Annotated in this window: 205 protein-coding genes, 3 tRNA genes, 1 other RNA gene and 5 pseudogenes (2 of these 214 running past the window's edge); 144 read left to right on the plus strand and 70 right to left on the minus strand. The window is 44.0% G+C overall.

Annotated elements, in window-relative coordinates:
* From ACMFL8_RS03740 to ACMFL8_RS03750, 3 genes are all read left to right on the plus strand, one after another.
* On the plus strand, nt 1-730 hold the 3' portion of the coding sequence (locus ACMFL8_RS03740; protein ID WP_413190110.1) for a hypothetical protein. It extends 461 nt beyond the left edge of the window; the window shows 730 of its 1,191 coding nt (coding positions 462-1,191); the start codon falls outside the window, past its left edge; it ends in the stop codon at nt 728-730.
* Between the two features lie 69 nt (nt 731-799).
* A complete protein-coding gene (locus ACMFL8_RS03745; protein WP_413190111.1) occupies nt 800-1,384 on the plus strand; it encodes an OmpA family protein in 585 nt (194 codons plus the stop codon).
* 82 nt (nt 1,385-1,466) lie between these two features.
* Nucleotides 1,467-2,063, plus strand: a complete 597-nt coding sequence (locus ACMFL8_RS03750) for an OmpA family protein (protein WP_413190112.1) — start codon at nt 1,467-1,469, stop codon at nt 2,061-2,063.
* Nucleotides 2,064-2,151: 88 nt separating this feature from the next.
* On the opposite strand, the gene ACMFL8_RS03755 is transcribed toward ACMFL8_RS03750, so the two are convergent.
* Nucleotides 2,152-3,063: a lysine exporter LysO family protein gene (locus ACMFL8_RS03755; RefSeq protein WP_413190113.1), complete on the minus strand. Its 912-nt coding sequence runs from the start codon at nt 3,061-3,063 to the stop codon at nt 2,152-2,154.
* Between the two features lie 283 nt (nt 3,064-3,346).
* Here ACMFL8_RS03755 and ACMFL8_RS03760 point away from each other — a divergent pair.
* From ACMFL8_RS03760 to ACMFL8_RS03780, 5 genes and pseudogenes are all read left to right on the plus strand, one after another.
* A pseudogene (locus tag ACMFL8_RS03760) lies at nt 3,347-5,476 on the plus strand (alpha/beta fold hydrolase); the annotation flags it as partial.
* Between the two features lie 85 nt (nt 5,477-5,561).
* Nucleotides 5,562-5,735: pseudogene (locus tag ACMFL8_RS03765) on the plus strand (pentapeptide repeat-containing protein); the annotation flags it as partial.
* A pseudogene (locus ACMFL8_RS03770) lies at nt 5,654-6,253 on the plus strand (class I SAM-dependent methyltransferase family protein); the annotation flags it as partial. The pseudogenes ACMFL8_RS03765 and ACMFL8_RS03770, both read left to right, overlap by 82 nt.
* Nucleotides 6,246-7,451 carry a patatin-like phospholipase family protein gene (locus tag ACMFL8_RS03775; RefSeq protein WP_413190114.1) on the plus strand — a complete coding sequence of 402 codons (1,206 nt, stop codon included), beginning with the start codon at nt 6,246-6,248 and terminating at the stop codon, nt 7,449-7,451. The pseudogene ACMFL8_RS03770 and the gene ACMFL8_RS03775, both read left to right, overlap by 8 nt.
* Before the next feature lie 8 nt (nt 7,452-7,459).
* Entirely contained in the window at nt 7,460-8,284 is an 825-nt protein-coding gene (locus ACMFL8_RS03780; RefSeq protein ID WP_413190115.1) for an SDR family NAD(P)-dependent oxidoreductase, read from the plus strand.
* 257 nt (nt 8,285-8,541) lie between these two features.
* Here the strand turns inward: ACMFL8_RS03780 and ACMFL8_RS03785 are convergent, their stop codons facing one another.
* The 3 genes from ACMFL8_RS03785 to nadA all read right to left on the minus strand — a co-directional run bounded on the left by ACMFL8_RS03785 (nt 8,542) and on the right by nadA (nt 12,547).
* Complete coding sequence (locus tag ACMFL8_RS03785) at nt 8,542-9,435, minus strand: phosphatidate cytidylyltransferase (RefSeq protein WP_413190116.1); 894 nt, start codon at nt 9,433-9,435, stop codon at nt 8,542-8,544.
* Nucleotides 9,436-9,519: 84 nt separating this feature from the next.
* On the minus strand, nt 9,520-11,406 hold the full coding sequence (gene nadB, locus ACMFL8_RS03790; RefSeq protein WP_413190117.1) for an L-aspartate oxidase: 1,887 nt from the start codon (nt 11,404-11,406) through the stop codon (nt 9,520-9,522).
* 1 nt (nt 11,407) lies between these two features.
* On the minus strand, nt 11,408-12,547 hold the full coding sequence (gene nadA, locus ACMFL8_RS03795; RefSeq protein WP_413190118.1) for a quinolinate synthase NadA: 1,140 nt from the start codon (nt 12,545-12,547) through the stop codon (nt 11,408-11,410).
* A gap of 324 nt (nt 12,548-12,871) precedes the next feature.
* Here nadA and ACMFL8_RS03800 point away from each other — a divergent pair, with 324 nt between their 5' ends.
* The 3 genes from ACMFL8_RS03800 (at nt 12,872) to ACMFL8_RS03810 (ending at nt 16,166) form a co-directional block, all read left to right on the plus strand.
* Nucleotides 12,872-13,906: an NUDIX hydrolase gene (locus tag ACMFL8_RS03800; RefSeq protein WP_413190119.1), complete on the plus strand. Its 1,035-nt coding sequence runs from the start codon at nt 12,872-12,874 to the stop codon at nt 13,904-13,906.
* A gap of 346 nt (nt 13,907-14,252) precedes the next feature.
* A complete protein-coding gene (nadC, locus tag ACMFL8_RS03805) occupies nt 14,253-15,113 on the plus strand; it encodes a carboxylating nicotinate-nucleotide diphosphorylase (protein ID WP_413190120.1) in 861 nt (286 codons plus the stop codon).
* 411 nt (nt 15,114-15,524) lie between these two features.
* On the plus strand, nt 15,525-16,166 hold the full coding sequence (locus ACMFL8_RS03810; protein WP_210541329.1) for a MarC family protein: 642 nt from the start codon (nt 15,525-15,527) through the stop codon (nt 16,164-16,166).
* Nucleotides 16,167-16,370: 204 nt separating this feature from the next.
* Here the strand turns inward: ACMFL8_RS03810 and ACMFL8_RS03815 are convergent, their stop codons facing one another.
* Nucleotides 16,371-16,973, minus strand: coding sequence for a LysE/ArgO family amino acid transporter (locus ACMFL8_RS03815; RefSeq protein ID WP_413190121.1), 603 nt, complete (start codon nt 16,971-16,973; stop codon nt 16,371-16,373).
* 92 nt (nt 16,974-17,065) lie between these two features.
* On the opposite strand from ACMFL8_RS03815, the gene ACMFL8_RS03820 reads away from it, so the two are divergent.
* From ACMFL8_RS03820 to ACMFL8_RS03830, 3 genes are all read left to right on the plus strand, one after another.
* On the plus strand, nt 17,066-17,884 hold the full coding sequence (locus ACMFL8_RS03820) for a hypothetical protein (RefSeq protein WP_228293242.1): 819 nt from the start codon (nt 17,066-17,068) through the stop codon (nt 17,882-17,884).
* 223 nt (nt 17,885-18,107) lie between these two features.
* Entirely contained in the window at nt 18,108-18,770 is a 663-nt protein-coding gene (locus ACMFL8_RS03825) for a hypothetical protein (RefSeq protein WP_228293241.1), read from the plus strand.
* Nucleotides 18,771-18,815: 45 nt separating this feature from the next.
* Complete coding sequence (locus ACMFL8_RS03830; protein ID WP_210541328.1) at nt 18,816-19,373, plus strand: hypothetical protein; 558 nt, start codon at nt 18,816-18,818, stop codon at nt 19,371-19,373.
* A gap of 108 nt (nt 19,374-19,481) precedes the next feature.
* Here the strand turns inward: ACMFL8_RS03830 and rluB are convergent, their stop codons facing one another.
* Nucleotides 19,482-20,429 (minus strand): 23S rRNA pseudouridine(2605) synthase RluB, encoded by a 948-nt coding sequence (gene rluB, locus ACMFL8_RS03835; RefSeq protein ID WP_189586509.1) that lies wholly within the window; start codon nt 20,427-20,429, stop codon nt 19,482-19,484.
* A 415-nt stretch (nt 20,430-20,844) separates the two neighbouring features.
* Here rluB and folD point away from each other — a divergent pair, with 415 nt between their 5' ends.
* Together folD and ACMFL8_RS03845 are read left to right on the plus strand one after the other, a co-directional pair.
* Entirely contained in the window at nt 20,845-21,732 is an 888-nt protein-coding gene (gene folD, locus ACMFL8_RS03840; protein WP_413190122.1) for a bifunctional methylenetetrahydrofolate dehydrogenase/methenyltetrahydrofolate cyclohydrolase FolD, read from the plus strand.
* A gap of 106 nt (nt 21,733-21,838) precedes the next feature.
* Nucleotides 21,839-22,357 (plus strand): phosphate-starvation-inducible protein PsiE, encoded by a 519-nt coding sequence (locus ACMFL8_RS03845; protein WP_413190123.1) that lies wholly within the window; start codon nt 21,839-21,841, stop codon nt 22,355-22,357.
* A 64-nt stretch (nt 22,358-22,421) separates the two neighbouring features.
* On the opposite strand, the gene corA is transcribed toward ACMFL8_RS03845, so the two are convergent.
* Together corA and ACMFL8_RS03855 are read right to left on the minus strand one after the other, a co-directional pair.
* Entirely contained in the window at nt 22,422-23,576 is a 1,155-nt protein-coding gene (gene corA / locus ACMFL8_RS03850; RefSeq protein ID WP_413191364.1) for a magnesium/cobalt transporter CorA, read from the minus strand.
* A 137-nt stretch (nt 23,577-23,713) separates the two neighbouring features.
* Nucleotides 23,714-24,103 carry a DUF2237 family protein gene (locus ACMFL8_RS03855; RefSeq protein WP_189586521.1) on the minus strand — a complete coding sequence of 130 codons (390 nt, stop codon included), beginning with the start codon at nt 24,101-24,103 and terminating at the stop codon, nt 23,714-23,716.
* 508 nt (nt 24,104-24,611) lie between these two features.
* Here ACMFL8_RS03855 and ACMFL8_RS03860 point away from each other — a divergent pair.
* The 12 genes from ACMFL8_RS03860 (at nt 24,612) to ACMFL8_RS03915 (ending at nt 40,582) form a co-directional block, all read left to right on the plus strand.
* Entirely contained in the window at nt 24,612-25,907 is a 1,296-nt protein-coding gene (locus ACMFL8_RS03860) for an ATP phosphoribosyltransferase regulatory subunit (protein ID WP_413190124.1), read from the plus strand.
* Between the two features lie 126 nt (nt 25,908-26,033).
* Nucleotides 26,034-27,323, plus strand: a complete 1,290-nt coding sequence (locus ACMFL8_RS03865) for an adenylosuccinate synthase (protein ID WP_010199020.1) — start codon at nt 26,034-26,036, stop codon at nt 27,321-27,323.
* Nucleotides 27,324-27,614: 291 nt separating this feature from the next.
* The gene (gene ndk, locus ACMFL8_RS03870) at nt 27,615-28,046 is read left to right on the plus strand and encodes a nucleoside-diphosphate kinase (RefSeq protein ID WP_189586527.1); all 432 of its coding nucleotides are present in this window, start codon (nt 27,615-27,617) and stop codon (nt 28,044-28,046) included.
* Between the two features lie 405 nt (nt 28,047-28,451).
* Complete coding sequence (gene rlmN, locus ACMFL8_RS03875; RefSeq protein WP_413190125.1) at nt 28,452-29,681, plus strand: 23S rRNA (adenine(2503)-C(2))-methyltransferase RlmN; 1,230 nt, start codon at nt 28,452-28,454, stop codon at nt 29,679-29,681.
* Between the two features lie 243 nt (nt 29,682-29,924).
* A complete protein-coding gene (pilW, locus tag ACMFL8_RS03880) occupies nt 29,925-30,863 on the plus strand; it encodes a type IV pilus biogenesis/stability protein PilW (protein WP_413190126.1) in 939 nt (312 codons plus the stop codon).
* Entirely contained in the window at nt 30,860-31,678 is an 819-nt protein-coding gene (locus ACMFL8_RS03885) for a helix-turn-helix domain-containing protein (RefSeq protein ID WP_240216797.1), read from the plus strand. The genes pilW and ACMFL8_RS03885 overlap by 4 nt, the downstream gene beginning before the upstream one ends.
* A gap of 53 nt (nt 31,679-31,731) precedes the next feature.
* A complete protein-coding gene (gene ispG, locus ACMFL8_RS03890) occupies nt 31,732-32,847 on the plus strand; it encodes a flavodoxin-dependent (E)-4-hydroxy-3-methylbut-2-enyl-diphosphate synthase (RefSeq protein ID WP_010199030.1) in 1,116 nt (371 codons plus the stop codon).
* 84 nt (nt 32,848-32,931) lie between these two features.
* Nucleotides 32,932-34,233 carry a histidine--tRNA ligase gene (gene hisS, locus ACMFL8_RS03895; RefSeq protein ID WP_413190127.1) on the plus strand — a complete coding sequence of 434 codons (1,302 nt, stop codon included), beginning with the start codon at nt 32,932-32,934 and terminating at the stop codon, nt 34,231-34,233.
* Nucleotides 34,234-34,298: 65 nt separating this feature from the next.
* A complete protein-coding gene (locus ACMFL8_RS03900) occupies nt 34,299-35,090 on the plus strand; it encodes a YfgM family protein (protein WP_413190128.1) in 792 nt (263 codons plus the stop codon).
* A gap of 191 nt (nt 35,091-35,281) precedes the next feature.
* Complete coding sequence (bamB, locus tag ACMFL8_RS03905) at nt 35,282-36,490, plus strand: outer membrane protein assembly factor BamB (RefSeq protein ID WP_413190129.1); 1,209 nt, start codon at nt 35,282-35,284, stop codon at nt 36,488-36,490.
* A 547-nt stretch (nt 36,491-37,037) separates the two neighbouring features.
* Complete coding sequence (gene der / locus ACMFL8_RS03910) at nt 37,038-38,459, plus strand: ribosome biogenesis GTPase Der (protein WP_010199034.1); 1,422 nt, start codon at nt 37,038-37,040, stop codon at nt 38,457-38,459.
* 164 nt (nt 38,460-38,623) lie between these two features.
* The gene (locus ACMFL8_RS03915) at nt 38,624-40,582 is read left to right on the plus strand and encodes a sensor histidine kinase (protein WP_413190130.1); all 1,959 of its coding nucleotides are present in this window, start codon (nt 38,624-38,626) and stop codon (nt 40,580-40,582) included.
* Nucleotides 40,583-40,821: 239 nt separating this feature from the next.
* Here the strand turns inward: ACMFL8_RS03915 and ACMFL8_RS03920 are convergent, their stop codons facing one another.
* Both ACMFL8_RS03920 and ACMFL8_RS03925 read right to left on the minus strand, forming a co-directional pair.
* Entirely contained in the window at nt 40,822-41,988 is a 1,167-nt protein-coding gene (locus ACMFL8_RS03920; RefSeq protein WP_189586550.1) for a D-alanyl-D-alanine carboxypeptidase family protein, read from the minus strand.
* Between the two features lie 549 nt (nt 41,989-42,537).
* Entirely contained in the window at nt 42,538-42,972 is a 435-nt protein-coding gene (locus ACMFL8_RS03925) for an MCR_0457 family protein (RefSeq protein ID WP_010199041.1), read from the minus strand.
* 550 nt (nt 42,973-43,522) lie between these two features.
* Here ACMFL8_RS03925 and surE point away from each other — a divergent pair.
* The 12 genes from surE (at nt 43,523) to modB (ending at nt 54,541) form a co-directional block, all read left to right on the plus strand.
* Nucleotides 43,523-44,335 (plus strand): 5'/3'-nucleotidase SurE, encoded by an 813-nt coding sequence (gene surE / locus ACMFL8_RS03930; RefSeq protein WP_413190131.1) that lies wholly within the window; start codon nt 43,523-43,525, stop codon nt 44,333-44,335.
* Between the two features lie 147 nt (nt 44,336-44,482).
* On the plus strand, nt 44,483-45,289 hold the full coding sequence (locus ACMFL8_RS03935) for a LysM peptidoglycan-binding domain-containing M23 family metallopeptidase (RefSeq protein ID WP_413190132.1): 807 nt from the start codon (nt 44,483-44,485) through the stop codon (nt 45,287-45,289).
* A gap of 112 nt (nt 45,290-45,401) precedes the next feature.
* Nucleotides 45,402-46,706: a lytic murein transglycosylase gene (locus tag ACMFL8_RS03940; protein ID WP_413190133.1), complete on the plus strand. Its 1,305-nt coding sequence runs from the start codon at nt 45,402-45,404 to the stop codon at nt 46,704-46,706.
* A gap of 642 nt (nt 46,707-47,348) precedes the next feature.
* Complete coding sequence (gene glp, locus ACMFL8_RS03945) at nt 47,349-48,644, plus strand: gephyrin-like molybdotransferase Glp (RefSeq protein WP_413190134.1); 1,296 nt, start codon at nt 47,349-47,351, stop codon at nt 48,642-48,644.
* 122 nt (nt 48,645-48,766) lie between these two features.
* Nucleotides 48,767-49,879 carry a GTP 3',8-cyclase MoaA gene (gene moaA / locus ACMFL8_RS03950; protein WP_413190135.1) on the plus strand — a complete coding sequence of 371 codons (1,113 nt, stop codon included), beginning with the start codon at nt 48,767-48,769 and terminating at the stop codon, nt 49,877-49,879.
* Nucleotides 49,880-49,936: 57 nt separating this feature from the next.
* Nucleotides 49,937-50,467 carry a molybdenum cofactor biosynthesis protein B gene (gene moaB / locus ACMFL8_RS03955; RefSeq protein ID WP_413190136.1) on the plus strand — a complete coding sequence of 177 codons (531 nt, stop codon included), beginning with the start codon at nt 49,937-49,939 and terminating at the stop codon, nt 50,465-50,467.
* Between the two features lie 6 nt (nt 50,468-50,473).
* Entirely contained in the window at nt 50,474-51,202 is a 729-nt protein-coding gene (locus ACMFL8_RS03960) for a molybdenum cofactor guanylyltransferase (RefSeq protein ID WP_413190137.1), read from the plus strand.
* A gap of 26 nt (nt 51,203-51,228) precedes the next feature.
* Nucleotides 51,229-51,735: a cyclic pyranopterin monophosphate synthase MoaC gene (moaC, locus tag ACMFL8_RS03965; RefSeq protein ID WP_413190138.1), complete on the plus strand. Its 507-nt coding sequence runs from the start codon at nt 51,229-51,231 to the stop codon at nt 51,733-51,735.
* A 101-nt stretch (nt 51,736-51,836) separates the two neighbouring features.
* Entirely contained in the window at nt 51,837-52,118 is a 282-nt protein-coding gene (locus ACMFL8_RS03970; protein ID WP_413190139.1) for a MoaD/ThiS family protein, read from the plus strand.
* A gap of 63 nt (nt 52,119-52,181) precedes the next feature.
* Nucleotides 52,182-52,673: a molybdenum cofactor biosynthesis protein MoaE gene (locus tag ACMFL8_RS03975; RefSeq protein ID WP_413190140.1), complete on the plus strand. Its 492-nt coding sequence runs from the start codon at nt 52,182-52,184 to the stop codon at nt 52,671-52,673.
* Between the two features lie 18 nt (nt 52,674-52,691).
* A complete protein-coding gene (gene modA, locus ACMFL8_RS03980; RefSeq protein WP_413190141.1) occupies nt 52,692-53,534 on the plus strand; it encodes a molybdate ABC transporter substrate-binding protein in 843 nt (280 codons plus the stop codon).
* A gap of 308 nt (nt 53,535-53,842) precedes the next feature.
* Entirely contained in the window at nt 53,843-54,541 is a 699-nt protein-coding gene (gene modB / locus ACMFL8_RS03985) for a molybdate ABC transporter permease subunit (RefSeq protein ID WP_189586585.1), read from the plus strand.
* Between the two features lie 57 nt (nt 54,542-54,598).
* On the opposite strand, the gene ACMFL8_RS03990 is transcribed toward modB, so the two are convergent.
* Nucleotides 54,599-55,087, minus strand: a complete 489-nt coding sequence (locus tag ACMFL8_RS03990; protein ID WP_413190142.1) for a hemerythrin domain-containing protein — start codon at nt 55,085-55,087, stop codon at nt 54,599-54,601.
* Between the two features lie 249 nt (nt 55,088-55,336).
* Nucleotides 55,337-56,290 (minus strand): acyltransferase, encoded by a 954-nt coding sequence (locus tag ACMFL8_RS03995; RefSeq protein ID WP_189586591.1) that lies wholly within the window; start codon nt 56,288-56,290, stop codon nt 55,337-55,339.
* A gap of 1,396 nt (nt 56,291-57,686) precedes the next feature.
* Here ACMFL8_RS03995 and ACMFL8_RS04000 point away from each other — a divergent pair.
* Together ACMFL8_RS04000 and ACMFL8_RS04005 are read left to right on the plus strand one after the other, a co-directional pair.
* Complete coding sequence (locus tag ACMFL8_RS04000) at nt 57,687-63,152, plus strand: beta strand repeat-containing protein (RefSeq protein WP_413190143.1); 5,466 nt, start codon at nt 57,687-57,689, stop codon at nt 63,150-63,152.
* Nucleotides 63,153-63,211: 59 nt separating this feature from the next.
* Nucleotides 63,212-67,105 carry a beta strand repeat-containing protein gene (locus ACMFL8_RS04005; protein ID WP_413190144.1) on the plus strand — a complete coding sequence of 1,298 codons (3,894 nt, stop codon included), beginning with the start codon at nt 63,212-63,214 and terminating at the stop codon, nt 67,103-67,105.
* A gap of 349 nt (nt 67,106-67,454) precedes the next feature.
* On the opposite strand, the gene ACMFL8_RS04010 is transcribed toward ACMFL8_RS04005, so the two are convergent.
* Together ACMFL8_RS04010 and ACMFL8_RS04015 are read right to left on the minus strand one after the other, a co-directional pair.
* A complete protein-coding gene (locus tag ACMFL8_RS04010) occupies nt 67,455-67,733 on the minus strand; it encodes a peptidylprolyl isomerase (protein WP_010199082.1) in 279 nt (92 codons plus the stop codon).
* Nucleotides 67,734-68,343: 610 nt separating this feature from the next.
* Nucleotides 68,344-68,775 (minus strand): Lrp/AsnC family transcriptional regulator, encoded by a 432-nt coding sequence (locus ACMFL8_RS04015; RefSeq protein ID WP_020443938.1) that lies wholly within the window; start codon nt 68,773-68,775, stop codon nt 68,344-68,346.
* A 168-nt stretch (nt 68,776-68,943) separates the two neighbouring features.
* Between ACMFL8_RS04015 and ACMFL8_RS04020 the strand changes: the two genes are divergently transcribed.
* The 3 genes from ACMFL8_RS04020 to ACMFL8_RS04030 all read left to right on the plus strand — a co-directional run bounded on the left by ACMFL8_RS04020 (nt 68,944) and on the right by ACMFL8_RS04030 (nt 72,755).
* On the plus strand, nt 68,944-70,050 hold the full coding sequence (locus ACMFL8_RS04020; protein ID WP_413190145.1) for an ornithine cyclodeaminase: 1,107 nt from the start codon (nt 68,944-68,946) through the stop codon (nt 70,048-70,050).
* A 246-nt stretch (nt 70,051-70,296) separates the two neighbouring features.
* Nucleotides 70,297-71,256: an arginase gene (locus tag ACMFL8_RS04025; protein WP_413190146.1), complete on the plus strand. Its 960-nt coding sequence runs from the start codon at nt 70,297-70,299 to the stop codon at nt 71,254-71,256.
* Nucleotides 71,257-71,351: 95 nt separating this feature from the next.
* Nucleotides 71,352-72,755 (plus strand): YjiH family protein, encoded by a 1,404-nt coding sequence (locus tag ACMFL8_RS04030; RefSeq protein ID WP_413190147.1) that lies wholly within the window; start codon nt 71,352-71,354, stop codon nt 72,753-72,755.
* Nucleotides 72,756-73,119: 364 nt separating this feature from the next.
* Here the strand turns inward: ACMFL8_RS04030 and ACMFL8_RS04035 are convergent, their stop codons facing one another.
* Nucleotides 73,120-74,037 (minus strand): EamA family transporter, encoded by a 918-nt coding sequence (locus ACMFL8_RS04035; protein WP_413190148.1) that lies wholly within the window; start codon nt 74,035-74,037, stop codon nt 73,120-73,122.
* 148 nt (nt 74,038-74,185) lie between these two features.
* Here ACMFL8_RS04035 and ACMFL8_RS04040 point away from each other — a divergent pair, with 148 nt between their 5' ends.
* Nucleotides 74,186-74,641 carry an Lrp/AsnC family transcriptional regulator gene (locus ACMFL8_RS04040; protein ID WP_413190149.1) on the plus strand — a complete coding sequence of 152 codons (456 nt, stop codon included), beginning with the start codon at nt 74,186-74,188 and terminating at the stop codon, nt 74,639-74,641.
* 89 nt (nt 74,642-74,730) lie between these two features.
* On the opposite strand, the gene ACMFL8_RS04045 is transcribed toward ACMFL8_RS04040, so the two are convergent.
* The 5 genes and pseudogenes from ACMFL8_RS04045 to ACMFL8_RS04065 form a co-directional block, all read right to left on the minus strand.
* Entirely contained in the window at nt 74,731-75,153 is a 423-nt protein-coding gene (locus ACMFL8_RS04045) for a transposase (protein ID WP_413190150.1), read from the minus strand.
* A 38-nt stretch (nt 75,154-75,191) separates the two neighbouring features.
* The gene (locus ACMFL8_RS04050) at nt 75,192-75,971 is read right to left on the minus strand and encodes a transglutaminase-like domain-containing protein (protein WP_210541451.1); all 780 of its coding nucleotides are present in this window, start codon (nt 75,969-75,971) and stop codon (nt 75,192-75,194) included.
* A 58-nt stretch (nt 75,972-76,029) separates the two neighbouring features.
* Nucleotides 76,030-76,340, minus strand: a pseudogene (locus tag ACMFL8_RS04055) (hypothetical protein); the annotation flags it as partial.
* Nucleotides 76,341-76,694: 354 nt separating this feature from the next.
* Nucleotides 76,695-76,916 (minus strand): hypothetical protein, encoded by a 222-nt coding sequence (locus ACMFL8_RS04060; RefSeq protein WP_413190151.1) that lies wholly within the window; start codon nt 76,914-76,916, stop codon nt 76,695-76,697.
* Nucleotides 76,917-77,013: 97 nt separating this feature from the next.
* Entirely contained in the window at nt 77,014-77,523 is a 510-nt protein-coding gene (locus ACMFL8_RS04065) for a helix-turn-helix domain-containing protein (protein WP_413190152.1), read from the minus strand.
* 203 nt (nt 77,524-77,726) lie between these two features.
* On the opposite strand from ACMFL8_RS04065, the gene ACMFL8_RS04070 reads away from it, so the two are divergent.
* The 34 genes from ACMFL8_RS04070 to ACMFL8_RS04235 all read left to right on the plus strand — a co-directional run bounded on the left by ACMFL8_RS04070 (nt 77,727) and on the right by ACMFL8_RS04235 (nt 104,352).
* Nucleotides 77,727-78,044 carry a helix-turn-helix domain-containing protein gene (locus tag ACMFL8_RS04070; protein WP_413190153.1) on the plus strand — a complete coding sequence of 106 codons (318 nt, stop codon included), beginning with the start codon at nt 77,727-77,729 and terminating at the stop codon, nt 78,042-78,044.
* Nucleotides 78,041-80,350 (plus strand): Mu transposase C-terminal domain-containing protein, encoded by a 2,310-nt coding sequence (locus ACMFL8_RS04075; RefSeq protein WP_413190154.1) that lies wholly within the window; start codon nt 78,041-78,043, stop codon nt 80,348-80,350. The genes ACMFL8_RS04070 and ACMFL8_RS04075 overlap by 4 nt, the downstream gene beginning before the upstream one ends.
* A gap of 89 nt (nt 80,351-80,439) precedes the next feature.
* A complete protein-coding gene (locus tag ACMFL8_RS04080) occupies nt 80,440-81,213 on the plus strand; it encodes an AAA family ATPase (RefSeq protein ID WP_413190155.1) in 774 nt (257 codons plus the stop codon).
* A gap of 9 nt (nt 81,214-81,222) precedes the next feature.
* Nucleotides 81,223-81,966, plus strand: a complete 744-nt coding sequence (locus tag ACMFL8_RS04085) for a hypothetical protein (RefSeq protein ID WP_413190156.1) — start codon at nt 81,223-81,225, stop codon at nt 81,964-81,966.
* Nucleotides 81,959-82,225, plus strand: coding sequence for a hypothetical protein (locus tag ACMFL8_RS04090; protein ID WP_413190157.1), 267 nt, complete (start codon nt 81,959-81,961; stop codon nt 82,223-82,225). Before ACMFL8_RS04085 ends, ACMFL8_RS04090 begins: the two co-directional genes overlap by 8 nt.
* Entirely contained in the window at nt 82,213-82,623 is a 411-nt protein-coding gene (locus ACMFL8_RS04095) for a hypothetical protein (protein ID WP_413190158.1), read from the plus strand. The genes ACMFL8_RS04090 and ACMFL8_RS04095 overlap by 13 nt, the downstream gene beginning before the upstream one ends.
* Nucleotides 82,620-82,940 carry a hypothetical protein gene (locus ACMFL8_RS04100; RefSeq protein ID WP_413190159.1) on the plus strand — a complete coding sequence of 107 codons (321 nt, stop codon included), beginning with the start codon at nt 82,620-82,622 and terminating at the stop codon, nt 82,938-82,940. Before ACMFL8_RS04095 ends, ACMFL8_RS04100 begins: the two co-directional genes overlap by 4 nt.
* On the plus strand, nt 82,927-83,217 hold the full coding sequence (locus ACMFL8_RS04105; protein ID WP_413190160.1) for a hypothetical protein: 291 nt from the start codon (nt 82,927-82,929) through the stop codon (nt 83,215-83,217). The genes ACMFL8_RS04100 and ACMFL8_RS04105 overlap by 14 nt, the downstream gene beginning before the upstream one ends.
* A 17-nt stretch (nt 83,218-83,234) precedes the next feature.
* A complete protein-coding gene (locus ACMFL8_RS04110; RefSeq protein WP_413190161.1) occupies nt 83,235-83,750 on the plus strand; it encodes a host-nuclease inhibitor Gam family protein in 516 nt (171 codons plus the stop codon).
* 233 nt (nt 83,751-83,983) lie between these two features.
* A complete protein-coding gene (locus tag ACMFL8_RS04115; protein WP_413190162.1) occupies nt 83,984-85,012 on the plus strand; it encodes a nucleoid-associated protein in 1,029 nt (342 codons plus the stop codon).
* A gap of 2 nt (nt 85,013-85,014) precedes the next feature.
* Nucleotides 85,015-86,274, plus strand: coding sequence for a hypothetical protein (locus ACMFL8_RS04120; protein WP_413190163.1), 1,260 nt, complete (start codon nt 85,015-85,017; stop codon nt 86,272-86,274).
* A 159-nt stretch (nt 86,275-86,433) separates the two neighbouring features.
* Nucleotides 86,434-86,889: a gp16 family protein gene (locus ACMFL8_RS04125; RefSeq protein ID WP_413190164.1), complete on the plus strand. Its 456-nt coding sequence runs from the start codon at nt 86,434-86,436 to the stop codon at nt 86,887-86,889.
* Nucleotides 86,882-87,322 carry a Mor transcription activator family protein gene (locus tag ACMFL8_RS04130; RefSeq protein WP_413190165.1) on the plus strand — a complete coding sequence of 147 codons (441 nt, stop codon included), beginning with the start codon at nt 86,882-86,884 and terminating at the stop codon, nt 87,320-87,322. Before ACMFL8_RS04125 ends, ACMFL8_RS04130 begins: the two co-directional genes overlap by 8 nt.
* A 321-nt stretch (nt 87,323-87,643) precedes the next feature.
* Nucleotides 87,644-88,288 carry a lysozyme gene (locus tag ACMFL8_RS04135; RefSeq protein WP_413190166.1) on the plus strand — a complete coding sequence of 215 codons (645 nt, stop codon included), beginning with the start codon at nt 87,644-87,646 and terminating at the stop codon, nt 88,286-88,288.
* Between the two features lie 17 nt (nt 88,289-88,305).
* Nucleotides 88,306-88,707 (plus strand): hypothetical protein, encoded by a 402-nt coding sequence (locus ACMFL8_RS04140; RefSeq protein WP_413190167.1) that lies wholly within the window; start codon nt 88,306-88,308, stop codon nt 88,705-88,707.
* On the plus strand, nt 88,700-88,903 hold the full coding sequence (locus tag ACMFL8_RS04145) for a TraR/DksA C4-type zinc finger protein (RefSeq protein WP_413190168.1): 204 nt from the start codon (nt 88,700-88,702) through the stop codon (nt 88,901-88,903). The genes ACMFL8_RS04140 and ACMFL8_RS04145 overlap by 8 nt, the downstream gene beginning before the upstream one ends.
* Nucleotides 88,900-89,235 (plus strand): hypothetical protein, encoded by a 336-nt coding sequence (locus ACMFL8_RS04150; protein WP_413190169.1) that lies wholly within the window; start codon nt 88,900-88,902, stop codon nt 89,233-89,235. Before ACMFL8_RS04145 ends, ACMFL8_RS04150 begins: the two co-directional genes overlap by 4 nt.
* A complete protein-coding gene (locus ACMFL8_RS04155) occupies nt 89,235-89,546 on the plus strand; it encodes a hypothetical protein (RefSeq protein ID WP_413190170.1) in 312 nt (103 codons plus the stop codon). The genes ACMFL8_RS04150 and ACMFL8_RS04155 overlap by 1 nt, the downstream gene beginning before the upstream one ends.
* A 10-nt stretch (nt 89,547-89,556) precedes the next feature.
* Entirely contained in the window at nt 89,557-90,105 is a 549-nt protein-coding gene (locus ACMFL8_RS04160; protein WP_413190171.1) for a DUF3486 family protein, read from the plus strand.
* Nucleotides 90,105-91,691, plus strand: a complete 1,587-nt coding sequence (locus tag ACMFL8_RS04165) for a hypothetical protein (protein WP_413190172.1) — start codon at nt 90,105-90,107, stop codon at nt 91,689-91,691. Before ACMFL8_RS04160 ends, ACMFL8_RS04165 begins: the two co-directional genes overlap by 1 nt.
* A gap of 34 nt (nt 91,692-91,725) precedes the next feature.
* Nucleotides 91,726-93,402 (plus strand): DUF935 domain-containing protein, encoded by a 1,677-nt coding sequence (locus tag ACMFL8_RS04170; RefSeq protein WP_413190173.1) that lies wholly within the window; start codon nt 91,726-91,728, stop codon nt 93,400-93,402.
* The gene (locus tag ACMFL8_RS04175; protein ID WP_413190174.1) at nt 93,402-94,742 is read left to right on the plus strand and encodes a phage minor head protein; all 1,341 of its coding nucleotides are present in this window, start codon (nt 93,402-93,404) and stop codon (nt 94,740-94,742) included. The genes ACMFL8_RS04170 and ACMFL8_RS04175 overlap by 1 nt, the downstream gene beginning before the upstream one ends.
* Nucleotides 94,743-94,918: 176 nt before the next feature.
* Entirely contained in the window at nt 94,919-95,389 is a 471-nt protein-coding gene (locus ACMFL8_RS04180) for a phage virion morphogenesis protein (protein WP_413190175.1), read from the plus strand.
* Nucleotides 95,390-95,789: 400 nt separating this feature from the next.
* Nucleotides 95,790-96,989: a phage protease gene (locus ACMFL8_RS04185; RefSeq protein ID WP_413190176.1), complete on the plus strand. Its 1,200-nt coding sequence runs from the start codon at nt 95,790-95,792 to the stop codon at nt 96,987-96,989.
* Between the two features lie 94 nt (nt 96,990-97,083).
* Nucleotides 97,084-97,557, plus strand: a complete 474-nt coding sequence (locus ACMFL8_RS04190) for a hypothetical protein (RefSeq protein ID WP_413190177.1) — start codon at nt 97,084-97,086, stop codon at nt 97,555-97,557.
* 64 nt (nt 97,558-97,621) lie between these two features.
* Nucleotides 97,622-98,530, plus strand: coding sequence for a Mu-like prophage major head subunit gpT family protein (locus ACMFL8_RS04195; RefSeq protein WP_413190178.1), 909 nt, complete (start codon nt 97,622-97,624; stop codon nt 98,528-98,530).
* Nucleotides 98,531-98,615: 85 nt separating this feature from the next.
* Nucleotides 98,616-99,047 carry a gp436 family protein gene (locus ACMFL8_RS04200; RefSeq protein WP_413190179.1) on the plus strand — a complete coding sequence of 144 codons (432 nt, stop codon included), beginning with the start codon at nt 98,616-98,618 and terminating at the stop codon, nt 99,045-99,047.
* Between the two features lie 25 nt (nt 99,048-99,072).
* Nucleotides 99,073-99,702, plus strand: coding sequence for a phage protein Gp37 (locus ACMFL8_RS04205; RefSeq protein ID WP_413190180.1), 630 nt, complete (start codon nt 99,073-99,075; stop codon nt 99,700-99,702).
* 42 nt (nt 99,703-99,744) lie between these two features.
* Nucleotides 99,745-100,461, plus strand: a complete 717-nt coding sequence (locus ACMFL8_RS04210) for a hypothetical protein (RefSeq protein WP_413190181.1) — start codon at nt 99,745-99,747, stop codon at nt 100,459-100,461.
* Between the two features lie 33 nt (nt 100,462-100,494).
* Nucleotides 100,495-101,295: a phage tail protein gene (locus ACMFL8_RS04215; protein ID WP_413190182.1), complete on the plus strand. Its 801-nt coding sequence runs from the start codon at nt 100,495-100,497 to the stop codon at nt 101,293-101,295.
* A gap of 9 nt (nt 101,296-101,304) precedes the next feature.
* Nucleotides 101,305-101,685, plus strand: a complete 381-nt coding sequence (locus ACMFL8_RS04220) for a hypothetical protein (RefSeq protein ID WP_413190183.1) — start codon at nt 101,305-101,307, stop codon at nt 101,683-101,685.
* Between the two features lie 39 nt (nt 101,686-101,724).
* Nucleotides 101,725-102,051 carry a hypothetical protein gene (locus ACMFL8_RS04225; protein WP_413190184.1) on the plus strand — a complete coding sequence of 109 codons (327 nt, stop codon included), beginning with the start codon at nt 101,725-101,727 and terminating at the stop codon, nt 102,049-102,051.
* A gap of 17 nt (nt 102,052-102,068) precedes the next feature.
* Nucleotides 102,069-102,287, plus strand: coding sequence for a hypothetical protein (locus tag ACMFL8_RS04230; RefSeq protein ID WP_413190185.1), 219 nt, complete (start codon nt 102,069-102,071; stop codon nt 102,285-102,287).
* Between the two features lie 10 nt (nt 102,288-102,297).
* Nucleotides 102,298-104,352 carry a phage tail tape measure protein gene (locus tag ACMFL8_RS04235; protein ID WP_413190186.1) on the plus strand — a complete coding sequence of 685 codons (2,055 nt, stop codon included), beginning with the start codon at nt 102,298-102,300 and terminating at the stop codon, nt 104,350-104,352.
* On the opposite strand, the gene ACMFL8_RS04240 is transcribed toward ACMFL8_RS04235, so the two are convergent.
* Nucleotides 104,343-104,951, minus strand: a complete 609-nt coding sequence (locus ACMFL8_RS04240; protein WP_413190187.1) for a hypothetical protein — start codon at nt 104,949-104,951, stop codon at nt 104,343-104,345. The genes ACMFL8_RS04235 and ACMFL8_RS04240 overlap by 10 nt on opposite strands.
* A 24-nt stretch (nt 104,952-104,975) precedes the next feature.
* Entirely contained in the window at nt 104,976-105,485 is a 510-nt protein-coding gene (locus ACMFL8_RS04245; RefSeq protein WP_413190188.1) for a hypothetical protein, read from the minus strand.
* 75 nt (nt 105,486-105,560) lie between these two features.
* Here ACMFL8_RS04245 and ACMFL8_RS04250 point away from each other — a divergent pair, with 75 nt between their 5' ends.
* Complete coding sequence (locus ACMFL8_RS04250) at nt 105,561-105,770, plus strand: hypothetical protein (protein ID WP_413190189.1); 210 nt, start codon at nt 105,561-105,563, stop codon at nt 105,768-105,770.
* On the opposite strand, the gene ACMFL8_RS04255 is transcribed toward ACMFL8_RS04250, so the two are convergent.
* A complete protein-coding gene (locus ACMFL8_RS04255; RefSeq protein ID WP_413190190.1) occupies nt 105,765-106,058 on the minus strand; it encodes a hypothetical protein in 294 nt (97 codons plus the stop codon). The two genes, ACMFL8_RS04250 and ACMFL8_RS04255, sit on opposite strands and share 6 nt — an antisense overlap.
* Nucleotides 106,059-106,217: 159 nt before the next feature.
* Here ACMFL8_RS04255 and ACMFL8_RS04260 point away from each other — a divergent pair, with 159 nt between their 5' ends.
* From ACMFL8_RS04260 to ACMFL8_RS04330, 15 genes are all read left to right on the plus strand, one after another.
* Entirely contained in the window at nt 106,218-107,429 is a 1,212-nt protein-coding gene (locus tag ACMFL8_RS04260; RefSeq protein WP_413190191.1) for a DNA circularization protein, read from the plus strand.
* Complete coding sequence (locus ACMFL8_RS04265; RefSeq protein ID WP_413190192.1) at nt 107,419-108,486, plus strand: phage baseplate assembly protein; 1,068 nt, start codon at nt 107,419-107,421, stop codon at nt 108,484-108,486. Before ACMFL8_RS04260 ends, ACMFL8_RS04265 begins: the two co-directional genes overlap by 11 nt.
* Nucleotides 108,487-108,493: 7 nt before the next feature.
* Nucleotides 108,494-108,961, plus strand: coding sequence for a phage baseplate assembly protein (locus tag ACMFL8_RS04270; protein WP_413190193.1), 468 nt, complete (start codon nt 108,494-108,496; stop codon nt 108,959-108,961).
* A gap of 1 nt (nt 108,962) precedes the next feature.
* Entirely contained in the window at nt 108,963-109,337 is a 375-nt protein-coding gene (locus ACMFL8_RS04275; protein WP_413190194.1) for a phage GP46 family protein, read from the plus strand.
* Nucleotides 109,337-110,383 (plus strand): baseplate J/gp47 family protein, encoded by a 1,047-nt coding sequence (locus ACMFL8_RS04280; RefSeq protein ID WP_413190195.1) that lies wholly within the window; start codon nt 109,337-109,339, stop codon nt 110,381-110,383. The genes ACMFL8_RS04275 and ACMFL8_RS04280 overlap by 1 nt, the downstream gene beginning before the upstream one ends.
* Nucleotides 110,380-110,910, plus strand: coding sequence for a hypothetical protein (locus ACMFL8_RS04285; RefSeq protein ID WP_413190196.1), 531 nt, complete (start codon nt 110,380-110,382; stop codon nt 110,908-110,910). Before ACMFL8_RS04280 ends, ACMFL8_RS04285 begins: the two co-directional genes overlap by 4 nt.
* Before the next feature lie 9 nt (nt 110,911-110,919).
* Nucleotides 110,920-111,726, plus strand: coding sequence for a phage baseplate protein (locus ACMFL8_RS04290; protein ID WP_413190197.1), 807 nt, complete (start codon nt 110,920-110,922; stop codon nt 111,724-111,726).
* 154 nt (nt 111,727-111,880) lie between these two features.
* Nucleotides 111,881-112,105 carry a Com family DNA-binding transcriptional regulator gene (locus ACMFL8_RS04295; protein ID WP_413190198.1) on the plus strand — a complete coding sequence of 75 codons (225 nt, stop codon included), beginning with the start codon at nt 111,881-111,883 and terminating at the stop codon, nt 112,103-112,105.
* Nucleotides 112,056-112,229 (plus strand): hypothetical protein, encoded by a 174-nt coding sequence (locus ACMFL8_RS04300; RefSeq protein ID WP_413190199.1) that lies wholly within the window; start codon nt 112,056-112,058, stop codon nt 112,227-112,229. Before ACMFL8_RS04295 ends, ACMFL8_RS04300 begins: the two co-directional genes overlap by 50 nt.
* Nucleotides 112,226-113,317: a GNAT family N-acetyltransferase gene (locus ACMFL8_RS04305; RefSeq protein WP_413190200.1), complete on the plus strand. Its 1,092-nt coding sequence runs from the start codon at nt 112,226-112,228 to the stop codon at nt 113,315-113,317. Before ACMFL8_RS04300 ends, ACMFL8_RS04305 begins: the two co-directional genes overlap by 4 nt.
* Nucleotides 113,310-113,840 (plus strand): formyltransferase family protein, encoded by a 531-nt coding sequence (locus ACMFL8_RS04310; protein ID WP_413190201.1) that lies wholly within the window; start codon nt 113,310-113,312, stop codon nt 113,838-113,840. The genes ACMFL8_RS04305 and ACMFL8_RS04310 overlap by 8 nt, the downstream gene beginning before the upstream one ends.
* 1,577 nt (nt 113,841-115,417) lie before the next feature.
* Nucleotides 115,418-116,344: an NAD(P)-dependent oxidoreductase gene (locus tag ACMFL8_RS04315; protein WP_227679694.1), complete on the plus strand. Its 927-nt coding sequence runs from the start codon at nt 115,418-115,420 to the stop codon at nt 116,342-116,344.
* A 3-nt stretch (nt 116,345-116,347) separates the two neighbouring features.
* Entirely contained in the window at nt 116,348-117,886 is a 1,539-nt protein-coding gene (locus tag ACMFL8_RS04320) for an aldehyde dehydrogenase family protein (RefSeq protein WP_201593727.1), read from the plus strand.
* Between the two features lie 18 nt (nt 117,887-117,904).
* The gene (locus tag ACMFL8_RS04325) at nt 117,905-119,068 is read left to right on the plus strand and encodes a M20 aminoacylase family protein (protein ID WP_201593728.1); all 1,164 of its coding nucleotides are present in this window, start codon (nt 117,905-117,907) and stop codon (nt 119,066-119,068) included.
* A gap of 49 nt (nt 119,069-119,117) precedes the next feature.
* Nucleotides 119,118-120,434, plus strand: a complete 1,317-nt coding sequence (locus ACMFL8_RS04330) for a DUF3100 domain-containing protein (protein WP_201593729.1) — start codon at nt 119,118-119,120, stop codon at nt 120,432-120,434.
* A gap of 83 nt (nt 120,435-120,517) precedes the next feature.
* On the opposite strand, the gene ACMFL8_RS04335 is transcribed toward ACMFL8_RS04330, so the two are convergent.
* Nucleotides 120,518-121,423 (minus strand): LysR family transcriptional regulator, encoded by a 906-nt coding sequence (locus tag ACMFL8_RS04335; protein ID WP_201593730.1) that lies wholly within the window; start codon nt 121,421-121,423, stop codon nt 120,518-120,520.
* 433 nt (nt 121,424-121,856) lie between these two features.
* Nucleotides 121,857-121,933, minus strand: a tRNA-Val gene (locus tag ACMFL8_RS04340).
* Nucleotides 121,934-122,233: 300 nt separating this feature from the next.
* Between ACMFL8_RS04340 and ACMFL8_RS04345 the strand changes: the two genes are divergently transcribed.
* Nucleotides 122,234-123,211 (plus strand): glutathione S-transferase family protein, encoded by a 978-nt coding sequence (locus ACMFL8_RS04345; protein ID WP_413190202.1) that lies wholly within the window; start codon nt 122,234-122,236, stop codon nt 123,209-123,211.
* A gap of 127 nt (nt 123,212-123,338) precedes the next feature.
* Here the strand turns inward: ACMFL8_RS04345 and hemB are convergent, their stop codons facing one another.
* The 5 genes from hemB to ACMFL8_RS04370 form a co-directional block, all read right to left on the minus strand.
* On the minus strand, nt 123,339-124,346 hold the full coding sequence (hemB, locus tag ACMFL8_RS04350) for a porphobilinogen synthase (RefSeq protein ID WP_413190203.1): 1,008 nt from the start codon (nt 124,344-124,346) through the stop codon (nt 123,339-123,341).
* A gap of 379 nt (nt 124,347-124,725) precedes the next feature.
* Nucleotides 124,726-126,540, minus strand: a complete 1,815-nt coding sequence (locus ACMFL8_RS04355) for an efflux transporter outer membrane subunit (protein ID WP_194620225.1) — start codon at nt 126,538-126,540, stop codon at nt 124,726-124,728.
* A complete protein-coding gene (locus ACMFL8_RS04360; RefSeq protein ID WP_413190204.1) occupies nt 126,540-129,770 on the minus strand; it encodes an efflux RND transporter permease subunit in 3,231 nt (1,076 codons plus the stop codon). Before ACMFL8_RS04360 ends, ACMFL8_RS04355 begins: the two co-directional genes overlap by 1 nt.
* A gap of 35 nt (nt 129,771-129,805) precedes the next feature.
* Nucleotides 129,806-131,209 (minus strand): efflux RND transporter periplasmic adaptor subunit, encoded by a 1,404-nt coding sequence (locus ACMFL8_RS04365; RefSeq protein WP_413190205.1) that lies wholly within the window; start codon nt 131,207-131,209, stop codon nt 129,806-129,808.
* A gap of 671 nt (nt 131,210-131,880) precedes the next feature.
* Entirely contained in the window at nt 131,881-132,906 is a 1,026-nt protein-coding gene (locus ACMFL8_RS04370) for a polyprenyl synthetase family protein (RefSeq protein WP_201593065.1), read from the minus strand.
* Between the two features lie 568 nt (nt 132,907-133,474).
* On the opposite strand from ACMFL8_RS04370, the gene rplU reads away from it, so the two are divergent.
* From rplU to lolA, 3 genes are all read left to right on the plus strand, one after another.
* Complete coding sequence (gene rplU / locus ACMFL8_RS04375; RefSeq protein WP_010199185.1) at nt 133,475-133,786, plus strand: 50S ribosomal protein L21; 312 nt, start codon at nt 133,475-133,477, stop codon at nt 133,784-133,786.
* 91 nt (nt 133,787-133,877) lie between these two features.
* A complete protein-coding gene (rpmA, locus tag ACMFL8_RS04380) occupies nt 133,878-134,135 on the plus strand; it encodes a 50S ribosomal protein L27 (protein WP_010199200.1) in 258 nt (85 codons plus the stop codon).
* Nucleotides 134,136-134,508: 373 nt separating this feature from the next.
* Nucleotides 134,509-135,210, plus strand: a complete 702-nt coding sequence (lolA, locus tag ACMFL8_RS04385; RefSeq protein WP_413190206.1) for an outer membrane lipoprotein chaperone LolA — start codon at nt 134,509-134,511, stop codon at nt 135,208-135,210.
* A gap of 112 nt (nt 135,211-135,322) precedes the next feature.
* Here lolA and scpB read toward each other — a convergent pair whose 3' ends face one another.
* The 8 genes from scpB to mrdA form a co-directional block, all read right to left on the minus strand.
* Entirely contained in the window at nt 135,323-135,868 is a 546-nt protein-coding gene (gene scpB, locus ACMFL8_RS04390) for an SMC-Scp complex subunit ScpB (RefSeq protein WP_413190207.1), read from the minus strand.
* Between the two features lie 25 nt (nt 135,869-135,893).
* The gene (locus ACMFL8_RS04395; RefSeq protein ID WP_413191365.1) at nt 135,894-136,772 is read right to left on the minus strand and encodes a segregation and condensation protein A; all 879 of its coding nucleotides are present in this window, start codon (nt 136,770-136,772) and stop codon (nt 135,894-135,896) included.
* A 104-nt stretch (nt 136,773-136,876) separates the two neighbouring features.
* A complete protein-coding gene (locus ACMFL8_RS04400; protein WP_413190208.1) occupies nt 136,877-137,977 on the minus strand; it encodes a tryptophan--tRNA ligase in 1,101 nt (366 codons plus the stop codon).
* Between the two features lie 121 nt (nt 137,978-138,098).
* A complete protein-coding gene (locus tag ACMFL8_RS04405; RefSeq protein ID WP_413190209.1) occupies nt 138,099-139,190 on the minus strand; it encodes a lipid A biosynthesis acyltransferase in 1,092 nt (363 codons plus the stop codon).
* A 238-nt stretch (nt 139,191-139,428) separates the two neighbouring features.
* Nucleotides 139,429-139,815 (minus strand): 30S ribosomal protein S9, encoded by a 387-nt coding sequence (gene rpsI, locus ACMFL8_RS04410; RefSeq protein WP_010199221.1) that lies wholly within the window; start codon nt 139,813-139,815, stop codon nt 139,429-139,431.
* A gap of 10 nt (nt 139,816-139,825) precedes the next feature.
* Entirely contained in the window at nt 139,826-140,254 is a 429-nt protein-coding gene (rplM, locus tag ACMFL8_RS04415) for a 50S ribosomal protein L13 (RefSeq protein WP_010199223.1), read from the minus strand.
* Between the two features lie 213 nt (nt 140,255-140,467).
* Nucleotides 140,468-141,160: a 16S rRNA (guanine(966)-N(2))-methyltransferase RsmD gene (rsmD, locus tag ACMFL8_RS04420; protein WP_413190210.1), complete on the minus strand. Its 693-nt coding sequence runs from the start codon at nt 141,158-141,160 to the stop codon at nt 140,468-140,470.
* Nucleotides 141,161-141,188: 28 nt separating this feature from the next.
* Nucleotides 141,189-143,156, minus strand: a complete 1,968-nt coding sequence (mrdA, locus tag ACMFL8_RS04425; protein ID WP_413190211.1) for a penicillin-binding protein 2 — start codon at nt 143,154-143,156, stop codon at nt 141,189-141,191.
* A gap of 477 nt (nt 143,157-143,633) precedes the next feature.
* Here mrdA and ACMFL8_RS04430 point away from each other — a divergent pair, with 477 nt between their 5' ends.
* The 6 genes from ACMFL8_RS04430 (at nt 143,634) to adk (ending at nt 150,762) form a co-directional block, all read left to right on the plus strand.
* Nucleotides 143,634-144,968, plus strand: coding sequence for a membrane protein (locus tag ACMFL8_RS04430; protein ID WP_010199226.1), 1,335 nt, complete (start codon nt 143,634-143,636; stop codon nt 144,966-144,968).
* 343 nt (nt 144,969-145,311) lie between these two features.
* Entirely contained in the window at nt 145,312-147,342 is a 2,031-nt protein-coding gene (locus ACMFL8_RS04435; RefSeq protein ID WP_240215794.1) for a heme lyase CcmF/NrfE family subunit, read from the plus strand.
* Nucleotide 147,343: 1 nt separating this feature from the next.
* The gene (locus ACMFL8_RS04440) at nt 147,344-147,982 is read left to right on the plus strand and encodes a DsbE family thiol:disulfide interchange protein (protein WP_010199230.1); all 639 of its coding nucleotides are present in this window, start codon (nt 147,344-147,346) and stop codon (nt 147,980-147,982) included.
* A gap of 113 nt (nt 147,983-148,095) precedes the next feature.
* Nucleotides 148,096-148,599, plus strand: a complete 504-nt coding sequence (locus tag ACMFL8_RS04445; RefSeq protein WP_413190212.1) for a cytochrome c-type biogenesis protein — start codon at nt 148,096-148,098, stop codon at nt 148,597-148,599.
* Nucleotides 148,596-149,876 carry a c-type cytochrome biogenesis protein CcmI gene (gene ccmI, locus ACMFL8_RS04450; protein ID WP_194620203.1) on the plus strand — a complete coding sequence of 427 codons (1,281 nt, stop codon included), beginning with the start codon at nt 148,596-148,598 and terminating at the stop codon, nt 149,874-149,876. The genes ACMFL8_RS04445 and ccmI overlap by 4 nt, the downstream gene beginning before the upstream one ends.
* Before the next feature lie 217 nt (nt 149,877-150,093).
* Nucleotides 150,094-150,762 (plus strand): adenylate kinase, encoded by a 669-nt coding sequence (adk, locus tag ACMFL8_RS04455; protein WP_413190213.1) that lies wholly within the window; start codon nt 150,094-150,096, stop codon nt 150,760-150,762.
* Nucleotides 150,763-150,965: 203 nt separating this feature from the next.
* Here adk and secB read toward each other — a convergent pair whose 3' ends face one another.
* The 4 genes from secB to rsgA all read right to left on the minus strand — a co-directional run bounded on the left by secB (nt 150,966) and on the right by rsgA (nt 153,863).
* A complete protein-coding gene (secB, locus tag ACMFL8_RS04460; RefSeq protein WP_010199239.1) occupies nt 150,966-151,418 on the minus strand; it encodes a protein-export chaperone SecB in 453 nt (150 codons plus the stop codon).
* A gap of 205 nt (nt 151,419-151,623) precedes the next feature.
* A complete protein-coding gene (gene grxC / locus ACMFL8_RS04465; RefSeq protein WP_010199242.1) occupies nt 151,624-151,887 on the minus strand; it encodes a glutaredoxin 3 in 264 nt (87 codons plus the stop codon).
* 275 nt (nt 151,888-152,162) lie between these two features.
* The gene (locus ACMFL8_RS04470; RefSeq protein ID WP_010199245.1) at nt 152,163-152,618 is read right to left on the minus strand and encodes a rhodanese-like domain-containing protein; all 456 of its coding nucleotides are present in this window, start codon (nt 152,616-152,618) and stop codon (nt 152,163-152,165) included.
* Between the two features lie 141 nt (nt 152,619-152,759).
* Nucleotides 152,760-153,863 (minus strand): ribosome small subunit-dependent GTPase A, encoded by a 1,104-nt coding sequence (rsgA, locus tag ACMFL8_RS04475; RefSeq protein ID WP_189584224.1) that lies wholly within the window; start codon nt 153,861-153,863, stop codon nt 152,760-152,762.
* A 229-nt stretch (nt 153,864-154,092) separates the two neighbouring features.
* Here rsgA and orn point away from each other — a divergent pair, with 229 nt between their 5' ends.
* Entirely contained in the window at nt 154,093-154,680 is a 588-nt protein-coding gene (orn, locus tag ACMFL8_RS04480) for an oligoribonuclease (RefSeq protein ID WP_037033272.1), read from the plus strand.
* Between the two features lie 115 nt (nt 154,681-154,795).
* Here orn and ACMFL8_RS04485 read toward each other — a convergent pair whose 3' ends face one another.
* Both ACMFL8_RS04485 and ACMFL8_RS04490 read right to left on the minus strand, forming a co-directional pair.
* Entirely contained in the window at nt 154,796-155,638 is an 843-nt protein-coding gene (locus tag ACMFL8_RS04485) for a UDP-2,3-diacylglucosamine diphosphatase (protein WP_413190214.1), read from the minus strand.
* A 101-nt stretch (nt 155,639-155,739) separates the two neighbouring features.
* Entirely contained in the window at nt 155,740-156,255 is a 516-nt protein-coding gene (locus tag ACMFL8_RS04490; protein WP_010199251.1) for a peptidylprolyl isomerase, read from the minus strand.
* A 326-nt stretch (nt 156,256-156,581) separates the two neighbouring features.
* On the opposite strand from ACMFL8_RS04490, the gene ACMFL8_RS04495 reads away from it, so the two are divergent.
* From ACMFL8_RS04495 to ACMFL8_RS04515, 5 genes are all read left to right on the plus strand, one after another.
* Entirely contained in the window at nt 156,582-158,321 is a 1,740-nt protein-coding gene (locus tag ACMFL8_RS04495) for a glutamine--tRNA ligase/YqeY domain fusion protein (RefSeq protein ID WP_413190215.1), read from the plus strand.
* Between the two features lie 146 nt (nt 158,322-158,467).
* On the plus strand, nt 158,468-159,214 hold the full coding sequence (locus ACMFL8_RS04500) for a phospholipase D family protein (protein WP_240215801.1): 747 nt from the start codon (nt 158,468-158,470) through the stop codon (nt 159,212-159,214).
* A 247-nt stretch (nt 159,215-159,461) separates the two neighbouring features.
* Entirely contained in the window at nt 159,462-160,100 is a 639-nt protein-coding gene (locus ACMFL8_RS04505) for a peroxiredoxin (protein ID WP_010199256.1), read from the plus strand.
* 230 nt (nt 160,101-160,330) lie between these two features.
* Entirely contained in the window at nt 160,331-160,993 is a 663-nt protein-coding gene (locus tag ACMFL8_RS04510; protein WP_413190216.1) for a glutathione S-transferase family protein, read from the plus strand.
* Between the two features lie 368 nt (nt 160,994-161,361).
* The gene (locus ACMFL8_RS04515; protein WP_413190217.1) at nt 161,362-162,276 is read left to right on the plus strand and encodes an META domain-containing protein; all 915 of its coding nucleotides are present in this window, start codon (nt 161,362-161,364) and stop codon (nt 162,274-162,276) included.
* A gap of 117 nt (nt 162,277-162,393) precedes the next feature.
* Here the strand turns inward: ACMFL8_RS04515 and ruvC are convergent, their stop codons facing one another.
* Nucleotides 162,394-162,978 (minus strand): crossover junction endodeoxyribonuclease RuvC, encoded by a 585-nt coding sequence (ruvC, locus tag ACMFL8_RS04520; RefSeq protein WP_010199263.1) that lies wholly within the window; start codon nt 162,976-162,978, stop codon nt 162,394-162,396.
* Between the two features lie 259 nt (nt 162,979-163,237).
* Between ruvC and ACMFL8_RS04525 the strand changes: the two genes are divergently transcribed.
* Entirely contained in the window at nt 163,238-163,861 is a 624-nt protein-coding gene (locus ACMFL8_RS04525) for an FxsA family protein (protein WP_201593050.1), read from the plus strand.
* Nucleotides 163,862-164,001: 140 nt separating this feature from the next.
* Here ACMFL8_RS04525 and ssrS read toward each other — a convergent pair.
* Nucleotides 164,002-164,197: non-coding RNA, 6S RNA (ssrS, locus tag ACMFL8_RS04530), on the minus strand.
* 248 nt (nt 164,198-164,445) lie between these two features.
* Here ssrS and gpmI point away from each other — a divergent pair.
* Together gpmI and ACMFL8_RS04540 are read left to right on the plus strand one after the other, a co-directional pair.
* Nucleotides 164,446-166,101 (plus strand): 2,3-bisphosphoglycerate-independent phosphoglycerate mutase, encoded by a 1,656-nt coding sequence (gene gpmI, locus ACMFL8_RS04535; protein ID WP_189584247.1) that lies wholly within the window; start codon nt 164,446-164,448, stop codon nt 166,099-166,101.
* 419 nt (nt 166,102-166,520) lie between these two features.
* Nucleotides 166,521-167,972 carry a S41 family peptidase gene (locus tag ACMFL8_RS04540; protein WP_413190218.1) on the plus strand — a complete coding sequence of 484 codons (1,452 nt, stop codon included), beginning with the start codon at nt 166,521-166,523 and terminating at the stop codon, nt 167,970-167,972.
* Between the two features lie 97 nt (nt 167,973-168,069).
* Here ACMFL8_RS04540 and ACMFL8_RS04545 read toward each other — a convergent pair whose 3' ends face one another.
* From ACMFL8_RS04545 to ACMFL8_RS04555, 3 genes are all read right to left on the minus strand, one after another.
* Nucleotides 168,070-169,755, minus strand: coding sequence for a sigma-54-dependent transcriptional regulator (locus ACMFL8_RS04545; protein WP_413190219.1), 1,686 nt, complete (start codon nt 169,753-169,755; stop codon nt 168,070-168,072).
* Nucleotides 169,756-170,043: 288 nt separating this feature from the next.
* On the minus strand, nt 170,044-171,855 hold the full coding sequence (locus ACMFL8_RS04550) for a sensor histidine kinase (protein WP_413190220.1): 1,812 nt from the start codon (nt 171,853-171,855) through the stop codon (nt 170,044-170,046).
* A 33-nt stretch (nt 171,856-171,888) separates the two neighbouring features.
* Nucleotides 171,889-172,524 (minus strand): response regulator, encoded by a 636-nt coding sequence (locus ACMFL8_RS04555; RefSeq protein ID WP_010199282.1) that lies wholly within the window; start codon nt 172,522-172,524, stop codon nt 171,889-171,891.
* A 401-nt stretch (nt 172,525-172,925) separates the two neighbouring features.
* Between ACMFL8_RS04555 and ACMFL8_RS04560 the strand changes: the two genes are divergently transcribed.
* Together ACMFL8_RS04560 and ACMFL8_RS04565 are read left to right on the plus strand one after the other, a co-directional pair.
* Nucleotides 172,926-174,020 carry a serine hydrolase gene (locus ACMFL8_RS04560; RefSeq protein WP_413190221.1) on the plus strand — a complete coding sequence of 365 codons (1,095 nt, stop codon included), beginning with the start codon at nt 172,926-172,928 and terminating at the stop codon, nt 174,018-174,020.
* A 112-nt stretch (nt 174,021-174,132) separates the two neighbouring features.
* A complete protein-coding gene (locus tag ACMFL8_RS04565; protein ID WP_240215806.1) occupies nt 174,133-174,804 on the plus strand; it encodes a thiamine phosphate synthase in 672 nt (223 codons plus the stop codon).
* 59 nt (nt 174,805-174,863) lie between these two features.
* Here ACMFL8_RS04565 and ACMFL8_RS04570 read toward each other — a convergent pair whose 3' ends face one another.
* Nucleotides 174,864-175,193: a TraR/DksA family transcriptional regulator gene (locus ACMFL8_RS04570; protein WP_194620186.1), complete on the minus strand. Its 330-nt coding sequence runs from the start codon at nt 175,191-175,193 to the stop codon at nt 174,864-174,866.
* Nucleotides 175,194-175,596: 403 nt separating this feature from the next.
* Between ACMFL8_RS04570 and ACMFL8_RS04575 the strand changes: the two genes are divergently transcribed.
* The 5 genes from ACMFL8_RS04575 to ruvB all read left to right on the plus strand — a co-directional run bounded on the left by ACMFL8_RS04575 (nt 175,597) and on the right by ruvB (nt 180,779).
* Nucleotides 175,597-176,802 (plus strand): phosphoglycerate kinase, encoded by a 1,206-nt coding sequence (locus ACMFL8_RS04575; protein ID WP_201593042.1) that lies wholly within the window; start codon nt 175,597-175,599, stop codon nt 176,800-176,802.
* A gap of 257 nt (nt 176,803-177,059) precedes the next feature.
* On the plus strand, nt 177,060-177,446 hold the full coding sequence (locus ACMFL8_RS04580) for a hypothetical protein (protein ID WP_240215807.1): 387 nt from the start codon (nt 177,060-177,062) through the stop codon (nt 177,444-177,446).
* Between the two features lie 407 nt (nt 177,447-177,853).
* Entirely contained in the window at nt 177,854-178,891 is a 1,038-nt protein-coding gene (gene fba, locus ACMFL8_RS04585; protein ID WP_413190222.1) for a class II fructose-bisphosphate aldolase, read from the plus strand.
* Nucleotides 178,892-178,999: 108 nt separating this feature from the next.
* On the plus strand, nt 179,000-179,623 hold the full coding sequence (gene ruvA / locus ACMFL8_RS04590) for a Holliday junction branch migration protein RuvA (protein WP_010199297.1): 624 nt from the start codon (nt 179,000-179,002) through the stop codon (nt 179,621-179,623).
* Between the two features lie 175 nt (nt 179,624-179,798).
* Nucleotides 179,799-180,779 carry a Holliday junction branch migration DNA helicase RuvB gene (gene ruvB, locus ACMFL8_RS04595; protein ID WP_026037210.1) on the plus strand — a complete coding sequence of 327 codons (981 nt, stop codon included), beginning with the start codon at nt 179,799-179,801 and terminating at the stop codon, nt 180,777-180,779.
* A 121-nt stretch (nt 180,780-180,900) separates the two neighbouring features.
* On the opposite strand, the gene ACMFL8_RS04600 is transcribed toward ruvB, so the two are convergent.
* The 4 genes from ACMFL8_RS04600 to ACMFL8_RS04615 form a co-directional block, all read right to left on the minus strand.
* Nucleotides 180,901-182,562, minus strand: a complete 1,662-nt coding sequence (locus tag ACMFL8_RS04600; protein ID WP_413190223.1) for an ABC1 kinase family protein — start codon at nt 182,560-182,562, stop codon at nt 180,901-180,903.
* 116 nt (nt 182,563-182,678) lie between these two features.
* On the minus strand, nt 182,679-183,383 hold the full coding sequence (locus tag ACMFL8_RS04605) for an SCP2 domain-containing protein (RefSeq protein WP_413190224.1): 705 nt from the start codon (nt 183,381-183,383) through the stop codon (nt 182,679-182,681).
* Nucleotides 183,384-183,481: 98 nt separating this feature from the next.
* Nucleotides 183,482-184,336 (minus strand): bifunctional demethylmenaquinone methyltransferase/2-methoxy-6-polyprenyl-1,4-benzoquinol methylase UbiE, encoded by an 855-nt coding sequence (gene ubiE, locus ACMFL8_RS04610; RefSeq protein WP_413191366.1) that lies wholly within the window; start codon nt 184,334-184,336, stop codon nt 183,482-183,484.
* Between the two features lie 372 nt (nt 184,337-184,708).
* A complete protein-coding gene (locus ACMFL8_RS04615; protein WP_194620174.1) occupies nt 184,709-185,422 on the minus strand; it encodes an FFLEELY motif protein in 714 nt (237 codons plus the stop codon).
* Nucleotides 185,423-185,670: 248 nt separating this feature from the next.
* On the opposite strand from ACMFL8_RS04615, the gene ACMFL8_RS04620 reads away from it, so the two are divergent.
* Entirely contained in the window at nt 185,671-187,362 is a 1,692-nt protein-coding gene (locus ACMFL8_RS04620; RefSeq protein WP_413190225.1) for an ATPase, read from the plus strand.
* 599 nt (nt 187,363-187,961) lie between these two features.
* On the plus strand, nt 187,962-189,569 hold the full coding sequence (locus ACMFL8_RS04625; protein WP_240215812.1) for an inorganic phosphate transporter: 1,608 nt from the start codon (nt 187,962-187,964) through the stop codon (nt 189,567-189,569).
* 98 nt (nt 189,570-189,667) lie between these two features.
* Here the strand turns inward: ACMFL8_RS04625 and ACMFL8_RS04630 are convergent, their stop codons facing one another.
* Nucleotides 189,668-191,302 (minus strand): aminotransferase class I/II-fold pyridoxal phosphate-dependent enzyme, encoded by a 1,635-nt coding sequence (locus ACMFL8_RS04630; RefSeq protein ID WP_413190226.1) that lies wholly within the window; start codon nt 191,300-191,302, stop codon nt 189,668-189,670.
* Between the two features lie 437 nt (nt 191,303-191,739).
* Here ACMFL8_RS04630 and msrB point away from each other — a divergent pair, with 437 nt between their 5' ends.
* From msrB to ACMFL8_RS04695, 13 genes are all read left to right on the plus strand, one after another.
* Nucleotides 191,740-192,165 (plus strand): peptide-methionine (R)-S-oxide reductase MsrB, encoded by a 426-nt coding sequence (gene msrB / locus ACMFL8_RS04635; protein WP_413190227.1) that lies wholly within the window; start codon nt 191,740-191,742, stop codon nt 192,163-192,165.
* A 146-nt stretch (nt 192,166-192,311) separates the two neighbouring features.
* Nucleotides 192,312-192,797: a glutathione peroxidase gene (locus tag ACMFL8_RS04640; RefSeq protein ID WP_413190228.1), complete on the plus strand. Its 486-nt coding sequence runs from the start codon at nt 192,312-192,314 to the stop codon at nt 192,795-192,797.
* Between the two features lie 213 nt (nt 192,798-193,010).
* Nucleotides 193,011-193,086 (plus strand) — tRNA-Val (locus tag ACMFL8_RS04645).
* A 53-nt stretch (nt 193,087-193,139) separates the two neighbouring features.
* Nucleotides 193,140-193,216: transfer RNA gene (locus ACMFL8_RS04650), tRNA-Asp, on the plus strand.
* 808 nt (nt 193,217-194,024) lie between these two features.
* On the plus strand, nt 194,025-194,639 hold the full coding sequence (locus tag ACMFL8_RS04655) for a YceI family protein (RefSeq protein WP_413190229.1): 615 nt from the start codon (nt 194,025-194,027) through the stop codon (nt 194,637-194,639).
* Between the two features lie 118 nt (nt 194,640-194,757).
* Nucleotides 194,758-196,155, plus strand: coding sequence for a cytochrome c (locus ACMFL8_RS04660; protein ID WP_413190230.1), 1,398 nt, complete (start codon nt 194,758-194,760; stop codon nt 196,153-196,155).
* Between the two features lie 353 nt (nt 196,156-196,508).
* Nucleotides 196,509-198,125, plus strand: coding sequence for a flavin monoamine oxidase family protein (locus tag ACMFL8_RS04665; RefSeq protein ID WP_413190231.1), 1,617 nt, complete (start codon nt 196,509-196,511; stop codon nt 198,123-198,125).
* A 92-nt stretch (nt 198,126-198,217) separates the two neighbouring features.
* Nucleotides 198,218-198,880, plus strand: a complete 663-nt coding sequence (locus ACMFL8_RS04670; protein WP_413190232.1) for a c-type cytochrome — start codon at nt 198,218-198,220, stop codon at nt 198,878-198,880.
* A 141-nt stretch (nt 198,881-199,021) separates the two neighbouring features.
* The gene (locus ACMFL8_RS04675) at nt 199,022-200,698 is read left to right on the plus strand and encodes a phosphoethanolamine transferase (RefSeq protein ID WP_413190233.1); all 1,677 of its coding nucleotides are present in this window, start codon (nt 199,022-199,024) and stop codon (nt 200,696-200,698) included.
* 71 nt (nt 200,699-200,769) lie between these two features.
* The gene (locus ACMFL8_RS04680) at nt 200,770-201,459 is read left to right on the plus strand and encodes a response regulator transcription factor (RefSeq protein ID WP_189584306.1); all 690 of its coding nucleotides are present in this window, start codon (nt 200,770-200,772) and stop codon (nt 201,457-201,459) included.
* A 130-nt stretch (nt 201,460-201,589) separates the two neighbouring features.
* On the plus strand, nt 201,590-202,936 hold the full coding sequence (locus tag ACMFL8_RS04685) for a sensor histidine kinase (RefSeq protein WP_413190234.1): 1,347 nt from the start codon (nt 201,590-201,592) through the stop codon (nt 202,934-202,936).
* Nucleotides 202,937-203,067: 131 nt separating this feature from the next.
* A complete protein-coding gene (locus ACMFL8_RS04690; RefSeq protein ID WP_413190235.1) occupies nt 203,068-203,541 on the plus strand; it encodes a diacylglycerol kinase in 474 nt (157 codons plus the stop codon).
* A 22-nt stretch (nt 203,542-203,563) separates the two neighbouring features.
* Nucleotides 203,564-204,289, plus strand: a complete 726-nt coding sequence (locus ACMFL8_RS04695; RefSeq protein ID WP_413190236.1) for a PAP2 family lipid A phosphatase — start codon at nt 203,564-203,566, stop codon at nt 204,287-204,289.
* A gap of 21 nt (nt 204,290-204,310) precedes the next feature.
* Here the strand turns inward: ACMFL8_RS04695 and ACMFL8_RS04700 are convergent, their stop codons facing one another.
* Nucleotides 204,311-205,990, minus strand: coding sequence for a phosphatase PAP2 family protein (locus ACMFL8_RS04700; RefSeq protein ID WP_413190237.1), 1,680 nt, complete (start codon nt 205,988-205,990; stop codon nt 204,311-204,313).
* Nucleotides 205,991-206,103: 113 nt separating this feature from the next.
* Here ACMFL8_RS04700 and ACMFL8_RS04705 point away from each other — a divergent pair, with 113 nt between their 5' ends.
* The 4 genes and pseudogenes from ACMFL8_RS04705 to ACMFL8_RS04720 all read left to right on the plus strand — a co-directional run.
* On the plus strand, nt 206,104-206,736 hold the full coding sequence (locus ACMFL8_RS04705) for a DedA family protein (RefSeq protein ID WP_010199363.1): 633 nt from the start codon (nt 206,104-206,106) through the stop codon (nt 206,734-206,736).
* A 344-nt stretch (nt 206,737-207,080) separates the two neighbouring features.
* Nucleotides 207,081-208,364 carry an adenylate/guanylate cyclase domain-containing protein gene (locus tag ACMFL8_RS04710; RefSeq protein WP_413190238.1) on the plus strand — a complete coding sequence of 428 codons (1,284 nt, stop codon included), beginning with the start codon at nt 207,081-207,083 and terminating at the stop codon, nt 208,362-208,364.
* An 80-nt stretch (nt 208,365-208,444) separates the two neighbouring features.
* Nucleotides 208,445-208,885, plus strand: coding sequence for a helix-turn-helix domain-containing protein (locus ACMFL8_RS04715; protein ID WP_413190239.1), 441 nt, complete (start codon nt 208,445-208,447; stop codon nt 208,883-208,885).
* 8 nt (nt 208,886-208,893) lie between these two features.
* Nucleotides 208,894-209,277: pseudogene (locus ACMFL8_RS04720) on the plus strand (transposase family protein); the annotation flags it as partial.
* 103 nt (nt 209,278-209,380) lie between these two features.
* Here the strand turns inward: ACMFL8_RS04720 and fdx are convergent.
* The 8 genes from fdx to ACMFL8_RS04760 all read right to left on the minus strand — a co-directional run bounded on the left by fdx (nt 209,381) and on the right by ACMFL8_RS04760 (nt 216,827).
* Nucleotides 209,381-209,719, minus strand: a complete 339-nt coding sequence (gene fdx, locus ACMFL8_RS04725) for an ISC system 2Fe-2S type ferredoxin (RefSeq protein ID WP_413190240.1) — start codon at nt 209,717-209,719, stop codon at nt 209,381-209,383.
* A gap of 92 nt (nt 209,720-209,811) precedes the next feature.
* Nucleotides 209,812-211,692 (minus strand): Fe-S protein assembly chaperone HscA, encoded by a 1,881-nt coding sequence (hscA, locus tag ACMFL8_RS04730; protein ID WP_413190241.1) that lies wholly within the window; start codon nt 211,690-211,692, stop codon nt 209,812-209,814.
* Between the two features lie 248 nt (nt 211,693-211,940).
* A complete protein-coding gene (hscB, locus tag ACMFL8_RS04735) occupies nt 211,941-212,522 on the minus strand; it encodes a Fe-S protein assembly co-chaperone HscB (RefSeq protein WP_189584326.1) in 582 nt (193 codons plus the stop codon).
* 149 nt (nt 212,523-212,671) lie between these two features.
* Entirely contained in the window at nt 212,672-212,992 is a 321-nt protein-coding gene (gene iscA / locus ACMFL8_RS04740) for an iron-sulfur cluster assembly protein IscA (protein ID WP_025653020.1), read from the minus strand.
* Between the two features lie 395 nt (nt 212,993-213,387).
* Nucleotides 213,388-213,798 carry a Fe-S cluster assembly scaffold IscU gene (iscU, locus tag ACMFL8_RS04745; protein ID WP_010199375.1) on the minus strand — a complete coding sequence of 137 codons (411 nt, stop codon included), beginning with the start codon at nt 213,796-213,798 and terminating at the stop codon, nt 213,388-213,390.
* 169 nt (nt 213,799-213,967) lie between these two features.
* Nucleotides 213,968-215,194, minus strand: a complete 1,227-nt coding sequence (locus ACMFL8_RS04750) for an IscS subfamily cysteine desulfurase (protein ID WP_413190242.1) — start codon at nt 215,192-215,194, stop codon at nt 213,968-213,970.
* Nucleotides 215,191-215,700, minus strand: coding sequence for an Rrf2 family transcriptional regulator (locus tag ACMFL8_RS04755; RefSeq protein ID WP_010199379.1), 510 nt, complete (start codon nt 215,698-215,700; stop codon nt 215,191-215,193). The genes ACMFL8_RS04750 and ACMFL8_RS04755 overlap by 4 nt, the downstream gene beginning before the upstream one ends.
* 482 nt (nt 215,701-216,182) lie before the next feature.
* The gene (locus ACMFL8_RS04760; protein WP_413190243.1) at nt 216,183-216,827 is read right to left on the minus strand and encodes a hypothetical protein; all 645 of its coding nucleotides are present in this window, start codon (nt 216,825-216,827) and stop codon (nt 216,183-216,185) included.
* A 510-nt stretch (nt 216,828-217,337) separates the two neighbouring features.
* On the opposite strand from ACMFL8_RS04760, the gene ACMFL8_RS04765 reads away from it, so the two are divergent.
* Complete coding sequence (locus tag ACMFL8_RS04765; protein ID WP_045445077.1) at nt 217,338-217,610, plus strand: HU family DNA-binding protein; 273 nt, start codon at nt 217,338-217,340, stop codon at nt 217,608-217,610.
* 407 nt (nt 217,611-218,017) lie between these two features.
* Nucleotides 218,018-219,892 (plus strand): SurA N-terminal domain-containing protein, encoded by a 1,875-nt coding sequence (locus tag ACMFL8_RS04770; protein WP_413190244.1) that lies wholly within the window; start codon nt 218,018-218,020, stop codon nt 219,890-219,892.
* A 216-nt stretch (nt 219,893-220,108) separates the two neighbouring features.
* Here the strand turns inward: ACMFL8_RS04770 and purH are convergent, their stop codons facing one another.
* The 6 genes from purH to mrcB form a co-directional block, all read right to left on the minus strand.
* Nucleotides 220,109-221,689, minus strand: a complete 1,581-nt coding sequence (purH, locus tag ACMFL8_RS04775; RefSeq protein ID WP_413190245.1) for a bifunctional phosphoribosylaminoimidazolecarboxamide formyltransferase/IMP cyclohydrolase — start codon at nt 221,687-221,689, stop codon at nt 220,109-220,111.
* Between the two features lie 152 nt (nt 221,690-221,841).
* A complete protein-coding gene (locus ACMFL8_RS04780) occupies nt 221,842-222,087 on the minus strand; it encodes a helix-turn-helix domain-containing protein (RefSeq protein WP_189585244.1) in 246 nt (81 codons plus the stop codon).
* A 306-nt stretch (nt 222,088-222,393) separates the two neighbouring features.
* Nucleotides 222,394-223,542, minus strand: a complete 1,149-nt coding sequence (locus ACMFL8_RS04785; RefSeq protein ID WP_413190246.1) for a DUF3426 domain-containing protein — start codon at nt 223,540-223,542, stop codon at nt 222,394-222,396.
* Nucleotides 223,543-223,739: 197 nt separating this feature from the next.
* Nucleotides 223,740-224,666: a 50S ribosomal protein L11 methyltransferase gene (gene prmA, locus ACMFL8_RS04790; RefSeq protein WP_010199392.1), complete on the minus strand. Its 927-nt coding sequence runs from the start codon at nt 224,664-224,666 to the stop codon at nt 223,740-223,742.
* 202 nt (nt 224,667-224,868) lie between these two features.
* Nucleotides 224,869-225,720, minus strand: coding sequence for a tetratricopeptide repeat protein (locus ACMFL8_RS04795; RefSeq protein WP_413190247.1), 852 nt, complete (start codon nt 225,718-225,720; stop codon nt 224,869-224,871).
* Between the two features lie 33 nt (nt 225,721-225,753).
* Complete coding sequence (gene mrcB / locus ACMFL8_RS04800) at nt 225,754-228,231, minus strand: penicillin-binding protein 1B (RefSeq protein WP_413190248.1); 2,478 nt, start codon at nt 228,229-228,231, stop codon at nt 225,754-225,756.
* Between the two features lie 404 nt (nt 228,232-228,635).
* Here mrcB and ACMFL8_RS04805 point away from each other — a divergent pair, with 404 nt between their 5' ends.
* Nucleotides 228,636-230,686: the 5' portion of a heavy metal translocating P-type ATPase gene (locus ACMFL8_RS04805; protein WP_413190249.1), read on the plus strand. Its footprint extends 784 nt past the window's final position; only the first 2,051 of its 2,835 coding nucleotides appear in the window; its start codon is at nt 228,636-228,638; its stop codon lies off the right edge, out of view.

Below are 230,686 nucleotides of genomic sequence, written 5' to 3' on the forward strand. Positions count from 1 at the left end.
AAGTAAACCATCAAGCAAATTAAAAATTTGGGTTTTTATCCTTGTGTTTATTCTTATCGCCAGTGTCATCGCTTGGCTAGGATTATCTTGGTTGTGGCTATTGGCAGTTATGTTTGGCGTGACTGCTTATCTATGGCAACAGGCCAGCCAAAGAGACAAAGCCCGCGCACAAAAATATACCGATGATATCGCCTCATTACTGCCTTACATGACGGATTTAATCAAAAAACGTGTTGTCAATCATCCTACCGAACGCTTTCGTTTATATCAAACGCCAGCAGGATTTCGCATTATTGCCACACACGATACTATCGCGCCAAGTGATGAGTTGGTCGCGGAGTGGTTTGAGTATTTCCATGCGGATGCCAATTATGTGCGTCTGAGTCAAATACAGCAGTGCTTTCGAGCGCGGCTCACTGCTAAGCCGTGGCGTATGAGTGAGGTTGAAAACAATAAGTTGGCTAAAGATATCCCTGCTAAGGACTTTTGGTTTGGCTCTAATAATATCGATGTAGATAGTAGCATTGAGCAACGTCAAGATGAGTTAAAAGCGCGTAAACAGTGGATTGTTGACTATGATCGTTTTGCCCAAGGCTATCGTGCTTGTCATTATGTTGAGAGTTTTGCTGGCAGGGAAGCCAGTCATCAATTAGAGTCTGTAGCGATAAAGGCTTTTGTCGATTGGCATGATAGAGCTTGTCGAGTGGATAAAGCGTTACCGATGGCTTGATTATTAAATTTAAGATATTATCGGAATAATGTTTGTTCATTATCAGTAAAGTCTGTGAGGCCGTTAGTTATGATTATGAGAATACCAGTGTACTTAGCGATAGCAACTACTGTCTTAATAGGCTGTCAAACCACTACAACTGTGTCGTCTAAAGTTATGACTCAATATGAAAACATTAGAACGATGCCAGCAGATAGCGATTTAGATGGCGATGGTGTGCTTGATGCCATAGATGAATGCCCAGGTACACCTTTTAACGTGGTGATAGATGAAAGGGGTTGTCCGGATTCCTTACTTCCTGATGAAAATAGCTTTAAAATGGAAGCTAGAGCCTATTATGATGAAAATAGCAGTGAGATAAAAAGTGAGTATTATGAACAGCTAGATAACGCAGGCAAAAAAATGCAAGATCATTTGGACGCTGTTATGCATATCGAAGGGCATATATCCAAACGTGAAGACAATAATGCCAATCAAACACTATCAATATACCGTGTGGAAGGAATTAAAAATTATATGACCATGACATATAATATTGATCCTGATCGTATTAAAACTTTTTACTATGGGTCAGAACGTCCAATTGCGCCAAATGATATCGAAAACAGTTGGCTCAACCAGCGTATTTATGCGCTTATTAGCAATGTTGAGTAATATATTGAGCGTTTGAATAATCGAGAAAGCTGTGAAGTGTTTTGAGTTTAGTATTTTCTGTGAACTTTAAGGGATGTAAGCAATGAAACTCTATAGCGCATGTTTATTAACCGCATCGATAAGCTTAGTAGGTTGCCAAACTACTGAGGTTGTACCGCCTGAAACTGTGCCTTATTCTGAAAATATCAGGACAATGCAAGCAGAGACTCCTGATTCAGATAGCGATGGGGTGCTAGATAATACAGACGAATGCTCAGACACACCAAATAATGTAGTGGTTGATAAAGTAGGTTGCCCTTTATCTGTATCAACAGATGTTGGTCATGGTATCGGAGGCCAAGTTTCTTTTCCTATGAACAGTAGTCAGCCTTATGCAGAAGATATAGATAGCCTTAAAGTTTTTGCAAATATTAACGATAAATGTTTAATTGGATTAGACGGTAATATTAGTAAATATGAAAATATTGAAAGTAATAAGACACTAGCAAGAGACCGCGCCGAGTATATTGCGAGTTATCTTATTCTAAATTATCAAATTGATCCTAGACAAATCAAGACAGCTTACTACGGTGATGAGAGATCAAAAGCGCCTAGCGATAGCTATGAAGATAGTAAGGTAAATCAAAGAGTAGATACGACTATGTGGTTTGATGACAATTGTAAGAACAAGATTGATTGAGCTAAGGTGAAAGTCTTTTTATCTCTTAGACGTATAGTTAAAAATAGAAAAAAAGTTTTGTGAAGTAAAGCTTATCATTTTTTCGACATCATCCCAACGCCGAGAATACCACCATCAACACTGGCGAGACAATATTAATAATAAAGCCAAAGCTAATCGCTAAAGGCACGACTTTTAGACCGCCAGACTGCTGAATAATGGGTAAGGTAAAGTCCAAGCTCGTCGCACCGCCAAGTCCTACTGCCGCTGACGGATATTTACGCATAAACACAGGGATAAATATCAGCGCAAAAAATTCACGTACCAAGTCATTGAACAGCGCGACACTGCCCCACACAGCACCGTAAGCATCGGTCATGACGATTGCAGATAGCGAGTACCAACCAAACCCTGATGCCAATGCCAAGCCTTTTGTCCACGATACCTCACTGAACATCAGCGCAAATAGTAAGCCACCAACCAATACCGCTAGCGTAAAGATGACACTCATCTCAACGCCGCGCTTATTCAGCAGCACTTCTTTTAGAGTAATACCCGAGCCTTTTAAACCAATACCGACCAGCAAAATTAATATCATTAACATCACCGTCATGGTGTTTTCGGGTGGCATATAATTGTCTGGCAGGAAGTATCCAATCACCATACCAATTACCACACAAATCACTTGTGCCAAGCTACCACGGATGCTGACGCGATGCTCTTTAGATTTTACGCTGGGTTTTTTGGCATGCCATGGACGCAAATGATCGAACAACATCAGGGAAAATAAGCCCGTACCAATCGTCAATATCGATAATATAGTCACATACAGCGCAATCTCGCCTATCTGACTGCCAAGCCCTTCCACTTGCGACAGCTCAATACCAATCAGCGCTAAGATGATAAACACCAAATAAGACAAGCCTTTATCCGCAAGCTTGGTCATTTTAGGATTAGAAGGAATGGCAAAACCAATAAACATTGGCATTAATACCAGAACAAGGGTAATCAGGCTTTGCATGGTGGCAGGCTCGTAGCATTTTTGAAGGTGTTTTTGAGAAGGTATTTCTAAGAAGCTGAGGATTGTAGCATATCAAGCTATTAATACTGACATGAGCGACTAAGATTCCTTGTGAAAACTGACTGTTTAACCATTAAATGTTGGCTTATAAGGAAAGCGCCTTTGTAGCGAGATGGTAGGATAGGGTTTTATGCATGATAATCCGGCTAACAGCCATACTTAAGTATTTACCTAATCAACTTTTGTTGCTACATTAAAGGACTGAATATATTTGGCTCGCCTTATGTCGCTCTATCAGCTCAAATCTCAGTTTCAAGATCAATTGCGCCCAATTAGCGATGCATTGGTCGAGCAAAAGGTTACCGCTAACCAAGTGACGGTATCAGCCATCTTATTGAGCCTTGGTACGGCTTATGTGATTGCCAAGCCTGCAACTGAGAAGCAGGAATTATGGCTTTTATTGCCTTCATCATTGTTTGTACGCATGGCGCTCAATGCTATCGATGGCATGATGGCGCGCGAGCACGGGCAAGCATCAATGCTTGGTGAAGTGCTCAATGAAGTGGGTGATATCGTGGCTGATACGGCGCTTATCGCAAGTCTTGCTCCGCATGTTGCTAATGGTAATTTGCAAGCGTCGGCAATCAATTTGCCAAACAATATATCAATCCATCAGCAACATATTGTCGGTCTAATCGTGCTTAGTATCGGCACCGAGTTACTAGGTATCGCCAGTAATAGGATGTTAGACATTAGAGCGAATCAAGGGCCTTTGGGCAAAAGTGATCGTGCTTTTGTGCTCGGTGTGCTTGGCACTTTTATGGCAAGTAAAGTACCGCCCGCGTTATTTCATATCAGAGTAGGGCAATTATTTATACTCACAGAGGCGCTGCTACTAAAAACTTGTCTCAATCGACTGCGTTATATGGCAGACTTATATTTGATGCGTAAACCACCTGTGCTGCGCTCAGACAGTCTTGAGTCAATACCAGACGCATCGTATCAATCTATTTCATCTATCGATTGCCAAGCGATTATTGATCAACCTGATACGCTATCTCCCAATACCTTGTCATCAAATTCTCCTTTATCGAACTCTCCTTTATCAAACTCTGCTGCTAAAACGTCCCTTTTGGAGTCCCAGACAATGCCCGCTATTTCTAAAAATTCCCAGTCTACCAATGCCAAAGCTGCCCCAAAGAAGGTTAGCGATGACCTTCATCTATCATCGTCCGAAGTTGTTAGCGGTGAAAGTTGCTACAACGCGTATGATGGCACGGCAATCTATTATCGCTATTGGTTGACGATGCCTTTAGAGAATATCAAACAAGCCGGTCAGCAACACACACAACAGCGCCAAGTCATTCTGTTGCATCGTGGTCACGAGCATTCAGGACGCTTAGCAGAACTTGGGGAACAATTTGCAAAAGCTGGCTATCAAGTATTTGCTTGGGATGCGCGTGGTAATGGGCGCTCAGGTGGTATCAAGGATCATGCCGAAAGCGTCACCGAGCTGGAGCGCGATTTAGACGGTTTTGTGCAATTGGTTATCGGGCAAACGGGCATTGCTATTACCGATACGTTAATCGTCGCCAGTAGTATCGGCGCGGTACTCGCAGCAGCATGGGTACATGATTACGCGCCAAATATTCGCGGAATGATATTGGGTACGCCAGCGTTGAGTATTCGCTTGTACATGCCATTTGCCATACCATCGCTAAAGGTAGCTCGCGCGCTTGGACTGATGTCACGCGTGAGCAGCTACGTCAAGGCGCAAGTCTTAACCCATGATAAAGACGCGCAGCAAGCTTATAATGCCGATCCGCTCATCTCAAACAGTATCTCGACCGACTTGCTCATCGATACGCATGCAACCGGTCAACGCTTGCTCGATGATGCGGGTGCTATCACCGTGCCAACCTTTATATTATGTGCCGGTAAGGATTATGTAGTCGATAAGCAGGCTGAACGCACGTTTTATGAAGCGATTAATACCACTGATAAACGCTGGCAGTTATATCCAGATAGCTATCATGCGATCTTTCATGAGACCAATAAGGCAGACGTCTTCGCGGATTGTATCGAGTTCGCTGAGCAGGTATTCAGTAAGAACGTCAAAGCGCCTGATTTAAGCGCCGCTCATCTTAATAGTGCCAGTAAAGATAAGGTTGACCGTTTAGCGATTAAACCCTTTAACCCAAGCTTTGCCATTACCCGATTTGCCATGCAAAAATTTGGTCATGTCAGCGACGCGATTGCCACAGGACTGGAGCATGGATTTGACTCGGGTCACTCGCTTGATCACGTCTATTACAATCAGCCGAGCGGTCAAAACAAATTTGGGCAAGCAATCGATAAGTTTTATTTAAGTAATATCGGCTGGCAAGGTATTCGTATTCGCCGTGAGCACATATTGGAGCTAGCACGTGAAGCTCTGGCAGATATAAAGTCTAGCAAGCAAAACCAAGCTAGTCAAAACCAAGCTAAGCAAAACCAAGCTAAGCAAAACCAAGCTAAGCAAAACCAAGCTAAGCAAAACCAAGCTAAGCAAAACCAAGCTAAGCAAAACCAAGCTAAGCAAAACCAAGCTAATCAAAACAGCACTGAGTCATTCCAGCCGAAACTACTCGATATCGCTAGTGGCCATGGCTTTTATGCCTTTGATTTATTGACAGAATTTACCAACTTGCACGCTGAGCTACGCGATTATGAGCAGCATAATATCCAAGCCTTACAGGCAAAGGCGGAGCAGTTAGAGATTGCTGATCGTGTCCTTACTTGTCAAAAAAATGCGTTTGACCCTGCCAGTTATTCTCATGTACAGAAGGGAGGCGGCGATGCTAAAGGTCTTGATGATAAAAAGTTCGATATCGCCATTGCCTCTGGCGTGTTTGAATTATTTTCTGACAATACACTACCCGAAACGGCATTGGCGGGTATTTATGACAGTTTAAAAGCGGATGGCTATTTAATTTATACCAATCAGCCGTGGCATCCTGAGCAAGAATTTATTAGTAAAACCTTAAACAATCATCGCGGTAGCAGTTGGGTGATGCGCTGTCGCTCACAAGCGGAAATGGATCAATTGGTTGAGAATGCTGGCTTTAAGAAAGTCGCCATGCGTATCGATCGCTTTGGTATCTTTACCGTGTCATTGGCAATTAAAGTCGCCTCAACCAATCATGAATAATACGCATGCCAAGCCTTATGAGCGCGTCCAGCTTTTTTCAGGGGGCGGCTCACGTTTCGCCTATTATTTGGGCAGTTATGCGGCGTTGGTTGCCCATGATTTGATGCCGGATATTATCGTCGGCACTTGCGGTGGCAGTCTGTCAGCTTATTTAGTCAATTTAGCGCCCGCCCCCAAAGATTTGCAGGAGCTGATGTGCAGCCGTGAGTTGTATCGTGTCATTACTGCAATCAGGCATATCGCGCCAGACGAAGCCAATAAGCGACTAAAAATACGTTATATGACTCAGGCGCTTAAACGCTGGCGCTTGTCACGGCAGCTGTCCAACCGCCAAAAACAGCAACAAGCAGATAACTACGAACGACTATTAGATGAGTTGCAGCAGTTGGCAATGTTTCGGATAGATAACGATGGGCAATGGCTCGATGAGTTGTCTCGTTTTTCTCCCAAGCAGAATAATAATTCTTTTAATACCGCCGCGCCAGAGATAGCCATTATTGCTAGCCGACTGTATCAAGCGCCCAATCAAGCACTTAATCAAACGCCTACTGCTGATAATTCTGTTTACGATGAGTTTAAACTACAAGAGTTGTTATTTGCGCCACCGCGTTTGGCAGTATCAGAGCATTTTGATGAAATGCTCAACTCACCGGCTCATACGTTTGCTGATGGGCGTATTCATCAGTCAGTAAATGTCGTAAAGCAGTGGGAATTTAATTCAGCGGTTCGCGCTTCCATGGCAGATATGTATTATCTACCGCCAACGCCTATAGACGATTTGGGGTGGTGCTTAGGCGGGGTGATTAATCTTACGCCCGTTGAGCTGGCGTGTCAGTTAGGACAGACTGTATTTGCAGAGACCAAGGCAGGTTATGATTCATGGCTGGCGGCACCAGCGATTCAGCGCGTTTTTGGTTTTGACCCCAATGAGCGTTTGGCACAAGTGCATGGTTATCAGCCAATGAAAACGTCATCACTTGTGAAGTCAGAAAGAAATAGCCATCAATTGCATTGGTTACCCTTTGCAGATAATGGTCAGCAGTTGGCAGGACAGCATGTACAAAAGCGTTTTAATATAAAGCAAATGACGGTTGAACTCATTCACAGTGACTATGACGGTTTTGTGCAGCAAATGCAGGCGCAATGGCAGTATGGCTATCAGCGTACGACTGACTATATACGGCAGCAGGGTCTATGAGCTCTAAAATGAAAAACATCACACAGTCTACTTCCACTCATAAGTCATCGCATATCATTGTCTTTGGCGGTACAAGCGGTCTTGGCTTGGCGTTAGCGCTGCATCATCATCAGCTTGGCTGGCAAGTGAGCGTGGTTGGTCATAGTATGGAGAAGATAGATAATATCAATAGTCAGTATCCTAATATTGTCACTTATTGCTGTGATTTGATGGATAGTGTGCAAACACAAAGTTTGTTAGAGAGCTTGTCAGATATCAGCTTTCAAAGAGTGATTTATAGTGCAGGCAGTTACACCAATGAGCGTGTCCATCGTCTCAATCAAGCGGACAGCGATAAAATGCTCGCGATTAACTTTCAAGCCTTTGAGCAGGTTTTTAGGTGGGCAAGCGAGCAGTTAAAGCGTCAAAGCTTGTCATTAGATTGCAAAGAAAATAGCAGACTAAGTCTGATTTGTATCGCGTCTATCGCCGGTACTATGGATTATCCTTACGCCAGTCTTTATGCCAAAAGCAAACGTGCCATGATTGCGGCTGCCAGCGCTTATCGACTTGCACTTGCACCTTATGATATCCAAGTGAATTGTATTGCCTCAGGCTATATTGATACCCAAGCGTTGCGTGATTTAAATGATGGTGATGCCAGTCATAAGCCCTTTATAATGACGACTCAAACAGCAATTGACCATATCATGCAAGCGATTGATGATGATATTGAGCTGGCAATCTTTCCACGCTCCATGCGCTATATTACTCGGGCGCTCAATCATTTACCTAAGCCGTTGCTTAATTGGATATTGCGCAGTAGATTGGATAAACCTACTGGATATAGTTAGTCCTAAATAAAAGAAAGACAACTATTATAACGTGCTCCTGGTATCAATTTTTCTTGCTTGCTTGCTTGCTTGCTGTGCCTACGCCGACAGAGGCTGCGAATAACTAATCCCAGTAGCACTGTATCTTTTAAAAGTAGATCGACTATAGTCATTCCACTATAAAAGTATTACAGCGTTAACCTCGCTTGAAGTATCACATATACATCTACACTCGGTTGCCTTGTACTACTTTTAAATTGAATCGACTATATAACAACTTAGCCGAGCAGCCAATAAAACAAGGTAAATAACGGTACGCCAATCAGCAAACTATCCACTCTATCTAATACACCGCCATGTCCAGCGAGCATAGTACCCGTGTCTTTTACCCCGTGCTGACGCTTAAAGGCGGACTCTAATAAATCTCCAGCAATACCACTGACCGCTAAGCCATAAGCGGCTAATAAGCAAATCCACCAACTAAAAGGCGTGAGCCAAATGCCTAATAGCGTTGCCAATAGCGCCGCGAGCATACTACCGAAAAGAGCACCTTCGATACTTTTATTAGGGCTAATGGTTGGGGCAAGACCACGCTTAAACAGCTTGTGACCAAGCAATCGTCCACATAAATACTGTGCAATATCATTAAATTGACTGGCAAATAACACAAAAAATAAAACGCCATACTGCTCGCGCTGCCAGATTAATTGTTGTAAGGCAATAAGGCTGACAATCAGGGTGATAAAAGCAAAACTAAAGAATAGGTCTAACAGATTTAAACGTGTGTAAGCTTGAGGAGAATGAGGAAGAGTTTGGCTAAAAGGCTGAGTATTCGCTTGTAAACCGCGCGCTTGGAGCTTGTGAATCAGCACAGCTTTGTTGCGCAGGCACCATAAGCGTTTGATCTCATAGCTACCACGCAAACCAATTAAGACGAAAAAGGCGATGAGTAGCCACTGGTAGGGGTAGGTAGGAGGCTGTGAGGGCTGGCTATTATCCGTTATCTTAGCGATAACATAACAAGCGCAAAGCGCCGCTAACATGAGCCACCACGAGCGTGCAATCAGATAAATTTTTGGCAGGCGCTTACGCAAGCGAGGTAGGGCCAGCAAGGCCCACGTCAAACTGACGACAATCATAAGTCCGATCACAAACAGCGTATCAGTAGCCATATTTTAAGCACTTTGGGGTCAATAAAGAACGGCAATTTATCGTTTTTCATGGCTAGAACAACAACCTTCAATCGCTGTTAAACGTTAGCAACTGTATGCTGTTCCAACTTCTGTGTCATCGATTATAGGCTGAACCAACCAATCAATGCCACCCTCTTTGTTACCTGTTTTGTCACCTTCTCTCAGCTTTGATAAGGGCGCAATCACACTGGTTCGAGGTGTGGTCGCCAAATGCGGATAATCTTGACGATAGTGACCACCGCGACTCTCATAACGCTGATAAGCCGACTGAATAATCAATGTCGCTAATTGTAATTGTCGTGCTAATTGAAAGTATGCCAAGCTGGCAAGGGTAGTTGTATCGCTCTTACTACTGATATTGGTTGAATGAGACTTGAGGCATCCAAGCTGCTGCTGCCAATTTTCTATTTGTAGCAATGCTTGTGCTAATTGCCCAGCGCTGCGAGTGATACCCATATGAGCAGTCATCAAAACTTTTAGTTTGGCGGTTATCCCAGCTATGTCAGCATCTATATTGACGTTATGATGAGTATTGCTTTTATAGTCAGTAGACGGTGGCAGAGTAATGGGCTGAGTATCTTTAAGCGTTGGCGGCGTCCAAATGCCAAGGGCTGATTGATTTCCTTTATTAAAATATGTCGCTTGACTGAGCTCGGTCACGTATTTTAAATAGCGCGGTAAGTCAGCAGCGATATTACGTCCAACCACCACACATTCCAATAAAGAGTTACTCGCCAAGCGATTAGCCCCATGCAAACCTGTATAGGCAACTTCGCCAGCGGCATAGAGACCTGCCACATCGGTCATACCATTGACAGATGTGACTACACCGCCGCAGCTATAATGAGCGGTAGGCGCGACCGGAATTGGGTCAGTAGTCATATCGATGCCCAGCTTTAATAACGTTTGATAAATTTGCGGGAAGTGCTCTCGTAAAAACTGTTCTGGCAGATGACTGACATCAAGGTTTACGTAGCCAAGTCCATTCGTACTAATCTGTTCAGCAATAGCACGAGCGACGATATCGCGTGGTGCCAGTTCTGCACGCTCGTCAATTTCCAACATAAAGCGCACACCGGTTTGTGGACAAGTCAGCCGCCCACCTTCACCGCGTAGGGCTTCAGATATGAGAAAGCTGCTGTCATCTAATGCCAAACCAGTCGGATGGAATTGAATGAATTCTAAGTTTGCTAAGCGGCAGCCTGCTTGCCATGCCATCATTACGCCATCACCGACACAGACGTTGGGCGCACTGGCACGCTTAAACAATTGACCCAAGCCACCACTAGCCAGTACGACTGCGCGACTATAAAAAGTCAGTTGTCGTTGACTACTATGATCAAAAACTTGCGCCCCTTGGCACTGATTATCACTGCTTGTTAAAAGGCTCAGCGCTTCATAATAAGGCAAAATAGTGATATTGGCAGCAGATTGAGCCTTTATGGTCAAGGCTTCCATAATATGTCGACCAGTCGCATCATCCGCATGCGCGACCCGCCTGCAACCATGTCCGCCTTCTTTGGTTAAGTGTAAGTTAGCAGTCTGTAGTTCAGTCTGTAGCTCGGTGAAAGGTTTTGCATTATCATCTTGCTGTATCTGGGTAAAAGGCACACCTTGCGCACATAACCATTGCACAGCCTGCTGTCCGGCACTTAAAATGCTACTGGTATTGTCAGCTTCGCATAAGCCTGCGCCCGCAATTAGCGTATCAGCGATATGGTCAGCGACAGAGTCATCCTTATCTAGGCTGGCAGCAATACCACCTTGGGCATAATGGCTTGAACAAACTTCCAAGTCGGCTTTGCTCAATACGGTAATATTCAGCGATGTTGGTAACGCTAGAGCCGTGCTTAGCCCTGCCAATCCGGCACCGATGATAAGGACATCGGTTTGTACCGCCCCATCAAAATTATCAGCATTTAGTGCTTCCGCTGTAGACACCGCATTCATATTAGGCTGCTCCGACATTGGCGAACAGCTCGCGGTCTTTAACAATATCGCCACTGGCTGCCACTCGTTGTTTTTGTGATTCAGCAAAATCAAGCATGCGTTGCAAGGGCTTTTTAGCCGCGACTGCCAGATCAGGCGTCATCAAAACTTCGCCACTGCGCTGCGTCAAGCATTGTTCAATACCTTTGAGACCATTCATCGCCATCCATGGACAAAAGGCACAGCTCTTACAGCTTGCGCTTTCACCAGCAGAAGGCGCTGCTAAGAAACGCTTATTTGGCGAGCGCTTTTGCATTTCATGCAAGATACCTAAGTCGGTGGCGACGATAAAGGTATCGGCATCCATCTCATAAGTCGATTGCAACAATTTGCTAGTAGAGCCGACCACATCGGCGAGTGCCACCACGCTATCAGGCGATTCAGGATGCACCAATACTTTAGCGTTTGGATGCTCCTCTTTTAATTGCATCAGCTCGGTCGCTTTAAATTCATTATGTACGAGGCACGATCCTTGCCAAAGCAGCATATCTGCACCAGTCTCTTTAGCGATATATTTACCTAAATGGCGATCAGGGCCCCAAATAATTTTTTCACCATTATTATGCAAATGGCGAATGATATCGATGCCAACGGATGACGTCACCACCCAGTCAGCACGGGCTTTGACGGCGGCGCTAGTATTGGCATAAACCACGACGGTACGCTCAGGATGGGCATCACAAAATGCGGAAAACTCGTCAGCAGGGCAGCCCAAATCAAGCGAACACTCAGCTTCTAGGTCTGGCATCAGTACCGTTTTTTCCATACTTAAAATTTTCGCCGACTCGCCCATAAAGCGGACACCTGCGACCACCAATGTCTGTGCACTGTGTGCTTGCCCAAAGCGTGCCATTTCTAGCGAATCGCCCACGCAGCCACCAGTCGCTAATGCCAAATCCTGAATAAAGGGATCGACATAATAATGGGCGACCAATACCGCATTATGCTCTTTTAATAGCTTCTTGATGTTTTCTTCAACCACGATGCGTTCAGCGCGCGGCAAGTCTGCTGGCATTTTAGCTTTGGCATATTCGATGTTAATTTGAGTGGCGATGCGATTGTCCGTACTCATGATAGGTGCGTCGTAAGGATAAGTTTTCATAAAGGCAAACCTTTTATACAGTAGCGACAAGTAATATGCCGCTAAAAATAAGTCAATTGAATATTGCTAATGAATAAGATGTTTTAATTATGCTCATTTTGAGCATAAATACAAGTGTTTTTTTATAACTGCCTCGATGAAAGTACTTATTTTTTAACTCATTAGACCGTAAAGTCGTTGAATAAACCGCAGTTTTAGTTTTGTAGAATTACAACCGCAGGCTATGATAGTCTGGGATTCACGTTATACTGATCTACAGTATCAAAGCCGCATTTTATGAACTTATTATTCAATGACTACATTTAAAGGATTGTCGCCAAAACTATGACTTTGTCTTATTCACATGCGCATCAACAGGGAAGTGGCACCACTGAAGTGGTCGCGGTGCTAGTCGCCATTACTGACCACACAGCCCGTGTATTAACAGTGGATCAAGGCAAGCTGCTGCCCAATGGTCCTTTGATGCCGTTGCATCGCTCTTTGCAAGCAGGCGTGCGTCAATGGGTGGAGGAGCAGACGCAACAGCCGCTTGGTTATCTAGAGCAGTTATATACCTTTGTTGATACCAATAGACGTAATATCGATGGTCATGCGCTGGTTTATGTGAGCTATTTGGGTTTGGTGCAAGAGACGCAGATGCAAGAGCTACAAAGCGAGGCACTGTGGCGAGATTGGTATGATTATTTCCCGTGGGAAAATCACTTAGATGGTATGCCCAGTATCATCACAGATTTTATCGTGCCTGTACTATTGGAATGGGCAAATACTGCCGAAGACTTGATTGTGCAACAGCGTCGACGCCAACGTATTGGGTTGTGTTGGGGACTGAGTGAAGCGTTTTTAGCAGGTGGCGAACTGACAGACACAGAATTGGTTGGCGACCATGCTCATGAGAATAGGGAGTGGATCGCAGAGCACGTACTGCTCCGCTATGAGATGCTGTATGAAGGGGGGCTGATACCCGAAGCGCCCAATTATCCACCAACTTATCAAGCCGTCATCTTGCCAGACGATTGGTCACAACGTATAGGCGTCCCGATGTATTACGATCATCGACGCGTGATTGCGACGGCTATTTCGAGGCTGCGTGCTAAGATTGAATACAGACCGCTTATTTTTGGTTTGATGCCAGATGTTTTTACTTTGTCACAGTTGCAACAAAGCGTCGAGGCATTATCAGGGGTGCGTCTGCATAAGCAGAATTTTCGCCGTTTGCTTGATTCACAAAACTTAGTAATGGAGACAGGAGAGAGTAGTAGCGCTCAGCGCGGTCGACCTGCCAAGCTCTATCGCTTTCGCCACGATATTGAGCTACAAAGCTTACTGATGGACAGCAAATTGCCCAAACGAAATAAATAGTTGTCAGATTATTCCTACGATATTTCTGTCATATGCTGTGTTTATAAACGTTGACTAGGGCGTGTCCTCATTTTGAAAATGGTGATAAAAATGAGATAAATTGCAGCCAAACAAGAAAAATAGCACAGATAATATCATGATATTGACCAGCTATTTGACGCAGTTTGGCAAGATTTAGCCATTTTTAGCCCATTTAGGCGCTTTCGTTCAGATTGAGGGCACGCCCTAAACACATAAAATACCGACCTATCCTTGCGGGAAAGCTAACTTTGCGCTATATTTATGCTCATTTTGAGTTTAAATCAATCGAATTTATATTCATAGCATACTTATATAAGGGTTAAAGATGACAGTTGAACGAGAGCCAGCATTGGATGAAGTATTGCTTAAGCCCTTGGTTGAGGCTGCCCTCACCGAAGACTTGGGTCGACGTGGAGATGTGACTTCGCAAGCCACCATTCCCGCCGATATGCAGGCGCAGCTCCAGATTAAGGCGCGCCAAGCAGGCGTGATCTGTGGTATGGATTTGGCGCGTCTGTCTTTTGCTTTGGTTGATGCGCAGATAGAGTTTATCGCTCAGGTCATCGATGGTGAGAAGGTTGATGCAGATACAGTATTGGCTATCGTACGCGGTAATGCACGTCATCTATTAACGGCAGAGCGTACGGCATTGAATTTCATGACGCATTTGAGTGGTATTGCGACGGCGACACAGCAGATTGTCGATACTGTGGCGGATTATCCCGCGCAAATTACCTGTACGCGCAAGACCATTCCCGGTTTACGTATCGTGCAAAAATACGCGGTGCGCTGCGGCGGTGGTCGCAACCATCGTTTGGGTTTAGATGATGCGATTTTAATCAAAGACAATCATATTGCTATTGCAGGCGATATTAAGACAGCTATCAAGCAAGCACAAAATTTCGCGGGTCATCTCATTCCGATTGAAGTAGAAGTCGATACGCTAGCGCAATTAGAGCAAGCTTTAGACGCTGGTGTGAGCTTGGTACTATTAGACAACATGTCACCTGAAATATTGTTGCAAGCAGTGGCCATGTGTAAAGGTCGCGCCAAGACAGAAGCCTCTGGTGGTATCACCCCTGAGACTGTGCAAGCGGTCGCAAAAACGGGCGTTGATTTCATTGCGATGGGTTATTTAACGCATAGCACCACTGCTCTAGATATTGGTCTTGATTTTAGTGCGTAACGTTTGGCTTTATATAGTCAGTTCAATATAAAAAAGAGACAGTGTGACTGATATAAATTTTTTGTCGCCTCTGTCTGCGTAGGCACAGCAAGCAATAAAAATTTTTACCAGTCACGCATTATAATGTCGTGTATCTATTTTATTTAGTATCGACTATAACGGTGTAACGAGCCGTTTCTATTGGCGACTATTGATACGATTATTTATCCGTTAAAAGTTGCTGAGCGACCCATGGCAGTCAGCTATTGCCGCTAATGCGCTTATATCAGAATGTTAAGCAAAGTTAATGATTTTATTAGCTTATCTGCCTATGCTACAATGTTACTGCTAACCGCCTATTGGTCATCGTTGCACTCGCACGATGGCCTTATCTTTTTGCCCAAGTTTTACCGATAGATAAGCGAGCGCTCAGTGGATACTGAAATTATTAAAATCATCTTAGCCTTTGTGGTTTTGATTAATCCTTTTGCAGCTTTGACGCTGTTCTTGGACTTGACGCGCGGCTACTCGATGATTGATCGACGTAAAGTAGCACGTATTGCCTGCTTGACTATTTTTATCACCATCAGCTTTTTTACTGTAGCAGGCGAGGTGCTTTTGAAGGCACTTGGTATCTCTATTGGCTCGTTCCAGCTGGCAGGCGGTATATTAGTATTTTTGATTTCTTTGAATATGATGAACGGCGATGGTAATCCCGCTAAGCCTGATCAAGAAAATTTCGATGTTGAATACGATAAACATGCACTACCAAGTACCGCCTCAGCAGTAGTACCACTGGCTATTCCTATGATGATTGGGCCGGGTGGTATTTCTACGGTCATTATTTATTCTTCTCAAGTTTCAGGCATATTGCGTGTTTCTGCGGTTATCGTTGCAGGCTTTTTAATCAGTCTTTTTTGCTATTTGGCATTGATGGCGGCAGGTCGTATTAGTCGTTTATTGGGTGATACTGGACTTAATATCATGAGCCGAATCATGGGTATGTTATTGGCTGCGGTTTCTATTGAAATTATCGTCAATGGATTGCGCACGTTATTTCCTAACTTAATATAGCTTTTGTTAATCCTAAAAAAACCCAAACACGTTTATAGAATGTGTTTGGGTTTTTTGATTTTAACTGTACATTTATATGAACTTGACTGTAGTCGGTTCAATTTAAAAGTGGTACAAGGCAACCAAGTGTAGATGTATATTTAATACCTCAAGCGAGGTTAACGCTGTAACGCTTTTATAGTGGATTGAATATATAGCTGTTTTCTAACTTTGGTATAGATGCCAAGCCAAATAAAACATCAATATACCCACCAAGGCATCAAGTATATTCCACGCTTTTGGCTTGGCAAACAGAGGTCTGAGTAAGCGTGCGCTATAGCCTAATGCAAAGAAGAAAAAGAATGAGGCACTGACAGCCCCAACTGCAAAGGCCAGTTTACTACTAGCGCCAGTTGAAACCATGCCAACGAGTACCAAGGTATCTAGATAGACGTGTGGGTTGAGCCAAGTAAAACCAAAGCAGAGCAATAGCGCCTTTTTTAAACTGGTCACAACTTGTCCATCGACGGTGAGCGCATGGGATAGGCGTACACTGGCATACAAGCTTTGGAATCCATAGCCCAGCAAAAATATGACGCCTGCAATCTTGGCAATGTTGACGACTTGCGGATACTGAGCGGTCACCGCGCCAAAGCCCGCAACACCTGCAGAGATTAAAAACGCATCGCTGACCGCACAGAAGAGACAGATAAAAAAGATGTGCTCGCGTTTGAGTCCTTGTTTAAGCACAAAGGCATTCTGTGAACCAATCGCGATAATGAGCGATAATCCCAGCAAAAAACCAGCAATATAATCGGGTGCATTCATAACCATTTACTCAATGTTAAAGACCAAAACGTTGACGTTTGCTTACTGGCAGCGTGATAAAAAACTGTTAAGATAAGGGATTGAGTGGTCGAATGCAATCAGTAAATGGGCAAGGGGCAGAGCAGAACATGGTCGTAAGTTTGACAAGAATGTTACAGTCATTTGGGCAAGCTCAAGATGATTTGCCAACGCGAGCTGCCAAACATGTTCAGCAAGGCGCTATCGCTCCTAATGCAGAAGATGATGCCAGTCCTGCTGATAATATTATTCACAATGAAGACAGTGCTGGTGATGAAAACGGCATTAGTAAACGCCAGCCATTGACTGCACCCGAGCGTGCCGATCGTATTTGTGAAGCGTTATCGCAAGTCAACGATATTCGGACGGCAACGCCACTGACCGATCGCTATTTGTCCAATCGTGCTGCGATGCGCCCGACCAATAGACCGCCTTTCGACCCCGATACCCTATGGTATCTCAAACATGGACGCTGTCCGATTATGACTGAGATTATTGATGTGGTTGATGAGGCCACCCTAAATGCTATGCCTATAGAAGCTGTTGCGATACTAGATCGAATTAACGGCAAGCTCAAGCGTTACCGTGAGTGGAGCAGTGAGCTCAACGAGCAGCAACAGCAGCAACATAACGAGCGTCAGTTTGTCATCGACAAGCTGGTGTCAGAGAGCATTCCAGAAGCACTACATCATTATGAGCAATTGCAACGTTTTAGTCCACATCGCACCAAAAACACGATGATGCAGGGAAAAATGACGGCAGGCGACATGCTGACTGATTTGTTTTTAGAAATTGATTATGAGCTTGATGAGTTGTTGGACGAGTTGCATCAAACGGTTATGAATCGTCTGGCTTCAACGCACCGTTATGTCAAAAGCCGTACAAAAAGCTAATGTGTATTTATTTTAATGACTGCTATTAATTATCAGCTATGAGCAGTTAAATACATAACAATATGGGGCTTTAATAAAGCCTTATTTTTTTGTTTAATCTCATAGAGTTTAGAGTTTAGAGTTTAGAGTTTAGAGTTTAGAGTTTAGAGTTTAGAGTTTAGAGTTTAGAGTTTTAAGGCTATCTAGAACAATAATAACTACGATGAATAATGAGGACAATCCTATGACCCAAGTAACGGCGATGTTAGTGATGTTTGTTTTATACGGGATGCTACCAGCAGCTGGGTTATATCTAGGATATCGTGGTATCAAAAAAGTGACCGCGCCAAAAATGCTTGAATATAAAGCGATGCCGCAGTTGGGTTATATTCCTGAAAAAAGCTTACCCGTTGAAGTTAAAACAGCCCTTGACCAAATCAATGAAAAAGGTGAGAAGCTACGTGTCATTTATGGTGATACCAATAATGATGGCAAGATAGATGATAAAGACACAGTCAACGAAACCTATATTATGATTCAAAACTTGATGGACAGACATATTCCGCTAGCGGTAGCTGACTATCGACGCTTGCATGACTTAGATGTGGGGGATGGGGCGCTTGCTGATACCACTAAGATTAAGCATTCTAATGTCACCGGAAAAGAGGCGTTGCTAGATGTACTGAGTACCATTAATACTCAGTTTGATGATTTGCTCAATGCCTCATATCACCAAGATGGACAAAAATTGCTCGCAACCAATCGCTATTTGCAAAAACGCTTTGACAATCCTGCTGATAATACAGAGTTTCAAAAGCTCGATAGTAGTGTCAGTAATGATGTGAATATTCAAGAAATTGACAGTCAAACTGGTGCAAATGTGAGTGCTGAGGATATTAAGCTGTAGATGTAGAGTCGTATTATCAAAGAATAGGGTAAAGAGTAAATATATATGAGCATATTAATCGGCGTTGGGGTTGTGACAACCGTCACGGTCGTTTATTTGGGTAAAAAAGGCTGGCAAGCTTTGCATAAAGCCGTTGGTATTACGCCAGGTATGCTTACTTATCAAGATTATGATGCGCCGCTATCACTATCCAAACTCAGTTGGCAGCAATTGAATTTGCATAAGAAACATCTGCAAAGTTTGTCAGAGCAGCAACTGCGCCAATTAAAACGTATCGATGAAAAAGTAAATCACTATCAACGCTATCAAAAGGCCCTGCAAGCACAACATAAAATGCTCGAACTCACAGAAGCGCAGTTTGTGTTGCATAAGCTGCTGCATACTCGTTTGCCCGAAATGCTTGCCAGTCATTACCACCTAGCGAATGTGAATATAAATGCTCACAATGTGAGTAATGACAAGAAAGCAGAAGCGAGTGCGTTATTACAACAGGTATTCAATAATATTGAGCAGCGTTTAGATAATCTGTTAGCGCAAATGGACACGCAGCAGTTGCAAGATTTACGAGTCATGAAAAACTATATTAATAGTCATGATAGCTAAATATTGGGTTAGTAAAATTATTATAAAAAACCCATAAAAAAGCTGCCCATAAATATTCATTATGGGCAGCTTTTTTATGGTCTAATTTAAATCTATTGCAGGTTTAAATTAACGCTTGTCGTTGCGGTCACGGGTATTGCGTGTACCACGACTGGCAGGGCTAGCACTGCTTTTAGGCTTCGCGCTGCTGTTGCGATTGTCGCTACCACTGCGGCTATCGCTACGACTGTCAGTAGTGCGACGTGCTTTAAGTGGTTTGTTTCTGATACGCTCTTGCTTCTCTTTCGCCGCGCCATGTAGACCCGTACCATAACGTGGACGTAAGCTCACTAGATCAGTCAAGGTATTGATGTCTTTTCTGTCGAGCTCTAAGAAACGACCAGTACGCAACTCTTTTGGTAATGCAATCGTGCCATAGCGCGTACGCAGTAGACGACTCACTTTTAGGCCTTGCGACTCAAATAAGCGACGTACTTCGCGGTTACGACCTTCTTTTAGCTGGACGTGATACCATTTATTGACGCCTTCACCGCCGCCTTCTTTGATATCTTCAAACTTTGCTATACCGTCTTCTAACATCACGCCAGCTGTTAACGCACGCGCGATATCAGACGTCACTTCACCCAATACACGTACTGCGTATTCACGAGTGACTTCACCAGAGGGATGCATCAAGCGATGCGCCATTTCACCATCATTGGTAAACAATAACAGACCTGTTGAGTTAATATCCAAGCGTCCGACCATGACCCAGCGATCATGAGTCAGCTTCGGCAAACGCTCAAAGACCGTTGGACGACCTTCTGGATCATTGGCAGAGCACACTTCACCTTCAGGCTTATAGTAAGCCAATACGCGGCGACGCTTCTCATTTTCGGCAGTATATTTAATTTGACGACCATCAACACGAATCTCATCACCTGGTTCGACGCGATCACCGATGGTTGCCGGGCCGTTATTGACTGTTACGCGTCCAGATTTAATAACTTCTTCCATCTGACGACGTGAGCCAAGCCCCATACGAGCGAGCGCTTTCTGTAATTTTTCATCTTTCATAATCATGTCCTTGAGTCGGTGGGTTTACATTTCTCAATGTAAAAAAATTAGACTGACTATTCTACGCTATTTACGATGGCTATACAGCCCCTAGTTACTGTTAATTATAATAGCTTCTAAATCGTGAGGCTTGTTAGTGATGAATGCTTCAAGTGTATTATTAGAAAGGCTATCCACTTAAACATGCGTTAGGCGGCGATGCTGAGAGTATTGCGGCTGGTGGTCGATTGTGGCTAGATGAGCGTATGACTGTCGACTGAATTGAGGACATGCCCTAATACAGGCTAGGATTTTTAGACGTAGGCAGGTACAATATCAGTATAAATCACACCTTGATTAAGGATAAGACAGGCATGCAAAGTATTTGCGCGCGCTGTCTTTATTTTTTTATATCGTACCCTCTATTGGAGTTACTATGTCTACCGCGCCTACTGCCCAAGAGTCCGCCACCGTTTTAGATGGCAAAGCACTTGCCAAACAAATAGAACAGCAACTACGCGTGCGCGTGGATACGATCAAGGATAAGACGGGACGCACCCCAAGCCTTGCGACGATATTGGTCGGTGATGATCCAGCTTCTGCCACTTATGTCCGTATGAAAGGTAATGCCTGTAAGCGTGTTGGTATGGACTCTATACGTGTTGAGATGCCGAGTATCACGACCACTGAGCAGCTCTTGGCTAAGATAGATGAGCTCAATAATAATCCTGATGTCCATGGCATCTTGCTACAACATCCTGTTCCTGAGCATATCGATGAGCGTGCTTGCTTTGAGCAGATCGACTTGGCAAAAGACGTCGATGGCGTGACTTGTCTTGGCTTTGGTCGGATGGCGATGCAGCAGTCTGCTTATGGCTCATGCACACCGCAGGGCATCATGCATTTATTAGAGCATCATGGTATCGAGCTGGCAGGTTTGGAGGCCGTGGTCGTAGGGCGTAGTGCTATCTTAGGTAAGCCAATGGCGATGATGCTACTGAATGCCAATTGTACCGTAACTATCTGTCATTCAAGAACTAAAGATCTAGCGGCACATATCAAGCGTGCAGACATCGTTGTTGGTGCTGTAGGTGTGCCTGAATTGATTAAAGCGGATTGGATCAAAGCTGGCGCGGTAGTTATTGATGCAGGCTTCCATCCTACAGATGATGGCGGTGTTGGTGATATTGAAATGCAAGGTGTGGAAAATATTGCCAGTGCTTATACGCCAGTGCCAGGCGGCGTTGGCCCAATGACCATCAACACGCTGATTCGCCAAACGGTCGATGCAGCTGAAAAATCAGCTGGATTGAACGCTGGCTAAAAAGATAGTCATACGAATACTGATTGCCGATAGATAAGGGGCCTGAGTCTCCACAGTACAGAGACTCAGGCTAAATCAACCACATCTCAGTTGATAGGACTTAAACATGGCTAAAAAAAACGTAGGTATTCACGAGCGACTGCAAGGTATTGGTAGAGAGTTTGTCGATATCTGTCATTACGTTATTTTATTTCTAATCAGTGTGGTTGTCGTTTGGACCGCCGGTAAAGAGTTCGTTGGTATTATTCAAAAAGGCTCAGCAGATTTAAAAGATATCTTGATGTTATTTATCTATCTTGAGCTGCTCGCTATGATAGGTATTTATTTTAAAACCCATCGTCTGCCAGTACAGTTTTTGATATTTATTGCGATCACCGCTTTGTCACGGCACTTGGTCGTCGATGTACAGGCGGTCTCAGATTATTTTCATCTGTGGCTACTAGCGACGATTTCTGTCGCCATCATGCTATTGAGTGGCTCTATCGTGGTACTAACGTGGACGGCAAAAACATTCGGTCGTCCAGAAGACAATCTCGATAAACAGCAAGCCAATCTAACGGTTAAAGCACTGTTGCCTGATAATGCCCAAGCGCCTGATAGTCATACCAAGCACCGCCGTGAATAATTAGATAGCAATATAAAAAAAGAGCGACCAGTGGTTGCTCTTTTTTTACGGATGGCGTTTGGCATTACAGCCATTTCAATCTTTTGAAATTGTAGTACAAGTAACTACACAAAGCGATAATAACAGTCATGATAACAAGGTACGAGTACTTCCAATGCAGCTCGGGCATAAAGTCAAAGTTCATCCCATAAATACCAGCGATCGCTGTAGGTACGGCTAAGATACCCGCCCATGCCGCAAGCTTACGCACGACTTCGTTCTGTCCCATATTGACCATGGCCATATAGGTATTCATTACCACGCTGAGCATCTCATTGAGACCATTGATGGCATCTAGCGAGTGCAAAAGGTGATCGTTGACATCGCGAAAGTAAGGTTTTGCTGCTTGAGAAAACCCTGAGACCAGCTCACTTTTTTTGTGGTTAATAAAAAAGCTACAGATGTCTTGCACGGGCAAAATAATAGCGCGCATATGTACTAGCTGAGATTTGAGCTCATAAAGATTTTTTAGAGTGCCCTTGTCAAACTCGTAGGTAAAGACATAGCGCTCTTGCTCGCGCAAATATCGACCCAACCGATCGGTGATCGGCATATAATTATCCACGATAAAATCGAGTATGGCATGCAGTACAAATATCGGGCCCATACGCAGCTTTTCAGGGCGACGGTGACAATGTTCGCGGACAGGCGCGTAGGAGTTTGACGGACCATTACGGATGGTAATCAGGTAGTTTTTACCCATGAATATCGCGGTGGTGCCATAACGAATGACATTGTCCTCTAACTTCGCCGTACGCAGTACCACAAACACCATGTCATTGTCGTAGTTTTCAACTTTGGCACGTTGATGATCGGCAAAAGCATCTTCAATCGCCAATTCATGTAGACCAAAGGCTTCTTTTACTTTGACCATGGTCTCTAGACTGGGATCGTAGAGACCGAGCCAAATAAACTGACCATTATTGTTTAGCGCCCGACTGACATCATTGAGCGCTACTGTATCGAGATTTTCCCCAGTTTTACGCGAGTAGGCATAGCAGCTGACCACCTCATCCCCACTTGATGAGTCAATATCCTCATAGCGTTCAGAGTCGGGGTCATAGACCGTCATGGTCTCGATGGTGTCCTCAGTAGTGGCAGCGGCATCACCATAGATATAGCTATCATCATCGTCTAGATAGAGATGCTTGTCACTCATGCTGGCATAGATATGATCCATATTGGAGTCAGGTGCAATATGAGCCGTTTTTTTAATCAATTGATTATTATCATTTTCCATATACTTTCCTGTCATATAATAAAAAACTTCAATAATCCAAATCTGTCGTAAACGCTACTATCGTTTGCTCACCTTAGCTATAGGGCATAGCTTTTTAGGGTTTCAATATCGACCAAGCTTAATAAGCTTTCGTGACAAGCTTCTAGCTTTATTTGTGGCGCGATATCGAAATCTAGGGCTTCGACCCAGCGCAGTGCACAGATACACCAGTAATCACCGGGCTGTAAACCAGCAAAGTTATACTCAGGTAGCGGGGTGATAAGATCGTTGCCACGGCTGGCGGAGAAGTTTAAAAACTCGCTGGTCATCTTGGCACAAACGGTATGTTGACCGACGTCGTGATTGCCAGTGTGACAAAAGCCATTGCGATAAAAGCCGGTAATAGGATCAAAGCAACAGCTGGCAAGGGCAGTGCCTAAGACGTTGCTTTGGTTAGTGGCTGGGTTTGGGTGGTAATCAGATGACATAAGGCTTCCGAGATAAAAATATAGGGTAGTGTACCATGAGTCTGAGTCGAAAACGTGGTTCTAACCATGCTGATGACAGTCTTCATTATACCAAGGCGATATTAACATTTTTAGTTGAACCACAACGTATCTAACACGATTATAATCGCCGTGTCTTTGACACTAATGACCAGCAATTAGATAGTGATTGTGGCGAATTGTCACTAGGCGAACCTTAACTGCTATGCTAAACTAAAGCATAAAGTGCCTTGGTGATTTATTAAGGTTTATTAGCTTATCGCGGTTTATTAACGCATAAAGATACTCGTCTTATCGTCCTAACTTATACTTATTACTCACCCTTTTGCGGTTACCTAGTTTGTTCATAAATAATTGGGTCAATGATGTTGCGCGTTAAAAATAAAAATGCACAGTGTCAATGCAATTGTAAAGATAACCTTTAAGTACTGCATAAGTACCGCATCAGTACCGCGTTTTTGGTAAGCGATACGCCAAACAAGGATTTATTGTGTCTGTCAGTTCTGATTCTGCAAAACTTGCCCAGTTAAATACGACAAATGAAGCGGTGGCTCAGCCTGCCGAAAACACGGCTACCTCCACTAGCATGCCATATTTGAATAACTTTGCCAGCGACGTTGCCAATAGTTGGTTGTTGCCTGATGGGGTGGTGGATGTGCTGTTTGAAGATGCCCAAAAGCAAGAAGTGCTCAGGCACAAGCTTACGCAGCAGCTGATTACTCACGGCTATCAGTTGGTCAATCCACCAATGATTGAATTCACCGAGTCGCTGCTGAGTGATGCCTCAGAAGATCTAAAGCGCCAAACTTTCAAGATTATCGATCAGCTAACTGGTCGCTTGATGGGCGTGCGTGCTGATATTACCCCGCAGATTTTACGTATCGATGCGCATCACGGTGGCACGGGTATTGCTCGTTATTGCTATGCAGGTGATGTGATTCATACCTTGCCGTCAGGGCTTTTTGGCTCACGGACGCCATTGCAATTGGGTGCTGAGATTTTTGGTTGCGGCGAACTGGCTGCCGATATCGAACTGATAGATGTGTTGTTTAGCATGGTGAATAGCTTGGATATGAGCGCCACCTTGCACATCGACTTGGGTCATGTGGCGATATTTAAGCGTTTGGCTGAATTGGCTGAACTGCCAGCGCATGATACTCAGCAGTTGATGAGTTTGTATGCCAATAAGAATTTGCCAGAACTAAAGCGGGTTTGCCAAACACTACCGATGGGTGATGATTTTTATGCATTGGCGCGCTTTGGTCATGATATGGCGCATTTATTGGCAAAACTGTCAGCGACAGCACAGCAGGATACGCAAATCGCAACGGCTGTTGATGAGTTGCAACGTCTCACTGCCTATCTACAAGAGCAATGGCAATGTCCGGTCAGTATCGATGTGACAGAGCTGTCAGGCTATCATTATCATACAGGTATTGTCTTTAACGGTTATATCAATAGTGAAACCCAGCCGTTGGTACGGGGCGGACGTTTTGATGGTATGCAGAGCTATACCCAGCAGCCGCGTGAAGCCACCGGCTTTAGTATGGACGTCAGCCGTTTACTCGCGCATACACAGCTTGATGCGCCAAGCATTGTTTTGGTGGATTATACTGCATTGCATAATGCCGATAAGACCCAGAAGCAGACGCTGTTACAACAAGTGGAAAGTCTACGTCAGCAGGGCTATCGCGTTACCATGCCATTAGATACTCAAGACCATCCAGCAGATGTCACGCATCGCTTAAGTTTCGCAGACAATGAGTGGCAGTTACAGAGCGTGTAAACACAGCTTTATTAAGCCATACTTAACGTTGCTATCGTGACTGTTATTTTTTGACATTATCAAAATCATTTTAGTTTTTTAAACCGTTATTGCACACACCTCAATACATAAAGGTAAGGATTGATCATGGGTAAGAATGTCGTAGTTTTGGGTAGCCAATGGGGCGATGAAGGTAAAGGTAAGATTGTTGATTTACTAACCGAAAAAGCCTCAGCAGTTGCTCGCTTTCAAGGCGGTCACAACGCAGGTCACACGTTAGTTGTCGATGGCAAAACCACCGTCTTGCATTTAATCCCATCAGGTATCCTGCGTGAAGGCGTCACCTGCTTCATCGGTAACGGCGTGGTGTTAGCACCTGACGCACTGTTAAAAGAAATGAAAGAGCTGGAAGACAATAACGTACCAGTACGTGAGCGTCTGCGCATTTCACCGAACTGCCCACTTATCATGCCTTATCATGTCGCACTTGACCAAGCACGCGAAGCCAAGCGCGGTACTGGTAAAATCGGTACGACGGGTCGCGGTATCGGTCCTGCGTACGAAGACAAAGTTGCGCGCCGTGCCATCAAGCTTGCTGATTTATTCCGTGATGATTTAGAAGAAAAATTACGCAATCTTATCGAATATCATAACTTCCAATTGACCCAGTATTATAAAGTTGAAGCGATTGATTTTGATGAGACATTGAAGCTTTGTAAAGAATGGAAAGAAGAAATTAAAGGTATGGTTACCGATGTGACCGAAGACCTTAATCAATTGCGCCTTGCTGGCAAGAACCTGATGTTTGAAGGTGCTCAAGGTACATTACTTGATATCGATCATGGTACTTATCCGTTTGTGACCAGCTCAAGCGTCACTGCTGGTGGCGTATCGACTGGTACTGGTATCGGTCCATTGTATTTAGACTATGTACTTGGTATTACCAAAGCTTACACCACGCGTGTGGGTAGTGGCCCGTTCCCAACTGAATTGTTTGATGATGTTGGTGCACATTTAGCCAAAGTCGGTCATGAGTTTGGTGCCACCACTGGTCGTGCGCGTCGCTGTGGTTGGTTCGATGCAGAAGCCTTACGTCGTGCAGTGGTATTGAACTCACTATCAGGTATTTGCTTGACTAAGCTTGACGTGTTGGATGGCTTAGAAGAACTGCTTATCGGTGTGGGTTACGACTTGCCTGAGACTGAATGTAAAGGCGCGCACGATGCTGAATTCTATGAGTCAGTTACGCCAAAATACGAAACCTTACAAGGGTGGAGTGAGTCAACCGTTGGTATCACTAATTATGACGACTTGCCAGAAAATGCGAAAAAATACATCAAGCGTATCGAAGCATTGATCGATTGCCCTATCGATATTATCTCAACTGGCCCTGACCGCGAAGAGACCATCGTATTGCGTGACCCATACGACGCGTAATTGCAGTAACATCTTTATATTTGTCCCACTATTAATAGTTGTATTGAATGATAAAACCCCAGTGCTTAGCATTGGGGTTTTTACTTTTATGCAAGGTACGGTCATAAATTAACCCTATCATTTATAGTCTTAATCATTATAATAGGCAGCAATCCTATGTTGGCGCTCATATTATCGTATTGATAGACAATGAGTTATTTAAGTTTGCCCAAGTCAGCATTGTGGCCAAAGACAAAACAAAGCATTGACCATTTTATTTTTATTAAATTTATCATTTATTAGGAGCTTTTCATGGCTAACGAACGTACTTTATCTATCATCAAACCTGACGCAGTTGCTGGCAATCACATCGGTGCTATCTATAGCCGCTTCGAGCAAGCTGGTCTAAAAATTGTTGCAGCAAAAATGATGCAACTTGATGACGAAAAAGCAGGCGGTTTTTATGCTGAGCACGCTGAGCGTCCATTCTACAACGATCTAAAATCTTTCATGATGTCAGGTCCAGTATTGGTATCAGTACTAGAAGGCGAAAACGCTATCGCTCAGCATCGTGAAATCATGGGCGCTACTAACCCAAAAGACGCTGCTGAAGGTACTATCCGTGCTGATTTCGCTAGCAGCATCGATGAAAACGCCGTTCATGGTTCAGATTCAGCTGAATCAGCAGCACGTGAAATCAGCTACTTCTTCAATGAAGATGAAGTTTGTGCACGTACGCGCTAGTAGCAGCAATTATTAATATCCGTTTATAGTGTTGGTTATTAATAATTAGTTTTGCAAGACGGCTTATATCTTATGGGTATAAGCCGTTTTAGCTATTATAATAATCCTATAGTCAAAGAATTACTAAACTGCTACGGCGTTACCCTCCTTAGATGTACTACTTGTACAATCTGCAGTCGGCTGCCTTGTATCCGCTTAGAATTCTGTGACCATATTATTCATTGAAATCTTTAACGACTTGCCTCATTATTGGTTTTACGTAGCGTTATCAATCCCTTATCAGCATGCTTTTATCAAATGCGCTCATAACGGATTGCTCATGCACTCATATATTATGTATGTATGACAACATCCATATAAACAATTGCACCGCTTATTTAAGCTTATGCAAAAAGGTTATCTATTATGTCCACTGTTCAATCACCTATCCAGCACGTACCTACTCAGCCGACGAGTAGCATTAAATTAGTAGATGAAGCGCAGGCAAAAACCAATCTGCTAGGAATGACACAAGCCCAACTAGCCGATTACTTTAAGAGCATTGGCGAAAAGCCTTTTCGCTCAACGCAGGTGGTTAGGTGGATATATCAGCAGGGCGTGACAGATTTTGAGCAAATGACCAATCTTAGCAAATCACTGCGCGATAAATTGTCAGCCAATGCTTGCGTCGTTCCGCCAAAAGTCATTCATCGTCAATACAGTGATGACGGCACGCGAAAATGGGTGTTCGAAGTGACTGGTGGCTCATTGGTTGAGACGGTACTAATTCCAGCAGATGACAGCAAGATAAATGGCCGTAAGACTTTATGCGTGTCTTCACAAGTTGGCTGTGCGCTGGATTGTAGTTTCTGTAGTACTGGCAAACAAGGCTTTGAGCGCGATTTAACGGCGGCTGAAATCATCGGACAATTATGGGTAGCTAATGCCTCTTATATGACTGACGAAAATGACAGCTTAGAAAACGTCGATCATAGCCTATGGGAAAATAATGTCACCAACGTGGTTATGATGGGCATGGGCGAGCCACTACTAAACTACAAGCCAGTGGTTGGTTCGATGGAGCTGATGCTGAGCGATCACGCCTATGGTTTGTCAAAACGTCGGGTGACATTATCAACCTCAGGTGTCGTACCCAAAATGTACCAGCTAGCGCAAGACATTGATGTGGCGTTAGCGATTTCACTGCACGCACCTAATGATGAGCTGCGTAACGAGCTAGTGCCGATTAATAAAAAGTATCCGCTAGAAGAGTTGATGGCAGCCGCTCGCAATTATGTTTATGACGTCAATCCGCGCCATAAAAAGCATGTGACGATTGAATATGTGATGCTAGATGGTGTCAATGATAGCAATGAGCACGCTCATCAATTGGTGGCTTTATTAGGTGATTTGCCAAGCAAAATTAATCTGATACCGTTTAATCCATTCCCACATGCCAATTACGATAAATCAAGCAATAACCGTATCCACGCTTTTAGCAATATTTTGAGTGAAGCGGGATTTGTCTGTACGATTCGCCAAACCCGTGGTGATGACATTGATGCGGCCTGCGGTCAATTGGTCGGACAAGTTGCTGATCGTACTAGACGTTCGGCAGCGTGGCAGCAAAGTATTAAAGACCGTGAAAACGTGTAGGATGATGTCGTTTGTGATATTGATGGTTTAGGGCAGCGTTGATAAAAGTGATAAACAACCTATAAAGGTTGGACAATTAGCTGTCTTTTATCCATCACAACGGTAATAAAATTGTAGTCATAACCGCTAATAACCATGAAGGCAGCAATTAATAGTAACTAAATTGTACTTATGGGGGCTAAATCTATTAAACTGATGCTTCTTTGATCCCCTGTACTGAACCACAGTTTTATGATGGCGGCTATGATGACTTCTAAAGATTCTTGTCAGTTCAAATATCAAAAACCATTTCTTTCAGCGTTCAAACCGTTGATATCAGCGATTGAGTCACTGGCTACGCCAAAGCGTATGCTGCTGGCAAGTGCATTGGCAGGCTTGCTAGTGAGCGGCTGTCAAAGTACGACGACCAATGATCTAACGGGTAGCAGCACCCCTTATCAAACGTCCACGCGACCGACTAGCGATCGCAACTTGGATCAACAAGAGATTGCTCGTGTGCGCACCTCACTTGCCGCGCAATATATCCGCAAAAATGAGCTTGATACCGCGCAGCGTCAGCTAGAAAAAGCCTTTGCTGCGGATAGCCGTTACGCGCCAGCCTATGATATGATGGGCGTTTTGTTGCAGCAAGAAGGCAGCCGCATCAATCTTGAAAAAGCCGACCAGTATTTTAAAAAAGCCATCGCGCTTGATAAAGATTTTGAGCAGGCGCACAATAATTACGGCGTTTATTTGTCGCAAATGAAACGTTACAAAGAAGCAGCGGCGCAGTTTGAAATCGCCGGTGCAGCATTAGGCTATGAAGGCCGTATTGGGGCGTTAGAAAACTTGGGTCGCACTTACCTGCAACTCGATGATCATCCGGCAGCCGCCAAAGCATTCTTGCGGGCGTTAGATGGCAATCGCAACAGTATTATTGCCCATATTGAATTGGTAGATTTATTGCTTGAGCAGCAGCGTGTGCAACAAGCACAGCGGCTCTATGATGAGACTTTGATACTGGTACAAGGGCAGGGCATTAGCCCGCGCTTACTATTGCAAGGCATCAAAATTGCCGCTGTACAAAATAACAAAACAACGCGCCAGCAATTGGCACAGCAGCTTTTATCCGCTTATCCGTTAAGCGATGAGGCAAAACAACTTAAGACTTGGCTTAATAATCCAGAGGCACCATGGAAATGACCACCCCATCATCAAACACTCAATCTAACCAGCAGGGATCATTTGGTGCTGTATTGCAACAAGCCCGAAAAAATAAGCAAGTCAGCTTAGAAGAGGTGGCAGCTGAGCTATTTATTTTAAAACGACATCTACAAGCGCTAGAGAGTGAGAATTTCTCCGAGCTACCGCAAGCCGCTTTTGCTCGTGGTTTTGCGATTAATTATGCCAAATTTTTAGATTTAGATCCGGTAAAAATTGCAAGCAGCTTTGATGCCGCTTATCCCAAAGAGCTCAAAGCTCAATTGGCAAACAATACCGATACGCCTTTGCGTCCAATGGGTACATTGCAGCGTGATACGCATAACCGTATTCGTTTTAACCCTTTGTTAATCATAGGTGTTATCGGGCTAATCATCTTAGCGATATTTCTATTTCGTATGGTGAGCAATGCGAGCAAAGAAAATAACCAAGAACCAACCGTCGCTGTCGAGGACATATCAGCCGTCGAGCAAGCACAAGGTGCAGCGATTAATACGAATGCCAATGGGGTCGGCGCGTCTGGCTCTGCGCTCAATTTAGGCGGTGATGCCAATACCAATGTGGCAGTTTTAGACGTCAAACTGACAGATGACGCCATTATCAGCATTACTGACGCTTCTGGTAGCAACTTGATGAATGGTGCGCAGACCGCTGGTGACTATAAATTATCAGGTATGCCACCATTTAATGTACAGATTGATAATGTCGATAATGTTAGCTTAATGCTGAATCAAGAAGCCGTCGCTCTAGATACTTATGCAACGGATAAGCAGGCCAGTTTTGAGTTGGCTCCTTAGTCTTTTTTGTATTTAAGCCTATTGCTTTTTAGTTTTAATTAAAGGATTTATGTATGTCAATGCCATCGCCTATTAACCGTCGTTTGACCAAAAAAATCTATGTCGGTGATGTCGCGATTGGTGGCGATGCACCGATAAGTGTGCAAAGCATGACCAACACGGACACCTGTGATGTGGCCGCGACCGTGGCTCAAATCGAACGCTGCGTCGAAGCTGGTGCCGATCTGATGCGCGTATCAACGCCAACGATGGATACGGTCAAAGCCTTTGGTGAGATTCGAAAGCTGGTCAGTGTACCATTGATAGCGGATGTGCATTTTGACCATAAAATAGCGCTAGCGGTTGCTGAAGCGGGTGCAGATTGTCTACGTATCAATCCAGGTAATATCGGTAGCGATGCCAAAGTACGTGAAGTCGTCGCTTGTGCCAAATATCATAATATTCCTATTCGTATCGGCGTCAATGCTGGCTCATTAGAAAAAGACATTCAACGTAAATATACAGAGCCGAATGGCGCGGCGATGCTAGAATCGGCGATGCGTCATATCGATATTTTAGAGCGCCTGAACTTTGATCAATACAAAGTCTCGGTCAAAGCCAGCAATGTGTTTTTGACTATGGATGCCTACCGTCTTATCTCTGCCCAAATCGACAATCCGCTGCATTTAGGTGTCACCGAAGCTGGTGTTTATCGTACCGGTTCGGTCAAGTCCGCCATTGCTCTCGGTGGCTTATTATTGGATGGTATTGGCGATACCATTCGTATCTCGTTGGCAGCAGAGCCAGAAGAAGAAATTAAAATTGGCTTTGATATTTTAAAATCGCTCAATATTCGTTCTAATGGCGTGAACTTTATTGCTTGTCCGAGCTGCTCTCGTCAAGAGTTTGATGTGATTAGAGTGATGACCGCATTAGAGTCACGCTTAGAAGATGTTCGCGAACCGATGAATTTGTCAGTGATTGGCTGTAAAGTGAACGGCCCAGGTGAGGCGAAGGAATCTGATATAGGTATCGTTGGCGCTGCACGTAAGTCATTGGTCTATCGTATGGGTGAAAAAAGCCATCTTATCGACACCAATAACTTGGTTGATGAAATAGAAAGTATGGTTCGCGCGCATGCAGAAGAGCTGGCCAAGAAACGTGAGAATGAAATTATTCGGGTAAAATAAGCTGGGATAATTCCGATAGCGCTCATTGAAACGTCACAACAATAATAGAATACTTGTTAAAATTTTTAAGGATATGACCGTACCATGATTAAAGCTATTAAAGGGTTTAATGATATTTTGCCTGACCAATCCGCAAAATGGCTGCATCTAGAGGCGATATTGGCTGATGTGCTGGGTAGATACGGTTATGAACATATTCGTCTGCCAATTGTAGAACAGACTGATTTGTTTGCCCGTGCTATTGGCGGGGCAACTGACATCGTCGAAAAAGAGATGTATAGCTTTACCGATAAGTCTGAGCCACCAACACCACTAGCATTGCGTCCTGAAGGCACAGCTGGCGCGGTACGGGCTGTGATTGAGCATAACTTGCTGCGCGGTGATACACCAAAATTATGGTATATCGGCCCGATGTTCCGCTATGAGCGTCCACAAAAAGGTCGCTATCGCCAGTTTCATCAATTGGGTGTCGAGAGCTTTGGTAGTGCACTACCGGATGCCGATGCTGAACTGATTGCCATGACGCATCTGATGTGGCAAGAGCTGGGTCTAAAAGATGAGATGCATTTGCAGTTGAATAGCTTGGGCGAGCTGGATGAGCGTCATGCTTATCGCGAGGCACTAGTTGCTTATTTAACCGACAAACAAGATCAGCTAGACGATGATAGCAAACGCCGCTTGACGACCAATCCATTGCGCATTTTAGACAGTAAAGAGGCGAGCACCCAAGCGGTATTGGCAGACGCGCCAAAGCTTGCTGACTTTTTAGGGGCAGAGAGCGTCGCGCATTTTGAACAAGTGCAAGCGTATTTGACCGACCTTGGCATCAGTTTTGAGATTAACCAGCATTTAGTACGTGGTCTTGATTACTATAACAAAACCGTCTTTGAGTGGGTAACCGACAAGCTTGGTAGTCAAGCGACGGTTTGTGCTGGTGGGCGTTACGATGGTTTGATTGGACAGCTAAAGTCTATCGGCGGACGTGATGATAAAGACGACAAAAAACCAGTAAAGTCTGAGCCTGCGGTTGGTTTTGCTATGGGACTTGAGCGTTTATTATTGCTCATGGAAGCTGTCGCTCCGATTGCTGATGTGCCAGCTTGCGATGTCTTTGTTGTGGCTCACCCAGATGTTTATAGCGCGGGTATTGGTTATGCGCAAAACTTACGCTATAGCCGCGCAGACTTACGGATAAAAATGGCCAGTGCGACGAGTCTGAAAGCGCAAATGAAAAAAGCGGATAAATCTGGTGCAGCGCTGACCGTTATTATTGCGCAGCAAGAGCTGGACGATCATACCATTAGCATCAAAGACATGCAGACAGGCGAGCAAAAGACCGTCATGCAAGACTGGTTGTTAAGTAAAGATAATTTTTCTCGAAAATAATCAGTTTTGGCTTTTTTGGTTTTCAATATCAGTAATTTAATAACAATTATATCAGGTAACTACCTATGGCTCTGACACCCAATTCGCCGAATGCAGACAACTCAATGCAAGCCCTAAAGCAGTACGGCAGTTATATTGTCACTGCGATTCTGTTGGCACTGGCTGCCTATTTTGGCTGGACGTATTGGCAGGACAATCATGCCCGTGTGGATACGGTTGCTGCTGATCATTATGCGGACATCCAGCGGTTGAATGAAGAAGTCAGTCTGGCATCACAGAACCCAGATCTAGAAGCAGAGGCGAAAACGGCACTGGCAGAGAGCCGTACGCAGTTAGACAAAGATATTGATACTTTGGTGAGCACGCATGGTGAGTCAGTTTATGCGTGGCAAGCACTGATGATTAAAGCGCGCCAGCAAGTTGATAGTGATGACTTTACAGGGGCAAGCGAGACGCTAAAAAAAGCACTGGCAATCGATTTGGGTGATGCAGGTTTAACAGCAATTACCCGTCTACGTTATGCCAAAACGCTATTGGCTGCTGGTGATGCAGATGCAGCCTTAGCCGAAGCCAACAACGATATGCCAAGCTCATTTGAAGCCAGTCAGCAAGAGTTATTGGGTGATGTGTATTTGGCACAAGACAATAAAGAATCAGCGATTAAGTCTTATAACAATGCTTGGGAATTATTGCGCAGTCGTCAAGAAACACGTGCGGTATTGGCTTTAAAAATGGAAAGTCTTGGTATCGTGCCTGAGCCTATCGAGTCGCAAGCTAGCCTAATTCAAGAGTCTGCCAATGCTGAGCAGCCATTAGTGATTGAAAATACGACAGCTGCTACTGAGCAACCCTCTTAGTTTTAATGATTTATCTGATAACTCAATTATCGAATGACTAAAACCGTTCTACAAACTAAGTAGCGCAGCAAGTCAGCAGGGTAGTATTCAAAGTTAAGGTCAATATACCGAACTTTTTTATTACGGATCAATTGCTTATTTACTGATGGCTAATTTATTAATTGTTAATTTATTTGTAGTGAGAATTTATAATGACTCAATCTATTCGCTCTAGCAACACGTTAAAGGCTAAAACCATCAAGATGACAATCATGCATGTGGCCGTCATTGCAGCGATGGCAACAGCTGTCGCTGGCTGTAATCGCGGTATCAAACCTGTCGTCAACGATCCTGTTAAACTGGTGCAAATTGCGCAGCCTATTAGCGTGCTACAGCCTGTGTTTAGCACTGATGTCGGTAACAAAAAAGCCAGCAAAAAAGATCCACTTGATTTGCAAGTGGGTTACGCCAACTCGCAAATTGTTACTGCTTCGCGCGGTGGTGATTTGACTGGTTTTAATAATGCCGGTCAAGAGCTGTGGTCAGTCAATGTAGGTGATCAAATCACAGGTGGTGTCGCAATAGATGCTTTGAGTCAAACTGCGATTGTCAGCACGCGTGGCGGTCAAATTATGGCCTTTGATAGCACTACTGGCGCAAAACGCTGGCAGCAGCAGTTATCAGGATCGGTATTGTCACCAGCACTTATTACTAATAATCGGGTGATTTTGTCAGCTAATGATGGTTTCTTGCACGGCTTATCACTACAGACTGGCCAGTCAGTATGGCAGTTTGCTACGCAAGTACCCGCTATCAGCGTACGTGGTAGTGCGGCACCAACTTTGTTAGATGATAAAACAGCATTATTGGCTACGGCTGATGGGCGTTTACATGCTGTGACTACCGATAGCGGTTTACCGCAGTGGTCAAGACGTGTTGGTGTTGGTGCGGGCAGTAGCGAAGTTGAGCGTATGAGCGATGTCGATGGCAAGCCTGTCGTCAGTAACAATCAGCTGTTTGCCATTAGCTATAGTGGGCAATTATTAGGGATTGATTTAGCTTCACGTCAAGTCATGTTCATTAATGATCTTGCCAGCCTAAAAGCGCTTACAGTAAACAACCAGCAAGTCATTGCCACCAGCTTGGACGGAAAAGTGGTTGCTTATGATCGCAACAGTGGTGAGATGTTGTGGGAAAGTGAAGAGTTGGCTTATCGCCACTTAACCAACCCTGTTATGATTGGAAACTATATTGCAGTGGGTGATTATGATGGGGTCGTGCATTTATTTGACCCTGCTAGCGGAAAAATCGTCAGCCGTGTAGAGACCAAAGGCGCGCTCACCAACTTGCAAGCAGAAGGTAGCCGTTTGCTGACCCAAAGTACCTCTGGACAAGTGGTTATTTGGCAATTGGCTCGCTAAGATTTTATGGGCAGGCGCTTTATTAATAAGGTTTTTTTAAGCCTGTGATTAAGCATACTGCTCAACGTCGATGCTATGATGAGGCTATGCCGACGTTACGAGGAATAAACGCTGCTTCGTCGGCGTTTCGTGCCTTTTGCAAATGGCTTGTTTAACGCTGAGGTTTCGCGTACTCTATGCGACCGATGCGCTGCCAACATTATCTCTATATAATAGTGGTATGTAGTGCCTGTATAGAATACCTATAAACAGTATTCATAAATAATGCTACTAGCTAGGTATGCCCACTATTCACTGTAAAATAGCCAATAATTCATTTTTATTGCTATAGTCAGTTCAATATAATTTAGAGACAAGAAAGGCGAGTGAAAGTACTACAAATAGTAGACTAAGCGAGCCTGACACCGTATTTGGTTTATAGAGTATTGACTATATCGTTTTATATTTATCATTCATTTTAGTTTACGGTCAAGCGCAGTATATTTACTCATATCATTAAACGAGTAGCTGTCTTATCCGTCATTGTACCCTTCACTGAGAGTAACCCATGAGTATCAAGCCTGTGGTCGCCTTAATTGGTCGTCCAAACGTCGGTAAATCTACCTTATTTAATCAGTTCACTAAAAGTCGGCAGGCACTGGTTGCTGATTTGTCAGGGCTGACTCGTGACCGTCAATACGGCGATGCGGTATATGAAGGCAAAGCCTTTATTGTCGTCGATACGGGCGGTATTGGTGAAGCTGATGATGGTAGCGGCAACATCGATGATTATATGTCTGAGCAGTCGCATACTGCTATTCACGAAGCGGATATCATCGTATTTGTGGTTGATGCCCGTGCTGGTATGATTGGCGCTGATGCCGAAATCGGTAAGTTCTTGCATACCCTTGGTAAACCCGTTTATGTGGTTGCCAATAAAGTCGATGGTGTACATGACTCCGCGCCTGCAGAGTTTTATGCTCTAGGCTTGGGCGAGCCGTATCCAATGGCTGCCAGTCATGGTCGCGGTGTCGGTAATTTGCTAGAAATACTAACCGCCGACATGCCTGAACAAGATGCGATGGTAGAACCAAGAGGCTTAAAGCTTGCCATCATTGGTCGTCCAAACGTTGGTAAATCTACCTTGGTAAACCGCTTACTGGGTGAAGATCGCGTCGTGGTGTTTGACATGCCTGGTACCACACGTGACAGTATTTATATCCCTTATAAGCGCGATGGCAAAGACTACGTATTGATTGATACCGCTGGTGTTCGTCGCCGCGGAAAAATCGATGAAAAAGTAGAGAAATTCTCGGTTATCAAAACCTTGCAAGCGATTGAAGACTCTAACGTCACGGTTATTGTCATTGATGCCCACGAAGGTATCGTTGACCAAGATTTGCATATGATAGGCTATGCACTCGATGCAGGTCGTGCCTTAGTGGTAGCGATCAATAAATGGGATGGTCTGACACAAGATCAAAGAGACTATATCAAAATTGAGATGGATCGCCGCTTTAACTTCATTCCGTATGTAAAAGTGCACTTAATCTCAGCATTACACGGTACTGGTGTGGGTAACTTATATCCATCCATCTTACGCGCTTATCAATCTTCTATGTTTGAAGTGTCAACCAACCGTTTGACCCAGATTTTACAAGATGCAGTGACCGCCAATCCGCCACCGACGGTTGCTGGTCGTCGTATCAAGCTACGTTATGCCCATATTGGTGGTCACAATCCACCCGTGATTGTTATCCATGGTAACCAAACTGGCTCGCTGCCTAAAAGCTATCAGCGCTACCTAGAAAACCAATTCCGTCAGGTTTTCAAGCTCGAAGGTACGCCACTTAACGTAGTCTTTAAGCTGAACGAAAACCCATACGCCAACAAAAGCGATACGCCGACCAAAGCGAAGGCACAGCAGTTGCGTCAGCGTGAGCGCAATCGAGCGCAAAAGTTCACCACCAAAGATAAAAAACCTCGTTAAAGCGGTAGGCTTATTACTTTTCAGTTCTTTATAAAGCCCCAAAGTATACTCTGCTGCAGCTTTGTTATAACAAGGCTGCAACAGAGTATACTAATGTTGCTCTTATCATGTCTTGCAAATACCTGTAATATAAATAACCAGTCGTCTTAACTCAGTTGAGTGACATGAACAACCAGCCGTTGCAAATCCTTCCTAAGTTTATCTGGCGCTCTGTCGTGCAGGCCATCATTTTGGCTGTGCTGGTAGGTATTCTATTGTCTTTTGTCTATGGTTTTGTGCATCACTATCAGCAAAAGCATCGGCATATTCAGCAGTTGGCTGCCTTACTGACGAGCAGTGCATCGACGATAGACGGTGCAGATACCGTTGCCAAGCAAGTCAGTATTGTGTTGGCGGCAGAACCCAATATCCAAAGTATTTTATTTTATTCAACACCGCAGCCTATTGCAGATATAGATAGGTTCACAGCCTACCAGTCACATGATGATTGGCAAAACGCTTTGTTCTCTGATACGGTCAGCTTCAATTATCCGGTTGTCAGTGATGATATCACTACCGATAGCGCTGCAACGATAGCCACTACTGAGCAAACAGACAAGCCTTTATCAGACAACATGATCGATCCGCCAGACCTTGAGGCGTTAACTGATGATAGTACCTTGGTTGGCTATATTAATATAACTTTGGACGTAGATAAACTGCGTGCCAACTGGTTGCGCAGCAATTTACTATTATGGCTTATCACCACTATATTGGCTGTCATCTGGATGCTATATATTCTGCGCAAACTCAGCTGGCCTGTCAAAGATATTGCAGCGCTAACCGACGTATGTGAAATCGTTAGCAAGCACCCAGAGCTTGAACAGCTGCCCGTTATTTCGCAGCAGTTTAAGTTTCAAGAACTGCTGCAAATTAAGCAGACTTTCACTGTTTTGTTTGATCGCTTGCAAAAGGCACAACAAGACTATGAAGCACTTGCTGTTTTTGAGCAGCAGTTACATCATAAGGATTTGTCTTTAAATGTACAGCTGCATAATTTTCAAAGTATGATCACCCATGAATTAAAAACCTCGCTGAATGCTATTGTGGGCGGCTTACAGATATTAGATGATGAGCGACTAAGTGATGAGCAAAAAGACGCGTTAGATATCATTCGTAATGGCAGTGAAAAATTGGTATTGTCGCTTGACCAAATCATTCAGTTGAATCAAATACAAAAAGGTCAGATTAGCATCCATTCGAGTGAGTTTAATCCGCTTCAGTTAATTGCTGATCTGTTGGTGGATTTTGAGTCTATTGCTAAACAAAAAGGCTTGACATTACTCAGCCATGTCTATCATATAGACTATACTCTCGAAGGCGATGTCGAAAAAATAAAACAGGTATTATCGATACTCCTTAGCAATGCGATTAAGTTTACCCCAGTAGGGCAAGTGAGTATTACCTCGCAATTGACCCACTTTGACAACAGTAACCGTTGGCAAATCACTATTAAAGATACCGGTATTGGGATCGATAGTGATTATATCGAGGATATTTTCAACCCATTTTTTCAGGTGGATTCATCACAAACCCGTCAATATGAGGGGACGGGTATCGGCTTGCCAGTGGTCAAACAAATCGCTCAGCTAATGAGCGCGACTATCGAGGTTGAGAGTACCTTAGGCGTCGGTACACAGTTCATGTTCACTATTCCTTTGCCCAATAAACACCAAGTTCATCAGCAAAACCTGTTGGCTGGTTTGGTTGTGGTTTACTATTATATTCATGAAACAGGGTTTTTGGTGGATGAGCTCCAGCGTTTGGGAGCGGTGGTCATCTGTCATCAGCAGGGGCATCTCGTTATCGATGAGCTAAATACGAGAAAAGTCGATATGGTGATGTTTGCAGAAGACGTACCATCGAGTAATGCTGAAGTCATAGCCAAGCGTATACGCCAGTTCGAAAGCTACGAGAGTGAGTACCGTGCTTTATTAGTGTATTGGTACGCTCCAGATCAAGCGCAATATTTAGACAGTTTTGAGCATGGGCTAAAAGCGGCTGGTATCGATTATTGCCATAGCGCCGCCTATGATGATAAAGCCTTAAGTGATCTGTTAAAAAGTTGGCTAATATGGGCTTAACTCATTATAAAACCTTCTTATTTTAAAGGGATGGCTTTTAAATAAATTATTCTGAAAGTGATTAGCCTAGACAGACTAAGTTTAGAGATAACCTTACATCAAATGAACTGGTTTCAATATAAATTAGCGTAAACCTCAACACGCCTTAACATAGCAATAAAAAAGACGCCCAAATTTGAGGCGTCTTTTTTGTTGGTTGATACTTTTATAAAATGATTTTGTTAGCAGACAGCGTCACTTTAAAATAAGTTCTGTACCCAGCGTACGGCATGTTGCCACATACGACTCATAAAGCCTGATTGCTCGACATCATTGGTCGCGATGATAGGCACTGATGCGACTGCTTTGCCATCAATGACAGCCATCAATTTGCCAACTTCTTGACCCTTTTTGATAGGTGCTTCCAGGCTTTCAGGGATATCAACCACGGTCGTGATTTTATTTTTCTGCGTTTTGCTGGTCAAAATTTGCAGATTGTCACCCGTGGTTAGCTCTACTTCCTCAGCTTCTCCAAACCATACAGGGATTTTGCTTACGAATTGGCCAGCAGGTGCTTTGGTTACGGTAGTAAAATGACCAAAGCCCCAGTTGAGTAGCTCACGTGACTGATCGGCACGTGCTTGCTGGCTTTCTGTACCCATAATGACAGAGATTAAACGCATGCCTTCGCGGTTGCTTGAGGCGACTAAGCAATAGCCAGCGGCATCGGTATGACCTGTTTTTAGACCGTCAACAGTAGAGTCGGTGCTGAGTAGGGCGTTACGGTTACCTTGCGTAATGCCATTGTAGGTAAACTCTTTTTCGGCATAAATACCATAATAGTCACCGCTATTTTTGACGATAGCGCGCGCCAACTTGGCCAAATCCAACGCAGAGGCTTCATGACCTTCGTCAGGCATGCCGGTAGAGTTAACGAAGTGGGTGTTCTCCATACCAAGCTTTTGCGCTTGCTCATTCATTAAGATGGCAAATGAGTCTTCGCTACCAGCAATATGCTCTGCCATCGCTTTTGAGGCATCATTACCTGATTGAATGATAATACCGCGCAGCATATCGATAACGCTGGCCGTCTTGTTCACCGGCACATACATACAAGATTGACTGCTACTACCGCGACACCAAGCATTTTTGCTCATCAATACTTGTTCTTCTTCTTTGAGATCACCTGATGCTAAGCGCTGCTCAATGATGTAACTGGTCATCATTTTTGTTAGAGACGCTGGTGGAAGAGCTTGATTGGCATTTTTTTGTGCCAAAATTTCACCAGTATTGTAGTCCATTAGCACATAGGCTGTATTTTCCATTTCAGGTGGCTGAATGGCAGCGCTCGCCATCACTGCACTCATAGAAATACTCATGCCAACTACCAGCTGCACCAGCTGTTTTTTTACACGCTTTACTGTCATAGATTGTTACACCGCATCATGGAACCAAATGTATCTGTCGCATCATAGCTGGTACTAAACCTCACACCTTCTATCAAACCGTATATGTTAAATATAAAGGTTTAAAAGAGTATGTGAATGAGGAAAACCATGCCTGAGCGACGGACATAAAATTAACGCCTTATCTTAGCAAAATGCCAACCGATGGGGAATCGATAAATACAAAAAATAGGACGCGACTAAAAAAGAGAGACAACGCTTATAGAGCGTTTCGATATATCAGGATTTATGCATATTTTTCACGTACCACAAAAAAGCTTGCCGCACCCACTGCAATTGAACAGTCGGGTGACAGCAAGCTTCTTCTAAGCGTAATGAGCTTATTCATTAAGCCCATTACGCTATCATTCCAGTTATTGAATTTGATAGGGCAAAAGCAGCAATATCTGTGCTTTTTATGGTTATTTATTGCTGCTTATATCCGATTGAATAATAGAGCTGGTTATATGGAGTAGTATTTTTAGGTTTAGTAAAGTCTGCGTTTTAGTCATAAAACTAAAAGCATCGTAATTAATATTCAGCATTTGCCAAATCTTCACACAAGGCTTTGTTCTCTTGCTTGGAGAAGCCCATGGTCCAGCTACGGATGCCTTGTAATATTTGGCGATAATCCTGCTGTGTTGATAGATATTGAATCGCCGCTTTTGGATCTTCTAAAGACGGCATCAATTCATGCAACTGAACGGTATAAGACTTATAAAAACGCTGTTTCTGTTTGCCATTTAGCATCGGTGGACAAATCTCAGACAATACTTGCATCACGGCAATTTCATGCTTGGTGATATTCATACCAGACATATCCAATGGGATAGTGGTTGCTGGATTGGGTGCAGCATTGGTCGCTTGAGACAGCATGGCAACAGACGTTATCAGTCCTGCAAAACCAATTTTTGAGGCGGTCTTTGCTATCACAGAAGCTATAGATAATATCGATTGATTATTCATTCAGTATCACACTCGCTTATCTTTATTTAATGGTCATATGTTAATGGGTAAAAAAACAAAAGTCACATAAAATATTGATTTATGTGTAGATATATTGTGAGCCAAATGCATTTTGCAGCAACATATCAGTAGTATCAGCTTATAAGTTACGTCAGCATAAAAGTATAAGTTTATATTGTTGTGCGTTGTTGTCTATTGTAACGTGTTACCGACCAGTTTTACTTTCAGATTGCGATTTGACTGCCGTGAAAGATCAAGGATCATGTCAAGCAACAGGCAAATTCAGCGCAAAGAGTGGGTTCGTGTCTCTTCACGATTAAGGTATAATTGCCCACAATGTCGTTGCACCTAACACCGTTATAAGGGTAAGGTGCTACCTAATAATGACCATTGCTATGAGAAAACTGAGTGATAACAATCGTTTTTAGCCGTCCGTCAGTGTGAGTTGCGCTAAGCAATAAACCGTCAAATAACGGGCTGAGTATAACAATTTTATCCTTTTAAAGTAGACAAGCAGACAGACGGTCAAACCTAAATATATTGAGTACAAATGAAATTTTTAGTGAGTAATGATGATGGGGTACATGCACCAGGATTGTTAGCATTGGCGCAAGCCTTATCAAAGGTTGGCGAGGTGATGGTAGTTGCCCCAAACAATGAGCAGAGTGGCTGTGGTAGCGCCTTAAGCATCTCCCAGCCGTTATATACTCATCAATTACCCTCGGGGTTTATCGCGGTTAATGGGTCGCCTGCGGACTGTGTTTATTTGGCGTTACACGAGCTATATCAAGACACACACTTTGACTGCGTGATTACCGGTATTAACTCAGGAGCTAACTTGGGGCAAGATGTATTGTTTTCGGGCACTTTTGGCGCGGCATTGACCGCGCAGCTCTTTGGATTGCCTGCAATTGCGACTTCTCTGGTAGGGGCAAGGATGACAGGCAATGGACAAGATCAAACGAGCCGCTATCAAATGGCTGCCGATGAAATCGTCAAACTGCTAACCGAAACATCTATAGTAGAGGCATTCAAAAGTTTGCCCTATCATGTATTAAACGTTAATATCCCCGATGTAAATGATGCTGATGATATCAAAGGTCGAAAAATTACCTGTCTGGGACATAGCCAAATAGCACGGCCTGTGCATCATGTGGTGGATCCGCGCGGGCGAGATGCCTATTGGCTATCGCTACGTAAGCAGCAATACGAGTCGCCAGCAGAAATTGAAGACACTCAGTCATCGGCAACTAATATGACGGATGACCAAGCGGTGGCAGCGGGTTATATTAGTCTATCACCAGTACGCTTGCATCATACGCCAGCAGGCACTCTCAATAGGCTGTCGGCGTTAATGCTATAATTTAGCGCTGCCAAAGATTAGAAAAATCATTTATTATCGAGTTGTTGATGATGGTATTTGACAAAAATTAAACGGTATAAAAGTTAGCAAAATGCTTGTGATTAGCACAAGGAGTTTGTGAGTAACATAAAGAATAGGAAATCTTGTATGAAGAAGCTTATTGCTGGATCGCGCTTGGCAACGGTAGCATTGATAGGGACGTTGACAGCAGCATCGTTAGCGATAGTCGGCTGTGCGACGAAGCCTACTTACCAATCAGCTAACCAAGCGGGACCTAAGATTATTACCAATGCTAAAGGCGTTCCTAACTATCATCGCGTGCAGCGTGGCGATACGGTCAGTCAAATCGCTGAGCGCTATCGCTTGAGCTATCGTCAAATTGGGGCGATGAACGGTTTGGATAGTAAATATACCATCTATAGCGGTCAATGGTTGAAGCTATGGGAAGGCGCGCCAGTAACGGCAGCTAGCAACAATCGCTATAACACTTATAATGGTGCTAATACCTCTGCTCCGTCACAGCCGACTTATACGCCTCCTGTCACCAGCACACCAACGCCAGCATATGAAGTAACGGCCAACGCGACATCAGGCTATGACTATCCAAGTCGTAACCAAGTGGTTCGCAACTTTGATGCGGCAGCCGGTAACATGGGCATGTGGTTTGCTGGTAACGAAGGTGATCCTGTGCTTGCTAGCCAATCTGGAACTGTGCTGTATTCGGGCAGTGGTCTACCAGAGTATGGCAACCTCATCATGATTCGCCACAGCGATAATTACATCACCGCCTACGCTCACAATAATCAATTACTGGTCAAAGAAGGCGAGCAAGTACAACTTGGCCAGCGTATTGCCAGTATGGGTAGCAGTGGTCAAACCAACCAAGTCGGCCTAGAGTTTCAAGTGCGCTTGAATGGCAATCCTATCGATCCACGGGCTGTACTTGGACGTTAAATGCTTTGACGTTAAATGCTTGGACGTTAAATGCTTAGACGTTAAATTTGATGAACTGCTGCTAATTGTTGCCGCTAATCGCTAAGTCACTTATTCATAATTGAGAGTTTTTATGATGTTAAAAAAACAGTATATTGCCCTTTTTCCTGCCTTAGTGATGGTAGGTTGTACCAGTCAACAGGCAATGCAAAAACCTAGCAAGCCTGTGCGTCAAGGTAATGTACAGATTACCCAGACTCAAACCATTCAAGTAAAGCCAACACCAGCACCGGTCATCAAGCCGCAGCCAGTGGCAAAACCAAGCTACAACAGCTTTTCTGATTGGAAGTCTGACTTCTCCATGCGTGCGCTGTCATCAGGCTATGATGCCTCAACGGTTCGACGTCTGATGGATTCTGCTTACTTAAATCAGCAGGTCATCTCGCTTGACTCAGGACAGCCGGAGTTTTCAAAGATGCCGTGGGAATATGTTGATTCTGCGGTATCAGATGGGCGTGTGAGTACGGGTAAGCGCAAGTTTGCTGAGCAACGCGCATTTTTGTCACAATTAGAATCGCAGTATGGGGTAAGTGCAGAAACCGTCGCTGCGATTTGGGGCATGGAGTCGTCATATGGTGTGGTGACTGGCAATAGCGACTTGCCAAGCGCACTCTCTAGCCTTGCTTATGATGGTCGTCGCCAAGAGTTCGCCGAAACGCAGTTGCTATCATTAGCGACGCTATTGCAGCGCGGTGATGTGTCTTGGTCGCAGTTAGAAGGCTCTTGGGCTGGCGGTATGGGACAGACGCAGTTCATCCCAGGTACTTGGTTAGAGCATGGTGTCGATGGCGATAGTAATGGTCATCGCAACCCATGGTCAACGGGTGATGCCTTGGCTTCTACTGCCAATTATCTCAGCAATTCAGGCTGGGTTCGCGGTCTGGCGCCTTTTTATGAAGTAACGGTTCCGGCCTCATTTGATTACTCAGTTGTCGGTAGCAAGCAACCTGCGGCTAGATGGGCAGCGCTTGGCGTTGATACCATAGATGATATTTATCTTGATGCCAATACGCAAATGGAGCTATGGCTACCAGCAGGTAAAGATGGCCCAGTGCTATTGTTAAGCCCAAATTTTGATGTGATCAAAGTCTATAACAACTCATCGAGCTATGCGCTGGGTGTGAGCTTGCTCGGTAAAGCACTGGCTGGGCAAAGTGGTCTACGAAAATCATGGCCGCGCTATGAAAACCCGTTATCGACTTCTCAAGTGACTAGATTGCAGCAGCGCTTAACCAGTGCAGGTTATGACACCAAAGGCACAGATGGTATTATCGGTACCAATACCCGCAAAGCATTCCAGCGCTGGCAAGCCGATAATGCTCAAACACCAGACGGTTTTATCAGTCAGCGTAGTGCTTCTTCATTGACATCATGGTGAAGTTGGTTGCTGGCGCTATTATGTAATAATCAACGCCACCGTTTTTGACAAATATGTTCATGATTATAAATAATTATGAACACAAAAAAGCACCTTAACCTAGGTGCTTTTTTATGCCCTATCTAAAGGCATTGATTTCCAGGTGTCAGCTTACTTAAAAGGCACTGAGTTAAACGGTACTGAGTTAAACGGCTCGCATTGAAAATTAAGCAGTTAAAATTAAGTACTCACTATTCGGGCATGTCATCATTTTAAAAATGGCGATAAAAACGAGATAAATGGTAGCCAAACAAGAAAAATAGCTGGTCAATATCGAGATATTGACCAGCTATTTGATACAGTTTGATGGTATTTAGCCTATTTAGTCTCTTCCGTTCAGATTGAGGACATGCCCTGATGTCGATTATCTGTTAGTGTTTAACGAGAACGGTGCTATATAAACCTATTTGTATGATGCTATCAAAAACTTAAGTATGCCTACATTGACGTTATATAAAACCGGCTACAACAATATAGAAAGGATGCAATTAACGCTGATAGCAAAAAATACGGGCTGCAAATGATAAACTGTCAGCAATGCCTCACTATAATGAATAATTATAATGTAATACTAATAACAACCGACAAACTGAGTGTGCTCTTATGATTACGATGGAAGCGTTACAGACAGCGATAAAGCTGCGCGTAGATACTTATAATAATAATGACTTTCCACTACCAACAAGGGTGCTCAACACCTGTGAGCTGCTAGACAGTCGTAACCAAATACTGGCGCAAGATATCACCGCAACATTCGATATACCAAGACAGAATCTATCAGCGATGGATGGTTATGCCATTGCTCATGGCAGCGATATATCAAACGACAGCAGCATTCAAATCATTGGCGAATCACAAGCGGGCAGTGCTTATACTGGCGAGTTAACAGCGCGACAAGGTGTGCGTATCTTTACTGGCGCGGTCGTTCCAGATAGCTGTGACACGGTCATCATGCAAGAGAATACTAACTTTGCCGCTATTAGAGACTCAATCGATAAATCAAAACCTTACACGGTGACGCTGTCGCAAACGGCTCAGATCGATAGCAATATTCGCAAACAAGGTGAAGAAATTGAATCGGGCGAAGCCGTTTTAAAGGTAGGTAAACGCCTTAATGCTACTGATATTAGCTTATTGGCTAATTTGGGAGTCAGCCAAGTCAAGGTATTTCAGCCGTTGATCGTAGGCTTGTTAGCAACTGGTGATGAGCTGGTTGCTATTGGCAATGAGCTGACAAGCTTGGCGCAAATATATAATTCCAATACGCCCACACTCAAAACCATGCTGGCTGATCTGCCAGTGACCATTCGTGATTACGGCATTATCCCTGATAATCTAGAGCAGACGACTGCCGCTGTTCATAAAGCAATGCAAGACTGCGATGTCCTGATATCAACGGCTGGCGTCTCGGTTGGTGATTATGATTTTTTGACCACTGTGATTGAACAGCTGGGTCAGATTAACCACTATAAAGTCGCGATGAAGCCGGGCAAGCCGTTTGTGTTTGGTGAATTAAACCAAAATATAGCTAAACCCGTGTTATATTTTGGTCTGCCGGGCAATCCACTATCGACGGTCGTTGGGGCGCTACAGTTTGTGATACCAGCCTTGTGGCAAATGTCAGGCGCTGGTCTAACAGAGCGACCTATGCAACTGAGTGTCAAAGCAACGCTCACAAACGATATCAGAAAATCAGCCGGTCGTAAGGACTTTCAGCGGGGCGTTCTCACACAAAACGATGCTGGCAGTTATCAAGTTGAGTGCTTCTCAGGTCAGCAATCACATAGAATTAAACAGCTTAGCCGAGCGAATTGCTTTGTTGTTTTGGACAAAGACAGTGGTAATGTGGCATCAGGTGATAGCGTCATTGTGCAGCCGTTCCCTTGGCTACATGCGTAGTGACAGTTTTCTAAATCTCTATAAGATGAATACAAAAAAACTGAAAATAAATCATACAATGGTAGGCCAAACACGAATAATAAAGTAATGCTGCTCACAAGCACTACTGATGGTAGGAAAATATGAGTGATGACAACATTAAGATAGGCCATGCACAACTGTATTCGCCTAGTATGTCTACAGTAACAGCAGTCGCCGCTTTTGATAACTATCAAGCCGCGTCTGTAGCAGCACCTACCGAGCAAGATATTGAGCACTCTCAACCGTTAACTGATGGTTTTGCTCGACGTCTCACTTATCTGCGTTTGTCTATTACTGACTTCTGTAATTTTCGCTGTGAATACTGCTTGCCTAACGGCTATCAAGGCAAACGCCCTGATAATGAGCTCAGCCTCCCTGAGATTACCACACTGATACGCGGCTTTGCTCAAGTCGGCACCAAAAAAGTTAGAATCACTGGCGGTGAGCCCTCTATCCGTCGTGATGTCGTCGAGATTATTGAAACCATTAAACAAACTGATGGCATTGAAACGGTGGCGATGACCAGTAATGGTTATAAGCTGGGTAAGCATTTAGCCAGTTGGCAAGCGGCTGGGCTCGACCAGTTAAATATCAGCATGGACAGCTTTGATGCTGCTACCTTTCATAAGATGACAGGCTTTGATAGCTTGCCACAACTGCTCGCTGATATGGACACCTTACTCCAAACCACGGATATTAAGCTTAAAATTAACAGTGTGTTGATGGCAGAAACTGCCTTTGAAAATCTGATGGATGCCATTGACTACGTCAAAGATAGACAAGTGACTTATCGATTTATTGAGTTCATGCAGACCAGTGACAATAGCGATCTGTTTTTTGCCCAGCATGCCCAGTCCGATATTATCACCGATTATTTATTAGAGCATGGTTGGCAGCCGCATGAGCGTGGCAGTAGCGATGGTCCTGCGGTAGAGTACAGCCATCCTGATTATCTGGGGCGCATTGGTATGATTGCCCCTTATGCGGCGCATTTTTGTGATACCTGTAATCGCCTACGGGTGAGCAGTCAAGGAAAAGTGCATCTGTGCTTATTCGATCAAGGCAACTATGATATTCGTCAGCATTTACAGAACGATGATGTGCAGGGTTTAGTCAATGATCTACATAGCTTTATGCCGATTAAACCTGAGCATCATCATTTGCATGATGCAAATAGTGGCATTATGCACAATCTGTCAATCATTGGCGGTTAAATTAGTGAGCACGTTACGCTTTTTTAAACATTAACATCACCTTCTCTAGGAAATTCTATGAGCAAACCCGCTGCAGCATTTACACCGCTTAATATTGCCGTATTAACCGTCTCTGACAGTCGCACAATCGCAGAAGATACTTCAGGACAATACTTGGCAGACAGCTTAACCGAAGCAGGGCATCGCTTAGCAGATCGTCAATTGATCTCTGATGATATCTACCAGATAAGAGCGGTTATCAGTGGTTGGATTGCAGATCCAAAGGTTCATGCGGTGATTACGACGGGCGGTACGGGATTTTTTATCAGAGACAGTATGCCAGAGGCTGTTAAGGTGTTGTTTGATAAGTCGATCGATGGCTTTGGTGAAATGTTTCGTCTCATCTCAAAAGATGAAATTGGCATGTCTACGGTACAATCAAGAGCAGTCGCTGGCATGGCAAATGGCACGGGTATATTTTGCTTACCGGGCTCATCAGGCGCGTGTCGTACTGGCTGGGAAAATATCTTAAAAGAGCAGTTCGATAGCCGTACTCGTCCGTGCAATTTTGTGCCACACTTTTTGGCACAAAACCCTGGCCATGACTGATATTTAATGATGGCTAATACTGCACCACATCTAAATAGTTTGGCAGGCGTAGTCATCTTAGCGGGTGGCGCGTCCAAGCGTATGGGCGTGCCCAAAGCGGAACTCACCCTACCGACAGGTGAGCGGCTGTTAGACTATCATGTGGGTCATGTCCTTGAACTAAAAGCAGCTGCCGAAAATGCAACTGATTTCAATATACCGATTATGATTGCGGACAATGAGCGTGGTTTTACGGTTGATTTAGATTTAAGTATTGGTAATCCACAATCTCCAATTATGCATATTGCTGATTACACTCCTGTCAATGATGACGAGCAGAGTGATAACGGTGGAGCATTGGTTGCTATTGAATCAGCTTTGCAGACATTAGCCAAGCTCACTGATACAATGCCAAACCAAAAATCCGGCTCATCATGGTTACTCGTTATTAGCTGCGATAGTTTAATACCGGCAACAGGCTTGTGGCAGAAATTACAACCAGTGATTAGTCAAGTGGCCGATAAAAAAGTGGTTTGCCTAACCGATGATAGCCATCTATATCCGTTGTTAGGGCTGTATCAATTGAGTATTGAGGCCGATTTAAAGGCTTATATTGATAGCGGTCAACGCCGTGTCATGTCATTTATTAAGCCTCTTACGCAAGCTGTGCCTTTGACAGAAAATTGGCAGCGTCTAACCAACTTTAATACCCCTGAAGATTTCCAACGTGCCTGCGCAGCGTTAAGCGATTTATAAAAAAAGTTTATCAAGAGAAATTACCAATGAATAGCAACAGTCAAGACAGCAGACAATCTAGCTTATCGCATCTAGATGGCAATGGTGATATTACCATGGTCGATGTCAGTGGTAAGACGGCAACGACGCGAGAAGCCAACGCGGTCGGACAAGTGCGTTTTCCAAGTGATATTTATGCTCAAATCAAAGCGGCTGATGGCATGACCAAAAAGGGTAGCATTACTCAGACGGCGCATATCGCCGGTATCATGGCTGCCAAGCGAACTCATGATTTGATTCCATTGTGTCATCCATTGCCGCTAGACAAGATTGGTCTAGCCTTTGCCTACGATGATGCGCTGCATGCCATTACCGTCAGCGGCACTGTCAAAGTCACGCATAAAACTGGGGTGGAGATGGAAGCCTTAACTGCCGTTAGCATTGCTTGTCTGACGATCTATGATATGACCAAAGCACTATCGCATGATATCGTTATTGATAATATTCATTTGGTGACAAAAACAGGCGGCAAATCAGATTATAGTCATGCTTAAAATCAGGCTTAGATTGATGGGATTTTTTCACGATGAGCATTATTAAATAAGCAGTAATATCAGTATAACGATCGATAGCTTACACAGAATGGAAGGTTTTTATGAGTACTATTGATGTAGCACCAAACACTGAAGCAACGATGACTATTAACGTGCTATATTTCGCCAGCTTAGCGGATGAAGCCAACTGCCAAGAAGAAGCGGTCAGCGTTGAGCAGTCGACCTCATTAACTGAGCTGTATGAACAACTTAGTCAAAAGCATCGCTTTAGTCGCCCGCAGGCAGAGCTACGCGTGGCGGTAAATGATTACTTTGCTAAATGGACAGACCAGATCCATGATGGTGACAGTGTGGTATTTATCACGCCAGTCGCGGGTGGTTAAATTTTAGTAGAGCGCTTCGTATTTAAAAAGATAGCACATAGAGACATTAAATAGAGATATCACATGACAGATAACGTCCATAGCCACTCAATGACCATCAAGCGTAGCATCGACGAAGCCTACCTAATCGCTGAGCGTGATGGCTTTGCGTTATTGGATGTGGTGATTGATGAAAACCGACTCAAAAACACCCTCGATGATGATAGCTGCGGTGCTTTCGTTTGCTTTGAGGGCAGAGTACGCAATCACAATAATGCCGCCAGCGTTGAGCGCTTAACCTATTATGGCTATGAAGACTTGGCACTGAATCAAGGTCGCGCAATTATCGAAGAAGCCAAAAAGCGTTTTGAAATCACTCATGCTATTGCCATCCATCGTATTGGTGCTTTAGAGATAGGCGATGTCGCTGTCTGGGTGGGCGTGGTTTCTGCCCATCGTTATCCCGCTTTTGATGCTTGCCGCTGGATACTAGATACGATTAAAGCAGACATTCCGGTGTGGAAACAAGAGTATTACGACAATGATGTTTCGAAGTGGCTTAGCAATAACGGTTAAGAACGAGGATGGTTAGTAATGGCTAAGTTGATGGCAGTGACACCTATCTTTGCATTTTTACTAGTAGCGTTAAGCGCTTGTACAGCAGAAAATACGGTTGACACGGATTCTGCTAGCCAGACACCTGAGCAAACCCAAACCCTGCGTATCGCTGCTGCTGCCAATTTATCGGATGTGTTGCCTCAAATTATTGACGGTTATAAAACAGATGAAAACTTAGCGGCACAAGATATTGACGTCACTTATGCCTCGTCAGGCAAGTTATACGCGCAAATAAAAGCAGGCGCACCTTACGATATATTCTTATCTGCCAATCAAGAATTTCCTGCCAAACTGGCGGCTGAAAGAGTCGTTAATAACGCTAAAAATAATGAGAGCTATACAGCGTTTACTTATACGCAAGGCCAGTTGGCACTATATAGCGTCACTAAGTCGTTGGATAAATCGAGTCCAGCAATGCTGAGTGATTTACTCATAAAAGACGCTAATGGCAAGATAGCCATCGCTAATCCTGAGCTTGCCCCTTATGGCGCATCGGCACAAGCCTATTTACAGTCGCAAAATTTATATAACACTTTAAATAAGCAAAAACGCCTGATACAAGCAGAAAATATCGGCCAAGCATTTCAATACGCACATACGGGCAGTGTGGACTATGGCTTTGTTGCACAGTCGCAAATCATCGCTATCAAAGCCAAACCCGAACAATTTATCACGTTAGCACCAACCTCTTATCCAGCGATTTTGCAAGATGGAATCGTCATTAGTGATGCACTCATTGCCACAGATTTTACAGATTATTTACGTTCAAAAGCAGGACAACACTATTTCTCACAAGCGGGCTATTTAATGGTTAAATAACCAAGCATTATCCTTATACTAAACCCAAAAATACGATTAGCTGTGTCAAAATTGCTTGGCCTACAATGCGTATTACTTGTACTCTTTTTCCTTGCTACTCTAATTTTTGTGAATGATATAGTGAGTGAAAAGTAATATTGAACCATCAGGCACTGCTGATATTAATTTTCCTTGCTTGCTGTGCTTACACAGACAGAGGCGACAAAAAATTGATATCAGCAAGACCGTCGCGTTTTTAGTATATTTTGACTATATTACTTGTTACGATCATTAATGGCTAGCAACGACCAAGAAAGAGCAATGACGTTATGATAGCCCAATCTTTTATGGCAGACATGCTCAGTCCATTGTGGGTGAGCGTTAAGCTCGCTAGTGTTACGACCTTATGCTTATTACTGTTTGCCACGCCTGTCGCTTATTGGCTCGCCAAACCGAGCCGTGGCCGAGTACTTAGTCGTTTTAAAGTCTTACTAATGGGCGTTATCGCGTTGCCGTTAGTATTACCGCCTACCGTGATTGGCTTTTATTTATTACTGCTATTAAGCCCCAACGTGGGTATCGGTAGATGGCTCGCTGAGCATGATATCAGCCCATTCATCTTTACCTTTGAAGGGCTTGTCATCGGCTCTATTATTTACTCGTTGCCCTTTTATATTCAGCCTGTCTACGCTCAGTTTTTGCGCATTCCAGCCAGCGTCATCGAAGTGGCGCATTTATTGGAGCCAAGTCGTCTGAGGCGCTTTATGAAAGTAGCATTGCCACAAGCGCGCGTTGGTATTATTCTTGGCAGCTTAATTAGCTTTGCCCATACCATTGGCGAGTTTGGAGTGGTATTGATGATAGGTGGGAGTATCTCAGGTGAGACCAAAGTCGTCTCGATTGCTATCTATGAGCAAGTTGAGGCGCTGAATTATGAAGCGGCACATATGATGTCCGGCATTCTTATTATCATTGGTATCATCATGGTCGCCTTGATTGCCACTGTCAATAAGCTAAATCAACGCTGATGCTCAATTAACGCCAATAGAAGCGACGCAAACCGCATTTTTAACATACTCTAATTTCTAGCGGTTCTCATCTGAGCGCTTAATACTGTCTGGGCTTGCTTGATAAACAGCATCCAGCTCATCCTCTGTTAGATACTTCTCTACAATAGGATATAGTTCGCGCTCCTCAAAACGAATATGGTCGTATAGTAACGTGCCAAGCTCTCTGACTTGTACTCTCGTTAGAGACTGACTCGCCGTTTTTTGACCCGCATCTATCAGGGTCTGCAAGCGTTTATGCTGACCAGCAAGCGCCGCTAATACCGATGCTACTTCAGGTTGAGATGCTCGATAAGGCTCTAACGCATTAGCAATTAAGTTGTCTTCAATCTGAAAATGATCTTCAATCTGAAAGTGATATTGCATATCGTCGATATAAGCGGTGAGATTATGCCAGTGCTTGGCAATCTCTGTAACCGTGTCAGTGCATTCTTTCGCATGACGAGACAAGTTGAGACCAAGATGATGCTGGCGAGATAATGGCTGTAATTGATTGGCACGTTTCATATTTAAATACCTTGATGAGTCAGGGCGTGTCCTCAATCTGAACGAAAGTGACTAAATGGGTTAGAAACGGCTAAATCTTGCCAAACAGCTAGTTAATATTCTCTGCGCTGTCTCTTTCTTGTATTGACCTAACTATAGTCATGCTCTAACCACCAAGCATGCTTTTTGACACCCCACTCACTTTTTTAATGTGGGGGTCAAAGTATCAAAATATATAAGCCTTATTTATTAACTTTTCTATTGATTGGTTTAGACGTCAGGACGGTTATCAAATTCAGCCAGCATAGCGCTAATACGCTGATCTTTTTGATGCCACATTTCCTCTATCCAAGCAAACATTTGCGCCTTGATGGCCTCATCATTCTCATAACCACCGTTTTTGACTGCATCAAATAGTGCATCAGGTATCTCGACATGTCGCACGTCGACACCCAAACGCTTAATGTTGCCCTTCCACAGATCACTATACGTCGGCACCCCGTCAGGATAAACGATGGTCATATCCAAGATGCCATCCATCTCTTTACCCAACGCATTGATCGCCAATGAGAGACCACCCGCGCGAGGCTTGAGCAGATGCTTATAAGGTGACTGCTGTTTGTCATGCTTGTCTTGGGTAAAGCGCGTCCCTTCTAAATAGTTCAATAAGGTAAAGGGTTTGTCTTTGAGGAGGGCGCACGCGCGTTTTGCTTCCTCAATATCCTTACCTTGTAAGGCTGGGTTTTTAGCAATCGCTTCTTTAGAGTGCCGACGCATCATAGGAAAGTCTAAAAAGTAAAAAGCTTGACCAATGACAGGAATATATATCAGCTCAAACTTGGTGAAAAAGCGCGTCAACGGTAAGCGATTTTCACTAATATATTGCACGATACTGGTATCTACCCATGATTGATGATTACTCATCAGTAGGTACTTGCCTTGCATATTGACGTCATCAGGTAGGCTGATACGCCAGTCTTTCTCCGGTAAGATATTATCGATTAAAGCGTTATTACTGTTTATCCAATAATTGGTCACTTTGATCATCGTGTCATCAGCGATCGCTGCACCGGTCACGACTTTGGTAGCACCCATCAGCCATACGGGTAGCGCAACGATTAAGCTATTACCAGCAAGCACACCTGTCGCCGTTGCAAGCGAGGCGACTTTGCCCAGTTTAGGGTTGCGTTTGTGCATTTTTTGCATGAATGATGACAGTCGCATGTTAAATCCTTTTATTCTACTAACTGATAATGACTCCAGTTCACTGAACGCTCGTTAACCATAGTCGGTTTAATATAGTTTGGATACAAGGAAGGCAAGGGAAAGTACTACAAATAGTAGACTAAGCGAGCCTGACACCGTATCTGATTTATAGAGGACTGACCATATTTGGTTTTTATGAGCGTATAAACTGGAATTGAGAAGATTCGACCTATCATTATCCACTTGTTGGCGGTGTTTTCTAGCGTTTTTGAGTAATTTCTAACGCCATTGACTCAGTAAATAAAATTGGAACACCATTTGTGTACCAAAATAAGCTATAAATTTTTGTTGACCCGCTATTTAACACTGTTTGGCAAGATTTATCTATGTTTGGCTCATGTAGTCGTTTCCGTTCAGATTGAGTACACGTCCTAACGCGCCCCGAATTGTCACAGTAGGCATCATCAATGACTCGAATGCATCTATTGACACCTGCAACAATCTTGTTAGATTTAAGATGTTAATAGATAACATACTTGATAAGGATATCACGATGATAAACAGGATCACTCATGCTTAATCTAAAAAGACTAACGTTAACCACCGCTATCATTATCCGTTTTCAATCAAGCCGTTCAAAACACTAAGATGCCATAAGATGCTGCTGGCGTACTAAGGGACTTCTTACCCACACTTCAATACTTTACTAAGGCTGAATTTTAGGCGTTAAGTTTTGATGCTTATACGTCGTAGGCTATCTGCAGTTCTAAAGATTTCAGCACAGACCCCTAATATATTTCGGTATAACTCTATACCGTGAGAACAATGGCGATGCGATATGGTTAATTTGGTGACCATCTCTAAAGGCATTCTACCGCCATCGAATTGATCTAAATCAATGGTTTGCATCCTAATTTCAGGAGTGTTGTGAGAGCGGTGAATCTTAAATAAATAGAGAACCAAGATTTTTCCATTAGAGAGAATCATACTTTTATGATGGCTGACGATGTAGAGATATAGTCGCTTGGCGCTTGAATCAACATGCGAATAGCACCTTTTTAAATTTCAGATATGTGGTTCTGTCTTTTTATGGCCATATTCTGTCAGATCTAATAGATATTCGATTATATAAATATATGCTTGCAATGTTTACAAAACAATAATAATATTACATAGTCACTTAGTTTCAATTACATTTAAACAACTTTTATTTACATCATCAAAAAGCCCTATTTAAAGATGTAATATTTTTCATATCGGTACAATTTATTCAGCATTTTCTCAAATAATTTTCTGTAAACCCCTATATGAACTATCTATCAAGCATGTGAAAAAATACGAAATTTGTTTGCAAATTCAAAAATATTTTTGTTCCATGCTGTAATGAATTCCTATTTAAAATAGAGTATTTATCATGATGAAGACAACTAAAACACCTATTTTACAAAGAACTGCTCTCATAATTGCAATGAGTGCAGTCAGTTTTCCATCATATGCGTTAGGTCCTCTTGATAATAGCTACGAATACTTTGATGAGGGTCAGGTCATTGTTAGTAATCGTGATCGGATCACTGCAAATGAAGCTCAAACACAAACTAACACTAATGAACTCAATACCAACCGGCCTTATATAGATCAGTTAATAGACAGTATAGACAATCCACCAGCACCCGTAGTTGTGCCAGATGATCTGCCAACTGCACCAGTAGGTGGTACGGCTCCACAGTCTACAGGATCAGGGCCAGGGCCAGGGTCATCAGGATATTCAGATAGAACTAATAGAAAATGTTCAGAAACTATTGATAATGAAATTCGTACTCTAGAATATACTCAGATAGGTGTTGATTTAGCTGCAATAGCTGTAGAAGCAGCTGGTGAAGCAATACAGGCGTTACCTTTTGGTGCCGGGGCTGGCGGTTCTATTCTTGTTGTTGGCTCACTAGTGACTCAAGCAGCAGGTATTGCACTTGGATTTACTACACTTGCATTGGATGCTGATGCCGCAGATGCGCCGTCATGTGGGCAGGAGTTCGTCGGTGATGTCGAGGTAACAGAGGGTGCAGCTGTTGTTGTTGAAAATAGAGCTGGTACTTCATCAGTATCATTAGGTCCTGATGGAGCAGGTAACCTACAATCGGGAGTGTCTATTGGTGGTGGACAGATACTAGGGGCTGGTGACAGTAACAATGGAGATGCCGCGACAGCATCAGACCCAACAGCGATTGCCATCGGTAATGGTTCTCAAGCATTAGTAGCAAATAGTACCGCTATTGGAGAGAGCGCCATAGCAAGCGGTGCAAATTCAAGCAGCTATGGCGCACAGTCTCAAGCAACGGGTGGAAACAGCACTGCAATTGGACGAGATGCGCAAGCGACCAATACAAATACGACAGCAGCTGGTGTGAGTAGTAGAGCGACAGGTTCAAACAGCACAGCAACTGGACAAGGTGCACAGGCGACCAATACAAATACGACAGCAGCTGGTGTAAGTAGTAGAGCGACAGGTTCAAACAGCACAGCAAACGGACAAGATGCACAAGCTACCGCCATCAATACAACGGCAACCGGTGTGAGTAGTAGAGCGACAGGTTCAAACAGCACAGCAAACGGACAGGATGCACAGGCGGCCGCCATCAATACAACGGCAACCGGTGTGAGCAGTAGAGCGACAGGTTCAAACAGCACAGCAAACGGACAGGATGCACAGGCGACCAATACAAATACGACAGCATCTGGTGTGAGTAGTAGAGCAACGGGTTCAAACAGCACCGCAAACGGACAAAACGCACAAGCCACTCAAGAAAATGCAACGGCAATGGGTCAAAACGCACAAGCTACCGCTGTAAATACAACAGCAGCTGGTGTGAACGCTCTGGCAACGGGCGCAAACAGCACAGCAAATGGACAAGACGCACAAGCCACCAATACAAATACGACAGCATCAGGTGTGAGTAGCAGAGCGATAGGCTTAAATAGCACAGCAGCCGGACAAGATGCACAAGCTACCCAAGAGAATACAACGGCAACCGGTGTGAGCAGTAGAGCAACAGGTTTAAACAGCACTGCAACTGGACAAAACGCACAAGCCACTCGAGAGAATGCAACGGCATTGGGTCGCAATGCGAAAGCCACCGCTGTTAATACAACAGCAACTGGTGTCAATGTGAAGGCAACTGGTCTAGAAGCCACCGCCACCGGTTTTGAAGGCACGGCATCAGGATCTTATGCGACCACCTCAGGTAGTAGAGCCATTGCTTCAGGATTTGGCTCAACAGCAAATGGTGCACAAAGTGAAGCAACGGCAGACCGTACTACTGCAATAGGTTACGACAGTGTGGCGTTGGCTCAAAACAGTACAGCAGTTGGCGCAATTGCTCTAGCGACAGGTTTAAACAGCACCGCAACTGGACAAAACGCACAAGCCACTCAAGAGAATGCAACGGCGTTGGGTCGCAATGCGAAAGCCACCGCTGTTAATACAACAGCAACTGGTGTCAATGTGAAGGCAACTGGTCTAGAAGCCACCGCCATCGGTTATGAAGGCACGGCATCAGGGTCTTATGCGACCACCTCAGGTAGTAGAGCCATTGCTTCAGGATTTGGCTCAACAGCAAATGGTGCACAAAGTGAAGCAACGGCAGACCGTACTACTGCAATAGGTTACGACAGTGTGGCGTTGGCTCAAAACAGTACAGCAGTTGGCGCAATTGCTCTAGCGACAGGTTTAAACAGCACCGCAACTGGACAAAACGCACAAGCCACTCAAGAGAATGCAACGGCGTTGGGTCGCAATGCGAAAGCCACCGCTGTTAATACAACAGCAACTGGTGTCAATGTGAAGGCAACTGGTCTAGAAGCCACCGCCATCGGTTATGAAGGCACGGCATCAGGGTCTTATGCGACCACCTCAGGTAGTAGAGCCATTGCTTCAGGATTTGGCTCAACAGCAAATGGTGCACAAAGTGAAGCAACGGCAGACCGTACTACTGCAATAGGTTACGACAGTGTGGCGTTGGCTCAAAACAGTACAGCAGTTGGCGCAATTGCTCTAGCGACAGGTTTAAACAGCACCGCAACTGGACAAAACGCACAAGCCACTCAAGAGAATGCAACGGCGTTGGGTCGCAATGCGAAAGCCACCGCTGTTAATACAACAGCAACTGGTGTCAATGTGAAGGCAACTGGTCTAGAAGCCACCGCCATCGGTTATGAAGGCACGGCATCAGGGTCTTATGCGACCACCTCAGGTAGTAGAGCCATTGCTTCAGGATTTGGCTCAACAGCAAATGGTGCGCAAAGTGAAGCAACGGCAGATCGTACCACCGCAATAGGTTATGACAGTATAGCGTTGGCTCAGAACAGTACCGCAACCGGCGCAAATGCTCTGGCAACAGGCGCAAACAGCACCGCAACTGGACAAAACGCACAAGCCACTCGAGAGAATGCAACGGCATTGGGTCGCAATGCTATTGCTAATGGTACCAACTCATTATCTGTAGGAGCGTCTAACGAGTCTTTAGCGAATAGAACGATAGCGGTTGGTTCTAATAATATCGTTGAAGCAGCAAGTTCATCGACCATTGGACAGTCTAATATTATAAAAGCTACGAGTCCTACCACTACTAGCAGAGCAGTAAATAATACTGTGGCGAACAGCCATGCACTTGGAAATAATAATATTATCAACTCAAGTGATACATTTGTTTTGGGTTCTAATATTAATAACACAGGGCAAGTTGATAACGCTGGTAACGCCATACCAATAAGTAATACAGTCAAAAACTCAGTCTATTTAGGCAACAATACGGTTGCAACTACAGGCGACAAAGTGGGAACACAGTTGTTACAAAGTAGCGGACAACAAGGCAATACGACGACTGCTGGAAACACTGGCAGAGTGGCCAATACAGTAATAGGTAGCATCGATTACAATAACTTTGCAGCAAGTACGGCAAACGGTGTTATATCAGTAGGATCAGCCAATAATGAACGTAGAATTCAAAACGTAGCAGCTGGTGAAATATCCCAAACCTCCTCAGATAGTGTCAATGGTAGTCAGTTATATTCTGTTGCGATGAATACCTCACTAAATAGAGATATTGCACTTAAAAATCAGAGTGATATTGCTGCGGCCAAAGTTGAAATCGATGATACCAAAAATGCTTTAACCACCGCTAATACTCTTATTTCGACAAATACGGCCAACATTGCATCTAATGCGACTGATCTAGTCACTGTTAAGTCCGCCACTTCTAAAAATACTAATGATTTAGTGACAGCCAATAATGCAATTTCTCAAAATACTAGCTCGATCGCTCAGTATGCAAGTGCTCTTGGTACTATCAACACAAGTGTGTCCGACAATACAAGTGCATTGACCACGGCCAACGCAGGTATTGCCAAAAATACTGATGATTTAGTAATAGCAAACGCGGGGATTGCCAAAAACACTGGTGATTTAGTAATAGCAAACGCAGGTATTGCTAAAAATACTGGTGATCTAGTAACGGCCAATAACGCGATTTCTAGCAATACGAATATCATTTCACAAAACGTGGGTAAGCTCATTGTTATTGAGTCTGAAGTTTCAAAAAACACGAATGACTTGATCAATGCCAACACCAAGATTTCAAAAAATGCTGATGACTTAATCAATGCCAATACCAAGATTTCGAAAAACACGGATGATTTAGCCAATGCTAATACCAATGTTTTGAAAAATACGGATGACTTAATCAATGCTAATACTAAGATTTCGAAAAACACAGATGATTTAGCCGACGCTAACACTAAGATTTCGAAAAACACAGATGATTTAGCCGACGCTAACACCAAGATTTTGAAAAATACGGATGATTTAATCAATGCCAATACTAATATTTCAAAAAACACAGATGACTTAATCACTGCCAATACTAAGATTTCAAAAAATATAGATGATTTAGCCACTGCCAATACTAAGATTTCGCAAAATAAAGGCGATATCCTGAAAAATAGTGAAAACTTAGTGACAGCGAACAGTACGATAGCTAAAAACAGCAATGATATTTTGAAAAATACAGAAGATTTAGTTAGCGCAAACAGTGGTATAGCTAAAAACAGAGATGATCTAATAACAGCAAATACAGTGATATCTCAGAATTCAAATGATATCTCAAGTAACAAAAATGATTTGAATGTGGCGAATGTGGCTATCGCTAAAAACAGCGATAACTTAATAACAGCAAATACAGCTATTGCTAAAAACACAAACGATTTGGTCGATACGGCTGCTAACGTTGCTAGTCTAGATTCAGTCGTTCAGCAGAATACTACTAAGATATCTAAAGGAATTACATTTAACGATGGTACAAATAGCACTACACATCAGTTAGGCGATACGATTGCAGTGAAGAGTACCAATCAGAATGTATCTGTTCAAACGACAAGTGAAGGCATTAGTGTAGGACTAAGCAACGACATTCAGGTAAATAGCATTCAAATCAATAATGGTCCTAGTCTATCCAACAATGGCATAAATGCCGCCAATAGCAGAATAACCAATGTATCTCCAGGTGTTAATTATAATGATGCTGTGAATGTTGGACAGTTATCAAAAGTGTACGAATACTCACGTGAATATTCACGACAAGGTGATGAAATTGCTTACAAAGGCATAGCGATGTCAGCGGCCTTATCCAACGGTTCAGACGCAGTGGCTAGACCTGGTCAGCTGTCAGGTATGATCGGAGTAGGAAACTTTAAAAGCAATACTGCCATGGCAATTGGCATAACATATTTGAGTAAGGAAAGTAATTATAAGCTAACAGGAGGGTTTGCATATGCTGGAAGTGATGACATCTTATATCAGGGTGGGCTTGCTTTTGCGATAGGTCGATAAAACATTCTTTTAACAAAACATTTTTAATATCTAATTAAATAATTCAGAGAGGGAATATTATGCAAACCAATTTTCAGCGTAAGCTTTTAGCCATAGCCATTACTACAGCGACCGGCGCACTATTTATGTCACCAGTTATGGCAGCTGGTACTGTTAATACAATACAATGTGGAACGGGACCAAATCAGACAGGGGCAACGGACTGTTCTAGTAGTTCCGATTTAAATTCGGACTTGGTTATTACAAACACTGGTACTAACGGTGGTTCCCTATCGGTAGCAGGCGCTACTGACTTAGGTACCACATTGGATGTTGCTGGTACAACCACGACAAATGGTATTAGTAATACTGGTAATATCACTACCGGTAGCCTTACTACGACTGGTACTACGACTAACAATGGTGCCACGATTAATAATGGTACTACGACTAATAATGGTGCCACTATTAACAATGGTACTACGACTAACAATGGTGCGACTCAAATAAATAACACATTAGGTGTTACAGGCCAATCCACCACTAACGGTATCGGTAACACAGGTGATATAGCTAACTCAGGCGACATCACTAACGGTGGCAATATCGCTAACACAGGTACTTTAACGAATACTGGCGCTACTGAACTACAAGACACGCTAAGTGTTGCGGGCCAATCGACTACTAATGGTATCGGTAACACAGGTGATATAGCTAACTCAGGCGACATCACTAACGGTGGCAATATCGCTAACACAGGTACTTTAACGAATACTGGCGCTACTGAACTACAAGACACGCTAAGTGTTGCGGGCCAATCGACTACTAACGGTATCGGTAACACAGGTGATATAGCTAACTCAGGCGACATCACTAACGGTGGCGATATCGCTAACACAGGCACGCTAACCAATACTGGCGCTACTGAACTACAAGACACGCTAAGTGTTGCGGGCCAATCGACTACTAACGGTATCGGTAACACAGGTGATATAGCTAACTCAGGCGACATCACTAACGGTGGCGATATCGCTAACACAGGCACGCTAACCAATACTGGCGCTACTGAACTACAAGACACGCTAAGTGTTGCGGGCCAATCGACTACTAACGGTATCGGTAACACAGGTGATATAGCTAACTCAGGCGACATCACTAACGGTGGCGATATCGCTAACACAGGCACGCTAACCAATACTGGCGCTACTGAACTACAAGACACGCTAAGTGTTGCGGGCCAATCGACTACTAACGGTATCGGTAACACAGGTGATATAGCTAACTCAGGCGACATCACTAACGGTGGCGATATCGCTAACACAGGCACGCTAACCAATACTGGCGCTACTGAACTACAAGACACGCTAAGTGTTGCGGGCCAATCGACTACTAACGGTATCGGTAACACAGGTGATATAGCTAACTCAGGCGACATCACTAACGGTGGCGATATCGCTAACACAGGCACGCTAACCAATACTGGCGCTACTGAACTACAAGACACATTAAGTGTTGCAGGCCAATCTAGCACCAATGGTTTGGATAACACCGGACTGCTTGCTAACACTGGTAATTTAACCAACTCAGGCACGCTAACCAATACTGGCGCTACTGAACTACAAGACACATTAAGTGTTGCAGGCCAATCTAGCACCAATGGTTTGGATAACACCGGACTGCTTGCTAACACTGGTAATTTAACCAACTCAGGCACGCTAACCAATACTGGCGCTACTGAACTACAAGACACATTAAGTGTTGCAGGCCAATCTAGCACCAATGGTTTGGATAACACCGGACTGCTTGCTAACACTGGTAATTTAACCAACTCAGGCACGCTAACCAATACTGGCGCTACTGAACTACAAGACACATTAAGTGTTGCAGGCCAATCTAGCACCAATGGTTTGGATAACACCGGACTGCTTGCTAACACTGGTAATTTAACCAACTCAGGCACGCTAACCAATACTGGCGCTACTGAACTACAAGACACATTAAGTGTTGCAGGCCAATCTAGCACCAATGGTTTGGATAACACCGGACTGCTTGCTAACACTGGTAATTTAACCAACTCAGGCACGCTAACCAATACTGGCGCTACTGAACTACAAGACACATTAAGTGTTGCAGGCCAATCTAGCACCAATGGTTTGGATAACACCGGACTGCTTGCTAACACTGGTAATTTAACCAACTCAGGCACGCTAACCAATACTGGCGCTACTGAACTACAAGACACATTAAGTGTTGCAGGCCAATCTAGCACCAATGGTTTGGATAACACCGGACTGCTTGCTAACACTGGTAATTTAACCAACTCAGGCACGCTAACCAATACTGGCGCTACTGAACTACAAGACACATTAAGTGTTGCAGGCCAATCTAGCACCAATGGTTTGGATAACACCGGACTGCTTGCTAACACTGGTAATTTAACCAACTCAGGCACGCTAACCAATACTGGCGCTACTGAACTACAAGACACATTAAGTGTTGCAGGCCAATCTAGCACCAATGGTTTGGATAACACCGGACTGCTTGCTAACACCGGCAATTTAACCAACTCAGGTACGCTAACGAACACTGGTGCAACTACCTTACAAAACACGCTAAGCGTGGCAGGTCAAACGACTACGAAAGGTATTGCTAACACTGGTCTACTAGCCAACACAGGTAACTTGACCAACTCAGGTACGCTAACAAACACTGGGGCAACTACCTTACAAAATACGCTAAGCGTAGCGGGTCAAACGACCACGAAAGGTATTGCTAACACTGGTCTACTAGCCAACACAGGTAACTTGACCAACTCAGGTACGCTAACAAACACTGGGGCAACTACCTTACAAAATACGCTAAGCGTAGCGGGTCAAACGACCACGAATGGTATAGCTAATACAGGTGCTATCAGTACAGACAGTCTGACTACTACTGATTTTACAGCAACAGGTCAAACGACTACTAACGGTATTGCTAACACCGGTCTTCTAGCCAACACTGGTAACTTGACTAACTCAGGTACACTAACGAATACTGGTGCAACTACCTTACAAAACACGCTAAGCGTGGCAGGTCAAACGACTACCAATGGTATTCGTAACACCGGTCTTCTAGCCAACACTGGTAACCTAACCAACTCAGGTACTTTAACGAATACTGGTGCGGCTACATTAGGCAATACGCTAAGTGTGGCAGGTCAAACGACTACCAATGGTATTCGTAACACAGGTCTGCTAGCCAACACAGGTAATTTAACCAACTCAGGTACTTTAACGAATACTGGTGCGGCTACATTAGGTAATACGTTAAGTGTGGCAGGTCAAACGACTACGAACGGTATTGCTAACACAGGTGCTATCAGTACAGACAGTGTGACGACGACCGATTTGACAGCAACAGGTCAAACGACTACGAACGGTATCAATAATACTGGTGATATAAATACGACTGGTAACCTATCAGTAACGGGCACTGTGACTGCCAATGAGTTAGTTCTAACCAATACTTTTAGACCTGATGATATCAGTACGCAAAACTTAGATACGCAAACCCTAGAAGTATCGCAGTCACTCACTGTTAGTCAGGGTGCTGCAGTTAATATGGGCGGTAACGTGGTACGAAATGTAGGCGCAGGTCAGCTCTCTGCTACTTCAACTGATGCCGTGAACGGTGGTCAATTGTTCCAAAGTCAGGCTGAAGCATTTGGTTATACAGATCGTGAGATCAATGCATTAGAGGATCGTCAAAATAAGGCAATAGCATCATCATTAGCATTTGCTGGTCTTAAGTATTCAGACGTTCCAGGTAAGTTTAGTGTTGGCTTAGCAGGAGGTACTTGGTCTGGTGAGACAGGCTATGCGCTAGGGGTTAACTATACGACGCTAGATGGTAAATTTGGATTAAATAGTGCTTTCGGTGGTAACAGTGGTGATCAAGGTGGTAATTTAGGTTTATCATTCCTTATCAATTAATAGTTATATTTATTGATTGAATAGTTGTGCTTAGGATGTGATTCAAGTACGAATTTTCCTTCTACAGCGCACACTTTACAGACAAAAAAAGCCCCAATCTTAAGATTGGGGCTTTCTGGGTTTGGTAAGCATAAGCAGACTCGAAATGCTGACCTCTACTCTGTCCATAATATCTTAGATGATAGTTAGCGGGGCTATCGTAGATAAGTAAAACAATCTAGGATAGCCTCTTATGTTATTAGCTATGACACTGACATTAGATTGTAAGTTGTTTTAGATCATATATGAGTCAGGACAATGTTTAAGGCATCTTTCAGTCAGCTACCATTTAGAGCTCCAGCGCTAGTGCTTACGTCCTGTAAAGCACTTTAACCACGTGCCAGCCAAATTTGGTTTTCACTAAATGTGGGGTGAAGAGTTCGCCGCTGAAGCAGACTTTGTCAAATGGCGGTACCATGTCACCTTTTTCAAACTCACCTAAGCTGCCGCCTTTTTTACCTGATGGGCAGGTTGAGTGTTTTTTAGCCAGTACATCAAACTTGGCGCCTTTTTTGAGCTTGGCAATAATGTCTTCAGCCTGCTCTTTGTGTTTTACTAAAATATGCAATGCGCTAGCTGTACGAGCCATAATGTAAACCTTTCATAAAATATCGATAATTGGGGCATTATATCACTACTTACCTTGGTTGCTAACGGTACTTGTATGTCCTGCATCATCAAAAATCATTGCCTACACAGGCGTGACTATATGGATGAGAATCGGTGCCTCTTGAATATCGCTGTCAGTACATCACAGTATTGTTTTTATTGCTTATTCTCTGCGTATAACTGATAAAAATATGAAGCGTATTACCTGTATTCATGCGCATTCAAATTAAATTCACTGATAATGAAGGTCATACACTTGCAACTGTACCTTTAAAAAATTGTACCTTTAAAAAAAGATACGAGTCTTTATTGGGTTGCCAGTACTGAAATATATTTTAAATAGTCAACGGTGAATCGCCCCGATCATTGAAGAGTAGGAGTTTGAGAGGTCTATACTTTAATGATTACCTAATAACCTAGTCAAAAACCATCAAGCCAATTGAGTAGATTCAGATGTACACTAATTCAATATAAAAGCCTATACCCATTGGAATTACGTGGGCTACAGCCAAAGGCTCAAATCCTCATTAGGGAATTGCATCCTTAGAGCGTGACTGACACCGTATCCAATTTATAGAAGATTGACTATATTACAGACTCGAAAGCAGAACACTGGTTTCGCTATTAAGAATGCCGTCAATTTCTCTTACTTGACGCAGTACTTCATCAAACTCTCTCAAGCTTGTGGTGTGTATCTCTGCTACCAAATCCCACGCTCCATTGGTCGTATGTAGCTTGATGAGTTGAGGGATACCCCGCAGTTTCCTAATCACTTGTGACGTAGACTTTCCTGTTACTTCAATCATCATCATTGCTTTGACGGTTTCTTTGTCTAGTGCCTCATGCACTCGAATCGTAAATCCTAATATAGCGCCGTTATGCATCAGTCTATCCAATCTGTTTTGGATAGTGGCACGAGAGACTTTGAGTTTTTTAGCAAGGTTTGAGATGGTTGCTCGACCATCTTGTCGAAGTTCAGATATCAGTTCGCTATCTAAAGAATCATAAGTGTAATACGCCATAAAAACGCTTCCTTCATTGAATTTTGACATTATGATAAGTAATATCTAACAATATGTCAAAAATAGGTCCATATTTAATAACTTATTGACATTTTAACTGACAATTATAGTTGGTAGGATATTAATTGTCGGTTCAATAAACAATATTCATGAAAAGGAACAGCATTAATGTCTAAATTTATCGTACCACCCAAGGAAGGGGTTCCATTCGTTAGTGTACAAGCGATGGCTAAAATGATTCATGATTATGGTGTTGAGCAATGTATTACAGATCTAGTGGATGCTTTAGAAAAAGATTATCTTCGTTGGGATCAATTTGAAAAATCTTCTCGCTTTGCTTCGCATTCCAAAGACGGCGTCATCGAGTTGATGCCAGTAAGCGATGGAGAGATGTTTGCTTGCAAATATGTCAATGGTCATCCAATCAATACCAAACGAAACTTGCAGACCGTAGCAGCGATGGGTATCTTGTCTGACGTCGAAAATGGCTATCCTATTTTGCTGACAGAAATGTGTATCCTGACGGCATTACGTACGGCTGCCACATCAGCTATGTTGGCCAAACATTGTGCGCCAAAAGGCGTTACAAAACTGGCGTTAATAGGAAACGGCGCTCAGTCTGAATTTCAAGCATTGGGTATGAAAGCCATAATGGGTATCTCAGAAGTTCGTTTGTATGATGTTGATCCAGCGGCCTCGCAAAAAACGGCTGATAACCTTTCAGACTCAGGTTTGAACATCATAGTTTGTCGCACGTTAGAAGAAGCTGTTTTAGGGGCAGAGATCATTACTACCTGTACGGCTGATAAAACCAATGCCACTATCTTACGCGACGATATAATTACAAAAGGTGTTTATATCAATGCGATAGGCGGTGATTGTCCTGGTAAGACAGAGCTGGATAGCAACATATTAATGCGAGCAGATCATGTGATTGTGGAGTTTGAGCCTCAGACACGCATTGAGGGAGAGATCCAAAATCTATCAAGCGACTTCCCTGTTACTGAGTTTCATCGCATCCTCAAAGGTGAAGTGCAAGCTCGAACGTCAGATGATGATCTAATCGTGTTTGATGGCGTTGGGTTTGCATCAGAAGACTTTACAGCTTTGGTATTTTTGCGTGACTTGATCAAAAAGCAGGGAGGATATGAGATTTTAGATATGATCCCTCAGCAAGCTGACCCTAAAAACCTATATTCGGTAGTGAAAGAGCATAGCAAAGATAGCAGCATAGTGACGAATGAAGCTGAATCGGTGGCTGCGGCTATGTCGTAAGTGATTAATACAATCGCTATTGATACAACAGTAATTAGTGCAAAAAAATGATAAGCACTTCTCATTTTGTGTAGCGTTTAAAATCTGCATCATTTTTTAACTTTATTTATGTCTGGCAGAGCTCTTGGACAGTTATGGATATGTTTATTTTTTAAATCTATCTGCTAATTTTCAAGAGCTTTAATATATAAAAATGAATTTAATTTAAATGATGTAAAAATTATTTTATTTAATAGAGACAAAATCATGACTGATATGATGAAAAATATAAGAATAGTAGAAGTTTATTCAGATATTGCAGGATATAAAAAAGGCGCCTCTCTAGGCATTGATGCATTAAAAGAATCATCGAAAGAGCTTAATGCAGATTATTTTGAAAAATTGCAATTCGACAGTATTGAGGATGATAGTAATAGTGAAGGGGAATCACAATTTGCGCATGCAAAATATGCTGATGTGATTGAACCGATTATCTCTAAGTTAGCACATAAAATAAAAGATATAAGAAATGAGAATAAATTCCCCATTGTTTTAGCTGGAGATCATTCTAGCTGCGCAGGAACGATGCATGGCCTAAAAATGGCGCATCCTGATGCTGAAATTGGTGTGGTCTATATAGACGCACATGCTGACTTTCATTCACCCTATACCAGTGGATCAGGCAACATGCATGGTATGCCTTTGGCCATGGCGTGTGCCATTGACAATCTAGAATGTCAGCGCAATGAGCTTTCTGAAAAAGAGAAAGAGTATTGGGAAAAATTAAAATTCATGGCTTCTGATGAACCCTCAATCAAGCCAGAAAATGTGGTCTTTTGTGCCGTCAGAGATTATCAAGAAGAAGAGATGGATTTAATTAGAAGACATAAGATCCCTTTATATAGCGTTGCTGAAATCACTCAAAAAGGTATCAGCTCTACAGTAGAGGAAATCTTTAAGAAACTAGAATACTGCGATCACATTTATGTCTCATTTGATGTTGATAGCGTTGACCCTTTGTATGTACCAGGAACCGGTACGCCTGCAATGAATGGCCTGTCATACGAACAAGCCATGCAACTTAACATAGAGTTAATCAAAAATAAGAAAGTATGCTGTTGGGAAATGGCAGAAATTAATCCTTTGTATAACAATTCAAAAGATGACTCAACCAGAATATTTAAAATTTTAGAAAAAGTGACACAGTCTCTTTTAAAGAATTACTAATATTAAATATTTAAAATAAGTTAAAGCATCTAGCCTAAATATATGTATTGCAAATATTTAGGTTAGTTAAAAAATGGACTGCGAGTAACAATAATATGGACATTATTAAAGCTAGTTCTTCAAGTCAAGATGTTAGCAGTATCAATATCAAACAATTTTTAAAATTCTTTATACCCTCTATAATAGGTTTGATGCTTTTCGTATTTCCAATTCCCTATGTAGATGGTAAGTTTGTATCATATGCAGAAGGATTTACCATTCCTATCTCTGTGTTAAAGGATTATATACAAGGTTACATGGGTGATATTTTACCATTGCTTGTTGTAATCTCAATTATGATTACACTGTGTTGTACGTTGTATACTAAAATCATGAAACCTTCATTGATTTTGAATAATGCGTTTTTAAACAACTTACTGAACGTCACAACCCCTTGGCTTATTATTAGAATGCTTGGTGCGTTTTTTGTTGTCGTTACCTATTTCAAATTTGGGTTTGAGGCAATATATTCAGACAATATTGGCGGCTTAATATTATATGAACTAATGCCAATACTTTTTATCGTATTTTTCTTAGCTGGATTATTGCTACCATTACTACTTGATTTTGGCTTATTAGAGTTTTTTGGTGTTTTATTAAGTAAAGTAATGAGACCTTTATTTGGTTTGCCCGGTAGGTCCTCTGTAGATTGTTTGACATCATGGTTGGGTGATGGAACGATTGGCGTATTATTAACTGATAAACAATTGGAAGGTGGGTTTTATACCAAAAAAGAAGCGGCCGTTATTGCTACCAGCTTTTCAGCAGTTTCGATTACATTCTGTTTGGTTGTCATCTCTCAAGTTAAACTAGAAACTTACTTTCTCAATATGATTGGGGTCGTGGCTTTATGCGGGATCGTTTGTGCTTTAATAGTACCAAGATTACTGCCTTTATCTAGAATTGAAGATACGTATGTAGTAGAAAACAGTGATAGAGATCATGAAACCATCCCTGAAGGAAAAACATTATTTACCCATAGTTTGCATAAAGCCGTTCACAAAGCAGAAAAAAGTCCAAGCTTTTCTACTTTCTTAAAGGATGGGTTAAAAAATATTTTGGATATGTGGATCGGAATACTGCCGGTCGTTATGGCAATCGGGACGATGGGCTTAATCGTTGCAGAAGAAACACCTGTATTTGATTATTTAGGTATGCCGTTTATTCCCTTCTTAGAGTTATTGAATATACCTTTTGCAGCAGAAATGTCAAAAACCATTATGGTCGGTTTTGCCGATATGTTCTTACCTGCTATTATCGGCTCTTCAATAGAATCAGAATTAACTCGGTTTGTCATCGCTTGCTTGTCAGTATCTCAATTGATCTATATGTCGGAAGTAGGCGGATTGATTTTAGGAACAAAGATTCCAGTTAGTTTCTTACAGTTATTAGTGATTTTCCTATTGAGAACTATTATCTCATTACCGATTATTGCACTATGTGCTCATATGATTTTTTAATATGTCTCGTTCTAAAATAGATTGATGGTTTTCAATGAGCCAGATGCCTTACGCATCTGGCTTTTTTGTATTAAGCCGAGCATGAATAACTCTCATGTATAGTCAATCCTATATAAATCAGATACGGTGTCAGGCAGCTTAATTCTATTTATTAGGTGTCTTAAGTTTGGGAGGGTTACCTGGGCACTGTAGTACACATATTCGATGAAACTCCTCCCGTATACTTACTTTATACTAAGGCATGTTAGCAATTCGAATAATAGTAATCTAACTGGTATAGAGGTGGCTAAATTCTGCCAAACAGTGTTTGACGGTAGTTTATTTCTTTTTTATCTTCATCTTTAAAATGAGGACATGTCGTTATTTATTTCGCTCGATTAGACAAAATGACGCCAATTGTGCTTAACGCTATGCCGCATATCATTGCGATTGATAAGGCTTCATGAAGTACCAACGCTGCGAGTAATGCGGTTAATCCGGGAGAAAGCGAGCCAAGTAACAAAGAGCGAATCGAACCAAGTTTATTGACCGCATAAGAAAATCCAATGGTTGAAATGACACCAACACCAATGCCTTGTACTAAGATAAAAGGTAGGGCATCGTCAAAAGAAATCACCCCTAGATTTGTCTTCAAAATACCAGATAGTACCATCACTAATGTCACAAAGAATGACGTATAAGAAAGTACGATAGCAACAGCTATTGGACTCAATTTCGTATTTTTTAAGCCTAAAGTGTAACCCGCCCAAACCAGACTCGCTATCAGTAAAAAGGCTGCGCCATGTAGAAGACTGTCAGGTATGGACCTTGCATTCCCGACAATCATAGTGGCTATGCCAAAGAGAATAAGAAGAAATGCCAAAAATTTACTTAACGAGATCCGTTGGCGATAAAAAATAAAGGACAAGAGTGCAGCAAAAAATACTGGTGTGCCTGTCAAAATAGTACCAACATAAGCTGCAGGAGCAGTGCTCGCGCCAAAAGTGGCTAGCAAGAGAAAAGGAACACCGCCAAGCATAATAAACGTGATGTCAGACCACCTAATATTTTTGATTTCATTCAAACTAGACAATACCCATGGCGTCAATAAAAGTAGGGGCACGCTAAATCGAATTAACATGACATCAGCAATGCTTAACGACGACGCACCAACAGCTCGAACAGTTAATGCAAAGCCTGACCAGATAAATAACACAATAATCATAGCCATATAGCCTTTCATTAGCGGCGACATTATGAATAAGGGTTTTTTACGTGGTGAGGACTGAAATACTGTATTCATATTGATTTCTTATGCTTGTACTTAAAAACCAATTATCAATCAAAAGCCACGCCTTTATCTCTGTTTATTGATTGCAATTTCATAGTTATTTGATGGATAATGCTAAATAACTGTAAAATTTTGGCTGAAAACGCTAGAGAGGTAATTTATGGATAAGATTGATCGCCATATTTTGGAAGTGCTTCAAAAAGAAGGACGTTTATCAACGGCTGAATTAGCCGAGCGAATAGGGTTGTCACCCTCACCTTGTGCCAGACGCTTGAAACGCTTAGAAGATGAGTTTTATATAGAGGGCTATCAGGCAAACGTAAACAAAGCTAAAGTTGGTATTACGATGAGCTTTTTTGTAGAAGTTAGTCTGAGCAATCATCAAGAAGAATCAATTATAGGCTTTGAAAAAGCGTTATCTGAGATGGATGAGGTGATTAATGGACATGTTGTTTCGGGTTCTTACGATTACTTATTAGAGGTGGTAAGCCCAGACCTCAACGGTTATGAAGAATTTACTCGTAAGCTACATAAGCTTACTAGCGTTAAAGACATACATACCCACTTATCAGTTAGACAAGTAATCCATAAAACGACGTTGCCCACTTTTATGTGATATTTTTTAAGTGCAATTCAGTTCGCTAAACTACAATGTCAATTGAGATATTCTGAAGAAATTGTAGAAACTAACATGGGAGGTTTTAATCAGACAACTCGATCATAATGACCCATGCTGTCGATTTTATAGTCATTAAGTTCATATCTAACACTAGCAGTTTGATACCTGTATAGTGCACCGAACATATACTGATAAATCATTGAACGAATATACCACTTTGAAAATGGATTTAGAGATTGAATAGGGATCAGTCCTAAAAAGGCAGTAGCCTGAGACGCTTTAGTAAAGTTTTTATCGTGCATGAGAGACAACATCTGTCTTGAGACAATAATACCAACGCCGTTACTCGTTTGTAGCAGATCTTGGTCTTGCTTATTCTTGGACACGCAACATGGTATGCCTACCGTGTCCTTGATTCGTTGAACAGAGACCTTGTTCCATAGGGCGAAGAGCGCGAAACCGATTGAGCAAGACCACTGCCGCCTCCCTTCTGTTATGGCGGCGGTCATTGTCTTAAACGCAGGTCCGCATGCCTAGGGTCAGGATTCTAAGCTTGTCTGGTTACGGATACCGATTGATTGACAAACTCCATGGATCCGAACGAGGTTAAGAACGCGACGCTGGAAGCGTCAGATCCAACACCGATGCGTGCCATCGTGTCGGCATCTGCCATGCCGGTCGGATCAATGAGGTGCCAGCTTCCCCCGAGATAGACTTCGGCCACGGCATGGAAGTCCTGTGGCGTCACATCGGGCGCATAAACACTCGCGAACCTAGCGGGTATCGACGACGCACGCGCTAGTGTCACGAGAACATGTGCGAAGTCGCGGCAGACGCCCTGACGTTGAACAAAGCTGTCGAGCGCGGTGGTTTGAGCGTGGCTCGATCCGGGCACATAGCTAAACGCCGACTCAATCCAATCACGCATCGCGGCAATCCGTGCGCCGCCGGCGAGATCGCCAAACTCGGCGTCCACGAAGGCTTGGAACTCGTCTGACGGGCAATAGCGAGACGGCATCAAATGTTTGATCGTCTCTCCGGGCAAAAGGTGGAGTGGCGTTTGGGGCAGTGCCGATATGTCCAAGATAGGACGGTCAACGGCAATTTCTGCGATGTAAGTGCAGCTAAAATCCCCTTCGGCGCGGATCCAAATCCGCTCTCCTATGCCATCATCGGCGGCGACCCGTGAAAAATGCGCAACGTCTGATGTCCAAATCTCGGTCGAACGCACCCGCTGATCCACAAGATCGGCAGCTTCAATCTGAAGCAAAAGGTCCATCGGCTCGGAGAGCCGATAATGGAGTTTAACGTTAAGTTTCAGGATCATGTTCGAATTCCCTAAGGGTAGTGATCTGGCGGGCTATATCGGAGACTGTTTACTTAAGTCAATCAGCAATGCCTGACAGGGCTAAATTATCATAATACCGCTTTTCAAACTCAAAAGGTGAGACATAACCAATTGCACTATGCAGTCGGGCTTTATTAGACCTGAGAAACGTTAAAAATCGATTAACTATCGATTTAGCTTTGCAAGACGAGAGTGTGCTCGAAGTGCCACCCATTCAAGGGTTGCCAGTTCAACATCGTTCACCCCATGCCACTGCTCTTTTAGGTACTCAATCACCTCAGACTTATATAGCCCGTTGATGATTTCAGCCAAGGCATTATCGTATGAATCGCCTGTTGTGCCACTTGAGAGTGTTTTAAATAATTTAGGGTAGATGTGAGTTAGTACTTTATATTGCACTAGAAGGAAGCGGGACTAGATGGGATGAGTTGGGCTAAGATGGGATAGGAAGCCTTTAGTTACGGGAGACGCGCGGAAAGCTTGATGAGTTTGATTGGGTTATTTAAATGAAGGGCGTTTGGACTTTATTCTGCACTAAACGGTTGGTGCAAATTGACGTTAAGAGATGTTTGTAAGTTATTCTGCACTAAATAGTGCCCACAGCGGGATAGTATAGATAAGGTTTGCTAGAATTGTTTTTTTGGCTAGTATTATATGTTTTGCTAGAATTATTGGGTATCTATACTATTTTGTATCGGCGCGTTAGTGGCTTAAGAAGCCCATGGCAAGGTCTAACAGTTCTGCTGCATTGTCAGTATTACAATTTAGACTGATAGTTTTACCAGATGGATCGGTAAGGGTTAGGCTGGTCGAAGGGTTGGGATGGACATGGTTGCTTAGTAAAGTGGCTATGTCCTTTTTTTGTGCCTGTAAATCACCTGTATGGCACGGCTGACTTACTTTTGGAAACGGTAAGGTCTTCATATGTCCTCCTGCTGCTGGTTGATGGGAGGACTATCTTACTAGCTAGTATAGCTATCGACAATAGTATTTTAAAATCTATGCGACAATATATGTCGTGCTATATAGCTAGCTTCAGCATTGAGATGATGCTACTACCTGAGTCTGGGCTTTTACAGAGTAGGTCATAGATGCTGACCACCAGCTCTGCTTTTTTATCAGCATGCATTCGCTTGTCATGCTCTATCAGATAATTCTCTACGATTGTAAGCGCTTCTACCATCATGGTCATGTCGATAGTGCCAGCGTTTACTGTTTCTTGGATACGCTCTACGGCTTTGTCTACCTCTATATGCTGTGCTTGCTGCGTACCATCACTATATGGCTCACCAATCCCTTTATGTAACCAGTCGACGTTCACACCAGTGGCATCGGCTATTTTTTTGGCTGTCGACTTATGAATACTGGTACTACCTTTAGTCCAAATACTATGAAAAGTGGATTTGCTGATACCAATACGGTTCGCAAATGAGAAGGGCAATAACTTTTCATCATCTGTCATTAACTGGTAAAGCCGTTTTTTGAGTGGCGTATCCAGTTCCATATTGTTTTCAGCTAATTCGGAACTCATGCCAGAACCTCCTTTTAAGTACCATATTTATAAGTATTTGATATTAATAGATAAAATAAATTAGTTTTAAAAAAGTTCTATTTATTTAATATGAACTATTTACTTAGAACTAATTATGAACTATGATGTTTACAAATCGGATAAACGAACTCTAAACCGAACCTATTAAAAATAAATCAGCAGGGCTGATTGGGGTTATTACTATGTTGAGCTTTGAGCAATATCCATTATTTGAACAGCTTGAGCGGCTCCCAGATGGCAGTTGGCATCCAGAAGATATTAAGACTGCCATCCGTAAAACCGGTGTATCGCTATCCGAGCTATGCGAGCAGATGGGTGTCGATCATAGGTCAGCTAGTAAAGCGCTAGTTGAGCCGTTCACAAAAGGTGAACTCGCCATTGCTGAATATTTCAATGTACCCGTGCAGTTACTGTTTCCCACCCGCTGGACTGTAGACAAAAAGCGCGTTAGACCAAGGTATGCCGCCAAATATACCACAGTGGCGGAGCTGTTGTCATGAAAAATCAGTTCACTATGTCAGAAATTATGAACTACGAACTATCTGGGTTGCCAAAATCGCGTCGTGGTATGGACAAGTATGCAGATAGAAATGATTGGTCATTCATTGAGGTGCCAAGTACTGGTAAAGGTGGCATGCGTCGTGAGTATGTTCTACCTGATGAGTTGTTTGAATTGGTGAAGCTGCAAACGTTGGTGCAGCTAGCAGATGAAGCCGATATCAGTGCTGTTGAAAAAACGGCAACGGCTGAGCTGATGACTACAAATAATAAGATGGTGGCTAGTGCGGCAATATTAGCCGACTGGCAGCGCGACTGTGCGATTGCCCGTCTTGCTGTGGTGCGCTATGTGCTGAAAACGGCTGAGCTGATCGGTAAAACCAAAGCGATAGAGGCGTTTGCAAAAGCCAGTAAAGCTAAAAAGCTCGATGAGACGCTCATCGTTACCATCAAGCGGGCTAATGCTAAAAGTGGCGGTGCTAATTCTAGTACTGAAGGCCGCGCTAGTGTGAGTCGCCGGACGCTGTTTGAGTGGGTAAAAGCGTTTGAGGCCGCTGAATCTGATGTCAATGCTAGTGCGGTGGCGCTACTGGCACCCAAAGCGCGTACCACTGAAATACCAGAGTGGGCGGGGATACTGCTCAAAATATGGAGCGATCCTGCTAAGCCAGAGCTTGCCGAGGTCATGCGCCGTATCGAAGCCGCTTATGCCGATAGCGCTGTGGACGTGCCAAGCTACCATCAAGCCAGATATTTTTTAGATACGCATATCGGCAACGTCGAGCGGGAACGTGGGCGCATGGGTAGCCGTGAGATAAAGAATATCAAGCCGTTTATCCGCCGTGATGCCAGTGTTTTATTGCCGTCTGATGTCTATACCGCTGATGGGCATACGTTCGATGCTGAGGTTGCAAACCCTATGACGGGTCGCCCATTTAGGCCTGAGATTACCACGGTGCTGGATGTGCATACGCGGATGGTAGTGGGTTATAGCATTGATTTGGCAGAAAGTGGCCTTGCGGTACTCGATGCGATATCCAATGCCGCCAGTGACTACGGTATCCCTGCGATATTTTATGTCGATAACGGTAGCGGCTATAAAAACGCGATGATGAAGGATGAGTCTGTGGGGGTTATGATGCGTATGGGGACTGAGGTTAAGCACTCTATTGCTTATAACTCACAGGCTCGCGGCATGATTGAGCGGGTACATAAAACGATATGGATAAGGCTCGCGCGGAAATTGCCTACTTATATCGGTGTCGATATGGATCGTCAGGCTAAGCAGGCAGTCTATAAAAAGACGCGTAAGGATGTAAAAGAATTTGGTGAGTCGAAGGCGCTGATGGGCTGGAATGAGTTTTTGACTGTGGCTGCTGATGCGGTTATCGCCTATAACAACGAGCCACACAGTGGTCTACCTAGACGCTACAACTCAACTACGGGACGCCGCGAACATCTGACGCCACAACTGATGTGGGATGAGCAAGTCACGGCTATGGGTAATTCGGGCAGTGGTCTGGTCACAGTATCAGATACTGAGCGTGATGATCTGTATCGTCCCTATGTCGAACGTGAATGCACACGCGGTGAGATTAAGATTTTTTCTAACATTTATTTTAACGCGGCTCTTAAGGAGTATCACGGGGAGACGATGCTGGTGGGCTATGACATTCATGACGGCTCTAAGGTATGGGTGCGTGATATGGATTTTAGGCTGATTGCTATCGCTGGGTTTGAGGCGAATAAGAAGGGTTACTTTGCACAGTCTGCGCTGGGTGATGCCCGTGAAAAACGTGCTATCGGTCAGGTGAAGCGGGCGCAAGTGCATGTGGATGCGGCGCTGGAGAATATGCAGCCGCATCGTGTGCTGGAGCATGTCGAGAGTCAGATGATGCCGAGTGCTGATATTGAGCGGGCACAAAATCTACTCAATGAACGGTTGGCTAAAGATGCGGTCACGGTGGAGAGTCAAACGACTGATGTGACTGCTATGCAAGCTACTTTTAACAAGATAAATAGCATAAATAATGAAGACGCTGAGCTAAATCAGAAGCCATTCACACCCATGCAGGCAGTTGCTATTCCGCAGCCTGCAAAAGGCAATATGAATCTGACGCAGGATGAGAAGTTTGAGCGTTGGCTGGGTCTGTATGAGCAAGTCAAAGCTGGTAATGATCTCGCTACTAGCGATCAGGATTTTTATGAGCTGTATCCAGAGTCAAAGATATTCAAGATAAAAATGAAAGCGTATCAAGCAGCTCATGAGGCTGAGCATGGTACCAAAGTGTTTTTTAAATTTGGCTAATGCCTCTGATGTTTTTAGTAAAAGGTGGCGGCAGTCACGTCAATGACTGCCGCCGGATCAAGTACGCATACTCAATCATAGGAGATTAAATGATGCGTGATAACCATAGTAATGTCAACAATGCGACTGCCACTGGGGCGGTCGGGGTGGCGCAAGTCACGAATGTGGCGGTGTGCTTTGAAGCGATAGAACGCATACAGAGCCGCCATCCAAGCTTGCCGGGTATCGGGGTGTTTTATGGGCGCAGCGGTGACGGTAAGTCATCTGCTGCCAGCTATATCGCTAATAAGCTAGACGCTTATTACGTGCAAGCCACTAGCATCTGTACTAAAAAAAGCTTCCTAGAATCGGTGTTGCGCGAGATGACGATACCACCGTACAAAACGGCTAGTGAGATGCTAGGTCAAATCGCGGAGGAGCTGGCAAAGTCTGGTCGCCCGCTCATCATCGATGAGGCTGATCATCTAGCAAAAGGCAATAAAATCGAGATGGTGCGTGATATCTACGAGTCATCGCAGGGCACGATACTGATCATCGGCGAGGAGCAGCTACCCAAAAAGCTTGAGCGTTGGGAGCGCTTCCATGGTCGCGTTCATAGCTGGGTGCCGGCACAACCTGCGACGGCAAATGATGCGGCACTACTGGCAACGGTCTATGCACCAAAAATCGCAATCGAGAGTCAAGTGCTTGAGCAGCTGGTCGGTGCGGTGCGCGGCTCAACGCGTCGAACCTGCACAAACCTAGAGATGCTCGGTCAGCGTGCGCTTGAGTGTGGGCTGCGGCAGGTAGGCATGAGCGATATCGAGCAGCTACTACCGCAGGGATTTATCACTGGTCAATCACCCAAACCACGTTCATTTTAGGAGATATATATGTGTTGTCGTTGTCAAAAATCTACCGATAAAAATGTTAATGAGAGTGACTGTATGGCTGCTAAATTCGCTTATAAACGTAATCCAGTATTGGATAAAGCCAAGCCGCCAAAGCGTCCTATTCGTAATTGTGAGGAGCAAGTGTGGGATATCGCTCGCACTGCTGAATCCAGCCTTACCATCAAAGATATCCGTAATAAAGTGGTCGGTGAGATCACCTATAACCGCGTCAAAGCGTGGCTGGAAAAATGGCAGTCTGCTGGCTATGTGGCGCGTACTGTCAATACTAATACCTACCCACCCACCTATCTATATGAAGTCATCCATGATTGCGGCCAGCAACCGCCGCAAGTCGATGGCAAGGGTGTCCCTAAGAAGCCGAGCGGTAACGAGATCGTCTGGCGTACTGCTCGCATCCTAAAAAACTTCAATGCGCGCCAAATCATCGCTAGTGCCAATGATGGTGATACGGCGCTCAATGAAAGGGCTGTGCGCCTATACCTGCTACATCTGTATGAGGCAGGCTACATCACTTGGCTCAATACTGAGGATACTCAGTCGCTCGCGCAATATATGTTGACCGTCAATACTGGCCCCAAAGCGCCTGAGATACAACGTGGTAAAAAAGTGTACGACGGCAATCTCAACCTCATTGTCTATGACCCTGAGACGCCGTTGCCGCCCTCCCATCAAAGCGATAAAAACAACTTTAAACAAGCTAAAAAGGGGGCGGGTCATGTCTAACGCTATCAAAATGAATAGTCAATCATTGCTTGACACTGTTAAAGCGGATGCTATCGCAGATGACAGAACAGCTGCTCACTATCTGACGCAAGCACGTCAACGCGCTGCTCTGACTCGCTTACCTAGTTTTGAGCAAGCGACGATTAACGATATAGAGCGATTGCGTAAAGAAGTAGGGCGCTTGCATCGCCTGATCGCATTGGTGATGGTGATATTGCTCGCCATCTTGGTCATGGGAGGTGTGCTATGTCTGCTATAGAAACTGTCAATATTGATACTGGGGTTGATGCCGACTGTCAAAGCTCGCAAGGCTGGGAGTACTATCCCGTGACGGCCACCAATTGGATCGCAGCTTGTCACGAGGAAAAAGACAAGCTCGGCATCTCATACGCTGAAATTGCCCGACGTATCAAATATGCACGTCCAAGTCTATCGCTGGCGCTGTCCGGTAACTATACCGGCAATACCAGAACAATTGCTGACGCCTATGTCACCTATCGCAAGCAGGTCGTCTGTCCCTATATCGCTGAGACGGTAAGCCGTCAGTACTGCCGTAATCATGCCCTTGCTAATGCCCCAACCCATAACCCTGCTGCCTTGCGACATTGGCGCGCGTGTCAGGGTTGCGAGCATAAACCTGAAGGAGAGACTTCGTGACTATACAACAGCTAGATAAGTCTTGTGATAAGGATCTCGCTCAAGAGCTTGCGGATTTTGACTGGGGTGGTGATTCGGATGTCGTCCTTAGTCGTCAGGATAAAAGTATTACAAGTACTTTCAGCCGACCAGTCCGTATTGAACTACCAGTATTTGGAGATAGTCAGGCAGCGTTAAGCTCTGCTGACTACTGGGCTAAGCGTTTGGGGCAAGGGGTGCGTATACGCTCTATTGAGCTAACCAAGCTAAGTAAGCAAGTCGGCTGGAAAGCAGTTATTAGGTATCAAACTAAAGGAGATAACGATGTCAAACGATAAAAAAGGTACAAGAACTGTCGGATCTAAGCTTGGTGCAAAAAGTACAAGTGATATCTCGCCAAAGGAGGCGATGATCTACGCACTTGCGACAAATATTATGGCTATCGCATTGGCTGATATTCCAGATGCCAAAGAGCGCGTCGTCAGTGCCCGTCGAAAACTTATGAATAAACAGCCAAATGTCACGTCGAGCATGAGACGACATCTTGATGATGTTGAGAGTTTTACGCTTGATGCTATCAAGCAAGCTAACCAGCATCCGCAAACTATTCATTAAAATAAAAGGAAATAACAATGAAAGCCATTAAATTAAAAAGCCAAGCCAATGTGTTTGTCTGTCAAAACAAAATCCAAGCAATGGAGGCCATCACCGAGGTAGGTAATGCTCAGCGTGAGATTACCCGCCTTGAGACGCAAATTAATGACATTACTGCTAGAGCTATTGAAGCGCGTAAAGATCGTATTGATGAGCTACGTACTGGTATCGAGACGCTCTCGCACGGGGTGCAAAGCTGGTGCGAGGTCAACCGTGACTTGCTGTGCAAAAAAGGCAAGACGGTCAATCTAACGACGGGTGAGGTGTCATGGCGTGTCCGTCCGCCTAAGGTCAATCTACGCGGTGTCGACAAGCTGCTGGAGATGCTAAAAGGTGATCGTAAGCTTAAGAAGTTTGTTCGAGTTAAGGAAGAGATCAATAAAGACGCTATCTTGGCTGACCCCAAAGCGGTCAAGGATGTTAAAGGGATTAGCATCAGCTCAGGCGTTGAGGACTTTGTGATTAAACCGTTTGAAGTTGAGACTGGGGAGTAATATGCGTATACAGCTCTATAGGTAATATATAAATATTAATTTTATCCATAAAAAAAGACGTCGATATGACGTCTTTTTTTATGGATAAAATTTAGTTGACTAAAATACTTTATAGTATTGGCCAGTAAAGTTATGATAGCGGATAAAGATACTATTGTAATAATGTGTATGTGACAGATACTGTCGTGCATTTTCGATTTCCATTAATAATGATTGTGAATAAAGGGTAAAATATGATTCATAACAGTACATATCACATATTAGTGAAAGAACATAGAAGCACCGAGAACGTTGATATTCTTCTAAATCCTGATGTACTACCTGTTGACGATTCTACAGATAAACTATTAGCAAACTTAACAGAACGTTATCGTGGTAGAGCTGGTAAAGGCTATGGTAAATTCGAAGAAAATACAGATAGTTATCCTACCTCAACCATTCTTGAAGAGTATCTTGATGTAAATATCATAGATGGTTTTCACTCTTGTACTGAACGGCTTATGAAGCACCTGATGGCGGAAAGTAAAGACGAAGCTGGAGCAAAAGGCGGTAAGGTTGCTTTTATTCACTATTCAGAAGGTAATCAAGAGTATTTCTTAGTTGCTATTTTGACTGAAAAAGTAGGGATAACGGCTAAAGACTGGACCTTAACTCAAAATGATGTCTTGAATTTCGAAAATGTGCGTTTCGCTGGTCGCGTTAACATCAGCAGTTGGAAAGCTAAAGATAATGAAAAGCAGCGATATGTTAGCTTTTTGAAAGGTCAAGGTGAGGTTTCAAATTATTTCAAAAGATTCATGGGCTGTAGCGATGTATTGATGGCTAACCAAGAAACTAAAGATTTAGTAGCTCAAATTAAGCTTTTTGCCACCAGTAAGGATCTAAAACTAGAGGAGCGTGCGCATTTACTCAAAAATGCTAACGAGTATTTAAGAGAATTAGCCGATAATAAACCTCATCCGCTCCAATTTTCTATGCACGCTTTCACCAATAGAGTTTGGCCAAACGAGCCACAAGATTTGGTGGATTTTTTTGAAGGTTACGGTGAAGAGAACGGCTGTTCTATTTCAGATGGATTTGTACCTGATAAGGGTTCTCTAAGAGGATTGGCAGTTCAGTTTCATAGAACAAAGCATTGGGCATTCTCATTTGATGATGAAGCAATTAGCGACGATGATGTTACAGTTACAGGTGGTAAAGTTATTTTTCATAAACCTCCACAAGATATTTTAGATGCTTACGATAAAGGTGGTTCAAAGTAAATATGACTATAAATTTTTCAGACTTAGTGACACTATATCGCAAAGTGGATATCAAAGAATCCACTCAGGCTGAATGTTGCATCGAAAATGATACAACGTTATCACTAATCGAAAATTTAACGTCAGATGATAACTCTGTAACAACTCGTATAAATATACTAGGAGGTAAATTACAGGTTGGAGAGATTATAAATTTAGAAATACGGCAACCTGAATTAAGTTTAGGCTGGCTTTACGACAGTATTGATAAGTTCATCAAAGGAGATTTTGTCCGTAGCCTACCTAATGATAAAGCAGACCGTAAGCCTTATTACATTAAGGACATAAAATATTACTCTGAAGATACTAATACCCCCAAAATTATTGTCGCTTATAAAGCGGTACGAGAGCTGTTAATTCGTCTTGAAAGTATGTCGTCATATCTTGACGACTCAGGTAGAAAGATTATCTTTGTAGGTAAACAAACTTTTGAGCTTCATTATGATGTAAGTAGTAATCTAGTTGCTTTTAAAACTATTTTGGAAGGTCTTGCTAACAATTCAGAAAATAAGCTAAAAACCATAAAGAATTTTTGCAAATGGTTAGATGTTGATGATGTAAATAGACATTCAAATGAAAAAAAGTCAATTTTAGCGTCAGTGCTATCTGACATTCAGACTGGCTCTCAACCCCTTGAAATATGTACGGTAATAGAAAATATTGAGCGACTGTATGCTGCTGCTCAAGGTCAGTTTGATAATTACCTTGAAGATTTCAAGTATGAAAAGTTTGTTCAAAAGCTTGAGGAGAATAGTGAAAAGTTCATTAGCCGAGTCAATGATAGTATCTCTAAAGTACTCTCACAAATACTTGCCTTGCCTATTGCGGCAGCAGCTCCAGTAATACTAAAAGGTAGTAGCTCCAATAGTCAGGTGATTATTTATATTGCATTGTTAGTGTATGCAATTATTTGTAGCTTTGCTCTATCCACTCAGAAAGCCGTACTTAATAACCTAATCTCCGAAGTGAAAGGCTTTGAAACCCAAGGCAAACTGCCACAAAGTCTAAAAGATCGGTGGGTGATTGAAAAAGCTAAAATCTATGACCTTATTGAAAAGCAAACACATTTGTACTGTGTGATGATAACCGTTGTGTATTTAGCTGTTGTCTATAGCTTTTATAACATTTCTAGTGCTATGCCAGTGTTTTGGTCTGGAATACTATTTATTGTAGTTGCTATATTGGGCATTGCTATATATAGGAAAATAAAACCTAAAGTATAAAACCCTATCTAGTATCTTTTAAAAAAACCCGCTAATGAGTAGCGGGTTTTTTATGTTTAGAACTAATGTTTAAAATAGTTTTACCTCATAACTCTAAACACTCCCTTTTGGATATAATGACAAATATCTAATAAATCATGTGCTTATGCGAGGTCTGCGATGATGTACTCTCCCCAAAAAAAGAAGATGATGCAGCTGGTGCATATCGGCAAAAACAAGCTGGGGCTGGATGACGGCACGTATCGCGAAATGCTATGGCAAGTCACCGGTAACAGATCGAGTAAGGACTGTACTGTGGCGGCATTACGCAAAGTTATCGAGCATATGGAGACGCACGGATTCAAAGTGACGCCTGCCAAAAAGCATAAGACAAAAAAGCCAGACGTGGCAACAGCCAAGCAAGCTAAGCTGGATAAGATCGAAGCGCTACTAACTGATGGTGGCTATCCGTGGGAATATGCTGAGTCAATGGCAAAGCATATGTATAAAGTCGATGCGCTGACATTCTGTAATGGTCATCAGCTACGCGGGATTATCACAGCACTAACCAAGCACAATCAAAAAATGGCTGATCTGGTGCTCATGGAAAAAGCGGAGGCGCAGGCTGATGCCTAATGACCATGCTAATGCTAATGACAACGCCACTGACAATGCTACTAAGACCTATAGCGAGCTTGAAATGCTGCTGGGTCATGATGCGGCTGATAAAGTGGTTGCCGCCTATCGCGGTCAAGAGCTGTATATCCCTGAGCCATCAAGATTGTCAGAGGCACATAAGCTAGTCATGCTGCTGGGTGCTGATATTGCCGAGCGTCTGTGCCACTACTGGCAGGGCAATATACTGACGCTACCGATGCAGCAAAAGAAGATACTGGCAGCCCGCAATGCAAGTATCGTGCGTAAGCATAAAGCGGGTATCGATAAAGGGGCGCTGGCTACTGAGCACGGGCTGCACGTGCGTACAGTCCGTAAAATTATCGAAAAGCATCATAACGAGCAAGCCAAAAAAGCCTATGCGCGGATGCAACTGCAATTGTTTGATAGCTAATATAAGTTACTACCTTGCCGTTAGGGCTGCTATGCAGAGAAGACGGACAGCGTCAGACCAGCGGTGCGCTGCATATGAAAAACACTGGCAGTCGGTGCATAGTAAGCTTCCAAGCTAACCTCCACTGTGTGAGCCGACCGAGTAGAGCACGATACGCTTAGAGAAAGCCGTTATATACCCCCGTATCTAACGGCTTTTTTGTGTCTGATGGTTGGGTCTCAGACAATCGGAACTGCGACCCATACGGGTTTTGACTTGATTTTGACAATATGGAGACATTGCACAACTTTACCATTCTATTATCTGACTGCCGAGCTGACTATGACTGTACTGACTTTAAAGGCGTTCTTTGACTGGATGCGCTCACAGCAAGATGATGGGGTATTGAGTCAAGATGAGGTCAACGGTGCTAATGAGCTATTGGCACTGATGGAGCCTAACGGGCTAAAACGTGTCTTGATGCAAGTGAACGGCTGGTCGGATGGCTCTGCTATGAGTCTGTCTGAGACGGGTATGGCGCTGCTCAATGAGTTTGAGGGCTTTAAATCCAAACCATACCGCGACTCTGTCGGTAAGCCGACAATCGGTTGGGGTACGACGTACTATCCTAATGGGCGTGAAGTGCGCATGAGTGATAAACCAGTGACTCGCACGGAAGCGGCACATATCAAGCAAGCGGTACTCAATCAGGACTTTAGCCCTGCGGTCAATATGATGTTCGCTGATAAAATTGAGCGTGGGGAGCTGACACAAAATATGTTCGATGCGCTCATCTCACTGGTCTATAACATCGGTGTAATGGGGCTAAAAAGCTCTAGTATCTATCGCAATATCAAGGCGGGTCGCTATAGCGCCGCTGCTGATAGCTTTTTGTTATACAACAAAGGCCGTATTAATGGCCGTCTTGAATATATCGAAGGCTTGGCAATACGACGTGCTAAAGAAAAATCGCTGTTTTTGGCTTAAATATCTAAGGGCAAATAATGACAGACAATTATGATTATCCTGCAATGAGCGAGCACCAACAGGCACTAATGCGGGCTTTGTCATCAGGTGACTCTGGGCTAAAAGCCCAACCTACTGCTCTCACGCCTGATGAGTTGCCAAAGCATAGTAACAGGCTTGTATATTTAGATGACGCGGGTTTTTTACCCGCGCAGTATGGGCAAGTGACGCCGCCACCTAAGCATTGGTATGAGTCCAAGACGATTTGGTTCAATGCTATCGTCATCGCGGTGGGGCTAGCAACGTCGGCAACGCCTGCGCTTGAGTCATATATGAGCGCTGAGATGTACGGGGTGATCGCCAGCTTTGTGGCGTTTGTGAACGCTATCTTGCGTCTTGCCACTGGGCAACCGATCAAAGGCGGTGTGACGCGTGGGTGACATTATTGATGATGCCAACAAAATCGCTGCGGTGCATCTAAACGCAGCGCTATCGCATATTAAAACTCGTCCCGCTAATAGCGTAACGATCTGTATTGACTGTGACGACCCTATCGGTAAGGCGCGTAAGCAAGCTGCTCCGCACGCCCTGCGCTGTGCGGAGTGCCAAGACTATTTTGACAAGGAATACCGATGATATTAGAGCTAGAGCCTTATCAAGTGATTGGTCTGCTGATCACGATCGCAGGATCAATTTGGGGCGCGGGTAAAGCGTTGTTTTCTCGATTTGATGCATCGTTGCGTGAGCGTGATGATGGTCTGAAGTATGACTTGAACAAGCTATCAAATCAGATGGCGAATGAGTCCAATGCTATCCGCAAGCTGGATCGTGAGATATTGCAGCTAAAGGCAGAACTGCCGCGTGAGTACGTGGCGAAAGCAGACTTTATCCGCTCATTTACCGTGGTTGAAGCCAAACTCGATGAGGTCTATAAGCTGATGATTCAACTAAAAAATAAGGAACAATGATGTCAATAGATATGGCTAAAGCCCGCCGTGAGGGTATGCGCTGGCATCTGCTCAATGCGCTGGATAAAGCGCGTCCTATCGGTGCTATCGATACGCTGCTGCTAGACGTGGTGCGCTGTATTTATCCTGATACGACCGTCAAAGAGTTGCATACCCAGCTGGACTATCTGGACAATTGGAGTCTGGTGGTACTCGATAAGTACCCTGATGGACATTGGCACAGCTGTCTAAACAGTAACGGCGTGGATATCGTGGAGTATACCGAAGACTGTCCGCGCGGCATCGCTCGCCCTGTCAAGTATTGGGGTTAAGGGGTAAATCATGGCGCGTGAAAGTGCAATCGATCAATTGACGCCTGAGCATCTTGAGCTGCTTAAAATTCGTTTGGAAGATAGCGGGTTTCAGAACTATCAAGAGCTAACAGGATGGCTGACGACGCTGGGCTATGAAATCAGCAAGTCCTCTGTGCATCGGTTCGGTAAAAAGCATGAGCAAAAGATGCAAGCGGTGTCGCTGTCGACCCAAGCGGCTATTTATATGGCTGAGCGAAACCCTGATGATGCCGGCGCACTGTCCTCGACTGTGATCACTATGATGCAGTCGGAGTTCTTTAACGCATTGGTACAACTGCAAAGCTTAGATGATGGTGAAGACGCCAACCCGATGGAGCGTATGGCGGCACTGTCCAAAATCAGTAAGGGTATCGCAGAGCTGGGTAAGGCATCCATCAATCAGAAAAAGCATCAAATCGAGGTGCGCGATAAAACGCAAGCAGCCGCTGATAAAGTCGAGCAGCTGGCTAATAAAGGCGGGCTAACGGGTAAGACGGTGCAAGAGATTCGTAAAGCGATACTGGGGATAGCGGACTGATGACTGATGTCAAAAATAAAAAGCCTAAAGCGCCACCACTACTCGCCGCTAATACTGAGCTTGACGCCCCTGCGGTATTTTTGCCCTATCAGAGCGCTTGGATCGATGATGACAGTCAGCTAAAAATAGCGGAGAAATCACGACGTATCGGGCTGACTTGGGCGGAAGCTGCGGATGATGTGCTTATCGCCGCATCTGATAAGGCGGCTGGCGGGCAAAATGTCTATTATGTCGGCTATAACCAAGATATGACGATGGAGTTTATCGAGGCCTGCGGGATGTGGGCGCGATCGTTTGACCATGCGGCAAGCGAGATAGAAGAGGGGCTATGGGAGGACGATGATAAGCATATCAAGACTTATACTATTCGCTTCCCTAACTCTAAACATCGCATTACAGCCTTGTCTAGTCGCCCGTCTAACTTACGTGGTAAGCAAGGCGTGGTGGTCATCGATGAGGCCGCGTTCCATGAAGATTTAGCCGGCTTAATCAAAGCTGCGCTGGCGCTGCTCATTTGGGGTGGTAAGGTGCGAATTATCTCAACGCATAACGGCGATGAGAATGCTTTTAATGACTTAATTCAAGAGGTGCGGGCGCTCAAACGTAGCGGCACAGTGCATAAAACCACGTTTAATGAGGCGGTCGAGCAAGGGCTGTATAAGCGCGTTTGCTTGCGTCTGGGTATCGACTATGACGCAGGTGAAGAGGCGCTATGGGTCGCTGAGGTTTATAAATTCTACGGTGATGACGCTGAAGAGGAGTTGGACGTTATCCCCGCTCAAGGTGGTGGTCGCTGTCTAACCGTGGGGCAATTGGAAAAGCTACAAAATGAAGAACGACCTGTCATTACCTTTACCGCGCCTAAAGAGTTTGAGCTGTGGACGGAGGACGCGCGTAATGTGCACGTCGATAAGTGGCTTAAAGAAAAGGTCGATCCGATACTGCTGACGCTGGATAAGACTCAGCCACATTATTACGGGCTTGATTTTGCGCGTCATCATGATGCGTGCTCAATGTGGTGGCAGGCTGAGCGCCTAAACATGGGGCGCTACTGTCCTTACGTGCTGGAGATGGAAAAAGTACCTTATAAGCAACAAGAGCGGATCTGTATCTATGTGATTGAGCGAACGCCAAGATTTAGTAAAGGCGCAAATGATGCGGGTGGTAACGGCGAGTATTTGGCTGAAGCACTGCAAGTCAAGTTTGGCGCACATCGTATCGATGCGGTGAAGCTAAGTGAGGGCTGGTACGCTGAGCATACGCCGCACTTTGCCGCCTGTCTCACCGATGGCACGATTGAGGATATGCCGGCTAATCGTGATATCCGTGATGACCATCTACTCTTTACTAAAATCAAAGGGGTGATGCGGATACCGGCGCGGCGTACAACCAGCAGTACTGGCAGTAAACGCCACGGCGATAGTGGTATTGCCCATCTGCTGTGTGACTATGCCAGTAAGTTCCCCACGCCTGAGATGGAGTGGACGCCGGTGCCTATCGATGAGAGTGAAGTGCCGCGTGGTATGCGCGATATGTTTAGTAAGCTTGCTTCTCTTGGTGGGTTTATGGGCGGCGGGTGCTGGTAGTGGTTGCTGGTAATAATAAATTTAAGGATAAGTAATGTCATTTTATGCTGCACTAAAACAAGCACCTGCTGCCCTCAAACCTGTGGCTCAAAAACAGCTCAGGCGCTTACTTGGCTCACAAATTAAATCTGCTGATGAGCGCGCGCACGTATGGGAGCGTCCTGAGCTGGCACATCCTGCGGTGGGGCTGACGCCTGCTAAGCTACATCAGCTATTGACTGGTGCAGAGTCGGGCAACATGAATGATATGCTGGCGCTGTTTGAGGACATGGAGGAGCGTGACAGTCATATCTTTGCGGAGCTGGATAAGCGCAAGCGTAGCCTGCTATCACTTGACTGGTATATTGCGCCGCCAGAAGGTGCCAGCGCTGCGGAAAAAGAGCAGGCGGCGACTGTCCAAACGCTGATGCATGCGATAGATGATTTTGATATGGTCATCAAAGATGCGCTAGATGCCATTGGAAAAGGATTTAGTGGGCAAGAGATCAATTGGGTACGTGATGGTGCTACTTGGTACGCGGAGTCGCTTGAGTTCCAAATCCCGCAAAGGTTTGTCATCGGTGCGGATAATAAAACATTGATGATGGGCAATGGTATCGATGATCCTGAGCCATTGTGGGATTATGCGTTTTTGATGCACACGCATAAAGCTAAAAGCGGCTATCTGGTGCGCGGCGGGCTGCATCGTATACTCGCGTGGCCTTACGTGTTTAAAAACTACTCTGTCCGTGATTTGGCTGAGTTTTTGGAAATCTACGGATTGCCTATGCGCCTAGGTACGTATCCAGCGGGTGCTACGGATAATGAGAAATACACCTTGCTCAAAGCGGTGATGGACATCGGGCATCGTGCAGCGGGTATCGTTCCGCAAGGCATGCAAATCGACTTCAAGGAAGCCGCAAAGGGTAACAGTGATCCGTTCGAATCCATGATTAAATGGTGCGAGATGAGCCAGTCTAAAGCCATTCTTGGCGGTACATTGACCTCGCAATCAGATGGTAAGTCGTCCACCAATGCGCTGGGGAATATCCATGAGGTCGCACGGCTTGAGATTCGTGATAGTGATGCTAAGCAGCTGGCCTCAAGTCTAAGCCGTGACATTGTGGCGTCACTCATGCGTCTCAACTATCCGAGTGTGCATCCGCGCCGCTATCCTAAGTTTGCCTTTGATCTATCCGAGCCTGAGGATATCACCACATTTAGCGAGGCGATACCTAAGCTGGCGGGTATCAACGGTATGCGCATCGGTGCAGACTGGCTGCACGGCAAGCTCAATATCCCTATGGCGGGTAAAGATGAAGCTATTTTGACAGTGGGCAACACGCCAACGCCAACAGCATTGACGGCGGCATTGAGTGCTCATCAAGCCGCACTCGCCGCACAATCTAACCCTGTTGCTACTGAGCGCAATAACATTAATGATGCGGAGCGCGGTATCGATGAGGCAACAGCGGATGAGACCTATGCGCAAAACATCGCGGAGATGAGCGTCACGCTGGGGCAAGCGATGGTCGATAAGCTTGCTACTGCCAACAGCTATGATGAGGCGTTGGCGCTATTGTCATCAGCACAGCCGAATCAGGCAGTGGATGAGCTATCAGTTAATCTTGAACAGTATCTGACGGCTGCTGGTCTTTGGGGTGCGCTACATAGTCAATCACTACCACAACCGTTAGATACTGCCCTAGATGGTACAGATGGAGCGTCCTAATGGCTAAATCTAACGCTCCAACTCTGAGCACTATGTTCAATCGCCGTCCCGATGAGGCTATTAAATATCTACAAGATAAGAAACCCAAAGCCAGTATCGACTATCTCGAAGTACAGGGCCGCGCGCATGACCATGCGTTTGTGATTGCTAAGATGACGGATATGGATATGACCGCCAAGGTGCAGCAGTCTCTGGTTGCGGCGATGGATCAAAGCTTGTCGTTTGATCAGTGGCAGGCATCTATCGAGCCGTATTTGAAGGAAAAGGGCTGGTGGGGCAAGCAGGATATGATTATGGACGATGGCACGATGAAAAAAGTCCAGTTGGGCAGCGACCATCGTCTGAAGACTATATATGATACCAATGTCAATCAAGCCTATCATAAAGCGCGCGAACATAAGGGTGACTACGATATCTATCCGTATGCGATGTGGGTGTCGCGCGGTGACAATCGCGTGCGTCCGAGTCACCAAGCGCTTGATGGTCAGATATTCCGCCGTGATGATTCTTATTATGAGTCTATCAAGCCGCGCAAGGCATGGCGCTGTCGCTGTGATGAGATATTGCTGACCGCAGAGCAAGCAGGTGCGTACGGCGCGATGGACAATTACACGATACATGAAGATATCAGCTCATATGTCACGACTGAGTCTGTGACTGTGCAGGGTGTAAATGGCGCGTATACCGCACCTGTCAATATCATGCGTCTACCTAATAAGCCTGCTTATCGTACTGATCCGGGCTGGATACATGCGGGCGATACGCTGCCCATGCAGCCGATGCTCGACAAAGCGGGACAAGTACCCGCGATGCTGGGTGCAAACAGTATGCAAGCGGTGCTTGCACGCGAATCGGTGCTTAGCCGTTTTAATGAGGACGTCAAAAACTGGGTCAATAGCGTTGATCCGGCAAGGCCACGTGGTGAGTTTCGTCATGTGGGGGTGGTGCGTCCTGAGTTTATACAAACGCTAGCTGCGCAAAAAGGACTGGAGCTGGAGAACGCGGTCGTCACGTTGCATGATCGTATCAGCTTGCAGCATTTAGCACGCGCGCATAAAAATCATGACCCTGAATGGGTGGCGAACATCGTGCGCAATATGACGGCGAAGCATGAGCTGTATTGGGATAATATCAAGCAAGCGCCCGTATTAGTATTTGATGCGGGTGATGATAAGTATAAGTTGATCGTGCATTTGAACGAGCGTGTCAAAGGGCGGGATGTTGTGGATGCTAAGCAAAATTATATAGGTAATGTGATACGGACTATCGGTGTTGATACCGCGACCAATATCGAAAAGGGCAAGAGTTTTACGCTGTTAGCAAAAACTAAGAAGTTGTAGTAACTGTATGTAATAGCTATATGTAGTAGCTATAAAAGGGGGCACTGGGTGGGACTCGAACCCACATTAGACGGATATGCTATTGGCACAACCAGATCTCATTCCTATTGAGTACACAGTGCTTGATTTTAGCATAACGTCAATGGCTATCGATATCAACCCTAAAAGGTCAGTATATGGCAACGTCAACGATATTAATCACGGATGAGCTGCAGCGCGTCATCATAGATGCTTCGCGTCGATTAAAGGATACCCATCCGCTGATGCGTGGTATTGCCACGCAATTACTCACGCAGACACAGTTGAACTTCCGTGAGCTTGGTCGTCCTGACCAGTGGGCGGATCTTGCGCCAAGCACGGTTAAACGCTATAAGCGGCTGGGTATTAGCACCGATGGTCTGCTGCGGCGCTCAGACTCGCTATACGATAGCTTACAGATATACAGTGATGCAGAAAGTGCCGGTATTAGTGCTGGTGGTGGTAATCAATCAGGAGCGTATGCGCGTGCGCAACAATATGGCTATATGCAAAATAATCTACAAGCTCGTCCGTATATACCTATTGATAAAAATAACAATCTACATAAGCCTGCTGCTAAGGCTATCGGCGATGTCACTAAAGCGTATCTACGCCGCAGTTTTAGATAATGCTAAGCGCTGGTGCTGAATAAGTCACTCAATGTATGCGCGTTGCATAGCGTTAGAGGGTGGTTAGATTGCATCATATTGATTGATAAAAACAAAATGCCGTCATTATACGTCAATAATAATAAGCGCCCTTAAATGGGCGTTTTTTTGTGGGTGATGCTAAATACTCAGGTGCGAACTCGGAACTGTGTCCCGTGCGTCCCGCGCGCGCGTTTTGTGATGATGGAACTCTATTGAAGATATACCGTGTATTCAAACTTGTGGAGATCCTTTGAATGGGATTTCTATTGCGGGGCTAAAGAAGCAATGCTTTTTTTACACGCTCCTCAGGAGGTGTTATGTAGTCGTATCTTAAACTCAAAGACTGTCTAAGACAAACCATAAAACGATAAGAGATGCTATGACTATCTACCAATCAAAATCTAAGTCTAAGTCGAACAAGCTGCCTAACGGCGGTGGCTATATCGCCATGCTTACAGGTGAGGGCAAGGTGGGCTTGACTGGTGCTGACTCGCATATCGCGGCGTTATCGCTAGAAATCGTCAGTAATACCAGTACGCCTGCAGGTTACTTTTTGGTATTCCCTGAAGGGGAAACCCGTAGCGGTGACGGCTCTGGCCGACCAACGGAGTGTGACAGCTGGAAGCTCAACCCAAGCAATGGCTCTGCGCTAGCTACGCTACTAAACGCGCGTCCGCTGGACATGGTGGTGGACTATGAGCATCAAACCCTAAATAAAGAGCGCAATGGTCAACCTGCTCCTGCAGCGGGCTGGCTCGCAGCCGGTCAGTTTGAGTATGTCGATGGAGTAGGGCTATGCAATAAAGCGCCAAGCTGGACACCTAAAGCCACCAAGTCTATCTCTGAGCGCGAGTATCGCTATAAGTCACCTGTCATCGCCTATAACGCTGAGGGTTATGTCACTGATGTCATGAATGTGGCGCTGACCAATCAACCGGCGCTGCTCACGCTCGATGAGCTAACGGCGCTGTCCGCTCGCCACTCAAACCACTCCAATCAAACAGAACAGGAAACTGAAATGAAACCTTTACTTGCTTATGTCATTGCTTCGCTTGGTCTTGCAGCCACGGCTACTGAAGATGAAGCGGTCACTGCGCTAACGGCGCAAGTCGATGACTTTAAAACCAAAGCGACTGAGTCAAAAGTTGCTATCGATGCGGACAAGCCATTGGCGGCGTTGTCTAGCGTGTTCACCAACACTGCTACGCCTGATCCTGCTAAGTACGTGCCTGTCGAAACAATGACACAAACGGTCGCAGCATTAAATGCGCAAATCACGACACTGCAAGGCAATCAAGTCGATCCTAATGCTGCGCTACTTACTGCCGCATTATCAGATGGTCGTTTATTACCCGCGCAAGCAGCGTGGGCAAAATCTTATGCTGCATCTGATCCTACAGGGTTTAAAGCATATTTAGATAATGCGCCTGTCATCGCTGCATTAAGTAGTAAGCAAACGCACGGTAAGCCTGATCCGGTATCTGGTGACAAAATCACCGCTTTATCTGCTGACCAAAAAGAGGTTGCAGACGGTATGGGCATCTCGCACGCGGATATGATTACCCAGCTAAACGTTTAAGCGTCCTATTGCTATCTAAACCATAAAGCTAAAACCGAGACCTACAGTTCGACCAATTAATCAGATATTACCAAATAGACAAAAGGATAAGACCATGCTCAATACACCATACCGTCAGGGTATCTCTATTCCCCTAATGATTGCCGCCGCTACCATCATCACTGAAGGTGAACTGGTCGCGGTTGATAGTGCTGGGGAAGCTGTGCCGGCAACCGATGCTGATGCCAAATATCTAATGGGTCGTTCGGAGACAACAGCTAGCCCTCAAACGCCAGCTATTAATAACACAATCGTGGTCACGCGCAATCGTCAGTTCTTGCTCGCTAACGATGCAACCAATCCTGTCACGCAAGCTGATATCGGCTCAATCGTGGTACTGACAGGCAAAAATATGGTCGGTAAGTTTACCGATGGCGACCCCGCTATTCTCGGCGTCGGTGCGCTGATGGGCGTGGATTATAACGGACAAGTGTGGGTTGAGGTGGGCAGTGCGCCAATCGGTAAGATCGGTACCAGCATTGATGCACCGCCTAGAACTGGTGACGACACTGGCGGCGGAACAACGTAACAAACGATGTGTTAACCGCTACCGCTAAAGCAACTCATTATCTTATTAACATCAAGGACACACTATGAACGTTAACTCGCAAACGCTAAACGCTATCGCTGCTGGGCTTAAGAAAGTCTATAACGATACATTTAGTAAGACTGAAAGCTTTCACAAGAAAGTAGCGATGGTCGTGCCAAGCTCTAACTCACAAGAGACCTATGCGTGGCTACAAAATATGCCGCGTATGCGTAAATGGGTCGGCGATAAAGTCATTAACAAATTGTCTAAACAAGGTTATAGCATCGTTAACGATGACTTTGAAGTGACGGTCGAAGTCAAACGTAATGATATTGAAGACGACAACATTGGTCAGTATAACAATATGAGTCAGCAAGCAGGTTGGTCAGCCAAGCAGCTACCTGATGAGCTAACTTCTGAGTTAATCAATCAAGGTCAAACCAGCCTATGCTATGACGGCAAGCCGTTCTTTTCGAGCACTCATCCTGTCACTGTAAAAGGTGAAGATAAGACCATGAGTAACGTACATAACAAGGCGTTATCAGCAGCAACACTTGCTGACGCTAAAGCCAGCTTTGGGGTTGGTCGTACTAAGATGCGATCGCTTACAGATTATGAAGGTCGTAATTTGAAGGTCAAGCCGAATCTACTGATTGTAGGACCCGATCTGGAAGATACTGCGCGCACCTTGCTCACTGCCGATAAATTGGAAAACGGCGATCAAAACATCTACAAGAATACGGCTGAGTTGCTGGTCATCGATGATCTAACAGCTGGTACTTGGTATTTAGAAGATACCTCTATGCCGGTCAAGGCTCTGATTATCCAAGAGCGTAGAAAGCCTGTATTTGTCTCGCAGACTGATCTGAACGCGCCTGATGTGTTTTTGCGTGCCACCTATAAATTTGGTGCTGAAGCGCGCTATGGTGCAGGCTATGGCTTTTGGCAGTTGATGCTAAAAGGCTATGCATAATATTGGCTTGGTCTGGCGTCATGCATAAACGCTGGCGTTAGATTTTATGATTTATCAGCGTTGATCTAAACATAGGATGGCACGGATGGGCAGTTACGCAACGACGGCATCGATGATTACCCGATTCGGCAATGAAGATCTGGTCGAGATTACCGACACAGAAGTGCCGTACACGGGTGAGATTAACCTTATCAAGCTACAGGAAGCTATCGAAGCCGCTAATGCTGAGGTGGATGCCTATCTTGCCAAGAAACTGCATGTACCGACGGTGCTTAACTCCGCATTTGTACGGATGATGGCGTGCGATGTCGCCCGCTATCACGTCGCACTCGGTAATGCGCGGGTCAGTGAGCGCGATGAAAAACGCTACGATCTGGCTGTTAAAAACCTAAAAGCGGTCAACAAGGGTGAGATTGGCATTGGCGCTGCTACGGCTGAGACTGAGGCGTTGCCTAGTATCAATCTGGCGCAGATGACTTCGGGTCGCCCTAGTGTATTTGGCAATAACCATTACTAATGGTCAATACTAAAAGGCAGTAACTATGCTGGCACAGATCGAACAATCCATCAAAGACACGCTACATGCTTATAACCAAGCACACGGTGGTGGGTTTGTGCGTGCGATCAAAAGCTATGCTGGTGACTTTGACGCTGAGTCTCCCGATGAGTTTGCACAAGTAGTGGCGTCGTTCCCTGCTATTTGGGTGACGTTTAAATCATCAAGCAAACCTAAAAAGGTCGGTGCAAAAAAAAGAGAGCGGTCTTATGTTTTTACTGTACTGGTGGGTGCAAATAGTGGTCGTCGAGAGGAGACGAGCCGCCAAGGCGCGTTCAAGGCTGATGGCACGATGCTCAATATCGGGAGTTATCAATTGCGTGCCTTGGTTGAGAATGCTTTACAAGGTAATCGTCTGGGGCTTGCCATTACGCCGCTTGAAGATGGTGAAATCAACATGCTATTTAATTCAAAGACGCAGAATCAGGTTGTCAGTGTCTTGGCGTATGACTTCCATACGAGCGCCACCATTAGCGATCCAGACCGTGACGCTGATGTGCCTTATATCGAGACGGTCAATATGGACTATGTCTACTTTGACAGTGGCGGTAATACGGTCGATAACCCGCGTGTACTAGCGCAAGATAAAATTAATTTAGCCTCTTTAACTGTCTAATCTAACGCTTTCTAATACTGACAAAAACACTAAGGAATACTAATGCAACGTATGCCAGGTATCTATACCGCTATCAATACGCAGACGCAGCGCACCGGTCTGCCGAGTCAAAACCATCGTATTGTGTTCGTCACTGGGGATGCTGCCGCGCCTGTTAATCCAACGCCTGTCTATGATACGGCAACGGCTGATAGCATCATCGGTACTGATTCGAATGCTGGTCGTATGATGGCTGCTGCTCTGACTGTGTCGCAGGGGGTGCGCGTTGATGCTATGGGAAAGTCTGATGCGGGTGGTGGATTTAATCCTATAGTTTGCACCCCGACCTCTGCTGACTTTGCATCAGACTACCAACCTAGTTTTAGTGGCATTACTGCTGTGCACGCACGCTATCGCATCAATAATGGTGGATGGATAGATTACGAGGCTGAGGTTGGTGTGGACACTCCAACGCAGGTGATCGAAAGATTTGTAAATTCAATAAAAGATACCTCAGGTCAAAAGCTTATAGCAACATCATTTGATACTGAGCCCACATCAACACCTTTTTACTGTCCAGGTGGGGATTCCGCCATCTATAGCGGTGCTGACCCCGAGTCCCCTTTGGTCAGCTTTACGCAAATGTCTTTTGATAGACCTCTAGCTACAAAAATAGATTTTGCTGTTACGGCAACACGACCAAATGACTTAGTGGCCACGATGTTTAATAGTGATCAGACTGTAATTTCATGCGGACTGGCTTTTTGGGCATATAGATAAAATTTAGTCAATCAACCTTAGAAGGGAAAAACCATGGCAGCAAACCAAATCCTTGCCCCACACGGGCACTCACTCATCGCACTTGATGCGCCAATTACGCTCGAGGCTGACGCTGATACGTGGGTTGAGCACTTAGACTTTGTATCATCAAAGACTGAACAAAACGATGCCATCCTAATCGTACCGTTCGATGATGTCGATGAGGCTACTGCTTTTGCTGCGTTCCCTGCGGTTAAGAGCTGCTACCGCATCATCGCTGTGTGCTATCACGGAGCGATTGGCTTTGAGCCAGAGCTGTCAGCAAGTATTGCAGCGACTATCGCCGCTGAAGCTGATCCAGCTCTGCCGTTTAACGGTTGCAAGCTACCAGCGCTGCCCGTCGTTGACGGCAGTCTACGCTTAACCAAAACGCGCATCGAGCAGGCGCTCAACGACGGCGTGGCAATGGTTACTGTCGGGCACGACAGTAAGCCTGAGATTGTGCGACTAATCAGTACATACCGCACCAATCCAGTGACTGGTCAAGCCGATGATCTATTGCTAGACATTAACGGTGCGCTAGTACTGCGTTATGTACGCCGCGATCTACGTGCAGCAGTATCAGCAAATCCACGCCGCAAAAATACTGACGCATCCCGTCGAGACTTACGCAGTCTGTTTCTTGACCGTTGCCTAAAAATGGACGATGCGGAAATACTTGAGCACGTGGCCGCTACCAAAAACGAGCTGACGGTTATGCAAAGCACGACAGATAAGACAGCGGTAGATGCTCGTATTCCGTCGCATTGGGTGCGCGGTATGCATGTTATTAACACCACGCTAGACGTTTATTAAGGATCAACTATGAGTGAATCAGATGTAGTCGGCACAATCGTGCTAACAGTGGACGGGCGTGAGTTTGACTGCGCGTCGGTCAGCCCTAAATTCACGACTGGTAAAAAGCCAGTCGCAACCATGAATCGCCAAGGACGTACACGTAAAAAAACTAAAACTACTAGCTCTATCACGCTGTCGGTCGAAGTCATCATCCCCGAGACGGGCGATATAGCTTGGGAAAATATCGAAGATGGACGTATCACGGTTGAGTCGCTCGATGGGGGTCATCGCACCACTTATACCGGCTGTGAGGCCACGGACGTGTCAGAAAGCTATAAGCTCGACGGCGAGGCGACGCGCTCTATCGAGATGTTTGCGCTGGATAAAATCAGTGAGGGCGCTGCATAAGCGCTGGGCTAAACGTTAACTATATAAAAAGGTAATAAAATGACAGCATTAAAAAAGACACCGACACCTGATGTCCATGAAAAAGTTAAACTGCCCGTAGGCGTGACTATCGATGGTAAATGTTATAAGGACATTGAGCTACACCCTGTCACTATCGGTGCAAGCTATGAGAGCCAAATTGGCGCAAGAGAAACGGACTTACTCGCTATCATCGATTTATCAGCAATGATCTATGTGCCAAAGCTTGATCGCAAGCTCACATACGATGAGGTGCATAGCATGAGCCGCCAAGATGGATTTAAAATTGACCATCACCGCGTTTTACTGGAAAAAAAAGAGCGCGATCAAGCAACCAAGTACGCTTAGTCGGTCTATTGGTCAAGATGGGCGTACCCTACGCAGATGCGTGGGATATGCCTGCTGATATGGCGTTAGATATGCTCGGTCTATCGACTAATACGGCTAAGTCTAAACAGCCTAATAATACTGAGCCGCTACCTAAGACGCTCGTTAATCAGCATCCAAAACCTACCGTCACCGTCCCGCGTAAGCAGGTCGCTACCCGCCGAAAATCCCAATTAGATAAAAGCTCAACCACATAAGGCATCTATTATGTCGACTCAAACGGTCAGTCTACGCTTACTACTCACTGGCAACGCTGGTGCTGAGCTACGTCGTATCGCGGCTCAGCAGCGCCGTGATACGCGTACGATCAATGACATGAATCGCCTCGGACTGCGCACTCAGCGTCAAGTACGTGATGAGATACGCAATCAAGAGCGTGCCTATCGTCGTCTGCGTGCGTCTGGTACGGCATCGACTAATGATCTACGACGTGCACAGCGTCAACTGCGTGAGGAGGTGCGCCGGCTAAATAGTGAGTTGCGTACGTCGGGCAGTCTAATGGGTAAGATGCAAAAAGTCGGTGCGGTGGTAAGCGGTGCGGTGGTAGGCGCTGCTGTGGTGAATAGTCAGATTAAGCCGGCGCGGAATTATGATAAGCAATTGGCAATGACAGCCGGTACAGCAACCTTCGGTCAAGGTATGAGCGTCGCTGAACGTAAGCTCATCAAAATTGAGCTGAACGACACGGTGAAAGATGCGGTGCGCGTAGGTGGTGGTACGCGGGAAGGGGCTATTGATGCTGCTGATGCTCTAATAGCGAGTGGCGCTTATGATCTAAAGTCAGTGCAGCAGGTGCTGGCTACTACTCAGCGCGCCTCCTTTGTAACGGATGCTGCCGCAACGGATGCGGCTGCCGTAACCTTGCAGCTCAAAAACTTCGGACTGAGTCCTAAAGAGATATCTCGTGGTCAAGATATTGCGGTGGCGGGTGGTCAGCTGGGTGGTTTTGAGTATGACACGATGGCGCAGTATCTGAGTCGCCAGTTGCCACTTGCCAAAAGTGCAGGCTATGGTGGTATTGAAGGTCTAAAGAAGATTGTCGCGCTCAATCAGGTGGCAATTAATACGGCTGGTAATCAAGATGAAGCCGGTAATAACGTCGTTAATCTACTGCAGAAAATTAACTCACGTGAGTTTGCTAAACAAATCTATAAGCAAGTTGAGCCACAAAAAGGTGATCCAATTGATAAAGATGGGGGTCTGCTATGGGCTGAATATGCGCGTAACCAAAAGGCTCAAGGTGTAGACCAGATTGATGCATTCGTTGGTTTACTTGAGCGTCAACTGGCTGGTAATAGCGGATATCAAGCGCTAAAGCAGCAAGCAGGTAATGCCAAGGGTAAAGAGGCGCAAGCACTATACGAACAAATGAGTGAGATGGTCGAAGGCTCAAATCTCGGTGAGATTATCGCTGATCGTCAAGCGCTAATGGCTGCCTTGGCTATCAGTACCAATGGTAGTGAAAACGACCGTATCAAAAATGGTCTTAGTGGTGCAGATGGCACTGTTGATGGGTTATATGAGCTGTTCAAGGATGATGAGTGGGCAACAGCTATGGATCGGCAGCAAGAGCAGCTGAACATCAATTATAATCTCTATACTCAGGTAAACGAGCAGCTTAGTGGATTTAATCAGTCGCTGGGCGGCTTTATGGAAAAACATGAAGGGCTGGCGTCGGCTGCTTATGCTGCAGGTCTTGCCTTAGCAGCAGTAGCCGCTGCTGGAGTGGTCGGTTCGCTCGCTGGTGGCGCGGGTGCAGGAGCGGCAGGTGGATTGCTAGGTCGGATCGGTGGCGGGCTGGCTGCAGCAGGCGCTGGCGCAGCCGGAACGGCTGGTCTCGCTGTTGCAGGTGCGGGTGCGGGTGGTTATCTTATTGGTACTGGTATCAGCGGAATGATTGAAGGCACGGTGGCTCAAGATGTCATCGGTGAGAAGATAGCGCAGGCACTGGCGTTATTCGGAAATGATACTGCTCAGGCCGCGGTTGAAACCAATGCAAAATATGATCAAATGATAGCGGAGCAGCAGCAAACTAAGCAGAAGCAAGAACAGATGGTCAACGAGCAAGCTCAAACAAAGCAAATTCAGTCTCACATGTCTACCCAATTGGGTATTATGACGGCTCATTTATCAAATATTGCGGCGAAGCCTGTACCAACGTTTAATCCAAATATTACGATTGCTGGGCAGCCTCTTGCGATGAATATGATGCAAGAGGTCAGTAAGCAATCTAAACGCGGTAAGTTCGGGCCTTATAGGTAACTGTTTAGGTATTCATTTATTTTAATATCGGCATCTCTATTATAAATGGTTTTTAGTAGTGAGTTTGCTCTTATCTCAGCGGCTTTTTGCTGGTCATTGCTCAGTACTTTAGCGCTACAATAGGTGTCGATGTTTGCCCCATCTAAATCATCGGCTACCTCACGGCTACCTGAATTATATAATACTAAGTACCATGCGCAGCCCTCGGAAGGTTTTGCACCAGCAATCTTAGGGTCGGTTGCATGTCCAAATGCTAAGTTGCGCTGGGCTTGGTAGTCACCGGACATAGCAAGCTCGGTTAACTTGCTTGAAGATTTTTTGTATTCATTAACTATAAATGCGTTAAGTTGTCCGGCTGTTGGTTCTGAAAAGTCCTGTAGTTTTTGTAAAGCGTGATCTATTTTTTCAGGTGTGCCTAGCAGGTTGTAGTTACTAGCAACGGCAAGTGTGATTACCTGTCGCTCATCATCAGTTAAAACTACTTCTGAATTAACACTGTTTGAATCTGTCATATTAGGCGTATATAAATTACCTACATTCCAAAAACCAGCTATAGCCAAGACTAGTATACCTAGTACTATCCAAAATCCTTTACTCATTGTTCAATCCTTTATGACCGTTTTTTAGTACTTTGCTGATTTATGTGATTTACGTTCACGCTCTTCAATGACTGATATTTTAGATTGCAGATTATCAACAGCTGATTTTTCAGCATCTCGAAGTTCAATATAGTATTGTTCTTTAGCGCTATTTTTTTCACGTTTATAAATCATCCGTAAACAGTCATAAAGCTCCATTTTTTCTAAGCTCAACCCCCAATCCACCATAATGCTACCGTATCGATGCCAACCCCATGATTTTTCGGCTCTGTCGGGTAGTAGTGCTAGTAGCTCAAAACAGCGCTGACGTGCTTCGCTAAATCGGCCTACTTTTTGTAGATATTTGGGCAGACGTTCAAGCTGTTTTACAGAGGCGAAATAGTCTGTTTGAGTGCCGACTTGCCATATTTTTTCAAGGTATTCGATAGATAGTTCAGTATTGTCTTTTGAATGGCTGGTAGCAAGTCTACCCCATTCGCGTACTTCATCTTCTTTTTCATGTTTGTTAAATACAACTTCTGCTTCTAATCTCATACCTCGGAACCCCGTCCCCAATATATTAAGGTTTTAGTATGTCATAGTAAGCATAAATCGACAAATGAGGTGGTTATGCATCAGCCCAGTCCATTAGCAGGCTCAGAAAAGCGTCCTACGCTTCAGCCATTAAGTGAAAACTGTGAATATGCAGTAGGTGTGAGTAAGTATCGACATGAGGGTGCAATCAAACCCTTAAATGACGTACCTATTAAGATTAGTGGTTCCTGTCAGATGACGCCTGAGCAGGAACAATTGATGAGTGAAGCAGTGGTTTTATTATAAGTTTTTGCAAGTCAGTTTTTTATTAATATTTCCAGCTAGCATCTGATACGAAACTGATTTTAAGAAGGGATGCCATGGTTTAGGGGCTAAAAACTCTGAACGTCCTAGAGATGTTTGCCAAATTAAGACGACTGAACCAGCTAAGCCTGCACTCTCAGCACAAATCTGAAGCTGTGCTGAAAGTTGTTCTCTTTTTTCATCAGTCCATGTTCCGACCCTACCATGGACGAACACGATAATCATGTCCTGACCTTTTTCATGTAGATGAGCAACTTCAAATTCTTGCATTTTATACTCCTTAAAGGGTTAATCTAACGCCATTATGCTACCTCTTTTTATTTAAAAAATACAGAACAATATTTTGCTTTATCGGAACTACGCTCACTGAATGAACAGCCTAAAAATAGTCATAATATCTTTATAAACTTCAATATTTTTGAGTCCACTATGGCATGGCAAGACACCCTATATGATGCGTCGTTCCGTGGCGTCCCGTTTGAGTACTTTGGCGTCGACGACAGTCAAGATAAGACGCTGGCCACGCATCAAGCGCCGTATGCCAATGACGCTGATATTCATGATATGGGGAACAATCCTAAAAATATCAGCATGACCGCCATCATAGACGGCGGTGACTATGAGCAGGCGTTAGAGAATTTGCTTACTGCGCTAGACGCTAAAGGCTTAGGTGAGCTGGTGCATCCGGTATTTGGGGCAATCACGGCGATATGTACAAGCTACCGTGTCAAACATGATAGTGAGATCGTCGATGGCTGCACCGTTGAGATGCAGTTCGTGCAGGCTAAGCCTAAGCGTACTATCCAGCATTTCATGCCTGAACCAATGCCTGCTGCTGATCAAATGGCAGATAGTGTTATTTTGGCAACCTCAGCGGAGGAGTTGACCGTTTATCAAGAGCAACTGATAGCCATCGGCAGCGATGCCGCCGCCAAACAAGCGCGTACTATCCCTGAGACTGTCCGTAGCAAATTGCGTGAAGTGCGTACCACGCTTGGGACTAATTTGGTTCGAGTTGATGATTTGCTCAGTCCGCCAGTGTGGCTAGGTAGTATCGTTAATGATGTCGATGGTATCGTTAAGATGTTACCGCTTGATTATGATCCGATGTCTAACTGGCGTCGCCTGTTTAACCGTATAAAAGCTATCGGCGCTGTGTTTGATGATAGTGATGTGCCGCCGCTACGCCGCACAGGTCAAGTACTGCCAGCAGCTATGATCAGTCGCGGGGTCATCACGATATTGCAGGGTGAACAAAAAAAACCGATGCTCACGCCCGATGATTTGATTGCTATCAATGATGAGGCGCGTTTGCAAATTCAAGACGCCATCGACCAAGTACGTGCTGATAATAACGTACAAAATGACCAAAATTTACCTGTCATTAATACTGATGTCACGCCCATCATTCGCGATCTAAAAAGGGCAGCAGCGCAGCTGCAAACGCTAACTGATGCGACCATTAACAGCCGTCCGCCATTGATTAAGTACACGGTTACGGTGCCCTGCACGTGGCGGCTATTGGCACATTTGTTATACGGTGACTATACGCGCGCGAATGAGCTGGCCCGGCTCAATCGTGGTTTGGTCGATGCGTCTGTGATTGAGGCAGGAACACAGGTAGCACGCTATGCGCGGTGACAATATAAATATAAATGAAATGGCGCTGCATATCGATGGTGTGGTGTGCTCGACATGGGATGATCTAAGTGTCGATAGTGATATTGGTGTGCCTGCGGATGCGTTTAGCTTTAGCTGGTTTGACGCTGAGCAAGATGTATTGCCCAATTATGTCAAGGCAGGCTCTAGCTGTACGGTGACATGCAGTGGTGAGACGGTACTAACAGGCATCTTAGACCGCATCGGTCAACGCGTTGGACGTACTGGGCTGATGACCAATCTGTCAGGGCGTGATTTGGCAGGGCAGTTGATTGACTGCCACGCGCCTATTGATGCCGCTGCCAACATCAGTCTGTCTGAGCTAATCAAGCGTTATGTGACGGGTGGCGACTTGGCAAGCTTGCCTATTACGATCGGTAGTGTGGCTAACGACTGGCTCAAGGGTAAGACTGGCGTCGATATTGGGGAGTCCATTTGGGATGTACTCACTGCCGCTGCGCAAGCATCGGGGCAGTATGTCTGGCTATCGGCAGATGGTGCGCTAATGATCGGTAATCCGTTCGATGTGATGCAACCTGCTGTTAAGCCTGAGTTTTATCTGTACAACGATGATAGGTACGAGCAAAACAACGTACTTGATGCTGACTATCAATACGACATTTCTAACGCGTTTAGCACGATGGAAGTGGTGGGGCAAAACGATAAAGGTAAAAACTTTAAAACCAAAGTCACGAGTGACCGTATGAGCTTGAAGCGCCACCGCATCATTAGTGATGGTCGCTCAGACACGCAAGCCGAAGCAGAGCAGTTTGCTGCTAAAGCGATGGCGGATGCTTGGCTAGATGCAAATGATTTGATGTTACCAGTGTCAGGCTGGACGCACAATGGTCAGCCGTGGCGCACAGGTTGGGAAGTAAGCTTTGATAGCAATGTCTTACCGCGTGCTGTCGGTGACTGGGTGATTTATGGTCGCACGTTACAGTTGTCACGCGGTAATGGCAAGACAGCCGAGCTACGGCTCAAGCGGCGTGAGGACTGGATGCAGCCAGTTAAATATGCTGACCTAATCAAAAAGTGAGTACAAAATGAACCCGTTTAAACAAACTCCCGTAATTCGTCAAGCGCTTATCGGAACTATCAAGCGTACAGGCAATAAAGCCTTGCAGGTATTAGGTTTGAGCGGTGAGCTGGTCGATGACGTACCATTATATCAGCAAGTGGGTTTTGCCAGTTGGTTACCAAAAGATGTAGAGGTAGTTATGCTGCCTATGTCTGGCAAGGCGCGTAATTTTGTGATTGTCGCAGGTCGTGATGCGGTGGCGGTTGAGCTAAAAGAGGGTGAAACAGTGATCTATAACCAGCATGGTGTGGAATTGCGGCTGCTAAAAGATAGGATAAAAAGTAATGTAACGCTAGAGGTAGATGGCGACATTATATCGACGGGCGATGTGTCAGACAAAACTAGCACTATGCAGACAATGAGAGATGTCTATAACATTCATGGTCATGCTGCTGATGGCACTGCACCGCCTGCGAATAAGATGGGAGCATAAGATGCGCTTTGACCAAACGACTAATGATTACACAATTGATGGCATCAATGCACCGCCATATACGGGAAAACAAGCACTAGCGGAAGCAGCTTATTTTCGTTTGTTGACGCCAAAAGGTTCCTGTTTTTCAGACGGCATGCTAGGTAGTGAATTATATAAGCTCAAGCGTAGTAAGGACGTGCCACGAATGCGCCGCCAAGCGCTCGCATGGGCAAGCGAGGCGTTAGAGCCACTGCGTACGCCATATTATCTAACCGATATTATAGTGACGACGGGCACTGTTATTACCTCAGGATATCTATTGATCAAAGCCGTGTTAACCCAAGCCGATGGCAGTCAAACAACCACTTCTATAAATGTACAGGTAGCCGGATAATGTATCAAAATCCCAAATACAGTGATATCAAAGCCGTCATCATGCAAGAGTACGTTAACCAGACTGGTATCTTGCCGCAGCGTGACTCAGATGCGGACATACGTGCATCAGGCACAGCGGCAGTTGCTGAAGGTTTGTACAGCCATCAAGAGTATATTCTAAAGCAGTTATTTATCTTGACTGCAGATGAGCCATATCTATATATACATGCCGAGCGCCTGAGCTTACCACGCCTTGACGGTTCGACTGCGACAGGGCAAGTATGGGCATCGGGCACGACTGACGGCGTGATATTACCCATCGGCAGCAAACTTACAGACGGCTTTGGGCACTATTGGCAAACCACTGCAGCCGGCACATTGTCAGCCAAAAAAGAAGTGTCCGTGCCTGTGCAAGCAAGTAATAATGGTGCGGCACTTAACTCAACTGGCACACTACGCTGGGTGTCACCCGTCGCAGGGCTGCAAAGTGTGGCAAAGGTGGACGTGATTAGTGGCGGATCAGACGGTGAAAGTCTTGAACGGTGGCGTAATAGGTTATGGAATAAAGAAAAGCTGGGGAAAAGTCTGTCACGGAATGAGGATTTACGCCAAGCGGTTTTAGGCGTGGCGGGTATAGCTAATGCTTATGTTTATCCGATTAGACGTGGTGCTGGTAGTGTCGATGTCGCTATTACGGCTCAAGGCGCAAACGGTGCGACATTACCCAGTGATAGTTTATTGGCGCAGTCTGAGCAAGTATTAAAAGACACGGCGGCTTTTTGGGAGGACGTTCGCACTTTTAAACCTACGATTGTCGCGCTCGATGTCACTGCTAAAGTCACAGGTGTCAATATTAATACGGGTGAGATCAGTGCCATTATCAATGATTATTTAAACGCTATGATACCTGCTGAGAGCTACAAAACAGCGGTATTGTATAGCCTAATTATGGCTATACCGGGAATGATTGATGTGCAATTAACGCCTAATGTCAACGTCAATCCTACGGTCAGCATGGAGCAAGTAGGCTGGATCCGCCCAGCCAATGTCACGGTGACATTATGAGCAACCATGAGACAAAAAAAATAGCAGATGTGCTTATGCATCATCTACCATACGGGGCTTATGACCATAGCCATAAAACAGTTATATATAAAGATATAGTAGCACATAGCAAAGCGTTAGAGTTGGTCAAGGTATCATCTGCGCGTATTTTTGCAGTATTAAATGGCATACCAGATGAGCTGATTGATGAGTTTGAGCGTGCATATGGATTGCCACTGCTATGTGGTCAAAGTGATGTAGGTAATACAATTGATGACCGACGCGCTGAGATTGAGCGCGTGAAGCGAGAAGGGCATGTGCTATTGAATCTGGCAGGGTTGCATAAGCTGTTTGAACGCTACAATCAAACTTTATTAGCGGTGCAAACCTATGTGCCTATGCAATGTTTAGGATCGTGTGTTGATCCACTAAATACTGCACGGCTACGATTCCGTGTGACATTGACGCTTGCTAAGCCTATCAAAGCAGATATGAGCTGTTTATCAAAAAACTACTTACCCGCCTCTCTCAGACTTGATATTAAATAAGGACAAATTATGCATCGTATCGATTCTGCCACCGCGCGTGAAAACGCCAATGGTGACGGTAAAACAGGCTTTCATGACAATGCTGATTTGCCAAATCAAGACGCTACTTACTTCACGCCTGAATGGTCAAATGCACTTCAAGAAGAAATTGCAAATGTCATTGAAGGCTTAGAGCTAACACTAGATAAGTCTGATAATGGGCAGCTGTTAAAAGCGCTGGTTCAGCAGTTTGGCGAAAAAAAGGTACTTGAGAATTCTATTAAAGAATATAAGGAGATGATTAAAGCCGACCGCGTGCGCTTGTTAGCCCTTGAAGAACGGACTTATGAAGATACGCAAATTGGCGAGCATATTTGGACTAGTGAGCATTTTTTGACGCCTGAAGATGTCACAGAATATAAAGGTTACGGTGAGTGGGAGCGAGCGTTACAAGGTCGGGTAGCGGTTGGTTTTTCTGATGACCCTGCTGATGATATCGATTTTCGCACACACGGCGCTGAATATGGCGAGCCTGAGCATACGCTGATAACTGATGAGACACCTGAGCATAAGCACAGTAAGGGTGACTTATATAATAGATTTTCAGCAAAATCATCTGATGTTCTATCTGATCCAAACAAAGCGCAATACATTGGAGCAGGTTCAGGACTAACCCCCAGCGGTCATGATAACGACAATACATCTACCGAGTATCAAACAGGCCAGATGTCTACACTTGCGTGGACTGAAAGTGAAGAGGTTACAATAGGTAGCGGTCAACCGCACAATAATATGCAACCGTCCAAGACGTTAGATTGTTGGAAACGAGTAGCATAAGTAAAACGGAGCGGTAGTACAATGCTGTAACATTGTACTACCCTCTTTGACAGACAGTACCTGTCGCAAAGCAAAGGCTCCGCCGCCGTGTACACAGCGAGCGGAGTGTAACACAGAATCTAACGCGATTCTAACGCTAAGCACAGGAAAAATTATGAAGTTTATTTCATGCCAAGAGTGCGGCAAAAACTTACTCAAAATCGGCAATTTTGACAAACTTTCTATCAAATGTAGCCGTTGCAAAACTATTAACCATTTGAGCGTCCAGAACGCCGCTAATTTCAGCAAAACAGAAGACCACGAGTCTCAAACTAAAGAAGGAATACCTCGTGGCCACACGCAAAAAGACTCCAAAGGTCGACCCAAAAGCACCTGCTAAAAACGGCTTTAAATATAAGCCTAAGTTTGGTGTCATCGTAAATTGTGATGATGAGGCTCATCAAAAAAATGTTTATGATCAGCTAAACCAACAGGGCTACAACCTTAAGGTGGTGGTGGTATGAATATTGATATCCACCACCAGTGTACCGACCATGACAGTTACCGATCAGCACGTATAAAAAGCTTATTCAACGTTGAGCAAGGTGCAAACGTTCATATTAGTGCTGACTTACCCATTGAAGATAACGATTGGCAGATTGGCGTCATTGTCGGTGGCTCTGGTACGGGCAAGACCAGTATCGGTAAAAAACTATGGCGTGGTACACCGATTCATAGCCCTAAATGGGATAAGACAAAACCTATTATTGACCAGATTGCAGCTGAAGGCAGCATCGATGATGCCACCGCGTGTCTATCGGCAGTAGGTTTAGGTACTGTACCAGCTTGGCTACGACCTTATCATGTACTAAGTAATGGTGAACAGTTCCGTGCCAATCTTGCCCGTGCCCTAGCTGATGAGCCTGAGCGATTGATCATAGATGAGTTTAGTAGCGTTGTTGATCGTCAGATTGCGTGTATTGGTGCTAACGCGTTTGCTAAAGCTTGGCGTAGAACAAAAGGCAAGCAGGCAGTGCTACTGACCTGCCACTATGACGTACTTGATTGGCTACAACCTGATTGGGTGTACGACACTTCAAAAGGCGAATTTACACGGGGGAGTCTTTGGCAACGCCCGCCTGTTACATTTGAAATCTATCAAACAAACTGGCAGTTTTGGCACTTATTTGAACCGCATCACTATCTGAAAATGCCACTCATGATCGCTGCTACCAATTATGTGGCAGTAGTAGATGGCGAACTGGTTGCTCACCTTGCGGTGTCAACGCGCCCTGGTCTCATTGAGGCACGTTCTTGTCGATTGGTTGTGATGCCTGAATGGCAAGGAGCTGGTATTGGTATGCGCTTTCTCAATCAAGTCAGTGAGCATTGGTTAAATGGTGAAAACCGTTATAACAAGCCATTACGCACTATATTCCACACCAGCCATCCAAACTTAGCGACAGCGCTAAGACGCAACCCGAAATGGACGCAGATCAGTGGGCAACTACACGGCGGCAGAGCATCACGTACGCACACCGCTGGCGGTAAATACGGTGGTCACTTTCGCGCTGTACAAGGTTTTCGTTATTTAGGAGCTAACTATGATTAAAGTGATGATAGTTGGACAGAAATGGCTCGCTGAGCAGTTACTTAAGCGCTGTGTTGGTATGGTTGATGTTGAGGTTGTATTGATATCAGTGCCGTGTATTGATGATAGAACGGCGGTACTGGCTGATAGATTGGATATTCCTGTGACTACTCATGGTAAGGTATTGATTGTAAGTGCAGTACCAGATGGTATCGATGTAATATTGATGGCACACGCCTACTGCTTTGTAGGTTCTGATGCTAGAGCTAAGGCTAGACTTGGCGCTATCGGTTATCATCCAAGCCTACTACCAGCATATAAAGGTAAAACCGCCATCGCAGATGCATTTAATGCAGGTGATGCTGTGACAGGTGGCTCTTTATATCAGTTAGATGATGGGTGGGACACAGGTGTGGTTGTTGATCAAGCTGGTGTCAACATAGATGATAACGATACTATAAAATCACTCTGGCAGGATAAATTAGCTCCGTTAGGTCTGGTGCTTTTTGAGAGTTATCTAAAGAGTATTGGGCATGAGATATAGTTATTAACTATATAGTAGTGGTGCGGGGCTTTTATGTCACCGCACTATTTTTCGAATGAAACGCCTAGTGCAGAATAATTTACAAAAACCTAGTGCAGAATGAACTACAAATTAGTGCGAAATAAATTCGCAAATTACAGTAGAGGTCGAAAGTGCTACTCTGAAAGATAGGCGAAATAGAGAGCAGGCACAACTTAAGCAGACATGTTTTTTAATGACGTTCGATGAGAGTGCCAAAAGAGGAGATTTGAATCTACGTAAAACTTCCTTTCCCGCTACAGCCTATATTTTGCGGACAAAAAAAAGCCCCAATCGTGAGATCGGGGCTTTCTAAATTTGGTAGGCATAAGCAGACTCGAACTGCTGACCTCTACCATGTCAAGGTAGGTCGACCAACTTTCTTTAAATGATCTAATTCCACATAAGCTGTAAATAAAGGGATATATCCTATGTTAATAATTATATATCGGCATGAGATTGATGTAAATTAATATTTAACTCGTATCTAGGCACTATATTTTTATAGTATTTTTACCGCTACTCTGTTGTCAAATTAGACCGAAAATAGTGAGAATGATTCATTGAGTAATAAGTAGTTAGAGTTTTCTGTCGCTTGGTATTTAGCAGAATGTGATAGGAGGATCAACTGTTACTTTCGACATCGGGAGACTATACAGTTGAAGGTAGTATTTAATATGTGGCATTTTAGGAATAAAAAGTAGATTATGATTTAGCCTTTTTTCTACAGTGATGAGGGTATTAGTTACTACGAGATGTTAATGATTTGATAGAGAAGAGCGTGCTAAAAAATCTTAGGCTTCAGGACGTAGTACGAGCTATGAGATAGTGATCCCCTATCGAAATATAATATGAATAAAAGTACTTAATTATGCTCAAAAACTAACTCTTCACTATAATGAGGCTCAAATTTGATTAAAGGATTCAAGTCTCTCATATATTGAAGTGAATATATATCGGTGGATACTTGAATTCCAATCAGCTTTAACAAACGAGTTGTAACGCCAATTACTTTTATGAAAATCGACCAGTAAGTCGTGAGTCTTGAAGATTGGTTTCTGTCGACTTCGATTATTTTCCCAAATTGTCACAACCTGCGTTTGCCCCAATAAACGTTGTGAGAGGAATACGCTGGACAAAATACTCACCATATGGACGATCCACAACATCTCCTTGAATACAACCGCAACTAAGGGTTATGTTCTATCCTTAAGATTTTTCATCATTACATCGTACCACCACACTACTCAAGGTTTGTCATTACTAGTTAACGGGTGAACTATATAGCAAACGACCTAGCAACTATCTGGACCTTGTATTCGGTCGCAGTATTCATCCATGTAAAACTCCGCCCACCAAGACCGAAATGACAACGTTCCCAAAACTAAGTCATCAATCGGTTATGTCTGCTATAAGCTCGCTATAGCTATTTTAGTAACATCTTACCAGTCTCTACAAATAACAAAATGAAGTGAAAAGAAACCTATCTAGTTTCTTACGCTAGTGTTGCCTTTTTTAGAACGCAAAAGGTTATTTGTTGTGATTCTTCTTAATGGTTTATTAGTCATAATAAGACTGACAGAAAACACAAGACTAAAGGAATAGACATGACTAATGGAAATATAGGTATTGTCGGTTTAGGCCGTATGGGCAGTGGTATGGCTCAGTCTTTGCTTCGCAAAGGTTTTAAAGTATTTGGCACGGACATAGGAGAAACCCAACGCCAAGCTGCCAAAGAAGTGGGCGTGAATGTGGTTGCAGATATTAAAGCGCTTTGTACCGAATCTAACGTCATCATTTTATCTTTGCCAATGGCAAAGCATGTACAAGCAGTTGTTAAAGGTAAAGGTGGCATTATTGACTGCGCTCAGCCTAATACTCTAATCATTGATACTTCTACCTCAGAACCAGAGGTGACGCGGGTACTCGCGATAGAGCTGGATCAGTTAGGCCATCAGTTATTGGACTGTCCTGTCAGTGGCGGTCCGGCGGGTGCTGAAGCCGGTACTATGGTGATGCTTGTTGGAGGTGAACGCAACTCCCTTGAACGTGCTCAGTTGTATCTGGATGCGCTAAGCTCAAAAGTGGTCTACATGGGCAAGTCTGGCAATGGACATGCCGCTAAGCTCATTAATAATCTGCTATGTGCCGCACATCTCGTGACCACTGCCGAAGCAGTAGCTTTGGGCACCAAGGCAGGCCTTGATCCTGCAGACCTTATTGCTGGTTTGAATGCCGGCTCAGGTCGTAGTGCAATTAGTGAAGTTAATTTCCCTCGTTGGATTCTCAACCAAAGTTTTGATTCCGGTTTTACGATGCAGCTGATGCGTAAAGACGTACGTCTGGCAAAAAATATGATTGGTGAGATGGGATTAGAGTTGCCTTTGGCGCAGCAGGTAGCTGAGATTTGGTCGCAGAGTGAAGCAAACATACCTGATCAGGATGATTTTAACTGCATTGTAAGAAATGCCGGCTTGGGAGAGTAGGTTATGAGTTTTATCGTAGAAGGAAATGGCGAGCAGCAAGTTGACATATTACTTAATGAACTATTAGGTACTTCTGAATTTGGCAGCTGGATTGATGGAGAATTAGTTACAGGTAATGGAGACAACATCGATCTGACTAACCCAGCAACGGGTCAGGTATTCTTAACCTATCGTGATGCGGGAAAAAGTATTGTTGCTGATGCCGCTGATGCCGCTATGAAAGCTCAAAAAGTATGGTGGTCAATGATTGCCAGTGCACGAGGTCAGTTAATGTGGAAGTGCGGCATGAAAATACGCGAAGCCGCAGAACCTTTGGCACGCTTAGAGTGTATCTCTGCAGGCAAGCCTATTCGTGATTGCCGGGTTGAGGTGGCAAAAGTTGCAGAGATGTTTGAATACTATGCTGGCTGGTGTGACAAAATTATGGGGCAAGTTATCCCCGTACCCACAAGCCACTTGAACTACACTCGCCATGAGCCTTATGGTGTCGTCACTCAAATCACCCCTTGGAATGCACCTGTATTTACTGGAGGCTGGCAAATCGCGCCAGCCATCTGCGCCGGCAATGCCGTCTTACTAAAGCCATCTGAATTAACCCCACTAAGCTCAACAGCACTCGTTAAAATTCTTGAGCAAGCAGGTATCCCGTGTGGTTTGGTCAATGTCATTAATGGGCTGGGACACACCACAGGATCTGCTGCCATTGCTCATCCGGCAACTAAAAAAGTGATTTTTGTTGGCTCACCGAAGACTGGCGCGCTCATTGCTTCGGCATCTGCGCAACGTGTCATCCCTTGCGTATTGGAGCTGGGTGGTAAGTCAGCCAATATAATTTTTCCAGATGCTGATCTGGATCGCGCGGTAGTGGGCGCGCAAGCTGCGGTATTTTCTGCTGCTGGACAGAGCTGTGTATCGGGTGCTCGGTTATTGGTCCATCGTCATATCTATAAAGAAGTGTTGGATCGGGTTGCCTCGGCCGCGAGTAAGTTGCCCGTGGGTTTGCCATGGCATGAAGGCACGATGGTGGGACCGATCAATAATCAAAAACAGTTTGACCACGTACACTCGTTAGTATCGGACGGTATTGCTGAAGGTGCGGTTGTTGCCGCAGGCGGAAAGGCAGGTGCTATTTGTGGCGGTGGAAACGGTTACTTTTATCAGCCAACCGTTTTGGCCAATGTGAAAAATGATATGCGAGTCGCGCAGGAAGAAATTTTTGGACCTGTGGTTTCTGTTATTTCATTCGATGAAGAAGAAGAAGCGGTAGCGATAGCAAACGACAGTCGTTTTGGTTTAGCGGGCGCTGTTTGGACGGCTGATGTCGGCCGCGCGCATCGGATGGCCGCTCAAGTAAATGCTGGAACATTCTGGGTAAATAGCTATAAATCAATCAACGTCATGTCGCCATTTGGTGGTTTTGGTGAGAGTGGCTATGGTCGATCGAGTGGCTACGAAGGTTTACTCGAATATACACAGACCAAAAGTGTCTGGGTCGAAACAGCAAAAGACTCCGCTATCCAATTTGGTTACTCAATTCAATAGTACGTAAGGAGAAAACACATGTTAATTAACGAAACCCTACTAGGTGAAGTAAAGCAGTGGCGTCAGCAAATCCATAGTCAACCAGAGCTGGGCTTTAAAGAGTTCAAGACCTCATCATTTATTGTTGATAAATTACAGAGCTTTGGGATGGAAGTGCATCAAGGATTGGGCGGCACGGGCGTTGTCGGTGTTCTAAAGAACGGCTCAGGTCCTACTATTGGCATACGAGCTGATATTGATGCGCTACCAATAAAAGAGCAAAACGATATTGATTATAAATCCACTCACGAGAACTGTATGCATGCCTGTGGTCATGATGGTCACACGTCAGTTTTGCTTGGTACGGCAAAGCATCTTAGCCAGCATAAAGACTTTAACGGTACCATTTATTTTATCTTTCAACCTGCTGAAGAGGTCTTAGGCGGTGCAAAGGCTATGATTGACGATGGGTTGTTTGATAAGTTCCCTATGGATGCCGTCTACGGGTTACATAACTGGCCAGGTCTACCTGTGGGAGAGATTGCGGTCAACGACGGACCTATGATGGCGTCTTTTGATACCTTTGAGATTACTTTAACTGGTAAAGGAACTCACGCAGCGATGCCACATTTAGGCGCTGATCCTATAGCAGCAGGCGCAGCATTGATTACTAATATTCAATCTATTGTCTCTCGTCGAATATCTCCGCTCAAATCAGGCGTCATTAGCGTTACTCAGATGAATAGTGGGGATACGACCAATGTCATTCCTGATTACGCCATTCTTAAAGGAACGGTTCGTAGCTTTGATATGGACGTACGCCAGTCCATGCAGGATATGCTGACAGAAATGGTTGCCGTACTACCGCCTTTATATGGGGTCACAGGCGAGATGGATTACCATATTCGTTATCCAGTCACCACTAATGACAGTCAAGCCTATCTTGACATCAAAGAGGCGGCTACTGACGCGCTGGGTGCTGATAACGTAAATACTGATGTGGAACCATCAATGGCTTCTGAGGATTTTTCATTTATGAGTCAAGTCGTCAAGGGCGCTTATTTTTGGTTAGGTGTTGATGGTAATAGCCCCTCCAAACCATTACACAATGCGGCTTATGATTTTAATGACGATGCTATTGAGACAGGAATCAAAGTATGGGTCTCTTTAGTTGAGTCTCAGCTACCAAAAATTTCTGCATAAACCAAATCATCAAAAAACGTAGGCATCATAAAATGCAAAAGGAACTGCTATGAATAATACCACTATACTATCAAGTACAATGACGAAGCACTTATTTGATTGGAAGCTGCATTTACTAGTAATTATTACATCGCTATTTGCAGAATGGATAGGGATCATTAAGATACCTATTGGTATTGGTACACTAGTCTTACTGCCTTTGCTATATGCATTCATATTTACACTACTATTGAATCCCAACGTTATACCTTCAATGAAAGCGGTAATTTCTAGAGACCGAGCAAAATTTGCAAGCTACGCCGTCCTTTTGAGTATCATGCCATTCATTGCAAAATTTGGTGTTGGTGTCGGTCCTAAGGTCGAAGAAATCATAGCCGCAGGTCCCGCCCTTTTGCTACAAGAGTTGGGCAATGTAATGACTGCTCTTATCGCCTTACCCGTTGCGGTATTGGTATTTGGAATGGGGAGGGAGGCTATTGGTGCCACTCACTCAATTGCTCGTGAACCAAATATTGCGCTCATTGCTGATAAGTATGGGCTTCAGAGCGCCGAAGGTATTGGTGTCATGGGTGTCTATGTAATGGGTACGTTGTTTGGCGCAATTTACTTCTCATTAATGGCGGGTATTATTGCTTCTATGGATATCATGGATGTTCGAGCGCTCGCTATGGCTTGTGGTATTGGTAGTGGTAGTATGATGGGTGCCTGTTCAGCAGCGCTCGCAGAAACGGTACCTGCTCAAGCGGAAACTATTACTGCGTTTGCAGCGACCTCTAATCTACTAACTTACGCCACAGGGCTATTCGTCAGTTTGTTTGTTGCCCTACCATTCACAGAGTTTTTATATAAAGTTATTAACAAATTTAAGAAGAATACTGATATCAGTACTGCCACACAAAAAGGTTTTGGTTTAAAGGTACCAGAGCAATCTATTTTATCAGTAAAGCAGTCTTTATCTCTGTTAGCGGTTATCTGTATCGTTCTATTGCTAAGCAATTGGGTAGGGCAAGGTGTTGATCCAATTTCTGCTCTACCTGCCATGTTGATTCTGTTTGCTTGTTGTATCGCTGGCGTTTTATTAAAGGAGATTATTCCTGTCAATGTCCCTGCTATTGCTTGGATATCAATTGTGGCCATTTTGATATCTTTGCCACAGTTTCCAATGAGCGAATATGTCTTAGTAGAAACAGAAAAGCTTGGCGTATTACAACTCATTACGCCTGTGCTTGCCTATGCAGGGTTTGCAATCTCTCAGATGGAGGTGACTTTGTTTAAAAAATCTGGATTTAAAATCGCAGTGGTTGCGCTGCTTACTTTCACTGGCACTTTTTTGGGTTCTGCCATGATAGCCCAGGCTATGCTGTAAAAGGCGCGAAGCCGTTCAGTTCGACGTTAACAGCTATTTCAAAACAGCGTCCAGCAACTCAACGTTGCTGGTGTGCAGCCCGTTTACAAAGCTTTCATCCATGACTTCATATGCTGTAGTAATTCATGCGGGCCTTGGGATAGATGACGACCCAACCGAGTGACGATATGAGCTTCACCGCTTGACAGTAGCGTATTGTCTATAGGGATTGCTATCAAATGTCCGTCTTTCACTTCTTTGGACACTACAAAATACGGTAGAAAGGTAAAACCCATATTTGAGCGAGCAAAATTCTTTAGCACAGTGAATGAGTCAGTGGTTAGGATAGGGTCAAATCGAATTTTTTGTTGAAATTCGGCCATTGCTAGTAACTGACGCACGCCAAAACGACTTTCAGCTAGCCCCACTGGATATTCCAAAAGCTCCTTCAACTGCATAGGCTTACTTCGATCGGCTAACGGGTGGTCGGGCGAAACAATAATATACATTGGCTGACAACTGATAACCTGTGAGCGGATGCGCGGATGACTGCTGGGATGGAATACTAGCCCGATATGCGCTTCATCTTCCTCAACCTGACGAATCACCTCATTTGATCCACCAGTACTGATCGAAAGTGTTAGCTCCGGATATAGACAGGCAAACTCAGATAATGGGCCCAACATTAAGTCCCCAACAAAACCATCACCCATTGCTAACTTTATGTGACCCCGCTGTAATCCCAACAACGACTGTAATTTGGAAACACAAGTCTCTTCAGCTGAGACTGATTCCCGATAAAACTGTAAGAGAATACTACCAGCTTCTGTTGGTGTTACTCCTTTTCGGTGCCGTTCAATAAGAATGCATGCTAACTCTTTTTCTAACAGAGATATTTGTCGGCTGATGGCCGAGGGAGCAATATCTAGCTTATCTGCTGCAGCCCGGATCGTACCCATAGTCACAGCCTCATAAAGATAGGATAACCGCTTTCCATTAATCTCTTTCATTGCTTCCTCTTGCTCTGTTTTTGGTTTCATTGAATAGGTGCAGCACTTTGACCCATGGATGGAGCAATAAGGGACAGTATCGGTATACTATTTAGTCGAACATATAAAAGTGCCCATGGTGTATAAAAAAGTATACCTTAATAAAAACAAACAGTGACCTAGACTTTTTAAAACGATAATCTTTCAAGTTTACTTGTACAGATTTGACAGCAGAGGTCACTAGCCTAGAGTTTGAAGTGGAGGTCGAAAAGAGGCTTTTAATTTTAATAGTTTTTAAGGGTCGCTCACGTTTTGGTCACCGTCGCTTTTTCAAATGATTTAAAGCTGATTGCATAATCATGACCATGAGTTTATATAAGCAAGAGTTTCCCGCTACAGCCCATATTTTTCAGACAAAAAAAGCCCCAATCGTGAGATTGGGGCTTTCTAAATTTGGTAGGCATAAGCAGACTCGAACTGCTGACCTCTACCATGTCAAGGTAGCGCTCTAACCAACTGAGCTATACGCCTATTTAGGTTGAGCATTTTAGCAAGTTTCTCAAACTTTGCAAGTCTTTTTTATCATAATCTTGCCTTATTATTATTATATTTAGAATTGAAGTCTATATTAAGCACTACAGAATATTTTTTTGTGTATATTTTCTAAATATTAAATTCAACCAGTGTAGTTTTTATTGTTAATTGTAATGAATAAGAGCCTATAACTGGTATGATATCTCTCTAACTGAAGTGAGAGTCATAATAGTAATGACTTAGATTCAGGCATGCCTAACAGCGTCAAATGAAAATTAGAAATAGTCGGAGAATAATATGGGCTTATTGGTAGACGGACAATGGCAAGACAAATGGTACGAGACAGAAGCCAACGGTGGACGTTTTGAGCGTGAAGACGCAGGTTTTAGAAACTGGGTGACCGTGGATGGCAGTGCAGGACCAACAGGTATTGAGGGCTTTAAAGCCGAACCTGACCGTTATCATCTATATGTGTCGCTTGCGTGTCCTTGGGCGCATCGTGCTTTGATTTATCGTAAGCTCAAAGGTTTAGAAGACCTCATCCCAATATCCGTGGTTAATCCCTATATGAGTGAGCACGGTTGGACATTTGCAGATGGTGCAGGCGTCGTTGCTGACCCAGTTATCCATGCAGACTATGCGTATGAGCTGTATACCAAAGCAAAGCCAGATTATACAGGCCGTGTCACAGTGCCGATTTTATGGGATAAGAAGACCAATACGATTGTGAGTAATGAATCATCTGAAATCATTCGCATGTTTAATTCAGCTTTCGACGAAGTTGGTGCTGTAGCAGGTAATTTTTTGCCAGCAGATCTGTTGAGCGAAATCGATGATATCAATACGTTTGTCTATTCTACTATCAATAATGGCGTGTATAAAACTGGGTTTTCGACCACACAAGAAGCCTATGAAGAGGCAGTGATTGAGCTGTTTGCGGCACTAGATACACTTGAGGCGCGCTTGGCACAGCAGCGTTATCTAACAGGCAGCACCATAACCGAAGCCGATTGGCGACTGTTTACCACCTTGGTGCGTTTTGATGCCGTTTATGTTGGGCATTTTAAATGTAATCTGCATCGCATTGTTGATTATCCAAATCTGTGGGGCTATCTGCGTGATTTATACCAAGTGCCAGGTATTGCAGAGACGGTGAATATGACTCACATCAAGCAGCATTACTACACCAGTCATGCCAATATCAATCCCACTCGTATCATACCTGTTGGTCCTGCTATTGATTTTACGACAGCGCATAATCGTGAGCAGTTATAAATATCGATACTTTGTAAGCACAATAAAAATCTTTTGCCTCAAATAGAGTTGCAGTATAAACAATCGCCCCAGCGACTATGAAGCAGCTGGGGCGATTTTTGCGATATAAAAAGCCATTTAATTGCTATTAAGCATTGTTTAGTTGGCGGGCAGCTTCTAATGCAAAGTACGTCAAGATGCCATCAGCCCCAGCACGGCGGAAGCCAATCAAAGATTCTAAGATGACCGCATCACTCAACCAGCCGTTTTGGATAGCAGCCATATGCATGGCATATTCACCAGAGACCTGATAAGCAAAGGTTGGTACGCCAAAGGTATTTTTGACTTCACGAATCAAATCTAAGTATGGCTGACCAGGTTTTATCATGACCATATCAGCACCTTCATTAATGTCCATGGCGACTTCATGCAGTGCTTCAGCACGATTGCCAAAGTCCATCTGATATTGTTTCTTATGCCCACCTTTTAGATTGCCAGCACTACCGACAGCATCACGGAATGGACCATAATATGCAGAGGCATACTTGGCTGAGTAGGCCATAATCGCGGTATTCACAAAACCTTCTGCTTCAAACGCATCACGCATGGCTTTGATACGACCATCCATCATGTCACTAGGAGAGATGATATCAGCACCTGCGCGGGCATGTACTAACGCTTGCTTGACCAATACTTCGATGGTTGCATCGTTGATGACATAGCCACTGTCATCGAGCAGGCCGTCTTGACCGTGTGAGGTGTAAGGATCTAATGCCACATCGGTCATGACGACCATCTCTGGCACAGCGTCTTTGACCGCCTTTATCGTACGTGCAGTCAGGGCATTTTCATCATAGGCTGCTTTGCCATCAGGCGTTTTTAAGGCATTATCAATGACAGGGAAGATGTCGATAGTGGTGACACCTTCTGCTAATAATTCCTTGGCATAATCAATCAGCAAATCAATTGATAGGCGTTCAACACCCGGCATACTAGCGATGGTTTCGCGCTGGTTGTTGCCTTCTAAGACAAATACGGGGGCGATGAAATGCTTAGGATGTAGCTCTACTTCACGAATCATAGCCCGTACATTATCGTTATAACGTAGGCGGCGCAGGCGAGTGGCAGGGTATTGGCGGTTAAAGGTGTAGGTCATAATCATTCCTTACGATCGTTTTAATGGTTATCGCTTCATATCATTGGAGCATAGGTGCTGATATAGTCAGTTCAATATAAAAAAGAGACAACGTGACTGATATAAATTTTTTGTAGTCTCTGTTTGCGTAGGCACAGCAAGCAAGAAGAATTTATACCAGTCACGCATCATAACGTCGTGTATCTATTTTATTTAGCATCGACTATAGATGTAATATTTGAAAATGGTCGCTAACAAAATAGCCGCTAGCATAGTGATTCTACTATAACCAAAGACAGCTAATAAAAGCAAAAAGCCCTACCAAGTCGGCAGGGCTAATGGTACTTATCAACTGTCAATACAAGGATACTGTGATGTAACGATTTTAAGATCGAACCATTTAAGGCTCAACAATCTGCGTGACCGGCACTTGCTCAACACTATTTTCATTGAAACGCGTCTCTTCGGTAATCACACCCACTGCAGCATCTGTTTTACCATCGCTATTGACATCGACGATAGCAGTCGGCTCAAAGGTAGTGGTTTCTGACGGCTGCGCTTGTTTGATTGCGATGGCTTCTTGTACAGACGCCACACGTGCTGAGCTCGCTGCATCAATCGCGTTAGCCGCTTTTACCTTGTTGCTATAGGCAGGTAGGTTAACGACCTGAACCAAGTTGGTATATTGCGGCACAGGGATGACCGTTGGCACATCAAGGTTAGCACCGCCACCGAGCGCTTGGTACAACTCAATTTGGCTGACAAGTTTTTGTAGTTCTAAATCCAAAATTCCCTGCTGGGTTGAGAATAACGAACGCTGGGCATCGAGGACATCTAGATAGTTGGAGACACCCGCTTTAAAGCGTGCATCGGCAATTTGATAGGTTTGCTCAAAGTTATCTTGTAGGCGATACTGAGATTCTAACTGTTCACCCAAGGTGGCGCGTGTCGCTAGCACATCTGACACTTCGCGGAATGCGGTTTGGATAGAGCGCTCATAACTCGAAAGCGTCTGCTCACGCTCGATTTTGGCCACATTATATTCAGCATCCAAACGTCCTGCATCAAAGATTGGGACACTAATACTTGGGCCAAAAGACCAGCCGACTGCACCGCTTTTGAACAGATCATCTAAGCTACCGCTACTGACACCAACACTACTTGCTAAGCTAATGGAAGGGAAGTAAGACGCACGTGCCACTTCGATATTGGCACCCGCAGCTTTTAGGTTGTATTCCGCTTGTAAGACATCAGGGCGATAGCGTAACAACTCACTTGGTAAGCCAGCATTAAAGAGTTGCTGGCTAGTAATATTGCTGACTGCCGGTGTTGGAATCAACTCGTTTGGAATAGAAGCGCCAATCAAATATTGCAAGGCATTACGTGAGGTCAAGATACTGCTTTGTGCCCGTAATACGGCAAGCCTAGCATTTTCTAAAGAAGCACTGGCTTGCAATGAAGGCAGTTTAGGATCAATGCCTGCCTCAAAACGTTTGCTCGCAATAAACAATGATCTGTCACGACTCTCAACAGTAGCTTCTGCCAGCTTAAGCTGTGCCAAGCTATAGCTTAAATTGGCATAGCTTTGGGCAATATTACTGATTAGACTAATTTGAGTCGAATCCTTCGCGGCTGTAGTCGCCAAAAAATTCTGCAACGCTTGATCTTTTAGGCTAGAAATCTTACCCCAAAAATCTAGCTCGTAGTTGGCCAATCCTAGGTTGACGTTATAACTACTGTTGGGGTTTTTGTCGGTTCTATTCTGTGCTTGGCGCGTGTAGCCGCCACTACCATTGATGGTTGGCAAATCGTTAATATCGGTGATTTGATATTGCGCTCGTGCTTTTTCAATGGCTAAACGGGCACTTTCAAAGTCTTTATTGTTCTCAAGTCCTAAAGCAATCAGCCCTTTTAGACGCTCATCGCTATAGAAATTTTGCCAGCGTTGACCCGCAATACTTGGCTGTGAGGCGTTACTAGCCGTTTCCTTGTCGAACGCCCCGTAGGCTTGTTCAATAGAGATATTGGGCTCAGCAAGTACAGGGCGAGTATCGGCTTTTGGAATGGTGTTACAAGCCGCCATACTCATCGCTAAAGCAGTCAAGCCGATTAAACGACCGCTGTTCTTGCGCATGCGTGATAGAACTGGGCGCGCAAGGGTAGCTGAGGCTACCACCGCTGTAGTATTGGTTGTACATGTTTTTTGAGCACTCATTATGTATTGTCTCCAAGGCTTGCAGGCTGATAACTCTCTGAGGGAGTTGGGTTCTGAGGAGCAGGCGTACCATTGTCGCCATCGCCTTTATCATTTGGCTTGTTGTTGTCATACTTGTGAGGGAACACACTACGTATCCAGATGTAGAACATCGGGATAAAGAAGATGCCTAAGAGGGTCGCCGTTACGACGCCGCCAACCACACTGGTACCAATGGCATTTTGACTGCCTGAACCTGGACCGCTCGCCAAGAATAATGGCACAACACCTAGACCAAAGGCAAGTGAGGTCATGATAATAGGGCGCAGACGTTGGCGTGCTGCTGTCATGACTGCCTCTTTTAGACTATAGCCTTCCTCTTGATGCTCTTTAGCAAACTCGATAATCAAGATGGCGTTTTTGGCCGATAGACCAACCACCGTCAATAGACCTACTTGCAGGTAAATATCGTTGGCGAAACCTCGTAACCACGTAAATATGACTGCTCCTAATACCCCAAGTGGAATGACCAGTAGGACAGAGAAGGGGATAGACCAGCTTTCATAGAGGGCTGCCAAACATAAGAACACGACTAAGATTGAAAGCGCGTAGAGCATCGGTGCTTGAGCGCCTGACTTTTGCTCTTCTAGTGACATACCTGTCCACTCGTAACCGATACCTTCAGGTAGCTTCTCAATCATGGTTTCCATCGAGCTCATGGCTTCACCAGTACTTAGACCGGGCGCAGCACTACCTTGGATGTTCATAGACGGTAAACTGTTGTAGCGGGTCAGACGTGGTGAGCCTGATTGCCATTCACTGGTCGAAAAAGCATTAAATGAGATCATATCGCCCATTTCATTTCGCACATACCATTTACCAATATCATCAGGATTGGTACGGCTACTCGCTTCACCTTGAACAAAGACGCGTTTAATACGACCACGATCAATGAAGTCATTAACGTAGCTTGAGCCCCAAGCGGTTGAGATAACGCTATTGATATTACCTAGTGACAAGCCATAAGCGGCGGCTTGCTCTTGGTTGATATTTACCTTAAGCTGCGGTGAGTCTTCCTGACCGTTAGGACGTACACCAGCGACTTGATCGTTTTGCGCTGCCATGCCTAGCAGCATGTTTCGTGCTTCAAGTAGCCCGTCGTGACCAAGGTTACCATTATCTTGGAGCATCAAATCAAAACCACTGGCGTTACCAAGTTCGGTAATGGCTGGCGGTACAATCGCAAAAACTTGCGCTTCATTTAATTGGGTAAAGAAGTAACCCATTGCTCGACCAGCAACAGCCTGAGCAGTGTTCTCATCACCCGAACGCGCTTCCCAATCTGACAGGCGAACGAATGCCAGTCCCATATTTTGCCCTTGACCTGCAAAGCTGAAGCCTGCAATGGTAAAGACGGAGGCAATGTTATCGGTTTCTTGAGTGTCGTAATAGTTTCTTACTTTATCGAGCACTTCTTGTGTTTCATCTAACGTCGAACCGGCAGGAAGCTGAACCAAAGTAAACATAATACCTTGATCTTCTTCTGGTAAAAATGAGCCGGGAATACGTAAGAATACCACCACCATGACGCCAATAATGGCCGCATAACCAATCAAATATAGCCATTTGAAGCGAAAGCTTTTACCGACAAAGCCTTCGTATGAACGACTAAGCTTAAAGAATGAGCGGTTAAACCAGCCAAAGAAGCCTTTTTGCTTTTCTTCGTTGCCTTTTTCATGGCTCTTGCCACGTTTTAATAAGGTCACGCATAGCGCAGGGGTGAAAACAAGGGCGACAATGGCTGATAGCACCATAGCAGTAATCAAAGTAATGGAGAACTGACGGTAAATTACGCCCGTTGAACCACCGAAGAAGGCCATCGGTACAAATACTGCTGATAGAATCAAAGCAATACCGATAACAATCTTACTAATCTCACCCATCGATTGAATGGTCGCGTCTTTAATAGAAATATGAGGATCTTCTTCTAAAATACGTTCAACGTTCTCTACCACAACGATCGCATCATCGACCAGTAGACCGATGGATAGTACCATCGCAAACATGGTCAGCACGTTGATACTAAAGCCCGCTACATAAAGCACTGCGAACGTGCCCAATAAAACGACAGGTACGGCAAGCGTCGGAATAATAGTTGCACGCCAGTTCTGTAAGAAAATGAACATGACGATAAATACCAACACAATCGCCTCAATGAGGGTCATGACGACTTGTTCGATAGACAAGCGTACGAATGGCGTGGTGTCATAAGGAACGACTGAGGCTAGACCAATTGGGAAGTTTTTTTCTAGCTCCGCCATACGTGCGCCAACGGCTTCACGAGTCTCAAGCGCGTTAGCACCACCTGCGAGTGAAATACCCAAAGCGGCAGCTTCTTGACCGTTATATAGCGATACTACACTATAGTCTGCACTACCGATGTCGACATCTGCCACATCGCCTAAGCGTACTTGGGCGCCTGAGGTATCTGTTTTTAACAGAATATTTTGGAATTCTTCAGGTGTTTGTAGATAGCTTTGCACTGTAACGGTGGCATTGATAACCTGTTGGTCGGTATCAGCAGGTGCTTGACCTAGCTGACCAGCAGATACTTGCGCGTTCTGCGCTCGTATTGCATTGACGACATCAGACGGTACCATGTTATAGCTGCGTAGGCGTGAAGGGTCAAGCCATACACGCATTGCATAGGTAGAGCCGAAGACTTGAACTTCACCCACACCCTCTACACGACTGATCGAATCGACGACATTGGAGTTAATGTAATCAGCAATATCCGCTCGATCCATAGTGCCATCTTCAGAAATAAATGCTTGCACCATCAAAAAGCTGCTAGACGATTTATTGACGTTGACGCCCTGACGCTGAACAGACTCAGGCAAGGAGCTCATCGCGGCTTGCAGTTTGTTCTGTACTTGTACTTGTGCGGTATCAGAATCAGTACCATTCTCAAAGGTAAGCGTCACTGAGGCGCTACCATTTGACGAGCTCGATGACGACATATACATCAGACCATCAAGACCCTTCATACGTTGTTCAATGATCTGTACGACTGAGTTCTCGACAGTTTGTGCGTTAGCACCAGGATAGCTGGCACTGACTGAGATGGTCGGTGGTGCAATACGTGGATACTGTTCGATCGGTAGGTTAATGACCGATATCACCCCGATGAGCATGACTAAAATAGCCATAACCCATGCAAAAATAGGGCGATTAATAAAAAAACGTGACATAGTATATCCCTAAGTCTTCCTATCTTTGAATGGAATTAGTTAGCAGTGGTTTCTGTAGGTTTCTTAGCAGAAGTTCCGTTACCAGCTGGCTTATCCACCGTTTTTGCAGCTTGCTGAGGCGTTTTGGCGTTTGGCGTGCCTTGTCCTTTTGCAGATGGTGCTGGATTGGCGCTTTCTAATGGCTTAGCCACTACCTCTTGATCAGGTTTGACTTTTGAGCCACCAATAATCACGACCTTATCACCTGCTTTTAGACCGTCAGTAACTACCCATTGTCCGTTATAAGTACCATTAATAGTGACTGGACGTACTTGGATTTTGTTGTTTTCATCGACGATATAGACTTGCGTCTCACTCTTAGGCGTACGTGACACTGCGCTTTGCGGCACTAGCGCGGCATTGGTAATGACGCTTTGGGTCAAGCGTGCAGTGACATACATACCCGGCAGCAAGATGTTATTGCTATTTGGGAAGATGGCGCGTAAGGTCACAGCGCCAGTTGACGCATCAACCTTTGCTTCAGATAATGCAAGCTTGCCACGTACAGGATAGACTGAGCCATCTTCTAGAACCAATTCAACCGAGTTCATACCGGGTTGAGCTTTGCCTTCAGATATTTGCTGGCGTAATTTGAGCAGCTCAGACGATGATTGACTGATATCTACATAGATAGGGTCTAGACGCGAAATCGTCACCAGTGGGCTGGCTTGACTGGCGCTTACCAAGGTACCCGCAGTCACATTCGAGCGCTCTGTGCGCCCTGAGATCGGTGCCCGTACAATCGTACGGTTAAGATCTAACGTGCTGGACTCCAATCCTGCTTGAGCCGTTTGGATACCTGCTTTCGCGCTTTCGATACCCGCTTGCGTCTGACCGACCGCTGCACGTGCACTTTCTAATGAAGCTTGTGCTGTACGGACTTCTGTCTGTGCTTGATCGTATTGTTGTTTAGAGATAGCGTCGATCTCTACAAGACCTTGTAGTCGCTGAAAATCATTGACCGCTTGGGCTAATGAAGCTTGGCGACTGCCCAATTCAGCTTTGGCATTGGCGTTATTGGCCAGTGCAGTCTGATAATTGGCTTGAGACTGAGCAACTGCTGCTTCACCGCTGGTGATAGAAGTGGCATAGTTATCAGTATTGATACGATAGAGTGGCTGGTCTTTTTTGACATTACCGCCCTCACGGAACAGTACCTCGTCAATGACGCCATTAACTTGTGGACGAACGTCAGCGGTTTGATAGGCCGCAGTGCGTCCAGAGAATGTTTGTACTTGGGGTACGGTATCAAGAGTGACAGTCTGAACGTTGACAACCGCAGGCGGCATCTGCTGCTGTGCGGCATCTGCGCCAGCGGAGTCCTCGTTTTTGTCACAGCCAATCAGTACAGCTCCAGATAGTACAGATGCTATTACAAGCGCAAGAGTAGAGTGCTTCATCAATGTCCTCGGCAATAGGTATAAAATAAATAGTGACAGTATAAAAAATTTATAAGTAAATAAATCTTAACGTATGAAATTTTAAAGGTATTAAATATAGGGGCAGTCTTAACGCTAAGTACATGCCATATCTTGCTCAGATCACTTTCGATAGCATCAGTTTTAATAGAACCAATTTTAATATCACGTAATGACTAGAATACCCAGTTCTTACGTTTGTATGATGAATCATGAGGCAAGGTTTTTAGCATTATAGATGTAGGCAAGCCACAGAGTTGATTAGTAAATTTAATCAGTTATTATAAACTAATGGGGTTACCCCACAGTCAAGTACTTTAGGAGAGGGAAGGCGGCAAAAAGCGGCAATATTACGTTTTATGAATAAACGAGGTGCCGCTATAGTAAGCCTCACCTCAGTTAACCGCTAATAGGGCGACATACAACCTACTATCAAAACATATTGTAAACTTTTGTTATATTTATAAACCACATAATCATTGAGGCTTTTAAACGATGAAAATTTGGGTTTGTAAACAAAATAACGAATTTATCAACTAATAATTATGACCATAAAAATAGGGCTCAATAGTTTCTACTATGCATAAATCAGTATCACAATAGAAACGCGAATCGAGACTAATAACCGTTAAAAAACGATGCTGCTACACTATCTACACTAAACGTGCGCTAGCAAGCTCGGTCAGTTGATGTAAACCTTGACGATAGCGATTGTCTGGTAGCGTGCTCAGTGCTTGTTGCGCCAATTTGGTTTCTTCCAAAGCACGTTGTTTGCAATAATCTAATGAGCCTGAGCGGCGCACCAAATCAATAAGCTGTTCAGCGTTAGGCGTTTTCCCAGTTTGTACGGCAATGCGGAGCTGCTCATAGCCTTCTGTATCGCTGTTTTTTAGCAACTCAAGCGCTTTGATCGTTGGTAAAGTAGGTTTGCCTTCAGCAAGGTCGTCGCCTAGGTTTTTGCCCATCACTTCACTATCGCCACTATAATCAAGCACATCATCGATAATCTGAAAGGCATTGCCAAAGTGTTGACCAAAATCACCCAATGCCTGCATATATTCTGTTTTATCTTGCAAGATAGCGGCACCTTGGGTCGCCATCATAAACAGACGTGAGGTTTTACCATCGATAATGCGTAGGTAGTCTTCTTCTGTCGCGGCAGGGTTATGCTGATGTTGTAACTGCAACACTTCACCTTCAGCAATATCACAAGTACCATCCGAGAACACTTGCAACAATGGCAAGCTTTGAAAACCGACCAAAAGATTAAAGGCGCGGGCAATGAGGTAATCACCGACCAATACTGCGGTGGCATTGTCCCATGTGGCATTCGCCGTTGGCTTACCGCGGCGCTGTCCTGACTCATCAATGACATCATCGTGGACGAGGGTAGCAGTATGCAGCATCTCAGTGATGGCAGCTAAATGCATGGCTTTTTCTGATGGATTGTCATTGAACATGCGGGCACATAATAAGGTAATCAGTGGACGCATACGTTTGCCACCAGCATTGATTACATGCTGCGAGACGCTCATGACGAGCTGTACTTTTGAGTTGAGACTACCAAATACTTGCTTGTCCATCACCTCAAAATCATCAGCGACGATACTTTGAATATCAGCATAGCTAGGCATGGATTGAGTCATAGAAGAGGTATTAGTTGAAGAGGTAATAGTCATAATAAATAGTCATATTAATAAGAATAAAGAGAGTTTTTATAACCTTGACTTTATCTATCTATAGGTAAGGTATCGTTTTGCTTATAATAGCATAGCTGTACGTTTAAATTGTGGCTTAAAGTATATAGCAGAAGTAGAACAAAAATGTTTTATACACGCTTTACTGCGCTGGTTAAGAAGAATAAAAACTGTAAAAACCTTTTATATTTTGAATATATGTTCCCTAGCTTATTTAAAATTTTTTAATCACATAAATGACTCATAAAAGGCTGTAAGTAACTGATTGCATAAGTTATAATAACCGCTGTTGGGCTTAATCGATCATTCGTCATTACTGTTTTGTATGCTCATATTAGAATTGTTGTCTATGACGCTCTTATAATCAGCAGTAGATATAGCAGGATGAGTGATTGTCATTAGTGTAACCACCTTACAAAAACAAGAGGCGCGGCTTGCTTTTATGAGCAAAAAGCCGTAAAATCTTGCCTTTAATTTTTCCCTGTCGTGTTCGTCGTAAAAGCGTTGGTATAACATCAGCCACGGCACACGGGTTAAACGGAGTCATACAATGTACGCAGTAATCAAAACTGGTGGTAAACAGCACCGTGTAGTCGTCGATGAATTGCTTAAAGTTGAACTACTAAAAGCAGAAACTGGCGCTACAATCAAATTTGAAGACGTATTGATGATTGTTGACGGTGAAACTGTCAAAATCGGTCAGCCTATCGTTGAAGGTGCTAGCGTTGAAGTTGAAGTTGTTGAGCATGGTCGCGGCGAAAAAATTCGTATCGTCAAGCACAACCGTCGTAAGCATTATCACAAAGAGCAAGGTCACCGCCAATGGTATACCTTGTTAAAAATCAAAGCCATTAATGCCTAATTACCCATTTAGCAATTATTGCTAAACAGCGCACTAAATGCTTAAGAGTTGTCGCATTAGCGATAAGTCACATTAACAAGGAGATTTTCTCATGGCACATAAAAAAGCTGCCGGCTCGTCACGTAACGGTCGTGATTCAAACCCAAAAATGCTCGGCGTAAAAATCTTTGGCGGTCAAGCCATCGTCGCTGGTAACATCATCGTTCGTCAACGTGGTACAGAATTCCACGCAGGCGAAGGCGTTGGCATGGGTCGTGATCACACTTTATTTGCACTGAATGACGGTGTTGTAAAGTTTGCGACCAAAGGTAAATTCAACCGTCGTTATGTTATGGTTGAAAGTGCATAATTGCCCATCTGAATTATTTTATTCTCTGTGAATAAAATAATCTGATGACTAGAAAAGCCTCTATTACCGTATGGTAGTGGAGGCTTTTTTATATCTATACTTTATAGTAGATTTGCGTTCGTGAGCCATCACAGCCTTTAAAACCCTATCGAAAAACCTTGATGTACTGTGTAACAGAGTTGGTTACAAGCGTGTATGGCAGGCGTAGTAATGATTGCAAATCATGACTAGGCGCGTAATGAAAAAACTGGCACACTGTGCGCATTGCTTAATGACACTGGTTTTATCTGGTGAGTTAAACATTATCGAAAACAAAAAATTTAATAAGAACATTTATTTTTTAGCGATTACGCACTTTAAGAGAGAATTAATAATGACTTTACTAAACAAGCAAGCGATTGAACAGACAACCACTCTAAAACAAAAAATAATGAGCGGTGCTTTAGCGGGTGTATTAATGACTTCGCTTGGTGTTGCAGCTCCAATGATGGCATTGACCCAGTCTGCTACCGCCGCGCCTGCTGACAATCTAACAGCAGCGACGCGTTTGAATAAACTGCTAACAAACACAAAAAGCATGACAGCCAACTTTAGCCAAACGACAAAAGGCGCTAGCAGTGGTACTTTTTCTGGCTCTATGAGTGTGCAGCGTCCAAATAACTTTCGCTGGGAGACAAAATCACCCTCACAGCAGCTGATCATTGCTAATGGTAGCTCCATGTGGGTCTATGATAAAGATTTAGAGCAAGCAACCAAACAAAACGTCGATAGCCAAGTGGGCAATACCCCAGCACTATTATTGTCAGGTGATCCAAGCAAAATTGATCAAAGCTTTAAAATCACCCAGCCGTACGACAACAAAAACTATTATGTGCTGTATCCAAAGTCAGATAGTGCCAGTTTTAAGAGTTTATCAATGAGTTTTAGCGGTGGCAAACCAGTGATGATGGTATTAAATGATACTTTGGGTCAAACCACTTCTATCAAATTCAGCGGTATCAAACTAAACCCAAGCATCAGCAGCAGTAAGTTCAAATTTACTCCGCCAAAGGGTGTTGATATTATTAATCAGTAATCAGTACTGCTAATTGATGATACGCTCGAGCTGTATTGGTTTACACCAGTCAGCTTCGAAAAAAAGGACAGACCTAATGAGGTCTGTCCTTTTTTTCGAAGCCATATAAACATTAGGTCATGGTCTTGATGGCTGCCATATCTGGCATTGGCGGTAACTCATCTAAATCACTCAGTCCAAATGCATCTAAGAATTGCGCAGTGGTATGTAGCAATGCTGGTCGACCCAAAGTCTCTTTATAGCCCTTCTCTTCAATCCAACCTTTATCAAACAATTGGCGCAATATATTGCTCGATAGTGTGACACCGCGCACGTGCTCGATATCACTGCGGGTCACTGGTTGTTTATAAGCAACCACACTTAAGGTTTCAAGTAGGGCTTGGCTCAGTCGCTCTTGACGTTGCGGGAACACGCGCTGGATTAAGAGGCTGTAGCTATCTGCGATTTGCAAGCGATAACCACTGGCAGTTTCATGTAGGCTAAGGACGCCCGTATCTAAGCGTTGTCTTAGTAAGTCTAAAGCTTGTTTTAATTCTTTACTAGACAACGACAGGTGCTTCTTTAAGGCATTGGCAGGGAGTGGTGCTTCAGATGCATGCAACAGCACTTCGATATGCTTGCTTATCTCTTCAAGATGTTGACACTGAATATCTGTCATTAGAAAAGCTCTCTTTTGAAAATCATTAAGCCAACCACTGTAAGGTCAACGGTCCCATTTGCTCGTTTATAGCAGATTGGTTCGTATCCATTGAGGTCTTATCACCGTCAGAAGCAGAATTTACCACAACACCAACTAGTTGCCGCTTCATCAGCTCGAGCACGGCGACAAAGCTGACCACTACACCTATTTTACCTTGCGCTTTGTCTAGTAGCTCATAAAACGAGTGCACGCCATCCGTGCTTAATTGCCTACTAATACTGGCAATACGATCGGCAAGTGGAACGGTATCGACCTTGATAGAATGCATTTGATAGTCTGGCTGTAGCTGCATTTTGAACAAGCTATCAATCAATAAATTTGGTGAGTAGTTCGGCAGCTCGGCATTCATGATGTCTTGACTGGGCATACTGACCATCGCCAAGAACACATCACGCTCAAGACGTACCAGACTATCCAAGCGCTGACTGGCTACTTTAATTTGCGCATACTCCTCAAGGCGCTCAATCAGCTCAGCTTTTGGGTCGCGCTCATCGGTAGGGGTCTCTGGCTTGGGTAGTAACAGCTCAGTTTTAATCGCAATCAACGTTGATGCCATCAATAAATAATCACCGGCCAACTCAAAGTACTCGGTATCTAATTCGCTGATGTAAGCCAAGTATTGCTCAGTGATAGGCAGTATTGGCATTTGCGTCAGATCAACGTTGTTTTTTTTGACCAGATATAATAAAAAATCTAACGGTCCAGCAAACTGCTCTAACCAAATAGCAAATGCTTGTGGTGGCACGTAAAGATCTTCTGGCAAATGCTGTACTGGCGTTTGATAGATGCGTAACGACGTATCACGGATAGTTGAGCGGTCTGTAGCACTTGTAGCGTCATGACTCGTTAGAGATTCAGACATTTGATAAGCATCTATGGACAAGACAGCTTGCGATACAGCTGTTTGTCCATACTGTAGGTCAGTATCCACGTTTTATATCCGTATTGGTGACCATCATTAAATGACTATTTAAGTTTGGCAAGTGGACGAATGCCAATGGCGCGGCGAGTCTTGTCTAACTGTTTACGGCTATGGCGACGGGCTTTTTCTGCACCCATTTGTAAGATTGCTTCCAGCTCTTTTGGATTTGCCATTAGCTCTTGGTAACGCTCGCGAAATGGGGCAATCTCAGCATCTATTTTGTCAAATAATGCTTGCTTGGCATCGCCCCAGCCAATACCAGCAGCAAACTGTGCACGCATGTTGGCGATTTCTTGCGGCGTAGCAAAGGCTTTATAAATCTCAAAGATAGCAGAGTCGTCAGGATCTTTCGGCTCTTCAGGCAGCTGCGAGTTAGTGACGATCTTCATGATGGCTTTGTGCATTTGTTTTTCGGCGCTGACTTGCGGATTGTGCTCACCAAATAGCGGAATAGTATTGCTATAGCTTTTGCTCATTTTGCGCCCATCAAGACCAGTCAATAGCGGGATATTGTCGTCAACGACCGCTGATGGTAGGGTGAAAAGCGGTTTGTAGCGGTGGTTAAATGTACCGGCGATATCACGTGCCATCTCAATATGCTGAATTTGATCACGACCAACAGGCACATGAGTGGCGTTGAACATCAAGATATCTGCTGCCATCAGCACTGGATATCCAAACAGCCCCATATTAATACCTTGATCAGGATCAACGTCTTCTTTTTCCATATTGATATCGACCGCTGCTTTATAAGCATGAGCACGATTCATCAGACCTTTGGCACATGAACAATTTAAAATCCAAGCCAGCTCTGATATTTCTGGTACATCTGATTGACGATAAAAAGTCACACGCTCAGGGTCAAGACCGCAGGCAATCCAAGTCGCGGCAATGGCTTTGGTCGACTCATGGATGACGGCAGGGTCGTAACAGCCAATAATGCCATGATAATCTGCTAAAAAGAAAAATGCTTCATCATCACTGTTTTGAATAGACTGAATTGCTGGACGAATAGCACCAACGTAATTGCCTAAATGTAGCGTACCTGTTGGCTTGATACCAGTTAAAATGCGTTTGGCTTGCGTTGAGCTATTAGATATTTGGCTATCAGAGGTCTGATTATCAGAAGTACGGTTGTTACTCATGGGAAATCCATTATTTGGTTTATCAAATTATTATAAATTTATGGTTAGTTTTGCACAGTTAGTGGCAAAAATATTAGCCTCAAAGTATAGCAAATTTTACGTATATTTTTGGGAATAAAGTCTACTTATAGATATTTGTGCGACCTGTCGGCCCATGTTTAAAGCGCCGATGAAACCACATCCACTGGGTGGGATCGATACGAATGAGTCCTTCTAAGACTTCATTCACCTGAGTGGCGTCAGCAACCTCATCATTACTTGGATAATTATGCAGCTCAGGCGTAATGGTCAGATGATAATGCGGGCGTTTGCCACTCGGCAAGTTATCTGGCGTTTGCCGATAGGTATGCAATGCCATGACAGCAGGCGGGTGCGCCTTGCTGCCCAATTTTGCCATGCGTCTTGAGGCAGTGATAGTGGCTGCAGGCACACCAAAAAACGGTGCCATGACACCTTGCTTGAGACCATAGTCTTGGTCAGGAGAATACCAAATGACATGCCCAGCTTTAATTGAACTCACCAAGCTACGCATATCACGACTGGAGATTTGCTTACCAAATATATTGGTACGACCGTTATAAATGAACCAATCAAGTAGCGGGTTATTCTGTGTACGATACATACAGTCTAAGGCAAAAAATTGCGCGCAAAACAATCCACCCAAATCAAGCATCGTATAATGTGCACCTAGTAAAATGACCGGACGATTTTCATTTTGGGCATTAACTAAATGCTGTAGTCCTGAAATAGAAACGGTGCGAGTAAAGACATTCGGGCGGAACCAAGCACACAAGGTTTCAAATAGACCAATACCTTGATTGACAAAGACCTGCTTTGCCATCAGCTCACGTTCAACTTCCGGCTTTTCTGGAAAGGCCAGTTTTAAATTAATGAGCGTATCACGTCGCCGCGAGCCTACAACTTTGTAAAACAAGATACCCACTTTACGCCCTAGCCAAAACTGCCAGCGTAGCGGTAGATAAATCATGGGCAACATCATCAAGAACAATAGCCAAATTGCCCAATATTTAGGCGATAAGAACTGCCATTGAAAGGGCTTTTTATCTGCTCGTGCCGTACGTTTATGAGTTTGGGTAATCGTTGGCGTGCCGATAGAAATGGCGGGTGACTTATCCGACCGCTGCATACTCAGTGGTGGTATGCTGTTTTTTGCTGGCGGTTTGCTGGGGTCGTATTGTTCGGGCGCTTTCATAATGTCCTTTTGTAGCACTGTTTATAACGTCGGAGCTAATGACAAAAAGTTATTATAATGATGGGGTAGTCGCTACTGGTTTGCAAGCTGGTTTTCGACACTTAATGAGCAGCCATAAAAAAACCTCATAAACTGTGACCAGCTTATGAGGTTTTGCAAATCTATTCTTTTGCTTAATAGTGTTAAATCGACTCTGAGAAAAAGGCGATAATCACAAAAAGCAAAGAAGTAGCTTTGATTAACGTTTCGAGAATTGTGGACGTTTACGTGCTTTACGTAGACCCAATTTCTTACGTTCAACTTGACGTGAATCACGAGTAACAAAACCAGCTGCTTTTAGAGCAGGTTTGTTGGCTTCGTCAAGCTCAATCAATGCACGCGTAATGCCGTGACGGATTGCGCCAGCTTGACCACTAATACCGCCGCCTTTTACAGTGATGTAAAGGTCATAAGCAGTAGGGGTGTCAAGTAATTCTAAAGGCTGACGAACAACCATGCGCGACGTTTCGCGACTGAAATACTCATCAAGTGGTTTGCCGTTAACAACAATGCTACCAGTACCTTTCGCTAAAAAGACACGAGCGGTAGAAGTTTTGCGGCGACCAGTTCCGTAATTGCGTTCCATAAGTATATCCTTAGATGTCTAGTGCTTTAGGTTGCTGTGCTTCATGTGGATGTTCAGTACCCGCATAAAGTTTCAGCTTCTTGATCATCGCATAGCCAAGAGGACCTTTTGGAAGCATACCCTTAACCGCTTTGTGTAGAACATCTTCAGGCTTATGTGCAAGCAATTTACTGAAGTTGGTTTCTTTGATACCACCTGGGTAGCCACTGTGACGATAGTACTTTTTATCTTGCGCTTTTTTACCCGTTACCGTGATTTTGTCAGCGTTGATGACAACAATAAAGTCACCAGTGTCAACGTGCGGCGTAAAAGATGGCTTATGCTTGCCACGTAAGCGAGTAGCGATTTGAGTGGCTAAGCGACCAAGGGTTTTGCCGTCAGCATCTACGACATACCAGTCATGGGTCACTTCAGCTGGTTTTGCACTAAGTGTTTTCATGATAAAACCTTAAAATTAGAATTCGTTGAGAGTTTAGCTGGGAAAACGGGGCTCTCAAAAAACAGACTGCACATTATAAGCAGTAGCGCCTACGCTTGCAAGCTGCATTGGGGTTTATTTTCGCCTTATATACATTAAACTGCAGCGTTGGCCAGTTTTTTAGCGGTTTTAAACATTTTTAAAATTTATTAACGGCTTTCATTAACCCGACAATTATGACGATGATAGGCGAAAAAGTCCAGCAACAACTTGTCCAACTTTGGTTTGTTTCAAGCATTCAAAGTTAATTGGTTGCTGAATAATAGATGGTTGAGTCACCATACTATTATTAATAGTCTCTTCTAACTGCTCCAATTGTGTTGCTAAGTCTCTATCCGCTTCTAAATAAATAAGCGTCTCGGTATTGATTAATGCTTGGGTAATAAGCGTCGCTAGAATAGGCTGCCATAAATCCTCAGCATAAGGGGGATCTATAAATACGATATCGAAAGGGCGCGGGACGATGTGACTTTGCATCAATACTTGCTCTGCTGTGCCATTGATAATTTGATAGGTGTCAGCGTTGAGCCGCAACTGCTCAGCACTTTGGCCTAGCATTTGACTTTGCCCACGATTCATCTCAATAAAGGTGCAGTGTGCTGCGCCACGAGACAGCGCTTCAAAGCCTAAGACGCCGCTACCTGCACAGCTATCAAGCACGTATGCACCATGGATGTCGGCAAGTAGCCAATTGAATAGTGTCTCCCGCAGGCGATCTGGTGTTGGGCGCAGACCTTCAGCATCAATGAAACTGACGCTGCGACGTTTAAATTGCCCACCGATAATACGTACCTGACCGGCCGACGATGATTTTTCCTGATGAGATGTTTTCTGTTTGGTATTACGCGATGCTGCTGTTTTTTTCATGGCCACTATTCTTTTTCTGTATTGGTTTTTATTCGGTCGCTGTCGTGGTTTCTGCTTGTTCTGCTAGTGCCTTCTCTTTATCACGCAGGGTGTCACGCATGATTTTTTCAAAGGCTTTTTGACGTTTGATGATTTTTAGCTCATCAGCAGAGGGTGGCAGGATAGGATCGTTTTTGCGTTGTAATACCCAATAGTCAAACAGCGCGCGACCAATAGGTGCTGCCACGGCACTACCGCCGCCGCCGTTTTCGACCAACACGGCAAGGGCGATTTGTGGGTCTTCTACTGGCGCAAAACCATTGAACCATGCATGATCCCAGTGGCGTTTGTCTATCGCAGACTTATCATAACGTTTGCCTTGAGCGATGGATTTTACTTGTGCTGTACCAGTCTTGCCTGCGATACGATAGCGCGGGGTATAGATACCGCGTCCTGTGCCATCTTTAACCACACTTTCCATCGCATCGTGCATACGCAGCCAATCAGAGGGTTTGCCATTATAATCAATTTTGCCATCGGGTTTGGTGATGACATTGACCGCTGCTGCACCATCGCTGCTTTTTAATAGATGCGGGGTGATGTGATAGCCTTTGTTCGCAGTCATCGCTGTCGCATTAGCGATCTGTAGCGGCGTTGCCAAGAAATACCCTTGACCGATACTGACTGAGATGGTTTCACCAGGTAACCAGCCTTTATCGTAAGTGTCTTTTTTCCACTTAGGCGAAGGCATAATGCCTGACTTTTCATTGGGCAAGTCAATGCCTGTCTCTTCGCCAAAGCCAAAGCGTACCATCCAATCATGCAGACGTTGAATGCCCATCTCGTAGGCCAGTTTATAATAGTAGGTATCGACTGACATCACGATGGATTTTTTGAGATCGACCGTGCCGTGACCACCGCGTTTCCAATCGCGAAAACGGTGTGAGTCTCCAGGCAGGCTAAAATAACCGGGATCATAGATGGTGGTGTCCCAATTGCGTAAACCGTAATGAATTCCGCCTAGGCCTTCAAAGGGTTTAATGGTAGAGCCGGGCGGGTAGGTGCCTTGTAGCGCTCGATTGTAGAGCGGCTGGTCTAGGTCTTCTCGCAGAGAGCCATAGTCTTTAAACGAGATGCCAGAGATAAAAGGGTTGGGATCGTAGCTTGGATTACTCACAAAGGCTAATACGTCACCGTTTTGGGGATCTATCGCCACAATAGCACCACGACGACCATCGAGCTGCTGCTGGGCGATGGTTTGTAAACCATAGTCCAAGCTCAAGGTAATGTCATTCCCTGCAATCGGTGGCTTGGTGTCTAGTTGGCGGATGATGTTGCCATGGGCATCTGTTTCTACCGATTGGTAGCCCGGTTGCCCAAGTAAGATATCTTCATAAAAATCTTCGATGCCGATTTTGCCAATCAGATCTGTACCCGCATAGCGATCTTTGTCAATGCGCTTGGTTTCTTTATCATTGATACGACCGACATAACCAATGACATGGGCAAATAGTTCGTCATAAGGATATGAGCGTGTGAGCTTACTCTGGATGGTTACGCCACGAAAGAAAGGTTTGCGCTCACTGAACTGAGCCAATTGCGCTTCGGTTAAGTCGATTTTGACGGTTACCGGATCATTTTTGCTTTTGCTCAGACGTGCCAAAATATCCGTGATGTCTTTATCAGTAAGCTCAAAAATAGGCGCGAGCAAATTCAAAGTGCGTTCTGGGTTTTCCACTTCATCAGGGCTTAGCATGGCAGTAAACACGGGCTGATTGTCTGCCAAAATTACACCATTCCGATCATAAATATAACCACGGCTGGGTGGCGCAGATATTAGCTTAATGCGATTATTGTCTGCCTGTGTGGTGTACTTATCATGAGCATAAACTTGCAAATAACCATAGCGTATTAGCAAACCACTCAGACCCAAAAATATTAACAGCCCAAAGATAATAATTCGGTGCGCAAAAATACGGTTGACCTGTTCGGTGTCGGAAGCTAGCGGTTTATTCATAGAAAATAAGTACTCAGGCGGTCGGAGAAGCATTGGAAATGGAATAAAAAGGCAGGGAAGTAAGCCAAAACGCGATGAATGTAAAAGATAAGATAAAGGATTTCAATCACATACAGTATTATGAGTAAGCATTGGATTGCACGGGGTGGTATGCTAGGTTTCGCTGCAAATTAAGCACAAATTATAACAGAACAAACGCGAGGGCGCAGTACTCAGCCATTTATTTTGTTGTCATAATACGCCACACAAGCGATAGACCATATTAATATTTTTTCTACCATCAGAATCACATAAAATATGTCACCTTTAGTCACAACTTGCTTCTGGTCTACGTGTGCTAATAAACGGCAAGTATGCTAAAATCAGGCGATTTATTTTATAGTAGTTATTTGGGCGGAACGTCTTTTTAAGCGTTCTCAACTTGCTAAGCGTATTTCGTTAGCAACGACAACCATCACGTCAGGGACACAGAAAGTCATGGACGCAACTTCATTGTGGCAGACGATAGCTGAGCACCCAGAGTTTTTTGCCATGTTGACCATTCCACCAGTGACGGCATTCGTCACTTGGATACATGTATGGATGGCGCTCAAAATGCTGTTTTATCCGGTCAAGTTTTGGGGTATTCGTATTCCGAACTTTCCATTTTTTGGTCTACCGGGTATCGGTTGGCAAGGTATCGTTCCGCGAAAAGCGGGCAAGATATCTGGGGTGATTGTAGATCAGACGCTCTCCAAATTGGGTTCGCTTAATGAGTTTTTTAAGGCGATGGAACCTGAGCAGATGGCAGTATTCATCACTGATACGGTGGATAAAAACCTTGAGCCACTGATTGATGAGATTATGCTGGATCACTCGCCAGCACTATGGGGCAATTTGCCTTATGCGTTAAAGCGTCGCGTCTATGCTCAAGCGCACAAAGAGCTGCCTAGTATCATGCAGTCGCTCGTGACGGATTTGACTTATCATGTCGAAGACTTGGTCGATATGCGTAAAATGATCGTTAATACGATGGAAAATGATCGACGCTTAATGGTCGATATGTTTTTGAAGGTAGGCCAAAAAGAGATTAACTTTATTTGGCATATCAGTGCGTTGATCGGACTGGTTTTCGGTATTATCCAAATGTTTATATTTTTGGTGGTGCCGCAGCATTGGACGGTGCCTTTCTTTGCCGCTATTTGGGGATTTCTTACCAACTGGATTGCCATTTGGATGGTGTTTAATCCAGTGCAGCCACACTTTATCCCTTATGTGAAGTTTTTTGCGCTGCAAAGTCGCTTCCCGTTTATTAGGCCGCAGCTGCCGCATATTGGTCAGTATCGTTTTCAGGGTGGTTTCATGAAACGGCAAGAGGAAGTCTCTGAAGTTTTTGCTGAGATTGTGGTAAAGGATTTGGTCACGCTTGAGAACATCATGAATGAGATGATGTATGGGGATCGTGCTGTGCAAACGCGTGAACTTATGAAGTCGCACCTATATGAAGTGCTAGAATCTCCTGTCATTAGCACAACCTTGCGCGTAGGGCTTGGTCGCCGTGAGTATGGACAGTTAAAAAACACTATCATTGACAAATCTATCGTTGCTACTATGGTGCCACTGCGAGATCCTGAGCTGAATGAAAGCCGCGCTAGTAAGATATTTGGGCTGTTTCGGGATCGTATTCGTGCGCTATCGCCAGATGAGTTTCAGAATTTATTACGTCCGGCGTTTCGTGAAGATGAGATGACACTTATCGTCTTGGGCGGATTGACTGGATTTTTGGCAGGTTGGTTGCATTTGGTATTGGTGTTTTTCCCAGCGATGCAGTAGTAGAGCAATGAGTCAAAACTTTTAAAAGCTTTCTAAAATAATATAGTTAACAATATTAGGGCGTGTTGAAGAGTCACAGAGCATTGATAAATAGTCACTGCTATTGCCAGTGCTATAGTTGAGTGCTCGACATGCCCTAGTTTAAGCCAGCTTCTTTGTATTAATAATTCGTATTAATATATCAGGATAATAGTAGCGGGTTTTATGGGCTTCTATAGCCACTGAAACCTCAGTTTTCAACCGTAAACCATGACCAAATAAAGGATTATTTAGTGTTTGCCAGTGGCTAACCATGCCATCGGTGAACCTTTAATTGTATCCAAGGTAAACAAGGTTAGACCGTATGTTAATCACAGAATTGGGTTATTTTGCCTTGCTGATCGCTTTTATGTTGGCGATTTTGCAAGTAGTATTACCAACCATTGGCGTTATGCGTGATCACGTTGCTTGGCAGCGTTTGGCGCCAAGTTTGGCGTGGGCACAGTTTGCCGCAATGATTATCTCGTTTGGCGCTTTGATGGCAGGCTTTTATTATAATGATTTTAGCCTAGTCTACGTCAGTCAGCACTCTAATACTTTATTGCCTTGGTACTATAAGCTATCAGCGACATGGGGCGGGCATGAAGGGTCATTGTTGCTTTGGATGACCATCATGGCCACTTGGTGTGCCTTGGTCTCTTACTTTAGCCGTGGTCTGCCATTGTCAATGCGCGCGCGCGTACTGGTGATTTTGGCTGGCGTACAGATGATGATGCTGGCGATGCTGATTTTCACCTCATCGCCGTTTGATCGTACCCTGCCGAATTTGCCTGTCGATGGTGCCGATTTAAACCCGGTTCTACAAGATTTCGGTCTGATTATTCACCCGCCTATGCTGTATATGGGTTATGTGGGTATGGTGGTGCCGTTTGCGTTTTGTATGGCTGCACTGTGGGAAGGGCGCTTGGATGCCGTTTGGACACGTTGGTCGCGTCCATGGGCACTGGCTGCTTGGGGTTTCTTAACTATTGGTATCGCGCTAGGCTCGTGGTGGGCTTATTATGAGCTTGGCTGGGGTGGTTGGTGGTTCTGGGATCCGGTAGAGAACGCCTCACTGATGCCATGGCTTGCTGGTCTTGCTTTATTACATTCGCTAGCAGTCACAGAAAAGCGCGGTGTTTTTAAAGCTTGGACGATTATGCTGGCAATTTTTGCCTTTGCGCTGAGCTTACTTGGTACTTTCTTAGTTCGCTCTGGGGTCATTACGTCGGTGCATTCGTTCGCAGCCGATCCAACGCGTGGTCTGGTTATTTTGGTTATTTTGGGTGTTATCGTTGGCGGTGGTTTATTGATGTTTGCTATCCGCGGCTGGAGCTTGACAGTTGAGAGTCAGTACCAGCTCATCTCGCGTGAGTCATTCTTAGTCATCAATAACGTCATTATTTTGATTTCGACCTTGGTGGTGCTGCTTGGCACGCTATATCCTATCATTGCTGATGCCTTTAATTTAGGTCAAGTGTCCGTTGGTCCTCCTTACTTTAATGCGCTGTTTGTGCCTTTAACGTGGTTGTTGTTAATTGCAATGGGCATGGGCTCCAATATCCGTTGGAAAAAAGACAAGCGTCCATTACTAGGCGTTGGTATGGTCATTGCGGTTAGTAGTCTGGTGCTTGCGGCCATTATTACCTACTTTGTCCATCCCTCTTCTATGCTAAATATTGGCGTTACTTTGGCGGTTAGCTTTTGGGTATTGTTCTGGATGGTGGTCGACTTTAAAGACAAAACCAAAAATGCACCGAGCCTTTTAAAAGGCTTAAGTCAATTACGTTTGAGCTACTGGGGTCAGCAAACGGCACACATTGGCGTCTTAATAGCGGTTATCGGTATTGCCTTTACTAGCAGTCTGAGTATCGAGCGAGATGTGGCGCTGGGACCAAACGATAGCGTCCACGTGCAAGGCTATGACTTTACCGTAAAAGGCTTTAGCGAAGTCAAAGGCAGTAACTTTGATGCGACACAAGCCGAGGTATTAGTAAGCAAAGACGGTCAAGATGTGACCACCTTGTACCCTGAAAAGCGTAACTATATCATTAGTATGATGCCGATGACTGAAGCGGCGATTGATGCCAGCCTCATGCGTGATGTCTATGTGGCACTTGGCGAACCGATTGCTAAAGACAGCAACCAATGGGCGGTACGCATCTATGTGAAGCCGTTGATTCGTTGGATATGGCTTGGTGCTATTATTATGGCTCTAGGTGGGCTGCTAAGTATGTTAGATAAGCGCTATCGAATTAAAAAGCCTAAGACTGTCAGCCAAAATGTGATTAATGCTGCAGGTTTTGCAACAGTAGCAGAGGTAGAAGTACCAGCAGCAAAGATGGGGGACAAATAGTATGACTAGGTCAAATAATACCTCTAATCAAAACGGCAACAAAACCATAAATAAAAAGCAGCTAAAGATATGGTTTGTCATTCCGCTTATCGTCTTTGCAGGCTTTGTGGTTATGCTCTACATGCGCTTAGGTCAGCCGACTGAGATCGTAACCAATACCGCGCTTGAGCGTCCAGTACCTGCTTTTGAGCTGCCATTGTTATCCGATACTAGCCGTATTATGACCAATGACAATCTGCCTGATCAGCCGTTTTTGCTAAATATTTGGGGTTCTTGGTGTCCCACTTGTATTATCGAGCATCCTTTTTTAATGCAGCTAGAAGAGCGCGGTGTCAATTTGGTTGGCGTCAATTATAAAGATGAAATTGGTGATGCCCTCAGCTACCTCAACCGTGGTGGTGATCCATTCTCGATGTCTATTCAGGATTTATCGGGACAGTTTGCTTTAGACTTAGGTTTGACGGGTGCGCCTGAGACTTTCATTGTCGATGGTGAAGGGGTGATTCGTCAGCATATCATCGGTGAGATTAATGAGAGCAATTGGCAAAGTCGTATCACGCCTTGTCTCATGGTACTCAACGAAGCCAATAAGCGTAATGTCAGTCCTGACGCTACTCAGGTCAAGGAGGCGTGCAAATGATGACGATGTCTATAACGACTATGCTTATAAAGCACATGAAGACTCTGAGCACGACATTCGCCAGCTTTATATCTGCCTGTTTGTTAAGTATAAGTCTTGCTATGAGCGTAAGTATGACCGCTTATGCCGCCATTGACGTTTACGACTTTGACTCTATTCAACAAGAAGCCCAGTATCGTGGTCTCATCGAAGAGCTGCGCTGTCCCAAATGCCAAAATCAAAACCTTGCAGGTTCTGATGCGCCAATTGCCCAAGACCTAAAGCAAAAAACCTACGATATGGTCAAAGATGGTCGTAGTGATACCGAAATTCGCAGTTATATGCAGGAGCGCTATGGTGACTTTATTAGCTATAAGCCACCTGTCCGTCCTTCGACGTGGATACTATGGTTTTTCCCGCCTTTATTACTAGTGTTTTTAATTGTTGGTTGGTTTTGGCAGAGTAAGCGCCATCAGCGTATTGCCAGTGGTCAAAGTGGAGTGACGATGGATAGTAGCGCGGCTGCGTTGACGGCAGCAGAACAAGCTGAACTTGATCGCCTGTTATCACGCGCCGATAGCAATAATAGCGTCAATAGAACGGATCATGACACCACCAGCCTCGAGGACAAAAAATGACCCTATTTTCTACCGTTGGCTTATTCATTGCTCTAAGCTTATTTATCGCTTTGATCCTTGGTGTTATCGCCATCATGCCGTGGTTGAGAGCCTCACGCGCACCAGATAAACCCGTGGACAATCAGCTACTCGATATCAACATCGCTGTCTTTCGGGCACGCCTAGCAGAACTAAAATCGGATAAGGATGCTGGCACGATTGATGATAGCCATTATCAAACCCAAAAGCTCGAGCTTGAACGTCAGCTTTTAGATGCACAGCGCGTTGTAGCACCGATGGTCGTACCAGGTATCAAAAGCCGATTGATTATTATAGTTTGGGTGCCGGTCTTGGCGGTCATGGCATATCTGATGATTGGTGATCGCACGCCTGTTTTTGAATTGTGGGCTGCCGAGGATAAAGTTGGTCAAGTTGCTGATGATTTACTCACAGGTAAGATTGACCAGCCGCCAGCATGGGCCATTGAAGATGGGCAGCAGCTGATTAGCGCTATGCAAACCAATGTCTATCGCCATGCTGATGACTACAATCGCTGGATGCGCTTATCAGAGTTGTTCTTATCATTAGAGGCGACAGACTCGGCACTAGAAGCATTGTCGCGCGCCTATCGATTGTCGCCAGATAACGAAGAGATTGCGACGACGTACGCACAGATTAGCTTCTTTGCCAATAAAGGGCAGTTGGATGATAATAGTCGTCGTGTTTTGGAGGCGGTTTTAGCCAAAAATCCACAGCATGAGGGTGCGCAAATGCTCATGGCAATGGGTGAGGCACGCAGTAGTAACTTTGATCAAGCACAAGGCTGGATTAAGCGTTTGCGCGCTAGTATTGCGGCCAAGCCTGGGGATCATACACAAGCACTGGCCAGTTTGGACGAGTTGAGTGCTAATGTGACGACTCAGCAACAACAAGCCTCTGAAGGTATCGATGTCACAATAACGATCAACGCCAGTTTGTTACCGCTGGTCAAAGGCGATGATGTTTTGTTTGTAGCGATACGCGATGTCAAAGGTGGTCCGCCGTTTGCTGCTAAGCGTTTGCCAATTAGCGTGATTAAGCAAGGTGAGGTCAATATCAGTCTAAGTGATCTTGATGCCATGATGCCGACACGAACGCTAAAATCTGCCCGTGCGGACAAAATACAGTTGGCCGTCATTGCCCGCATTAGCCATAGCGGCAATGCCAGTGCAGAGTCAGGTGATTTATCGGGTAATCCTGTGGTGATTAGCGCTGAGCAAAATCAGGTCAACGTTGATATCAATCAACAGGTTCCTTGATATAATTCCCTCACACCATCGGTTTTTAATACCACTGCTGTTGCCCGTCGGAGTCACGCGCAATAGCATTATATGAACAGATAAGTCATGGCAACTTATCACAGTAATAATGAAAATACTTGAGCTTTGCAAAGCCACAAGGTAAGGTAGCTTTGCAATCAACCAATCCCTGATTTTTATTTGTCCCAAAATCCCATTTATTAAGGAGAGTCGTGTAATGATGCGTATTATTTTGCTAGGTCCACCAGGCGCCGGTAAAGGTACCCAAGCCCAGTTTATCTCTAAAGAATATGATATTCCGCAGATCTCAACGGGTGATATGCTGCGTGCAGCAATCAAAGAAGGTAGCGAGCTTGGCAAACAAGCCAAAGACATTATGAATGCTGGTGGTTTGGTTTCTGACGATCTCATCATCAACCTAGTGAAAGAACGTATCGCTAAGCCTGATTGCGCGAATGGTTGTATCTTGGATGGTTTTCCACGTACGATTCCGCAAGCTCAAGCGCTTGCTGATGCGGACGTATCGATTGATCATGTGATTGAAATCAGTGTGCCTGATGACGAAATCGTCAATCGCCTATCTGGTCGTCGCCAGCATCCAGGCTCAGGTCGCGTTTATCATGTCGATCATAATCCACCGAAGCAAGAAGGCCTTGATGATGTGACTGGCGAAGCGCTTATCCAGCGTGAAGACGATGAAGAGTCTACCATTCGCGACCGTCTGTCTACTTATCATGAGCAAACATCAGCGCTCGTTGGTTTTTATCAAGACAAAGCCAAAGAAGGCGGCGATGTTGGTAATGCAGCGCCTAACTATGACAAGTTTGATGGTACCCAAGGCATCGATGAGGTTAAGCAACAAATTTTGTCTGCACTAAAGGGCTAGCTATCGATTGTAAATGATAGATGTAGTCAGTAAAAACCCTGTTCATTAGCAGGGTTTTTTTATGTCCAAAAATTGATAGTGATAAAACTGCCTTAACATTATGGAAACCAATCCATAAAAAAAGCCGCTCACTCATTATGAGTAAACGGCTTTTTTATCAAAATGTACTGACTTATAAAGTCAGTACATTTCTGATTTAAAACTTATGCGTTACCTTCAGCATCTACTTGCGCTTGTTGTTGGCTTTGTGCGTAAGCTTGATCAAAATTTACTGGTGCTAGCAATAACTGCGGGAAGCTACCACGCGTCACGATGTCGCTGATGACTTCGCGAGCGTATGGGAATAGCACGTTAGGGCAGTATGCACCTAAAATTTGACCAATTTGATCTTCTGGAATATCTTTTAATAAGAAAATACCGGCTTGATGCACTTCAGCGATAAACGCCGCTTCATCTGCGTTTTTAGCCGTGACGCTTACCGTCAAAATTACTTGATAATGATCGTCGTCAAGTTTTTCAGCGTTACTTGATAAGTTGATATCCAGCTCAGGGTTCCACTCTTTGGTGAATACGCCAGCGCCTGGTACTTCAAGTGACATGTCTTTGACATAAATGCGTTCTAGTGCCAATTGTGGTTGTGCTTGTTCTTCAGCCATGATAATTCCTCTAAAAGTTAATCAAATGAGTGGGCAAATAATAATTGTAATATAAATCGAGACTATGTTTCGAGGTTATTTAGACATTATCTCGATATTTTTTTTACCAATTTTTTATTCTTGCCGTTGTTGATCTTCGAATATCAAATCTTTACAAACGCAAAGATAGCACAGGTAAAGAATGACAGTCAGCAAAGTTAACAGATTAACCTGCTAATAGCTCGTCAAGTTTGCCCTGTTGGTTCATTTGATTGAGCTCATCAAAACCACCAACGAAAGTCTCACCGACGAAAATTTGTGGTACGGTGCGATAGTTATTGGTTTTTTGCATCAAAGCACGGCGCTCATCGCTGCTCATGTCATGCATACCGATTTCTTCATAGTCAACGCCTTTAGATTTTAGCAGTTGTTTGGCGTTTGAGCAGTAAGGGCAGATAGGAGTGGTGTAAACTTTAACAGATACAGTCATGGTAAATCCTTATTTATCAGTTTATGCGGCAACAGTTTTATTATAAACACTCATGTTATAAAAAATATTATAATCCGTCACCAACGAGTAAATTACAAACGTAATTGATTATGCTCATTATAAAGTGGGGATGGGTAGCATAAATTCAAGCTGGCTAAGCCCAAAAGGTGTGACAGTAGCGTAAATGCCACACAAAAAAAGACACCCAATGAAGAAGTGTCTTTTTTCTAACTTTGCGCTGCTAGCAGTGAGAACGAGCGTGTAGCCTGAGCAAGCTACTTATGCAAGCTCGGTTTTGCCTTACCTTTATTCTTAGATTTGGCATCTTTTACACCGACCAATGGCATGCCAGCACTTTGCCAACCGCCAACACCGCCTTCTAAGCGGTAAACACTGTCTTTGCCAATCATTTGGATGGCTGCGCCTGCTTGCACGCCCATATCGCAAATGATGATGACTGGATGCTCAATCGCACGAATCTCTTCGATGCGGTCTTTGAGATCAGTAAAAGGTATGTTGCGGCTGCCTTGGATATAACCGGTCTCAAACTTCTTTTTGGCTCGAATATCGATAAGCTGCGCGTTTTGCGAGTTCACCATCATCCCAAGGGTATTGGGTGATATTTTCTTACCGCTACGTTTGTTTTCGATGGCAAAGAACAGTACGGCAAGTACGGCTAATATGCCAAATAAAAACGGGTGGTTACCCACAAATTCTAGCGCACGATCCAAAACATACCTCCAAAAATGAGTGTTCTATTAAGCTGAGAAGACAGCCTAACGATATTGAACAAGGCGCTATTATACCGATAAGGTCATCTATAGTAAACGTGTGATGCTCAACCTAACGTTTAACAGTTAATAAGGCAACGGTTAATAAGGTTTGGTGTCAGCTTCTTCTCTTAGCGTCACCAAATTTTCAACGCGGCGTTGCAGCACTTCACCGTCAGCAACGGCTTGCCATAACGCGCAGCCTTTGCTGTTGTGAGTGTGGCGACAATCACGGAATTGACAGTCACCTGACAGTGGTGCAAGCTCAACGAAGCCTGAGATAATATCATCCGGCGTCAAATGCCAAATACCATATTCGCGAATACCCGGCGTATCAACGATACCGCCTTGGGTTAAATCATCAGGGTTAAAGGGTAACAGACGGCTGGTGGTGGTGGTATGTTGACCAAGCTTTGAGTTCTCAGAGATGATATTGACGATCTGCCCAGAGTCTGGCAATAGCGCATTGATTAAACTGCTTTTACCAACACCCGATTGTCCGGCAAAAATAACCAGCTTTTTATCTATGTAGCGCTTAAGTTCATCCAGTCCTTCTTGCTCATCGCTATCTGCGACGTTTTCTGGGCAATCAACTGAGGTTAATACGCTCTCATAACCAAGGGCAGCATACTGCGCCAACAGCTCACTGGTATCGACGCCGTTTTCTGCTGCTAGTAAATCGGCTTTATTAAGGACGAGTAGCGGCTTTACACCAGCATGATGACAGACGACCAAATAGCGATCGATTAAGGTTGGCGCAGCAGCAGGCAACGGCGCAAACACAATGGCGAGAATATCGACATTGGCAGCAACGGGCTTGAGCTTGTGATAGCGATCAGGCCGTGAGACGAGAGACGTGCGCGGCTTGACTGATTCGATACGTCCAAAGCCCGTATTAGAATCGGCGCTCCAGCGTACTTGGTCACCAGCGGCCAGCATCGGCAAGTTGGTACGTACATGACAGCGCCAAATATCACCCAATTCAAGCGTTTGCCAAAACGGCTCAGGATCATCAGGGGCAACTTCTGGCTGCGCTGGGATGACCGCTGGCAAGCTGGTGACTTGTACTTCTAATTGCTTACCATAGTGCGCCATGACCACGCCATCCATCAAACTCTCATCGATGCTGTCTTGACTGATCAGCTGTTGTTTGTCGATGCGCCGAATCTGTTGTTTGGTCAGCTTGCGTTGCCGGATTAATGCCATGAGAGTGTGACCTATTAAAAAAATATTGCTAAGTGTAGCGTGAAAATTTGCTAACATACAGCCTAAAGCGCCTGTGCCAGACAGTGGTTTTGTAATGTTTAAGTTTTTTTGGACGTTATGAACCACCAAGCGCACAGCAATGCTATCTGCGCATTGCCAGCTGGTGATGATTTACGTAAGTAATACTGCGCCAAAGTTGTTCCAAACTTTTTTGACCATAGGACAAAATATGAGTACCGATGACCATCCCAATAAGATTAAAATCAGAAACCAAGGCAAAAAAGGGCTGGTATGGATTGACCTAGAAATGACCGGACTTGATACCATCAATGACGAGATTATCGAGATTGCTACCGTGGTGACGGACGAGGATCTCAATGTCCTTGCTGAAGGACCTGTATTCGCTATCAAAGTGTCTGACCGTATTTTAAACGGCATGGATGATTGGAATACCAAGCAGCATGGGCAGTCAGGGTTGGTGGATCGTGTGCGCCGTAGTACCGTGACATTGGCAGAAGCTGAAGCTGAGACGATTAAGTTCCTCAATAAATGGGTCGATAGCGGCAAGTCACCCATGTGTGGCAACTCCATCTGTCAAGATCGCCGCTTTATGGCGCGCCAAATGCCTGAGCTTGAGCGATTCTTTCACTATCGCAACCTTGATGTGTCATCAATCAAAGAGCTGTGTTTCCGCTGGCGTCCTGATATTCTCAGAAACTTTGAAAAAGGTGGCAGTCATTTAGCATTGGATGATATTCGCGATTCTATCCGTGAGCTAAAACATTATCGTCAGCATTTCTTTAAACTCATGCCTTAGGATAATGGTTAGCAGAATAGCGATTCGCAGAATGTGAAATGGTATAAAAAAGGGTCTGTTACTTATGCAACAGACCCTTTTTCTTTTAAATGAAAGGTACTTAATGAGGCGCACCCTACACTAAATAGCTAAACTCAACCAAATCAAATTCTGTATGGTCGTTTTCTACGCTGGCCTCTGTCACAACTGCGCCAATCACCGCACTGACTTTGGGTTGGCGTGTTTCTTCATCGAGCAAGCGCCAATCCCCAAGGACATAACGTATCTTGTCATTATCCCTTTGATGAATGGCAGGACGATGAGTATGTCCATGTAATAGCGCATCATTGTTATTCACTGCGGCTGCCACAGCTTTGTCATTAACATCCATAATATGCGCGGCTTTATTGGCATTGTTCTTTTGACTTTTTTTACGCATGTTATCGGCGATAGCCAGACGTTTTTTTAGCGGTTTGTTCAGCAAATACCATTGGGTCATAGGATTGCGCATTACTTTGCGAAAAAACTGATACTTTTTATCATCAGTACACAAGGCATCGCCATGCTCTAAGCGGTAGTCTTGTTGACCGACTTTTAAGGCGTAAGGCTCAAAAATAAGCTCGCCACCGAATATATTACAAAAAGGCTGCCCCAATAGAAAATCACGGTTGCCATGCATGACTAAAATCTCGCAGCCAGCTACCCGTAGTTTTTTCAACTTAATGATAAGTTGGGTAAGCCAATGACTTTGTCGCTCCTCTTCTGATAAGGACAAATACACATCATCGCCTAGCCAAACTTCGAACCAATCGCCCAAAATGAATAGTCGCTTAAGCGCAGGCAAGGCAAGGCAATCATCCAATAGCGCCAAAAAAGCCTGCACTAAGGCAGGCTCTTCAGGCGATAAATGCAAATCGCTAATCAATACTTGCCGCACCTCATGAGGGCGGGTGGTAATTAGATGGTCAAAACTTTGCATTTATCCTTATCCTCGTGACTTGTCATAAGCTTCTATCAATAATGCTTATATCTTAACTATCACTTAATAACCATTACTTAATAACTATTACTTAATAACTATTACTGAGTAATGATGGTCGCTGAGTTGATAACGACTGGCTCTTTTGGTACGTCAGCATGCATGCCGAAACGACCAGTAGGAACGCCGCGCATTTTTTCGATCACATCCATACCGCTTGTTACTTTACCAAATACAGTGTAGCCCCAACCTTGCATGTTTTTGCCAGAGTGGTTTAGGAAATCGTTGTCTTTTACGTTAACGAAAAACTGACTGGTTGCTGAATGTGGATCTTGGGTACGTGCCATCGCAATCGTACCAGCATCATTTTTTAGACCATTGTCTGCTTCGTTTTCAACTGGGGCATTGGTTGCTTTTTCATTCATTTCAGCGTCCATTCCGCCGCCTTGAATCATAAAGCCGTCAATGATGCGATGAAAAATCGTGCCATCATAATGACCAGATTTTACATAGTTTAAAAAGTTTTCTACGGTTTTTGGCGCTTTTTCTTCATTGAGTTCGATAACGATCGCACCCATATTGGTTTCAAGCTCTACTACTGGTGGCATGTCTACCATAAGATATTCCTTTTTGATTGCAGCGCCTAAAATGACGCTGTTAAGTGGTGGATAAAAAGTTGGTGGTTAAAAGTTATGGCTAGTCTAACGGCTTTTTTATCCCGTGTCATGTATCTGGCTGTTAATGCGTTTGCAAAAGCTGATAGAATAACGCAACTTTCCATTTTTAATGATTTTTGAACGCTGATTTTAACAGCGCCAATTTTAACAATTAGGTTTATGATCATCCATTTTTAGTAGCTTAGTTTTAGTAGTTTGGTTTAAGTTTTCATGAGGCGTGATGGCACGCTGCATGAATGGACAATTTGCGTTAGGAGCAATGCCCGATGAGTGAGCACTCAAGCAACAATGCACAAAAAGATGAACAAAAAAACGACTTTATTCGTAATATCATTCGTGACGATGTCAATGCGCAAAAATACCAGCAGATTGTGACCCGTTTTCCGCCTGAGCCAAATGGCTACTTGCATTTGGGTCACGTAAAGTCTATTTGTCTAAACTTTGGCGTCGCTAAAGAGTTTGGTGGTATCTGTCATTTGCGCTATGACGACACCAACCCAACGGCCGAAAAGCAAGATTACATCGATAATATAAAAAACGATGTGCAATGGTTGGGCTTTGACTGGGCAGGCGAGGCGCTGCATGCTTCTAGCTACTTCGACCAGCTATATGTCTGGGCGGTGCAATTGATCGAGCAGGGCGATGCATACGTTGACCTACAGACCCCTGAGCAAATCAAAGAAAATCGTGGCTCATTCAATGAAGCAGGCAAAGCATCACCGCAGCGTGATGCCAGCGTAGCAGATAATTCAGCATTGTTTGAAGACATGAAAAACGGCAAATATGCAGACGGTACTGCCGTATTACGTGCCAAAATTGACATGACTGATGCCAATATGAATATGCGCGACCCAATTATCTACCGTGTGATGCATCAAGAACATCATCAGACCGGTGATAAATGGTGCATCTATCCTATGTATGATTTTGCCCATCCGTTGTCAGATGCCTTAGAAGGCATTACTCATTCGTTATGTACCCTTGAGTTTGAAGACCATCGTCCGTTTTATGATTGGATTGTCAATAAAATCGGCTTCGAGCAACCGCCGCATCAGTATGAGTTCTCACGCCTCAATGTTGACCATACATTGACCAGTAAGCGTAAGCTCAAGCAATTGGTCGATGAAGCTATCGTCGATGGCTGGGATGATCCGCGCATGCCAACCGTCGCTGGTATGCGTCGTCGCGGCTATACGCCTGAAGGCTTGCGTGATTTCTGTGATCGCGTTGGTGTCTCCAAAGCGGATGGTGTGACTGATATGCGTTTGCTAGAATTTAGTATTCGTCAGTCGTTAGACAATACGACAGCACGTGGCATGGCAGTGCTTAAGCCGTTAAAAGTCACCATTACCAACTTCAGCGATGCGGTCAGCCAGTGGGAAGCGCTAAAAGCTGATAGCGTCAATGCCCGCTTTGACGCTGAGGCACAAACCTTATGGTTGACGCAGCCAAATCATCCTAATATCGATATGGGCGAGCGTGAGATTCCGTTTACCGAGACCATTTATATCGATAAAGGCGATTACGAGATTGAACCGCCAGCAGGCTATAAGCGTCTATCACCTGAAAAGCCAGAAATTCGTTTGCGTAATACTTACGTATTGGCCGTAACCGAGCATATTACCGATGATAGTGGCAACGTCGTGGAGCTAAAAGCGACGATTGATCCGACGACCTTGGGTCAAAATCCTGAAGGCCGCAAGGTTAAAGGCGTGATTCATTGGGTATCGGCGAGCCAAGGGATTCCAGCCACCGTGCGTCTATACGAGCCACTATTTAGTGTCGAAGATCCGAGTAATGTCAGTGACGTCCATCAAGCATTGAACCCTAACTCATTGACTAAACTTAATGCCGTGGTTGAGCCATCATTGGTCAATGCTGATGCTGGCACGCGCTTCCAGTTTGAGCGTGAAGGCTACTTTATCTCTGATAGCGAAGAGCACAGTAGTGACCAGCCCGTGTTTAATCAAATTGTCAGCTTGCGTGACAGTTATAAACCAGCTTAATCTGTGTCAGTCGTAGCCTTATCGATAGTATTTTAATCTGATAATCAACAATAGTAGTTTGCAATGTTGCCCATTTCTAGTACGCTAGGGATGGGTTTTTTTGTGACTACGCAAAAATTTTGATAATAGATGTTGGGGGCATTAGAATGGCAAAGTTTTTAAATAGCAGTGGGACGACTTATCATTTAGAAGAGTTGATTAAAAACGCGTCTGACAGATTGATTATTATCAGCCCCTATTTAAAACTCAATGAGCGCATCAAAGAGCTATTAGAGGATCGTAACCGTCTTAAAATCGATATTCGCATTGTCTATGGCAAAAATGACTTGCACCCCGAAGAGATTAATTGGCTAAAAAACCTCACTTTTATCCGTACCAGCTTTTGCAAAAACTTGCATGCCAAATGCTACCTTAACGAAAATGAATGCATCATTACCAGTCTGAATCTCTATGAATTTAGCCAAGTCAATAATAATGAAATGGGCGTGCTGATTTACCGTAACGAAGACACCAAGCTTTATGCCGACACTTATGAGGAAGCCCAGCGCATTATTCGTATCAGTGATGAAGTCAGAATGTCCCTCGAAAAAGTAAGCGAATCTGATAACAGGACTGACTCTAACGCTAAAACAGCAAGCGCTACTGTTCAAGCGACGGCTATCGCCACTACAGAAGCGGCAACGCCTAATTACTCTAAGCTTACTACAGCGAAGCTGGCGAAAGAGTTGGGCTTGAAGACGCAAGAATTAAATGACAAACTCCTTGCCGCAGGCTATCTAGTAGAGCAAGAAGGCGAGTTGGTATTGACGGATATTGGACGTACGGCTGGAGGCACTAGCAAACGCGGTAAATTTGGCGAGTTTTGTTTGTGGGATTCAGGAATGGTGGTTTAAATAAAAACTCTATCATCTGTTATTTTTTTAAACCCAAATGGTATAACCACATTACAATCCGTCACAAGACATTGATAATCAGTTTGTTAAGATAAAGTAAGTTTTTCCTGACGTGTAGCCAGTCCTTTCTTATAACGGCGCGCGTCAATGATAATAATAGAGCGCGTGATTTTCTTTATATGCTAATGCTTAAACATTGGCTTTTAGAGACCAGCGCTCATCACTAACAATAGCTAAGGAATTAAGCATGGCACATTTACGTTTAGGTGATAGCGCACCGAATTTTGACGCCACTACGACAGACGGCGACATCAATTTTTATGATTGGGCAGGAGATAGCTGGGTGGTTTTCTTTTCACATCCTGCAGACTATACGCCAGTATGTACGACTGAGCTTGGTCGTACCGCGGCATTAGGAGGCGAGTTTCAAAAGCGCAATGTGAAACCAATTGCTTTATCAGTTGATGGCTTAGAAGATCACAAAGGCTGGGTTGGCGATATTGAAGAGACTCAAGGAACTGCTGTCAACTTTCCAATCATTGCTGACTCTGAGCGCACCGTGGCCAATCTTTATGACATGATTCATCCCAATGCGGATAATACAGCGACGGTTAGAAGTGTCTTTATTATTGATCCTAATAAAAAAGTACGTTTGACCTTAACGTATCCAGCCAGCTGTGGTCGCAATTTCGACGAGATTATTCGCGTTATTGACGCTATGCAATTGTCGGACAAATATAACGTCGCCACTCCCGTCGACTGGAAAGACGGCGATGATGTCATCATTCCACCAAGCGTAAAAAATGAAGACATTGCAGCCAATTATCCTAAAGGTCATACAGAAATTAAGCCTTATTTGCGCACCACACCAGCGCCTAACAAATAAAGTGCGCGTTTTTATAATTGCTTAAAAAATAAAAACCCTATAACTTACTGTTATGGGGTTTTTTACTATTCATATCACAAGCAGCGATAAGGTTTTGCTATGATAAAAAAACCAATAGTCACTGCGCTAAGCGAGCAACAATAAACTTCTGTGCTTTGATAATATAACGATAATCATAAAAATTTACCGTTATCGTTCTTTTCGGAAATAATACTTAAAAGGAATTTGCCATGAAAAAACTATATATAACCCGTACTGCACCCAACCCTCGTAAAGCTCTTATTTTGCTTGCATCAAAAGGTATTGATGTCGATGATATGGATGACATCGACGTGATAGACATTGATTTTGCTGCTAACGAGCAGATGTCAGAGGCTTTCACTCAAATGAATCCGATGCAGACGGTACCTGTTTTAACGTTAGATGATGGTACGATGCTCAATGATTCGCAGGCGGTTTGTGAGTATCTTGATCGCGTTTATGGTGAGCGCTCAGTGATGGGTAACGATGTGGTACAGCGTGCCCAAGTTTGTTCTATGCGCCGCATTGCGGAGTTTGAAATACTGTACAACTTGATGCTGGCATTTCAGCACAGTCATCCATTAAAGGCACAACGTGTTGACCAAGTACCAGAATTTGTAGCACCGTCCATTGCGCGTGCTGTCAAAGCCTTAGCATATTTCGAAACAAGCTTAGAAGGTCATGAATATCTAGTCGGGGATCAACTGAGCTTTGCAGACATCGTGCTATATCTTGGTTTGGACTTTGGCAAGGCATTAAAAGTAGACCCCAAGGCCCATGGCGCGAATCTTGCGCGGTTTTATGAAAAAATGCATGAGCGTTTTAGTATTAAAAAACTGGCAAAAGCAGAACCTAAAACGACCAATGAGTAGTGGACAGTAATTAAATCTGACTTTTTCCGTGCAATTAGAATATGTTACATCGTCAATCGTGCTTTAGGTTTTAGTGACTTGAAGTGCTAATTACCAACTGTGTAAATAGCTGTATTAAACACCCAAATAGGGATGGTTAACTAGAACTGTTAGCCATCCCTATTTTTTGGAAACTCACTATGTTTATTTATTAAAAAATCATTAATAAAATGAAACGTTTCATTACATATGATAATAGGATCGAGGTTATAGTGGTTAAATTGTATCGGATTGCTGCTATTGTTTTGTTTTATGAATAGCTATAAGAATCCTTATAAGTTAATACAGTCATAGCAGGCATCAGATAAGCTTAGTAAGAGAGGCGTAGTATGGTAGACATAAAAAGGCAACCAATCACAAAACTACTGTTATTATCCAGCGTATTGGCAGTCAGTCTGACACTAGGTGCTTGTCAAAAAAACGCCCCATCTACGGAGAGCGAAGGGACAGATGCTACGGCAAGTGCAGAGATGAGGGCTACGTTAGCAAACACAGAGGGTGAGCCTGATGCCAATGAGACAGTGGCGGCATCTGAAGTAACTGAGCTCAGCGTTGAACAACAGATGATTGGCAATCTTGCGCGCCATCGTTGGACACTGATGACTGCCAAAGGTGCGAGCGATCAACCATTAGCGCCCCTGATAAATATTAAGGATCAGGTGACGCTGTTATTTAATCAAGGTCAAGATACCTTAAGTTATAGCGTTGGCTGCAATACGATGAGCGCTGCCTATGAATTACAAGCTCAAAGGTTAACGATAGAAGATAGTATGAGCACTAAGATGTCGTGTGGCAATCTTGATAGCGCAGAGAGTCTTTTAAATATGCTCATGCAAGGTAGTAGCGAGTTAACTGTCACTGAAGGTGAGACGCCACTATTGACGCAAGTGACTAATGATTCGATGACCTTGATTTGGACAGGTAGGCTCACTTCACAAGCCAAATATAATAGCAAAGGCGAGACCGTCTTTTGGGCAGTAAGTAGTGAAAAAATCGCTTGTGGCGATGCAGACTCTAGGATGTGTCTGCAAGTTAAGCCTGTCACTTATGATGATCAAGGCCTGAAAACCAGCGAAGGCAAGTGGACAGCATTCAAGGGTGACATTGATGGCTATCCACACGACGGCATGCACGAAGAAGTATTACGCCTACAGCGCTACCATATCGACAATAACGAGAATGCAGAAGGCGAAGAATATGCTTATGTGTTAGATGCGGTGATTGAGAGTGCCGTCGCAGAGTAGACGACGGGTGAAGCTGTTTTATTATTATAGTTAAATGATTGAGATGATTGAAAAAAAACACGCGCCATTTGATCGCGTGTTTTTTTATAGTTGTTTGCTGTATTTTGGCTTCTTATCTTATCGTAAATTACCTAAATCTTCTTCTGTCAAACGCCAGCGTCCTTTTTTCTTAGACGCCCCGCGTCCACGCATGGCGCTATTTAGGAGCAACTTGTTCATTGAATGGCTTGAGTGCGCATGACAAATGGCGCAGGCAAGACCATCAGCGGCATCTTGTTGTGGTACGACATCTAAAGACAGTATCCGGCAGACCATCTCTTGTACTTGCTCTTTGGCTGCGGCACCATAACCGCACACAGCTTGCTTGATCTGGCGTGCGGTATATTCTGATACTTCCAAATCCAGTGCCACCATCGCTGCAATGGCTGCGCCTCGTGCTTGCCCCAGTTTCAGCGCAGAATCTGGGTTTTCTGCCATAAACACCTGTTCAATTGCTGTATAGATAGGCTCTTCTGCATATTTTAGATGATGCTGGGTGATACGCGTCAAGCCATTAAAGATGCGCTTTAGGCGTTCAGGCATCTCTTTAGTATCCGTACGAATGGTGCCTGCGTCAATATAGGTTAGCTTATCGCCAGTTTGTTGCACGATACCATAACCCGTCATACGTGAGCCTGGGTCAATCCCGATAATAATTGCCATAGTATTCCGTCTTACTTACATTTTGTTTTATATTCAATCCTATATAAATCGGATACGGTGTCAGACTCGCTCAGCCTACTACTCGTAGTACTTTTACTCATCTTCCTTGTATCCAAATTATATTGCCCCGACTATATGGCTTAAAAATACGCCTTAAGTTTGATAGTATAGCAATCAATCCCCATATACATCATATGTTAGCCATCTTAATTTGTATGGCGCTCAATTTATTGGTTTTTATTTTATAGGACGACACTTTATGGGTCAGATAGTTGGTATTGCCATCGTTTGGTTTATTATCGAGATGCTACTGTGGTATTTAATTGCCCAGTTTATGAGCGGTTGGTGGGTATTCATGTGGTTTATTATCGCCGCAGTTATCGGTATCACCCTTATTCGTAAGGGTATGGCAGCACTCAATCCGATGGCTCAGCAAATGAAAGCGGGCGGCATGATGAACCCAGCGATGCGCCCACAAGAGTCGACCATGCTTAAAAGTGTGGCCATGGCAGCGGCTGGAATTTTGCTACTTATTCCAGGTGTGCTTAGCGATTTACTCGCGTTATTGGTGGTATTACCACCCGTGCAAAAGAAGCTCAAAGACTTTGCTAATAATTACGTCATGAACAACCAGCAAAAAATGATGGAGATGATGGCCAAACAGATGGGCGGCGGTCAAAACCCATTCGGCGGCGCAGGCGGTATGGGTGGACAAAATCCATTTGGTGGCGCTGGCGGTGGTATTAATGGCCAAAACCCATTCGGTCAGCAACAACAAAACCCATTTGGGGACGTGTTCAAGCAGCATACAACCGTTGACGGGACTGCCAAAAACATTCCTAAAGATGTCAAAAAGATTACCAAATCTGCTAATGATGAATAAAAATAGCGAAAAATTGACATAAAAAAAGCCCCTTACGTCATTGACGAGAGGGGCTTTTTGTTGGTTATTATGAATCTCTTATGAACTTATGGGTTACTAATAAACCTAGTGAATATAAATAGAGACATGACTAACCGAATATAACAACCGAAGTGCCGCCGTAAGATGGTGACCCATGAACCGTGAAGTTCAGGGCGGATGCGTCACTGCCTCTGCAGGTTTCCTGATACACCGCAAGCGGTGCAGGCATACACAATGAAGCAATAGGTACCACATCCTGGTAAAGCATTATCGGCTCAGGGAATAAACATCTACTAGCCAACACTTCAGAATAGATTTATCTTAACTAATGGCATAGCTGATTGCAAGCGCGGTTTACAGATTAATACGTCTTTTTAGAAAAGCACAGCAATAATAGCAACCATTTTCATAAAATGAGTAGCAGAAAAAAAGGGTCGAAAGCATTGAAATAGCAGCATAAATACTCAGTTTTTCAGCAATTTCAAGATGTATGCTAATATAGACAACTTTCGACATCCTAATATAGCAGTATAGGCGTTCATTCACTTGAGGAGCGGTAATCTATGACCAGTACCCAGCAACAATCTGAATCTATTGACGACAATCAGGCGCAACTTGATAGCAAGCAAGATAGCGCACAGCATAAAAAAACACCGCATGTCTTAATGATATTGGACGGCTTTGGTCATCGTGAAGAAGACAAGGATAACGCCATTGCTGCGGCTAATATGCCGAATCTAGATAAGATCTATCAGAAATATCCGCATGGATTGATTTCTGCGTCGGGTGAAGATGTTGGTTTGCCAGATGGTCAGTTTGGTAATTCTGAAGTGGGACATATGAACCTAGGTGCTGGTCGTGTGCTATATCAAGACTCAACCCGTATCTCAAGTGAGCTTGCCAATCGCGAGTTCTATAAAAACGAAGCCTTGGTCGATGCTGTCAAAGCGGCTAACGAAAAAGGGGGTAATGTTCATATTATGGGCTTGCTCTCTGATGGTGGCGTGCATTCGCATCAAGACCATATCGAAGGAATGTGTCATTCGGCATTGGTTCACGGTGCCAAAAACGTCTTTGTTCATTGTTTTTTAGATGGTCGTGATACGCCGCCTAAATCTGCTGATAAGTACATCAATCGTTTGCGTGAATACTTGAACAAGCTTAACGCCCATTATGAAGGTCGCGTACAGATTGCCAGTATCATCGGTCGCTATTATGCGATGGATCGTGACAATCGATGGGATCGAGTACAGAAAGCTTATGAGCTTATTACGGAAGGTAAAGCCGATCGTCTATCTACCCGTGCTGATGGTGCTGTTCAAGCCGCTTACAAAGCCCGTGAAACTGATGAGTTTATCAATCCGACTACCGTGATTGAGAGCGGCGACACGCCCTATACCGTCGATGATAATGATGCACTTATCTTTATGAATTTCCGTGCTGACCGCGCTCGTGAGCTAGCGCAAGCGTTTGTGCTGCCAGATCATGAGTTTTCAGGTTTTGCCCGTCATAAACAGCCAAAACTGGCCGCGTTTGTCATGTTGACCAAGTATTCAGATATTTTAGCGGATAGCCCGAAGACCAGTATTGCTTATTATCCGACGTCTTTGACCAATACGTTGGGCGAGTATTTGCAAGAACAAGGTAAAACGCAACTGCGCATAGCCGAAACTGAAAAATACGCGCACGTGACGTTTTTCTTTAGTGGTGGCCGCGAAGCAGAGTATAAAGGTGAGACACGTATTCTTGTGCCGTCGCCAGATGTCGCCACTTATGACTTGCAGCCAGAAATGAGTGCTCCTGAAGTGACCGATAAGTTGGTGGCTGCTATTGAATCAGGCAAATATGATGTGTTAATCGTCAATTATGCCAACGGTGATATGGTAGGCCATACCGGTATCTTTGAAGCAGCCGTGCAAGCGGTAGAGGCGTTAGATGTCTGTGTTGGCCGTATTGAATCGGCAGTACGAGCAGCTGGCGGCGATATGCTCATTACCGCTGATCATGGCAATGTTGAGCAAATGCAAGACTACGAAAGCGGACAGGTACATACCCAACATACGACCGAACATGTACCTCTAATTTATATTGGTGAGCAAAAAGTACAAGTGCGTAGTGGCGGTAAGCTTAGCGATATCGCACCGACCATCTTGTCATTGATGAATATCGATGCGCCAGAAGAAATGACGGGTGAAAACCTATTGATTCCAGTATCGTGATTCAGTCATTCTGACACTTTCGCATGCTGGCTATTATAATGCCATAAGCACAGCTGAAGCAGCCAGCGAATGAAAGAAAAAGATAAAGGGAAGGGTATCTACGCTCCTTCCCTTTTTTAGGATAGGTTTTTAACTTATACCATTCACAAAAATTAGAGCAGCAAGGAAAACGAGTATAAGTGCTACGCATTGTAGACTAAACGAGTTTGACACAGCTAATCGTACTTTTTGGGTTTGGTATTACTTGCAATACTACCCTAGTCTTGGCTGTGATCTTGATGCTACCTTACACGATATCATTCATTAATTACCCGATAACAATAACTTTGCATGTTTTCTTTTTATCTAGGTGAGTTTTTATGCATCCCATCTGTCTTATACGTTCGTCGGCGTCTAAACGACCAGAAAAGCCATCAATGATGACCGCATTGATAACGTCGACCGTCTTTAAACCCGTACTCATGGCCAGTTTCATAGGGTTGAATGTCGTTGGTATGCAAGCACAGGCTGCGACAAATAATGAAAGCAGCCCGACGGCCAGCCTACAGCTTATCAGTCTCGATGCTGATGAGATATCGGCAGAAAACGGTGCAGATAATCTGTCTGATATTGCCGATATGTTGGATGCTGCTGACGCGTCTGATGATGCGATAGACAGTGTTGCAGATGAAAGCGCTTTGACTGATGAGGCCGACGATATCAATACAGATGTCCCTGATGAAGTGGGCCAAGTGTCATTGAATGCTATTTCCCCTGAAACTCTAAAAACGTTTGTTGCGGTCGTGGACTTGGTACGCCGTGAATATGTGGACACGGTCAATGACGAAGAGTTATTTAACAATGCGATGAGTGGTATGTTGACTAAGCTCGATAGCCACGCTGAATTTTTGGATGCTGAGGCCTACGAAAACCTGCGGGCTTTTACCGAAGGGGATGTCGGCGATATTGGTATCAAAGTGATATATCGACCAAAGGCTGGCTATTGGGTGGTCACAGAGGTTCTTGATGACTCACCTGCGGATAAAAAAGGCATCGCAGTCGGTGATTATCTGCATCAAGTTGATGAATTCAAATTAGATGACGACAGACAAACTAATGATGTTGAACAGCTTTTAACTGGTATTGCGGGCACACAAGTGGATATTGTGACTTCTAAAGCGGGTCGCCGTAAACATACCACGACTTTACAGCGTAACAATAACCACCCGCAAGTCATTGAGACACGGCTTGTTGATGGTATGGCGGTGATGAAATTACCCGCTTTTCAAAACAACAGTCGTGAAAAGCTGCTGCAAGGTCTTATTAGCTTAGAAGCACCGATATCCGGTATTTTGTTAGACATGCGTGATAATCCAGGTGGTGTTTTAACCTCAGCGGTGAGTGTGGCTAGTTTGTTTATGGCGGACACTGATGTGGTACAAGTGAAAGGCCGGAAAGACGACTCTCGTGTGTTATCGACCCAAGGTGCTGCAATACTCAAGCCATTGCCCGTAGTGGTATTGCAAAACCGTTATTCTGCCTCAGCCGCCGAAGTATTAGCAAGCAGCTTGCAAGCGCAAAAACGCGCCACTATCGTCGGTGAGGTAAGTTATGGCAAAGGCTCAGTGCAGTCAGTGATACCTGTGAATGACGAGCAGGCCGTGAAGTTAACCGTTGCCAATTATGTGACGGCGGCTGGCAATAAGATAGATGGTATCGGGGTCGAGCCTGATGTGGCTCTACTGGGTAATGAGAGTACATGGGAGCAGCAGGCACTTGATTTACTCAGGGCAAAAGCGCTCGCTTCGGGTATTCGCTTTGTGAGAAATTCAGCTGTAAAGGATAATACGCTAGAAGATCAGACAGACGAAAAGCAGATAGACGAAAAGTAAATAGGTAATGATAGCTCTAAGCGTACTCTAATTGCCCAGCACCATTATTATGCTCAAAATTGATGATGTATTATGTTTAAATCTACAGACTCCAAAATCAATCGGCCTGATCTTCAGCAATATCAAGTTTTTTCATGCGATAACGTAAAGAGCGAAACGTCGTTCCTAACAGTTCAGCGGCTTGGGTTTTGTTCCAGCCTGTTTGTTTAAGTGCAGTAATAATCAGGTTTTTTTCTTGCTCTTGCAGATAGTGTTCTAGACCTTTGGCAGGCAACAACTGGCTTTGAAAATCCTCTTTTGACCTTGTTTGCTCGTCATGAGTCGTATGACTAGTTGTTAATTCCTGCTCTATAGAAGAGATGGGGCTACGATCAGACTCGATGCTATTAGCCATTGACCGCTGAATCGTGGAAGGGTAGTGCTGAGTAATCGTACGATAAGGGTGTAGGTTGGTCTTTGCTTGCTCAGATTGCTTAACCGTCGAGGTTTGACCAATTTCTTCTTTGTTAATTACGGATGCGATTGCTGGCTGGTTGTCTTCTTTATAATTAGAGGGGTTAGATGTTAGCGCTGTATTATCGACTGCATTGGTATTCTGACTTTGTTGAGTATCAAGCTCTGCTAGACCCAGATGACTGACGTCAATGGTGTACGTTTCCGCCAATGTCACGGCGCGTTCGAGTAAGTTGCGTAGCTCACGAACATTACCAGCAAAATCGTGATGCTGCAAGCGCTCGCAAGCCGCTGCTGTCAATGAGGGCGGGGTGTCCAACTGCCACTCTTTTGCGATCAGTGCTAAAAAATGCTTTGCTAAGACAGGAATATCATCACGCCGCGCATTAAGCGTGGGCAGTTTTAGTTCAATCACATTGATACGGTAATACAAATCTTGCCGAAACAGTCCGCTTTGTACCAATTGGTTCAAGTCTTTGTGGGTCGCGGATAGGATGCGGATATCGACGGGTAGCTCTTTGGTATCACCGATAGCGCGCACGGTTTTTTCTTGAATGGCGCGTAGTAATTTGACTTGCATTGCCAAGGGCAAATCTGCCACTTCATCCAAAAACAACGTGCCACCGTTGGCTTGTTGGAACAAGCCTTGCTTATCAGCGACTGCTCCCGTAAAGCTGCCTTTTTTATGACCAAAAAATTCCGACTCCATCAGCTCGGAAGGGATTGCTCCGCAGTTCACCGGTACAAAACTGCCATCTCGACGTGGGCTTAAATCATGAATCAGCTTGGCAACCACCTCTTTACCTGTTCCGGACGCACCCGATAAAAAAACTGGTGCTTGTGAGCGAGCCAATTTTAAAATGGTGTTTTTAAGGGGATGCATGACGGCAGAATCACCGATCAAACGGCTATCCAACATCTGCTGCTCAGGTGAACATTCAGGCGCGGCTTCTGCTTCGTTATTTTGGTGAATAACCTTGAGTGCATTTTCGACCAACTGGCGTAAACGTGGCAGCTCAAGCGGTTTATTAACGAAGTCAAAAGCACCCAGCTTTAACGCTTCGATAGCCAAATCCATACTACCATGAGCAGTAATCACGGCGATTGGTGTACTAGAGCTGTTGCTGATGTGTTTGACCAGCTCTAGTCCTGAGCCATCAGGTAGCTTGAGATCCGTCAGACAAAAGTCATAGTCGTTTTGCTGCCAGTAGGCGCGTGCTTGCGATAAGGTATAAGCCACATCGCTTTTGATGCCCATCTTGGTTAGGGTGATTTGCATCAAGCGGCACAAATCTACTTCATCATCAACGACTAGCGCGGTTACTGTCATACGTTATCTCATTGTGTTCAATGGCTAAAAATTTAAAAATAGGGTTCAATCTGTCTTATCTAGGGCGTGTCATCATTTAGATTGTGAGGCTTAAAATGAGGAAAATTGCAGCCAAACAAGGAAGAAATTGCCGTAAATATGAACATATTGACAAGATTTCTGACGATGTTTGGCAAAATTTAGCCATTTTAAGACCACTAAATGTATCCATGTACTAATTGATGACACGCCCTAGTAAGGGTGATGATCAACATGCTTTTATCAAACAACCCTTCTCTTTTATAGAAGCTACTGGTCTTCAGTAAGCCGTTTATCAGCATCGTGACCATCGGTGTCGATAGCAGGGGCAATCAAGCGAAAGCAAGTCTTTTGGTGTTCAGGAATATAGAGTAAACGGGCTTGATTGGCTTCACAGAACGCCTGTGATAAATACAATCCTAAACCCGTTCCAGCTTCGTCGGTGGTAAAGAATGGATTGAATAAATGCTGTAAATCATTGCTACTAACGCCCAATCCATCATCTAAAATATCAATTATAACATCGTTATCAGCACAGTAAATCTCAATTTCCACAAAAGCATGAGGGTGAGCGTAGCTACTATAACGCAGACCATTATTGATCAAATTAATTAATACTTGTTCCAATTGGTGCATGTCGAACGAGATGGTGGGATTGGTATATACACGCAAAAAAATGTCATGGTCTCGAAAATAATTGTCCAAAAACAGTGGTAGCCAATCAGCCAATAGAATTGATTGCTGACGGGCTACCTGCTGGCGCGACAGTTTTAAGATATCTTCAATAATACGGTTTACACGTTTGGTTTGCGAAAATATCATTTCATACAGTTCGTGATTGCCCGTCATATAAGTATTTGCAGGCTCTGTCATCGCTGTTGTATGGTCGGCAGTAGAACTGATAGTACTATGCTCTGCTGCCTTGTTCCTCTCACTTTCTACGACATCTTCCATCAATAGTTGACTGGCCTGTGAGATAGCCGCAAGCGGATTTCTGATTTCATGGGCAATACTGGCGGTCAATTGCCCAAGCGATGCCAGCTTTAACTGTTGAGCGCTGGCTTGCTCACGGCGCAAATCTTCTAGCATGATCAGCTTGCTATTATCTTTTAAGGGGATGATTTGTACCCGTAGCTTACCGACGACAGAGGCATTTGCTACCGCAGGTAATTCATAAACAAAGCTGCGTGACAGCCCTTCAGAGACGGACAAACAGGCATCAATAAGTTGCAGATGTTGTTCTTTGAGCTGATGTTGAAAGTCGGCGAGAAGGGTAGCTTCGGGGTTGTTTTGCTCATATCTTAAATGACTGGACGTATCAAGCATGGACGCTAGCGGAGGGTGGGGGATACTGAGTAGCTGATGAGCCGCTAGGTTTGCTAACACAATATGCTGTCTGTCAATCACGATGACCCCATTGACCATTTGGGTAATGACTTCTTGATTGATCACGTTCAGTCGTTCGACTTCTTTGGCTTGATTTGCAGCGACTTGCTCGACTTGTACCAAGCGCTGGGAAATGGACCAGCTCAAAACCCCTACCGCCAAAAAGCTTGCTGACATAAGCAAGGCATCGCCTAAATTAGCCAAACTCATGCTATTGGCGATGGCATAAAAAAACTGCTGATAGATCACGAAAATAATAGCAAGCAAAGTGATAATAAGTGCTTGCGAGCCGTACAGTAGCATGAAGCTGGCCGCGACGACGACCATATAAAGCATGGTGAGCTGTAAGTCAGGGGCACCATTGGTATAAAGCAAAAGGCTCAAAATAATGACGTCTAATGCCAATCCGAAAGCCAGCTGGCGCCGCAGATTCTTAGTCACCACGTAAAACAAGCCAAGCAAAATTAAACTGATGATGACATAGAAACTAAGCGCTGTTTGCTGCAATAAGCTTGGTAATAATGAGCCACTATCAGATTTGACGGTCACATACACCATCAACATAAAGAATACGCTAACGATAAATCGATAACTGCTATAGATCAGTCCCAACCGCCGTAACTGTGGTAGAGGCAGCGTCTCATCTTGCTGTAGGTAATTGGTGATGGCAGAGACGGCTCTGAGCGCAAGTTTCATAAATTGACCGTAATAAAAAAGGTATGAAGGGGTTTACGGTTGAATGAGACCATGACGGATAGCCAGATGAGTCAATTTCACGTCACTATCGACGCCGACTTTTTCATAAATGCGATAACGATAAGTATTGATGGTTTTGACACTCACGAACAATTGATCAGCGATTTGCTGCGGACTTTGGCAGTTTACCACCATCATGGCTACTTGCTTTTCGCGATCACTTAATAAGTCAAAAGGTGAGTTGGCATTATCTGACAAGAGAACATCAGCCAGCTGCTCAGCGACATCTTGGCTAAAGTAACGACCGCCTTGATAGATTTTTTTGACCGCGCGTATCATCTCATCAAGCGGTGTGCCCTTAGTAATATAACCATTGACGCCTGCTTTGATCAGCATGGATGGATACGGTTGCGCCGACATGCTACTGACGGCCAAAATTTTGATACCCAGATCGAGCTGAATCAAGCGCTTGGTTGCTTCAAGCCCGCCGATGTTTGGCATATTCACATCTAGCAAAATCACATCAGGGCGCAGCTGTTTGGCCAGTTTAATTGCCATGTCACCGCTGTCAGCTTCACCGATGACTTCGATATCAGCACTGTCTGCCAACATACGGCTGATACCCATCCGCACCAAATCATGATCATCTACTACCAATACTCGAATCATAGTTGTACTCTTTGCTGTCTATCAAAATGAAGGTTGCATTGTGAACGTTAAACTATCTGAACCAATCTGTATATCTATTAACCACAACAATGATTTTTATTATTTTATAATAGGATGATATCGCATTGATTTGATGACTACTACTCTCATCATATATTGCTATAGTGTTAATTAATATTGCTAAAATCTAATTTAAATGTAGCAAAATTTGAAGCAGGTTAAAAAATGCTCATCTAACTGATTTAGTACATTAAACTTAAATGCAAACCATGATACACTAAAAATACAAAAACTCTATGTGAGTACCTACAAACACAACCACAAACGCTACGTACGTTGTTGCTATTAATTAGTATGTAACTGATTCGCTAATTAACAGCATCGCGACAGCAGGGGGAAGAATGAAGCACTTACCATTAACCAAACAGCAGTTAGTTGCTGCCATGATTTCATTGAGTTTAGGCAGTATTGCACAAGCTGCACTTACAATTAATGGTAGCGCTGATGCTGGATCGAGTGCTCGTATGAGTTGGGGCGGTGCTGATAGCTTGTCCGAAGCGCGCAATATCATGTACAAGTCTAACGGCTCGGCCATCAAAAAAGTCGATAATGGGTATGGCACTACCAATATTACTAACAGCAACACCAGTAGTTTTGGTAGTAGTAATAACAGCTTCAATAACACCAACAGCTATAACACTACTTATCGTGGGAGCTTTGGCAGCAGTAGCATGATTCCGATCAGCACCGACTCTCGCAGTGTGGCGGTGATCGATGCCGAAACTGGTGAATCTATTTACGAGAAAAATGCCGATATTGCCCGTCCTATGGCCAGTATTACTAAGGTGATGACGGCAATGGTGGTGTTGGATGCTGGTCTCGATATGAGAGAAGAGATTACCCTCGATCCTGAAGATTTCGTCGGTCCTAAGCGTGCAAGTTCGCGGTTAAAATCAGGCGATCGTTTGAACCGTGCTGAAATGCTGTTAATGGCATTAATGAAATCTGAAAACCCTGCTGCCAAAAGCCTAGCGCGTAACTATCCAGGTGGCTATGATGCCTTTATACGAGCGATGAACCGTAAGTCACAAGAGCTTGGTATGACGACAGCTTATTTCGGTGATCCAACGGGTCTCGATAAACGTAACGTTGCTTCATCAAATGACTTGGTAAAAATGGTTCGTGCTGCTGGTAACTACGATGTGATTCGTCGTTTCTCCACGACTAAGAGCTATGACTTTTACGTGGCCAATTATTCAGCTGGTAACCGTACCTATAAAGCCAACAACACCAGTAGTCTAGTACGTTCAGGTGATTATCCAATCGGCATCTCAAAAACCGGTTTTATTAATGAAGCAGGTCGTTGTGTGGTAATGGAAACACGTGTGAATAACCGTCCTGCGATCATTGTCATCTTAGGGGCGAACAGCTCAGCCACGCGTTGGGGTGATGCTAAGAACATTTTAAACAGTTTGGCGACTCGCCGTACAGTGTAAGCGGATTGGTTTAGTAGGTATAAAAAGGCTGTTATGTGATATAACGGCTTTTTTATTGTGTGGAATTTTTGTCTCCATTTTTAAACTGAGAACACGCCCTAGGAAAAACCATATGACTCAAGCATCGACTACTACACTAGCCCCAAAGTTATATTTGCTGACCAATGATGATGAATTCGCGCTGCTATACCGAAAATTAGAGACCGCGTTTGCCACAGGGTGTATTGCCTTATTGCAAATCCGCCGTAAGCAAACATTGACGTTAAGCAATGGCGTATCCAAGCTCTATGATGAAGCTCTACAAATAGTCAACTTGGCAAAGACATACAATGTCCCAGTCGTCATCAATGATGATATTCAGCTGGCCGCGAAGCTTGGTGTTGGGGTTCATTTGGGGCAAGAAGATGGCGATATCAGAGAGGCCAAGCAATGTCTATTATCGAATCAGATTATTGGCCGCACTTGTCATGGTGATGTGGCGCTGGTGAAAGAAGCGCAGGATGATGGCGCCAGTTATGCCGCGATGGGCGCAGTATTTGCGTCTACAACCAAGCCTAATGCGGATGTCATCTCGCGCCGAGAGCTTGTCGATGGGTGTCAGCAAGGTATTGAGCTATGTGTGATAGGCGGTCTAACGGCAGAAAACGTTATTGCGCTGGCAGGTTTGCCGATTGCTTATGTGGCAGTAGTTGGGGATATTATGGATTTGCCAGAACACCAAATAGCCGAGCGTTGTGAGCAATGGCAGCAGGCGCTTGGTACGTGGCAGACGCCTGCTTTATAACTTATTTCTAAATTTCAAACTTATATTTCAAAATATAAGTACATTGTATAAATGAATCGTTATTCCGCATGTTCCATACATAAGGTGGCATAGGGCAGTGCTTCCAAGCGTTTTTCTTCAATCAGTTTGCCACATACCTCACATTCACCATAAGTCCCATTTTCGATACGGCTCAAGGCATTTTCGACATAGATTAGGCTTTGTCGTGCTTCACCCATGAGATTTTTACGCATATCGTTTTGACGATAAGAGATGGCTTGATCTTCCCAATGCTCATTGAGGTCATCTTGTGGATTTTGGATATGATCTTCGATTTTATCGATTCGAGTTTCATACTCGTCTTTCAGCTTCAATAAAGTCTGTTTGGCAGTGGCTAGATCGATACTCATGGTATTCTCCTAATGGGTTATTTTTATTGTTGAACTTAATTATTATCATTAATAGGCGCTGTATCGTAAAGCTCACATCTACGATAAACATCAATGCCATCATAAACAGCCTGACTGCTGAGTACCACCACGAAATGTTACTGATTTTTATAAAAATTAAATAAGTTTGTCTTATTTTTAACCTGCTTAGTAAAATTTAATCATAGGTTCTTTATGAGCGCTTGTTAGAAAACTGCTAGAATACACCGCCTCAGATTCTTGCTAGATTAGTCTCATGAGACTATTAGTAAGAATAATCGGTTAAATAGTTTGATAACTGTCATTCAGTGATATTTAGCATTGAGTGATATTTAGTAAAAAGCCACACCGTAGATTAACAATAGATGATGCATAGGAGCAGGTAATGAATTTTTTGCGTATGAGTGAGCTAAACTTAACGGACAAAGTGGTATTGATTCGAGAAGACTTGAACGTACCTATTAGAGACGGTAAGGTCACGAGTGATGCGCGCCTGCAGGCCAGCTTGCCTACCATCAAAATGGCACTAGAGAAAGGCGCTGCCGTCATTGTGTGTTCACACTTGGGACGTCCAACTGAAGGCAATCCTGAAGCCATATATTCTCTAGCACCTGTCGCTGACTATTTAAGCGACAAATTGGCAGCGCCAGTTAGTTTAAACAATGACTATCTGACTGAAGGCGTTGCAATTAAAGCAGGTGAAGTGGTACTACTAGAAAACGTGCGCTTTAATACGGGTGAGAAGAAAAATAATGCAGACTTAGCACAGAAATATGCATCGCTATGTGATGTGTTTGTGATGGACGCCTTTGGCACTGCGCACCGTGCGCAAGCCTCAACTGAGGGTGTCACTCAGGCCATGCGTCAAGCAGATAAAACAGTGTGTGCAGGGCCGCTATTAGCCGCTGAGCTTGATGCTTTGAGCCTAGCGCTTGAAACCCCAGCGCAGCCCATGCTCGCTATTGTTGGTGGCTCAAAAGTCTCTACAAAATTGCAAGTTTTGCACAGCTTGGCAGAAGTATGCACGCAAATAATCGTTGGTGGCGGTATCGCGAATACCTTCCTAGCCGCGCAAGGTCACAGTGTCGGCGCTTCGCTATATGAAGCGGACTTGGTTGAGACCGCTCGTGAGATTATGACTAAAACTGAGATTTTACTGCCTGAATATGTGGTGGTTGCCGATAAAAATGAGATCGATTTCGCTGACTTTACAGGCTCCTTACAAAAAGCCACTGCGACTACAAAGTCGGTTGATGCGATTGGTGATAATGACATGATATTGGACATCGCTCCAGAAAGCGCCAAGCAACTGGCTGATGCTATTACCAACGCAAAGACTATTTTGTGGAATGGGCCAGTGGGTGTTTTTGAAGTGGATGCTTTCGGTCAAGGCACTCAAATCGTGGCAAATGCGGTCAAAAACAGTCAAGGCTTTTCGATTGCTGGTGGTGGCGATACTTTAGCAGCGATCGATAAATATCAAGTTGCAGATGGCGTGAGCTACATGTCAACAGGTGGCGGTGCATTCTTAGAGTTTGTAGAAGGCAAAGTGCTGCCAGCTGTTGCCGCACTGCAAATAGAAGCGCGATAATTTAACCCACTTTCAGCAGTTCAGTAACATTAGGCGTACAACTTACCGCAATCATCTAAGGTAGGCTATAAAAATAATATGGTGACTGGCTCTCTTACCTTGTTAATTTGACAGCTATGAGTGCAATTGGTCATCAATTATTATCAAGTAGTAATTATTTGTTTTTATACTGAAAATTATTATTGCATGTCTTATTTACTGCCTATAGAATAGCGCAACCATGTATTTTGACATGCTTTATTTACGAGAGGTTTATTATGTTAAAACGTCATTTGTTACTTGCTAGCGTACTTGCTGGTACTTTTGCAATCACTGCATGTAGCCAAGAAACACAAGATAAAACTGAAGCTGCTGCTGATTCTGCTGCTGAAGACACTGCTGCTAACGCTGACGCTGCTGCTGTTGAAACAGAAGCTGCTGCTGCTGAAGCTGAAGTTGCCGCACAAAACGCTGGTACCGAAGTTGCTGAAGGCGCTGACACTGCTGGTGTTGCCGCTACAAATGCACTAGAAAACACAGGTGAAGCGGTTGTGGTAGGCGCAAATGAAGCTGTTGCCAATACTGCTGAAGTGGTTGCCGATGGCGCATCTGCTGTTGAAAATAAAGCCAGTGAAAACGCAGTAGAAGCAGAGCAACAGTACTAAGAATCGTACTGAGCAAGTCAGTTATTGATTCGGTGACGTGATATCGATTGATAGGACGAGGCACTGAATGAGTAGCGAGCATTGATAATTGCTTTAATTGACAGTTGCTTTATAAGCCCTCAAAATACTAGAAAAGCCTTGGTGATTACCAAGGCTTTTTGCGTTGTGTGTCAGTGTTATAGTTGATAACAATCAAACTCACGTGAAGTGACGTGTAGACTGACAAATAGTCAGGCAACTGCTACGAAGACGGAACAATTTTTGCTATAATCACCGCGTAGCGTTCACACCCAAAATATTTTGGGCGTTTATTACTTTCTATACCGTTAGTATGGTCTTCTGCACGTTGGGATGATCGTTATAAAGCTTTTTTAAATACTATTCAAAATCTAATCAGAGAGCGTCTTATGGCCCTAATATCCTTACGTCAACTTCTAGATCATGCCGCTGAACACAGCTATGGTGTTCCTGCTTATAACGTCAATAATTTAGAGCAAATGCGTGCAATCATGATGGCTGCGGATGCTTGTGACTCACCTGTCATCGTACAAGCCAGCGCAGGCGCACGTAACTATGCAGGGTCAGCGTTTTTGCGTCATTTGATCATTGCCGCTATCGAAGAGTGGCCACATATTCCTGTAGTAATGCATCAAGATCATGGTATGTCACCAGCGATTTGCCAACGTTCAATTCAGCTTGGTTTTTCATCAGTGATGATGGACGGCTCGCTTGGTGAAGATGGCAAAACGCCAATGGATTACGATTACAATGCTAGCGTTACTCGTGAAGTCGTCAAAATGGCACATGCTTGCGGTGTTTCTGTAGAAGGCGAAATCGGTTGTTTAGGTAGTCTTGAGACTGGTATGGCAGGCGAAGAAGATGGCTCTGGCGCTGAAGGCGTATTGGATCATGAGCAACTATTGACCAGTGCTGACGAAGCCGAACAATTTGTAAAAGACACCAATGTCGACGCGCTAGCCATTGCTATCGGTACTAGCCACGGTGCGTATAAATTCACGCGTCCACCGACAGGCGATATTTTGTCTATTGAGCGCGTAAAAGAGATTCATGCTCGTATTCCTAACACGCATTTGGTGATGCATGGTTCATCATCAGTGCCACAAGAATGGCTAAAAATCATCAATGAGAATGGTGGTGATATCGGCGAAACTTATGGTGTGCCAGTTGAGCAGATCGTCGAAGCGATCAAGCACGGAGTACGTAAAGTCAATATCGATACCGATTTACGCTTGGCCTCAACAGGTGCTATCCGTAAATTTCTTGCAGAAAATCCGAGCGAATTTGATCCACGTAAATACTTCAAAGCATCTATGGTCGCAATGTCAGACATCTGCACCAATCGTTTTGAAGCTTTTGGTTCTGCTGGTCAAGCGCATAAAATTCGTTCAACTAGCCTCGAAGGTATGGTGAGTTTTTACCAGTAAGGCTATGCTGATAAGAGCAATAAGACTATGCTGCTAAAAGATAGTCGCGGACAACAAAGTGGCAGCTGATGTTATTTATATAATAGCCCATATGAGAGGTAGTAAGTGATGATTGGATTGATTACCGGACAAGTGCAATACTTAATGGCACCAACCGCCTGTATCATGACGACCTCTGGTGTGGGTTATGATATTGAGCTGCCATTGCCTTCATTTTGTCAGCTACATCTCAATGAGCAGGCAAGCATTTGGACGCATTTCCATGTGCGTGAAGATGCGCAGTTGCTCTATGGTTTTATTGACCGTAAAGAGCGTGATGTCTTTCGTCAGTTGATTAAAATCAATGGTGTTGGGGCAAAAATGGCATTAGCGATGCTGTCTGCAATGTCAGCAGCTGAGCTAAAAATGCACGTCGAGCAAGACTCTGAAACCGCATTAACTCGTATCCCAGGTATTGGTAAAAAGACTGCGCAACGGTTATTAATTGAGCTAAAAGATAAGCTAAAAAATATCGAAGTGGATAATAGTAATTTAGAGTTTGCTATGCAGCCAGCTGAGATTTCTGCCGAAGACAATATCATCGCCGAAGTAGAAGGCGCTCTGATTAGTTTGGGTTATAAAGAAAAAGAAGCTCAGCAAGCCATCAAAGCTGCCAAAAGTAACGGTGACATTTTTGCAGATACGCAAGGATTGTTAAAAGCCACATTACAGCAGCTATCAACGTTTAAGTAGTTTTTACTCCAACTGCTATTAATGGTTACATCAATCAGTATCAAACAAATAAGCGACATTAATTGTCGCTTATTTTCGTTTTGGTATATAACTGTTGATGTTTTACATGACTTATAGGTGGCGTTTGGTTATGCTATTTATTACCTAATTTTTTAATATAATGATAAAAACTATGATGCAAGATCGTTTGATTAATCCGTTAGAAGGCGCAGGGGATGCGCCTGATTCCAATATTCGACCAGCACTGTTGGCTGAATATATTGGTCAGCCGGTGGTGCGTGAGCAGATGGAAGTATTTATTGGCGCGGCACGCGGTCGTGGTGAGCCATTGGATCATACGCTCATTTTTGGTCCACCAGGGTTGGGTAAAACAACGCTTGCCAATATCATTGCTCGTGAAATGGGCGGTAACTTACGCTCGACCTCAGGGCCTGTCCTCGAGCGTCCAGGTGATTTGGCAGCCATGCTGACCAATTTGGAGGAGGGTGATGTCCTGTTTATTGATGAGATTCACCGTCTGAGTTCAGTCATTGAAGAAATACTTTACCCAGCCATGGAAGATTTTCAGCTAGATATTATGATCGGTGAAGGGCCAGCTGCACGTTCTATCAAGCTTGATTTACCACCGTTTACCTTGGTTGCGGCAACGACCAGAGCAGGATTATTGACCTCACCACTACGTGATCGCTTTGGCATTGTGCAGCGGCTAGAGTTTTATAATATCGCCGATCTGACCACGATTGTTAGCCGTGCCGCCCGCTTGATGCGTGTGCCTATGAGTGAGGATGGTGCGGTGGAGATTGCGCGCCGTGCCCGAGGCACACCAAGGATTGCCAATCGGTTACTACGCCGTGTGCGCGATTATGCGGAGGTCAGAGGCGATGGCAGTATCAATGGTGCGATTGCGGGTAGTGCGCTAGATATGCTGGCCGTGGATAGACGTGGTCTCGATCATTTAGACAGACGGTATATCGAAATATTGCATGAGCGTTTTGATGGTGGTCCCGCTGGTGTCGAAGCGGTAGCAGCTGCTATGGCAGAGGATCGCGGTACACTTGAGGATGTGATTGAGCCATACTTAATTCAACAAGGCTATGTGCTGCGTACGGCACGTGGTCGTGTATTGACCCAAATGGCGATTGACCAAATGTTATAGTAATCAGTACTTAGCATAAAAAATGCGCCTGCTTCTCATTAACAGCAGTCGCATTTTTTTGTTTGAGTCTCGAGTTACGAGGCTTTTTCTGAACTAAGTAAATAAAAGATAAAGTTGGTCTCTAAGCTAAAATTCGCCAAACAACTACCAAGACAGCCAGCATATAAAATATAGGTGATAGCCAACCGACGACTTGCGTTGCGATGGCAATGAAAATAGCAAAGCCTGCAAGTGCTAACCAATCACGGCGGCGATCGTTAAGCATATCCGCGCGAATTTGCTGTATTTCACGTAGTTGGCTGTCTTGACGTGAGCCTTGCGAGGCAAGACTTTGTAAGCCTTGATCTAGTAATTTTGGAATATCAGTCGTTGACAACAACATCTCAGGTAATTGCTGGCGTAGTTGCTGTAGATTACGCATCGGATCTAGCTGTTCTTTGATCCAGCTGCTTAGAATGGGCTTGGCAAGTGACCAAATATCAAGGTCAGGATACAAGTCGCGACCGAGGCCTTCAACGTGCACTAATGTTTTTAGCAATAGCATCAGCTGTGGCGGGATACTCATATGATGGCGACGTGCGATATCCAAAATCTGCATCAATACGCCAGCAAAGTCGATGTCATTAATGGATTTTTGTAGCATAGGGCCGACGGTACGTTTCATATCACGCATCAACGCATGCTTATCTGCATTTGGTGGTATCCAACCGGCTCGGCTGACGATATCAACCATTGCGGTAAAATTGTTATTCATAACCGCCAATAACATCCTCGCGACAATGAGCTGATCGTCTTTTGATAAGGTGCCCATGATGGCGCAATCAAGTCCGATATAACGTGGCTCATGACCCAAGTCGACCGCTGCCATACCTGCATGTAGTGTTTGCACAGGCGGGGTCTCTACGAATACATTGCCTGGATGCATATCAGCATGAAAGAAATTATCACGAAAGACTTGGGTGAAAAATATCGTTAGACCTTTTTTTGCCAGTGCCGCACGGTCATAGCCAAGCTGATCGAACATCTCAACTTGCGAGATAGGAACGCCTTGAATACGCTCCATCACCATCACATTTTTGGCAGCATCATAGACTTCAGGCACATACATTAATGCTGAACCCAAGAAGTTATTGCGCATTTGGGTGGTATTGTCTGCCTCTAACGTCAAATCTAGCTCGTTAAGCATGACTTGCCGATAATCCTCGACAATATCGATAATATGTACGGCACGCGCCGCTTCAATACGAGCGGATGCCCAGCTTGCCAATTCACGTAGTAGCTCAAAGTCAGAAACAATCGTGGTGCGGATATCGGGACGAACCACCTTTATGACGACTTCACGACCATCATGCAGGGCGGCAGTGTGTACTTGGGCGATAGAGGCGGCCGCCAGCGGTTTGACATCAAAGCGTGCGAACAATGTGCCAATAGACTGCCCAAGACCATGCTTAGGATCTTGGATTTGGGTAATGGCCACATCAGAGTTAAATGGTTTAACCTTGTCTTGTAGCTGAACCAGTTGAGCAATAATCTCAGGCGGTACCAAATCACGACGTGTTGACAGTAGTTGGCCTAATTTTAAAAACAGCGTACCCATGTCCTCAAGCGCGTATTTAATCGCGTTTGGCTGATGCTTTTTACCCCAAGCAGCTGGATGCAAGCGAATTAAACGTGCTAAAGGTTGCAGCTGTGGCGCCTCTTCAATAGAAAAATGCGTATCAATGCGATATATTGCGGCGATACGCCAAAGCTCAAGTAAACGGGCGCGATGGGATAATAGCATGAGGTATAGGTACTCTAGGAAAAGTCAAAAATAAGGTAGGCGCTGTGCTTATCTGTAGATAATGTGATCAATAACCCGTTTAACTAATAATGTTTGCTTGTTATTAATTAAACGGGTTATTGATGGAACGAATTATTGATAAAACGTGCCTGCTCCTCTTTGATAGCAGCAAGTTTGGCCTCTTCACGTTCGACATCAGCACGCAGCTTTAGCAGTTGTTGCTTAAGATCATTTACTTCTTCCAGCTCAACGGGGTCAGGGACAGTGTTGCCTGCGACATCATTGGCCCAGTCGCTGACATCATTAAAAGCACGTTTGGCACTATGACGCCAACTGCCTTTCAGCTGTGATATGAGCAGATGTAACTGACTCGCCATGGGTTTTCCGATGAAGGGTTCTAACTGGCCAGCGACATCTGGGTCAAAACCTGCCACCAACTGTTTCAGTTGCATCAGCACTTTATAGTCACCAGCGATAGGCAAGTTACCTTCAGTGCCTCGCATTAGGTTGAGCAGCTGGGCTGGGTTGTCTACGGTAATGATACAATCGGGTCGACTGTGACCGATACGTGCGCGCTCCATACTCGCTTTTTGACGTTCACTCATGCGGCCACTTGGCTCAAACACATTGTCAGTCGTGACGGGCTCAAAACGTAAACGTTCATGGGTGAATAACACATCCAAATCAATCTCAGGCGACTTCATATTCAGCCGTAACACTTTGCCAGCCAATGGTGCCAGACCTGATTTGGTGATTTCATCGCTAGCAATGGCAAGGTTAATCAGCTTTTCGGCACCAGCCAAAAGTAACACAGTCAGCATAAGGCTCTCGCATATTTAATTGAGCGCCTTTAGAAAAGCGCATGGTTTGTCAGGGTCAGTGGTTACGACTATTGGGTGTTAGTATTTTTCTTTTATCGTTATGCTTTAAAGCCACGATGCACGGCGACGATACCAGCGGTCAAGTTGTGATAATCACAATTTTCAAAGCCCGCTTGTTGCATCATCTGCTTCAGCGTTTGCTGATCAGGATGCATACGAATCGATTCAGCCAAATATTGGTAACTTTCAGCATCATTAGCAATCAGCTTACCCATAATTGGTAAGGCGGTAAATGAATATAAATCGTAGGCTTTAGACAATGGCTCAAACACGGGTTTTGAGAACTCTAGAATCAATAAGCGACCACCTGGTTTTAGCACGCGATACATAGATTTTAGGGCAGCATCTTTGTCAGTGACATTACGCAGACCAAAGCTAATGGTAAGCAAATCAAAGCTATTGTCATCAAATGGTGCTAATGTTTCCGCATTGGCAAGTACAAAATCGACATTATTGCAGCCAGCATTAATCAAGCGCTCACGACCAACTTCTAACATTGCCGCATTGATATCAGATAACACGACTTTACCGTTGCGACCGACTTCACGGCTAAAGACTTTGGCCAAGTCACCCGTACCGCCAGCGATATCAAGCACATGCTGACCTGCACGTACGCCTGATAAGCTAATCGCATAACGCTTCCATAAGCGATGAATACCAAAAGACATTAAGTCATTCATAATGTCGTATTTTTTGGCGACTGAGGTAAAAACGTCGGCCACACGTGCTTGTTTTTCTGATTTATTGACTGTTTTATAACCGAAATGCGTTTGCTCATTACCATCAGTGTCGAGTGTGTGCGGGTTATTAATGTCATCACGCTGGTTAAAAAGCGTTTGCTTAGCGGTCTGCTCTTGTGCAGCGGCGCTATTGTTTGTAGGGTTGTTTGACATAGTGGTTTGTTGGCCTTGTGGCGTTCCAGTTGGCAAGTCTTGGACTTGCGTAAAATCATTACTTTTTTTGACGTTAGCATCACTACCAGTATCAGTCATCGCATTAGGCACAGGACTTTGACGCGCTTTTACTTGTGCAGTGATATTTTGACTGTGAGTGATACTGTCTCTGACCAATTTATCTTGTAAATGACCATTAGTCGTGGTGTTGAGCGCTGGCTTTTGGTCAGAGTGAGCAGTGTTATTATTGGTAATATCGGTCATTGCATTATCCTATTGTTCACTTTTATGATTATTTATTTGAGATATTTTTTGAGTATATATGGTGTTCGTTAACGAATTTTTGCCAGTTAACGCAGTCTCTCATCAATCCTATGATACATCAAATGACAAGGGCTTACTGCCATTATCCGTGTCATGAACTTCGTCAATAATCTCAAGCTCACGTTCACAAAACGGCTCGATAAAATTGCTCACACTTTTGAGGGGTTTCATGGCCTTAAAACCAGTATCGATGAAGTCGTACAATGGTTGAAAGTTATAGCGATAGGCGGTACCTTTTGCTAGGGCAAACGCTTTTTTGAGCATAAATGAGTTCAAATGTTTGTCAGTGCGGTAGCAAACGTCTTTAAGAGTACCAATCTGGACACGGCGTTCATCCTCTTCATCGACAGTACGATAGGCGGCTAGCATATTGTCTTCGGTGACTGGTAAGTCTTGGGCAAGTAGCCATTGGGCCAAATGCAAGTCTAGCTCAATCGCTAAAATGGCTGCTTGAATGCCCATGCTGCCAGCTTCTAAAGCGGACTCTTTGGCAAGACGCTCAAGCTTTTTTGCTTTTGGCAAAATGCGTTCTAACTGTTCGGCCAATAACTTGAATTCATCGCCACCATATAACTGTGTCAGAAAATAGTCTGCCATCAGCTGGTTTTTTGGCTGTTCAAACAGCTCACTATGCGTACGTTGGAGTCGCGCTTGTTGCCATGCTTGCACTTCGTTGAGTTTGGTATTCAATTCGGCATCTTGATGATGTGGCAGCGCCCAAAAATTTGTTAGGTGCTGTTGTAAGTCGGTTAAAGCAGACATGGCGTAAAATCCTATATAAAAATAAAGATCATGATTAAGTTGAGAATAAAATGGTCAAAGTTATGCCGTTTTTGGTGCTTATTATAATTTTAAGACTCTTTTAAAACATGCTCTCAAGATTGTGTTCACCTTAAAAGAAAATAAAGCAGAATACAAATGTCAAACTGTTACACAGCAGCGTTATTTACTGAATTGGTCGAATGCTATGATTAAGCTGACACGCTTTCAATCATAGGACGATACCAGTTATGAGCAAAAATAATAATACGACTGAACTTACAGCACCACAAGCGGTCAGTGCGCAATTTAGTGAGCAAGTGATCGAGGAGCGCTTAACGCCCAATCCACTGAGTCAGTTTTCGATGGATAAAGATGACCTTAGATTGGCACTGGTTACTGCCCAATATGCTCTGCGCGCGACACGGCAACAAACGCCGCCACCTGCCAATCAGCCAACTGGGCTGTTGGTACTGGTTAATGGTATGGAGCAGGCGGGCAAGGGGACTGCTGTCAAACAGTTGCGCCAGTGGGTAGATCCTCGGCTGCTTAAGGTGGAGGCAACTATTGGTTATTGTCCCTTAGCGTATCAGCCGATGTGGCAAGCACACACTAAAGCGCTGCCACGTCATGGTGATGTCATGGTTTATTTTGGCAACTGGTATGCTGATTTGCTTTACAACGTCATGCGTATGGCAGCAGACAACAAAAACGATGATAAGTCGTCAAAAAATAGTCAATCAGAAGACAAAAAATCCGATAATGACAAAGCGCTACCGATTGCGAAATGGCAAGCGTATCTACAGCAGCAACTTATTAAACTGCAAGCGTTTGAGCAAGACCTCGTTGCCAATCAAACCAGACTACTAAAATGCTGGTTTCATGTCGATATCGAAACGTTGCAAGAGCGATTAAATGACGATGAAGCCGATCCGCAGTTTTTGTATCAAATTGATTGGAATAATGCAGAGATTGTCGCTCAGTTTAACGAGGTAGCCGTGACATTGTTACGGCAACAGGATGACTGGATCATCATCGATGGTGAGGATAAATCACAAGCTGCCGATCATTTTTGCCATGAAGTATTGCATGCGATGCAAACGGCACTTGTAAGTAGTCGAACAGACAGTAACGAAACAACAAAAAGTCAGTCTGAGTCCAAGATGCAAAAACCTGAGTCAAAAGTTGATCAGGAACCGTTTGAACCTGTAAAAATACCCAAGTTATTAACCGATATCGATGACTCAGACGTCAGTAAGGCTGACTATCAAGAGGCATTGGCAGAAAAACAAGCTCGTCTTGCCGAATTACTACGTGCGCGCAAAGGTCGTCATATTGTTTTTGCCTTTGAAGGAATGGACGCTGCTGGCAAAGGCGGGGCTATCAAAAGACTGGTGGAAGCGCTCGATCCGCGTGAATACCAAATTTATAATATTGGTGCGCCGATGCTATACGAGTCGCAGCATCCTTATCTCTGGCGTTTTTGGACAAGGCTGCCTGACGAGCAAACAAATCGAATTAGCCGTATTGCCATCTTTGATCGTACTTGGTATGGGCGCGTGTTGGTTGAGCGTATTGAGCAGTTTGCGACTGATGCTGCATGGCAACGTGCTTATGATGAAATCAACCGCTTCGAGGCGGATTTGAGCGCAGCAGGGACGTTGGTTATTAAATACTGGCTGGCGATTGATAAGAAAGAACAGCTTAAGCGCTTTGAAGCGCGCGAAGAAACACCTCACAAGCAGTTTAAGCTCACTGATGACGATTGGCGTAACCGTGATAAGTGGTCAGATTACGTACAATCTGCCGCTGATATGCTGGCACGTACTGATACTGAATACGCACCATGGTGTGTCATAGCCACCAACGAGAAACGTCAGGCGCGTTTGGATGTTTTAGACCATGCTATTAAACAGTTGTCAGTAGCATCTAAAAGCCAGTAGCTCTTTATTAAAATTGAGGGTTAATGGCGGTCTATATTGTTAGCCGTCTTTTCCAAGTGAAGTTTAGTGAAACATACTCGATCTAATCTGTCACTGAGAAGGGTGATATTGAAAGTACACAATCACAGTTACAAATCTTGCAATATCATTATGCATTATGTGATTATATTTAATATAATAGGGGCAGAATTGTCTCTGCTATGTCATATATTGCCTTAATAAGTGTGTATTGTATGATTTGTATAGATATTTAAAAGATATTGTTGCCGTATCAGATATTGGTAAAACAGTAACATCGCCACAAATATAAGCCGCAAGATGCTGTAATCAGATGATTTAGCAATACCACTTGCGGCTTTGTGACATGTGGAGTGATGGGTTTTTGATAATGTATTAATAATTTGAATCAAACGTCAAACAGCAACAATCGATTCTAAGATACTGCAGCAAAACAAACGTAAAGAGTTCATTGTTTAGAGAGCATGTTGCGCCTTTATATAATGCTATTTTAGTGCGGGATATTAAAACCTGCCTGTATAGCTGCGCAATATTACTAATCGCATATAATTCCAATCAGCTTACGCAGGACGCATCAACGTATGGGTATTAGCAACAGTTCTACAGAGTCAGCTAAATCAGTTGGCTCCATGAGAATAAATCTATTTTTTGCCATTTTATTGGTTGCGATGACCAGCTACTTTTTGTGGTGGGGTCTAGATTACACGATGCGTCAGCAAACGACGCTATTTATTGTGGCGACCGCTTTTGGTGTCTTTATGGCATTCAATATCGGTGGTAACGATGTCGCCAACTCCTTTGGTACTTCAGTAGGCGCAGGGACGTTGACTATCCCGCAAGCATTGGGTATCGCAGCGATATTTGAAGTGTCAGGCGCTGTGCTGGCAGGTGGTGAAGTAACCGATACTATCCGAAGCGGCATTGTCGATCTAGATGGCCTCGCAGTCGAACCCAACCAGTTTATTTATGTCATGCTTTCAGCACTCATTGCTGCTGCCTTTTGGCTGTTATTTGCCACCAAAAAAGGCTTACCTGTTTCGACCACACATGCGATTATTGGCGGCGTGGTTGGTAGCTCCATCGTATTAGGTATCACGTTAGGTGGTACCGAGATGGCATTATCAACCGTGAATTGGGGCAAGATTGGTACTATCGCCATCTCTTGGGTGCTATCACCGCTACTAGGCGGCGTTTTGTCTTATTTATTATATGGACAGATTAAGAAAAATATCATCGAGTATAATGATAAAACAGAGGCGCATATTGGCGAGTTAAAAGCTGATAAAAAAACCTTAAAACAAAACCACAAAGAATTTTTGGACGGTCTAACAGAATCAGAACAGCTGGCTTATACCTCAGCGATGTTACGTGACCAAGAAATCTACAAAGATGATGATTGCGTCGTTGAAGATTTAGAGACCGATTATTACAAACAGCTTTATGAGATTGAAAACGAGCGCAGTAACCTCGATACCCTAAAGGCATTGAAGCAATGGGTACCTATAATTGCGGCTATGGGCGGTGCAGTCATGGCCTCTCTGGTTGTCTTTAAAGGTCTAAAGAACGTCAATAGTGGTATGACGACGCTGCAAGGCTTTTTGATCATGGGGATGATCTCAGCGCTAGTATGGCTTGCAACCTATATTTATACCAAGAGTATCCGTGGTAAGCATAAAGAAGATCTGACCAAAGCCACATTCATTATGTTCAGCTGGATGCAGGTCTTTACTGCCTCTGCATTTGCCTTTAGTCATGGTTCAAACGATATTGCCAATGCAGTTGGTCCTTTTGCGGCCATTATGGATGTCATTCGTACCAACAGTATCTCTACCGAAGCGGCTGTACCCCCTGCTGTAATGCTGACCTTTGGTGTCGCTCTTATCGTTGGTCTTTGGTTTATTGGTAAAGAAGTGATTCAGACCGTTGGTACCAATCTAGCGAAGATGCATCCAGCTTCTGGATTCTCAGCTGAATTGGCTGCTGCTGCCGTTGTGATGGGCGCATCGACGATGGGTCTGCCAGTCTCAAGTACACATACCTTGGTCGGTGCAGTACTTGGCATTGGTATCGTCAATAGAGACACTAACTGGAAGCTTATGAAACCAATTGGTCTGGCATGGGTGATTACCCTTCCGGCTGCAGCTTCAATGTCTGCTATTAGTTATCTCATATTGATAAATATCTTTTAAGAGTAATGCTATAGAGCCCATTAATAAGGCTTGAATTAGAACCAAAAAATGCTTATCAGCGTGATGCTGATAAGCATTTTTTTATGTTGGATGCAGATTTATTCAGTGCCAAACTGCTGGCGTTTTTTGGCAAAAAAGCGATCCAAGCGATCCATCGCATTTTCTAAATCAAGCAAGTTTGGCAAGAACACCAAACGAAAATGATCTGGCTTGTCCCAGTTGAATCCTGTCCCTTGCACCATCAATACGTTTTCTTCAACGAGTAAGTCCATCATAAAATCCATATCATCTTCGATAGGGTAAACTTCAGGATCCATCTTTGGAAAACAATAAAACGCGCCTTGGGGCATGGTACAAGAAATACCTTTAATCGCATTAAGACGTGAGACGGCCATGTCGCGCTGCTTATATAGACGACCGGTCTTAGAGGTTAAGTCTTTCATACTTTGGTGACCGCCCATGGCTGTCTGAATCGCATACTGTCCTTGAACGTTAGAACAAAGGCGCATGGATGCGAGCATATCCAAGCCTTCGATAAAGTCCGCTGCATGTTGCTTGCGACCAGATACCATCATCCAACCTGAGCGAAACCCTGCAATGCGATGCGACTTCGATAAGCCATTGTATGAGAGAACCAAAACGTCGTCAGTTAAAGTGCTCATCGGGGTATGCACATTATCATCATAGAGAATGCGATCGTAAATCTCATCGGCCATGATGATTAGGTCATGCTCTTTAGCGACTTCAATGATTTGCTTTAGTAGTTCATCACTATAAAGGGAACCTGTCGGATTATTGGGGTTAATAACCACAATGCCTTTGGTTTTGCTGGTGATTTTAGATTTGATGTCCTCGATATCAGGGTGCCAGTTGTCTTCTTCATTGCAGCGATAGTGTACAGCAGTGCCGCCAGCGAGGTTGGCCGCAGCCGTCCATAATGGATAGTCTGGCATAGGAATGAGCACTTCATCGCCATCATTCATCAACGCCTGCATGGTCATGACAATCAGCTCAGAGACCCCGTTACCCAAATATACGTCACGGACATCAACTGCCGAGAGCAGACCTTTAGATTGGTAATACTGCAAAATAGCTTTGCGTGCCGAAAAAATCCCTTGCGAGTCCGAATACCCCGTGGCTTCAGATAGATTCATAGCGACGTCGCGTAAAATCTCATGAGGGGCTTCTAGGCCGAACGGCGCTGGATTGCCCACATTTAACTTCAATATACGTTTGCCTTCTGCTTCCATTTTATTGGCAGTCTGTAACAGGGGACCACGAATGTCATAGCAAACGTTTTGTAATTTATCGGATTTTTTTATCGGATTCATAGCATGACCATTTGTCAGGGTGTTTGGTGAGTTTTTATTAGTATCAATGAAAGCGGTTGATGGCATCTTGGTCTGATTTCTTTGTGTTTTCTGTGGTGTTATTGCGTCTTGCATTTTTTCATCTTGAGGTGGGCTATTACTGTTAGGCGATGTGTCATCAGAGTTTTCATCTTGAAGCTCACCACGTAACAGATACCCTTCGCTACAGCCCAAAATACGTGCGAGGGTAGGGAGCTTAGATGAGACGATACCGTTGGTACCACGCTCCCAGTTCGAGATAGCACCGCGACTCACCTTGGCACCAGCAGCGGTCATCGCTTGTGCTAGCTGCTCAGCGGTGAATCCTTTCTTACGGCGTAATTGTACCAATCGTGCTGCTTGGGTGCTGTTGTCATCCGACATGGTTGTTTAGGCCTTTATTAACTGATAGTTTTTCAATAAGTAGATGAATTGAGGATTTTAATTAGACGCCAATGCAAGATATTATTGCATTGTTAATCTTAATGCAAGAGGTTTTCAAATAACTTACACTTATAAATGCAAGTTTTACTTGCATTATTCCCTTTGTGTATGACGCGCCCGACGATGACAGTCAACTAAATACATGTTTACCTATCAAAATTACATCTTTACTCACTCTAGTTTTAGAGTAATTTGATATATTTTAAGCTGGATAAAATTCTATTTAACGACATACTTATTCCAAAATACAGGCATTGCGACTCTAATATTCACCTTGAATAGTGAGTCGATAAGCAACAGATAGGGCACATCGTTTTCATAATAATATGGCGATAAAATAGTGACAGAGATAACAGATACTCTAATAAGGACAAATCATGCAAGACAATCAATTAAGTAAAGAAGAAATCAGCCAATTGACTGAAGCTGACTGGAAAGAGCGTCTGAGTGCTGACGAATATCATGTACTGCGTGAGAAAGGCACAGAGCGTCCATTTACTGGTGTTTATAATGACGCGACTGATGACGGTGTTTACCGTTGTAAAGGCTGCGGTGCCAGCTTATTTGATTCAACCAATAAGTTTGATGCAAGCTGCGGTTGGCCAAGTTTTGATCAAGGCATTGATAATAGCGCAATTCAAGAGCACGTCGATAATTCGCTAGGTATGACTCGTACAGAGGTAACTTGTAGCAACTGCGGCGCACATTTGGGTCATGTATTCCCTGATGGACCGAGTGAGACGACAGGCATGCGCTATTGCATCAACTCAGTATCTATCGATTTAGATAAGTCTGAGAAGTAAGTATTTAGATAATGATAGTAATAGTAATGTGGAAGGGAAGTACAGAGTGCTTCCTTTTCAATAACATTTGCCGCTTATATGACTGATAAAGTAAAAGTGTCAAATGAATACCCAAAATAACAAAAACCTCAATTTAAGGATAAATGATGAGTACTATTTATGATTTTACGGCTGAGCGTATGGATGGTAGCCCGCAAGCGTTTTCTGACTATCAAGACAAGGTATTGTTAATCGTTAATACCGCGAGTAAATGTGGCTTTACGCCCCAGTTTGAAGGGTTAGAGGCGCTATATGAGCAATACAAAGATCAAGGATTGGTCGTCGTTGGCTTTCCTTGTAATCAATTCGGTAGCCAAGACCCAGGCAGTAATGACGAAATTGGCGCGTTTTGTCAAAAGAATTATGGCGTCAGCTTTCCGATGATGGCAAAAGTTGATGTCAACGGAGCAGAGGCTCATCCCATTTATGCATGGCTCAAAGATCAAAAGGGTGGTTTGCTGACAGATGGAATTAAATGGAATTTCACCAAATTTTTAATCGATAGTAAGGGTCAAGTGATTGATCGTTATGCACCAATGACTAAGCCTGACGCGATAAAAAGTGATATCGAGCAAGCACTAGCTAATAAATAAGTATCAAGTCTGAAAATATTGAACATTTATAAAAATATAAAATCAATAAAAACATATGCTTGTCATAATAGTGAATAAAATATCTCAAAAAGTGGTAAATACTGTTTGACACGCACATGTAAATCTATATAATACACACCCACAGCAGCAGAGCTTAGTGACAAACTAAAGAGCTCGGTTGATGTTGAATAAATTGCATAGCAATTGTTCGATGGGTGATTAGCTCAGTTGGTAGAGCGTCTGCCTTACACGCAGAATGTCGGCGGTTCGAATCCGTCATCACCCACCACTTATTTAGCGAAGTGGACCTCTTCATAAAGGTAAAATGCTAAAGAGACCTAAGCAGCGGTAGTTCAGTTGGTTAGAATGCCGGCCTGTCACGCCGGAGGTCGCGGGTTCGAGTCCCGTCCGCTGCGCCATATTTAAAACGAATTTAAACTGTAAAGTTTAAGCAAGTTTCGCCTCAAGTATTAGTTTACTTGAGGTTTTTTTGTGTCTAAATTTTAGCTCAAGCTCTTTATTAATTAACCAGATATGAATCTACAGCAGGTATCGTCAGAGCGCTTTTAAACCGCTACGGTGTTACCCGTCCTAGATGTACTCAGTATACTATCCACGGTCGGTCGCCTTGTAGCGATTCTAACATTCCTTGACTATAGTTTTCGTTTCAAAATCGCTGACCATCTGCTCGGTGACCAAACAATGACCTTTTCATCGATGGCACCCTCGCTTGGCAAAATTAGCTTCTCAATAGCATCTATCTCATTGTCTATTTGGACTGTATTGTCACTAAAGTGCGAGAAGATAAGCAAATCATCAACAGCGTTGCGCGTATCAAAACGAACCGCACTGGCATCGTCAGAGATTCAACACGTTGAGAGAGTACGACAGTAAAAACGCGCAACTACCTGTTCTAAATTGCTAATGCATAACTTACTAACATAATCATTCTTCCTAAACCAAAAGATCGTCTTAACGTTTTCTTAACGGCTTGCTATCTATGATAGTAGATATATAGCTGAAATTTAGCCTAAGCAAATATTGCCGCCCTCGCTAAAATAATGCTCCTAAGTGTTTGGAAAATAGGGTATAAGTTATTAGAGTGTGTTATCCACTAGCAGTCTTAAAATGGCTAAATTTTTATTAAGTACAAGCATGGATTGCGTCCATCAATAAAAAAGTCAGTAGTATCAATAAGGCTTACAATGCTTACGAAGGAATGTGGCTATGGGCGCTTCAGACAGCGGTCAAAAAAAATCATATCTTTTTGCCTTTATAATACTGCCATTGCTAATAATAAGTAACATAACGGGCAGTTATGCCGCTAGCTATGTCATCAATCCCGCCAGTACAAATGTAAGCTTTGCTATCGAACGCTTCAAAACCTCGACCACTACTGGCGGCTTTTATGATGTCAAAGGTAATTTGCAATATGATCCAAGCTCACAGACAGGTGATATCTCATTAGTTATTCCTATTAGCTCTTTGAGTACAGGCAATAAAGCATTTAATCATACTTTGATAGGTCCTAATTTTTTTGATGTCCAGCGCTTTCCGTTGGCGCGTTTTGACTCTACCAAATGGTACTTTAATCAGAATAAATCGCTCCCTAAGATTCTAAAAGTGGATGGTGATTTAACCCTGCATGGCGAAACCCATCCTATAAGCTTGACAGCGACTAAGTTTGACTGTTATTTGCATCCCGCATTCAAAAAAGATGTTTGCAATGGTAATTTTACGGCTACCGTTGACCGAACCAAATGGAATATCGATAAATATGCATGGTTTGGAGTCACTAAAAACCTCAACTTGGAGATTCAAATTGAGGCCATTAAACAGTAGCTATTACCGATGAATAGTTTTATTTTAGTAGAGTCTGTTTTTAGTAGGATCTATTAATGAAGAGCAGACAACTTTTGAAAAGTGATCAAGGATGATTGACTGGTATGATAAGGATATTATGAAGCCACTTTCTATGATGATATCAATACTCGCGCTGAGTGTGCTGAGTGTAGCCTCTAACGTTGCCATTGCTGACGGCACAGGCATCGGCAATAGCAATCTGACACAATCCAGCTTACCTCCCAGCATAAGCCTGCCTAATGTTAGCCCAATCAATAACAATTTAGCCAATCGCGGGGCTTATATTGCACGTACAGCCGACTGTATGGCCTGTCATCGTGAGGACTATAGTGGGGGTGTTCCTATCGAAACGCCTATCGGTAATATCTATTCGACCAATATCACGCCTTCTACGCAGTATGGCATCGGTAATTATACGGAAGCTGACTTTACCAAAGCATTACGTAAAGGTCGCGCGCCAAACCATCAACTTTATCCGGCGATGCCGTATCCGTCCTATCATGGAATGACGGACGATGATATTAGTGCTTTATTTGCTTATTTCCAAACAGTTCCTGTCGTCGATAAACCACCTGAAAAAACAACGCAACTGCCTTTTCCTTTAAATATTCGTAGCTTAATGCTCGCGTGGAATGTCATCAATGTGCCGTCTACCAAAAACCGTACTGGTCTGACACCAACGCAGCAGCGCGGTGAATATCTGGTGAATAATCTAGAGCACTGTGGCACTTGTCATACGCCGCGCAACCTCACCCAAGGTCTCGATAAAGACCGTTACCTCTCTGGTGCGCGGCTTGGTAAATGGTTTGCGCCCAATATTACTCCTGATAACGACACTGGTATTGGGCGTTGGAGTGAGCGTGATATTGTGACTTATTTGCGTACTGGAAAACTTGATAAACGGGCGTATGCAGGCGGCCCTATGGCAGAAGCAGTAGGACATAGTACCCGTTATCTTACCGATGAAGATTTGAGTGCGATGGCTAACTATCTAAAAGTCATTCCTGCGATCAAGACTGATGATTATCTGATACCGGTTAATGTTGCACGTTTACCAAATCCCATCAGCTCATCTATTACTTATGATTTACTAGAGCAAAAGGACTATCTAGCTAAGGTTAAAACGAATACTTCTAAGACTAGTAGCAGCGATTCGTCTAAATTCTCAGCTGAAACCTCATCTAAAGCCCTGTATCTTGCTCATTGCGGGAGTTGCCATGGCGTCGATGGTTACGCTCAGCCCGATGCCCGCTATGCTGCTATTGTCGGTCTTAGTAGTATTCGCCGTGCTAAACCTGATGCGTTGATTGGCGTTATCGCTTTTGGGGCGAAAGGTGCGTTCAATACTGCGCCAAAAATGCCAGGTTTTGAGAAAGACTTAAGCCCTGTACAGATTGCGAGTATCACTAACTACGTGCGAGTCAACTTCGGTGGTCTGCCGAGTAGCGAAGTCAGTGCGGTGGATGTTAAACGCGTCATCAAAGAAAAAAGTTAAATCTCACCTCCATAAATTTAAAGAATTGAATCTGAAAATTTGCTTGTTTGATTAGGGTCTGTTGAATATTCAAATATTAGGACTGCTGATCGCTAAAATCGCCCCAGACTAGGCGTAAACCGACGATAATGTCGAGACCTTAGCTAGGTTTACAACAACGTTTGGGGTGATTTTAGTAGCTGCCTTTCAGGGCAGGACTATTTTTTGCCAATACATGGCGAAATTGTCTAACCTAGAATGACTAGGCGTCAAAAATTTCACTGCGTATTGTCTAAAAAATAGCCACTGCCAGTACCACATTTGAATGTTCAACAGACCCTACTATAAAAACGAAGTGTGCCAAGGATAATTAAATGAACGATTTATTGCATTCCCCTACACGGCGACAATTGCTTTCAATGATTGGTAAGACTGCTGGCGCGACTGCCATGTATCAGGCGATGACCACATTGGGGTTTGCATCCGAGTCGAGTTTTAAGCAAGAAATAGATCTCAAAGGTGCTCCTGCTGGCGCGAGCATCGTTATTTTGGGAGCAGGGTTGAGCGGGCTTACAGCAGCTTATGAGTTACGTAAAGCGGGCTATAAAATCACTGTGCTTGAATATCAAAATCGCGGTGGTGGGCGCAGTTGGACGCTAAATAGTGGCGATAAATATACTGAGCTTGGCGGTGAGGAGGTGACTTGCGACTTTGAAAAAGGCAATTACTTTAACGGTGGACCGTGGCGATTGCCCGTACATCACTATGCGGTATTCCATTATTGCAAAAAATTTAATGTCGCATTGCAGCCCTTTATCCAAACCAATGATCGTGCTTATCTGCATCGTACTAACCATTTCAATGGTGCACCGCAGCGCTTAGGCGAAGTACAAAGCGATATCCGTGGCTACGTGTCAGAATTACTATCTAAAGCAGTCAATAAAGGTAGCTTAGATGATACGGTCACCAAAGAAGATAAAGAAAAGCTACTAGAAGGTTTGAAAGGTTGGGGCGTTCTTGATAATAGTTATCGCTATGTCAAAAGCCATGAAACCAGCAAACATCGCGGCTATAGTGTCTATCCGGGTGGTGGTCTGATGCCTGACGCTAAACCATCGACACCAATCCCAATGAAAAAATTATTAGACTCAGGGATGTGGTCTGATCTCTATGCTAATTACACCGTTTACGTGCATCAACCAGCAATGTTTCAACCTGTCGGAGGTATGGGCAAAATAGGCGATGCCTTCACTCGCGAATGCCGCGATATGATCAAGTTTAATGCCAAAGTCACTAAAATCAATCAAGATGAGACAGGGGTAACTGTTGATTATATTGATAGCACCAATTCTGCAAGCAATAACCCAGAGGGTAGCGTCAAAAGCGTTCGTGCTGATTGGTGTATCTGCACTATTCCGCTGTCAGTATTGACCCAAATCGACATCAATGTCTCAGAACCAATGAAGCAAGCGATGGCAGCCGTCCCTTATGACAGCTCTTATAAAGTTGGTTTGGAGTTCAAACGGCGGTTTTGGGAGGAGGATGAATGGATCTATGGCGGTATCACTTATACGGATCTGCCTATTACCCAGATCTCTTATCCGTCGCAGGACTTATTCACCCAAGGCTCTGGCGTGCTATTAGGTGCTTATGGCTTTGGAGAAACCTCTTATAAGTTCAATTCCTTAACGCCAAAAGAGCGCATCAAGGCGGCATTAGAATATGGCAAGCGTATCCATCCGCAATATCCCAAAGAGTTTCGTTCAGGTACGTCAGTCGCTTGGCATCGTATCCCGTGGTCGCTTGGTTGTTATGGTATTTGGAGTGAATCGAGCCGTGAGCAATACTACGATACGCTTTGCAGCATTGATCATCGGATTGTGCTGGCGGGCGAGCATTGCTCACACATTCCGGCTTGGCAAGAAGGGGCCATATTATCGGGGATGGACGCGGCCAAACGCTTACACCAAAAGGCCAAAAAACTTGGCTAGTAGGCTTATTTTGGCCAGCCCAGCCCAGCCCAGCATAGTAACGATCGTATAGTAACAACTATATAGTAACGATTATAAAGGCAATCATAAACATGATAAAACCACGCTCTTTTAACGGTCTTAAACCGTTTATTTTATATAAGACAGTCATATTATTAACGTTGGTAGGCACATTTACCGTGTCAGGCTGTAGTCAATATAGTAACGATAATGCGGTCACTATTGCCAGTCAACAATCCAGCCCTATGATATTTGACGATCAAGCCAGCCGCAATAACGGGGCGTGGGGCGCGGTTTATATGTCTAAGGAAGCGCTGACCAGATCCCCCACAAATATCGTTGATGTTAATTCGATACCGAAAATAAGCGAAGATGCTGGCTTACAGAAATGGCTCACCAAATTTGAAGGCAGCTCACAAGGCAAAAGCGGTTTTTTTTCTACTGATGGTAAAAAGCTTTATGAGGATTCTTGTGCAGGTTGCCATATGCAAAAAGGCGAGGGCGCACGAGGAGCAGGCTACTATCCACCGCTAGCGGATAATACTAAGATGGAGTCAAAGTATTATATTATTAGCGTCGTCATGAATGGTCTACGTGGTATGCCTTCTTTTCATAGCATGATGACCGATCAGCAAATAGCTGCCGTTACCCAGTATGTGCATAGCGATTTGAACAACTATACGGACACGGTTACCACTGCTAATGTCACGCAGCTGCGCCATGATTTTCCACCCGGCGCTGATCCCAGTGAATAGCGCATGACTCATTTTCTAACATCCTAAATTTCTCATTGTCGTTTAAACTTTTTTTAATTTAAGCAGCTTAACGCCTTCTTAACAAGGTACTTGTTACTTTAATGAATTGGGTCTTCACTCATTCTGTTGAGAAGTATTTGTATGTCAATATCTCAAGCGCTTAGTGCTAGCTTTACCAAAGTTCATGATAGAAAATATGCTATTAGCAAACGCTATCATTTTGAGCTGAATGTTAATGTACTTATCGTCATTACTGCACTATATTTAGTCACTACCGCTAATATTAGTTTTTTTGCGCAAGTCCTAAATATCTACCCACTTGATACAAATGGGGGGTTCATTCTTTCACTGATGGGCTTGTTGTTTGGTTTGCTGTGGCTAATACTTCAGCTGCTTTGTTATCGTTCAACGGCAAAAGCAGTGTTGATTACGATGGTGCTAGTGGCAGCGGTTTGTGGTTATTTTACCGATGCTTACGGCACGATTTTTGATCGTAATATGCTTATCAATAGCTTACAAACCGATCAAGCTGAGGCTATGGATCTAATGGCACCAAGTTTTGCGATTAGAGTGGTATTATTAGGCATCATTCCAGCATTTATTATTAGCAAAATTCGTTTAAAGCGCCTCTCTTGGCAACGCGCAATACTTCAAAAGACCGCAACCTTAGTTGCCTCTATTGCTCTGATTGCGCTTTGCTTGATACCTTTTGGCGATCAATACGCTAGCTTTTTTCGTCAGCATAAAGAAGTCCGTTATTATAGCAACCCAATCACGCCCATTTATTCTGTCGTAAAACTAGGAACGGATTATATAGCTGAACAGCAACGCCCTGATACGTTGATACTTCATGCAGCAGATGCCAAGCGTAGCGCAGCTGTGAATAGCACTGCAAAACCTAAGCTGATGGTCTTTGTGGTCGGAGAGACTGTGCGTGCTGACCACATTGGCTTGAATGGCTATACACGCAACACTACGCCATTGCTTGCCAAGCAAGCGGATATCTATAGCTTTAAGAATGTAACGGCCTGTGGCACCTCTACCGCTTATTCAGTGCCTTGTATGTTCAGCTATGCAAACCAAAGTGACTACGATGTAGATACCGCTGCCTACAATGAAAATGTGTTGGATACGCTAAACAAACAAGGCGTCAAGGTCATTTGGCGAGACAATAACTCTAGCTCTAAAGGCGTGGCAGATCGAGTGGTGTTTGAGGATTACAAAACGCCGGATAAGAACCCCAATTGTGATAGCGAATGCCGAGATATTGGCATGTTGGATGGCTTTGATAAAATGGTTAAGTCGGACTCTAGCCAAAAAGACACCTTAGTTATATTGCATCAAATGGGCAATCATGGCCCCGCTTATTACAAACGTTATCCTAAAACCTTTGAAAAATTTCAGCCAGTTTGTATGACCAATGAGCTGTCCAAATGTGATGCGCAGTCGGTCATCAACGGTTACGACAATGCGATTGGCTATACTGATTATTTCTTAAATAATGTTATTGAAACATTGAAGCCTTATCAACAAGACTATGAGGTGGTGATGGTATATATTAGCGATCATGGAGAGAGTCTGGGTGAGAACAATATCTACTTACATGGACTGCCGTATAGTATTGCGCCGAATGCACAAAAGCAAGTGCCATTGATTGTTTGGTCGCCTGCGAGTAACCGTATCAGTAGCGAGAGTCTCACGAGTATGAGCACTCAGCCAGTATCACATGACTTTATCACGCCAACTTTACTAAGCTTTTTTGATATCACCACCGACGAGGTAGCCTCAGCGCCTACTTTTTTTAAGGTCGCCAATTAAACGCTTATTTATGATAGATAAGCGTTTTTAGGCAGTCATATTTAGGCAATCATCTTTAGGTAGTCAGAGCCATGTACAAGATACTTATTATTGAAGACAATCCCGATATCGTCGCCAATATCTATGCGTTTTTTGAGCCAAAAGGTTTTGAGCTCGACAACGCTCACAATGGCTATAGTGGTTTGACCTTGGCATCAACCAATCGTTATGACGTTATATTATTGGATGTGATGCTCCCTGGTATGGATGGCACTCAATTGTGCAAGAAGCTCAGAGAAGAGTTGCATGATAAGACGCCGGTATTGATGCTGACGGCTCGCGATACGGTCTTGGATAAAGTCGCAGGATTCGATAGTGGTGCTGATGATTATCTGGTCAAACCCTTCTCATTGGTGGAGCTCGAAGCCCGTATTAAAGCGCTCATACGACGCCATCAAGATGAGCACTTTCGGCATAGTATAGAGGTCGGTAAACTGTCTCTAAATACAGATGAGCACACTATTCAGCGCGAGGGCATCTTTTTAAAACTGACCCCAACTGGGTTTAAGATACTCGCCACGCTGATGAACGCCGCTCCTAGAGTGGTCAGCAAAACGGAGCTTGAGGAAAAAGTTTGGGGACGAGATATCCCAAGTAGTGATGCTTTGCGCACTCATCTTCATAGCGTAAGGGCACAGGTCGATAAACCATTTGCTCAACCGATGATAATGACCATACCAGGCGTTGGCTATCAGATCGTCGACCCTGATAATTTGTCGTAACTTGTCTCGCAGATCATTTTTTTAGCACCTCGTGAGCCATTTAACGGTCAATAACGATAAACTGGTCGGGCGTATTTATACCCCTGATCACCTATATTTATTTTCTGCTACTATCAAGTAAGCCCATGCCATGTTTAATATAGATTCTATAGCCAATAAGTTTCGTGTGTCCTACCTCGTGTTTGCCTTGTTGCTGTGCGCCACTTTTGTCAGTATTTTTTTGTATGCCGAAATGCGAATAGAGCAGGATTTGGTTAAAGCTCGTCTGTTACAGCAGCTAGAGCTCAGTCAGAAAGAGTATGGTGAGCAGACGGTTTATACGGCAGAACCAGGGATTAAAATTTATCGTTATGATAGTGCACCTGAGAATTTAAAAGCCATAGCGACTGAAACGGTGCAAGAGATTTCTGTTACTGTTGATACGGGCGCAGACAAAACGAACACTGAACTGCATTTCTTTCACTATCACCGCGACCAACAAAATTACATTTTAACCTATCTAGAAAACACCGATATGGTGATGGAAAATTATCCTGTTTTAGCAATCTTTGAGCATTTAGAGGACATATTTGCGGCTGCCTTGAAAGCTGCTGTCATTTTAAGTTTATTGATTGCTATTGTCTTTTCTCAATTGTCTTCCAAGCAAATCATCAAGCCTTTACTGGCTCTAAAGCGGGCAGTGGAAACAGACCATCGTAACTTGACAGAGTTGACCCATTTGCCGTCAGAAGTCGGAGTGTTGGCTCGAGCGATTGATGAAAAAAACCATAAACTGGAGCAGTATCTAAAACGTGAGCAGCTGTTTACAGGTGATGTCAGCCACGAGCTACGCACACCATTGACAATCATTATGGGCGCGTCTGAAGTGTTGGCTTCACAGTTAGAACATGACAGCCGCTTGAGTGAGTTTACCAATCGTATCAGCAATACAGCCAAAGAGACCTCTGAAATTATCACGGCTTTACTATTGCTTTCGCGTGCGCCTGAAAAATTGGATGCGCCGCTAACGTCCATTAATAGCATTGCAGTCAATGAAATTGAACGTTTAAAGTATTTGCTGCGTTATAAAACAGTGACCTGCACAGTGGTGGCAGAACAAGAATACACTGCCTATGTGCGACCTGAGTTACTTAAGATGGCGTTGGGTAATTTGATCAAAAATGCGTTTCAGTATACGGATGATGGAGAAGTCATTGTCACTATCGATGCTAAAAAAATAACAGTGATGGACACTGGTCTGGGTATTCCTGAAGTTATGATGCCTCTACTTTATGAAAGATTTGAGCGTCTAAATCACAGTGATACCGATAATCAAATGGATAAAGATCTATCACTTAACTTTCATTCTGTTTATAAAGTAGAAGGTACGGGGCTAGGGCTCAGTATCGTGCAGCGTATCATGACCCATATGAGCTGGCAGTTAACCCATCACCCCAATGAGAGTGGTGGTAGTACGTTTAGTATTTATTACCAATAGCACTCATCAATGCGAAGCATTAAAAAATGCTTATAATTTTTTAATGCTTTCTTAACGTTGTCTTAACCTTTGCTATCTTATACTCAACACTTGCAGCATATCCTACTATTCATGAGTATAAAGAATTCAATATGAGCAAAGTCACACCCTCTCACTTTGACTATAAAAAGCCCGATTTTGAGCCTACTGGACAACCGGTTCCTATCCCATTACTTGCAATTGATAGTTATGCCAGTAACGCGAAAGGTAAAAAAGGTCTTGCCCGTATCGTCAAAGCCACCAGTTACTCTATAGATGGTTTTAAAGCAGCTTACCAATTTGAGGCGGCCTTTAGACAGGTTTTGTGGCTCAACTTTGCCTTACTCATGGCACTCATCTTCACGCCTTTTGATCTCAGTATAAAAATGCTGCTGATAGTCGCCTCTTTCTTGTCATTGATCGTTGAGCTATTTAATACGGGTATCGAAGCCAGTGTTGACCATGCTTCGACAGAGCAGCATCCACTGGCCAAAATAGCCAAAGATGTCGGTTCTGCTGCACAATTTTTGGCATTATTGCTTTTGACCATGCTATGGCTGATAGCGCTATCTAGCACTTTCTTGTGAATCCTATCTTTTGGGTGTATCAATGACTGTAAAAACCAATTCCGCTGATTGGGCTTGGCTCAAACTCTTGTGCCTAACCCTCATTGCGACACTGACATTTGAGCATAGCCAATTGGACCTTCGTATCAGTGAGCTTTTCTATGCAAATGGTCGATGGCTGATAGATAAAGGTGCGCAGCCTTACGCGTTTATCTTTTATGATTTACCTAAATTATTGCTGATTTTGCTCGGTGTATACTTAATAACCGTGTTAATCATCAAGTATAGACAGCCCTTGATTAAAATCTCTCTGCCTAATAAATCAAAATTTGATAGATTCCTTACTCCTTTATCGGTGCGTGAGATAAGTTATCTTTTGAGCGTATTGATTATGGTGCCGACTACCATTGCTGTGCTCAAAGGCATGACCCATGTCAGTTGCCCCAATCACTTGGTGGTTTTTAACGGTGACTTATCATACCTTAATCTTTGGCAAAACATAGTGGCTATGACACCCGCCAAGTGTTTTCCAGCAGCGCATGCTAGCGCAGGATTTTCTTTATATGGCTTGGCGTTTTTACCGATGCTACGACAATATCGCTATAGAATCTTTGAGACAGTCACTGTTTTAGGGTGGACGATGGGAGGGTACAAAATGCTCTTTGGCGACCATTTTTTTAGTCATACCTTGGTATCGATGCTGCTGTCACTGACAATTGCTTGCGCACTCGCAACAGTATGCTTCAAAAAAAGAGAATTTATATATTGATGATATTTTCTTAATGCTTGTTCAAGTATTTTTAGCCAAGCCCCCAACCTTGTCAACGAGCGACTTAGGTAGATAACTATCATTGATATGCGCTTTTGGATACTGCTCATTGATCCAAGTAACGTAATTATCGGTAGTCAGATGTCCTCGATATATCAGATATAAAGCGTGCAGGGCGACGCTACGGGATAGTCCCATTACGCATTGGAAGTTGATAAGGATTGTTTTGCTAGGCCGCTTTTTTTTCGTGATATTAGTCGCTATATCAAGAGCTGTTAATGTGTCTATCTGTTTAAATAAATGGATAAAGTCCTGAGTATCAATCTCTCTTAACGACTGTAAGTCTAATAGTGGAAAGTAAAGATATCTCATCTGAAAAGCAGCAAATGATGGATGAAAATCGCAGGATAATGAGCTGTCATAATTAACTTCTAAATTACTGACATTCAAATGACCAGCGCCTAATCTTTGTGCTTGCGCGTAAGTATGATGGGTATGCAATGCTTGTTTTAAACTCAAACTATGACTGTTGGTTTCTACAGCCGAGTCAATCACAATAATCGTCGCAAAGTTAGAAAAATATGAATAATGCTCATCGCTCATTTTAGATAAGCCAAATAATTTTGGGGTAGCAACTGCATATATAGAGTCTGCTATTTTATGTGTTGGACATATATCATTATGGTTCAATGAGCCACAATCTGATTTTGTATGTTGAGTGAGCTGATACCGTTGCCCGACATACCACATCAGCCGGTAGCCTAATAGTAAGGGTGCAAACTTCAGCCAAGTAGATAGGAGCAAGCGCCCTTGCTCATTCTTTGCAAACCAAAGTTTGTCGCGAGGTTGATTGGGATATTGATAAGCCCAAGCTAAGACAAAAAAACTTAACATCCAATACGTGGCGACTAAATGATATAACCCTGCAAAAGTGATAGAGGTCATGCTTCTATTGAGCATAAACCCTGCTATCGATAGGATTAAAAATCCTGATATCGCGACTGTCAGATACTTTAAAACCAAATTGTTTCGCAGCTTATTGGTTATTACCAGTATCAACGCTGCCAGTAACAACCCACCAGCAATATCTAGTAGATGATGCTGGTAAGTCAGAACGGTGGATATGATGATGAGACTACAGATACAGCAAAGCGTCAGGCGATAGAGCGCAGATTTTGAAAGTTGCCATAATGATGTCCCTATTAATACAGCATATGTCACATGCAAGGAAGGAAACTGATTAAAAGGTTTGTCTGTTATATGCAAAAACTGATAGCCATAGTGTGTCCATCCCAAAACTGTAGGGCGCTCAAAAGTGAATTTGGCGGGAAACACATAAAAGATAAAACAAGCAAAAAGGGTGGCTAGGATTAACTTGCGCGTTAATAATGAGAGTTGTGCTGGCGTTTTTACCATGAAGAAACTGGCGCAAAACAGTATGATTGACCAGCTATAAGGCACAATCATCAGCGCAACAAAGGGAATCGCTGCGTCAATCGGTGTGGCTAGTATATGAACTTTCTTGGGCCATACAGAGTTAATGCTACTTAGCTTAGAAAACTGAGTAGCATAAAACTGAATATCATAAAAAAGTGTTTGCGCATAGATATTAGTCAATGAGTACAGAAGAGCAAAGACCCCTAACGCGCACGCTAAGGAGATCCATCTGGAAGTCATTGAAATAGGCGAATTACTGGTCATAGGATTTGTCTAATCGTTGCCATAGTGCAATTGCTATAAATAGCATAAAACAGACCCTAATCAAAATTAGAAAAATAAATCGTCTATAGTTTTAATAAGGGGAGGCAGTAATTATGAATCAAATCAGCGAATGGGTACTCAGTATTATGGCAAAGTTTGGCTACTTTGGTATTGTGTTTGCCATGTTTGCCGAAAACGTCTTCCCACCGATACCTTCTGAAGTCATTATGCCAGCAGCCGGTTTTGCCGCGTCAAAAGGCGACTTAAATTTAATGCTGGTTATTGTCGCCGGTACACTAGGTGCCTCACTTGGCGCGTTGCCCTTATATTATTTAGGTCGTGTATTTGATAAAGAACGTTTGGTCGCGTTTACCCAAAAATATGGCAAATACGTTTTCGTTAAACCCGATGACGTTACCTCTGCAAATGACTGGTTCGATAAACACGGCAAAACAGCCGTGTTCTTTGGGCGTATGGTGCCTGGCGTTCGCTCGCTCATCTCTATCCCTGCTGGCATGAACAAGATGCCGCTATTGCCTTTTTTAGTATTGACAGCGTTAGGTGCCAGTATTTGGACCACCGTATTAACGTTAGCGGGATATTATCTCGGACAGAACTATGAGGTCATCGAAGGCGCATTAGCCCCTTACTCTAAAGGGTTTGGCATACTGGCTGTCATAATTATCATCGGTTGGCTGCTCAAGCATCGCCGGCAAAATAAGTACCGTAATTCCGATTTAAAATAGATTCAAGGTAAAATAAGTGATAGGTGGTATACTTTTGGTTATATATGACATAGTTTTTAACATACTTAAAAAGTATAATATCAATTATAATATAGTGATAACTGATTAATATCCGACTTGATAATAGAGGTAGTTGATGCACCTGTGCTATCTTCGTAGCCTTTTAGTCTTTCCAACCACCTGTTTTGCTTAAGCGAACACTTTATATGCCTTTTTTAGACACGCTGAGACCAAATCGCCCATCAAAAAATGAAGGGGTATATCGATTTGACTATCCAGAAGTCTTCGTCTTAATTCTCACGGTAATACTCCTCGCGTTGCATTTTGAGTTTAGATCTACCTCAATGGCACTTCTTGTTATTGTTTGTCTGCCAAGCTTAATGATACTAATCTACAATTATCGTCGCCCAAAAAGTTTTTGGACGTCTAATATTGTCATTATTTTATTGTCGGCGGTCATCGGATCAGTACAGTTTTGCATCATTATTTCGCTGAGTTTATCTGCGCTTATAGGTCTTAGGATTATCATTAGTGGCTCTGAAAATAATTTAAAGCTGATCGCCAGCTCAATTATAACGGTCATTGTTTTTTATTATGTTAGCGTCACTTTGGCGGTAGCTGAGATAGATTGCTATGAAGGCTGGACAACACCAATCGTGTTATTGGCAAGTATGGCGGTTATTCTGTGTCAGTTTCAGTATATGTATCAAGAATATCTCGGTTATGAAACGCGTGCTAATCAGGCAGTCGGGCGTCTAAGCAGGATGGTCTCCGTTATTAATAAGTTAACACGCTTCATACCGCCGCAAATTTGGGAACCCATCGTCAAATCTGACAGCCCAGTCATCGTTTCTAATAAGCGTGCTAAGCTGACGATTATGTTCTCAGACATCGTTGGTTTTACCGAATTGTCCGATAGTTTAAGCTCTGATAATCTGGCTGATATTTTAAATACTTATATGCACTGTATGACGTTGATAGCCAATAAACATGGCGCCGTGCTTGATAAGTTCATTGGCGATGGCATGGTGTGTTTTTTTGGCGAACCAAAGAGCCGCGGTGCTCGCCAGGACGCGCTAGATTGTATCGCAATGGCGATAGATATGCGTCGTGAGATGCGCACTTTAAGACAAAAATGGCGGCTCATGGGTTTTGAAGGACTGTACATACGCATTGGAATTACGACAGGTTACTGCCATGTTGGTAATTTTGGCAGCAACAATCGTCTCAGCTATACCTTGATCGGTAAAGAAGCCAATTTAGCAGCCAGACTTGAAGCGAGTGCTGATAAAGATGAAATATTAGTTAGTGAGAGTACCTACGATTACATCTGCCATAATTATGAATGTCAGCACGCTGGTGCATTTCAGCTAAAAGGCTTTGATGACCAAGTAAATGCTTGGCAAGTGCTTGATCCTGATGCTGATAAGGGTCATCTCTCTAAATGGGTTGATCACACGCTGCCAGGTTTTAACTTGCATTTGAACTTTAAAGATATGAAAGATAATGATTATCAAGATATCAGGGCGCGCTTAAATTTTGCGCTTGAGCGGGTTGAACAAGAAGAAGAAAAGTTGGCAACTGATATAGCAGCAGAATGCAAACGTGACAATAATGGTCATAAATAATCGTTTAAAAGCAATAGACCTCTTGCAAAAGTAGTTTCAAACCTCAAAGTATATAACTGAATCCTAAATATTCAATAGACATGCCAAATATAGCCAAACTACTTGAACAGAATGATGCAGGTTTTAAACGTTATACCGGCATCCACAAAGCCACTTTTGAGAAAATGCTAGAAGCCATGCAAGAGCATGAAGCTTCCAAGACCAAATCAGGTCGTCCAAGTGAGCTTAGCTTAGAGGCGCAGATTTTACTAGCACTGACCTATTGGCGTGAATACCGAACCCTTTATCATATTGGTGTGGACTTCAACGTTCATGAATCCTCTGCCAGTCGCATTGTCAGAAAAGTAGAAGACGTCCTTATTCACTCAGGCAGATTTGATTTGCCACGAAAACTGCCATACGGTAAGCCTGAAAATATTAATTGGTCAGCGATCATCATTGATGCAACCGAAACGCCCATTGAACGTCCAAAAAAAACCAAAAGCAGTACTACAGTGGAAAGAAGAAACAACATACCTTAAAAGCGCAAGTCATCGTACATTGGCAAACAGGACTGATATTGGATGTGCAAACCTGCAACGGTTCAGTACATGACTTTAGTCTTTATAAACAAACTTGTCCTGATTGGCTGCCTGAAAACACCAGCTATCTAGCAGACAGTGGTTATCAAGGTATAGCCAAGCTACATAATCAGACCTTTATCCCCTTTAAGAAACCAAAAGGCGGTGAGTTGCTAGCGCTTTGCAAACAGGCCAATCAGTATTTGGCAAAATTTCGTATTCTGGTTGAGCATAAAATAGGTCTGATTAAGCTATTCAAAATTGTGGCTGAACGCTACCGTAATCGACGTCAACGTTATGATTTAAGAATGAAGCTGTTCGCAGGACTGGTAAATCTTGAGCTTAATATCTGACTTTTGCAAGAGTTCTAATATCTATAATATTGAGCACAAAAAAGCCAGCTATCATGACGATAGCTGGCTTTCTAATATAACAGTAAGATAGGTTGTTTAGTGTCTAATGGTTTTCTTTGGCATGATTGAGCGTATATTTAGGAACCTCGATGATTAAATCCTCATCATCGAGCATAACCTGACAAGATAGGCGTGAGTCAGGCTCTAATCCCCAAGCACGATCTAATAAATCGGCTTCAATATCATCCATTTCATCCAAACTATTGAAACCTTTACGGACGACCACATGACACGTAGTGCAAGCTTTTGACATCTCACATGCATGTTCAATTTTAATGCCTTTTTCTATTAGCGCCTTACATAGGTTGCTACCAGCTTCTAGCTCGACTTCGGCGCCTTCAGGGCAAATTTCATGATGCGGTAATACGGTAATTTTTGGCATAAATCGTCTTTCCAGTGCTAATCAATTAAAAAAATAAAAATATAAGAGATGAGCTTAGTATGATCGCTAAGCCGCATTCTTAAACGTATCTACTACCAATCTTGGGCATTCGTACCTGCCATGCTGGCTTTGACGCTTTGATTCATAATACGGGCAGCAAAGGCATCGCTATGAGGCTTGAGCTGAGCCTGCTTAGTTTCGATAAAGCTCAAGTCATTAGTGTCGAGTGCGGCTGCTAGAGCTTTGATTTGCTCTGCTAAAATGCTTTGTTCTTTAGAGGATAGTAATGCTGAAAACTCATTGAGTGCAGATTGTAGAGCCAGTACTTCACGCTCCGCTTCTACTTTTGTTTCGATTAAAGAGCGTGCGTTCTTATCTTCCTCTGCATACTTAAATCCAGCCACCAGTAATTGCTCTTTTTGCTCGTCAGATAAACCATAAGAAGGCACAATCTCAATCTTACTTTCTGTTTTGGTGGTGGTCTCTTGCGCACTGACAGTTAGCTGACCATTGGCATCAATACTAAAGGTTACTTCAATACGGGCAAATCCAGCTTTCATTGACGGGATACCATATAGCTCAAAACGTCCCAATGAGCGGCAGTTATCCACCGTCTCGCGCTCACCTTGTACCACATGAATCACCATGCCTGTTTGACCATCTTGATACGTGGTAAATACTTGGCGTTTTTTGACGGGAATAGGCGTGTTACGTGGAATCAGTACTTCAACTAAGCCGCCCATGGTCTCAAGACCGAGCGATAATGGCGTTACGTCTAACAATAATAAGTTATTGTCGCTATCACCGTTGACCAACTGATGCGCTGTCTGTGCTGCACCCAAAGCAACCACTTCATCTGGATTCAGACGACACAGCGGCTGCTTGGCAAAAAATTCAGTGACAACTTGCTGCACAGCAGGCATACGAGTAGAGCCACCGACTAAGATAACTTCATCTAGGTCTGAGGTAGATAGCTTGGCATCACGTAGCACTTGTTCGCAGACGCTTATCGTGCGGCGGCTAACAGGTTCTGTAATAGCCAGCAAGTCTTCACGGCTCAACACACCTTGATAAGCCTGCTCATTCACAGTGATATCGATATTAACTTGTTCATCGTCAGTCAATGCTTGCTTATAAGCTTTGGCTTGTTGCGCCAGTATTGACTTGTCATGACGACTCACATCTTTAGGATCGATGTTTAATTGTTTGATAAGCCAATTGGTTATCAGACGATCGATATCATCACCACCTAATGCACTATTACCACCAGTTGCCAATACTTCAAAGACACCGTCATTCAGCTTCAAGATAGAAACGTCAAAAGTACCACCACCCAAATCATAAATTAAGTAATAGCTTTCTTTATCACCATTTTGCGTAGCTTGGTCGAGACCATAGGCGACTGCCGCAGCGGTAGGCTCATTTAATAGACGCAGCACATTGATACCAGCTGCTTGGGCGGCATCTTTGGTCGCTTGACGCTGAGCTTCATCGAAGTAAGCGGGAACGGTAATCACCGCACCTTCAATACTGTCTGCAGGCAATGCAGTGGCGGCACGTTGTTCAAGCGTTGCCAATATCCGCGCTGATACCTCAACAGGCGATACTTCGCCTTGAGCAGTCACGAATGCTGGCATATCGTCTTTGCTGCCACTTAATTCATAAGGATGAGAGAATTTGATATCAGCTTGGCTACGACCCATAAAGCGCTTAGCCGAGACGATCGTATTTTTTGGATCATCCGCCAAGTGGGCTAGGGCATCGTAGCCGACAAGCGGGTTGCCTGTGCTTGGATAATAGACCACAGAAGGTAATAGAGTATCGTTAGCTGCGCCTGCTTCTAACACTTGCGCCTTGCCTGAGCGCACCACGGCGACCAATGAGCGCGTGGTACCAAGATCAATCCCTAGGCCAAAACGATGCTGATGGGGTTGGGCACTTTGATTAGGTTCGGCAATTTGCAATAAAGACATAAGATAACTCAAAGATAAAATGAATAAGTGAAATGGGGCAAATACAACATAGGCGCTATGACAGTCAACGGCTGCGATTCTTTTCTAACATAGAAGAGAGTAGCGTTTAATAGCGCTTAAAATAAGGGATTATACGATATCGTTAGGACTATTTTAACTATCGTTTTAAATATAGCTTTAAATAAGAGCAATAAATTAGAAAAGCGTGTATACATTATTAATAACACAAGCGTTTAAATATTCATTATCTAAACGTATAAATCATCATCATCTGAATGTTCAGACGTCGCAACCTCATCAAGCCCTGTCGTCACGTCAGCATTTAACTTGACCAAGAATTTCAGTTTTTGCGTCGCATCAATCGCCGTTTGCCAGTCCTTGCTTTGGTACGCGTCACTAAAACGCTTAGACTGTTTCGTCAAACGTTCGGTAATCTGCGGATGTAATTGCTGTAAGGTTGGGCGATCTTTGTCTTCAATCGCTTCATCTAATTCGATACGCATCTGCATCGCATCTTCTAAAAAGTCTAAATCTGCGATTGAGTGTTCTAAATTCTGTGCTTGTCCTGCCATATCTAACATATAGCTCGCACGGCTATCAGGCGCACTCAACGCTTGATAAGCTTGGTTAATCAATGCTGAGGCTTGCTCAGACTGCTGTTGCGCTTGTGCGGCGTCTGCCAAGTTCTTGGCGACATTGTCAGGGTGATAACGTTTTTGTAGCAGACGTAGATGTTGATCGAGACTACTTTGATTGACTTCAAATTGTACAGGCTGCTCAAATAGGGCAAAAAAGTTATCAAACTGTGCTTCTTGAGTAATATCTGTCATATCATACGCCTTGCTTTTTCTATTTATTTTTAAAGTGTTGTCAATATCAGAATAGGTTTGTTATTTGGTCGACCACACTGACTTAATTGTGGCAGCATTCTTTTATCATCGCTTAAGAGCAAAGTCAGCAACCTTAAGCCATTGAATCACTAAACGGTAAATGACTCACCACAACCACATTCGCCTTTTTGGTTGGGGTTAGTGAACTTAAAGCCTTCGTTCAATCCTTCTTTTTCATAGTCCATCAATAAACCATCTAAATAGACCAAGCTTTTGGGATCAATAAAAATACTGACGTCACGGCTTTCATAACGCGTATCATTTTCGTCAGGGGTATCTACGAACTCTAAAACGTAAGCCAAACCTGAGCAACCCGCTGTGCGGATACCCACTCGAATGCCTTCACCTTTACCGCGATTGTCCAAAAAATCCCGAACATGCTGAGCGGCGCGTTCTGTCATTTCAATCATGCCAACTCCCATTGACTATTAATTATAAGTATCAATAAAAAATCTGTATAGACTGGCAACTGGAATCACAAGTTTGCCAAAATAATATGATGGGGCGTGTCATCAATTAGCACATTAATACATTTAGTGGCCTTAAAATGGCTAAATTTTGCTAAACATCGTCAGAAATCTTGTCAATATGTTCATATTAACGGCAATTTCTTCCTTATTTATCTACAATTTTTCTCATTTTAAGACTCACAATCCAATTAATGACACGCCCTAGCGGCTATTAGAAAATAAAAGGTGACAATTACATAAGTGTCATTGTCACCTTTTTAGCATCAGTAGCTGTTTAACGTGTTGCTACTTAGCACTGCTAATTCTACGCAGCGCATAGGCCAGTAGATTTAGCCTTAGATAACAGCTTCTTCGGTTACTGCTGCTGCGCCGTGCTTATCTTTATAGTCGCTAATAGCAGCTTTGATAGCATCTTCTGCAAGTACAGAGCAATGCACTTTTACTGGTGGTAATGCCAATTCTTCAGCAATGTGACTGTTCTTAATTTCACCAGCTTGATCCAAGCTCTTACCTTTTAGCCACTCAGTAACGAGCGAGCTTGAGGCAATTGCTGAACCACAGCCGTAAGTTTTGAAGCGTGCATCTTCGATGATACCGTTATCATCGACTTGGATTTGTAGACGCATCACATCGCCACAAGCTGGGGCACCAACCATACCAGTACCAACGTTTTTGGCATTTTTGTCAAGATTGCCGACGTTGCGTGGGTTTTCGTAATGATCAATAACTTGGTCACTATAGGCCATGGGGTTTTCTCCTAGTTAGATGATGAGCAGTGGCTTCTAAAAGTTGAAACACTACCCACTCATCGATAATTGGGGTCAAACATTTAGTTAATAAAAATGGTATTTATAACTGTCTGATCAATCGTTTAATAAATCTATTTGATGTTTATATCGCTATATATACTTAAATTTAGTGCTCAGCCCATTCGACTGAATCTAAATCAACACCTTCTTGGTACATGTCCCAAAGTGGTGATAGGGCACGTAGTTTATCAACGGCTTCGTGCATTTGCTTAATAATCGTATCGACGTTTTCTTCCGTGGTGTAGCGACCGAAGCTAAAGCGAATAGAGCTGTGTGCCAATTCGTCTGGACGACCGATAGCACGTAGTACATATGACGGCTCAAGTGTCGCTGACGTACAAGCTGAGCCTGATGATACAGCCAAGTCTTTAAGGGACATCATTAGTGATTCACCTTCGACGAAGTTAAAGCTGATGTTCACAATGTTAGGAACGCTATGCTCTAAATCACCGTTTAGGTAGATCTCTTCGATATCTTGTAGACCATCCCACAGTTTTTGGCGCAGTTTGGCTGCATGGGCATTGTCTTCTTTGTAGCTATCATTGGCTAAGGCAAATGCCGCGCCAAGACCAACGATTTGGTGCGTCGGTAGTGTACCTGAACGCATTCCACGCTCGTGACCACCGCCATGTTGCTCTGCTTTTAGGCGAACACGTGGCTTACGACTAACAAACAAGGCACCGATGCCTTTAGGACCATATGCTTTATGACCTGAAAAACTCATTAAGTCGATTTTCATCTCTTGAGTGTCGATAAGAACTTTACCAACAGATTGTGCACCATCAACATGAAATATAACACCAGCTTCACGAGTGATTTCGCCAATAGCGGCTACATCAGTAATCGTACCAAGCTCGTTGTTTACCATCATCAGTGATACTAAAATCGTATCATCGCGTAGCGCTTCTTTGACTTGTTCTGGAAAAATAAGACCAGTACTTGGCTGCGGCTCAAGATACGTAATCTCGAAGCCTTCTTGCTCAAGCTCGCGGCAAGTATCTAATACGGCTTTGTGTTCGATTTTACTGGTAATGATATGTTTACCGCGAGACTGATAGAAGTGTGCGGCACCTTTAATTGCTAGGTTGTCAGACTCAGTCGCACCAGAAGTAAAGACGATTTCGCGTGGATCAGCGCTGATGACTTCTGCCACTTGTTGACGCGCTGTTTCTACTGCTTCTTCTGCTTGCCAGCCGTAGCCATGCGAGCGCGAGGCAGGATTACCAAAGATGCCATCTACCGTCAGATATTCGCTCATCTTAGCTGCAACTGACTTAGCAACTGGGGTGGTGGCGGCATAATCTAAGTATATAAGGTTGTTATGTTGGCTCATGCTGGGTTTGCCTCGCTGGTCGATAGGGTAATAGTATTGATGTCTTTTATTGAAATATCTTTGGTAACGGTCTGCTGACGGTCTGAGACTGACTGCACGTTTTCCATGTCTAATAATTGCGCTAATGTTATATTTTTCAAGTACTGTTCGATATGATTGGACAATGCACACCATAAATCATGGGTTAAGCACATTGTACCACCTTGGCAATCACCGCGTCCTTCGCACTGCATCGCATTCACAGATTCATCGACAGCGGAGATAATGCTCATCACATCAATTTCGTGCAATGGCTTGGCCAAGTGATAGCCACCTGCTGCACCGCGGATGCTCGTGACTAAGCCACGTTTACGAAGCTTAGAAAATAACTGTTCGAGATAAGAGATAGATATGGATTGCCGCTTAGCAATATCGGATAGCGATACCGCTGTCTCTTGTTGGCTAGTCTGTAACGCCAGATCTAATAACGCAGTAACGGCATATCTGCCTCGAGTAGTCAAACGCATATGTTATCTCCCAACTTCTCAGTTATAAGTGTATTTAACAACGATCTTAGTAAAGTAGTTTTGGTAAAAGCAAACTTTTGCCTCTGTTAATTATCTATCAACTAAGTGTGTCTTATCGCTATTAAACAACAGATGGTGAACCCGATGTGTGCAACGATAGAGTAATTATACTTAATCCCGAGTAATTTAGTCAAGATTAAAGTGTGGTTGAATGGTTAATCCAATTGATTACTATGATTGATAAAAACAATGGTGGTTGAGATGCGGCGTAGAAGGGCTTTAGAGCGTATATCGTAAAATATCTGTATCCATTTTAGATTTGTTTCGAATTTATAATGAGTGAATTAAAGTGATAAAAAAGCGTTTGGTAGCTTATTAAAGCTATCAAACGCTTAATGGTCATTAAAGTAATCGCCTAACAGATGCACTATTATTTATGAATAAGTATGTTTATCAATAAACATCACCATCATTAACAAAAACTAGTTCATCAATAGTGCTATGACTGAGCCAATCATAATGACAAGCGCCATAATAGTCACAGTCATTAATGTCTTCTGTTTGCTCTGCAATTCTTTTACCGTGGTTTCGAGCTCACGGTTTTTAGTCGTCAATGTACTGATTTGTGTTTGTTGTTCTTTGATACGGAGCTTGTAGTTTTCCTTCTTTTCGGCCATTTCCGCGTCAGTAGGCTTAGACTTACCTTTGCCGCCTTTTATCTTTCTGATAAGACCATGAATCAAGTTACCGAGACCGAGCTGCATGATAAATTGCTTAACCAATTGCACTTGTACTGACTCACCGCGCATTTGTAATTTTTCGGTTGTTTCGCTATCGTGAGTGGTGATCGCATTGATGACTTGGATACTGTAAGCATTGATAACCACATCCGGCTCACTACGGCCGATAGGTAGCTGAGCATCTAATAGCACGCCTTTGGTACTAAAGGTAGCAAAAATTTCTACATGTGGTAAGTACAAGCGAAGTGCGACGACGGTGCCTTGCTTGGCAAGCGGATAAGCGGCTTTACGTAGCTCGGGATCTAAACGTAACAGTAGTGTCAGAGCCGACTCAATGAACACCAGAATAATATTAAGAAAAGAGTGAGACAACGTAGAACGCTTCATGTAAATAATCCGTTTTTTATTTAGCAAATTAAAATTAAAGTTATCGAATCAACTCAAGTTGATTTTTACTAAAAATTTGCAGTGATATTTTGCTTATAGTAACGCCTTTATAATAAAAAGTAACGCTAGTTTCTGTCAGTAGCAAAATTATTACAGTACAATTTAGCAGTCGATAAAGACACCACTATTTATGACTGGCAATGCACAGACACCAACTGACCAAGGTTTTCAAAGCCTAAAGAGACATGCAGAGGGTGTTTTGAGCTAAAGTAGTTGGCTTGTATAGACGTTGCAGATGTTTTGCGTAACATTGGGTGTCAAATACGTAGTACATGGCACAAAAATATGTAAAATCGCTTGCGCTCCTTATGCTGCCTTGATATAAAGACGATAACAAAGCGAAACCTGTTAATACGCCAGTCAGGTAGTTTTTATTGCGTAAGTGCTATGAGAGCGTTACAATGCTTGGCGTGAGCGTTTATTACCCCCCTTAAACTTGAAGGAAATTTTATGAATAAGTCAGAATTGATTGATAGCATCGCAGACAAAAGTGGTCTAAATAAGACTCAAGCTGGTGATGCCTTGAATGCTGTTATGGAAAGTGTTGGCGAAGCTTTAGAAGCTGGCGATAGCATCTCACTAGTTGGCTTTGGTACTTTTAGCGTAAAAGATCGTAAAGCCCGCACTGGCCGTAACCCTAAGACTGGTGAAGAACTTAGCATCCCAGCAAGCAAAGTACCAAGCTTCAAAGCCGGTAAAAACTTAAAAGAGCGCTTAAACTAAGCCGTTATCTTTAAGTTACTCTATTATAGACAAGCGCTGCGTAATGACTCGCAAGACGAATAAAAACAGCGTTTGTTGGCAGTAAAATAATAGATGGTCGCTGATAGTTTAGTGCACATTCTAAGCGCTAGGCAAAGCAGCAAAAAAGCACCTAAATATTAGGTGCTTTTTTTGTAGCCATAGTTTGTATCGTACCACGTGAATATTTTGAGTCTACTGTAAAAATCACGTATCATAGGGCGCGCGATAGATGTGTTGTTTGAGTAAGGCTTTTTCACTTAGCCCTATATTCCTCTATAAAATGCACATGTTCTTCTTCTTACCATTGCCGGCTTAGATAGCATTGATATTAATAATAGTATTACAATGGTTTTTCATCAATATAGGTTAATAAAGCAGAGATAACTATGGATAAATTGCGCGATTTCTTAAAAAGCTGGCCAGGTCGCATTTTATTGATTTTATGCCTATCGCCGCTCGCTCTCTTGGGTGTCGAAAGCTACTTTGGTGGTGGCGTTGATCCCAACCAAATTGCACAGGTAGGTGAGGCAAGTGTCGGATTATCAGAGTATCAGACTGCTGTCAATAACCGGCGTACTGAGACATTAGAGCAAATTGATGATGCCAGCTTATTAAATGAAGATGTGCTGCATGAGCAGGTGCTAAAGGGTTTGATCGATCGGACGTTGTTAGAGCAACAGGCTGGTAAGCTTGGTATGACGGTGTCTGATGACACGATCAATCGTCTGCTGCGTCAAGAAGAAGTTTTTCAGGATGCTGATGGTAACTTTTCAAATGACCAGTTTTCAAACTTTTTGCGTCAGCGCGGCATGACCAAAGACCAGCTATTTACAGAATTTCGTAACCAGTTAAGTCTCGATCAGCTCAATGCCAGTATCGTTGGTACGGCAGTGTATCCGATGCAAGCGGTCAGTCAGTTGATCGATCTGCAGCTAGAGTCGCGCAATATTTGGTTGCATCGCTTTAATTGGCAGGATTACCAAGAGCAAGTGAAGCTGAGCAAAAACGATATACAAGCTTACTATGATGCCAATAAAGACACGCTAAAAAGCGCGGCAATGGTAGACTTGGCTTATCTGCAATTGAGTCCTCAGACCGTTCCAGTGACTGATGTCACAACAAAAGATTTGCAGCAGCAATATGAAGCCTATAAGCAGCAGCTGGCTGTAGTCGATGAGCGCAAAATCAGTCAAATTTTATTAACAGGTAAAGATGCAAAAGCTCGCGCAGACAAAGTAAAAGCCCGTTTGGACAAAGGCGAGGCTTTTGGCAAGCTTGCTAAAACACAGTCAGATGACCCATCAGGAGAGACGGGTGGCGATATCGGCCGCTTTAACCCTTCTGTGTTTGGTAATGACGCAGCAGCAGTTGAGAAAGCTCTGGAAGGGCTGAGTGTCGGCGATGTGAGCGCACCAGTTAAGACCAGCTTTGGTTATCAGATATTTACGGTCACTGAAGACAATGGCAAGAAGATCCCAAGCTTAGAGAGTATGCGTGATGAGCTGACCGCTAAAGCAAAAGAGTATAAGCGTCAGGAGATGTATGCCGATAAAGTGACTGCGATTAACGACTTGGCAGCAGATGGTTTTAGTATCGAAGATATTGCTCAACAAGAGAATGTAACGCTAAAACGTCTCAAGGATTATCGTAAAGAAAATAATCAGTCAGTATTGTCGCAACCAGCAGTTATTAAGCAAGCCTTTGATGAGTTTACGATTCAAGACCAAGCGGTTACCGCCGGTATTGAAGTTGGTAATGGCACGGTATGGGTACAGCCAAGCAATTATCGTCCTACTAAAACACTTGCTTTAGCAGTGGCTACGCCACGAATCACACAGATATTACGTCAGCAAAAAGCCACGGCATTGGCATTAAAAGATGCTAAGAAACTGGCGACTGGCATTAAAACAACGGCAGATATTGCTAAACAACCAGTCAGTTTTCAAGCCTTAGGTGAAATAAACCGTCAAACCACACGATTGACAGAAAAAGAGCGAGGTTTGGCGTTTAGTCAGCAAGCGGCCAATAATGGTGTCGTTGCGATTGCGAGCGAAACAGAGATGGGTGCGACGTTATTGGTCGGTGATCGTATCAAGACCGAGCAACAGTCACCACTGTCTGATATGCAACGCGCGCAAACTGCCTCCATTATCCGTGATAACTTGGGTCAAGATCAGCTACAAGATTACCTAGAGTATCTACGTCTAGTGTATAAAGTCGAGATCAATGAGACTAATATGGCCAATGCGCAAGGGCGCTAGAGATAAAGGTGTTGAAATAAGAGTATTAAGGGACATATGACCTAATTGCTAAATCGTTTTTTCTAAATACTTTTATTAAATTTGACGTATAAAAAAGCCACTATAAATAGTGGCTTTTTTAATGGATATTGCTTTTATCATAAGAATGTAGCATTAACAGCGATATACAATTCAATACGGCTATTAATGCCAGTTTTCAAAGTGATAAGACACAGTTTAATGGCGGAAATGGCGCATACCTGTAAATACCATTGCGATACCATGCTCATTCGCCGCAGCAATGGTTTCGTCATCACGCATAGAGCCGCCCGGCTGGATAATCGCTGAGATACCTACTTCAGCAGCATTATCAATGCCATCACGGAACGGGAAGAAGGCATCTGAGGCCATAACAGCCCCTTCTGTGGCCAAGCCAGCATGTTCAGCTTTGATAGCGGCAATACGTGCTGAGTTGACACGGCTCATTTGACCAGCGCCAACACCAATAGTGCGTTGACCTTTAGCATAAACGATGGCATTAGATTTGACGTATTTTGCGACGTTCCAGCTGAATAGTAAATCCGCAATCTGCGCTTCCGTTGGTTGCACATCCGTGACGATTCTTAGGTCGTTGGCAGTAATCAAACCCAGATCTTGCTCTTGTACGAGCAGCCCACCGTTAACACGCTTATAGTCGAGCTGGCTTTCGCGCTGCTCAGGCGTTGGTAGCTCGCCACATACCAATACACGCACGTTTTTCTTAGCAGCAGTCGCCTCAAGCACACCATCTTCGATACTAGGTGCAATAATCACTTCTACAAACTGATTGTCAATAATCGCTTTTGCAGCAGCAACGGTCAATGGGCGGTTAAAGGCAATGATGCCACCAAAAGAAGATTCAGGATCCGTGCTAAAAGCAGTGTTATAAGCCGCTACTTGGTCGGTATTGACCGCGACACCGCAAGGATTGGCGTGCTTAACGATGACACAGGCAGAGGCGCTGAACGCTTTGACACACTCAAGCGCCGCATCAGTATCGGCGATGTTGTTATAAGACAGTGCTTTACCTTGTAATTGCTTCGCCGTGGCAATAGAGGCTTGCTGACTTTTGAGTGGATGGTTTTCGGTATAAAAAGCCGCGTTTTGATGTGGGTTTTCGCCATATCGCAGGTCTTGGGCTTTTTCTAGCTGCACGTTAAAGGTACGTGAAAAGTTCTCTGGCTCTTGAGTCTCATTGACTCGGCTACCTAAGAAGTTGGCAATCATACCGTCGTATTGTGCAGTATGTTCAAAGGCTTTCACCGCTAAGTCGTAGCGTAAGGCAGCGGTCAGTTTAGTGCCATCACCCAAAGCAGTAAGCACGCGATCATAATCTACTGGGTCAGTAATAATACCAACGTGAGCATGGTTTTTGGCAGCAGAACGTACCATTGTAGGACCACCGATATCGATATTTTCGATCGCATCGTTCATCGTTACATCAGCACGAGCGATGGTTTCTGCGAATGGGTAAAGGTTTACCACGACTAGATCAATACGATCAATTTGATGATCGCTCATAACAGCATCATCAGTGCCACGGCGCCCTAGAATACCGCCATGAATTTTAGGATGCAGCGTCTTAACACGGCCATCCATCATTTCAGGAAAACCGGTGTAATCTGATACTTCGGTCACCGCAACGTTATGCTCTGTCAGTAGTCGATAAGTGCCGCCAGTCGATAGCAAAGCAAAACCTGCTTTAATGAGGCCTTGAGCAAATTCAACGATGTTAGACTTATCGGAGACCGACAGTAGGGCAAGTGGGGCTGTACTCATAAGAACTTTCCATAAAAAAAGCCTGACGTAAACGTCTGGCAAGGTGATAATGGCATTCGCTGTAGACGTTATCACTATGGATAAGGTCATGAACGATACATTGCCATACATAATGAGGGTTAATGACGATCGATAAGCTCATATAGCTGAGGCTACATCAAGTTATAAGTTTTGAGTTTTTTGCGTAACGTACCACGATTGAGACCTAAAATTTGCGCGCATTTGGTCTGATTGCCTCGCGTTTGTTCAAGAACGACAGACAGTAGTGGCTCTTCGATTTGTTTTAGGATGAGCTCATACAAGTCGGTAGGTATCTCATCACCCAACATCACAAAATACTGACGTACCACGCGTTCTACATTCACACGTAAAGGTTCATGAGTCTGGATATGGCTCATACGGTTATCTGAAGGCTCTAAATTGTGAATTGAATGCTGATAGTTGTCGTCATTATAATCGGCAAGATGCTCAGAGCTTTGGGCAAACCGATTGGCATTATGCTGTGCATGAGGTGCCATAAGATAATGTCCTTGGGATTAGAAAGAGTCAAACTATAGGGGTTAGAGGAATATTATAACAAATTAATATCGGCTAGCACTGACAGATTAGACGTTATCTTAGTGGTGATACCATGAAACTAATGTCATCACTAAGATCATTTAATCTAAAATCATCTTATGAAGTCCTATTTATTAAAGTTTTGCTTAATAAACGGGACTGACACTGACTTCACGAATTTGAGCATTGGCAACGGGTATCGTAAACAGTAACTGTCTGCGACTGTCAGCGGCTATTTGGCTTTGGGTGCTCAATAAATAATCATCTGGCGCTGCAATAAACTCTCCGAGGAGGGCATTTGCACCGTAAACGCTGACCTTAACACTAGGGTAGAGCTGTGCTTGTACGCTTTGGTTGTTTAGCGTCGCACTTACTTCACTAAAAGTACCCGTTGTTTTAATTTGGCTGGGTTTGTGACTGAGTTCAGTGACTGTCAAGGCAGCCAAGTCGGCACTAGGTAGGCTGCAAGCAGCGATCGTACAGAGGGTTTGTAGTCGTTCCGCATGAGCAGGATTTTTTACCAAGGTTTCCAAATTAAAAATAACGTACTGGGCGAAAAGCAGTAGTACCAAGACCAAGCAGCCTAATGTCCACAATAACGAGGCAATCGAACGTCGCGCTGGTGTCGGAGTGAATTTTGCTTGTGCCTCCATTTTTTTGACCCGCTCTTCATGTGTTCGGTCTTCGTCTTTGAAGGGCACACCCATGCTGAGCAATAGCTGTGATAAGTCCGTATCCTCTTGGATGGTATTATCATTTTTGCTTTGCTCTTTGAGCAAATCTTCAAGCCATGCGTTATCAGTCGTATCATCAATATTTGCATGAATATTATTAGCTTCGGCTGAACTAAGCGCAACCTGAGCTGCTGATTCGTCATTTTTATCAAGATTATTGTGCTGCTTACTGGTTATCGAGGTGCTATGACTGCTGTTATCTGCTTTACTTAGCCAAGCATCCATACTGGCTAACGAGTCATACTCCAAATTGTTTTCATCTGACTCTTCAATATCCATATCGTCATAAATTAAGCCGTCATGAATTAAAGTATTAGAGAATACTGTTGAAGATTGCTTGTTACTGGATGGTTTGGCATTGCTTTTATTATTAGGATTAGTTGTCGTGCTATCTGTAGGATTTGGTGGCGTATCGGTGGTGACGATAAGATGTCTATTGACCAAAAAACTCTGCTGACACTGATCGCAGCAGACGGCTGCATTCACTTTATTTAACTGCGTTTGTTTTAACTTGAAGCAAGCTTGGCAATGAGGGCACTGAGTTTTTATTGGCGTGGTCATAGGGTCGAATCCAAAAAAGTATGGTTATCAATACCGCGTAGCCACTCACCAATAGTTGCCTGCAACGCTCAGGCTTCCACAGTAAACACTCATCGTTAAATGTTTGATACATATATGAGTGATAGATAAGGACAGAGTGGCGTCAAACACATAACATTTGACTGCCGCTCTATCGTAACAGATGTAATTACATGTTGCTAGCCTGTAAATGTACCAGACAAACGCTGCCAATGTTGGTCTTCTTGCGCTGTAAAAGCGTGCTTCGGATCGAGCGCAAAGTAAGGCTGATAAGCAGCAGTCACTTCTTCAGTTTGTGACTCGATTAAGCCAGCTAACACGATACGACTTTTTGGTGCCATTAAGGTGACAAAATAAGGTGCTAAGCCAATCAGTGGCTTGGCTAAAATATTGGCGACCATCACTTCTACAGGTTTAACGTCGTTTTGTTTCCAGTAATCAGTAAACTCCTCTGGCAAAAATGCTTGCAAGCGATCATCGACATGATTGCGTACGGCATTTTGGTTGGTCGCCAGCACAGCTTGTGGGTCGATATCGACAGCATAAACGTGACGTGCCCCCAACAACAACGCCCCAATGCCCAAAATACCTGAGCCGCAACCATAATCAATCACGATTTTATCGGTCAGATCTTGCTCTGTTAACCAGTCGAGACAGAGACGAGTGGTGGCATGATAACCAGTACCAAAAGCCAAACCAGGGTCCATAATGATATTGGTCGCCTCAGGATTAGGCGGCGTTATCCAGTTAGGCACAATCCATAAATTGTTGGCACATGGTATAGGATGGTAATTGCTCATCCATTCGCGTTCCCAGTCTTTATCATCTACCGCACTTAGCCAAATGCGACTGGCGTGTACCTGTGCGCCAATTTCGTGACTTAACTGTTCAACCGCATGACGACTCCCAATGTCTGTTGTGGCATCGAACAATCCTGTCAGAATGACTTCATCCCATAAGGGTGATTCGCCAGGTAATGGTTCAAATAGAGGTTGATCCCCTGCGTCGTCTAAGGCGATTGATAATGCACCTGCTTCTAGTAACAATGCCTCGGCGAGATCGACGTTTGCTTTTTCACATTGTAAGTGCAGTTGTTGCCATGCCATAACGATAACCTTAATCTAGAGTAAAAATGAATGGGTGTTCTGGATAAATCCCAGCTTGGAGTAAATAGTGAATGAGCAGCCTACTTAAAGTTAACAGTTTGCATACCTTGCTTGGCTCTTTTAACTTTTATAAGTGTTTAACAGCCATGAACTTTTAACGCTTGCGAATGCAGTCCTGCTCATTTAGATGCTAACTAACTAACTAACGCAATGCTCGCTTTGCTTCGCTGACTACGCGTGAATTGCCTTGAGCTTGTCCTGATTGCAAAATAACTTGCCAGAGTGCCCGTCTACGATTGGCATTTTGCGAGACGGCAAGACCACGGCGCGCCATCGCTTCTGCCTTGCGCGGCTGGTTCTTTTTGAGGGCAACTTGTGCCAAGTAAAAGTATACTGCCGAGGATTTTGGTGCAAGTCGCTGGGCACGGGTAAAGCTACTCTCAGCACTGGTCAATTTTCCTGATTTTAACTGACCGATTCCCGTTTGCATGAGATTACGAAATGCTGGCAAATCACTGTTATTAGTGGCCACTTGCTGACTTCGTTGCTGCGAATTTTGGCGCGCGCGCTCCAACAGTTCATTATGTGACGGCACTGAGGGTTCGGATATTATATAGTCATCAGGAGAAGGCGTAATAATCGCGGCGTCGGGCGTTGTAACTATGGGACTAGGCAGTGTATTAGGTTCTGTAAATACTGGGGTCTGCTGCGTCAATGGGTTTGTCGCTGAAGATGGTTCGGACGGCGTATAAGGGTCGACAGGATAGTTGTTCTTATTTTCGTTATCATTGTCATAGCCCCTGCTATCAATGATTGGTGCTTGAGTCGCAGGCGTTATCTTGGTAACCGATGAGGGTGCTTTTGGATTTTGCGTTGCGGGCACCGTTTGAACAGGCGTTGTGTTCGTCGCATTAGGCACCGTCTGACAGGCGCTCAAGCTCATCATGCTGACGAGCGCACTGACAGCAAGGACAGAGTTCACTAGCGTGGTTTTTTTAGCCGCGCGCATAAAGTATTGCTTGACGGATACGCTCTGCTGTATAGATGACACCATGTTAGAACCCTCTTTTAAGTTTTAAAAAAAATTTTAGAACCATTCAACCGCACGGTCATACCAAGTGTCAGCACCGTTCTGCGCATCACTATCATTTTGGTTGTCGGTATCAACGGCTTCGCCATTTGGAATGTCTAAGCCTTCGCGGCGGCGTTGCTGATTGATAGCGCCTTGCTCACTCTGTTCTCGAACGCTATCTTGTTGATACAATCCAATGGCGCAACTGCTGGCTTCTTCTGGTAGGTGTGCAGACATCACTGGTAGATAGCGCGCATCAGCACAGCGCTCATTTGACAGCTTGCCAGAATTGTTTTCAAGCCATAACCATTCAATACCTTCAGGCTCAGGTAGCGATACCGGTGTCAACTTTAAGCGACTCATATAGTCGACCCAGACTGGTAATGCACCCGTACCGCCGCTCAGACCAATTGGTTTGTTATCATCACGACCGACCCAAACCACGCTGACATAGTTACCACTGTAACCAGCAAACCAAGCATCGCGGTAATCGTTTGTGGTGCCTGTTTTACCCGCGAGATTTAGGTTACTACCAAGTGATTGTGCTCGTTTAGCCGTTCCGCTGGCGACCACTTGCTGTAGCGCGTAATTGGTCAAAAAGTTAGTCTCAGGTGGAATGCTACGCTGCGTATTAAGCCCTGTACGCTGTAAAATACGACCGCGATCATCAATGACACTACGAATGCTGTGAATAGGTGTCCGAAAGCCACCCGTAGCAAATACTTGATAGATACCAAGCATATCCATGGGGCTAAGATTGACAGAACCTAGCAAAGCAGAAGGATAGGGCGATATTTTCTCTTTAATACCCATACGCTGTAGCTGCTTGGCAAAAGTATTGATTCCAAATTCCATGCCTAAGCGTACCGCTGCTTGGTTATAAGACTGAGACAGAGCGGTGGTAAAGGGGACATAACCATGATCGCGATTGTCATAGTTTTTTGGATTCCATTTCGTACCGTCATTTAGATTGACCGTAATCGGTGAATCATCGACGGAACTCGCCAAATTATAGCGACCACTTTCGAGCGCTGTCATATAAATGATTGGCTTTAACAAAGAACCGACTTGACGTTTGGCATCGACAGCACGGTTAAAGCCGGTAAATTCACTGCCGCTACCGACTACGGAGACCAGCTCGCCAGTCTCTGGATTCGCACTGACCAAAGCCCCTTGTAAGTCTTTGGTCTTGCTGCTGCTACGACGTAGCTCGCCCAGTTTTTTATCGACTGCTTTATCAGCAGCTAGTTGGGCAATAGGATCGAGCGTACTAATAATCGTCAGACCTTCGTTTTTCAGGTCATCAGAATAATAGACGGTATTCAATTCACGTTTGACGATATCAAGGAAATCAGGAAACTGGCTTTTGCCTTCGACAGGCTTATCAACGATACCCAGCGATCTTTCTATGGCTTTATCATAGTCTGCTTGACTGAGCGTACCCATCTCTAGCATGTTGCTAAGAACAATGTTACGACGTGCTTTTGAATCGTTTGGATGGCGACGTGGATTATAGACACTTGGGCCTTTTGCCATACCGACGAGCAAGGCTTGCTGATCTAAACGCAGCTCGTTCAGCGGTTGATTAAAATAAAACTGTGCTGCCAAACCAAAACCATTGATAGAGCGGTTGCCGTTTTGTCCTAAGTAAATTTCGTTCAGATACGTTTGCAGAATTTCATCTTTGCTATAATGGAGCTCAAGTAGCACAGCCATCAAGGCTTCATTGGCTTTGCGTTTTAGGGTGCGATCTGAATTTAGATAGAAGTTTTTAATTAGCTGCTGGGTGATGGTCGAACCACCTTGTCTAGAGCCACCAGAGAAGTTATTGATGACCGCACGAGCGATACCGCGTATCGACACCCCTTTATGCTCATAAAAGCCGCGATCTTCCGTGGCTATTAACGCATCAATCAATGGCTGCGGCACCTCATCTAAAGAGACGACCATACGATCTTCATTGCTGTCTGGGTAAATGCCACCGATACTAACCGGCTCAAGGCGAATAATGCCGCTCTTAGCTGGTAAAGTGCTTTGAATTGACTCAATTTTATTACCGGCAATCGTCATTTTTATGACTTGCTCAGTGTCTATATCGCTAGAGCTATAGGTAAAACCGCGGGTATGAATAAAATAAGTATTGCCGGACTTACGATAAGTACCAGTGCGATCATACGCCTTATTGCTTTGATAATTGAGCAGCTCAAGCCATGTCTTAATCGTGCTGTTATCGACATTGGCACCTTGGTAAAGCTCAAGCGGCTGCGAGTATACCTTGGCAGGAATATCCCAACGCTTACCTTCGAACTTGTGGGTAATGGTGCGATCAAGCTTGATCAAATACAGCGCCAGTAGCACCATGCCAGCAATAATGACAATTAATAAAATACTACTAAACACCAAGCCGCGCTGCTGAGAGGGTAGCGTGCTGACAGAAGGCGTAGATGGCGAAGAGAGCTTGGCGTTTGGTAGCTTAGAATTATATTTTTGCACGGATGATGCACCATTTAGGGATAAAAAACTGCCTCATAATGACGCAAATTGACAAATTTTTCAATCTATCATCATCAACGCAGGCATTCATTGGGATTACACTGTGAGGGGTTATATTACTCACAGCACTGGCTTATAGTATAATCGATCTGTTGACGGCTATGTTTATACGAAAACACAGCGAGCTTTTAATTTGCTCTGTGGATGCCATATAAGATAACAATTTACGATTATTCTAACGATGTTTTTTGTATGAATTAGCAGTTGATTCTCCCTCTGTGCTAGCAGTGCCGAACCTATTTAAAATAGCTGTTTTAAGTAAAAGTAAGCACGTTTGATGATAGCAAGTTTACTCAAAGCGAATTGGGTTCGAGCAAACCTGTCTAAAGGAAGTAAGCGCGATTATGTCTAGTGCCCCCTCACCAATGCCAACCTCCAGCCATCATTATGAAGACAACTCTATCACAGAAGGGTTGGTGCTGCCCCTTGCTGGGCATTGTTTTCACTGCGGCGATCCAGTGCCGCAGCCGCCATTTTATGCCGATATATTGGGTAAATCCCGTGAGATGTGCTGCATGGGTTGTCAATTGGCGTCTCAAAGCATCGTTGAGGCAGGGCTTGAGCAATATTATCTTGATCGCTCTGAAATCAATCGTACCGCAAGCCTTCCCACCCAGCTGACGCGCCTCGAAGCCTATGATCATGATGAGATAAAGTCACAGTTCGTTTATGCTCAAGATGGTCTGTCGGTGGCGGAATTGTCCGTTAATAATTTACGCTGTGCTGCCTGTACGTGGCTCATCGAATCGCGTCTTTATGAGATTGATGGCATCAGTAAGTGTCAGGTCAATTTAACCAATCAGCGTATGCGCGTCATTTGGGACGAGAGTAAGCTGCCTATCAGCCGTATTCTAGCCGTTATCAATGAAATTGGCTACGAAGCCAAGCCTTACCGTCAAGACACCCATGAAGCAATGCTGGCTAAGCACAATAACAAGATGCTGCTACGTCTAGGAATTGCTGCTCTTGGCGCGATGCAAGCAATGATGTATGCGGTCGCACTATATTTTGGTGAATACAGCGGGATGTTGATATTACAGCGCGATTTTTTGCGTTGGGTGTCGTTATTCGTCAGTATTCCCGTGTTCTTTTATGCGGGCATACCGTTCTTTACGTCTGCATGGTCGGCAGTTCGCGCGCGCCAAGTCAATATGGATGTACCGGTCAGTATCGCCTTGATTGTTACATTTTTCGCCAGTTTGTACGCCACCATTACTGGAAACGGTCAGACCTATTATGATTCGGTCAGCATGTTTATTTTCTTCTTATTGGCAGGGCGTTATATCGAGCATAATGCCCGTCTGAAAGCGGCGACGATGGCCAATGACTTAGTAGTGGTGGAGCCAGTTTTAGTACAAAAAATCGCTGAAAATAAAGGAGACGCTGCGCTCATTTTGCAGCAGTTACAGCAAAATGCTTTGAATAAAGTAGATACGAGTGCTATTAATCAGGCAGTTCATGAGACAGGTGTTAAAAGTCCAATCAGCGCTGTGGCAAGTGCTCCGACGAAGTACACGCCCAATTTTATGCAGAGTATGGACGCCAATGTCTATCAAATAACCAATCGTATAGCTCAAGACTGGCAACAAACCAGCCGTCAACCAGATTTATTAAAGTCAGGTTTATTAAAGCCAGCGTATGGCGCAGAACAAAAACAAATGGTGACCGCCCAAAGCTTACAAGTGGGTGACATCATCATGGTTGAGGCTGGGTCTGAGATTATAAGCGATGGTATTTTGCTTAGTCCAACTGCGACCGTCTCCCAAAGTTTGCTGACGGGTGAGGGTGATTTAATCATCAAGTCTCAAGGTGACTATATCGTCGGCGGCGCGCAAAACGACAGTCAGCCGTTTGAGATGCTGGTCACGGCACTGCCAGAAGACAGTCAGATTGGGCTGATTGATCGGCTGATGAACCGTGCCATGAGTGAAAAGCCCAAACTGGCACAGCAAGCGGATAAGCTGGCTCGTTGGTTTGTGGCGCGGATTTTAGTGTTGTCAGCATTGGTATTTATCGGTTGGTACATCGTTGATCCAAGTCAAGCCATTTGGGCAACGGTCGCGGTATTGGTTGCTACTTGTCCTTGCGCGCTGTCACTAGCCACACCGATTGCGCTGACGGTCTCTACCAATCGATTGGCCAGCTATGGATTTTTGACCACGCGTGGTCATACGCTGCAAACTTTAGCAGAGATTACTCATGTTGCCTTTGATAAGACGGGGACATTGACTTATGGCAAGCCAAACTTACTGAACATTGAGCTAACAAAACCGGTCAGCCAAAATGAAAACGCTGATTCAAGCGCGTTGCCTTTGCAAAAAGACCGTTTTTTAGGCATAGCTGCTGCCTTAGAAGTAGGCAGTCGCCATCCGATTGCTCATGCGCTACTGACTGC

It is taken from the genome of Psychrobacter sp. AT9, from assembly GCF_047272965.1.
In the GTDB taxonomy this organism is placed as follows: domain Bacteria; phylum Pseudomonadota; class Gammaproteobacteria; order Pseudomonadales; family Moraxellaceae; genus Psychrobacter; species Psychrobacter glaciei.

Coding starts and splice junctions, on each gene's coding strand:
- ACMFL8_RS03745 (WP_413190111.1), top strand. CDS start 800: ATGATTATGAGAATACCAGTGTACTTAGCGATAGCAACTACTGTCTTA.
- ACMFL8_RS03750 (WP_413190112.1), top strand. CDS start 1,467: ATGAAACTCTATAGCGCATGTTTATTAACCGCATCGATAAGCTTAGTA.
- ACMFL8_RS03755 (WP_413190113.1), bottom strand. CDS start 3,063: ATGCAAAGCCTGATTACCCTTGTTCTGGTATTAATGCCAATGTTTATT.
- ACMFL8_RS03775 (WP_413190114.1), top strand. CDS start 6,246: ATGAATAATACGCATGCCAAGCCTTATGAGCGCGTCCAGCTTTTTTCA.
- ACMFL8_RS03780 (WP_413190115.1), top strand. CDS start 7,460: ATGAAAAACATCACACAGTCTACTTCCACTCATAAGTCATCGCATATC.
- ACMFL8_RS03785 (WP_413190116.1), bottom strand. CDS start 9,435: ATGGCTACTGATACGCTGTTTGTGATCGGACTTATGATTGTCGTCAGT.
- nadB (WP_413190117.1), bottom strand. CDS start 11,406: ATGAATGCGGTGTCTACAGCGGAAGCACTAAATGCTGATAATTTTGAT.
- nadA (WP_413190118.1), bottom strand. CDS start 12,547: ATGAAAACTTATCCTTACGACGCACCTATCATGAGTACGGACAATCGC.
- ACMFL8_RS03800 (WP_413190119.1), top strand. CDS start 12,872: ATGACTTTGTCTTATTCACATGCGCATCAACAGGGAAGTGGCACCACT.
- nadC (WP_413190120.1), top strand. CDS start 14,253: ATGACAGTTGAACGAGAGCCAGCATTGGATGAAGTATTGCTTAAGCCC.
- ACMFL8_RS03815 (WP_413190121.1), bottom strand. CDS start 16,973: ATGAATGCACCCGATTATATTGCTGGTTTTTTGCTGGGATTATCGCTC.
- ACMFL8_RS03820 (WP_228293242.1), top strand. CDS start 17,066: ATGCAATCAGTAAATGGGCAAGGGGCAGAGCAGAACATGGTCGTAAGT.
- ACMFL8_RS03825 (WP_228293241.1), top strand. CDS start 18,108: ATGACCCAAGTAACGGCGATGTTAGTGATGTTTGTTTTATACGGGATG.
- ACMFL8_RS03830 (WP_210541328.1), top strand. CDS start 18,816: ATGAGCATATTAATCGGCGTTGGGGTTGTGACAACCGTCACGGTCGTT.
- rluB (WP_189586509.1), bottom strand. CDS start 20,429: ATGAAAGATGAAAAATTACAGAAAGCGCTCGCTCGTATGGGGCTTGGC.
- folD (WP_413190122.1), top strand. CDS start 20,845: ATGTCTACCGCGCCTACTGCCCAAGAGTCCGCCACCGTTTTAGATGGC.
- ACMFL8_RS03845 (WP_413190123.1), top strand. CDS start 21,839: ATGGCTAAAAAAAACGTAGGTATTCACGAGCGACTGCAAGGTATTGGT.
- corA (WP_413191364.1), bottom strand. CDS start 23,576: ATGGATCATATCTATGCCAGCATGAGTGACAAGCATCTCTATCTAGAC.
- ACMFL8_RS03855 (WP_189586521.1), bottom strand. CDS start 24,103: ATGTCATCTGATTACCACCCAAACCCAGCCACTAACCAAAGCAACGTC.
- ACMFL8_RS03865 (WP_010199020.1), top strand. CDS start 26,034: ATGGGTAAGAATGTCGTAGTTTTGGGTAGCCAATGGGGCGATGAAGGT.
- ndk (WP_189586527.1), top strand. CDS start 27,615: ATGGCTAACGAACGTACTTTATCTATCATCAAACCTGACGCAGTTGCT.
- rlmN (WP_413190125.1), top strand. CDS start 28,452: ATGTCCACTGTTCAATCACCTATCCAGCACGTACCTACTCAGCCGACG.
- pilW (WP_413190126.1), top strand. CDS start 29,925: ATGATGACTTCTAAAGATTCTTGTCAGTTCAAATATCAAAAACCATTT.
- ACMFL8_RS03885 (WP_240216797.1), top strand. CDS start 30,860: ATGACCACCCCATCATCAAACACTCAATCTAACCAGCAGGGATCATTT.
- ispG (WP_010199030.1), top strand. CDS start 31,732: ATGTCAATGCCATCGCCTATTAACCGTCGTTTGACCAAAAAAATCTAT.
- hisS (WP_413190127.1), top strand. CDS start 32,932: ATGATTAAAGCTATTAAAGGGTTTAATGATATTTTGCCTGACCAATCC.
- ACMFL8_RS03900 (WP_413190128.1), top strand. CDS start 34,299: ATGGCTCTGACACCCAATTCGCCGAATGCAGACAACTCAATGCAAGCC.
- bamB (WP_413190129.1), top strand. CDS start 35,282: ATGACTCAATCTATTCGCTCTAGCAACACGTTAAAGGCTAAAACCATC.
- der (WP_010199034.1), top strand. CDS start 37,038: ATGAGTATCAAGCCTGTGGTCGCCTTAATTGGTCGTCCAAACGTCGGT.
- ACMFL8_RS03915 (WP_413190130.1), top strand. CDS start 38,624: ATGAACAACCAGCCGTTGCAAATCCTTCCTAAGTTTATCTGGCGCTCT.
- ACMFL8_RS03920 (WP_189586550.1), bottom strand. CDS start 41,988: ATGACAGTAAAGCGTGTAAAAAAACAGCTGGTGCAGCTGGTAGTTGGC.
- ACMFL8_RS03925 (WP_010199041.1), bottom strand. CDS start 42,972: ATGAATAATCAATCGATATTATCTATAGCTTCTGTGATAGCAAAGACC.
- surE (WP_413190131.1), top strand. CDS start 43,523: ATGAAATTTTTAGTGAGTAATGATGATGGGGTACATGCACCAGGATTG.
- ACMFL8_RS03935 (WP_413190132.1), top strand. CDS start 44,483: ATGAAGAAGCTTATTGCTGGATCGCGCTTGGCAACGGTAGCATTGATA.
- ACMFL8_RS03940 (WP_413190133.1), top strand. CDS start 45,402: ATGATGTTAAAAAAACAGTATATTGCCCTTTTTCCTGCCTTAGTGATG.
- glp (WP_413190134.1), top strand. CDS start 47,349: ATGATTACGATGGAAGCGTTACAGACAGCGATAAAGCTGCGCGTAGAT.
- moaA (WP_413190135.1), top strand. CDS start 48,767: ATGAGTGATGACAACATTAAGATAGGCCATGCACAACTGTATTCGCCT.
- moaB (WP_413190136.1), top strand. CDS start 49,937: ATGAGCAAACCCGCTGCAGCATTTACACCGCTTAATATTGCCGTATTA.
- ACMFL8_RS03960 (WP_413190137.1), top strand. CDS start 50,474: ATGATGGCTAATACTGCACCACATCTAAATAGTTTGGCAGGCGTAGTC.
- moaC (WP_413190138.1), top strand. CDS start 51,229: ATGAATAGCAACAGTCAAGACAGCAGACAATCTAGCTTATCGCATCTA.
- ACMFL8_RS03970 (WP_413190139.1), top strand. CDS start 51,837: ATGAGTACTATTGATGTAGCACCAAACACTGAAGCAACGATGACTATT.
- ACMFL8_RS03975 (WP_413190140.1), top strand. CDS start 52,182: ATGACAGATAACGTCCATAGCCACTCAATGACCATCAAGCGTAGCATC.
- modA (WP_413190141.1), top strand. CDS start 52,692: ATGGCTAAGTTGATGGCAGTGACACCTATCTTTGCATTTTTACTAGTA.
- modB (WP_189586585.1), top strand. CDS start 53,843: ATGATAGCCCAATCTTTTATGGCAGACATGCTCAGTCCATTGTGGGTG.
- ACMFL8_RS03990 (WP_413190142.1), bottom strand. CDS start 55,087: ATGAAACGTGCCAATCAATTACAGCCATTATCTCGCCAGCATCATCTT.
- ACMFL8_RS03995 (WP_189586591.1), bottom strand. CDS start 56,290: ATGCGACTGTCATCATTCATGCAAAAAATGCACAAACGCAACCCTAAA.
- ACMFL8_RS04000 (WP_413190143.1), top strand. CDS start 57,687: ATGATGAAGACAACTAAAACACCTATTTTACAAAGAACTGCTCTCATA.
- ACMFL8_RS04005 (WP_413190144.1), top strand. CDS start 63,212: ATGCAAACCAATTTTCAGCGTAAGCTTTTAGCCATAGCCATTACTACA.
- ACMFL8_RS04010 (WP_010199082.1), bottom strand. CDS start 67,733: ATGGCTCGTACAGCTAGCGCATTGCATATTTTAGTAAAACACAAAGAG.
- ACMFL8_RS04015 (WP_020443938.1), bottom strand. CDS start 68,775: ATGGCGTATTACACTTATGATTCTTTAGATAGCGAACTGATATCTGAA.
- ACMFL8_RS04020 (WP_413190145.1), top strand. CDS start 68,944: ATGTCTAAATTTATCGTACCACCCAAGGAAGGGGTTCCATTCGTTAGT.
- ACMFL8_RS04025 (WP_413190146.1), top strand. CDS start 70,297: ATGACTGATATGATGAAAAATATAAGAATAGTAGAAGTTTATTCAGAT.
- ACMFL8_RS04030 (WP_413190147.1), top strand. CDS start 71,352: ATGGACATTATTAAAGCTAGTTCTTCAAGTCAAGATGTTAGCAGTATC.
- ACMFL8_RS04035 (WP_413190148.1), bottom strand. CDS start 74,037: ATGAATACAGTATTTCAGTCCTCACCACGTAAAAAACCCTTATTCATA.
- ACMFL8_RS04040 (WP_413190149.1), top strand. CDS start 74,186: ATGGATAAGATTGATCGCCATATTTTGGAAGTGCTTCAAAAAGAAGGA.
- ACMFL8_RS04045 (WP_413190150.1), bottom strand. CDS start 75,153: ATGACCGCCGCCATAACAGAAGGGAGGCGGCAGTGGTCTTGCTCAATC.
- ACMFL8_RS04050 (WP_210541451.1), bottom strand. CDS start 75,971: ATGATCCTGAAACTTAACGTTAAACTCCATTATCGGCTCTCCGAGCCG.
- ACMFL8_RS04060 (WP_413190151.1), bottom strand. CDS start 76,916: ATGAAGACCTTACCGTTTCCAAAAGTAAGTCAGCCGTGCCATACAGGT.
- ACMFL8_RS04065 (WP_413190152.1), bottom strand. CDS start 77,523: ATGAGTTCCGAATTAGCTGAAAACAATATGGAACTGGATACGCCACTC.
- ACMFL8_RS04070 (WP_413190153.1), top strand. CDS start 77,727: ATGTTGAGCTTTGAGCAATATCCATTATTTGAACAGCTTGAGCGGCTC.
- ACMFL8_RS04075 (WP_413190154.1), top strand. CDS start 78,041: ATGAAAAATCAGTTCACTATGTCAGAAATTATGAACTACGAACTATCT.
- ACMFL8_RS04080 (WP_413190155.1), top strand. CDS start 80,440: ATGATGCGTGATAACCATAGTAATGTCAACAATGCGACTGCCACTGGG.
- ACMFL8_RS04085 (WP_413190156.1), top strand. CDS start 81,223: ATGTGTTGTCGTTGTCAAAAATCTACCGATAAAAATGTTAATGAGAGT.
- ACMFL8_RS04090 (WP_413190157.1), top strand. CDS start 81,959: ATGTCTAACGCTATCAAAATGAATAGTCAATCATTGCTTGACACTGTT.
- ACMFL8_RS04095 (WP_413190158.1), top strand. CDS start 82,213: ATGTCTGCTATAGAAACTGTCAATATTGATACTGGGGTTGATGCCGAC.
- ACMFL8_RS04105 (WP_413190160.1), top strand. CDS start 82,927: ATGTCAAACGATAAAAAAGGTACAAGAACTGTCGGATCTAAGCTTGGT.
- ACMFL8_RS04110 (WP_413190161.1), top strand. CDS start 83,235: ATGAAAGCCATTAAATTAAAAAGCCAAGCCAATGTGTTTGTCTGTCAA.
- ACMFL8_RS04115 (WP_413190162.1), top strand. CDS start 83,984: ATGATTCATAACAGTACATATCACATATTAGTGAAAGAACATAGAAGC.
- ACMFL8_RS04120 (WP_413190163.1), top strand. CDS start 85,015: ATGACTATAAATTTTTCAGACTTAGTGACACTATATCGCAAAGTGGAT.
- ACMFL8_RS04125 (WP_413190164.1), top strand. CDS start 86,434: ATGATGTACTCTCCCCAAAAAAAGAAGATGATGCAGCTGGTGCATATC.
- ACMFL8_RS04130 (WP_413190165.1), top strand. CDS start 86,882: ATGCCTAATGACCATGCTAATGCTAATGACAACGCCACTGACAATGCT.
- ACMFL8_RS04135 (WP_413190166.1), top strand. CDS start 87,644: ATGACTGTACTGACTTTAAAGGCGTTCTTTGACTGGATGCGCTCACAG.
- ACMFL8_RS04140 (WP_413190167.1), top strand. CDS start 88,306: ATGACAGACAATTATGATTATCCTGCAATGAGCGAGCACCAACAGGCA.
- ACMFL8_RS04150 (WP_413190169.1), top strand. CDS start 88,900: ATGATATTAGAGCTAGAGCCTTATCAAGTGATTGGTCTGCTGATCACG.
- ACMFL8_RS04155 (WP_413190170.1), top strand. CDS start 89,235: ATGTCAATAGATATGGCTAAAGCCCGCCGTGAGGGTATGCGCTGGCAT.
- ACMFL8_RS04160 (WP_413190171.1), top strand. CDS start 89,557: ATGGCGCGTGAAAGTGCAATCGATCAATTGACGCCTGAGCATCTTGAG.
- ACMFL8_RS04165 (WP_413190172.1), top strand. CDS start 90,105: ATGACTGATGTCAAAAATAAAAAGCCTAAAGCGCCACCACTACTCGCC.
- ACMFL8_RS04170 (WP_413190173.1), top strand. CDS start 91,726: ATGTCATTTTATGCTGCACTAAAACAAGCACCTGCTGCCCTCAAACCT.
- ACMFL8_RS04175 (WP_413190174.1), top strand. CDS start 93,402: ATGGCTAAATCTAACGCTCCAACTCTGAGCACTATGTTCAATCGCCGT.
- ACMFL8_RS04180 (WP_413190175.1), top strand. CDS start 94,919: ATGGCAACGTCAACGATATTAATCACGGATGAGCTGCAGCGCGTCATC.
- ACMFL8_RS04185 (WP_413190176.1), top strand. CDS start 95,790: ATGACTATCTACCAATCAAAATCTAAGTCTAAGTCGAACAAGCTGCCT.
- ACMFL8_RS04190 (WP_413190177.1), top strand. CDS start 97,084: ATGCTCAATACACCATACCGTCAGGGTATCTCTATTCCCCTAATGATT.
- ACMFL8_RS04195 (WP_413190178.1), top strand. CDS start 97,622: ATGAACGTTAACTCGCAAACGCTAAACGCTATCGCTGCTGGGCTTAAG.
- ACMFL8_RS04200 (WP_413190179.1), top strand. CDS start 98,616: ATGGGCAGTTACGCAACGACGGCATCGATGATTACCCGATTCGGCAAT.
- ACMFL8_RS04205 (WP_413190180.1), top strand. CDS start 99,073: ATGCTGGCACAGATCGAACAATCCATCAAAGACACGCTACATGCTTAT.
- ACMFL8_RS04210 (WP_413190181.1), top strand. CDS start 99,745: ATGCAACGTATGCCAGGTATCTATACCGCTATCAATACGCAGACGCAG.
- ACMFL8_RS04215 (WP_413190182.1), top strand. CDS start 100,495: ATGGCAGCAAACCAAATCCTTGCCCCACACGGGCACTCACTCATCGCA.
- ACMFL8_RS04220 (WP_413190183.1), top strand. CDS start 101,305: ATGAGTGAATCAGATGTAGTCGGCACAATCGTGCTAACAGTGGACGGG.
- ACMFL8_RS04225 (WP_413190184.1), top strand. CDS start 101,725: ATGACAGCATTAAAAAAGACACCGACACCTGATGTCCATGAAAAAGTT.
- ACMFL8_RS04230 (WP_413190185.1), top strand. CDS start 102,069: ATGGGCGTACCCTACGCAGATGCGTGGGATATGCCTGCTGATATGGCG.
- ACMFL8_RS04235 (WP_413190186.1), top strand. CDS start 102,298: ATGTCGACTCAAACGGTCAGTCTACGCTTACTACTCACTGGCAACGCT.
- ACMFL8_RS04240 (WP_413190187.1), bottom strand. CDS start 104,951: ATGAGTAAAGGATTTTGGATAGTACTAGGTATACTAGTCTTGGCTATA.
- ACMFL8_RS04245 (WP_413190188.1), bottom strand. CDS start 105,485: ATGAGATTAGAAGCAGAAGTTGTATTTAACAAACATGAAAAAGAAGAT.
- ACMFL8_RS04250 (WP_413190189.1), top strand. CDS start 105,561: ATGCATCAGCCCAGTCCATTAGCAGGCTCAGAAAAGCGTCCTACGCTT.
- ACMFL8_RS04255 (WP_413190190.1), bottom strand. CDS start 106,058: ATGCAAGAATTTGAAGTTGCTCATCTACATGAAAAAGGTCAGGACATG.
- ACMFL8_RS04260 (WP_413190191.1), top strand. CDS start 106,218: ATGGCATGGCAAGACACCCTATATGATGCGTCGTTCCGTGGCGTCCCG.
- ACMFL8_RS04265 (WP_413190192.1), top strand. CDS start 107,419: ATGCGCGGTGACAATATAAATATAAATGAAATGGCGCTGCATATCGAT.
- ACMFL8_RS04270 (WP_413190193.1), top strand. CDS start 108,494: ATGAACCCGTTTAAACAAACTCCCGTAATTCGTCAAGCGCTTATCGGA.
- ACMFL8_RS04275 (WP_413190194.1), top strand. CDS start 108,963: ATGCGCTTTGACCAAACGACTAATGATTACACAATTGATGGCATCAAT.
- ACMFL8_RS04280 (WP_413190195.1), top strand. CDS start 109,337: ATGTATCAAAATCCCAAATACAGTGATATCAAAGCCGTCATCATGCAA.
- ACMFL8_RS04285 (WP_413190196.1), top strand. CDS start 110,380: ATGAGCAACCATGAGACAAAAAAAATAGCAGATGTGCTTATGCATCAT.
- ACMFL8_RS04290 (WP_413190197.1), top strand. CDS start 110,920: ATGCATCGTATCGATTCTGCCACCGCGCGTGAAAACGCCAATGGTGAC.
- ACMFL8_RS04295 (WP_413190198.1), top strand. CDS start 111,881: ATGAAGTTTATTTCATGCCAAGAGTGCGGCAAAAACTTACTCAAAATC.
- ACMFL8_RS04305 (WP_413190200.1), top strand. CDS start 112,226: ATGAATATTGATATCCACCACCAGTGTACCGACCATGACAGTTACCGA.
- ACMFL8_RS04310 (WP_413190201.1), top strand. CDS start 113,310: ATGATTAAAGTGATGATAGTTGGACAGAAATGGCTCGCTGAGCAGTTA.
- ACMFL8_RS04320 (WP_201593727.1), top strand. CDS start 116,348: ATGAGTTTTATCGTAGAAGGAAATGGCGAGCAGCAAGTTGACATATTA.
- ACMFL8_RS04325 (WP_201593728.1), top strand. CDS start 117,905: ATGTTAATTAACGAAACCCTACTAGGTGAAGTAAAGCAGTGGCGTCAG.
- ACMFL8_RS04330 (WP_201593729.1), top strand. CDS start 119,118: ATGAATAATACCACTATACTATCAAGTACAATGACGAAGCACTTATTT.
- ACMFL8_RS04335 (WP_201593730.1), bottom strand. CDS start 121,423: ATGAAAGAGATTAATGGAAAGCGGTTATCCTATCTTTATGAGGCTGTG.
- ACMFL8_RS04345 (WP_413190202.1), top strand. CDS start 122,234: ATGGGCTTATTGGTAGACGGACAATGGCAAGACAAATGGTACGAGACA.
- hemB (WP_413190203.1), bottom strand. CDS start 124,346: ATGACCTACACCTTTAACCGCCAATACCCTGCCACTCGCCTGCGCCGC.
- ACMFL8_RS04355 (WP_194620225.1), bottom strand. CDS start 126,540: ATGAGTGCTCAAAAAACATGTACAACCAATACTACAGCGGTGGTAGCC.
- ACMFL8_RS04360 (WP_413190204.1), bottom strand. CDS start 129,770: ATGTCACGTTTTTTTATTAATCGCCCTATTTTTGCATGGGTTATGGCT.
- ACMFL8_RS04365 (WP_413190205.1), bottom strand. CDS start 131,209: ATGAAGCACTCTACTCTTGCGCTTGTAATAGCATCTGTACTATCTGGA.
- ACMFL8_RS04370 (WP_201593065.1), bottom strand. CDS start 132,906: ATGACTATTACCTCTTCAACTAATACCTCTTCTATGACTCAATCCATG.
- rplU (WP_010199185.1), top strand. CDS start 133,475: ATGTACGCAGTAATCAAAACTGGTGGTAAACAGCACCGTGTAGTCGTC.
- rpmA (WP_010199200.1), top strand. CDS start 133,878: ATGGCACATAAAAAAGCTGCCGGCTCGTCACGTAACGGTCGTGATTCA.
- lolA (WP_413190206.1), top strand. CDS start 134,509: ATGACTTTACTAAACAAGCAAGCGATTGAACAGACAACCACTCTAAAA.
- scpB (WP_413190207.1), bottom strand. CDS start 135,868: ATGACAGATATTCAGTGTCAACATCTTGAAGAGATAAGCAAGCATATC.
- ACMFL8_RS04395 (WP_413191365.1), bottom strand. CDS start 136,772: ATGTCTGAATCTCTAACGAGTCATGACGCTACAAGTGCTACAGACCGC.
- ACMFL8_RS04400 (WP_413190208.1), bottom strand. CDS start 137,977: ATGAGTAACAACCGTACTTCTGATAATCAGACCTCTGATAGCCAAATA.
- ACMFL8_RS04405 (WP_413190209.1), bottom strand. CDS start 139,190: ATGAAAGCGCCCGAACAATACGACCCCAGCAAACCGCCAGCAAAAAAC.
- rpsI (WP_010199221.1), bottom strand. CDS start 139,815: ATGGAACGCAATTACGGAACTGGTCGCCGCAAAACTTCTACCGCTCGT.
- rplM (WP_010199223.1), bottom strand. CDS start 140,254: ATGAAAACACTTAGTGCAAAACCAGCTGAAGTGACCCATGACTGGTAT.
- rsmD (WP_413190210.1), bottom strand. CDS start 141,160: ATGAAAAAAACAGCAGCATCGCGTAATACCAAACAGAAAACATCTCAT.
- mrdA (WP_413190211.1), bottom strand. CDS start 143,156: ATGAATAAACCGCTAGCTTCCGACACCGAACAGGTCAACCGTATTTTT.
- ACMFL8_RS04430 (WP_010199226.1), top strand. CDS start 143,634: ATGGACGCAACTTCATTGTGGCAGACGATAGCTGAGCACCCAGAGTTT.
- ACMFL8_RS04435 (WP_240215794.1), top strand. CDS start 145,312: ATGTTAATCACAGAATTGGGTTATTTTGCCTTGCTGATCGCTTTTATG.
- ACMFL8_RS04440 (WP_010199230.1), top strand. CDS start 147,344: ATGACTAGGTCAAATAATACCTCTAATCAAAACGGCAACAAAACCATA.
- ACMFL8_RS04445 (WP_413190212.1), top strand. CDS start 148,096: ATGACCGCTTATGCCGCCATTGACGTTTACGACTTTGACTCTATTCAA.
- ccmI (WP_194620203.1), top strand. CDS start 148,596: ATGACCCTATTTTCTACCGTTGGCTTATTCATTGCTCTAAGCTTATTT.
- adk (WP_413190213.1), top strand. CDS start 150,094: ATGATGCGTATTATTTTGCTAGGTCCACCAGGCGCCGGTAAAGGTACC.
- secB (WP_010199239.1), bottom strand. CDS start 151,418: ATGGCTGAAGAACAAGCACAACCACAATTGGCACTAGAACGCATTTAT.
- grxC (WP_010199242.1), bottom strand. CDS start 151,887: ATGACTGTATCTGTTAAAGTTTACACCACTCCTATCTGCCCTTACTGC.
- rsgA (WP_189584224.1), bottom strand. CDS start 153,863: ATGGCATTAATCCGGCAACGCAAGCTGACCAAACAACAGATTCGGCGC.
- orn (WP_037033272.1), top strand. CDS start 154,093: ATGAGTACCGATGACCATCCCAATAAGATTAAAATCAGAAACCAAGGC.
- ACMFL8_RS04485 (WP_413190214.1), bottom strand. CDS start 155,638: ATGCAAAGTTTTGACCATCTAATTACCACCCGCCCTCATGAGGTGCGG.
- ACMFL8_RS04490 (WP_010199251.1), bottom strand. CDS start 156,255: ATGGTAGACATGCCACCAGTAGTAGAGCTTGAAACCAATATGGGTGCG.
- ACMFL8_RS04495 (WP_413190215.1), top strand. CDS start 156,582: ATGAGTGAGCACTCAAGCAACAATGCACAAAAAGATGAACAAAAAAAC.
- ACMFL8_RS04500 (WP_240215801.1), top strand. CDS start 158,468: ATGGCAAAGTTTTTAAATAGCAGTGGGACGACTTATCATTTAGAAGAG.
- ACMFL8_RS04505 (WP_010199256.1), top strand. CDS start 159,462: ATGGCACATTTACGTTTAGGTGATAGCGCACCGAATTTTGACGCCACT.
- ACMFL8_RS04510 (WP_413190216.1), top strand. CDS start 160,331: ATGAAAAAACTATATATAACCCGTACTGCACCCAACCCTCGTAAAGCT.
- ACMFL8_RS04515 (WP_413190217.1), top strand. CDS start 161,362: ATGGTAGACATAAAAAGGCAACCAATCACAAAACTACTGTTATTATCC.
- ruvC (WP_010199263.1), bottom strand. CDS start 162,978: ATGGCAATTATTATCGGGATTGACCCAGGCTCACGTATGACGGGTTAT.
- ACMFL8_RS04525 (WP_201593050.1), top strand. CDS start 163,238: ATGGGTCAGATAGTTGGTATTGCCATCGTTTGGTTTATTATCGAGATG.
- gpmI (WP_189584247.1), top strand. CDS start 164,446: ATGACCAGTACCCAGCAACAATCTGAATCTATTGACGACAATCAGGCG.
- ACMFL8_RS04540 (WP_413190218.1), top strand. CDS start 166,521: ATGACCGCATTGATAACGTCGACCGTCTTTAAACCCGTACTCATGGCC.
- ACMFL8_RS04545 (WP_413190219.1), bottom strand. CDS start 169,755: ATGACAGTAACCGCGCTAGTCGTTGATGATGAAGTAGATTTGTGCCGC.
- ACMFL8_RS04550 (WP_413190220.1), bottom strand. CDS start 171,855: ATGAAACTTGCGCTCAGAGCCGTCTCTGCCATCACCAATTACCTACAG.
- ACMFL8_RS04555 (WP_010199282.1), bottom strand. CDS start 172,524: ATGATTCGAGTATTGGTAGTAGATGATCATGATTTGGTGCGGATGGGT.
- ACMFL8_RS04560 (WP_413190221.1), top strand. CDS start 172,926: ATGAAGCACTTACCATTAACCAAACAGCAGTTAGTTGCTGCCATGATT.
- ACMFL8_RS04565 (WP_240215806.1), top strand. CDS start 174,133: ATGACTCAAGCATCGACTACTACACTAGCCCCAAAGTTATATTTGCTG.
- ACMFL8_RS04570 (WP_194620186.1), bottom strand. CDS start 175,193: ATGAGTATCGATCTAGCCACTGCCAAACAGACTTTATTGAAGCTGAAA.
- ACMFL8_RS04575 (WP_201593042.1), top strand. CDS start 175,597: ATGAATTTTTTGCGTATGAGTGAGCTAAACTTAACGGACAAAGTGGTA.
- ACMFL8_RS04580 (WP_240215807.1), top strand. CDS start 177,060: ATGTTAAAACGTCATTTGTTACTTGCTAGCGTACTTGCTGGTACTTTT.
- fba (WP_413190222.1), top strand. CDS start 177,854: ATGGCCCTAATATCCTTACGTCAACTTCTAGATCATGCCGCTGAACAC.
- ruvA (WP_010199297.1), top strand. CDS start 179,000: ATGATTGGATTGATTACCGGACAAGTGCAATACTTAATGGCACCAACC.
- ruvB (WP_026037210.1), top strand. CDS start 179,799: ATGCAAGATCGTTTGATTAATCCGTTAGAAGGCGCAGGGGATGCGCCT.
- ACMFL8_RS04600 (WP_413190223.1), bottom strand. CDS start 182,562: ATGCTATTATCCCATCGCGCCCGTTTACTTGAGCTTTGGCGTATCGCC.
- ACMFL8_RS04605 (WP_413190224.1), bottom strand. CDS start 183,383: ATGCTGACTGTGTTACTTTTGGCTGGTGCCGAAAAGCTGATTAACCTT.
- ubiE (WP_413191366.1), bottom strand. CDS start 184,336: ATGTCAAACAACCCTACAAACAATAGCGCCGCTGCACAAGAGCAGACC.
- ACMFL8_RS04615 (WP_194620174.1), bottom strand. CDS start 185,422: ATGTCTGCTTTAACCGACTTACAACAGCACCTAACAAATTTTTGGGCG.
- ACMFL8_RS04620 (WP_413190225.1), top strand. CDS start 185,671: ATGAGCAAAAATAATAATACGACTGAACTTACAGCACCACAAGCGGTC.
- ACMFL8_RS04625 (WP_240215812.1), top strand. CDS start 187,962: ATGGGTATTAGCAACAGTTCTACAGAGTCAGCTAAATCAGTTGGCTCC.
- ACMFL8_RS04630 (WP_413190226.1), bottom strand. CDS start 191,302: ATGTCGGATGACAACAGCACCCAAGCAGCACGATTGGTACAATTACGC.
- msrB (WP_413190227.1), top strand. CDS start 191,740: ATGCAAGACAATCAATTAAGTAAAGAAGAAATCAGCCAATTGACTGAA.
- ACMFL8_RS04640 (WP_413190228.1), top strand. CDS start 192,312: ATGAGTACTATTTATGATTTTACGGCTGAGCGTATGGATGGTAGCCCG.
- ACMFL8_RS04655 (WP_413190229.1), top strand. CDS start 194,025: ATGGGCGCTTCAGACAGCGGTCAAAAAAAATCATATCTTTTTGCCTTT.
- ACMFL8_RS04660 (WP_413190230.1), top strand. CDS start 194,758: ATGAAGCCACTTTCTATGATGATATCAATACTCGCGCTGAGTGTGCTG.
- ACMFL8_RS04665 (WP_413190231.1), top strand. CDS start 196,509: ATGAACGATTTATTGCATTCCCCTACACGGCGACAATTGCTTTCAATG.
- ACMFL8_RS04670 (WP_413190232.1), top strand. CDS start 198,218: ATGATAAAACCACGCTCTTTTAACGGTCTTAAACCGTTTATTTTATAT.
- ACMFL8_RS04675 (WP_413190233.1), top strand. CDS start 199,022: ATGTCAATATCTCAAGCGCTTAGTGCTAGCTTTACCAAAGTTCATGAT.
- ACMFL8_RS04680 (WP_189584306.1), top strand. CDS start 200,770: ATGTACAAGATACTTATTATTGAAGACAATCCCGATATCGTCGCCAAT.
- ACMFL8_RS04685 (WP_413190234.1), top strand. CDS start 201,590: ATGTTTAATATAGATTCTATAGCCAATAAGTTTCGTGTGTCCTACCTC.
- ACMFL8_RS04690 (WP_413190235.1), top strand. CDS start 203,068: ATGAGCAAAGTCACACCCTCTCACTTTGACTATAAAAAGCCCGATTTT.
- ACMFL8_RS04695 (WP_413190236.1), top strand. CDS start 203,564: ATGACTGTAAAAACCAATTCCGCTGATTGGGCTTGGCTCAAACTCTTG.
- ACMFL8_RS04700 (WP_413190237.1), bottom strand. CDS start 205,990: ATGACCAGTAATTCGCCTATTTCAATGACTTCCAGATGGATCTCCTTA.
- ACMFL8_RS04705 (WP_010199363.1), top strand. CDS start 206,104: ATGAATCAAATCAGCGAATGGGTACTCAGTATTATGGCAAAGTTTGGC.
- ACMFL8_RS04710 (WP_413190238.1), top strand. CDS start 207,081: ATGGCACTTCTTGTTATTGTTTGTCTGCCAAGCTTAATGATACTAATC.
- ACMFL8_RS04715 (WP_413190239.1), top strand. CDS start 208,445: ATGCCAAATATAGCCAAACTACTTGAACAGAATGATGCAGGTTTTAAA.
- fdx (WP_413190240.1), bottom strand. CDS start 209,719: ATGCCAAAAATTACCGTATTACCGCATCATGAAATTTGCCCTGAAGGC.
- hscA (WP_413190241.1), bottom strand. CDS start 211,692: ATGTCTTTATTGCAAATTGCCGAACCTAATCAAAGTGCCCAACCCCAT.
- hscB (WP_189584326.1), bottom strand. CDS start 212,522: ATGACAGATATTACTCAAGAAGCACAGTTTGATAACTTTTTTGCCCTA.
- iscA (WP_025653020.1), bottom strand. CDS start 212,992: ATGATTGAAATGACAGAACGCGCCGCTCAGCATGTTCGGGATTTTTTG.
- iscU (WP_010199375.1), bottom strand. CDS start 213,798: ATGGCCTATAGTGACCAAGTTATTGATCATTACGAAAACCCACGCAAC.
- ACMFL8_RS04750 (WP_413190242.1), bottom strand. CDS start 215,194: ATGAGCCAACATAACAACCTTATATACTTAGATTATGCCGCCACCACC.
- ACMFL8_RS04755 (WP_010199379.1), bottom strand. CDS start 215,700: ATGCGTTTGACTACTCGAGGCAGATATGCCGTTACTGCGTTATTAGAT.
- ACMFL8_RS04760 (WP_413190243.1), bottom strand. CDS start 216,827: ATGAAGCGTTCTACGTTGTCTCACTCTTTTCTTAATATTATTCTGGTG.
- ACMFL8_RS04765 (WP_045445077.1), top strand. CDS start 217,338: ATGAATAAGTCAGAATTGATTGATAGCATCGCAGACAAAAGTGGTCTA.
- ACMFL8_RS04770 (WP_413190244.1), top strand. CDS start 218,018: ATGGATAAATTGCGCGATTTCTTAAAAAGCTGGCCAGGTCGCATTTTA.
- purH (WP_413190245.1), bottom strand. CDS start 221,689: ATGAGTACAGCCCCACTTGCCCTACTGTCGGTCTCCGATAAGTCTAAC.
- ACMFL8_RS04780 (WP_189585244.1), bottom strand. CDS start 222,087: ATGAGCCATATCCAGACTCATGAACCTTTACGTGTGAATGTAGAACGC.
- ACMFL8_RS04785 (WP_413190246.1), bottom strand. CDS start 223,542: ATGACCACGCCAATAAAAACTCAGTGCCCTCATTGCCAAGCTTGCTTC.
- prmA (WP_010199392.1), bottom strand. CDS start 224,666: ATGGCATGGCAACAACTGCACTTACAATGTGAAAAAGCAAACGTCGAT.
- ACMFL8_RS04795 (WP_413190247.1), bottom strand. CDS start 225,720: ATGGTGTCATCTATACAGCAGAGCGTATCCGTCAAGCAATACTTTATG.